The sequence below is a fragment of the Massilia phyllostachyos genome, from assembly GCF_021044825.1.
Classification (GTDB): Bacteria; Pseudomonadota; Gammaproteobacteria; order Burkholderiales; family Burkholderiaceae_D; genus Telluria; species Telluria phyllostachyos.
In genome coordinates this window covers 167,556-395,851 of record NZ_JAJNOC010000002.1, presented here as the reverse complement: position 1 = coordinate 395,851, position 228,296 = coordinate 167,556, and the positions used below count along the sequence as shown (strand labels likewise).

195 protein-coding genes, 6 tRNA genes and 2 pseudogenes (1 of these 203 only partly in view) are annotated in these 228,296 nt (G+C 67.4%); 78 read left to right on the top strand and 125 right to left on the bottom strand.

Features of this window, described 5'->3' with window-relative positions:
* On the top strand, positions 1–159 hold the end of the coding sequence (locus tag LQ564_RS08760; RefSeq protein WP_231057721.1) for an ATP-binding response regulator. 1,464 nt of this gene lie to the left of the window's left edge; 159 of the gene's 1,623 nt are visible here — the last part of the coding sequence; its start codon lies off the left edge, out of view; it ends in the stop codon at positions 157–159.
* Between the two features lie 136 nt (positions 160–295).
* On the opposite strand, the gene LQ564_RS08755 is transcribed toward LQ564_RS08760, so the two are convergent.
* On the bottom strand, positions 296–751 hold the full coding sequence (locus LQ564_RS08755) for a hemerythrin domain-containing protein (protein ID WP_231057720.1): 456 nt from the start codon (positions 749–751) through the stop codon (positions 296–298).
* A 181-nt stretch (positions 752–932) separates the two neighbouring features.
* On the opposite strand from LQ564_RS08755, the gene LQ564_RS08750 reads away from it, so the two are divergent.
* Positions 933–1,655 (top strand): sensor histidine kinase, encoded by a 723-nt coding sequence (locus LQ564_RS08750; protein WP_231057719.1) that lies wholly within the window; start codon positions 933–935, stop codon positions 1,653–1,655.
* A 41-nt stretch (positions 1,656–1,696) separates the two neighbouring features.
* Here LQ564_RS08750 and LQ564_RS08745 read toward each other — a convergent pair whose 3' ends face one another.
* Positions 1,697–2,998 carry an NAD(P)/FAD-dependent oxidoreductase gene (locus tag LQ564_RS08745; protein ID WP_231057718.1) on the bottom strand — a complete coding sequence of 434 codons (1,302 nt, stop codon included), beginning with the start codon at positions 2,996–2,998 and terminating at the stop codon, positions 1,697–1,699.
* A gap of 124 nt (positions 2,999–3,122) precedes the next feature.
* On the opposite strand from LQ564_RS08745, the gene LQ564_RS08740 reads away from it, so the two are divergent.
* Positions 3,123–4,142, top strand: a complete 1,020-nt coding sequence (locus LQ564_RS08740) for an aldo/keto reductase (RefSeq protein WP_231057717.1) — start codon at positions 3,123–3,125, stop codon at positions 4,140–4,142.
* 1 nt (position 4,143) lies between these two features.
* Here LQ564_RS08740 and LQ564_RS08735 read toward each other — a convergent pair whose 3' ends face one another.
* The 4 genes from LQ564_RS08735 to LQ564_RS08720 all read right to left on the bottom strand — a co-directional run bounded on the left by LQ564_RS08735 (position 4,144) and on the right by LQ564_RS08720 (position 7,140).
* Complete coding sequence (locus LQ564_RS08735) at positions 4,144–4,521, bottom strand: VOC family protein (protein WP_231057716.1); 378 nt, start codon at positions 4,519–4,521, stop codon at positions 4,144–4,146.
* A gap of 43 nt (positions 4,522–4,564) precedes the next feature.
* Positions 4,565–5,020, bottom strand: a complete 456-nt coding sequence (locus LQ564_RS08730; RefSeq protein WP_231057715.1) for a hypothetical protein — start codon at positions 5,018–5,020, stop codon at positions 4,565–4,567.
* Between the two features lie 91 nt (positions 5,021–5,111).
* Positions 5,112–5,882, bottom strand: a complete 771-nt coding sequence (locus LQ564_RS08725) for a LytR/AlgR family response regulator transcription factor (protein WP_231057714.1) — start codon at positions 5,880–5,882, stop codon at positions 5,112–5,114.
* Complete coding sequence (locus LQ564_RS08720) at positions 5,875–7,140, bottom strand: sensor histidine kinase (RefSeq protein ID WP_231057713.1); 1,266 nt, start codon at positions 7,138–7,140, stop codon at positions 5,875–5,877. The genes LQ564_RS08725 and LQ564_RS08720 overlap by 8 nt, the downstream gene beginning before the upstream one ends.
* 218 nt (positions 7,141–7,358) lie before the next feature.
* Between LQ564_RS08720 and LQ564_RS08715 the strand changes: the two genes are divergently transcribed.
* The 3 genes from LQ564_RS08715 to LQ564_RS08710 all read left to right on the top strand — a co-directional run bounded on the left by LQ564_RS08715 (position 7,359) and on the right by LQ564_RS08710 (position 9,528).
* Positions 7,359–8,036: a hypothetical protein gene (locus tag LQ564_RS08715; RefSeq protein WP_231057712.1), complete on the top strand. Its 678-nt coding sequence runs from the start codon at positions 7,359–7,361 to the stop codon at positions 8,034–8,036.
* Between the two features lie 65 nt (positions 8,037–8,101).
* Entirely contained in the window at positions 8,102–8,224 is a 123-nt protein-coding gene (locus LQ564_RS25825; RefSeq protein ID WP_269143482.1) for a hypothetical protein, read from the top strand.
* Between the two features lie 56 nt (positions 8,225–8,280).
* The gene (locus LQ564_RS08710; RefSeq protein WP_231057711.1) at positions 8,281–9,528 is read left to right on the top strand and encodes a DEAD/DEAH box helicase; all 1,248 of its coding nucleotides are present in this window, start codon (positions 8,281–8,283) and stop codon (positions 9,526–9,528) included.
* Between the two features lie 42 nt (positions 9,529–9,570).
* Here the strand turns inward: LQ564_RS08710 and LQ564_RS08705 are convergent, their stop codons facing one another.
* Entirely contained in the window at positions 9,571–12,246 is a 2,676-nt protein-coding gene (locus LQ564_RS08705) for a bifunctional acetate--CoA ligase family protein/GNAT family N-acetyltransferase (RefSeq protein ID WP_231057710.1), read from the bottom strand.
* Between the two features lie 67 nt (positions 12,247–12,313).
* Complete coding sequence (locus LQ564_RS08700; protein ID WP_231057709.1) at positions 12,314–12,694, bottom strand: hypothetical protein; 381 nt, start codon at positions 12,692–12,694, stop codon at positions 12,314–12,316.
* A gap of 107 nt (positions 12,695–12,801) precedes the next feature.
* On the opposite strand from LQ564_RS08700, the gene LQ564_RS08695 reads away from it, so the two are divergent.
* Genes LQ564_RS08695 through LQ564_RS08680 form a run of 4 tightly spaced genes read left to right on the top strand, consistent with a single transcriptional unit; the run spans position 12,802 to position 16,231 of the window.
* On the top strand, positions 12,802–13,158 hold the full coding sequence (locus LQ564_RS08695) for a hypothetical protein (RefSeq protein ID WP_231057708.1): 357 nt from the start codon (positions 12,802–12,804) through the stop codon (positions 13,156–13,158).
* Between the two features lie 54 nt (positions 13,159–13,212).
* Positions 13,213–13,509, top strand: coding sequence for a hypothetical protein (locus LQ564_RS08690; protein WP_231057707.1), 297 nt, complete (start codon positions 13,213–13,215; stop codon positions 13,507–13,509).
* On the top strand, positions 13,509–14,867 hold the full coding sequence (locus LQ564_RS08685; RefSeq protein WP_231057706.1) for a TolC family protein: 1,359 nt from the start codon (positions 13,509–13,511) through the stop codon (positions 14,865–14,867). The genes LQ564_RS08690 and LQ564_RS08685 overlap by 1 nt, the downstream gene beginning before the upstream one ends.
* The gene (locus LQ564_RS08680) at positions 14,864–16,231 is read left to right on the top strand and encodes a multicopper oxidase family protein (RefSeq protein ID WP_231057705.1); all 1,368 of its coding nucleotides are present in this window, start codon (positions 14,864–14,866) and stop codon (positions 16,229–16,231) included. Before LQ564_RS08685 ends, LQ564_RS08680 begins: the two co-directional genes overlap by 4 nt.
* Before the next feature lie 328 nt (positions 16,232–16,559).
* Here the strand turns inward: LQ564_RS08680 and LQ564_RS08675 are convergent.
* From LQ564_RS08675 to LQ564_RS08665, 3 genes and pseudogenes are all read right to left on the bottom strand, one after another.
* Positions 16,560–18,005, bottom strand: a pseudogene (locus LQ564_RS08675) (sensor histidine kinase); the annotation flags it as partial.
* 276 nt (positions 18,006–18,281) lie between these two features.
* Positions 18,282–18,866, bottom strand: a complete 585-nt coding sequence (locus LQ564_RS08670; protein ID WP_231057704.1) for an MASE4 domain-containing protein — start codon at positions 18,864–18,866, stop codon at positions 18,282–18,284.
* Positions 18,867–18,980: 114 nt separating this feature from the next.
* Entirely contained in the window at positions 18,981–21,410 is a 2,430-nt protein-coding gene (locus LQ564_RS08665; protein WP_231057703.1) for a heavy metal translocating P-type ATPase, read from the bottom strand.
* 180 nt (positions 21,411–21,590) lie between these two features.
* Between LQ564_RS08665 and LQ564_RS08660 the strand changes: the two genes are divergently transcribed.
* On the top strand, positions 21,591–23,156 hold the full coding sequence (locus LQ564_RS08660) for an aryl-sulfate sulfotransferase (RefSeq protein WP_231057702.1): 1,566 nt from the start codon (positions 21,591–21,593) through the stop codon (positions 23,154–23,156).
* Between the two features lie 60 nt (positions 23,157–23,216).
* Here the strand turns inward: LQ564_RS08660 and LQ564_RS08655 are convergent, their stop codons facing one another.
* Positions 23,217–25,085: a PAS domain S-box protein gene (locus LQ564_RS08655; RefSeq protein ID WP_231057701.1), complete on the bottom strand. Its 1,869-nt coding sequence runs from the start codon at positions 25,083–25,085 to the stop codon at positions 23,217–23,219.
* Between the two features lie 188 nt (positions 25,086–25,273).
* On the opposite strand from LQ564_RS08655, the gene LQ564_RS08650 reads away from it, so the two are divergent.
* Complete coding sequence (locus tag LQ564_RS08650; protein WP_231057700.1) at positions 25,274–25,798, top strand: nuclear transport factor 2 family protein; 525 nt, start codon at positions 25,274–25,276, stop codon at positions 25,796–25,798.
* A 16-nt stretch (positions 25,799–25,814) separates the two neighbouring features.
* On the opposite strand, the gene LQ564_RS08645 is transcribed toward LQ564_RS08650, so the two are convergent.
* The gene (locus LQ564_RS08645; protein WP_371873443.1) at positions 25,815–26,921 is read right to left on the bottom strand and encodes an NAD(P)-dependent alcohol dehydrogenase; all 1,107 of its coding nucleotides are present in this window, start codon (positions 26,919–26,921) and stop codon (positions 25,815–25,817) included.
* Positions 26,922–27,099: 178 nt separating this feature from the next.
* Positions 27,100–27,279 carry a carboxymuconolactone decarboxylase family protein gene (locus tag LQ564_RS08640; RefSeq protein WP_231057699.1) on the bottom strand — a complete coding sequence of 60 codons (180 nt, stop codon included), beginning with the start codon at positions 27,277–27,279 and terminating at the stop codon, positions 27,100–27,102.
* A gap of 35 nt (positions 27,280–27,314) precedes the next feature.
* Between LQ564_RS08640 and LQ564_RS08635 the strand changes: the two genes are divergently transcribed.
* From LQ564_RS08635 to LQ564_RS08610, 5 genes and pseudogenes are all read left to right on the top strand, one after another.
* Positions 27,315–27,764, top strand: coding sequence for an FAD binding domain-containing protein (locus tag LQ564_RS08635; protein ID WP_231057698.1), 450 nt, complete (start codon positions 27,315–27,317; stop codon positions 27,762–27,764).
* Positions 27,765–27,870: 106 nt separating this feature from the next.
* A complete protein-coding gene (locus LQ564_RS08630; protein ID WP_231057697.1) occupies positions 27,871–28,968 on the top strand; it encodes an alkene reductase in 1,098 nt (365 codons plus the stop codon).
* Positions 28,969–29,048: 80 nt separating this feature from the next.
* Positions 29,049–30,301, top strand: a pseudogene (locus LQ564_RS08625) (c-type cytochrome).
* Between the two features lie 2 nt (positions 30,302–30,303).
* Complete coding sequence (locus LQ564_RS08615; protein ID WP_231057694.1) at positions 30,304–30,768, top strand: (2Fe-2S)-binding protein; 465 nt, start codon at positions 30,304–30,306, stop codon at positions 30,766–30,768.
* Positions 30,765–32,984 (top strand): xanthine dehydrogenase family protein molybdopterin-binding subunit, encoded by a 2,220-nt coding sequence (locus LQ564_RS08610; RefSeq protein ID WP_231057693.1) that lies wholly within the window; start codon positions 30,765–30,767, stop codon positions 32,982–32,984. The genes LQ564_RS08615 and LQ564_RS08610 overlap by 4 nt, the downstream gene beginning before the upstream one ends.
* A 4-nt stretch (positions 32,985–32,988) precedes the next feature.
* Here the strand turns inward: LQ564_RS08610 and LQ564_RS08605 are convergent, their stop codons facing one another.
* The 9 genes from LQ564_RS08605 to LQ564_RS08565 all read right to left on the bottom strand — a co-directional run bounded on the left by LQ564_RS08605 (position 32,989) and on the right by LQ564_RS08565 (position 45,486).
* A complete protein-coding gene (locus LQ564_RS08605) occupies positions 32,989–34,317 on the bottom strand; it encodes a chloride channel protein (RefSeq protein ID WP_231057692.1) in 1,329 nt (442 codons plus the stop codon).
* Between the two features lie 255 nt (positions 34,318–34,572).
* Positions 34,573–35,055 carry a hypothetical protein gene (locus LQ564_RS08600; RefSeq protein WP_231057691.1) on the bottom strand — a complete coding sequence of 161 codons (483 nt, stop codon included), beginning with the start codon at positions 35,053–35,055 and terminating at the stop codon, positions 34,573–34,575.
* A 340-nt stretch (positions 35,056–35,395) separates the two neighbouring features.
* Positions 35,396–35,743 (bottom strand): GTP-binding protein, encoded by a 348-nt coding sequence (locus LQ564_RS08595; protein ID WP_231057690.1) that lies wholly within the window; start codon positions 35,741–35,743, stop codon positions 35,396–35,398.
* A gap of 25 nt (positions 35,744–35,768) precedes the next feature.
* The gene (locus LQ564_RS08590) at positions 35,769–36,485 is read right to left on the bottom strand and encodes an ABC transporter ATP-binding protein (protein ID WP_231057689.1); all 717 of its coding nucleotides are present in this window, start codon (positions 36,483–36,485) and stop codon (positions 35,769–35,771) included.
* An 8-nt stretch (positions 36,486–36,493) separates the two neighbouring features.
* On the bottom strand, positions 36,494–37,903 hold the full coding sequence (locus LQ564_RS08585; RefSeq protein WP_231057688.1) for a DUF3526 domain-containing protein: 1,410 nt from the start codon (positions 37,901–37,903) through the stop codon (positions 36,494–36,496).
* On the bottom strand, positions 37,900–39,336 hold the full coding sequence (locus tag LQ564_RS08580) for a DUF3526 domain-containing protein (RefSeq protein WP_231057687.1): 1,437 nt from the start codon (positions 39,334–39,336) through the stop codon (positions 37,900–37,902). Before LQ564_RS08580 ends, LQ564_RS08585 begins: the two co-directional genes overlap by 4 nt.
* Positions 39,336–41,453 carry a TonB-dependent siderophore receptor gene (locus LQ564_RS08575; protein ID WP_231057686.1) on the bottom strand — a complete coding sequence of 706 codons (2,118 nt, stop codon included), beginning with the start codon at positions 41,451–41,453 and terminating at the stop codon, positions 39,336–39,338. The genes LQ564_RS08580 and LQ564_RS08575 overlap by 1 nt, the downstream gene beginning before the upstream one ends.
* A gap of 130 nt (positions 41,454–41,583) precedes the next feature.
* A complete protein-coding gene (locus LQ564_RS08570) occupies positions 41,584–43,692 on the bottom strand; it encodes a TonB-dependent siderophore receptor (protein WP_231057685.1) in 2,109 nt (702 codons plus the stop codon).
* 39 nt (positions 43,693–43,731) lie between these two features.
* Complete coding sequence (locus LQ564_RS08565; RefSeq protein ID WP_231057684.1) at positions 43,732–45,486, bottom strand: M14 family metallopeptidase; 1,755 nt, start codon at positions 45,484–45,486, stop codon at positions 43,732–43,734.
* A gap of 19 nt (positions 45,487–45,505) precedes the next feature.
* Here LQ564_RS08565 and LQ564_RS08560 point away from each other — a divergent pair, with 19 nt between their 5' ends.
* Positions 45,506–45,697: a hypothetical protein gene (locus LQ564_RS08560; protein ID WP_231057683.1), complete on the top strand. Its 192-nt coding sequence runs from the start codon at positions 45,506–45,508 to the stop codon at positions 45,695–45,697.
* Positions 45,698–45,814: 117 nt separating this feature from the next.
* Here the strand turns inward: LQ564_RS08560 and LQ564_RS08555 are convergent, their stop codons facing one another.
* The 11 genes from LQ564_RS08555 to cysS all read right to left on the bottom strand — a co-directional run bounded on the left by LQ564_RS08555 (position 45,815) and on the right by cysS (position 59,034).
* Positions 45,815–47,164, bottom strand: coding sequence for a DUF3526 domain-containing protein (locus tag LQ564_RS08555; protein WP_231057682.1), 1,350 nt, complete (start codon positions 47,162–47,164; stop codon positions 45,815–45,817).
* A complete protein-coding gene (locus LQ564_RS08550) occupies positions 47,161–48,591 on the bottom strand; it encodes an ABC transporter permease (protein WP_231057681.1) in 1,431 nt (476 codons plus the stop codon). Before LQ564_RS08550 ends, LQ564_RS08555 begins: the two co-directional genes overlap by 4 nt.
* The gene (locus tag LQ564_RS08545) at positions 48,588–49,319 is read right to left on the bottom strand and encodes an ABC transporter ATP-binding protein (RefSeq protein WP_231057680.1); all 732 of its coding nucleotides are present in this window, start codon (positions 49,317–49,319) and stop codon (positions 48,588–48,590) included. Before LQ564_RS08545 ends, LQ564_RS08550 begins: the two co-directional genes overlap by 4 nt.
* Before the next feature lie 21 nt (positions 49,320–49,340).
* The gene (locus tag LQ564_RS08540; RefSeq protein WP_231057679.1) at positions 49,341–49,691 is read right to left on the bottom strand and encodes a hypothetical protein; all 351 of its coding nucleotides are present in this window, start codon (positions 49,689–49,691) and stop codon (positions 49,341–49,343) included.
* 452 nt (positions 49,692–50,143) lie between these two features.
* Positions 50,144–52,393, bottom strand: coding sequence for a TonB-dependent receptor domain-containing protein (locus tag LQ564_RS08535; RefSeq protein WP_231057678.1), 2,250 nt, complete (start codon positions 52,391–52,393; stop codon positions 50,144–50,146).
* A gap of 508 nt (positions 52,394–52,901) precedes the next feature.
* A tRNA-Ser gene (locus LQ564_RS08530) sits at positions 52,902–52,994 on the bottom strand.
* Positions 52,995–53,094: 100 nt separating this feature from the next.
* A complete protein-coding gene (locus tag LQ564_RS08525) occupies positions 53,095–54,342 on the bottom strand; it encodes an aspartate kinase (protein WP_231057677.1) in 1,248 nt (415 codons plus the stop codon).
* Between the two features lie 149 nt (positions 54,343–54,491).
* Positions 54,492–55,901, bottom strand: coding sequence for a tRNA lysidine(34) synthetase TilS (gene tilS / locus LQ564_RS08520; RefSeq protein WP_503827148.1), 1,410 nt, complete (start codon positions 55,899–55,901; stop codon positions 54,492–54,494).
* Complete coding sequence (locus LQ564_RS08515; RefSeq protein WP_231057676.1) at positions 55,898–56,875, bottom strand: acetyl-CoA carboxylase carboxyltransferase subunit alpha; 978 nt, start codon at positions 56,873–56,875, stop codon at positions 55,898–55,900. Before LQ564_RS08515 ends, tilS begins: the two co-directional genes overlap by 4 nt.
* 120 nt (positions 56,876–56,995) lie before the next feature.
* Positions 56,996–57,649, bottom strand: coding sequence for a DNA-3-methyladenine glycosylase family protein (locus tag LQ564_RS08510; protein WP_231057675.1), 654 nt, complete (start codon positions 57,647–57,649; stop codon positions 56,996–56,998).
* Entirely contained in the window at positions 57,649–59,034 is a 1,386-nt protein-coding gene (gene cysS / locus LQ564_RS08505; protein ID WP_231057674.1) for a cysteine--tRNA ligase, read from the bottom strand. Before cysS ends, LQ564_RS08510 begins: the two co-directional genes overlap by 1 nt.
* 215 nt (positions 59,035–59,249) lie before the next feature.
* Between cysS and LQ564_RS08500 the strand changes: the two genes are divergently transcribed.
* Genes LQ564_RS08500 through LQ564_RS08490 form a run of 3 tightly spaced genes read left to right on the top strand, consistent with a single transcriptional unit; the run spans position 59,250 to position 61,238 of the window.
* Positions 59,250–59,909, top strand: coding sequence for a peptidylprolyl isomerase (locus tag LQ564_RS08500; protein WP_231057673.1), 660 nt, complete (start codon positions 59,250–59,252; stop codon positions 59,907–59,909).
* Between the two features lie 50 nt (positions 59,910–59,959).
* Positions 59,960–60,451, top strand: coding sequence for a peptidylprolyl isomerase (locus LQ564_RS08495; RefSeq protein WP_231057672.1), 492 nt, complete (start codon positions 59,960–59,962; stop codon positions 60,449–60,451).
* 40 nt (positions 60,452–60,491) lie between these two features.
* The gene (locus LQ564_RS08490) at positions 60,492–61,238 is read left to right on the top strand and encodes a UDP-2,3-diacylglucosamine diphosphatase (RefSeq protein WP_231057671.1); all 747 of its coding nucleotides are present in this window, start codon (positions 60,492–60,494) and stop codon (positions 61,236–61,238) included.
* Between the two features lie 22 nt (positions 61,239–61,260).
* Here the strand turns inward: LQ564_RS08490 and LQ564_RS08485 are convergent, their stop codons facing one another.
* Positions 61,261–61,767 (bottom strand): type II TA system antitoxin MqsA family protein, encoded by a 507-nt coding sequence (locus LQ564_RS08485; RefSeq protein ID WP_231057670.1) that lies wholly within the window; start codon positions 61,765–61,767, stop codon positions 61,261–61,263.
* Between the two features lie 78 nt (positions 61,768–61,845).
* On the opposite strand from LQ564_RS08485, the gene LQ564_RS08480 reads away from it, so the two are divergent.
* Genes LQ564_RS08480 through LQ564_RS08460 form a run of 5 tightly spaced genes read left to right on the top strand, consistent with a single transcriptional unit; the run spans position 61,846 to position 65,632 of the window.
* Positions 61,846–62,223: a GntR family transcriptional regulator gene (locus LQ564_RS08480; RefSeq protein WP_231057669.1), complete on the top strand. Its 378-nt coding sequence runs from the start codon at positions 61,846–61,848 to the stop codon at positions 62,221–62,223.
* Positions 62,220–63,077, top strand: a complete 858-nt coding sequence (locus tag LQ564_RS08475) for an ABC transporter ATP-binding protein (RefSeq protein WP_231057668.1) — start codon at positions 62,220–62,222, stop codon at positions 63,075–63,077. Before LQ564_RS08480 ends, LQ564_RS08475 begins: the two co-directional genes overlap by 4 nt.
* On the top strand, positions 63,074–64,039 hold the full coding sequence (locus LQ564_RS08470; protein WP_231057667.1) for a hypothetical protein: 966 nt from the start codon (positions 63,074–63,076) through the stop codon (positions 64,037–64,039). Before LQ564_RS08475 ends, LQ564_RS08470 begins: the two co-directional genes overlap by 4 nt.
* A gap of 4 nt (positions 64,040–64,043) precedes the next feature.
* The gene (locus tag LQ564_RS08465; RefSeq protein ID WP_231057666.1) at positions 64,044–64,811 is read left to right on the top strand and encodes a hypothetical protein; all 768 of its coding nucleotides are present in this window, start codon (positions 64,044–64,046) and stop codon (positions 64,809–64,811) included.
* Complete coding sequence (locus LQ564_RS08460) at positions 64,808–65,632, top strand: hypothetical protein (RefSeq protein ID WP_231057665.1); 825 nt, start codon at positions 64,808–64,810, stop codon at positions 65,630–65,632. The genes LQ564_RS08465 and LQ564_RS08460 overlap by 4 nt, the downstream gene beginning before the upstream one ends.
* Here the strand turns inward: LQ564_RS08460 and LQ564_RS08455 are convergent.
* The 4 genes from LQ564_RS08455 to rnr all read right to left on the bottom strand — a co-directional run bounded on the left by LQ564_RS08455 (position 65,592) and on the right by rnr (position 70,499).
* Positions 65,592–66,251 carry a YceH family protein gene (locus LQ564_RS08455; RefSeq protein WP_231057664.1) on the bottom strand — a complete coding sequence of 220 codons (660 nt, stop codon included), beginning with the start codon at positions 66,249–66,251 and terminating at the stop codon, positions 65,592–65,594. The two genes, LQ564_RS08460 and LQ564_RS08455, sit on opposite strands and share 41 nt — an antisense overlap.
* An 8-nt stretch (positions 66,252–66,259) precedes the next feature.
* On the bottom strand, positions 66,260–67,009 hold the full coding sequence (gene cysE, locus LQ564_RS08450) for a serine O-acetyltransferase (RefSeq protein ID WP_231057663.1): 750 nt from the start codon (positions 67,007–67,009) through the stop codon (positions 66,260–66,262).
* Between the two features lie 226 nt (positions 67,010–67,235).
* On the bottom strand, positions 67,236–67,979 hold the full coding sequence (gene rlmB, locus LQ564_RS08445; protein WP_231057662.1) for a 23S rRNA (guanosine(2251)-2'-O)-methyltransferase RlmB: 744 nt from the start codon (positions 67,977–67,979) through the stop codon (positions 67,236–67,238).
* A 3-nt stretch (positions 67,980–67,982) separates the two neighbouring features.
* The gene (gene rnr / locus LQ564_RS08440; RefSeq protein ID WP_231057661.1) at positions 67,983–70,499 is read right to left on the bottom strand and encodes a ribonuclease R; all 2,517 of its coding nucleotides are present in this window, start codon (positions 70,497–70,499) and stop codon (positions 67,983–67,985) included.
* A 325-nt stretch (positions 70,500–70,824) separates the two neighbouring features.
* On the opposite strand from rnr, the gene LQ564_RS08435 reads away from it, so the two are divergent.
* The 4 genes from LQ564_RS08435 to LQ564_RS08420 all read left to right on the top strand — a co-directional run bounded on the left by LQ564_RS08435 (position 70,825) and on the right by LQ564_RS08420 (position 71,827).
* Positions 70,825–70,909, top strand: a tRNA-Leu gene (locus tag LQ564_RS08435).
* A 59-nt stretch (positions 70,910–70,968) separates the two neighbouring features.
* Positions 70,969–71,053, top strand: a tRNA-Leu gene (locus tag LQ564_RS08430).
* 51 nt (positions 71,054–71,104) lie between these two features.
* Positions 71,105–71,189 (top strand) — tRNA-Leu (locus LQ564_RS08425).
* Between the two features lie 140 nt (positions 71,190–71,329).
* The gene (locus LQ564_RS08420) at positions 71,330–71,827 is read left to right on the top strand and encodes a hypothetical protein (protein ID WP_231057660.1); all 498 of its coding nucleotides are present in this window, start codon (positions 71,330–71,332) and stop codon (positions 71,825–71,827) included.
* Between the two features lie 2 nt (positions 71,828–71,829).
* On the opposite strand, the gene cueR is transcribed toward LQ564_RS08420, so the two are convergent.
* Positions 71,830–72,234, bottom strand: coding sequence for a Cu(I)-responsive transcriptional regulator (gene cueR, locus LQ564_RS08415; RefSeq protein ID WP_231057659.1), 405 nt, complete (start codon positions 72,232–72,234; stop codon positions 71,830–71,832).
* Positions 72,235–72,336: 102 nt separating this feature from the next.
* On the opposite strand from cueR, the gene LQ564_RS08410 reads away from it, so the two are divergent.
* Positions 72,337–72,531, top strand: a complete 195-nt coding sequence (locus LQ564_RS08410; protein WP_231057658.1) for a hypothetical protein — start codon at positions 72,337–72,339, stop codon at positions 72,529–72,531.
* Positions 72,532–72,574: 43 nt separating this feature from the next.
* Positions 72,575–73,120 carry a phasin family protein gene (locus tag LQ564_RS08405; protein WP_231057657.1) on the top strand — a complete coding sequence of 182 codons (546 nt, stop codon included), beginning with the start codon at positions 72,575–72,577 and terminating at the stop codon, positions 73,118–73,120.
* Between the two features lie 32 nt (positions 73,121–73,152).
* Here the strand turns inward: LQ564_RS08405 and tssA are convergent, their stop codons facing one another.
* The 7 genes from tssA to LQ564_RS08370 all read right to left on the bottom strand — a co-directional run bounded on the left by tssA (position 73,153) and on the right by LQ564_RS08370 (position 80,500).
* On the bottom strand, positions 73,153–74,127 hold the full coding sequence (gene tssA / locus LQ564_RS08400; protein ID WP_231057656.1) for a type VI secretion system protein TssA: 975 nt from the start codon (positions 74,125–74,127) through the stop codon (positions 73,153–73,155).
* A gap of 10 nt (positions 74,128–74,137) precedes the next feature.
* Positions 74,138–76,771 (bottom strand): type VI secretion system ATPase TssH, encoded by a 2,634-nt coding sequence (gene tssH, locus LQ564_RS08395; RefSeq protein ID WP_231057655.1) that lies wholly within the window; start codon positions 76,769–76,771, stop codon positions 74,138–74,140.
* 34 nt (positions 76,772–76,805) lie between these two features.
* Positions 76,806–77,273, bottom strand: a complete 468-nt coding sequence (gene tssE, locus LQ564_RS08390) for a type VI secretion system baseplate subunit TssE (RefSeq protein WP_371873464.1) — start codon at positions 77,271–77,273, stop codon at positions 76,806–76,808.
* A gap of 70 nt (positions 77,274–77,343) precedes the next feature.
* The gene (locus LQ564_RS08385; RefSeq protein WP_231057653.1) at positions 77,344–77,835 is read right to left on the bottom strand and encodes an Hcp family type VI secretion system effector; all 492 of its coding nucleotides are present in this window, start codon (positions 77,833–77,835) and stop codon (positions 77,344–77,346) included.
* Positions 77,836–77,862: 27 nt separating this feature from the next.
* Complete coding sequence (tssC, locus tag LQ564_RS08380; protein WP_231057652.1) at positions 77,863–79,356, bottom strand: type VI secretion system contractile sheath large subunit; 1,494 nt, start codon at positions 79,354–79,356, stop codon at positions 77,863–77,865.
* Between the two features lies 1 nt (position 79,357).
* Positions 79,358–79,870, bottom strand: a complete 513-nt coding sequence (gene tssB, locus LQ564_RS08375) for a type VI secretion system contractile sheath small subunit (RefSeq protein WP_231057651.1) — start codon at positions 79,868–79,870, stop codon at positions 79,358–79,360.
* 33 nt (positions 79,871–79,903) lie between these two features.
* A complete protein-coding gene (locus tag LQ564_RS08370) occupies positions 79,904–80,500 on the bottom strand; it encodes a tetratricopeptide repeat protein (protein ID WP_231057650.1) in 597 nt (198 codons plus the stop codon).
* A gap of 196 nt (positions 80,501–80,696) precedes the next feature.
* Here LQ564_RS08370 and tssJ point away from each other — a divergent pair, with 196 nt between their 5' ends.
* The 3 genes from tssJ to icmH are packed head-to-tail and all read left to right on the top strand — an operon-like array spanning position 80,697 to position 83,416.
* A complete protein-coding gene (gene tssJ, locus LQ564_RS08365; RefSeq protein WP_231057649.1) occupies positions 80,697–81,251 on the top strand; it encodes a type VI secretion system lipoprotein TssJ in 555 nt (184 codons plus the stop codon).
* Between the two features lie 54 nt (positions 81,252–81,305).
* Complete coding sequence (gene tssK, locus LQ564_RS08360) at positions 81,306–82,658, top strand: type VI secretion system baseplate subunit TssK (RefSeq protein ID WP_231057648.1); 1,353 nt, start codon at positions 81,306–81,308, stop codon at positions 82,656–82,658.
* Positions 82,655–83,416, top strand: coding sequence for a type IVB secretion system protein IcmH/DotU (gene icmH, locus LQ564_RS08355; RefSeq protein ID WP_231057647.1), 762 nt, complete (start codon positions 82,655–82,657; stop codon positions 83,414–83,416). The genes tssK and icmH overlap by 4 nt, the downstream gene beginning before the upstream one ends.
* A 56-nt stretch (positions 83,417–83,472) precedes the next feature.
* Here the strand turns inward: icmH and LQ564_RS08350 are convergent, their stop codons facing one another.
* The 4 genes from LQ564_RS08350 to LQ564_RS08335 all read right to left on the bottom strand — a co-directional run bounded on the left by LQ564_RS08350 (position 83,473) and on the right by LQ564_RS08335 (position 89,912).
* Positions 83,473–84,246, bottom strand: coding sequence for an OmpA family protein (locus LQ564_RS08350; protein WP_231058132.1), 774 nt, complete (start codon positions 84,244–84,246; stop codon positions 83,473–83,475).
* Positions 84,247–84,254: 8 nt separating this feature from the next.
* Positions 84,255–85,223: a type VI secretion system-associated protein TagF gene (gene tagF / locus LQ564_RS08345; protein WP_231057646.1), complete on the bottom strand. Its 969-nt coding sequence runs from the start codon at positions 85,221–85,223 to the stop codon at positions 84,255–84,257.
* On the bottom strand, positions 85,220–88,960 hold the full coding sequence (gene tssM / locus LQ564_RS08340; RefSeq protein WP_231057645.1) for a type VI secretion system membrane subunit TssM: 3,741 nt from the start codon (positions 88,958–88,960) through the stop codon (positions 85,220–85,222). The genes tagF and tssM overlap by 4 nt, the downstream gene beginning before the upstream one ends.
* Positions 88,961–89,069: 109 nt before the next feature.
* Positions 89,070–89,912, bottom strand: a complete 843-nt coding sequence (locus LQ564_RS08335; RefSeq protein WP_231057644.1) for a M15 family metallopeptidase — start codon at positions 89,910–89,912, stop codon at positions 89,070–89,072.
* Positions 89,913–90,004: 92 nt separating this feature from the next.
* Between LQ564_RS08335 and LQ564_RS08330 the strand changes: the two genes are divergently transcribed.
* The 3 genes from LQ564_RS08330 (at position 90,005) to LQ564_RS08320 (ending at position 94,731) form a co-directional block, all read left to right on the top strand.
* The gene (locus LQ564_RS08330; protein WP_231057643.1) at positions 90,005–90,730 is read left to right on the top strand and encodes a hypothetical protein; all 726 of its coding nucleotides are present in this window, start codon (positions 90,005–90,007) and stop codon (positions 90,728–90,730) included.
* Positions 90,731–90,832: 102 nt separating this feature from the next.
* Positions 90,833–92,479, top strand: coding sequence for a VRR-NUC domain-containing protein (locus LQ564_RS08325; protein WP_231057642.1), 1,647 nt, complete (start codon positions 90,833–90,835; stop codon positions 92,477–92,479).
* An 8-nt stretch (positions 92,480–92,487) separates the two neighbouring features.
* Complete coding sequence (locus LQ564_RS08320; RefSeq protein WP_231058131.1) at positions 92,488–94,731, top strand: ATP-dependent DNA helicase; 2,244 nt, start codon at positions 92,488–92,490, stop codon at positions 94,729–94,731.
* Here the strand turns inward: LQ564_RS08320 and LQ564_RS08315 are convergent.
* From LQ564_RS08315 to LQ564_RS08285, 7 genes are all read right to left on the bottom strand, one after another.
* Entirely contained in the window at positions 94,728–95,474 is a 747-nt protein-coding gene (locus LQ564_RS08315) for a LytR/AlgR family response regulator transcription factor (protein WP_231057641.1), read from the bottom strand. The two genes, LQ564_RS08320 and LQ564_RS08315, sit on opposite strands and share 4 nt — an antisense overlap.
* A 3-nt stretch (positions 95,475–95,477) precedes the next feature.
* On the bottom strand, positions 95,478–96,554 hold the full coding sequence (locus LQ564_RS08310) for a sensor histidine kinase (protein WP_231057640.1): 1,077 nt from the start codon (positions 96,552–96,554) through the stop codon (positions 95,478–95,480).
* Positions 96,554–97,267, bottom strand: coding sequence for a LiaI-LiaF-like domain-containing protein (locus tag LQ564_RS08305; RefSeq protein WP_231057639.1), 714 nt, complete (start codon positions 97,265–97,267; stop codon positions 96,554–96,556). Before LQ564_RS08305 ends, LQ564_RS08310 begins: the two co-directional genes overlap by 1 nt.
* Entirely contained in the window at positions 97,257–97,634 is a 378-nt protein-coding gene (locus LQ564_RS08300) for a LiaF transmembrane domain-containing protein (protein WP_231057638.1), read from the bottom strand. Before LQ564_RS08300 ends, LQ564_RS08305 begins: the two co-directional genes overlap by 11 nt.
* Positions 97,635–97,830: 196 nt before the next feature.
* Complete coding sequence (locus tag LQ564_RS08295; RefSeq protein WP_231057637.1) at positions 97,831–98,004, bottom strand: hypothetical protein; 174 nt, start codon at positions 98,002–98,004, stop codon at positions 97,831–97,833.
* 61 nt (positions 98,005–98,065) lie between these two features.
* Positions 98,066–98,227, bottom strand: a complete 162-nt coding sequence (locus LQ564_RS08290; protein WP_231057636.1) for a hypothetical protein — start codon at positions 98,225–98,227, stop codon at positions 98,066–98,068.
* Between the two features lie 317 nt (positions 98,228–98,544).
* Positions 98,545–101,559: a TonB-dependent receptor gene (locus LQ564_RS08285; protein WP_231057635.1), complete on the bottom strand. Its 3,015-nt coding sequence runs from the start codon at positions 101,557–101,559 to the stop codon at positions 98,545–98,547.
* A gap of 250 nt (positions 101,560–101,809) precedes the next feature.
* Here LQ564_RS08285 and LQ564_RS08280 point away from each other — a divergent pair, with 250 nt between their 5' ends.
* From LQ564_RS08280 to LQ564_RS08230, 11 genes are all read left to right on the top strand, one after another.
* The gene (locus tag LQ564_RS08280) at positions 101,810–102,769 is read left to right on the top strand and encodes an N-acetylmuramoyl-L-alanine amidase-like domain-containing protein (protein ID WP_231057634.1); all 960 of its coding nucleotides are present in this window, start codon (positions 101,810–101,812) and stop codon (positions 102,767–102,769) included.
* A 747-nt stretch (positions 102,770–103,516) separates the two neighbouring features.
* Positions 103,517–105,259: a polysaccharide biosynthesis protein gene (locus LQ564_RS08275; RefSeq protein ID WP_231057633.1), complete on the top strand. Its 1,743-nt coding sequence runs from the start codon at positions 103,517–103,519 to the stop codon at positions 105,257–105,259.
* A gap of 46 nt (positions 105,260–105,305) precedes the next feature.
* Positions 105,306–106,634, top strand: coding sequence for a nucleotide sugar dehydrogenase (locus LQ564_RS08270; protein ID WP_231057632.1), 1,329 nt, complete (start codon positions 105,306–105,308; stop codon positions 106,632–106,634).
* A gap of 65 nt (positions 106,635–106,699) precedes the next feature.
* Positions 106,700–107,761, top strand: a complete 1,062-nt coding sequence (locus LQ564_RS08265; protein WP_231057631.1) for a Gfo/Idh/MocA family protein — start codon at positions 106,700–106,702, stop codon at positions 107,759–107,761.
* A 3-nt stretch (positions 107,762–107,764) separates the two neighbouring features.
* The gene (locus LQ564_RS08260) at positions 107,765–108,454 is read left to right on the top strand and encodes an acyltransferase (RefSeq protein WP_231057630.1); all 690 of its coding nucleotides are present in this window, start codon (positions 107,765–107,767) and stop codon (positions 108,452–108,454) included.
* 3 nt (positions 108,455–108,457) lie between these two features.
* Complete coding sequence (locus tag LQ564_RS08255; RefSeq protein ID WP_231057629.1) at positions 108,458–109,588, top strand: DegT/DnrJ/EryC1/StrS family aminotransferase; 1,131 nt, start codon at positions 108,458–108,460, stop codon at positions 109,586–109,588.
* Between the two features lie 245 nt (positions 109,589–109,833).
* Positions 109,834–110,964, top strand: coding sequence for a glycosyltransferase family 4 protein (locus tag LQ564_RS08250; RefSeq protein WP_231057628.1), 1,131 nt, complete (start codon positions 109,834–109,836; stop codon positions 110,962–110,964).
* Entirely contained in the window at positions 110,957–111,631 is a 675-nt protein-coding gene (locus LQ564_RS08245; RefSeq protein WP_231057627.1) for a hypothetical protein, read from the top strand. Before LQ564_RS08250 ends, LQ564_RS08245 begins: the two co-directional genes overlap by 8 nt.
* The gene (locus LQ564_RS08240) at positions 111,628–112,407 is read left to right on the top strand and encodes a polysaccharide deacetylase family protein (RefSeq protein ID WP_231057626.1); all 780 of its coding nucleotides are present in this window, start codon (positions 111,628–111,630) and stop codon (positions 112,405–112,407) included. The genes LQ564_RS08245 and LQ564_RS08240 overlap by 4 nt, the downstream gene beginning before the upstream one ends.
* Positions 112,408–112,447: 40 nt before the next feature.
* Entirely contained in the window at positions 112,448–113,569 is a 1,122-nt protein-coding gene (wecB, locus tag LQ564_RS08235; protein ID WP_231057625.1) for a non-hydrolyzing UDP-N-acetylglucosamine 2-epimerase, read from the top strand.
* A gap of 276 nt (positions 113,570–113,845) precedes the next feature.
* On the top strand, positions 113,846–115,108 hold the full coding sequence (locus LQ564_RS08230) for a right-handed parallel beta-helix repeat-containing protein (protein ID WP_231057624.1): 1,263 nt from the start codon (positions 113,846–113,848) through the stop codon (positions 115,106–115,108).
* A gap of 984 nt (positions 115,109–116,092) precedes the next feature.
* Here LQ564_RS08230 and LQ564_RS08225 read toward each other — a convergent pair.
* The 6 genes from LQ564_RS08225 to LQ564_RS08200 are packed head-to-tail and all read right to left on the bottom strand — an operon-like array spanning position 116,093 to position 122,418.
* Entirely contained in the window at positions 116,093–116,734 is a 642-nt protein-coding gene (locus tag LQ564_RS08225; protein ID WP_231057623.1) for a membrane-associated phospholipid phosphatase, read from the bottom strand.
* Positions 116,735–116,766: 32 nt separating this feature from the next.
* Positions 116,767–117,969, bottom strand: a complete 1,203-nt coding sequence (locus LQ564_RS08220) for a DegT/DnrJ/EryC1/StrS family aminotransferase (RefSeq protein WP_231057622.1) — start codon at positions 117,967–117,969, stop codon at positions 116,767–116,769.
* On the bottom strand, positions 117,956–118,555 hold the full coding sequence (locus LQ564_RS08215; protein WP_272492081.1) for a sugar transferase: 600 nt from the start codon (positions 118,553–118,555) through the stop codon (positions 117,956–117,958). The genes LQ564_RS08220 and LQ564_RS08215 overlap by 14 nt, the downstream gene beginning before the upstream one ends.
* A 27-nt stretch (positions 118,556–118,582) precedes the next feature.
* A complete protein-coding gene (locus tag LQ564_RS08210; protein ID WP_231057621.1) occupies positions 118,583–119,863 on the bottom strand; it encodes a glycosyltransferase family 4 protein in 1,281 nt (426 codons plus the stop codon).
* A gap of 12 nt (positions 119,864–119,875) precedes the next feature.
* Entirely contained in the window at positions 119,876–121,105 is a 1,230-nt protein-coding gene (locus LQ564_RS08205; RefSeq protein ID WP_231057620.1) for an O-antigen ligase family protein, read from the bottom strand.
* A gap of 26 nt (positions 121,106–121,131) precedes the next feature.
* Positions 121,132–122,418, bottom strand: coding sequence for a lipopolysaccharide biosynthesis protein (locus LQ564_RS08200; protein ID WP_231057619.1), 1,287 nt, complete (start codon positions 122,416–122,418; stop codon positions 121,132–121,134).
* 714 nt (positions 122,419–123,132) lie between these two features.
* Here LQ564_RS08200 and LQ564_RS08195 point away from each other — a divergent pair.
* Positions 123,133–124,335 (top strand): acyltransferase family protein, encoded by a 1,203-nt coding sequence (locus LQ564_RS08195; protein ID WP_231057618.1) that lies wholly within the window; start codon positions 123,133–123,135, stop codon positions 124,333–124,335.
* A gap of 431 nt (positions 124,336–124,766) precedes the next feature.
* On the opposite strand, the gene LQ564_RS08190 is transcribed toward LQ564_RS08195, so the two are convergent.
* The 13 genes from LQ564_RS08190 to LQ564_RS08130 all read right to left on the bottom strand — a co-directional run bounded on the left by LQ564_RS08190 (position 124,767) and on the right by LQ564_RS08130 (position 141,120).
* Positions 124,767–125,690 (bottom strand): class I SAM-dependent methyltransferase, encoded by a 924-nt coding sequence (locus tag LQ564_RS08190; protein ID WP_231057617.1) that lies wholly within the window; start codon positions 125,688–125,690, stop codon positions 124,767–124,769.
* A gap of 417 nt (positions 125,691–126,107) precedes the next feature.
* On the bottom strand, positions 126,108–127,151 hold the full coding sequence (locus LQ564_RS08185) for a right-handed parallel beta-helix repeat-containing protein (RefSeq protein WP_231057616.1): 1,044 nt from the start codon (positions 127,149–127,151) through the stop codon (positions 126,108–126,110).
* A 1,766-nt stretch (positions 127,152–128,917) separates the two neighbouring features.
* Complete coding sequence (locus LQ564_RS08180; RefSeq protein ID WP_231057615.1) at positions 128,918–131,206, bottom strand: GNVR domain-containing protein; 2,289 nt, start codon at positions 131,204–131,206, stop codon at positions 128,918–128,920.
* 24 nt (positions 131,207–131,230) lie between these two features.
* Entirely contained in the window at positions 131,231–132,355 is a 1,125-nt protein-coding gene (locus tag LQ564_RS08175; RefSeq protein ID WP_231057614.1) for a polysaccharide biosynthesis/export family protein, read from the bottom strand.
* Positions 132,356–132,486: 131 nt separating this feature from the next.
* Positions 132,487–134,280, bottom strand: coding sequence for an energy transducer TonB (locus tag LQ564_RS25820; protein ID WP_269143480.1), 1,794 nt, complete (start codon positions 134,278–134,280; stop codon positions 132,487–132,489).
* A gap of 123 nt (positions 134,281–134,403) precedes the next feature.
* Positions 134,404–135,357: an MBL fold metallo-hydrolase gene (locus LQ564_RS08165; protein ID WP_231057613.1), complete on the bottom strand. Its 954-nt coding sequence runs from the start codon at positions 135,355–135,357 to the stop codon at positions 134,404–134,406.
* Positions 135,358–135,463: 106 nt separating this feature from the next.
* Positions 135,464–135,784 (bottom strand): DUF5710 domain-containing protein, encoded by a 321-nt coding sequence (locus tag LQ564_RS08160; RefSeq protein ID WP_231057612.1) that lies wholly within the window; start codon positions 135,782–135,784, stop codon positions 135,464–135,466.
* Positions 135,785–135,806: 22 nt separating this feature from the next.
* Positions 135,807–135,883 (bottom strand) — tRNA-Arg (locus LQ564_RS08155).
* A gap of 66 nt (positions 135,884–135,949) precedes the next feature.
* Positions 135,950–136,026 (bottom strand) — tRNA-Pro (locus LQ564_RS08150).
* A 41-nt stretch (positions 136,027–136,067) separates the two neighbouring features.
* Entirely contained in the window at positions 136,068–137,408 is a 1,341-nt protein-coding gene (glmM, locus tag LQ564_RS08145; protein ID WP_231057611.1) for a phosphoglucosamine mutase, read from the bottom strand.
* Positions 137,409–137,427: 19 nt separating this feature from the next.
* Positions 137,428–138,276, bottom strand: coding sequence for a dihydropteroate synthase (folP, locus tag LQ564_RS08140; protein ID WP_231057610.1), 849 nt, complete (start codon positions 138,274–138,276; stop codon positions 137,428–137,430).
* Positions 138,277–138,372: 96 nt separating this feature from the next.
* The gene (gene ftsH / locus LQ564_RS08135; RefSeq protein WP_231057609.1) at positions 138,373–140,256 is read right to left on the bottom strand and encodes an ATP-dependent zinc metalloprotease FtsH; all 1,884 of its coding nucleotides are present in this window, start codon (positions 140,254–140,256) and stop codon (positions 138,373–138,375) included.
* 216 nt (positions 140,257–140,472) lie between these two features.
* Positions 140,473–141,120, bottom strand: coding sequence for an RlmE family RNA methyltransferase (locus LQ564_RS08130; protein ID WP_231057608.1), 648 nt, complete (start codon positions 141,118–141,120; stop codon positions 140,473–140,475).
* A gap of 41 nt (positions 141,121–141,161) precedes the next feature.
* Here LQ564_RS08130 and yhbY point away from each other — a divergent pair, with 41 nt between their 5' ends.
* A complete protein-coding gene (gene yhbY, locus LQ564_RS08125) occupies positions 141,162–141,632 on the top strand; it encodes a ribosome assembly RNA-binding protein YhbY (RefSeq protein ID WP_231057607.1) in 471 nt (156 codons plus the stop codon).
* Between the two features lie 234 nt (positions 141,633–141,866).
* Here yhbY and LQ564_RS08120 read toward each other — a convergent pair whose 3' ends face one another.
* The 17 genes from LQ564_RS08120 to alr form a co-directional block, all read right to left on the bottom strand.
* The gene (locus tag LQ564_RS08120) at positions 141,867–142,337 is read right to left on the bottom strand and encodes a DUF4149 domain-containing protein (RefSeq protein WP_231057606.1); all 471 of its coding nucleotides are present in this window, start codon (positions 142,335–142,337) and stop codon (positions 141,867–141,869) included.
* A complete protein-coding gene (gene greA, locus LQ564_RS08115) occupies positions 142,337–142,816 on the bottom strand; it encodes a transcription elongation factor GreA (protein ID WP_231057605.1) in 480 nt (159 codons plus the stop codon). Before greA ends, LQ564_RS08120 begins: the two co-directional genes overlap by 1 nt.
* Positions 142,817–142,930: 114 nt before the next feature.
* Entirely contained in the window at positions 142,931–146,161 is a 3,231-nt protein-coding gene (gene carB / locus LQ564_RS08110; protein ID WP_231057604.1) for a carbamoyl-phosphate synthase large subunit, read from the bottom strand.
* 1 nt (position 146,162) lies between these two features.
* Complete coding sequence (carA, locus tag LQ564_RS08105; RefSeq protein ID WP_231057603.1) at positions 146,163–147,326, bottom strand: glutamine-hydrolyzing carbamoyl-phosphate synthase small subunit; 1,164 nt, start codon at positions 147,324–147,326, stop codon at positions 146,163–146,165.
* Positions 147,327–147,643: 317 nt separating this feature from the next.
* Positions 147,644–148,054 (bottom strand): GlcG/HbpS family heme-binding protein, encoded by a 411-nt coding sequence (locus LQ564_RS08100; protein ID WP_231057602.1) that lies wholly within the window; start codon positions 148,052–148,054, stop codon positions 147,644–147,646.
* 14 nt (positions 148,055–148,068) lie between these two features.
* Positions 148,069–148,992, bottom strand: a complete 924-nt coding sequence (locus LQ564_RS08095) for a patatin-like phospholipase family protein (RefSeq protein ID WP_231057601.1) — start codon at positions 148,990–148,992, stop codon at positions 148,069–148,071.
* A gap of 55 nt (positions 148,993–149,047) precedes the next feature.
* The gene (locus LQ564_RS08090) at positions 149,048–149,218 is read right to left on the bottom strand and encodes a hypothetical protein (protein ID WP_231057600.1); all 171 of its coding nucleotides are present in this window, start codon (positions 149,216–149,218) and stop codon (positions 149,048–149,050) included.
* A 489-nt stretch (positions 149,219–149,707) separates the two neighbouring features.
* The gene (gene phoR / locus LQ564_RS08085; RefSeq protein WP_231057599.1) at positions 149,708–151,000 is read right to left on the bottom strand and encodes a phosphate regulon sensor histidine kinase PhoR; all 1,293 of its coding nucleotides are present in this window, start codon (positions 150,998–151,000) and stop codon (positions 149,708–149,710) included.
* A 19-nt stretch (positions 151,001–151,019) separates the two neighbouring features.
* Positions 151,020–151,706, bottom strand: a complete 687-nt coding sequence (locus LQ564_RS08080; protein WP_231057598.1) for a response regulator — start codon at positions 151,704–151,706, stop codon at positions 151,020–151,022.
* A gap of 2 nt (positions 151,707–151,708) precedes the next feature.
* Positions 151,709–152,407: a phosphate signaling complex protein PhoU gene (gene phoU / locus LQ564_RS08075; RefSeq protein WP_231057597.1), complete on the bottom strand. Its 699-nt coding sequence runs from the start codon at positions 152,405–152,407 to the stop codon at positions 151,709–151,711.
* Between the two features lie 34 nt (positions 152,408–152,441).
* Positions 152,442–153,239, bottom strand: a complete 798-nt coding sequence (gene pstB, locus LQ564_RS08070) for a phosphate ABC transporter ATP-binding protein PstB (RefSeq protein ID WP_231057596.1) — start codon at positions 153,237–153,239, stop codon at positions 152,442–152,444.
* A 40-nt stretch (positions 153,240–153,279) separates the two neighbouring features.
* Entirely contained in the window at positions 153,280–154,137 is an 858-nt protein-coding gene (pstA, locus tag LQ564_RS08065; RefSeq protein WP_231057595.1) for a phosphate ABC transporter permease PstA, read from the bottom strand.
* Positions 154,137–155,114 carry a phosphate ABC transporter permease subunit PstC gene (pstC, locus tag LQ564_RS08060; RefSeq protein ID WP_231058128.1) on the bottom strand — a complete coding sequence of 326 codons (978 nt, stop codon included), beginning with the start codon at positions 155,112–155,114 and terminating at the stop codon, positions 154,137–154,139. Before pstC ends, pstA begins: the two co-directional genes overlap by 1 nt.
* A 116-nt stretch (positions 155,115–155,230) precedes the next feature.
* A complete protein-coding gene (pstS, locus tag LQ564_RS08055) occupies positions 155,231–156,262 on the bottom strand; it encodes a phosphate ABC transporter substrate-binding protein PstS (RefSeq protein WP_231057594.1) in 1,032 nt (343 codons plus the stop codon).
* Positions 156,263–156,782: 520 nt separating this feature from the next.
* Positions 156,783–157,103 (bottom strand): PilZ domain-containing protein, encoded by a 321-nt coding sequence (locus LQ564_RS08050; RefSeq protein ID WP_371873442.1) that lies wholly within the window; start codon positions 157,101–157,103, stop codon positions 156,783–156,785.
* A gap of 46 nt (positions 157,104–157,149) precedes the next feature.
* Positions 157,150–158,526, bottom strand: a complete 1,377-nt coding sequence (gene radA, locus LQ564_RS08045; RefSeq protein WP_231057592.1) for a DNA repair protein RadA — start codon at positions 158,524–158,526, stop codon at positions 157,150–157,152.
* On the bottom strand, positions 158,519–159,625 hold the full coding sequence (gene alr / locus LQ564_RS08040) for an alanine racemase (RefSeq protein WP_231057591.1): 1,107 nt from the start codon (positions 159,623–159,625) through the stop codon (positions 158,519–158,521). The genes radA and alr overlap by 8 nt, the downstream gene beginning before the upstream one ends.
* Before the next feature lie 160 nt (positions 159,626–159,785).
* On the opposite strand from alr, the gene lplT reads away from it, so the two are divergent.
* Positions 159,786–161,036, top strand: coding sequence for a lysophospholipid transporter LplT (gene lplT / locus LQ564_RS08035; RefSeq protein ID WP_231057590.1), 1,251 nt, complete (start codon positions 159,786–159,788; stop codon positions 161,034–161,036).
* Positions 161,037–161,080: 44 nt separating this feature from the next.
* Here the strand turns inward: lplT and LQ564_RS08030 are convergent, their stop codons facing one another.
* The 4 genes from LQ564_RS08030 to tsaB are packed head-to-tail and all read right to left on the bottom strand — an operon-like array spanning position 161,081 to position 164,070.
* The gene (locus LQ564_RS08030) at positions 161,081–162,040 is read right to left on the bottom strand and encodes a DUF1853 family protein (protein WP_231057589.1); all 960 of its coding nucleotides are present in this window, start codon (positions 162,038–162,040) and stop codon (positions 161,081–161,083) included.
* Entirely contained in the window at positions 162,024–162,881 is an 858-nt protein-coding gene (locus LQ564_RS08025) for a uracil-DNA glycosylase (RefSeq protein WP_231057588.1), read from the bottom strand. The genes LQ564_RS08030 and LQ564_RS08025 overlap by 17 nt, the downstream gene beginning before the upstream one ends.
* Entirely contained in the window at positions 162,878–163,363 is a 486-nt protein-coding gene (gene rimI / locus LQ564_RS08020) for a ribosomal protein S18-alanine N-acetyltransferase (protein WP_231057587.1), read from the bottom strand. Before rimI ends, LQ564_RS08025 begins: the two co-directional genes overlap by 4 nt.
* Positions 163,360–164,070: a tRNA (adenosine(37)-N6)-threonylcarbamoyltransferase complex dimerization subunit type 1 TsaB gene (gene tsaB / locus LQ564_RS08015; protein ID WP_231057586.1), complete on the bottom strand. Its 711-nt coding sequence runs from the start codon at positions 164,068–164,070 to the stop codon at positions 163,360–163,362. The genes rimI and tsaB overlap by 4 nt, the downstream gene beginning before the upstream one ends.
* Positions 164,071–164,161: 91 nt before the next feature.
* Between tsaB and LQ564_RS08010 the strand changes: the two genes are divergently transcribed.
* Positions 164,162–164,581: a thioredoxin family protein gene (locus tag LQ564_RS08010; RefSeq protein ID WP_231057585.1), complete on the top strand. Its 420-nt coding sequence runs from the start codon at positions 164,162–164,164 to the stop codon at positions 164,579–164,581.
* 88 nt (positions 164,582–164,669) lie between these two features.
* Here the strand turns inward: LQ564_RS08010 and LQ564_RS08005 are convergent, their stop codons facing one another.
* A complete protein-coding gene (locus tag LQ564_RS08005) occupies positions 164,670–166,949 on the bottom strand; it encodes a xanthine dehydrogenase family protein molybdopterin-binding subunit (protein ID WP_231057584.1) in 2,280 nt (759 codons plus the stop codon).
* The gene (locus LQ564_RS08000) at positions 166,906–170,103 is read right to left on the bottom strand and encodes a bifunctional diguanylate cyclase/phosphodiesterase (RefSeq protein ID WP_231057583.1); all 3,198 of its coding nucleotides are present in this window, start codon (positions 170,101–170,103) and stop codon (positions 166,906–166,908) included. Before LQ564_RS08000 ends, LQ564_RS08005 begins: the two co-directional genes overlap by 44 nt.
* 184 nt (positions 170,104–170,287) lie before the next feature.
* Here LQ564_RS08000 and LQ564_RS07995 point away from each other — a divergent pair, with 184 nt between their 5' ends.
* Positions 170,288–170,797 (top strand): DUF1993 domain-containing protein, encoded by a 510-nt coding sequence (locus tag LQ564_RS07995; protein WP_231057582.1) that lies wholly within the window; start codon positions 170,288–170,290, stop codon positions 170,795–170,797.
* Between the two features lie 67 nt (positions 170,798–170,864).
* Here LQ564_RS07995 and LQ564_RS07990 read toward each other — a convergent pair whose 3' ends face one another.
* A complete protein-coding gene (locus LQ564_RS07990) occupies positions 170,865–171,077 on the bottom strand; it encodes a DUF1289 domain-containing protein (protein ID WP_231057581.1) in 213 nt (70 codons plus the stop codon).
* Complete coding sequence (locus LQ564_RS07985; protein WP_231057580.1) at positions 171,058–171,627, bottom strand: DUF1415 domain-containing protein; 570 nt, start codon at positions 171,625–171,627, stop codon at positions 171,058–171,060. Before LQ564_RS07985 ends, LQ564_RS07990 begins: the two co-directional genes overlap by 20 nt.
* Before the next feature lie 333 nt (positions 171,628–171,960).
* On the opposite strand from LQ564_RS07985, the gene LQ564_RS07980 reads away from it, so the two are divergent.
* The 7 genes from LQ564_RS07980 (at position 171,961) to selD (ending at position 178,903) form a co-directional block, all read left to right on the top strand.
* Complete coding sequence (locus LQ564_RS07980) at positions 171,961–173,280, top strand: transglycosylase SLT domain-containing protein (protein ID WP_231057579.1); 1,320 nt, start codon at positions 171,961–171,963, stop codon at positions 173,278–173,280.
* 390 nt (positions 173,281–173,670) lie between these two features.
* Positions 173,671–175,371: a DEAD/DEAH box helicase gene (locus LQ564_RS07975; RefSeq protein WP_231057578.1), complete on the top strand. Its 1,701-nt coding sequence runs from the start codon at positions 173,671–173,673 to the stop codon at positions 175,369–175,371.
* Positions 175,372–175,553: 182 nt separating this feature from the next.
* Complete coding sequence (locus tag LQ564_RS07970; RefSeq protein WP_231057577.1) at positions 175,554–175,796, top strand: hypothetical protein; 243 nt, start codon at positions 175,554–175,556, stop codon at positions 175,794–175,796.
* Between the two features lie 37 nt (positions 175,797–175,833).
* Positions 175,834–176,214 (top strand): Imm10 family immunity protein, encoded by a 381-nt coding sequence (locus LQ564_RS07965; protein ID WP_231057576.1) that lies wholly within the window; start codon positions 175,834–175,836, stop codon positions 176,212–176,214.
* 137 nt (positions 176,215–176,351) lie between these two features.
* Positions 176,352–176,783 (top strand): hypothetical protein, encoded by a 432-nt coding sequence (locus tag LQ564_RS07960; protein ID WP_231057575.1) that lies wholly within the window; start codon positions 176,352–176,354, stop codon positions 176,781–176,783.
* 66 nt (positions 176,784–176,849) lie between these two features.
* Positions 176,850–177,851, top strand: coding sequence for a selenoneine biosynthesis selenosugar synthase SenB (senB, locus tag LQ564_RS07955; RefSeq protein ID WP_231057574.1), 1,002 nt, complete (start codon positions 176,850–176,852; stop codon positions 177,849–177,851).
* Positions 177,848–178,903: a selenide, water dikinase SelD gene (gene selD / locus LQ564_RS07950; protein WP_231057573.1), complete on the top strand. Its 1,056-nt coding sequence runs from the start codon at positions 177,848–177,850 to the stop codon at positions 178,901–178,903. Before senB ends, selD begins: the two co-directional genes overlap by 4 nt.
* Here selD and LQ564_RS07945 read toward each other — a convergent pair.
* The 5 genes from LQ564_RS07945 to egtD form a co-directional block, all read right to left on the bottom strand.
* Positions 178,900–180,090, bottom strand: a complete 1,191-nt coding sequence (locus tag LQ564_RS07945) for a glycosyltransferase (protein WP_231057572.1) — start codon at positions 180,088–180,090, stop codon at positions 178,900–178,902. The genes selD and LQ564_RS07945 overlap by 4 nt on opposite strands.
* A 32-nt stretch (positions 180,091–180,122) precedes the next feature.
* Positions 180,123–180,278, bottom strand: a complete 156-nt coding sequence (locus LQ564_RS07940) for a hypothetical protein (protein ID WP_231057571.1) — start codon at positions 180,276–180,278, stop codon at positions 180,123–180,125.
* Positions 180,279–180,375: 97 nt separating this feature from the next.
* Entirely contained in the window at positions 180,376–181,284 is a 909-nt protein-coding gene (locus tag LQ564_RS07935; RefSeq protein ID WP_231057570.1) for a YihY/virulence factor BrkB family protein, read from the bottom strand.
* A 26-nt stretch (positions 181,285–181,310) separates the two neighbouring features.
* Positions 181,311–182,537, bottom strand: a complete 1,227-nt coding sequence (egtB, locus tag LQ564_RS07930; protein WP_231057569.1) for an ergothioneine biosynthesis protein EgtB — start codon at positions 182,535–182,537, stop codon at positions 181,311–181,313.
* A gap of 1 nt (position 182,538) precedes the next feature.
* A complete protein-coding gene (gene egtD / locus LQ564_RS07925; RefSeq protein WP_231057568.1) occupies positions 182,539–183,510 on the bottom strand; it encodes an L-histidine N(alpha)-methyltransferase in 972 nt (323 codons plus the stop codon).
* Between the two features lie 177 nt (positions 183,511–183,687).
* On the opposite strand from egtD, the gene LQ564_RS07920 reads away from it, so the two are divergent.
* The 6 genes from LQ564_RS07920 to LQ564_RS07895 all read left to right on the top strand — a co-directional run bounded on the left by LQ564_RS07920 (position 183,688) and on the right by LQ564_RS07895 (position 188,155).
* Positions 183,688–184,575 carry a putative selenate ABC transporter substrate-binding protein gene (locus tag LQ564_RS07920; protein ID WP_231057567.1) on the top strand — a complete coding sequence of 296 codons (888 nt, stop codon included), beginning with the start codon at positions 183,688–183,690 and terminating at the stop codon, positions 184,573–184,575.
* A gap of 19 nt (positions 184,576–184,594) precedes the next feature.
* A complete protein-coding gene (locus LQ564_RS07915; protein ID WP_231057566.1) occupies positions 184,595–185,413 on the top strand; it encodes a phosphonate ABC transporter ATP-binding protein in 819 nt (272 codons plus the stop codon).
* Positions 185,413–186,237 (top strand): PhnE/PtxC family ABC transporter permease, encoded by an 825-nt coding sequence (locus tag LQ564_RS07910; protein ID WP_231057565.1) that lies wholly within the window; start codon positions 185,413–185,415, stop codon positions 186,235–186,237. The genes LQ564_RS07915 and LQ564_RS07910 overlap by 1 nt, the downstream gene beginning before the upstream one ends.
* Entirely contained in the window at positions 186,234–187,025 is a 792-nt protein-coding gene (phnE, locus tag LQ564_RS07905; RefSeq protein ID WP_231057564.1) for a phosphonate ABC transporter, permease protein PhnE, read from the top strand. Before LQ564_RS07910 ends, phnE begins: the two co-directional genes overlap by 4 nt.
* Positions 187,026–187,044: 19 nt before the next feature.
* Positions 187,045–187,689 (top strand): ABC transporter ATP-binding protein, encoded by a 645-nt coding sequence (locus LQ564_RS07900; protein ID WP_231057563.1) that lies wholly within the window; start codon positions 187,045–187,047, stop codon positions 187,687–187,689.
* Positions 187,690–187,867: 178 nt separating this feature from the next.
* Complete coding sequence (locus LQ564_RS07895) at positions 187,868–188,155, top strand: hypothetical protein (RefSeq protein ID WP_036211798.1); 288 nt, start codon at positions 187,868–187,870, stop codon at positions 188,153–188,155.
* A 162-nt stretch (positions 188,156–188,317) separates the two neighbouring features.
* On the opposite strand, the gene LQ564_RS07890 is transcribed toward LQ564_RS07895, so the two are convergent.
* The 6 genes from LQ564_RS07890 to LQ564_RS07865 form a co-directional block, all read right to left on the bottom strand.
* A complete protein-coding gene (locus LQ564_RS07890) occupies positions 188,318–188,821 on the bottom strand; it encodes a hypothetical protein (RefSeq protein ID WP_231057562.1) in 504 nt (167 codons plus the stop codon).
* 95 nt (positions 188,822–188,916) lie between these two features.
* Positions 188,917–190,038, bottom strand: a complete 1,122-nt coding sequence (locus LQ564_RS07885) for a response regulator (RefSeq protein ID WP_231057561.1) — start codon at positions 190,036–190,038, stop codon at positions 188,917–188,919.
* Entirely contained in the window at positions 190,035–193,100 is a 3,066-nt protein-coding gene (locus tag LQ564_RS07880) for a response regulator (RefSeq protein WP_231057560.1), read from the bottom strand. Before LQ564_RS07880 ends, LQ564_RS07885 begins: the two co-directional genes overlap by 4 nt.
* 16 nt (positions 193,101–193,116) lie before the next feature.
* Positions 193,117–194,001, bottom strand: coding sequence for a transporter substrate-binding domain-containing protein (locus tag LQ564_RS07875; protein WP_231057559.1), 885 nt, complete (start codon positions 193,999–194,001; stop codon positions 193,117–193,119).
* Positions 194,002–194,070: 69 nt separating this feature from the next.
* Complete coding sequence (locus LQ564_RS07870) at positions 194,071–195,045, bottom strand: Ppx/GppA phosphatase family protein (RefSeq protein WP_231057558.1); 975 nt, start codon at positions 195,043–195,045, stop codon at positions 194,071–194,073.
* 80 nt (positions 195,046–195,125) lie between these two features.
* Positions 195,126–196,298 carry a GGDEF domain-containing protein gene (locus LQ564_RS07865; RefSeq protein WP_231057557.1) on the bottom strand — a complete coding sequence of 391 codons (1,173 nt, stop codon included), beginning with the start codon at positions 196,296–196,298 and terminating at the stop codon, positions 195,126–195,128.
* Between the two features lie 135 nt (positions 196,299–196,433).
* Between LQ564_RS07865 and LQ564_RS07860 the strand changes: the two genes are divergently transcribed.
* The 3 genes from LQ564_RS07860 to LQ564_RS07850 all read left to right on the top strand — a co-directional run bounded on the left by LQ564_RS07860 (position 196,434) and on the right by LQ564_RS07850 (position 200,541).
* Positions 196,434–197,180 carry a class I SAM-dependent methyltransferase gene (locus tag LQ564_RS07860; protein ID WP_231057556.1) on the top strand — a complete coding sequence of 249 codons (747 nt, stop codon included), beginning with the start codon at positions 196,434–196,436 and terminating at the stop codon, positions 197,178–197,180.
* 127 nt (positions 197,181–197,307) lie between these two features.
* A complete protein-coding gene (locus tag LQ564_RS07855; protein ID WP_231057555.1) occupies positions 197,308–200,181 on the top strand; it encodes a bifunctional diguanylate cyclase/phosphodiesterase in 2,874 nt (957 codons plus the stop codon).
* Positions 200,182–200,325: 144 nt separating this feature from the next.
* A complete protein-coding gene (locus tag LQ564_RS07850) occupies positions 200,326–200,541 on the top strand; it encodes a hypothetical protein (protein ID WP_231057554.1) in 216 nt (71 codons plus the stop codon).
* Positions 200,542–200,577: 36 nt separating this feature from the next.
* On the opposite strand, the gene LQ564_RS07845 is transcribed toward LQ564_RS07850, so the two are convergent.
* On the bottom strand, positions 200,578–200,952 hold the full coding sequence (locus tag LQ564_RS07845) for a hypothetical protein (protein ID WP_231057553.1): 375 nt from the start codon (positions 200,950–200,952) through the stop codon (positions 200,578–200,580).
* Between the two features lie 53 nt (positions 200,953–201,005).
* Entirely contained in the window at positions 201,006–201,131 is a 126-nt protein-coding gene (locus LQ564_RS25815; RefSeq protein WP_269143479.1) for a hypothetical protein, read from the bottom strand.
* Positions 201,132–201,303: 172 nt separating this feature from the next.
* Here LQ564_RS25815 and LQ564_RS07840 point away from each other — a divergent pair, with 172 nt between their 5' ends.
* The gene (locus LQ564_RS07840; RefSeq protein WP_231057552.1) at positions 201,304–201,489 is read left to right on the top strand and encodes a hypothetical protein; all 186 of its coding nucleotides are present in this window, start codon (positions 201,304–201,306) and stop codon (positions 201,487–201,489) included.
* Between the two features lie 71 nt (positions 201,490–201,560).
* Here LQ564_RS07840 and LQ564_RS07835 read toward each other — a convergent pair whose 3' ends face one another.
* On the bottom strand, positions 201,561–201,725 hold the full coding sequence (locus LQ564_RS07835) for a hypothetical protein (protein WP_231057551.1): 165 nt from the start codon (positions 201,723–201,725) through the stop codon (positions 201,561–201,563).
* 11 nt (positions 201,726–201,736) lie between these two features.
* The gene (locus tag LQ564_RS07830; RefSeq protein WP_231057550.1) at positions 201,737–201,919 is read right to left on the bottom strand and encodes a hypothetical protein; all 183 of its coding nucleotides are present in this window, start codon (positions 201,917–201,919) and stop codon (positions 201,737–201,739) included.
* A gap of 138 nt (positions 201,920–202,057) precedes the next feature.
* Here LQ564_RS07830 and LQ564_RS07825 point away from each other — a divergent pair, with 138 nt between their 5' ends.
* From LQ564_RS07825 to LQ564_RS07815, 3 genes are read left to right on the top strand one after another with little or no spacing between them, the layout of a single operon-like run.
* Positions 202,058–202,969 carry an alpha/beta hydrolase gene (locus LQ564_RS07825; RefSeq protein WP_231057549.1) on the top strand — a complete coding sequence of 304 codons (912 nt, stop codon included), beginning with the start codon at positions 202,058–202,060 and terminating at the stop codon, positions 202,967–202,969.
* 3 nt (positions 202,970–202,972) lie between these two features.
* A complete protein-coding gene (locus LQ564_RS07820) occupies positions 202,973–203,824 on the top strand; it encodes a helix-turn-helix transcriptional regulator (protein ID WP_231057548.1) in 852 nt (283 codons plus the stop codon).
* Positions 203,825–203,857: 33 nt separating this feature from the next.
* The gene (locus LQ564_RS07815; RefSeq protein WP_231057547.1) at positions 203,858–204,898 is read left to right on the top strand and encodes a serine hydrolase domain-containing protein; all 1,041 of its coding nucleotides are present in this window, start codon (positions 203,858–203,860) and stop codon (positions 204,896–204,898) included.
* Positions 204,899–204,901: 3 nt separating this feature from the next.
* On the opposite strand, the gene LQ564_RS07810 is transcribed toward LQ564_RS07815, so the two are convergent.
* Positions 204,902–205,198: a 2Fe-2S iron-sulfur cluster-binding protein gene (locus LQ564_RS07810; protein WP_231057546.1), complete on the bottom strand. Its 297-nt coding sequence runs from the start codon at positions 205,196–205,198 to the stop codon at positions 204,902–204,904.
* A 111-nt stretch (positions 205,199–205,309) separates the two neighbouring features.
* Between LQ564_RS07810 and LQ564_RS07805 the strand changes: the two genes are divergently transcribed.
* Entirely contained in the window at positions 205,310–206,305 is a 996-nt protein-coding gene (locus tag LQ564_RS07805; protein WP_231057545.1) for a L,D-transpeptidase family protein, read from the top strand.
* Positions 206,306–206,342: 37 nt separating this feature from the next.
* Positions 206,343–207,074 (top strand): M23 family metallopeptidase, encoded by a 732-nt coding sequence (locus LQ564_RS07800; RefSeq protein WP_231057544.1) that lies wholly within the window; start codon positions 206,343–206,345, stop codon positions 207,072–207,074.
* Here the strand turns inward: LQ564_RS07800 and LQ564_RS07795 are convergent.
* From LQ564_RS07795 to LQ564_RS07775, 5 genes are all read right to left on the bottom strand, one after another.
* Positions 207,071–208,846, bottom strand: coding sequence for a M4 family metallopeptidase (locus LQ564_RS07795; protein ID WP_371873440.1), 1,776 nt, complete (start codon positions 208,844–208,846; stop codon positions 207,071–207,073). The genes LQ564_RS07800 and LQ564_RS07795 overlap by 4 nt on opposite strands.
* Positions 208,847–209,057: 211 nt before the next feature.
* Positions 209,058–209,699 (bottom strand): hypothetical protein, encoded by a 642-nt coding sequence (locus LQ564_RS07790; RefSeq protein WP_231057543.1) that lies wholly within the window; start codon positions 209,697–209,699, stop codon positions 209,058–209,060.
* Between the two features lie 9 nt (positions 209,700–209,708).
* Positions 209,709–210,893 (bottom strand): zinc-dependent alcohol dehydrogenase, encoded by a 1,185-nt coding sequence (locus LQ564_RS07785; protein WP_231057542.1) that lies wholly within the window; start codon positions 210,891–210,893, stop codon positions 209,709–209,711.
* Between the two features lie 166 nt (positions 210,894–211,059).
* Complete coding sequence (ypfJ, locus tag LQ564_RS07780) at positions 211,060–211,944, bottom strand: KPN_02809 family neutral zinc metallopeptidase (protein ID WP_231057541.1); 885 nt, start codon at positions 211,942–211,944, stop codon at positions 211,060–211,062.
* A gap of 25 nt (positions 211,945–211,969) precedes the next feature.
* Positions 211,970–212,152, bottom strand: coding sequence for a hypothetical protein (locus LQ564_RS07775; RefSeq protein ID WP_231057540.1), 183 nt, complete (start codon positions 212,150–212,152; stop codon positions 211,970–211,972).
* Positions 212,153–212,320: 168 nt separating this feature from the next.
* On the opposite strand from LQ564_RS07775, the gene LQ564_RS07770 reads away from it, so the two are divergent.
* Together LQ564_RS07770 and LQ564_RS07765 are read left to right on the top strand one after the other, a co-directional pair.
* A complete protein-coding gene (locus tag LQ564_RS07770; protein ID WP_231057539.1) occupies positions 212,321–213,268 on the top strand; it encodes a N5-glutamine methyltransferase family protein in 948 nt (315 codons plus the stop codon).
* 7 nt (positions 213,269–213,275) lie between these two features.
* On the top strand, positions 213,276–214,265 hold the full coding sequence (locus LQ564_RS07765) for a lysozyme inhibitor LprI family protein (protein WP_231057538.1): 990 nt from the start codon (positions 213,276–213,278) through the stop codon (positions 214,263–214,265).
* A 103-nt stretch (positions 214,266–214,368) separates the two neighbouring features.
* Here the strand turns inward: LQ564_RS07765 and LQ564_RS07760 are convergent, their stop codons facing one another.
* Both LQ564_RS07760 and LQ564_RS25810 read right to left on the bottom strand, forming a co-directional pair.
* Positions 214,369–218,655 (bottom strand): OmpA family protein, encoded by a 4,287-nt coding sequence (locus LQ564_RS07760; protein WP_231057537.1) that lies wholly within the window; start codon positions 218,653–218,655, stop codon positions 214,369–214,371.
* Positions 218,652–228,026, bottom strand: a complete 9,375-nt coding sequence (locus LQ564_RS25810; RefSeq protein WP_269143478.1) for an SdrD B-like domain-containing protein — start codon at positions 228,024–228,026, stop codon at positions 218,652–218,654. Before LQ564_RS25810 ends, LQ564_RS07760 begins: the two co-directional genes overlap by 4 nt.
* Between the last annotated feature and the right edge of the window lie 270 nt (positions 228,027–228,296).

Here is a 228,296-nt window from a genome sequence, read left to right as displayed (position 1 = left end):
CGCGGGATCCGGCTGATCGCCCTCACCGGCTACGGGCTGGCGGAAGACCAGCGGCGGGTGCTGGAGGCGGGCTTCGACCAGCACCTGGTGAAGCCGGTCAGCATGGACCAGTTGCTGGAGGCGCTGGCGCCGGCGGGTGTGCAGGCGCACGCGGCTTAGCATGGCAACTTGGGCCCCGGCCTGCGCCGGGGCGACGTTCCACTGTGCGTGCCAGGAGTGGGGCCCGTAGTCCGCAACCGATGAGCCGTCATCCCGGCGAAGGCCGGGATCCAAGTCCGTAGCGCAGTGACCGAACTTATTGCAACTCAGCCGCCCGCGCCGCCATCTCCTCCCCGAGCGCCTTCAAATCGAGCTTCAGTTCCTTCATCTTCGGGAACATCTCCTCTTCCTCTTCCTCCACGTGGTGATCCACCAGCTCGCCCAGCACCTTGACCTTGGCGTCGTACAGGTCGTCGCCCGGATCCATCTCCTGGATCTGCGCGATCAGGTCCTTGGCCGACGCGTGCTCGACCACGGCCTCGTCGACCATGTCCTCGGTTTCCTCGGTCGCTTCACGCACGGCCGGATACAGGATTTCCTCCTCGATCGTGGTGTGCATGATGAGGGCCTGGCAGATCTCGTCGGCCAGCTTCTTCTTGCTGACCTTGGCGCGGTCGGTCATGTTCTCGAATTTCTCGAACATGGCGTGCACGTCGCGGTGCTGTTTGGTGAGCAGCGTGATGGCGTCTTGCGGTTTGTTTGCGGTCGTCATGGTAATACCCCCGTTTATTGTTGCGTAGCGTGGCTCGTGCCAACCCCTCCAGCTTCGCCCGAAACTGCTGGGTACACCGTTCGGCAACGCACGCTGTTCCCCGGCATGGCCGGTCCGCTTTGCGCGCCGCCGGTTTGGCAACTGTTGTATTATTTTGGGAAACATTTAACACGAGCCTACGATGACCGAACCGGTACACCCGCAGCCCGTCCCGGGTGCTGGCGCATCGCGCGCCGGCGACGCGGACCGCAGCGCCGACCTCGCCGAGATGCTGGGCTACCTCGCCGCCTGCTGGGACGAGGAGCGCCGCCTGCTGGCGCGCCAGCTGCACGACAGCCTCGGCTCGTCGATGACCGCCCTGACCATGCACCTGGCCCTCCTGAGCCAGCACATCCCGGCCGACAACAAGGCGATGCGCGACCGCAGCGCCCAGATGAAGTCGCTGCTGGCGAACATCATCGAGACCAACCGCAAGATGCAGCTCGACCTGTGGAACGACAAGCTCGAGTTCCTGGGCCTGAAGGCGGCGCTGGCCGAGCTGGTGCCCACCTGGGGCGCCGCCCACGGCGTCAAGGCCGAGCTGAGCTTGCCCGACGAGGACGGGGTCTACACCCGCACCCAGGGCGTGGTGCTGCTGCGCTGCGTCGAGGAAGGGCTACGCAATGTGGCCGCGCATGCCAGGGCGAGCGAAGTGATGGTGGTGCTGGACGACGATGGCGACCAGGTGATGCTGACGGTGCGCGACAATGGCGCCGGGTTGCCGCAAAACGAAGAAGTGCTGGAATCGAACAGCTGCCACGGCCTGCGCCTGCTGCGCGAGCGGGCGCGCTTCCTGGGTGGGACGCTGGAATTGAAGGCGGGCGAACCGGGCGGCGCGATCCTGAGGATGACCTTGCCCAAGTAGGATGGATCGGGCCACGAAAGGCGGCTCTGCCGTCCACCCTATTAATGCAGCTTGACGAGGGGCGTCGCGCGGCGAACGAGGAACCGCGCCAGGGCCAGGACGCCTGTCCGCATCGTCCCGAGCACCGCCCGGTGATGCATCAGGTGCAGGCTCGTATACATCATGCGCGCCATCGTGCCCTGCACGAACCAGCTGGCGCCGCGCAGTGACCCCATCAGGCTGCCCACGCTCGTATCCCTTCCGACCGACACCAGCGAACCATAATCGCGGTACTCGTACGGCGACGCCGAGGGCGCTTCGCCCTTCGATTTGCGGATCAAGGTGGTGACCAGGTAATCCGCCTGCTGGTGCGCCGCCTGGGCGCGCGGCGGCACGGCGTTGCCCTTGCCGTCCACGCAGGCCGCGCAGTCGCCCAGCGCGTAGATATCGTCCACGCCCTTCACGCGCAGGTGGTCGTCGACCTCGACCTGCCCGCCCTTGGCGGTCGGCAGTCCGAGCGATGCCAGCAGATCCGGCGCGCGGATGCCGGCCGCCCACACGCACAGATTGGCAGGATAGACGTTGCCGTCCTTGTCGATCACCCGGTCCTTCTCGATCTGCGTGACGCGGCAGTTGGCGACCACGCGGATGCCGCGCCTGGCCAGCAGGTCGGCCGCCGCCGCCGACACCTTTTCCGGCAGCGGCGCCAGCACCCGCGGTGCGCCTTCCAGGATGGTGATGCGCACGTCGCGCTTGACGTCGAGCTGGTCGAAGCCGTAGGTCACGTAGGCGCCCGAGGCTTCGCGCAGTTCGGCCGCCAGTTCCACGCCGGTGGCGCCGCCGCCGATGATGACCACGTCCAGGCCGCTGCCCTTGCCTTCTTCGCGGTCCTGTTCGGCGGCCAGCATCAGGCGCAGCATGCGCAGGCGGAAGCGTTCGGCGTCCTCGGTGGCGTTCAGGGAAATCGTGTATTCCTGCGCGCCCGGCACGCCGAAGTAATTCGAGACGCTGCCCACGCCCAGCACCAGCGAGCCGTAGGCGATGCGGCGCTCGGGCAGCACTTCGTCGTTGTCCGCGGCGGCGACGATGGCGCCGACGGTGATGCTGCGGCTGGCCTGGTCGAGCCCCGTCATCGGGCCGAACACGAAATTGAATCCATTGTCGTGCGCCAGCATTTGGTAGGACAGGCCTTCCTGGTGGATGTCCAGGGTGCCGGCCGCGACCTCGTGCAGCGACGGTTTCCAGATATGGTAGAGCCGGCTGTCCACCAGCGTCACCTTCGAGGGGCCCAGTTTGCGGCCCAGTTTGCAGGCGAGTTCCAGGCCTCCGGCCCCGCCTCCCACGATCACGATATCGCTACGCAAGCTTCACCTCCGTCATGGCGCCCGTCCGGCAATGCCAGCACATGGGCGATGTGGTAATTTTAATACGTAATGACCCGGGACGTGATTCCGCACGGCGCGCCGCACATCGATGAGCGGCGTTAGGATGAACGGCCATTTCCAGCACACGAAAGGAATCCACGTGACGCAGCGCTACCAACCCATCACGCGCCTGGGCCTCGGCGGCACCGGGCTCGGCGACATGTACCACAAGACCAGCGAGGAATCGGCCAGGGACACGGTGGACGCGGCCTGGGCCGCCGGCATCCGCTACTTCGACACCGCGCCGCATTACGGCACCGGCCTGTCCGAGCACCGCTTCGGGCAAGCGCTGCGCCACCGCCCGCGCGCCGCGTACACGCTGTCGAGCAAGGTCGGCCGCATCCTGGTGCCCGACCTGGACGGCAACGTCGAGCCGCCCTTCGTCTCCTCGATGCCCTACCGCCGCATTTATGATTACACGGCCGACGGCGCGCGCCGCTCGATCGAGGACAGCCTGCAGCGCACGGGCCTCGGCGCGCTCGACATCGTCTACGTGCACGACCTGTCGCCCGACCATTTCGGCGAGCAGTTCGACCATTACTACCGGATCGCGGCCGGTCCCGGCGGCGCCTTCGAGGGCCTGGTGAAGATGCGCGAGGAGGGATTGATCAAGGCCTGGGGCCTGGGCGTGAACACGGTCGAGCCCTGCCTGCGCGCGCTGCGCGATTCGGACCCGGACATCTTCCTGCTGGCGGGACGCTACACCCTGATGGAAACCACGCCGCTGGACGAACTGTTCCCGCTGGCGGAAACGAAGGGCGCGCGCTTCGTGCTGGGCGGGCCGTTCAACTCGGGCTTCCTGGCCGGCGGCGACCACTACGACTACCAGCCGGCCAAGCCCGAACACATCGACAAGCGCGAGCGCCTGCGCGCGGTGGCGGGTCGCCACGGCGTCGACCTGGCCGCGGCAGCGCTGCAGTTCGGCGCCGCGCATCCGCTGGTGGCGGCGACGATTCCCGGCGCCAGCAGCACGCGCCACCTGGAACGCAATGCGGCCCTGATGAACCTGCGCATACCGCAAGCCTTCTGGGAAGAACTGCGCGGGGAAGGCTTGCTCGACCCGCGCGCGCCGCTGCCGAACTGACTTACTGGCCGGGCGGCGGCTGCCAGAGCTCGACCTTGTTGCCCTCGGGGTCGAGCACCCAGCCGAACTTGCCGTATTCCCCATCCTGGGGCTCGCCGACCAGCTGGCAGCCCTCTTCGCGCAGGACGGCGAGCAGCGCATCAAGGTCGGCGACACGGTAATTGATCGTGAAGGGCGCCGGATCGTCGGCGCCCTCGCTGGCGGAGATGCTCCAGACGGTGGAGCCGCCGGTCGGGCGGCCATCGTCGTCGGACCAGTTGAACACCGCCCCGCCCCACGGCAGCACGTCGATGCCGAGGTGCGCCTTGTACCAGGCGCACATGGCCTCGGGGTCGCGCGCCTTGAAGAAGATCCCACCGATACCGGTCACACGTTTCATGCCTGTCCCCTCGTCTTGTCCTGGAGGGGACAGTGTATACGGCTCAGTGACGGCCGTGTCCACGGTCGTCGTGGCGGTCGTGGCCACGGCCATGGCCGCGATCGTGGCGGTCGTGACGGTCATGGTGGCGATCGTGGCGGTCGTGGCGGTCGTAGTGGCCGTGGCGTTCGCGGTAACGCGGCGCGTACACGTCCGAGTACCAGCGGTCCTGCACGAACAGCACCGGCTGGCCGCAGGCGCCGTAGCGGTTGCAGTAGCGGCGCCAGTTGTGGCGGTGGCTGGTCGGCACGCGCAGGTAGATCGGCTCGGCGCGCACGCGGTGGTGGCGCTCGATGATGACCGGCTGCGCCACGTAGACCGGCGGCGGGCCGTAGTAGCCGCGGTCGCCCATGTCGATGCGGCCGTAGAAGCCCGGCTGGCCGATGCTGATGCTGACGTTCTGGGCCATGGCCGGGACGGCAGCGCCGACCAATGCTGCTGCGAGGAAGAGTGCTTTCATGATGGTCTCCGTAGTTCGTTGCGAGGACTTTATCATCGGCAATGCAACGACACGGTTCGCTGGTCCACACTCTTACATACTTCACATCTCCTTACATGTTCCGGAACAGGGTCATGAAGGGCTGGCTGACCGACAGCGTTTCAGGCCGGTTCTTCAGCCGCAGGGTGCCGCGCCCGCTCTCGTCGCGCGTCACGCCCGCCACGCAGCGCAAGTTGACGATGGTCGAGCGGTGGATCTGCTTGAACATCGAGGAATCCAGCACCTCGAGCAGGTCGCGGATCGGTTTGCGCAACAAGGCTTCGCCGTCGGCCGTCATCACCACCGTGTACTTGCTGTCGGCCTGGAAGTAGGCCACGTCGTCCACCAGGATCAGGCGCGTCTCCTGGCCGCGGCTGGCCGTCAGCCAGACCAGCGGCGGCGTGGCCGGTTGTGGCGGGGCGACCGACTGCAGCCGCTGCAAGAGGCTTTGCAGCTGACGCAGATCCTGGCCGCCGCGCGCCAGCCGTTCGCGCAGGCGCCCAACGGCTCCGGCCAGGCGCTCGCGCGCCACGGGTTTGAGCAGGTAATCCACCGCGCCGCGCTCGAAGGCGTCGATCGCGTACTGGTCGTAGGCGGTGACGAACACCACCTCCGTCCTTATCCCGGCCTCCAGCATGCTCGAGGCGACTTCCAGCCCGCTCAAGCCCGGCATGCGGATGTCGAGGAAGGCGACGTCCGGCGCGTGGGCCGCGATGGCTTCCAGCGCGCTGCCGCCATCCTCGCACGCGGCGACGATCTCAAGTTCCGGCCACACCTGGCCGAGCAGCTGGACCAGCGATTCGCGCAGCAGCGCTTCGTCTTCGGCGATCACACATTTAGGCATGATGGGCTCCCACATTGTGCGGCACGGTGATGGTCGCGGCCACGCCGCTCGGAAAGTTGGCGACGATCGAGAAGCCGGCCGCGCTGCCGTAGGCCAGGCGCAGGCGTTCGCGCACATTGCGCAGGCCGACCCCGGTGCCGCCGCCTTCCGCGGTGAAGCCGCGGCCGTCGTCGGCCACCGTCACCGCCACCGCACTGTCGACTTGCCGCGCCAGGATCCACACGGTGCCGCCGCCCGGTTTCGGCTCCAGCCCATGCTTGATCGCGTTTTCGACCAGGGTCTGCAGCATCATGGTCGGGAACAGCACGCCGCGCAGCGCATCCGGCATGTCCACTTGCAGCTGCAGGCGCGGGCCCATGCGGATCTTCAGGATATCGAGGTAGGCGCGGGCGCGTTCGAGTTCCTCGCCGATGGTCGAGGGCGCGTCCTCGGTGCGCGGCAGCGAGTGGCGCAGGTACTGGATCAGGTTACCCAGCATCTCGTCGGCGCGCGCCGGGTCGCTGCGGGTCAGGACCTGGGCGCTGGCCAGGGTGTTGTACAGGAAGTGCGGCTCGACCTGGGCGTGCAGCAGGTTCAGTTTCGCGACCGTGAGTTCCTTCTCGGTGGCGGTCTGGCGTACCCTGGCCGCTTCGCCGCGGCGGCGCTCGGCGATGCGGCGGGTGACGGCGCGCACGATGGCCTCGGCGTTTTCCAGGTTGGTGCCGTGGTCGACCAGGAACAGGTCGGTCCACACCGGACGTTCCGGCTCGCACAGCAGGGTCACGCTGCCGGCGTCGTCGCCGTTCGGCGTCACGGTCGCCAGGATCTGGTTGCGGCGCGCGCCGACATGGTCGAGCGCCCAGCTGGCCGTCGGGTTCTCGGTGCGCGGTTCGCCGCCGTAGGGATCGATGCGCGTGACCTTGGCGCGCACCTGCAGGCTGTCGCGGGTGCTGTGGGTGATCACGGAACCGGGCAGTTCGCGGATGGCGGCGTCGATCAGGTCGAAGGCTTCGCCGGCTTCGAAGGGGATCTCGATCTGGCGCCGCTGGCGGTTCGACAAGGTGCCGCTATTCAGTACGCCGGCCACCAGGCGCACCCGGCGGATGTGGGTGAACACGCCGGACAGCACCCACATGCCGAAGGCCAGGCCGCCCAGGGCGAACCAGCCGCCCGGGTTGTCGTGCTGGAAAGCGGTCTCGGCCAGGAAAATGCAGAAGGCGATGTACAGCACCATCCAGGCCGCCAGGATGCGGATCAGATGAAACGAGCTCGAAATCATGGTGTTCTTTCAGTAGTCAGGGCAGCGCCAGATTAGTCCCGGTCTTCATTGCCGGGTGACATTATGCGACGGAGACGGGATGGCGGCGACGAAACCGGGGCCGGCGCGAACGAAAAAGCGTTGCGCCCACCCCTCACCTTGGAGAGAGTTGCTCGCCGCCACGAAAACCAGCCGCTACAATGCCGGGTTGATCGCAACTCATAAAGGTTTTATCCAGCATGGCAAGCAAGCACATTATTTTCGCCCTCGCCGCTCTCGCGGCAGGCAGCGCGGCCCAGGCCCAGGTCGGCGCCGCAGTCACTCTGGATGCCGGCACCACCGGCGCCGGCCTGCACCTGGTGGTCCCGATGGAGAGCACCCTGAACGGCCGCTTCGGCGCCAACTACTTCAAGCACGACTTCGACAAGCGCTCCGGCAACGTCGACTACACCGCGGACGCCAAGCTGCGCAGCTTCGACGTGCTGTTCGACTGGTACGTCCTGTCGAACAGCAGCTTCCACCTGACCGGCGGCCTGGTCTACAACGGCAACAAGGTCACCGCCCAGGGCAAGCCGAACGCCGGCGGCAGCTTCACCCTCAACGGCAACACCTACACGGCGGCCCAGGTCGGCACGCTCAACGGCGAGATCACCTTCCGCCGCGCCGCGCCCTACCTCGGCATCGGCTGGGGCAACGCCCTCACCCCGAACAAGCGCCTGAACTTCCTGGCCGACGTCGGCGCGGTCTACCAGGGCAAGGCGCGCGTGAAGCTGGTGTCGCTCGGCTGCACCTTCTCGAACACCGTCTGCGGCAACGTGGCGCGCGACGTCGCCATCGAGCGCGCCGACCTGCAGAAGGATGCGGACGACTTCAAGGTGTATCCGGTGCTGCGCGCCAGCGTCTCTTACAGCTTCTGATAGCAAAATTGTATGTAGCCGGGCGCGGTCTGGCGTATGATGGAGACTCACTTCGAGGAGCCGTCATGCACCTGCGCCGCGTCCTGTTTCCCGTGCTCGTCCTTGCCACGCTGGCACTCGCCGGCTGCAAGGACCAGCGCGAACCCGCCAAGCCCATCGTCGACCTGTCGATCGTCGTCGCACACTGAAGCGGCACATTGACTGGTAAACTGCGGCCTGTTCATTTATTCGCCGTAAGTTTCCCATGACCTTTGCTTCGCTTGGACTGATCGACCAGATCGTTCAGACCCTCGTTTCGCTCGACTACACCACCCCGACCGCCGTCCAGGAGCAGGCGATTCCCGCCGTGCTCGCGGGCAAGGACGTGATGGCCGCCGCCCAGACCGGCACCGGCAAGACCGCCGGCTTCGCCCTGCCGATCCTGCAGCGCCTCGTCAAGAAGACCTCGAAGGTCAGCCCGAACTCGGCGCGCGCGCTGGTGCTGGTGCCGACCCGCGAGCTGGCCGAGCAGGTGCACGAGAGCTTCAAGGCCTACGGCGCCGGCCTGCCGCTGCGCACCATGGTGGCCTACGGCGGCGTCAGCATCAATCCGCAGATGATGAACCTGCGCAAGGGCGTCGACGTGCTGGTCGCCACGCCGGGGCGCCTGCTCGACCTGCATCGCCAGAACGCGGTGACCTTCAACGAAGTCCAGACCCTGGTGCTGGACGAAGCCGACCGCATGCTCGATCTCGGCTTCTCGAAGGAACTCGACCAGGTGTTCGCGGCGCTGCCCAAGAAGCGCCAGACCCTGCTGTTCTCGGCCACCTTCTCCGACCAGATCCGCGCCATGGCCAACCGCCTGCTGCGCGAGCCGGTGCGCATCGAGGCGACGCCACGCAACACCACGGCGTCGGCGATCAAGCAGTGGCTGGTCCCGGTGGACAAGAAGCGCAAGTCGGAACTGTTCCTCTACCTGCTGAAGAAACACGACTGGCCGCAGGTGCTGGCCTTCGCCAGGACCCGCAAGGGCGTGGACGAGCTGGTCGGCCTGCTGGAAGCCAAGCGCATCGCCGCCGACGCGATCCACGGCGACAAGCCGCAGCCGGCGCGCCTGCGCGCGCTGGAGCGCTTCAAGGCGGGCGAAGTGAAAGTGCTGGTGGCGACCGACGTCGCGGCGCGCGGGCTCGACATCAGCGACCTGCCGGTGGTGGTCAACGTCGACCTGCCGATCGTGGCCGAGGATTACGTGCACCGCAGCGGCCGTACCGGGCGCGCCGGGGCCTCGGGCGAGGCGGTGTCGCTGGTGTGCGCGGACGAGGTCGAGCAGCTGGCGGCGATCGAGGCGCTGACGCGGCAGACGCTCGAGCGCGTGGAAGAGCCAGGCTTCGAGCCGGACCATCGCGTGCCCGTCACCGAGGCGGGCGGGAAGATCGTCAAGAAGCCGAAGAAACCGAAGAAACCGAAGGGCGAGGCCAAGGTGGTGCAGGAAGACGTGCGTTTCCGCCGGTGAAATATTCTTTCATGTAGAAGGCCTTGGTGAAATAATATTTCATCACAGTATGAGGCGCAGCTCGCGCATGCCTTCCTCGTCCTTGGTCCGCACCGTGAAGCCGAGCTTCTTGACCATGCCGGTAATGCGCGAATTCTGCGGCAGCGCCTCGCCCACGATCTCGCGCGTGCCGCGCGAACGGCAGTAGTCGATCAGCTTTTGCATCATGATCTTCCCGAGTCCCAGCCCCTTCAGGTCCGAGCGCACCGTCACCGCGAATTCGGCCGTGATGTTGTCCGGGTCGGCCACCACGCGGCCCACCGCCAGCGTCTCCGCCACCCCTTGCGCATTGGGACGCGTGGCGATGAAGGCCATTTCGCGGTCATAGTCGATCTGGGTGAACCGCGCCAGCTGCGAGGGCTGCAGTTCGCGGATGCGCACGAACATCCGGTAGCGCACGTCGTCCGGCGTGAGCGCGTTGAAGAAGGCCACGTGCGCCGGGCCGTCCTCGGGGCGGATGGGGCGCAGCAGCAGCGGGCCGCCGTTCCAGTCGATCGTCTGTTCCAGCTCGCGCGGATAGGGGCGGATCGCCAGCCGGTCCAGGGTGCTGCCCGAGCGGTCGGCCAGCGCCAGGCGCATGCGCGCGTCCAGCACCACGCTGCCCTTGCTGTCGGCCAGCAGCGGGTTCAGGTCGAGTTCCACGATCTCGGGGATGTCCGAGACCATGCGCGAGACCTGCACCAAGGAGGCCAGCAGCGCGTCCATGTTCACCGCGGGGCGGCCGCGGTAGCCCGCCAGCAGCCGCGCCACGCGGGTGCGGTCGACCAGGTCGCGCGCCAGCACCAGGTTCAGCGGCGGCAGGCCGACCGAGTGGTCGTCGGTGACTTCCACCGCCACCCCGCCCTGCCCGAACACCACCACCGGCCCGAACACCGGGTCGAGCGCCGCGCCGACGATCAGTTCGTGGGCATGGCTGCTGCGCGCCATCTTCTGCACCGAGTAGCCTTCGAACTTTGCCTGCGGGAACAGCTCCTCGAGCCGGCGGCGCATGCGACCGGCCGCGGCGCGCACCGCTTCCGCGCCGTCCAGGTCCAGGGTCACGCCGCCGAAGTCGGACTTGTGCATCACGTCGGGCGTCAGGATCTTGACCGCCACCGGATAGCCGATGCGCTCGGCCGCCGCCACTGCCTCCTCGATGCTCGCGGCGCTGCGGGTCTCGACCACCGCCAGCCCGTAGGTGCGCAGGATGGCCTTGGTCTCGGGGTCGGACAGCAGATAGCGGCGCGCGGCGATCGCTTCCTTCACCAGGGCGCGCGCCGCCGCGCGGTCCGGCGCCACGGTGCCGGCCATCGAGGGCGGCACTTCCATCAGGAGGTTCTGGTTGCGCCGGTACTGGACCAGCTGCAGGAAGCCGGCCACCGCGTCTTCCGGCGTGCGGAAGGCCGGCAGCCGCGCGCCGGAAGCGATGGCGCGCGCCTCGCGCACCGCCTCCCCGCCCAGCCAGCACGAGAGCAGGGTCTTGGACGCGGTGCGCACCAGCGGCGCGATCGCGTCGGCGACGTCGCGGCTGGCCACGGTCGCGGTGGGCGACTGGATCGCCAGCACCGCGTCCACGCCGGGGTCCTGCAGCAGGATCTCGATGGCCTGCCGGTACAGTTCCGGCGGCGCGGCGCCGCGCAGGTTGACCACGTTCCCGCGCCGCCAGCCGGGGGCCAGCAGGGGCTCGAGCCGCGCGATGGTCGCGTCGGCATACGCCGCTTCGACCCCGCCGCCGTCGGCCAGCGCATCGCGCGCCAGCACGCCGGGGCCGGCGCCGTTGCTGACGATGGCCAGCCGCTCGCCATGCAGCGGGCGCGCGTAGGCCAGGGTCTCGGCGGCCGAGAACAGCTGCTCGGTGCTGTGCACGCGCAGCATGCCGGCGCGCCGGATCGCGGCGTCGAACACGTCGTCGCTGCTGGCCAGGGCCCCGCTCTCGCTGGCGGCGGCCGCCAAGCCGTCCTCCTCGCGCCCGGCCTTCAGCACCAGCACCGGCTTGCTGCGCGCCGCCGCGCGCGCCGCCGACATGAACTTGCGCGCATAGCGCAGGTCCTGCACGTAGAGCAGGATGGCTTGCGTGCCGCCGTCGCTGGCCAGGTAGTCGAGCACGTCGCCCAGGTCGACGTCCAGCGCGTCGCCCAGCGCGATTAAGTGGGAAAAGCCGATGCCGCGCATGCGCGCCCAGTCCAGCACCCCTGACATCAGGGCGCCCGACTGCGATACGAAGGCAATCCGCCCCGGCAGCGCGCTGGCCGGCGCCACGCTCGCGTTCAGGCCGCGGCCAGGCGCCAGCAGGCCGGCGCTGTTCGGGCCCAGCAGGCGCAGGATGTAGGGATGGGCCGCGTCCAGCATCTGCTGGCGCAGGCTGCGTCCGCGCCCGGGGCGGCTGTCGACGCCGCTGCTCAGGACCACCGCGGCCTTCGTGCCGCGCTGGCCCAGCTGGCGCACGATGGCGGGGATCGTCGCGGGCGGCGTGCAGATCACGGCCAGCGCCGGCGCCGCGGGCAGTTCGGCCACGCCGGCGTAGCAGGTCCGTCCCGCCACGGTCTCGCACTTGGGATTGACCGGCCAGATCTCGCCCGTGAAGCCGCCCGCCAGCAGGTTGTGCAGCAGGGTCGCCCCGAGGCTGCCCGGCCGCTCCGAGGCCCCGATCAGGGCCACCGATGCCGGTGCGAACAGGTGCTCGAGGTTACGGACGCTCATGGTGGCCTTGCCTGGTCAATGATGTTGTACAAGAGGATAGCGCCGCCCGGCGCGGCGGCGCGCACGCTCAGTCCTCGCTGCCGCGCTCGCGCGGCAAGGCGCGCAGGCCGGGGGCGTGCTTGCACAGTGCGTCCATCAGCTCTTCGACCAGGGCCGCCACGTGGCGTTCGAGGGCGGCGTCGAAGCCGGCGGCCTCCACCCGGGCCGCGAAGGCGCGCGCCTGGGTCAGCTCCCGCACCGGCACCTTGGCGAGGAAGATCGGCGACTCGATCGGCGGCGCCGCGTAGAAACAGATGCGCAGGCGCCGGTCCAGCAGCATGCTGCCGGCCAGGAAGCGGTCGACGCCGACGTCGTACAGCACCTGCACCACCACCTCGGCGGCGCGGCCGGCGACATCCATCTGGGTTTTCCTGCGCCGCGGGCTGAACAAGCGGAGAAGTAGCGCCATCGTGGGCCTCCTGGGGGGATCGGGCGATACTAGCAGCCAGTCCGGGTATTAGCAAATTATCAAGCATCGGCTGTTGTAAAAACCCATGCTAGAATCGCGGCGTGAAGATGCTTGCCCGTACCCTGCTGGTCTGGTTCGTGCTGCTGGCGGTCCCGTTCCAGGGTTACGCGGCGGCGGCGATGGCCTGCGCCCACGGCGTCGGGCAGCCCGAGCGCGTCACCACCCCGCCCTGCCACGGGAGCGCGCAGAAAGCGGACGCCGACTCGCAAGCCGGCCACAAGAAATATGGCAACTGCCGCGGCGACTGCGCCGCCTGCTCGGTCGGCGCGGCCATCGCCCCGGCATTGCCCGACACCGGCGGCAGCGAACGCCCGCGCGGCCCGCGTCCCGCCAGCACCCCGGCGCCCATCGCGGCCGTCGACCCCGACCTGCCGGACCGACCTCCCCGTCATCGCCTCGCCTGATTCGTCCGGCCGCGTGCGCGCGGCCGTCCCGCATTCATCCGAACGAGGTTCACCATGCACCACCCGCTATCGCCGGCGCTGCTGCTCGCCGCCGCATTGACCGCGCCCGCCTGCGCTGCGCAGGACAGCAACGCCCCGCGTCCCGACCAGGCCAGCGCCGAGGTTCCGGAAACGCGCTATGTCCCGCCCGCGGCCTACCGCCGCCCTGACGTGCCATCCACCACGCCCGACCGTCACTGGATCGAGGCCAACCGCACCGTGCGCAGCTACAACCCGATGATGCTGACCATGCCCGAGCGCCCGGCGCCGAAGGAAGCGCCGCACGCCCACGGCGACAAGGAGGATCACTGATGCGCGCCCTTCTCATGACCGGCGCCGTCCTGCTGCTGGCCGGCTGCGCCAGCACCGATCCGCAGGGCGCCGCAAGCGACATCGCGCGCCAGGTCGAAGCGCGCACCGGCGTCACGCCACGCCTGCAGCGCGCCGGCGACCCGGCCGTCGCGCGGGAAACCGACGCCCTGCTGGCCAGCCCCCTGAGCATGGACGCCGCCCTCCAGGTCGCCCTGCTGAACAATGCGGGCCTGCAGGCCACTTTCTGGGAAGCCGGCATCGCCCAGGCCGACCTGGCCCAGGCCTCGCGCCTGCGCAACCCCTCCTTCGGTTTTTCGCGCCTGTCGGGCGGCGGCGAGCGCGAACTGGAACGCGCGGTCGGCTTCGACCTGGCGGGTCTCTTGACCATGCCGCTGCGCAGCCGGATGGAGACGCGCCGCGTCGAGCAGACCCGCTTGAGGATCGCCGCGATCATCGAAGCGCAGCTGCTGGCCACCCGCAAGGCCTGGGTCGAGGCGGTGGCGGCGCAGCAAAGCCTGGCCTATGCGCGCCAGGTGAACGCGTCCACCGAGGCGGCTGCCGAACTGATGGAACGGATGGTCAAGGCCGGCAACGCCAGCCGGCTCGACCTGGCGCGCGAACAGGCGCAGCACGCCGAGGCCAGCGCCGCCGTGCTGCGCGCCGCGCGCGACGCCACCCAGCTGCGCGAAGCGCTCACGCGCCAGCTCGGCCTGTGGGGCAGGCAGGCCGGCTATGCGCTGCCCGAGCGCCTGCCCGAGCTGCCGGCCACGCCGCGCGAGCTGGCGCGCATCGAGCAAGCCGCGCTCGAACGGCGCCTCGACGTGCAGGCCGCGCGCATCCAGGCCGAACACACCGCTGCGGACCTGGGCCTGACCCGCGCCACCCGCATGGTCAACGTGCTGGACATCGGCTGGCAGGACAAGCGCGAACGTGGGGCCGCGCGCGCCACCGGCTACGAGGTGAGCCTGGAACTGCCCCTGTTCGACTGGGGCGGCGCCCGTGTCGCGCGCGCGGAAAGCGTCTACATGCAGTCGCTGCACCGCGTCGCCGACGCCGCCCTCACCGCCCGCAGCGAGGCGCGCGACGCTTACCTCGCCTACCGCACGAACTACGCCCTGGCGCGCCACTACCGCGACGAGGTCATCCCGCTGCGCAAGCGAATCGCGGACGAGACCTTGCTGCGCTACAACGGCATGCTGGCCAGCCCCTTCGAGCTGCTGCTCGACGCGCGCGAACAGGCACAGGCCGTGAGCAGCTACATCGACGCATTGAGAGACTTCTGGCTCGCCGACGCCGCCCTCGACGGCGCCCTCGGCGGCAAGCCGGCATCGACCGAACGACAGGAACCGCAGCAATGAACAAGCGCAGACACTTCCTCGCCAACGCCGGCGCCACCATGCTCGGCGCCTCCCTGGTCAGCCGCGCCGGCGCCGCCGCGCTGCCCGAAGCCCCGGTGCAGTCGTCGAGCAGCACCGCCGCCCCGCTCGCGCCGCCCAACGGCCGCCCCTACAACCCGGTGGTGACCCTGAACGGCTGGAGCCTGCCCTGGCGCATGAAGGACGGCGTCAAGGAATTCCACCTGGTGGCCGAACCCGTGGTGCGCGAACTCGCCCCCGGCATGCAGGCCAATCTGTGGGGCTACAACGGCCAGAGCCCGGGCCCGACCATCGAAGTGGTCGAGGGCGACCGCGTCCGCATTTTCGTGACCAACAAGCTGCCCGAGATCACCAGCGTGCACTGGCACGGCCAGATCCTCCCCTGCGGGATGGACGGCGTGTCCGGCCTGACCCAGCCCGCTATCCAACCCGGCAAGACCTTCGTCTACGAGTTCGTCGCGCGCCACGCCGGCACCTTCATGTACCACCCGCACGCCGACGAGATGATGCAGATGGCGATGGGCATGATGGGCTTCTGGGTCACCCACCCGAAGGACCCGAGGCAGCACGCGGTCGACCGCGACTACGTGTTCCTGCTCTCGTCCTACGACATCGAGCCGGGCAGCTACACGCCGCGCACCAACACCATGCTCGACTTCAACCTGTGGACCTTCAACAGCCGCGTCTTCCCCGGCATCGACCCGATGGTGGCGCGCCTGGGCGAAAAGGTGCGCATCCGCGTCGGCAACCTGACCATGACCAACCACCCGATCCATCTGCACGGCCACCGCTTCGAAGTGGCCGGCACCGACGGCGGCTGGGTGCCGCCCGGCGCGCGCTGGCCGGAAGTCACCACCGACGTCGCGGTCGGCCAGATGCGCGCGATCGAATTCGTGGCCGACAATCCGGGCGACTGGGCCTTCCATTGCCACAAGTCGCACCACACCATGAACGCCATGGGCCACGAGGTGCCGAACCTGGCCGGGGTCGACCACCGCGGCGTGGCGCGCAAGATCAACAACCTCGTGCCCGGCTATATGGTGATGGGCGACCGCGGCGGCTCGATGGGCGACATGAAGATGCGCTTGCCCGAGAACACGCTGCCGATGATGGATGGGAAGGGGCCGTTCGGGAACATCGAGATGGGCGGCATGTTCACGATGCTGAAGGTGCGCGAGGGGCTGGCGCGCGGGGATTACCGGGATCCGGGGTGGTACCGGCACCCGGCCGGCACCGTGGCGCGCGAGTGGACGGGCGAGGTGCCGCAGGCGCCGATGGCGCCCGACAAGCCGGCGACGGGAACGGTGGAGTACAAGGCGAAGAAGCCATCAGGGCACAGCCACTGATGGTCGGGTGGGCGGGCTTCCCTGTAGCATGCATTTCCGCCCACCCTACAACAGCCGCAGCAGGTCGATCAACTCCTGCGGCGCCACCGGTTTGGTGAAATGCTCGTCGAAGCCGGCGGCGAACGAGGCCGCCCGGTCTTCCTGCCGCCCGCGCCCCGTCGTGCGCCACGTCCACCGTCGCCCCTTCGGAGCGCAGCAGCCAGGCCAGCGACTCGGCCGCGTCGGCGTTGTCGTCCGCCACCAGGATGGTCTTGCGCAGCCGCGGCGGCGCTCTGCCAGCCTCGAACGCACCGGGCGCCGGCAGCGGCGCCGGTATCGCCGGCAGCCACACCGTGGAGACCGCACCCTGCCCCGGCCCATCGCTGCGCGCCGCGATGCGCCCGCCATGCAGCTCCACCAGCCCGCGCGCCAGCGACAGGCCGATCCCTAGGCCGCCCTGGGCCAGGTGGCTGGCGCTGCTCACCTGTACGAAGGCGTCGAACACCCGCTCCACCATCTCCGGCTCGATGCCGACGCCGTTGTCGCGCACTTCCACCCGCGCCTCGCCGTCACGCTCCTTCAGCAGGATCGCGATGCGCCCGCCCGGCGGCGTGTACTTGGCCGCATTGTTGATCAGGTTGGCCAGCACCTGGGTCAGGCGCAGGGCGTCGGCCTCGACCCAGACCGGCTCGTCGCACAGGTCGAGCTCCACCGTGTGGCGGCCGGTTTCGATCAGCGGCATGCTGGTCTGCAGGGTGTCGCGCAGCAGGCGGCCCAGTTCCAGCGGTGCGCGGCGCAGTTCGATCTTGCCGCGGCTGATGCGGGTGACGTCGAGCAGGTCGTCCAAGAGGCGCGACATCTGCGCGGCCTGGCGCCCGACCATGGCGGCGATCCACTCGACCCGCTCGGCGGCCAGGCCGCGCCCGCGCAGCAGCGAGGCGGCATTCGCGATCGGCGCCAGCGGGTTGCGCAGCTCGTGCGCCAGAGTGGCGATGTAGACGTCCTTGCGGCGGTCGGCTTCCTTCAGCTGCTCCATCGCCGCCTCGCGCTCGCTGACGTCAAGCACCAGCGAGAACACCCGGTGGATCGCGCCGCCCTCGTCGTGCAGCACCGAGTTGTACCACTCGCAGCACAGGATGCGGCCGTCGCGGGTGCGGTTGCGGTTGTTGGACTCGACGTAGCGGGTGGCCGAATCGAGCAGGCGGCCGATCGCCTGCGCCACCTTGCCGGCGTCGTCCTCGTGCACGACCGGCAGCGCGTCGATGCGCCGGCCGAGCGCTTCCCCGGCGGTCCAGCCGAACAGCTCTTCGGCGCGCCGGTTCCACAGGCGGATGATGAAGTCGCGGTCCCATTCGATCACCGCTAACGGCGTGTTCTCGATCAGGTAGCGGGTCTGGTCGAGGGCGCGCGCCAGCGCCGCATTGGCCTGGGTCGACGCGGTGATGTCGTCGAGGACGATCACCGCCGCCGCCTCTGGCCCGCTGTCGCGCAGCGGCGCGCCGCTCACCGCATACACCCGGCGGCCGTCGGCGGCCACGCTGTCCAGCGACACTTCGCGGAAGGCGCAGCCCTCGAGCGCGCGCCGCACCGGTTCCCCCAGCTGCGCCAGCATCGCCGCCGGGCCCAGGGTGCCGTCGCCCGCCGCATGTTCGAAGCGCGCCTCGATCTGCTCGGCCTGCTCGTTGGCCATCACGCAGCGTCCCTCGCGGTCGACGATCAGGACGCCGTCGGGCAGCTGGCGCAGCACCGAACCAAGCAGGCCTTGCCAGCGTGCGCGCGCCTGGGTCTCGAGCATCTTCTCGAAGGTCAGGCGCAGGCGCGCGTGCAGCGCGATATTGTCGATCGCGACCGCACCCAGCACCAGCAGCGAGGCCGCCAGCCCGTACAGGCGGCCGGCGTAGAAGCCGAGGTCGAAGCGTCCCGTGTTGAACAGGCAGGACAGCATCACCTCGGCCACCCAGGCCGCCATCGCCACCATCAGCCACAGGTCGAGCAGCGCGCGCGGGCGCTTGCGGCTGATGCGCCACAGCGCGAACAGCGACAGCGCCAGCACCGCGCCGCCCAGCACGCGTTAGGAAGGTTGAAAGCGATGCTGTTCGATCAGCACCGGCAGGTAGGGCGCGCCGGTGGTGCACAGCAGCACCAGGAGCGAGACGAACAGGATGGTGAGCAGAACGCCGACCCGCATGAAATGGTCGGGCAGCGCGCGCCGGTAGACCCGCGCGTAGCCGAGCACGAACAGCGGGAACAGCGCATGCCAGACCATGAACAGCCAGGGCGTGGTCTGGCTGTTGCCGCCCAGGACGCCGTGCGGCGAGAACAGGCCCGGGAAGGTCAGCATGTGGGCCAGCGCGATCAGCGCCGTCAAGAGGTAGCCCAGGGTCAGGATGCCGAGCGACCACGAGCGGTTGGTGTGCACGTGGCCGAGCAGCAGGATGCCGGTCAGGAGGTTGCTGCCGACCAGGATCGACTGCGCCACCGGCACGAACTGGGGCACGGCCGGCATCGCCCGGCCGGCCAGCGGCGCCAGCAGCGCGCACAGCAGGCCCAGGCCGAGCGGCACGACGACCACCGTGCGCATCTGCCCGCCGGTTGGCGGATGGGTCGCCAGGTCCGCCGGTTCCGCCAGCACGCCGTATCGCATCGTGGATCCCATTGGTATGCCGGCCAGCCTGGCCGAAGCCTGCCGTGGCGGACTGTCCGCCCCGCAGGCCCGTGAGTCTAATTAATTTCCATTAGAATATATCCCAAAGTCGTCGCGGAGTGTTGCCTACCGGTTAGTCGAACCGTCCGACGCAAGCACCGGGTAGCCGGCCGCATCGATCGCCGCCGCGATCCGCGCCGGGTCGGCGCCGCTGTCCACGCTGACCCGCTTGCTGGCGAGGTCGATGTCCACCTTCGCGGCCGCGTCCACGCCCTGCACCGCCTCCGTCACCCGGCCCACGCAATGCGCGCAGCTCATGCCGTCCACCGTCAATTCCATCATTGTGTTTTCTCCTGGTTGAAGGGGCGTTTCCGCCCCGTTGATCACATCGTTTGCGGCCGGCCGCCAGCGCCGCAGCAGCAGCGCATTGCTCACCACGCTCACCGAGCTGAGCGCCATCGCCGCGCCGGCCAGCACCGGGCTGAGCAGCCCCAGCGCGGCCAGCGGAATGCCGACCACATTGAAGACGAAGGCCCAGCCCAGGTTCTGGCGGATCTTCGCGTGGGTACGCCGCGACACTGCGAGCGCATCCGCGACCAGGCCCGGGTCGCCGCGCATCAGGGTGACGCCCGCAGCCTGCATCGCGGCGTCCAGGCCCCCGGCCATGGCGATGCCGACGTCGGCCGCGGCCAGCGCCGGCGCATCGTTGATGCCGTCGCCGACCATGGCGACCGTGCGTCCGCCCTCCTTCAGGCCGGCGACCAGCGCCGCCTTGTCGCCCGGCAGGATGCCGGCGTGCCAGCGCGCGATGCCGAGCCGGCCGGCCACCAGGCGCGCCGCGCCGGCATTGTCGCCGGTGAGCAGCACGGTCTCGATGCCGGCCGCCTGCAGGCGCTTGACCGCCGCCGCCGCGCCGGGTTTCAGGGCGTCGCCGAAGGCCAGCACGCCGATCGCTTCCGGCACGGCGCCTGACTGGCGCGCCAGCCAGGACACGGTGCGCCCGAGCGCCTCGTGGGAATGCGCCGCTTGCGCGAACCGGTTTGTTTCCGCCCCAAGTTCCGCCATCAGGGCGGCATTGCCGAGCCAGACCGTGGCGCCGTCGACCTCGGCGCGCACGCCGCGTCCCGGCAGCGCCTGCGCATTCGCGGCCGGCGCCGGCGCCAGATCGCGGGCGCGCGCCGCGTCGAGCACCGCGCCCGCCAGCGGGTGGCTGCTGCCCTGCTGCACGGCGCCGGCCAGCGCCAGCACCCGGTCCGCATCGCCCTCGACCGCCGCCAGGGCCGGCTTGCCCTCGGTCAGCGTGCCGGTCTTGTCGAAGACGACTACGCTGACCGCATGGGCGGTTTCCAGCGCCACCGCATCCTTGATCAGGATGCCGTGGCGCGCGGCGGCGCCGGTGCCGACCATGATCGCGGTCGGCGTCGCCAGGCCCAGCGCGCAGGGACAGGCGATCACCAGCACCGCCACGGCGTTCAGCAACGCCGCTTCCCAGTCGCCGTTCGCGAATCCCCAGCCCAGCAGGGTGATCAAGGCGATCAGCAGGACCACCGGCACGAACACGCTGCTGACCCGGTCGGCCAGGCGCTGGATCGGCGCCTTGGCGGCCTGCGCATCCTCGACCAGGCGGATGATGTTCTCGAGCATGGTGGCCGCGCCCACCGCCGTGGCGCGCACCAGCAGCAAGCCGTCCGCGTTCACCGCGCCGCCGGCCACGCGGTCTCCCGGCGCCTTGGCCACCGGCAGGCTCTCGCCGGTGAGCAGCGACTCGTCCAGGTGGCTGCGGCCCTCCTCGACCACGCCGTCGGCCGGCGCCCGTTCGCCCGGACGCAGCACCATCAGGTCGCCCACCCGCAGCTCCGCCAGCGCGATGCGCACGTCCGCGCCCTCGCGGCGCACCAGCGCGTCCTCGCTTTTCAGGGCTTGCAGCGCCCGGATCGCGGCCACGGTGCGGCCCTTCGCGCGCCCTTCCAGCCATTTCCCGAGCAGCACCAGGGTGATGACGACGGCCGAGGATTCGAAGTACAGGTGCGGCGCGCCATGGCCGTGGGGCTGCAGCAGCAGGTACACGGACAAGGCCCAGGCGGCGCTGGTGCCGAGCGCCACCAGCAGATCCATATTGCCGCTCCCCGCGCGCAGCGCCTTCCAGCCGGCGTGGTAGAAACGCGCCCCCAGCCAGAACTGCACCGGCGTCGCCAGCAGCAGCTGCAGCCAGCCGGGCAGGCTGAACGCCAGGCCGAAGGGCTGGGCCAGCATCGGCAGCAGCAGGGGCAGGCTCAACAGTGCGCTCGCGGCCACCGGCCACCAGGTGGGCAAGGTCCCGGTTTCATCGCCGGGCGCCGGCGCCGCCCCATCGGCCGGGAAGGCCTCGTAGCCTGCGGCGCGCACCGCGGCCAGCAAGGCCTCGGGATCGCCGCCGCGCACGCTCGCTTTCTCGGTTGCCAGGTTGACGCTGGCATCGGTCACGCCCGGCACCGCCCGCAGCGCCTTCTCGACCCGCCCGACGCAGGAGGCGCACGTCATGCCCGCGATGCGCAAGACGCCTGGCGCGGTGTTCATGTTCATTGTCTTCATCCCTACAGGATATTCCTTCCCACGATGGGAAGGTCAAGCACCTTTTTGTCTGCGGTCCACGTCTCTCTTGAGCCCATCAGTGGCGCACGCATCCGGGCCGAACTAAAAGAACAGCTTGGCGATCGAATCCGGAACACTCAACCATACGAACCCTTGGGAGCGCCCATGCACCTCCGCCCGCAACCGACCCTTTTTCCTCCTCTTCGCCTGGCGCTGCTTCTGCCACTCCTATTCGCCCTGGTGCTGTCGGGCTGCCATGGCCGTGACGACGATGAAAATGAGCACCGCACCCAGGCCGAGCAGGCCGAGATCGGCGAGGTGCGCCAGGCGCCGGGCGTCACGGTCTTCATCGCCGACCTCAGCTTCAGGCTCGCCAATTACAGCGACCTGGCCTCGGTCGCCTACAGCGTCACGCCGCTGCCGGGCACGGCGTCCCGGCCGCTGGCCGCCAGCTACGAACGCAGCTGGCTGGACCGGCGCGGCGCCTACGATAGCAATGCCAGGCGGCTGGCCATCCCGCTGATCGGCCTGTACGCCTCGCACACCAACCGGGTCGACCTGACGGCGACCTTCCGCGACGGCTCGAAACACGCGTGGCGGGTCGATGTCGCGACCGGCGCCCATGCCGGGCCCGGCGAAGTGTATGCCCGGCCCGACATCGGCGTCGCCCGCAACGCCAGCCGCGCACCCGGCTTCGACTTCATGCTGATCAAGAACGGGCGCACCGCGCCGGTGGTGGTCGACACCGATGGCCACATGCGCTGGACCGCGACCGCGCTCGGCAACTCCACCTCGTCGCTGTTCGGGCCGGACGCCTTCTACTTCGGCAGCCAGACTACGCCGGTGCTGTCGCGCCTGGACATCGGTGGTGTCCTCGGTTCCATGCCCCTCGGCCCCTCGCCCAGCGGCGCGCTCTGGACCCAGTTCCACCACGACCTCTCACCCGGCAAGACCGGCATGCTGGCCGAACTCGACGCGGTGCGCGACGGGGTGCCCCGCTGGGAATCGATCCTGGCCGAGATCGACAAGGACGGCCAGGTGCTGCGCGAATGGGACCTCGGCCGCATCTTCGCCGCCTACATGCGATCAAAGGGCGACGACCCCTCCAACTTCGTGCGCGACGGCCAGGACTGGTTCCACATGAACTCGGCCATCTACAATCCTGCGGACAATTCGCTGCTGCTGTCGAGCCGCGAGAATTTCGTCGTCAAGATCGACTACGACAGCGGCGCCATCCGCTGGCTGCTGGGCGACACCAGCAAGCACTGGTACGTGAACTATCCGTCGCTGCGCGCCCTCGCCCTGCGCCTGGTGGAAGGCAAGGCGCCGATCGGCCAGCACTCCCTGTCGGTGACGCCGAACGGCGAGCTGCTGCTGTTCAATAATGGCCTGGGCAGCCTGAACTCGCCGCCCGGGGCGCCGCGCGGCGCCACCCGCACCTTCAGCATGCCCTCTCGCTATGCGATCGACGAAAAGGCCGGCACCGCGCGCGAAGTCTGGAGCTACGAACGCGAGCGCACCCTGTTCTCGGACATCTGCTCCAGCGTCTACGAAGCCACCCCCGGCAACTACCTGGTCGCCTACTCGGTGCTGAATGCGCGCACCAGTGCGCGCCTGCTCGGCGTCGACAGCGCGGGCAAGGTGGCTTTCGACTTTTCCTATCCGGCCACGGCCTGCGACACGGTATTCATCGCGGAGCCGATCGGCTGGGCCGACCTGCGGCTGCGCTGACCAGAGCATTGCCGGCCGGCTCCGGTCGGCAGTTGAAAGGAAAAGCGCGGCAGAAGGAGATCAGCAGGAGTATTTGGAAGAACACACCCGGCCACGCCCGGCCTTCTTGGCCTGGTACATGAAGTGGTCGGCTTCCTTCAGCAGTTCCTCGGGCTGGCGGGTGCCGCCCGAGACGTCGAGCGCGATGCCGATGCTGGCGCGCACCCGCACCGCGCGGCCCGGCAGCTCGACCGGTTCCGAGATGCTGTTGATGAGCTTTTCGGCCACCATGTGGGCGTCGTCGAAGGTGTCGGCGAGGTCTTCCAGCAGCACAGTGAACTCGTCGCCCGCCAGGCGGAACACGCTGTCGGTGCGGCGCACGCCGGCGCGCAGGCGCTCGGCCACCACCCCCAGCAGGATGTCGCCGGCCTCGTGGCCCTGGGAATCGTTGACCGCCTTGAAGCCGTCCAGGTCGATGAACAGCATGCCGACCGTCTTGCCGCTGCGGCTGGCGCGCGCCTGCGCAATCGGCAGCGCCTCCATCAGGGCGCGCCGGTTCTGCAGGCCGGTGAGCGCGTCGTGGCGGCTCTCGTAGTCGCGCCGCGCCTCCTGCTGCTTGCGCTCTGTGATGTCGTGCAGGAAGGCGCTGAACACGGTGCCGCCCTCGAGTTCGAGGGCCTGGATGCGCGCCTCCACCGTCAGGGTCGAGCCGTCGCGCCGCACCGCGGGCAATTCGAGGCGCTCGTCCAGCGGCACCGCGCGCATGTACTGGCAGCCGCGCAGCGCGTCGCGGTAGCGTTCGCGGTGTTCCGGCGGCACGACCAATTCGTCCAGGCCACGGCCCATGGCGTCAAGGCGCGGCCAGCCGAAGGTTTCCTCGGCCTGGCGGTTCCAGGCCGTCACCAGCCCGGTTTCATCGAGGCTGATGTAGGCGTCGGTGGCGTTCTCGATCACGCTCGACAGGCGCGCCTCGCTGGCGCGCAGGGCGGCGGTGCGTTCGGTCACCCGGTCTTCGAGTTCGGCGTTCAGTGCGGTCAGTTCCTGCTGCGCCCGCTTCTGCGCGTCGATGTCCTTGATCACCGATACGTAGTACTCGACCTGCCCCAGGCTGTTGCGCTTGGGCGAGACGTTGAGGTTGATCCACACCGTGCTGCCATCCTTGCGGATGTAGCGCTTTTCCATCTGGTACTGGGTGCGGCGGCCGCTGCTCAGCTCTTCCAGCAGCCCCAGGTCGAGGGCGACGTCGTCCGGATGGGTGATCTGCTGGAAGGTCAGGCCCCACAGCTCTTCCTCTGCGTAGCCGATGAGCTCGCACAGCGCCCGGTTGACGCTGATCCAGCCGCCGTCCGGCGCCACCAGCGCGATGCCGACGCTGGCGATGTCGAAGATGGTGCGAAAGCGCGCCTCGCTGGCGCCCAGCACGGCGCTGGACTGCTCCAGCTGCTCGCGTGCGATCGCCAGCCGTTCGCGGTACTGCACTTCCTTGGTCAGGATGGTCGCCAGGTCGTTCAGCACCTCGGCCTCTTCCGCGCTCAGTTCGCGCGGCCTGGTGTCGATCGCGCACAGGGTGCCGATCGCCAGCCCGGCCGTGGTGCGGATCGGCACCCCGGCATAGAAACGAATATTCGGCGGCCCGTAGACCAGCGGGTTGTCGCTGAAGCGCTGGTCCTGGCGCGCATCGTTCACCACCAGCGGCTTGGTCATGCCGATCGCGTGGGCGCAGAAGGCGTATTCGCGCGGGGACTGGTCATCGTCCATGCCGACGCGCGACTTGAAGTACTGGCGGTCGGCGTCGACCAGCGAGAACATCGCCATCGGCACGTCCAGCAGGCGGCTGGCCAGCCGGGTGATGCGGTCGAACACGGGTTCCGGCGGCGAATCCAGCAGGTCGAGGGCGCCGAGCATCGAAAGGCGGTCGAGTTCGTCAGGAGGCAGAGGGGCGGCTGGCATAAACGTTCTTCGGGTCGAATGGTGCGCGGAAAGAAGTGCTGTAGGCGAGACTGTAACAGATTTGCAATTACCTACACAAAATTACAGTGTCTCCAACACCAACAATGTGTCGAAGCCGAGATAATCCGTGACATTTACCCACGGCTCGCGATCCTATAATCGGTGCACGCCGTCATTCTGGAATCGCCATGCGCACCTTGACCATCCTTGCGCTTTGCCTCGCCTGCCTGCCCTCACCTGCCGCGGCCTCGCAGGCCGTGTCCGACTCCGCCGCGCGGGTCATGGGAGCGGCGCCGAGCGGCCAGGGCGCGGCCGGCGTGCGCGAAGCCGAGCGCCTGCGGGCCCAGGCCCTGATCCAACGCGATGTCGATACGCTGCGCCGCCTGATCGGCGGCGACTACTATCACGTCGAAACCAACGGCCGGGTGCGCACCAAGACCGAATTCCTGCAGGCGCTGGCGCGCGACGAGTACCGCATCCGCAACTACGGTATCGAGGAGATGGAGATTCGCCTCGCCAACGACGGCGGCACCGCCGTGGTCACCGGCACCTACCGGTCCGTGGCGCTCGACCAGGCGGCGCCGCAGCGCGGCCGCTACGTGCGCATCTGGACCCGCTCCCCCGACGGCTGGCGCGTCACCGTACACCAGGGCACCCAGATCCGCCCCATCGCCGCCAACACTTCCGAGCCGAGGCCGCAGGAGATGCAATAACGGCGGTGGCAGCCGATCAGATGCTGCCGAAGTCCGACTTCTCGTCCTTCAGGCTGGCCATGTCGATCACGTAGCGGAAACGCACGTCGGCCTTCTCGACCTTTTTGTACGCCTCGTTGATCTGCTGGATCGGGATGATCTCGATGTCCGGCGCAATCCCGTGTTCGGCGCAGAATGCCAGCACCTCGCGCGTCTCGGCCAGGCTGCCGATCAGCGAGCCGGCCACGCGCTTGCGGTGGAAGGCCAGGGCCTGGTTGTCGATCGGCTTCAAGGGCTCGAGCGCGCCCACCACGCACAGCGTCGAATCGCGCTTGAGCAGTTCGACGAAGGGATTGACGTCGTGCTTTTCCGGCACCGTCGACAGGATGAAGTCGAAGCTGTTGGCCAGTTTTTCCAATGCCTTGTCGTCGTCCTCCAGCACGCCCGTCACGCCCAGGCGCTGCGCCTCTTCCAGCTTTTCCTTGTCGCGGGTGAACACGGTGACCTCGGCGCCCAGCGCCTTGGCCAGCTTGGCCGCCATGTGCCCGAGGCCGCCGAAGCCGAGCACGCCGACCTTGTCGCCCGCCTTCACGCCCCACTCCTTGAGCGGCGACCAGGTGGTCACGCCGGCGCACAGGATCGGCGCCGCCGCTTCCGGCGCCAGCCCGGCCGGAATCGCCAGCACGAAGTCTTCGTTGACCACCACCACGTCGGAATAGCCGCCGAAGGTGTTGTCGCGGCCGTAGATGTTCTGGCCGTCGGCTTCCTTGGCTGGCACCATCGGGCCGTTGTAGGTCGCGAGCCAGCTGTTCGGGCTTTCGCAATAGTTTTCCTCGCCGCCGCGGCAGGGATCGCAGGTGCGGCAGCTGTCGATCATACAGCCGACCCCGACCAGGTCGCCGACGGCGTGCGCCTTCACGTGCGCGCCCACCTTGCGCACGCGCCCGACGATTTCATGGCCCGGGACGCAGGGGTAGACCGTGTTCGACCATTCGTTCTTGACCTGGTGGATGTCCGAATGGCAGACGCCGCAGAACAGGACCTCGATTTCGACGTCGTGCGCGCCCGCTTCCTCGCGCTCGAACTGCACCGGTTTCAGGTCGGTGAAGGAATGTTTGGTGCCGTAGCCTTTTGCCGTAATCACGTTAACTCCTGTGGGAATGGGTAAGCAATCGACTCTAGCAAGCGCGTAGCGGGCGGTCTGTTAGTCCGGTAACGGAGTCGGGTGGCGAACGATTTTTCCTGGAGCGTGATGTCGTCGTCACGCTCGTTCCAGGCGAAAACCGGGACCGTCGGACCGGGGACGGGGTGCACGTCAGGCATCACGTGACTGAAGGAAAATCGATGGTCGTATCGTTGACGCGGTTGAACAGGTTGGTGAAGGTGATGCTCGCCACCGCCAGCAGCGTGTCCACCACCTGGGCGTCGCTGTAGCCGGCCGACTTCAGCGCCGCCAGGACATCGGCCGGCACCGCGCCGCCGGTGCCTGCCACGCGGCGCACGAATACGGCGCTGGAACTGGGTCTGGTACCGCAAGGTGAGCGCGGCGGAGCTGCCGGCCCTGCTCACCGGCCGCGATGGACGGCCGCACCCGTTCTCGCTGCCGCCGGGCGCCCTCGGCGATGCCGCCGCGGCGCGGCTGCGGCGCGAGGCGGACGAATGGCTGGCTCCGCAATTCCGGGAACTGGTGAACGTCACCGCCGAGCCCTTCATCCAGGCGATCGCCGACCTGGCGGTGCCGCGCATGGTGTTCGGGCGCGTGATCCTGCTCGGCGACGCCGCCTTCCTGCCGCGGCCCCACACGGCGGGCGGCGCGGCCAAGGCCGCGTCGAACGCCCTGGCGCTGGCGCAGGCGCTGGTGCAAGAAGACCTGCGGATCGACGCACGCCTGGGGCACTGGGAAACGCTGCAGCTGCGCGACGGCCGCGCGTTGACCGAGCGGGGGCGCTGGATGGGCGACCGGATCATGGGACTTCAAGCGGCCTGACACCCTTCCGGCTTTGCTCGTCACGCAATACTGTTATCGGCCCCGGATGGATATTCGGGGGCCAGGTCGCGGCTACAGTGCGGATATCTCAACAAGGAGCCCCGCCATGACCAGCCTGTTCGACCCGATCCGCCTCGGCGCCCTCGATCTTCCCAACCGCGTCGCCGCCGCCCCGGTGACCCGTTCGCGCTCCGGCCACGACGGCGTGCCGACCGCCGACAATGCCGCCTACTACGCCCAGCGCGCCTCGGCCGGCCTGATCGTCAGCGAAGCCGTCAACGTCTCGCCCAACTCGGCGGCCTTCGAACTGGCGCCCGGCCTCTACCTGCCGGAGCAGGTGGCCGGCTGGAAGCGCGTCATGGAAGCGGTGCACGCCGCCGGCGGCACGCTGTTCGCCCAGCTGTGGCACAGCGGCAGGGTCAGCTCCTACGCCCTGCTCGATGGCCGCACGCCGCTCGCGCCCTCCGAGGTCAACGAGGACCTGCATCTGCTGCAGGCCTATGGCACGCTGGCCAACGGCCAGTACACCCGCATCGCGGCTTCGCCGGCGCGCGCGATGACGAGCGCCGAGGTGTACGCCGCGATCGACGAATTCCGCGTCGCCGCGCGCAATGCGGCGCGCGCCGGGATTGACGGCGTCGAGATCCACGCCGCCAACGGCTACCTGCCGCAGCAGTTCCTGTCGCCCCATACCAAGCGTCGCGACGACGAGTTCGGCGGCAGCCTGGAGAACCGCGTGCGCTTCCTCGACCTGGTGCTGCAAGCCGTGCTGGAAGAGCTGCCGCCGGGGCGCGTCGGCGTGCGGCTGTCGCCCTTCGCCGGCTATAACAATGCGCCGGATCCCGACGTCGAGGCGACCTATGCCCGCGTCGCGCGCCTGCTGGACGCCGCCGGCGTGGCGTACATCCACGCGGCCGACACCAATGCCTGGGCCGGCCAGCCGGACATGGCGGTCATCCTGCGCATCCTGCGCCCCGGCTTCGGCGGCGCCATCATCGCCAACGGCGGCCTGGACGCCGCGTCCGGCGCGCAGCTGCTGGCCTCGAACATGGCCGACATGGTCTCCTTCGGCCGCCCCTTCATCGCGAACCCCGACCTGGTCGAGCGCATGCGCCGCGGCGGCCCGTACAACACGCCGGACCCGTTCACCTTCTACGGCGGCGGCGCGCGCGGCCACCTCGATTATCCGGCGCTCGTCAACTGACTTCCGCCGGTCGTCGCGCGCCTGCCCTTCGCGCTAATGTCGGACCCGGACACTCCCCACACGACGAGGACCCGAACGCCATGACCACCCGTTCCCTCCTGCGCCTGGCCGGCGCCGCCGCATTCGCCGCCGGCGCGGTCCTGCTGCGGGCCCTGTATGCCTGGCTGCGGCCCGCGCCCCTGGCCCTGACAACGGCGCCGCCGCCTGCGCCCTCCGACGCCATCCTGGCCGCGGGCGCGCGCGTGGTTGCGCTGGGCGATTGCATGGTCTGCCACACGGCCGGCAAGGGCCCGGCCTACGCCGGCGGCTTCCCCTTGCGCACGCCCTTCGGCACCATCTACAGCACCAACATCACCCCCGACCCGGACACCGGCATCGGGCGCTGGTCGGCGCAGGCCTTCCGGCGCGCCATGCGCGAGGGCGTATCGCGCGACGCCCACCTGCTGTATCCCACTTTCCCCTACATCCACTACACCCGCATGTCGGACCGCGACATCGACCTGGCCTGGCAGTACCTGATGTCGCGCACCCCGGTGAAGGCGAGGCCGCCCGAGAACGAGCTGATGTTCCCGCTGAACTTCCGGCCCCTGCTCGCGTTCTGGAACATGCTCTACCTGGAACCGGGTACCTCCGCGATCCCGGCCAGCCAGCCGACGCCGCTCGCGCGCGGCCGCTACCTGGTCGACACGCTCGGCCACTGCGCGTCCTGCCACAGCGGCCTGAATCCGATCGGCGGCGAGCGCCGGCCGCCGTTCAAGGGCGGAAGCATCGACGGCTGGGATGCGCCCGATCTCACCGCGCTGGCCGCGAATGCGTGGCGCCACGCCGACCTGGTCGACTACCTGCGCGGCGGTCTGTCGCCGGCGCACGGCGCCGCCAAGGGGCCGATGCGCCCGGTCACCGAGCGCCTGGCCGAGGTGCCGCGCGCAGACGTCGAGGCGATCGCCACCTACCTGATGTCGATCCAGGACGCGCCGGCCGTCGAGCCGGTGGCGGCCAGGCAGGCCCCCGCGGTCTTGCCCGGCCAGGCCCTGTTCGCCGCGGCCTGCGCCGCTTGCCACGCCGAACCGGCGCCGATGATGCGCCTGGGCGGACGCCCGAGCCTGGCGCGCAGCAGCGCCGTGCAGGGCGCTAGTCCGATGAAGTTCGTCCAGACCGTCCTGCGCGGCATCCCGTGGAAGCACGGCTCCCCGTTTACATGCCGCCCTTCGCGGACACGCTGAGCGACGAGCAGGTCGCCCAGCTGGCCGCTTACATCCGCACCGGCGTCGCCGCCAGGGAAGCGTGGCGCGGCGTCGCCGCCACCAGCGCCAAGCTGCGCAAGGAGAATTAGCCATGACGACCCGCGTCACCATCAACGGCCGCCCGCACGCCCTTGCGAGCGATCCCGCCACGCCCCTGCTCTACGTGCTGCGCAACGAACTGCGCCTGAACGGCGCCAAGTACGGCTGCGGCCTGGGCCAGTGCGGCGCCTGCACCGTGATCGTCGACGGCAAGCCTGCGTTTTCCTGCCTGACGCCGCTGGGCGCGCTGGAAGGACGCGCGGTGCGCACCGTGGAGGGACTCGGCACCGCCGCCAAGCCGGGCCGGCTGCAGGCGGCTTTCATGGAGCACCAGGCGGCGCAGTGCGGCTACTGCATCGCCGGCATGATCATGCGCGCCCAGTCGCTGCTCGATCGCATCCCGCATCCGACCGACGCGCAGATCCTGGCCCACCTGGAGCCCAACCTGTGCCGCTGCGGCACCCACCACCGCATCCTCGCCGCCGTGCGCGACGCCGCCACTGGGGGCGCCGCATGAGCCGCCTGAACGATGGACGCCGCGCCGTCTTGAAGGGCGGCGCGCTGGTGCTGGGCTTCTCGCTGCTGCCGGCCGCGCGCGCCGAGTTCAACGCCATGGGCGTGCCGCCGGTCGCCGATCCGCGCCTGGCGGGCAGCCTGCAGCGCACGCCCTTCCTCGACGCCTGGATCCGCGTGGCCCCGGACGGCCGGGTGACCGTCTGCAGCGGCAAGGTGGAACTCGGCACCGGCGTGCGCACCGCCCTGGTCCAGATCGCGCTCGAACAGCTCGAACTGGCGCCCGGCGAAATCCGCTTCGTTGGCGGCGATACCGGCCTCGCGCCGAACGAAGGTTTTACCGCGGGCAGCCACACCATCGCCGACAGCGGCACGGCGCTGCTGCACGCGTCGGCCCAGGTGGCGGCGCTGCTGCGCCACGGCGCCGCGCGCCAGTGGAAGCTGGACGACGCGCAAGTTGCCCTGCGCCGGGGCCGCGTCGTGGCCGCCGATGGCCGCAGCATGCATTACGGCGAGGCGCTGCGTGGACTCGATCGCGCCGGCCTGCACCGCATGGCGAAGACCGCGTCGCCGCTGCGCGATCCGGCGCGCTATCGCCTGATCGGCAAGCCGGTCGCGCGCCTCGACATCCCGGCCAAGGTGACGGGCGGCGCGGCCTATGTGCAGGACATGCGCCTGTCCGGCATGCTGCATGCGCGCGTGGTGCGCCCGCCGCGTCCGGGCGCGCGCCTGGTCCACGCCGACCTGGCGTCGGTCGCCGCACTGCCCGGCGTGCGCAAGGTGCACCGCGACGGCAGCTATCTCGCGGTGCTGGCGGACGACGAACGGCGCGCCATCACCGCCATGAATGCGCTCGCTCTCAATGCGCGCTGGGAAGGCGGCGCGCCACTGCCGACGCCGGAGACGATCCACGCGACCCTGGAGGGCCTGCCCGCGCAGGACATCGTGGTCCTCGAACGCGGCCGGATCGGGCGGCCGCGCGGGCCCGTCGTCGAACAGCGCTTTACCAAGCAGTACGTGCTGCACGGGTCGATCGGCCCGTCGTGCGCGGTGGCCCAGCTCGAGGATGGCGTGCTGACGGTCTGGACCCACACCCAGGGCGTGTATCCGCTGCGCGCGGCACTGGCGGAACTCAGCGGCATGCCGCTTGAAAAGGTGCGCTGCATCCACACCGAGGGTTCCGGCTGCTACGGCCAGAACGGCGCCGACGACGTCGCCGCCGACGCCGCCCTGCTGGCCTGCGCCGTGCCGGGCAAGCCGGTGCGGGTACAGCTGATGCGCGACCAGGAAAACCTGTGGGAGCCGTTCGCGCCGGCGATGGTGACCACGGTGCGCGCCTCGTTGGATGCGCGCGGCCGCATCGACCAGTGGGACTATGCGCTGTGGAGCGGCTCGCACAACGAACGTCCCGGCAATGCCGGCAAGCTGGTCCCCGCCTGGCTGCTCGCCCGGCCGATCCGGCCCACGCCCTCGCTGCCGATGCCGCAGCCGGAAGGCGGCGGCGACCGCAACGCGCTGCCGCTGTACGAGATCCCGAACGCGCGCGTGGTCAACCACTTCCTGCCGGTGACGCCGCTGCGCACCTCGGCCATGCGCTCGCTCGGCGCGCACCTGAACATCGCGACGATCGACAGCACCGTGGACCAGCTGGCGGCCCTGGCCGGCGCCGACCCAGTGCGCTTCCGCCTGGACCACCTGGAAAATCAGCCGCGCGCCCGCGCCGTGATCGCGCGCGCCGCCGCGATGTTCGGCTGGCGCCCGCAGGCCACGCCCGCGCGCCACCACGGACGCGGCTTCGGCTTCGGCCAGTACAAGAACCTGATGGCCTTTGTCGCGATCGCGGTCGAGATCGCGTACGACCCCGACCGCAGGAGCATGCGCATCCTGCGCGTGGCCTGCGCCGCCGACTGCGGCCAGGTGGTGAACCCGGACGGCGCCCGCAACCAGCTCGAAGGCGCGATCATCCAGTCGGCCAGCTGGACCCTACGGGAGCAGCTGCGCTTCGGGGTGGACGGCGTCACCAGCATCGACTGGAGCAGCTACCCGATCCTGCGCTTTTCAAGCGTGCCGGAACGGATCGAGGTCGACTTGATCGACCAGCCTGGCGCGCCCTTCCTCGGAGTGGCGGAAGCGGCGCAGGGGCCGATGGCGGCGGCGCTGGTGAATGCGCTGGCGCAGGCGACCGGAGTGCGCCGGCACGCCCTGCCCCTGCTCGGCTGAAGATTCAAGGACGCGGCGGCCGCGGCGGCAGCTGGATCGCCGCCAGCGCGCCGTACAACGGTGGACTGAGCACGCGCGAGACGGTGCTGGCGACCACCGCGCAGGCCATCAGGCTCAGGACCATGCTGTGCCCATCCACCATCTCCATCACGATGATGAAGGCGGTCAGCGGCGCCTGGGTCGCGGCGGCGAGGAATCCCACCATGCCCAGCGCGATCAGCGCGGGACCGTGCGGATAGCCGGTGAGCAGTGCGATGTCGTGGCCGAGACCGGCGCCGATCGACAGCGAGGGCGCGAAGATCCCGGCCGGCACGCCGGACCAGGCGGTCAGCCAGGTCGCGGCGAACTTGAACAGCACGAAGGCGCCCGGAATCGCGGCCTCGTTTTCCAGCAGGCCGCGCGTGGTCTCGTTGCCGCTGCCGTAGGTGGCGCCGCCGCTGAGCGCCCCGAGCGCCGCCACAGCCAGGCCGCATCCGACCGCGAAGCGCACCGGATAGCGGGCGCGCATCCGGCTCGGCCAATCCGGGGAAACGCCGCGCAGGGAGGTGAGCAGCAGGCGCGCGAACAGGCCGCCCGCGCAGCCGCTCGCGAGCGCCACCAGCAGGCCGGGGCCGAGCAGGGCCAGGCCGATCGGCCCCGGATGGATCACGCCGAAATGGGTGCCGTTGCCGTATACCGAGACCGCGATCAGGCCGGCCAGCACGATGCCCGCGACGATCAGGCCGCTGTTGCGCTGCTCGGGCGTGCGCGACAGCTCCTCGATGGCGAACATGATGCCCGCCAGCGGCGTATTGAAGGCCGCCGCGATGCCGGCCGCGCCGCCGGCCACCAGCAGCGAATGGGCGCTGACGCCGCTGCCCTTCGGCAGCCAGCGGCGCGCGGTGAGCATCACGCCCGCCGCGATCTGCACCGACGGCCCTTCGCGGCCGAGCGAGAGGCCGCCCAGCAGCCCGGCCGAGGTCAGCCCGATCTTCGCCAGGCTCAGTCGCAGGGACACGAGCCGGGGCCGGCGTCCGCCCGACAGCATAGGGTCGAGCGCCGCCATCACCTGCGGGATGCCGGAACCGCCCGCCCCGCGCGCGTAGCGGCGGGTGATCCAGACGATGCCGCCGCAGCACAGCGGGGTCCACAGCAGCGGCAGCCACCACGCCAGGCCGGTAATGCGCTCGAACAGTCCGAACGCGCTTTCGGCCAGCCAGGTGAAGCCGACCACGACCAGGCCGGCCAGCGCGGCGGTGCTGACCACGACGATGCGGGTCCGCCACAGCTCGGGCGAGACGAACTCGCGGTGGAAGGCGGAACGGACGTCGTGGGAAGAAGGATCGGGAGGCATGGTGCGCGGTCGTTGCTGCAAGCGCCGATTATATATGCATTTGCAGGAATGTACTTTTCCTTACCGGCAAAGCCATGTTCCGGACCATCGTCACCGCTTCATCAGAAGGTGTGCACCATGCCCGCGCAATACGTCGGGCCTGTGCGTGATCCGCCCGAGCAGGTGCGCGCGGCCCGCACCTGACCACAGTGACCCTCGATCGCAAGGGCGCGTCCGAGGGCAAGAGTGCCACGCTCTGGTCCAGGCGAACGAAGGTTACGCTTCGGCCGTGGTGGACGACATCCGCAGGCCGAGCGCGCGTGCGAGCTCCAGGATGCGGGCCACGTCCTTGCGATAGACGACGAAGATGGTGAAGCGGTCGTCGGCGCCGGTGTCGAACATGACGGCCTCATAGCCGCCTTCCTCGACGGCGCGCTCGGCCAGCTCGCCGTTCAGCCACTTGAAATACACGTTGCCGTCGATGCGGTGGGCGTGGTCGAACATCTCGTGCGGGAAGCCCGGAAAGTCGTCGTCGAACATGTCCTGGATCTGTTCGTGCGCCTCGTCGATCTTGTCGCTGGTGGCCGCGAACTCGCCCATGATGTCCTGCAGTTCGCAGGCCATGGCGATGGATGCGTCGCCCTGCGCCCACGCGTATTCGGGATCGTCGGGCGCGGCCAGGATCTGCCGGGTCAGTTCTTCCGGTTCCTCGGGCTCGAGGTCGTTGCAGGTCAGCAGGCGAAGCAGTTCGGGGTACATGCGGCTCTCCAAGGAATTGTCGAGCACAGTGTACGGGTGTGTGGCGAGCGCACGATTGAAGCGCCGAGGCTGGGGACCCGCAACGTCGCGCAAGCCTTCGAATCAAGCGCCTGGGCGCCACCGGTAGAGCCCCCGGCGAAGCTCCGGTGGAATCATACTCCCTGCTTCCTGGCCGTCGAGCGAATCGGGCTGCCGACCAGCTGAGACAACCCTGGCCGCGATCCCGGCCACGCGCAGACCTCCGGCGCGTGCGGTCGCGTGTCCGCCCGCCGGAGACGAAGGCAGGCGCAGGCGCGTCGTAGGATGCGCCGATCGTGGTCGGGCCCAGGTCGAGCACCTGCTAACCGTCGTAGCGGCGCTGGCGGTCGCGCCCGCGCAGGCTCAGGTGCACGGTGTCCAGGCGCGGTCCTTCGGCGAATTCGCGCGTTGCCCGCATCTCGCCGCTGGTGGAGACGTTTCTGTACGGCGGGTCGACGATCATGCGGAGGAAACTGGATCCGCCTGTTGCCGGTAGGCGTCCCGCTCCAGCGTGCGCCACCGGCACATGCGCAGGATTCACGGCGCCGCGTTCGCTCAGCACCACGATGGTGCCTGCGAACAGGCGTTCTTTGAGCAATCCGTTGAGCAGCGTCGTCTTGCCGCTGCCAAGCGGCCCGGCCAGGACCGTCACCGGCGTACGCTTCAGCACGCGCGCCCCTGCCCGAAGCGGCCGGCTAGACGCCGGCCACGGCCGACATCTCGTCCAGGTACAGCTGCTCCAGTTCGCGCGCGCTCAGCTCCTGCGCCTTGAAGCTGCGCAGCAGGCGCCCGTCGCGCATGATGCCGATGGTGCTTGCCACTTCGCGCGCCCGGAACAGGTCGTGGGTGGCCATCAGGACCGCGGCCCCGGCGTCGCGCTGTCCCAGCAGCAGGCGATGGAACTCGGCGCTGGCCGCCGGATCGAGCCCGGAAGTCGGCTCATCCAGCAGCAGGCCGCGCGCCGAGCGCGCGATCGCCAATGCGATCGCCACTTTCTGGCGCATCCCCTTTGAATAGCCGCCGGCGCGGCGGTCGACCGCCGCCGGCGGCACCCCGGCCGCCTCCAGCCAGCCGCGCAGGCGCTGCGGCGTACAGTCGGGCACCCCGGCCAGGCCGGCGAAGTAGCGCAGGTTTTCGAGTCCGCTCAGCTCTCCGTACAGCGCCACCTGCTCGGGCAGGTAGAGCAGGCGCCGGCGCGCCGCCGCCGGATCAGCCTGCACGTCGATCCCGTCGACCAGGGCCTGGCCCGAGGTCGGCTTCAGGAAGCCCAGCAGCAGCTTGATGGTGGTGGTCTTGCCGGCGCCGTTCGCGCCCAGCATGCAGAAGATTTCGCCCGGCGCGATGTCGAGGTCGAGGCTGTCGAGGGCGCGATGGGCGCCGAAGGTCTTGCTCAGTGCTTGGGTTCGTAGCATGGGATGCCTCAATCGATGTGGAAGGCCTGGCGGCGCAGGCGTCGCACGCCCACTGCCGCCAGCGCCAGCAGGAACAGCGCCATCACGCCGGCGTCGACGGCCAGCGCGCCGAGCCGCGCACCCGGCGGCGCTTCGCGGTAGACGAAGCGCGGCATGCCGTGGTCGTAGTCGGCGGCGGTGAGCAGCCGGTCGTGTGCCAGGTAGCGCTGCGTCAGCCGGCGCACGCCGAGCAGGAAGTCATGCGCCTGCTCCTGGAAGCGCAGCGCGCGGCCGGCATCGGCCCCTGCCAGGCGCTCCAGCGCGTCCTGGAAGGCGATCGCCGGGGAGACGGCCCGCAGCCGCTCCATCCAGCGCAGCCGGCGTTGGTCCTGGGCGCGGTAGGGCCGCACGGCGGCCTGGATCAGCTGTTCGCCGCGCTCGACTTCCACCGCCCGCTTGCGCAGGCTGTCGGGGATGTTGGGCGCTGGCACGCGCTCGGGCGCGGCGGCGTCCGCCCTCTGGCGCACCTCGGCGCGCGCCTGCATCGCCATTGCGCGCAGGGCGTTGGTGCGCTCGGCGGGGCTGGACGGCGGCGCGTACAGGTCGGCCACCCCGAGCGCCAGCGCCGGCGCCAGCACCACCAGGGCCAGCCATCCAGCAACGCAGCCCAGCGCGGCTTGCGCCGCATTGCGCGCGAACAGATTGACGAGGGCTGCGAAGCCGAGCCAGAACAGGCCGTACAGGGCGCTCAGCAGGGCCGCCTGCAGCAGCGCCGCCGGCCCCGCCGCGGAGGTAGAGCGGAGCGCCACCACCAGCGCCAGCACCGCAGGACCCACCAGCAGCAGCGCGCGCGCCGCGGCCTTGGCCAGCAGGTAGCGCGCCGGCGCCACCGGCTGGGCCAGGAGCCAGGGCTCCATGCCGCGCTCGCGCTCGTACGACCACAGCTCGAAGCTGCCGGCCATGACCAGCAGCGGCAACAGCCACACCAGCACGAAGGCCAGGTCGAAGCGTCCGGCCGCCAGCACCGCGGGATTCTCCATCCCCGCCATGTACTCGTCGAAGATGGTATTGCTGGCCACGAAAGGGAAGATCTTCGCCGCCATCGGGTACCCTTCGGCCTGGCCCGCGGTCAGGCCCGGCAGCTCGCCCTGCGGCAAGGTGGCGCGGAAGGACATCGCGGTGGCGTAGATGGCGCCGCCGTAGCGCGCCTTGTTTTCGGGCGTCAGCTCGTTGACGATCTGGTCGCGGCGCATCCGGTGCACCTCGCGTTCCTCGTCCTGGATCGCGGCCAGGGCGGCGTCTCTCTGCTTGCTCCAGGCGGCGCCCTCCGATGCCGCGTAGCCGCACAGCGCAAGGAAGGCGAACCACAGCGGCAGCAGCCAGCGTCCGCGCGCCATGCGCAGCATCTCGGTGCGGAAGATGATGGTGGCGGCGTTCATGCCCTGCCCTCCAGCCGCCAGGCGGCAAACCGCATCAGCGCCAGCGCCGCGGCCAGCCAGGCCAGCAGCCAGGCGAACGGCGCGGCCGTGCGCGGCAGGACCTCGGCCAGCGTCAAGGGCCGCGGTTCGAAGCGCACGCCGCGCGTGACCGCGGCGACGTCGGCGGCGTACTCGCGCATCTCCGGCTTGCGGTTGAACTTGATGTCGCGGTTCAGCGTCTGCACCAGTTCGTAGCGGTAGCGTTCCGCCTGGGCCAGGAAATGGCGGTGCGCCGGCAGGTCGGACTGGGCCAGCGCCGACGACAGCGGCCGCAGCGCCATCAAGGGCGAGACCACGCTCGCCATCAGGCTGTATGCGGCCTGGGCGTCGTAGTCGGCGTACAGGCGGTCGAAGTGGCGGTTGTAGATGTCGGCGGTGGTCTTCTCGCCGTATTCGAACAACAGGCCGCTGTAGTTGATCGGCAGGTCTTCGATCCGGCTCACCTTGTATTGTTTGAGCGTGGCTTCCTGGAATGCGGCGAAACGCGCGTCGCGCGGATTGTGCCCGTCCGGCCCCTTCATGATCTCGTCCACCACACGCGCATGGAACTGGGTCGCCGTCGGCGTCGGATAGCGGCGCTCCGCCAGCATCGGCGCGAGCATCGGGGCCAGCATCGCGCTGAGCACCCAGAATCCCAGTCCTGCGAGCAGCGCGGCGCGCGCGCTGGCCGTCAGCGCCGTGATGGCCAGCACGATGCCGAGCACGGCCAGCCAGTACAGGGCGTAGGCGCACAGCATCAGTCCCAGCGCGCCGAAGTAATGCGCGCTCCACGCCGGCATGCCGAGCAGCGCGGCCAGCATGCCGGCCAGGACCAGCACCCCCAGCAACGCGCCGGCGAACGCGAGGAAGCGTCCGCACAGCAGCTGCCAGGGACTGGCCCCGGCCCCGATCTCCTGCCACATCAGGTTGCGCGCACGTTCGCCCGAGAAGGCGCCGAAGGCGGCGAACACGATCAGGAGCGGCACCAGCACCTGCATCGCGAACGCCGGGCTGAATCCGCCGAAGCGGCTCAGCGCCGCGCCGCCGTCGGTGCCCTTGAAGCGGCTGGTGTTCTGCACGTGGCCTTCGAGCTTGAGGGTGCCGCCCAGGTGCGCCTGCAAGCCCGGGTCGAGCGCCGACAAGGCCTGCACCGGCTTGTACACATAGCGCCCGAAGTGCGCGGCGCCGTGCGGGTTGGCCGCGCCCTGCGCCTCCCACACCTCGGCCTCGACATGGGCATCGTGGGCACGCGCCTGCTGCGCCCGGCGCGCGTCGATGGCGGCGGCCACCAGGGCGATCGCGGTGATCGCCAGCACCAGCACGCCGAGGATGCGCAGGCGCCGTTCGCGCAGCAGGATCAGCCATTGCTGGCGCACGATCTGGCGCAGCACGGCGGCCGAAGCCGGCGCCTCCATCAGCGGCTCCAGCGCGCGCTCAGCAGCACGCTGCGCGGATCGCCGTAGATGTTGTAGGTGTTCAGCCCGCCCACGCGCGCCCAGTAGGTCCGGTCGAACAGGTTGTTCACCGCCAGGCTCAGGGTAACGCCGTTGGCGAAGGTGTAGCCGGCCTGGGCGTTCGCGACCGCGTAGCCGCCCTGCTCGCGCACGCCCGCCACGCCGCTGCCCAGCAGCCTGCTGTTGGCGGTGACGCCGCCGCCCAGGAATACGCCGCGCATCCAGGCCGGCTGCCAGCGCGCATACAGCTTGAGGCTGTGCTTCGGTTCGAATGTCGACCACTGGCTGCCCTCCAGGGTCGGGTGCACGCCGTACTCGGTGCTCAGCCAGGTATAGCCGGCGGACAGGTTCAGCTCGGGCAGCGGACGACCGCCGACCTCGAACTCCGCGCCGCGCACCTCGACCGTGCCGGCCGCGGTGTAGATGTCGCCCACGCCGGTGTACAGGGCGCGGTTGCGGTCCTGGCTGCGGAACACGGCGGCGGAGGCGTTCAGGCGGCCATCCAGGAAAACGCCCTTGGCGCCCAGCTCCACCTGCTTGCCCACGCGCGGATCGAGCACCCGTCCCGAGGCGTCGAACAGCGCCTGCGGGAAGAAGATGTCGGCATAGCTGACGTAGGTGTTCAGGCTGGGCGCCAGGCGCCACAGCAGCGCCGCCGAGGGCGTGACCTCGCCGCGTTCCCTGGCGCCGGTCACGAACGGCGTCAGCGGAGACGGCGCGATCGCGCGGCTCTCGCTGCGGTAGCGCGTCACGCGCGCGCCCAGCGCCAGTGTGAGGGGTTCGGCCAGCGACAGCCGCGCCTGCGAGTACAGGCCGCCCTGTGTGACCAGGCTGTCGTTGCCGCGCGCGTAGTCGCCGGCGGGCTCCGGAACGCTGTCGGGCCGCAAGATGTTCACGTTCGGCACCGCGGCATAGGTGACGTTGCGGTTGCTGGCGAGGCGCCGTTCCCAGTTGTAGCCGAGCACCAGGTGATGGGTGCGGCCGAGCAGGCTGAACGGGCCGGCCGCGTACAGGTCGGCGCCGGTGCGCTGGAAGTCCAGCGCCGCCGCGCGCCGCGCATAAGTCGCTGTCATGGTGGCGCGGTTCACCCCGGTGCTGGGGTAGCCGTCCTTGTAGAACTTGTCGACGGTGCGGTGCACCGCGCGCGCGCGCACTTCCCAGCCTTCGCCGAGCCGCTGCGCGACTTCCGCGCTGCTCTCGTTGGTGGCCCAGAACAGGCGGTTCCAGGACGGGAACACGTGGGTCGAGCGATCGACCTCGAGGAAGCGCCCGTCCAGGTAGGCCGGCAGCCCCATCGACCCGGAATGCAGGTCGTCGACCTGGCGCGCGAAGGCCAGCGACAGCACGGTCGAGGCGGCGATGTCGGCGTCCAGCGCCAGGTAGCCGAGCCACTTGCGGTCGTTGGTGACGTCGTGGAAGTAGTCGCGGTCCTGATGGGTGGCGACCGCGCGCCCGCGCACGGTGCCGTCCGCGTTCAGCGGCCCGCCGGCGTCGATCTCGACGCGGCGGTTGTCGTAGGAGCCGGCGCTCACGGCGGCCGACAGGCGCGACTCGCGCAAGCCGCGCTTGCGCACGAAGTTGATCACGCCGCCCGGTTGTCCGGCGCCCTGGGTGATGCCGGCGGGACCGCGCAGCAGTTCGATCCGTTCGTAGATGGCGAGCTCGAATTCCTGGGTGCCGCTGCCCGGGCTGGCCGCGGGGATGCCGTCGTAGGACTGCTCGAGGCTGTAGCCGCGCGCTCGAAAGTCGGGATTCGCGCCGTCGTAGGGCAGCACGCTCACGCCCGGCGCCTGCTGCATCAGGTCGCCCAGGGTGAACAGGTTCTGGTCGCGGATGCGCTGCTCGGTGAACACCGTCACCGACTGCGGGATGTCGATCAGGCGCAGCGGCGCCTTGCCGCCCACCGTGGCGCTGTCCGGCGCATACGGCTCCTGCGCGCTGGCGCTGACCACCACCTGGGGCAGCGACTCCTGCGCCCAGGCGGCAGGCGGCGCGCCGGCCACCAGCAAGGCCAGGGCCGAATGGCGCAGTGCGCGGCTGCCGCGCGGGACAGGACGGAGGGTGAAGCGTGGATTCATTGTTTTCTTTCGAAAAAATAATTTCCGCGCATTATCTAGTAATGAGAAATCATTATCAAGAAAAATCGGCGGATGTCGTCTGGTGGAAGACATCACCGCCAGCAGGCGCTGCCGGCAATGCCTTCCAGGGTCAGAACTTGTAGTGCAGACCGAGCGTCGCCACGCGCTCCGTTCCCGGATTGACCCAGACCTCGCTGTACGAGCTGGCGTAGTAGGTCTTGTCGAACAGGTTGTCGATGTTCAGCGAAATGCGCACCTTCGCATTCGGCGCATACGAAGCGATCAGCCTGGCGGTCGTATAGGACGGCAGCGTGAACTTGCTGGACGCGGCGACGTTGCCGAGGCGCTCGCCGACATGGTTCAGGCCGCCGCCCAGGGTGGCCATGCCCCCGCCGAGGGCGAAGCGGCGGGTCAGGATGACATTCGCGCTCTGGCGCGGGACGTTGGGGAAGCGGCTGCCGGTGACGATCGTGTTGTCGCCCTTGGTCACGGTGGCGTCGGTATAGGCGTACGCCGCCGACAGGCGCAGGTTCGCGACGATCTCGCCCGACACGTCGACCTCCAGCCCCTTGCTGCCCACCTCGCCCGCCGAGATCGAGTAATCGGTGTTGACGGGGTTGGTGGTCAGGACGTTGGTCTTGTCGATCTTGTACAACGCCACCGTGCTGCTCAGCCTTCCTCCCGCGCTGTCGACCTTCACACCCACTTCGTAGGAACGGCTGCGCTCGGCCGGAAACGCGGTGTTTTCCAGGCTGATGCCGCTGTTCGGCCGGAAGCCGCGCGCGGCATTCGCATACAGGGCCAGGTTCGGCATGGGCTGGTACACGATGCCGATGCGCGGGCTGGTCTCGGACAGCGACTGGCTGTTCGACAGCGCGGTGCGCCGGTTCTCGACCGTCTGCTCATAGCTGTCGTGGCGCAGGCCGACCAGCGCCTTCCAGCGCGCCGACAGGTCGATCTGGTCCTGGACGTAGAGGCCGCGCGCGCGCTGCCTTTCCCTGGTCGACGTCGACAGCGCCAGCGGATCGGCAGTGCCGCCGTAGACCGGGTTGAAGACGTCGATCAGGTAGCCGTTGCCTGCCGAAGGATTGCGGCGCAGCAGGATGCGGGCGTCGTTGAAGCGATAGAAGTCCGCGCCGGCCAGCACGTGGTGGGCCAGCGTACCCGTGCGCAGCTTGCCGACGATCTCGACCCGGCCCGAGGCGTCGGTGGCGGCCCAGTCGCGGTAGCGGTGCTGGCGGCGCGCGGTGCGGCCGTCGGCGAGGATGTTGTTGACTTCGCTGGAGAAGCCGCTCAGCGAACTGTCGCGGTAGGACAGCCCGGCCTGCAGCGACCAGCCGGCGTCGAACTCGTGGCGCAGGAACAGCTGCTGGCCGACCGACTTGACGGTGATCTCGCCGTCGCCCGGCTCGCCCAGGAAGCGCGACACCGGCACCCGTCCCAGCACCCCGTCGATGGCCGGGATGCCGCGGTCGAACGGCGTCTTCTGCTCCGAGGCTTCGATCTCGTAGGACAGCGTGGTGGCGTCGCCGATCAGCCAGATGAACGACGGCGCCAGCAGCGTGCGCTCGACGGTGATCACGTCGCGGAAGCTGTCGCCCTTCTCGTGGGCGGCATTGAGGCGGTAGGCCACGTTGTCGCTCAGCGGACCGGTAAGATCGACGGCGGCGCGGTAGGTGTCGAAGCTGCCGGCCGAGAGGTCGGCCTCGTAGCCCGGCGTGAAGCGCGGCTTCTTGGTGACGATGTTCACGGTGCCGCCCGGCTCGCCGCGTCCGTACAGCGCCGACGCCGGCCCCTTGAGCACCTCGATGCTGTCGGTGTTGGCGCTGCCGCGCACGCCGTTGTAGCCGCGGCTCGAGTTGAAGCCGTTGACCATGTAGTCGGAGCCGAAGTTCGGGTCGCCGGTGAATCCGCGCATGGCGTAGCTGTCCCACAGGCCGCCCAGGTTGCTCTGGCGCGAGATGCCGCTGGTCAGGTCGAGCGCGCCGGAGAGGGTGCGCACGCCCGCATCCGACAGCAGGTCGGCGGTCAGCACGCGCACGCTCTGCGGCAGGTCGATCAACAGCGCGTCGGTCTTGGTCGCGCCGGTGACGGACAGGCTGCGGTAGTTCTGGCGCTGCCCTTCCACGCGCACGGTCGCGCTGTCGGATGTGGCGTCCTGGGCGCGGCTCTCGGCGGCGCAGGACAGGATGGTGAGCATCGCGGCGAGCGCGATTGGAGTGGGTGCCGGTTTGGTCATGGTCGATGTCGTTGCAGGATGAATAATCGAGGCGTGCTTTCAGTCGCGCTCGGCGTACACGGGATAGGTCCAGCGGGCGCGCTCGTCGAAGGGCGAGCGCGCGAAGATCCAGCGCAGGCGCGCCTGCGGATCGGCGGCAAGTGCGGGATCCGCGGCGATGGCCTGCTCGAACGCTGTTCTCAAGTCCGCGTCGTGCGCCAGCAGCTTGTCCGCGAGCGGCGCCAGCAGATGGCGCGGCAGCCCGGTTTCCGCAGGCAATGCCTGGGCGAACAGGCCGTGCGCGTGGAACGAGTCGTCGCTTTCGGGATCGAGCAGCGCGGCCGCCAGCAGGTGGAAGGGCTGGTCGGCGGGAATGCGTACGCTTCCGGCAGGGAGCGCCACGCTTCGCCGCGTGCGTTCGAGCTTCTCGCCGGCCTTGCCCGAGGCGGCCCGCACCACCTCGAGCTGCATCGTGCGCGCATCGTCCAGCACGTCCATCCGGATGCCATGGGCGCGCAGCGCGGCGATCAGGTCGCGGTGCTGCGGCGCGATCCACCAGGCGCGGGGGATGGCGACTTCGCGCGTGGACGTGACGCCGAATACCGGCAAGGCCATGTCCTGCGCCTCGCCGGTCCAGCGCAGCTCACGGGTTCCCGACGCGGGCGAGCGGTAGGATTCGTAGCGATACCCCTTGAACATCTTCGTGGCCGAAGGATTGCTGTCGCGCTCCCACTTCACCATCAGCGTGGCCGGACGCGCCGACCGGTCCGCCGACTTCGCCTGCGCGATCCGCTCGTGCGCACGCCCGACGGTGTCCAGCGACTGCGCCAGCAGCACATAGGTGCCGAGCACGCGCTGGCGGTAGGGCTTCATCCTGTGGTTTTCCACCAGCACCGTCGGGACGCCGGTGAAGTCGCCGTAGCCGGTCGAGTAGCGCGGCCCTTCGGCACTGGTGCGCAGCCCCTGCCATGGGGCGCTTTCATTGATCCAGCTCGGATAAACGTCGGGCAGGTGCCCCGCCGCCGCCAGGGCGCGATTCACGTCGGCGCTGTATTCGCCCATCAGCCAGCCGGCCGTCGCGGGCGAGCGCGCGAACGTGCCCCACCCCGCGAAGGTATAGGTCACGTCGTACTGGTAATCCGGCCCGTCGCTGACATGGACGTCGATGTACAGGGCGGGGTCGAAGCGCCGCAGCAGCTGCACCACGGCGGCGATTTCGGGCGACTGCAGGCGCGCATAATCCCGGTTCAGGTCCAGGCCCTGGGCGTTGCTGCGCGCCCCCTTGCGCCCGGGGCCGCGCTGGCCGGGACGTCCCAGCAGGTCCGCATGTTCGTGACCGTCGACGTTCAGGATCGGAACGAACACCAGGTCGACGCGATCGAGCAGGTCGGCCCGGCCGCGCAAGGCGATGTCGCGCAGGAGCATCAGCCCGGCGTCCTTGCCGTCGATTTCGCCGGCATGGATGCCGGCCTGCACCAGCACCACGGGCCGCGGCGGACCAGGCTTGCGCGCCAGCGCGTAGACCAGGTCCCGCCCCTGGTAGCTCTTGCCGAAGGTATGCAGCGTGACCAGGTCGGACGCCGCGGCGATCGACGCCAGGAAAGCGACGGTCTCGGTATAGGACGGTGAATTGACGAAACCGGATTTTTCGGCCGGCGTGATCCAGCGCTCGCCAGGCGGCGCGATGTGCTTTTCGCTGGCGCCATGCCAGGCCGGCGCCGGAAACAGCACTTCCGGCGCCGCGGCGGCGCCCGCTTCCCCTGTCCACAATGACGACATCGACACGACGGCGAGACCTGCAATTACCTTGAACAAAACAAATCCTTGACTGAGAGTGAGTGGCATCGATGTCCTGCAGCCAAGCCGCAGCGATGATGATGACTTAACGATAATGACTTTTCATTATAAAAAAAACGAGATGCCACTGGCAACCGACATCTCATCCATGGAACGCACCGGTTTTTTCGACGTGCGGCATTTCCGCGCCGGCGCCGGCCGTCCGGTGATACTGCAGGGAATGCGCTGAAGGGCGGCCACCAGTTTGCCAGGCGACGCCCCCCCCTGCACACGCCATGCAGGGCCAGTGCGTGCGACTCCAGTACGAACGGTCCGGCCCGACAGGACCGCCAGGCCCGTTCTCGTGCTACGACAAGCGCCGCAGCCGGCCGAGCCCTGACGCCAGCGCCAGCGCGCCCAGCAAGCACAGCGCGGCCAGCACGCCCGCCTGGGCCGGGCCCTGCGTGGGCTGCGCCTCGTACATCGGCCGTTTTGCGAAGTCATCCTTGCCGAAAGGCCGGTCGCGGAACAGGTAGCCGTAATAGAACTCGCGGATCCGGCGGTGGAAACCGGTGATGCGGTCCTGGTAGGCCAGCTGCGCCGGCAGGTCGGTGCCGGCCATGCGGTGCAGGATGGCCTGGGTGCCGACGCCGGGGAGCAGCCAGCCGAGACGCTCGGTCCATTTCTGCCGTTCCTGCAGACCCTCGCGGTAGGCGAGCACCTGCGGCGCCACCTTCTCGTCGCCCAGCTGGTGGAAAGCGAAGTACCATTTCCAGTGGAAGGTCGACGGCAGCGGCGCCGTATCGCTCCATTCAGGATGCCCGGCGAAGAACTTGCGCATGGTTTCCTCGCGCGGCACCTCCCAGGCGCCGTGCACGGCTTCGCGCTGCGCCAGCATCAGGTCCACGCCCTGGTGGACCGGGAAGGCGCGCATCAGGGCCACGTTCGCCAGAGACGGCAGCACCAGGGTCAGCACTGCCCAGATACCCATCAGCGCGGTCGCATTGGCGACCGAACGGCGGCCGCGCGCAGCGACCAGCAGCGCCACGCCGGCCCAGAAGGCCAGATAGGCGGCGGCCACCAGCAGCACCAGAAGCAGGTCGGCGCCACCCATGCCGGCCACTGCCGCTCCCGCGCAAACCGGCAGTGCGAGGCATGCGAACACGAGTGCGCAGCGCAGCGCGACGCGCCTGCGCCAGAGCGCGCCGCCGTGCGGGATCGCCTGCAGCATGCGCAGGCGGCCGGCCTGGCGCTCGCCCGAGACCAGATCGTGCAGCAGCGCGATGACGAACAAGGGCATCAGGTAGATCAGCACGAATGCCAGGTCGAAGCGGCCGGCCAGCGCCAGCTCCGGATTGATGGTCTCGCCTTCGTAGAGCTGGGCCTGCAGGCCGAGGGCCCGGACGCGCAGCACATACGGGGCGACGTCGCGCAGGCCGAGCGCCAGGAAGGCGGCGTCGGAAGGCGGGTCCCAGGTGGCGTAGAAGGTGTAGTAGGCCGGTCCCCCGCCCTCCTTGCTGCCGGCCTGGCGTTGCGCGACCGCAGCCACGTCCTGCTCGTTGAGCGGCCCGATGCGGGAGATGGTCTCGCGCTGGCGCTCGACCTCGTGCAGGCCGGACCACACCGCCAGCGAGGACAGCAGGAGCAGGAGCAGCAGGGCCGCCGTCATCAGGCGCGAACGCAGGATCAGGCGCAATTCGAAACGCAGCTGGTTCATCGCATGCTCCTTCCGAGCCGGCCGGCGGCGAACCAGCATAGTGCGCCGGTGGCGGCCAGCCATAGCAGGAGCACCACGCCGGGGTAGGCCGCGCGTCGCAGCGAGTCGGCCAGCGGGGCTGGCGTGTAATGGAAGGGAGGGAAAGCTTGCCAGTGCGTGCGCGCCACACGGTTCTCCTTGTCTGGGTTGGTATCGTCTTCGTAGCGCAGGGACTCGGCCTGGATCCGGTTCAGCCCCTGCACCAGGTCGTAGCGATAGCGCTCGCCCTGTTCCAGGAAGCGGCGGTAGGCCGCCAGGTCGGTGCCCGCGGAAGCCATCGACAGCCGGCGCAGCGCCAGTGTCGGACTGATCCAGCTGAAGGCGTCGACCACCGCGTTCTGGCGTTCCTGGCGTTCGAATGCGGCGTCCGCGTAGCGGTTGAACAGTTCGCTCGACATGCGCTCGCTTTCCATGGCGATCACCCCCTTGTAATTGACCGGCAAATCTTCGACGCGCGTCACGCCGTAGCGGGCCAGGAGCTGCTTGCGGAAGGCGCCGAACTTCGGATCGTCCGGATTGTGCGCGTCGCCCAGTGCGAGATAGTCGCGTTGAACCCGGATGTTGTCCTCGAAGCGGCTCGGCAATGCCACCGCGGCGTTGGCCATGTCCGGCGCCCAGCGCGGCACCATGATCACCGCCACCGCCCAGGCGGTCAGCAATACCAGCAGCGCGTCGCGACCTCGCCGCGCCAGGGTCGACACCAGCGCCACGACCAGGCACCACAGGAGCAGCCAGGCTGCGTAGCCTGCCGCCAGGACCAGCGCCGGCTGCCAGGGCGCCTGGCTGCTGACGGCGAACCCGGCCAGGGCCAGGACCGGCGGCGCGAGCGCCAGTGCTGCGAACCCGGCCAGGGCCAGCAGCTTGCCGAGCACCAGTTCGCGGCTGCGCACCCCTTGCGCGAGCAGCACGCGCAGCGTGCCGGACTCGCGCTCGCGGGCCACGCCGGCGTGACCGAAGAAGACCAGCAGCAGCGGCGCCAGCACCTGCAGCACGAAAGCAGGGGTCAGCTGGCCGAAGCGCAGCAGGAGCGAATGCTGGCGCACGTCGCCGAAGTTGGCGCTGTTCTGACGGTGCCCTTCCAGATACAGGGTGTGGCCGGTGAACCCGTCGATGCCCGGGTCGAAAGCCGCCAGAGGATTCAGGGGGCGGAACAGGAAGTGCCCGTAGTGCACCACGCGGTGCGGATGCCGGTCGGGCTGGGCGGCAAACTCCTGGTTCGCCTCGGTCTGATAGCGGGCGCGCTCCGCGTTGGCATGACGCTGATGTTCCCAGGCGTTGAACGACGCCAGCAGCGTCAGCACAGTCAGCAGCAGCAGGCTGAAGACGGCGGCACGATCGCGGAACAGGTAGCGCCATTCATCGCGCGCGATGCGGAATGCAACGCTCATGCGGCCTGGCCTCCATAGCGGCGATGCAGGGCGCGCACGTCGAAACGGTCGGCGCCGTCGGCAGCCACCTCTTCGAGCAGCCGGCCGGCATCCAGAAAACCGATGCGGTCGGCCACGTCGGCGGCGCTGAGCAGATCGTGGGTGACCATCAGGATCGCCACGCCCTGGCTCCGCAGCACTCCCAGCAGGCGGTTGAACTCGACGGTCGCCTGCGGATCGAGACCGGAGGTTGGCTCGTCCAGCAGCAGTACCGGCACTTTACGCGCCAGCGCCAGCCCGATCGCCACCTTCTGGCGCATGCCCTTCGAGAATCCCGCTACCCTGCGGTCGAAGGCCGCGCCATCCAGCCCGGCCGCGGCCAGCGACTCGTCGATGAGACGGTCGTCCGCGTCAGGCTGCTGTCCGGCCAGGCCGAGCAGATAGGCGACGTTCTCGCGCGCGCTCAGGTGCTCGTACAAGGCCACGTTCTCCGGGATGTAGGCGATCTGGCGCCGGACCGTGTCCGGATGCGCGACCGGGTCGACGCCGAGCACCTGCACCCGGCCGGCGCCGGGAGTCACGAAGCCGAGGAACAGGCTCAGGGTAGTCGTCTTGCCGGCGCCGTTCGCGCCCAGCAGGGCATAGATTTCGCCGGCGCGGATGTGCAGGTCGAGGCCGTGCAGGATGGTCTTGCCGCCGTAGCCGGCCACGACGGCCGACGCTTGCAGGACAGTGCTGTCGACGTTCAAAAAGGATCTCCTTGAAATGGGTTAGAACTTGTACGAGACGCTGGCCTCGACGGTGCGTGGGGCGCCCAGGAACACCTGGTGGGGGTATAACGGGTCGCCATAGGCCGCATAGCGGGCGTTGCCGAGGTTTTTCACGCGCAGCGCAAGACGGCTGTCGCCGGCAGGACCGAAGCCGGTTCGCGCTGCGCCGTGAGGATCACGGTGGAATCGGCGCTTGCCGCCCTGCCCGTTCCGGGCCTGGACTAGTTGTGGGAGGCGCCAGCCAAGCACGCCTGAAGCGATGCAGTGCCTGCGAAACCGGATCCGCTTGCCATGCAAGCGTTCTGCAGCGACGGCCGGCGTGGCATGCCAGGCGGATTGGTGCTTTGTCATGGTCAGTCCAGAATGGGTTTGGGTACATCTCGCTTATTTGATAATGCCTCCTCATTATCAACGCATAGGTGAAGCTTGGCAACACCAATGGTGTCTCACTCGCGTTCGTTGTCATCCGTTGGCCGCTTCAAGCCATTCGTCTTGGCCGCGCATGCGCTGTACCTGCTGCCGTGCGCCATCGCCGCCGTGCTGACGTCGGCCATGTGCCCTGCTTGTGCTGGTAATGGTCTGGATCGTGACCACCGTCCTGCTCCCGCGTATCCTGCGACCAAGCGGGCGGAAAGTTTGAATGTGCGCCGTTCTGCGGCCACCTCCACTCGCGCTCCTCGCACTGCGCTTCGTCCACTTGCGTAACGCCGCCGCCACGCCACGCCACCGGATGGCTCCACCAGCCGGGTAGCGGGCTTCCTTCCATCCCCGCGCTAGCGCCCGCACTGCGGCCAACGTCGAGGTCAGAATCCGTAGCGCGCCCCGAATGCGATGCTGCGCCCCCGCAGCGGCGACTGGTTCTTCACGAAAGACGCATGGGAGAACGCCAGTTCATCGGTCAGGTTGGTGCCGCGCGCATACAATTCCAGCGACGTGCGCGCGCCCAGGTCGACGCGGTAGGCCACGGTGGCGTTGACCATGTTGTAGCCCGCGGTCTCGGTTTCGTAGGCGGCGATGCGATGCTGGCTGAAGGTGTGCGCCAGTTCGACATCGGCCGAAAGCGCGCCCCATTTGTGCTCGTAGCGCGCGCCCAGGCGCCCGCGCGGGACCCGCGGCAGATTGGCGCCCCCGCTCTTCATGCGCGCGTGCACATGGTCGCCGAACACGGTGAGGCGCGACGCCGGCGTGAGCCGGTAGCTGGCTTGTCCGTCGACGCCGGCGAAGCGCACATCGGCCGCGGTATAGGCCAGGAAGTTGTGCGCGACACCGGTCTCCCTTTCGGTCTCGACCAGCCGCGCGAAGATATAGTCGCCGATGTCCTGGTAAAACACGCCGACCTCGACATCGAGCCGCCCACCGCTCTTGCGCAGGGTCAGGTCGATCGCGTCGGTGGACTCGAGCACATCGCCGGCCGCACGCTTGCCCTCCTTGAACACAGGGTTGTCGACCGCAATCCCGAGTTCGTAGCTGTTGGTCGCGAGGTTGTTGCCACGCGCGTAGAGTTCGCGCACATTCGGCGCGCGCTCGGTATGGCTCAGCGACAGCCCCATCGAATAGCCCTGGCCGAAATTCCAGATGCCGCCCAGCGACGCCGAGAAGGGCTTGTGCCTGGTGCCCGGATTTCGTTTCAAGAAACTCTTGACCTCTTCGGCCTCGAGGATCTGCCGCCACCCGGGTCCATACCACTCGGTAAACAAGGCTTCGTATTCCGGCGTCATGGTGGCGCGGAACTCAGGCGCCGCCACACGCATCTCGCGCCAGTCCTTGCGCAGCGCGAATTCGATATCGAGCGCGCCGAAAGAGCGGCGCTCGCTGAGGAACACGCCGACATTCCTGGTCAGGTGGTAGTAGGGCGGAACGGTGCCGTAGGCGTTGTCGGGGAATGGCACGTGCAGGTCTTCGACGTTGATTCCGCTGAACGTGCCATCCGTATACTGCGCGCCTACCGTGCCGGTAAAGCCCAGCAGCGGCTGGTGGGTGAGCTCGATGCGTCCATCCGACACTTCATTGGTGTAGCGCGTGAACAGCATGGCGCCGTCGACTTCGTCGTGGGCATAGTCGGTGTGCGAAAGGCGCAGGCGCGTATGCGAAAAACCCGGCAGCAGATCGCGGTAGTCGGCGCGCACATCGACCCGGTCGCTGCGCAGCTTGATGAAGGCGGTGTGGCTGTCGGGCGAGCCGAACGGATCGTCGTACCCCCCGTGCGCCGCGCAGTGCAGGTCCAGGCCGTGCGTATGGCATACGCCATTCAGGTGGCTGTGGCCGGGCAGTCCGTAGTCGCTTTTCACGCGCGTGAAGGCGGCGCCGATATGGCCCTGCGGCGTGATCCATGAGGCGCCGACTGCGTAGCTGGTATTCTCGGCGAAGGAATCGGCCAGCACATCGGCGCCATAGTCGCCCGGCACGTCGTAGTTGCCGGCGTGCCGACGCACGGCCTCGGCATGAAGCGCGAACTGGCCGGCGCCGACGGTGACGCGGCCGACCGCGGTCTTTTCGTTGTCTCCGGTGCCGTAGCGGACCTCGGTGGCGCCGCTTGCCCCGCCTTCCGGCATCCGCGTCGGCACTTTGCTGTCGATCAGGTTCACGGCGCCGTTGACGGCATTGCCGCCGTAGCGAATCGCGGCTGGACCGCGGATGACCTCGATCGCGTCGAGCAGCAGCGGATCTGTGGCGATCGCATGGTCTGGCGACACCGAGGAGACGTCGAACAGGGCAGCGCCATCGCTCAACACTTCAATGCGGGGCAGGGTCTGACCGCGTATGACCGGACGCGAGGCGCCGCCGCCGAAGTTATCGAGGTGCACACCCGGCAAGCCGGCCAGCGTCTCGCCCAGCCCGCCCTGGCGCCGGTGCACCAGTTCGGCGCCGGACAGGGTATGGGCAGGCGTGAAGCTCGATTGCGCCTCCCCTTCCCTGCTGGCGGTGACGGTCACCGTGTTATCGATCGCGCCCGGTTCCGTCTGCGGCGCGGGCGCCACCGTCTGCGCATACAAGATGGCAGGCGTCATGGCCAGTGCGATGGTGGCGCTGCCCAGTTTGGTTCTTTTCTTCATCTATTAATCCTGGTGGCGTCGAAGGATGTGTGGAGGCATCCGCTGGCGCCGCGAGCGGTGCCCGACGGAGTGTCCATCTATTTCGATAATGAGAAAGCATTATCGACAAACCGCGATGCGATGACAAGATATTTGTTGCGGATGCCGCGACATCTCATCTCTTCTGAAACCGGCGAGAAAACTCCCAGGCGCGGCATATCCCAGCAACGCAGGCCGGACGGCACTGAGCAAGACAGGCCCCGGCGGTCACTCATCTGCGACAAGCTGCGTCTGATTCAGGCGCCGAATTGGGCACAAAAAATGTTTGCGCTACGCAGGTGCATGTGGGTGTGGGAATAGGCAGATCTCTGCTGTCGCAGCAGCGGAGGTCAATTGAGGAACTTGGCGCGTCGTCGCGCTGACAAGATCGGGATTCGAACCGAGCCAACACTCGTCCGGTCAATAAAAAAACCCGCTGCCCAAGGGCTAGCGGGTTTTCGCGTTAGAGGATTTCTCTAACAAAGATTCCTGGCGGAGACGGTGGGATTCGAACCCACGATACGGGTATAAGCCGTATGCTTCCTTAGCAGGGAAGTGCCTTCGGCCACTCGGCCACGTCTCCAATCAGTGCTGACTTGTGTATCAGTCAGCGCTGAGTGCACGCATCTTAAGGGCTGGTGCACATTGCGTCAAGGACGCACGCCCGAAAATTTTGAAATTTGTTAACCTTGCTCGAGGTTAAACGCCTTATGCAGCGCGCGAACCGCCAGCTCCATGTATTTCTCGTCGATCAAGACCGAAATCTTGATCTCGGAAGTCGAGATCATCATGATGTTGATGCCCTCTTCCGATAGCGTGCGGAACATCTGCGAGGCCACGCCCACGTGGCTGCGCATGCCCACGCCGACGGCCGAGACCTTCGACACCTTGGCATCGCCCAGCACCTTGGCTGCGCCCAGCGCTTCGCGCTGCGATTCCAGCACGCTCATCGCTTTCACATAATCGCCGCGCGAAACGGTGAAGGTGAAATCGGTCTTCCCGTCCACCGACTGGTTCTGGATGATCATGTCGACTTCGACATTGGCCTCGGCGATCGGGCCCAGGATGTGGAAGGCGACGCCCGGCTTGTCCGGCACGCCCAGGATGGTGATCTTGGCTTCATCGCGGTGAAACGCGATACCGGAGATGACGGCTTGTTCCATATTGCTTTCTTCCTCAAACGAAATCAGGGTGCCGGACTTCGCTTCCTCGTCCAGCGGCATCAGGGGATCGGTCAGCGACGACAGCACGCGCGTCGGGACCTGGTAGTTACCGGCGAATTCGACCGAACGGGTCTGCAGCACCTTCGAGCCCAGCGAGGCCAGCTCCAGCATTTCCTCGAAGGTGATCTTGGACAGGCGGCGCGCCTCGTGCACCACGCGCGGGTCGGTCGTGTAGACGCCGTCGACGTCGGTGTAAATCAGGCATTCGTCGGCCTTCAGCGCGGCCGCGATCGCCACCGCCGAGGTGTCCGAACCGCCGCGGCCCAGGGTCGAGATATTGCCATCTTCGTCCATGCCCTGGAAGCCCGTGATGATCACGATCTTGCCCTGGTTCAGGTCATTGCGCACGCGGGTGTCGTCGATCGACTGGATGCGCGCTTTCGTGAACGAGGAGTCGGTGCGGATGCCCGCCTGCCAGCCGGTATAGGAAACCGCATCCTTGCCGATCGCCAGCAGCGCCATCGCCAGCAGGCCGACCGACACCTGCTCGCCGGTGGAGGCGATCATGTCCAGTTCGCGCGGGTCCGGTTGCGCCATGATTTCCTTGGCCAGACCGATCAGGCGGTTGGTCTCGCCGGACATCGCCGACGGCACCACCACGATCTGGTGGCCGGCATCATGCCACTTCGCCACACGGGCCGCGACATTCTTGATACGGTCCGTCGAGCCCATCGACGTACCGCCATACTTGTGGACAATTAAAGCCATATCAGGAAGGGTTCCAGCTTGTTGAAAGGTCAAAAGGGGACCCTAACAATAGCATGCTGCATCGCACTATCACAAGACTCGGGGGGAGAAAAAGCTATACGAAAAGAAAATAAAGTAATACCTTTTTCGCATAGAAACTAGATGCCGAATCAGGTGCTGGCGGACTCCCAACGCAGTGCGATCAGGCCGCCCTGCCCGGCCCGCATGAACTGGCAATCCATGCCGATCGCGGCCGCGAACAGGAGCGCGTGACCGGTGCTGACGATCGGCGCGCGCTCGCGTTCCCAGCTCGGCACGTCCAGCGTTTGATAGTGCTGCTTGAGTGAACGCGTCGGCCGGTTGGGCGCGGGCTTCAGGCGTTCGCCGCCCTTGCGGAAATCGATGATCAACGGCTGCGCGCGCAGCCAGGCCGGATCGAAGCCGCTGTCGGCCCCGTCGAAGTGCAGCACGCCGCCATAGGCCGGGAAGGCGATGCTCGCCTCCCCGTTCCAGCGGAAGGATTGTCCCGGCTTGTCGAGCACGCCTTCATCGTCGGGGTCGCGCATGCCTGCCAGGTCCGGCAGGCGCGGCGTGATGTGGAGTTTGCCGCGGTGGCGGCGGATATGGCAGGCCGGATGGGTGACCTTCAGTTGGGCGTCGTCGCGCGCCGAAAACAATTGCGCGACCATCTCGCCGAGCCAGGCGGTCGAGGGCATCGCCAGGCCGCGCACGGCAAACAGGTGGCGCAGCAGGTTGTCGATGCGGTCGCGGCTGAACGATTGCAGGCGCGCAAGAATGACCGTGTCGCCCGTCATGCAGGCAGCCAGGTCCTGGCTGGCCACCTCGTCGAGGATGCGCTGGGCCGACTCGACGTGCGCCGCGCCGCGCGCCAGGCGCGCCTGGTAGCCGGGGAAGCTGGCGGCGATTGCCGGCATCACCCCATGGCGCAAGGCATTGCGAGTGTAGCGCGGGTCGCCGTTGGATTCGTCCTCGACCCAGGCCAGGCCTTCCTGCGCCGCAAACTGTTCGAGGGCGCCGCGCGCGACGGTCAACAAGGGACGCGCCAGCACCACGTCCGGCGTGCCCAATAACGCCGGCATGCGGCTGGACGCTTCCATGCCGGACAGGCCGGCCGGCCCCGAACCGCGCAGCAGCTGCAGCAGAACGGTTTCGGCCTGGTCATCCAGGTGATGCGCGCTCAGCAGCAGCGGCACGCCATGCGCCGTGCACATGGCGCCGAGGGCGCGGTAGCGCAGCTTGCGCGCCGCCTGCTCGACGCCATCCTTGCCCTTGACGACCTCCACGCGGCGGTGGTCGAACACGGCGCCGAGCGCGGCAGTTGCGGCTTCGCAGTGCGCGAGCCAGGCATCGGCGTTCGGGCTCAGGCCGTGGTGGACGTGGAACACGTACAGGGGAATGCCCTGCTCGCGCGTCCAGGCGTGGGCAAGCCGCAGCAGGGCCATCGAATCGAGGCCGCCGCTACAGGCAACTGCAATGGGTTGGGGGGAGTTACTTGCGCGCAGGCCAAGCATGGCCTGCGCAAAGACCGCGGATGCGGCCTCGGCTGGGGAACGGCTCACTCTTCGGACGGCAGGGTTTCCTTGAACTTACCGTAGGCCATCAGCTTGGCGTGACGGGCGTCCAGCAGGTCCTTGGTCTTCACGCCCTGGAACTGGCGCAGCGTGTCGGCCAGTGCGCGCTTGAGCAACTGCGCCATCTGTTTCGGGTCGCGGTGGGCGCCGCCCAGCGGCTCGCTGACGATCTTGTCGATCAGGCCGATGGCTTTCAGGCGGTGCGCAGTCAGGCCGAGGGCGTCGGCCGCTTCCGGGGCGCGCTCCGAGGTCTTCCACAGGATCGAGGCGCAGCCTTCCGGCGAGATCACGGAATAGGTCGCGTACTGCAGCATCAGCACCGCGTCGCCGACTGCGATCGCCAGCGCGCCGCCCGAACCGCCTTCGCCGATGATGGTGGCGATCAGCGGCACTTTCAATTCGGCCATGACGTACAGGTTATGGCCGATCGCTTCGGACTGGCCGCGCTCTTCGGCGTCGATGCCGGGGAAAGCACCTGGCGTATCCACGAACGTGAAGATCGGCAGGCCGAACTTCTCCGCCACTTTCATCAGGCGCATGGCCTTGCGATAACCTTCGGGCTTCGGCATGCCGAAGTTGCGCATCGCGCGCTCCTTGGTGTCGCGGCCCTTCTGGTGGCCGATGACCATGCAGGGCTGGCCGTTGAAGCGGGCCAGGCCGCCGATGATCGACTGGTCGTCGGCGAAGGTGCGGTCGCCGTGCAGCTCGTGGAAGTCGGTGAAGATCGCGTTCACGTAATCCATCGTGTAGGGACGCTGGGGGTGACGGGCGATCTGCGACACTTGCCATGGGGTCAGCTTGGCGTAGATGTCCTTGGTCAGCTGCTGGCTCTTCTTGGCCAGGCGGTCGATCTCTTCGGAGATGTCGACGGCGGAATCGTCCTGCACGAACCGCAGCTCTTCAATCTTGGATTCCAGCTCGGCGACGGGCTGCTCAAAATTGAGGAAAGTTGTTTTAGTCATTGTACCTCCGGATTATTTCGTGGCCGCAGCGTTCCGTTTTCGCGCGGCGGTGGACTGATTTTGGGCGTATTCTACCGTAGCCTTGGGCGGCTGGGAGGGGGTAAGCTGCTTGAAGCCGGTTTATTGCGGGTCCAGACTGCGCCACAGATACCAGGTTGCCACCGTGCGCCAGGGTTCCCAGTTGGCCGCCACCTCGCGCGCATCGCTGCGGGAAACAGGTTCCCCCGAGAAATAATTCTGGCTGATGCCCTGGATCAGGCCGGGGTCGTCGAGCGGCAGCACGTTCGGACGGAGCAGATTAAATATCAAAAACATCTCCGCTGTCCAGCGGCTGATGCCGCGGATTTGCACCAGTTCGGCGATCACGGCCTCGTCGTCCATCTGCGACCACAGGTCGGCGTGGACCCGTTTCGCCTTGAAATGGTCGGCCAGGTCGAGGATGTATTCGGTCTTGCGCTTGGACAGGCCGCAGCCGGCCAGCTCGCCCGCACCCGCCTTGATCACTTGTGCGGGAGACAGCTTGGGACTGAGCGCCAGCAGCTTGGCCCAGGCCGCGTCGGCCGCCTTCGGCGTCACCTGCTGGCCCACGATCGAACGCGCCAGGGTGGTGAACGGGTCGGGCTGGCCGCGCAGGTGCAGGTCGCCGATCTGCGGGATGAGCTTGTTCATGATGCGGTCGCGCTCCATCAGCGCCGCCTTCGCCTCCGCCCAGTAGGCGGGGACGGTCAGCTCGGCCCCGCCGGCCGCCTCCACCCTGTCCTTGTGCGCCGCCATTATGCGCGGCGCCAGGTCGTCGTTCCGTCCGGCTTGTCTTCCAGGATGATCCCGGCGGCAGTCAGTTCGGCGCGGATGGCGTCCGCTTCGGCAAAATTGCGGGCTTTCTTGGCGGCGGCGCGGCGAGAAATGGCGTCATCGACACCAGCATCACCCGCGTCGCTGCCGCCCTGCAGGTAGGCTTGCGGCGCGCGCTCGAGCAGGCCCAGCACGCCGGCCAGGGCTTTCAATTGACGTGCGGCGTCGAGCGACTTGCTGCGGTTGACCTCACCCGCCAGGTCGAACAGTTCGGCCACGGCCAGCGGCGTGTTGAAATCGTCGTCCATCGCTTCGCGGAAGCGCACCGCGTGTTCCTCGTCCCAATCGACGGTCGGCGACTCTGCATCGATGTCGACCGTCGACAGCGCCGTGTACAGGCGGTTCAGGGCGCCCTTCGCATCGTCGATGTGCGCGTCCGAATAGTTCAGCGGGCTGCGGTAGTGGGCGCGCAGGATGAAGAAGCGGATGACCTCGGCGTCGTACTGCTTGAGCACGTCGCGGATGGTGAAGAAGTTGCCAAGTGACTTGGACATCTTCTCGTTGTCCACGCGCACGAAGCCGTTGTGGATCCAGTAGTTGACCATCTCGCCGCCGAAGGCGCCTTCGGACTGGGCGATCTCGTTCTCGTGATGCGGGAACTGCAGGTCGGCGCCGCCGCCGTGGATGTCGAAGTGTTCGCCGAGGGTGGCGCTGCACATGGCCGAGCACTCGATGTGCCAGCCCGGGCGGCCCTTGCCCCACTTCGAATCCCATTTGGCTTCGGCAGGTTCCGATTCCTTGGCGGCCTTCCACAGCACGAAGTCGAGCGGGTCGCGCTTGGTACTCTTGAGGTCGACGCGTTCGCCGGCGCGCAGGTCGTCGAGCGACTTGCCGGACAGCTTGCCGTAGCCCTCGAAGCCGCGCACGGCATAGTTGACGTCGCCATCCTCGCTCTTGTAGGCGAGGCCCTTGGCTTCGAGCTGCTCGATGATCGACAGCATCTGCGGCACGTATTCGGTGGCGCGCGGCACGACGGTCGGCGGCAGCATGTTGAGGGCGCCGATGTCCTCGTCCATGTACATCACATTGCGCTCGACCAGCTGCTTGATGCTCTCGCCGTTCTCGACCGCGCGCTTGATGATCTTGTCGTCGATGTCGGTGATGTTGCGGACGTATTTCACTTCGTAGCCCGAGGCCATGAGCCAGCGATAGATGACGTCGAAGGCCATCATCATCCGCGCGTGCCCGACGTGGCAGAAATCGTAGACGGTCATGCCGCACACATACATGCCGACCTTGCCGGCTTCCATCGGGACAAATACCTGCTTATCACGCGCGAGCGTGTTGTAAATCTTCAGTTGGCTCATGGGTAGATTCTGCTGAGGGAGAGGATAGCGACACGGCGAATGTGGGTCGGGATCGTCTGCGGCCTCGGGTGTTGTTCTTCTTTGATAGAATGGGACGTTCTGCGCAAAGTATAGCATTGTTAAAATCCCGGCTGGCCGCATATGGTTCAGCTTTATTTTTCGGGAAAAGACTTGACACCGTTTTGCGCGGTGTCCACCAGAGGAGAGCCTTGACGATGACCACTTCCTTCCGCCGCTCGCTGCTCAAGGGAATCGCCCTGGGCGCCGGCGCCCTTCTCCTGTCCGGCGCCGCGCTGGCGCAGCAGGCCGAGCCGCAGTCCACGCCCCTGACCGAGGAAGCGCCCGCCGCGCCCGTCGTGAAAGGCCCGCGGGTCTCGCTGAAGACCACGCTGGGCGACATCGTCGTCCAGCTCGACGAGGAACGGGCGCCGAAGACCGTCGCCAACTTCATGCAGTACGTCAAGCAGGGCTTCTACAAGGGAACGATCTTCCACCGCGTGATCGACGGCTTCATGATCCAGGCCGGCGGCATGAACGAAAAGTTCGAGGGCCGCAAGACCAACAAGCCGGTCAAGAACGAATCCAATAACGGACTGTCGAACCAGCCATACACGATCTCGATGGCGCGCGAAGACCATCCGGACTCGGCCACCTCGCAATTCTTCATCAACGTGGCCGACAACTCGGGTATCGACTTCCCGAACTACAAGGGTTCCGGCTACACGGTGTTCGGCAAGGTGGTGAAGGGCCAGGAAGTCGTGGACAAGATCAAGGGTGTGATGGTGGACGACGTGCGCGGCATGCAGAACGTGCCGGTGGTGCCGATTTTCATTAAGTCCGTTACCGTGCTCAAGGGCGACAAGCTTGTAAAATAGCGAATGTGCATTCTTGCATCCTTTAACAACACCATAGAACAGGACACCAGATGACCAGCGTACGCATGACCACCAATATGGGCAACATCACCGTCGAACTGGACGCCGACAAGGCGCCGAAGACCGTTGCCAACTTCCTCGACTACGTCAGCAAGGGTCACTTCAGCAACACCATCTTCCACCGCGTGATCAAGGACTTCATGGTCCAGGGCGGCGGCTTCGAACCGGGCATGAAGCAGAAAGCCACCGACGCGACCGTCGAGAACGAAGCCAAGAACGGCCTGAAGAACGACAAGTACACCATCGCCATGGCCCGCACCTCGGCCCCGCACTCGGCCTCGGCCCAGTTCTTCATCAACACCAAGGACAATGCCTTCCTGAACTACCCGGGCCAGGACGGCTGGGGCTACGCCGTGTTCGGCAAAGTCACCGAAGGCCAGGACATCGTCGACCAGATGAACGGCGTCAAGACCACCCGCAGCGGCATGCACTCGGACGTGCCGGTCGACCCGATCGTCATCGAGAAAGTCGAAATTATCTGATGAAGGCGGTGCGCGTGGGGCGGCAGTACCCTTCGGTTCAATGAGCACGCCCGCGCGCGCGTTCGCGCTCTTCATCTCGGACCTGCACCTGCAGGCCTCGCATCCGCGCACGGCCGAAGCGTTCTACCGCTTCCTGGCCGAGCGTGCGGCACATGCCGAGCGGCTTTACCTGCTCGGCGACATCTTCGAATACTGGGCCGGCGACGATGATCTTGCCGAGCCTTTTCACCAGCAAATCATCGGGGCGATCCGCGCGGTCAGCGCCGACGGCACCCGCGTGTACTGGCTGGCCGGGAACCGGGACTTCCTCGTCGGCCCGGGTTTTGCTGAAGCGGCGGGAGTGGAGCTGCTGGAAGAACCGCATCTCATCGAGACCGGCGGCCGCCGCATCGCGCTGGTGCACGGCGACGCCCAGTGCACGGCCGACCTCAAGTACATGGCCTTCCGCGCCCAGGTGCGCGACCGCGAGTGGCAGCAGCAGTTCCTCGGCATGCCGCTAGCGCAGCGCAAGGCGATCATCGCCGGCCTGCGCGAAGGCAGCCGCGAGGCGCAGCAGGGGCAGGCCTACGAGATCATGGATGTGACGCCGGAAGCCGTGGACGCGGTGTTCGCGCGGACCGGGGCGGAGGTGGTCATTCATGGGCATACGCACCGGCCGGCCGTGCACGAGACGGGCGGCAAGCTGCGCTATGTACTGCCGGATTGGGAGCTGGATCAGGAACCGCTGCGCGGTGGCTGGATCGAGCTGGCCGCAGACGGCAGCATTACCACTCACAGCCTTTCGTAGCGTGGGTGGAGGACCGCCCACCCTACCGAACGGCATCCAGTAACTCAGGATGCTTGCCTAGCAGTCTCAAGAGCTTCACCAGCGCCACCGGCGCATGCGCCTCGCCCGCCTCGTAGCGCGCGAAATCTCCCTGCTCGTCACCAAGCAGCTCATCGGCCTTCTGCAAGGTCAAGCCCAGCCGCTTGCGCATCGCCCGGATCGTCTTGAGCTCCTCCGCATCGACCTGCTTGCGAAACGCCTTGATCAGCTCTCCATAATGCTCGTGCTCGCCACTGGCGAACATCACTTCCCTGCACCCCGCGCAGTGCTCGACCGCCACGTCGGCAATCGTCGTGCTCTGCCCCTTGTAGCTGTACTGCATTTCCCTGATCGCATGCGTCAGCGGCGAAACGCCGCAGTTCGGGCATGTCAGCATCGTCTTCTCCTCCTGGTTCGGCCCCCATCCTAGCAAATCGCGCCGGATTGCCGCGCCCGCAAATAATTGTTCGATATGTATGTTTACATTCAGAAAACCACTGTTATACTTCACTACAACACCACTTCAACACAGCACCACATAGGGAGACGCACATGCAACCCGAACCGATACGACAGAGGAGGACTCGACATGACAGTCGGCTGGAATGACAACACCCCCATTTACCGCCAGCTCAAGGAGCGGGTGGTCGGCATGATGCTCGACGGTATCCTGAAAGCCGGCGACGCCCTGCCCTCGGTGCGCCAAATCGCGGCCGAATATCAACTGAATCCGATCACCGTGTCGAAGGCTTACCAGGAACTGGTCGACGAGAACTTAGTGGAAAAGCGAAGGGGAATTGGCATGTACGTTACCGAAGGAGCAAGCGAGAAACTGTTGGCCAGCGAGCGCGAGCGCTTCATCCGCGAGGAATGGCCGGCGATGGTCGAGCGCATCCGCCGTCTCGGCCTGAACGTCGAGCAGCTGCTGCACGCGTCCGGCAACAACGCTCCGGGAGGTTCGGCATGAACGCCGTGATCGAAGCGCGCGGCCTGACCAAGCGTTACGGCAAGCGCACCGCCGTCGACGGCATCGATTTTTCCGTCCCGCCGGGCCGCATCGTCGGCCTGATCGGCCCCAACGGTTCGGGCAAGACCACCACCCTGAAGGCGGCGCTGGGCCTGATCGACTTCGAAGGCGAGCTGTCGGTGCTCGGTTTCGATCCGCGCACCCAGCGCGACGACCTGATGAAGGAAGTCTGCTTCATCGCCGACGTCGCCATCCTGCCGCGCTGGCTGCGGGTGAAGGATGCGATCGACTTCGTGGAAGGCGTGCACCCGCGCTTCGACCGCAAGAAGGCCGAGCGCTACGTGGCGAACACGAAGCTCAAGCCCGGCATGAAGGTCAAGGAGATGTCGAAGGGGATGATCGTCCAGCTGCACCTGGCGCTGGTCATGGCCATCGACGCGAAACTGCTGGTGCTGGACGAGCCGACCCTGGGCCTGGACATCATCTACCGCAAGACCTTCTACCAGAACCTGCTGGAAGACTACTTCGACGAGCAGAAGACCATCGTCATCACCACCCACCAGGTGGAAGAGGTCGAGCACATCCTGACCGACCTGATGTTCATCCGCGACGGCCGCATCGTGCTGGCCGCCACGATGGAGGAGATCGGCGAGCGCTACACCGAAGTAATGGTCCCGCCGGACAAGGTCGGCGCCGCCAGCGCGCTGGCGCCGATCGACCAGCGCACCGTGTTCGGCAAGCAGGTCATGCTGTTCGACGGCGTCTGCCGCACCCAGCTCGGCCAGCTCGGCGAAGTCCGCAATCCCAGCGTCGCCGACCTGTTCGTGGCGACCATGAAAGGAACCTACGCATGAAATCGATGAAATGGCTGCTCCGGCGCGAGATCTGGGAGCACAAGGGCGCCTTCTTCTGGACCCCGCTGCTGATCGCGGCGGCGATGGTGATCCTGATGGGCGGCGGCTTTGCCTACAGCGTGGCCTTCGGCAACGTGGAAAACATCCGCTTCCACGGCGACCTGGTGTCGGTCGATGGCGTGCCGCAGGCGATGCGCTACAAGATCGCGCACATCGCCGCCAGCGCCTACCTGGGCGCCGCCGCGCCGCTGTTCCTGGTGCTGGCCGTCGTCGTGTTCTTCTACTGCCTGTCCGCCCTGCACGACGACCGCCGCGACCGCAGCATCCTGTTCTGGAAGTCGCTGCCGCTGTCGGACCGCGACACCGTGCTGTCGAAGGTCGTCACCGCCCTGTGCGTCGCGCCCCTGGTGACGATCGCGATCAGCGTCGCCACCTCGCTGCTGCTCCTGGTAATCGGCATGCTGGCCGCCGCCGGCAAGGGCCTGAACCTGTTCGCGCCGGTCCTGACCGACCTGAACCTGTACCTGAGCCCCTTCTACCTGCTCGCCTTCCTGCCGCTCTACATCCTGTGGGCGCTGCCGACGGTCGGCTGGCTGCTGCTGGTGTCGAGCTGGGCGAAGTCCAAGGTCTTCCTGTGGGCGGTCGGGATTCCGCTGGTGACCCTGCTGCTGCTGTTCTGGCTCAACTTCATCATCAGCCCGATCGCGCCGGTGCACTTCGACATCGACTTCATCGGCAAGGAGATCGTCACCCGCATGCTCGGCGGCCTGTTCCCGGGCGCGTGGATGAGCGAGGTGGATGGTTCGCGCCTGCGGCAGATGAAGGAGGGCCTGGACGCCGGCGCGGTGCTGGGCGAGTCCTACCGCACCCTGGCCAATCCGGGCGTGTGGCTGGGCGCGATCGCAGGCGGCGCCATGATTGTCGGTGCGATCCGCCTGCGCCGCTGGCGCGACGAGGGCTGAGCAGATGCGCGCCCTCCCCGCCCTGCTGTTCGGCAGCGTGCTCCTGTGCGGCGCCGCCGGCGCCGCGGACCAGCCGGTCCGCGAGCTCGAACCTGTGCACGTGAACGCCATGCGCGATCCGGAAGTCCGCAAGTACAAGGTGATCCTGGCTGGCCTCGATGCGTTCGACGACTACCACCGGATGGCGCCGCGGGCCGACCGGCTGCGCTTCCGGCTGGACAAGCGCAGCAAGGTCGAGGACACGGGTCCCGCGCCGGCGGTGCGCCTGGTCGGCAACGACGGCTTCGAGCTGCCGCTGCCGATCGGCGCCGACGGCCGCTTCACGGTGCCGAGGAGCGATGAGGCGGAGGACGCGGACAGCGAACTCGAACTCAATCGCAAGCGCAAGCTGTACCGGATCGCGGCCGACATCAGGACGCCGGGCCTGGCTCCGAACCAGCGCCGCCTGGGCGACCTGCGGCTCGAATGCCGGGTCACCGTGGCCATGGCCAAGGTCGAGATTCCCTTCGTGCTCCGGGCCCTGATCAACAGCATCCTGCTCACGACCGACTGGTGCAGCTTCTTCGACAACAAGAAGAACACGACCTTCAGCTTCACTGCGGAGCAGCCGGTGCTTGAAGCCGTACTGGTGGAGGGCAACCGGTCGGCGCTGCTGCGCAGCAGCGGACGCTCCTACAGCGTGCCGCTCGGAGAAGGCACGTGGAGCGACGACGCCATCATCGAATTGCAGTACGCCCCACCGGCGGCGGACAAACAGGAGGACGACGCTTGAAAACACTCCACACCCTTGCGCTCGGCGCCCTGCTCGCTGGCGGCAGCGCCGCTGCGGCCGACACCCAGCCGGTGCGCGAACTCGACCCGGTGCACGTCAATGCGATGCGCAATCCGGAAGTGCGCAAGTACAAGCACATCCTGGCGGGCCTCGACACCTTCGACAAGCATCACGCGCTGGCGCCGCGGGTCGACCGGCTGCGCTTCGTGGCCGAGCCGCGCAAGAAGCAGGAAACACCCGCCGTGCTCAAGGTGCGCCTGGCCGGCGACGACGGCTTCACCCTGCCGATCGCGGTCGATGCCGCGGGCCGCTTCGAGGTGCCGCGCAGCGAGGCGGCCGAGGATGCGAAGAGCGAGCTGGAACTGAACCAGAAAAAGGGGGCCTACCGCATCGCGGTCGAGGTGAAGACGCCGGGCCTGCCGGACAACCGGCGGCGCCTGGGCGACCTGCGCCTCGAATGCAAGGTACAGATCGCGATCGCGAAATCGGAGATCCCCTTCTACTGGGTGGGCGTGATCAACGGCTTCCTGCTGCGGACCGACTGGTGCAGCTTCTTCGGTGACGAGAAATCGACGGCCTACGACGGCGCCGCCAGGGACGCGCACTTCGGCTACCGCGCCGGGCGTCCGATCAAGGAGGCGATCCTGGTCGAGGGCAATCGCTCGGCGCTGTTGCGCAGCAAAGGCCAGTCCTTCGAGGTCCCGATCGGGAATTCGACCTGGAGCGACGAGGCGATGGTCGAGCTGACCTTCCTCGATGACGCTCCGCTGGTCACGGCGTCTACTGGAACTGCTGGCGAAACGCCTCGAACTGCGCCTTGAGGTCTTCGAGTTCGCCGCGCAAGGCGGCGACTTCGCCTTCCAGCTGGCCGATGCGGCTGGCGCCGCCGCCGCCGAGGCCGGCGCCGCTGCTCGGCGCCTCGTAGGTGGCGCTGATCTCGCCGCCCAGCAGCTGGCCGTAGCGCGATTCCTTGGTGCCGGGGGCGCGTTCCAGGCGCGCCACCAGCGGTGGGTATTTATCGATCAGGAACTGCAGCACGGTCTCGACTTCCTGCACGGTCTTGAACTCGAACAGGCGGCCGGTGCGGGTGCGGATCTCGCCGGCGGTCTGCAGGCCGCGCAGCATCAGGATCGCCAGCACCGCCACCTTGTCCTGCTCCAGCGTCCACTTGATGCGCATCCGGTGCTCGTACTTCACCACGCGCGCGCCGGCCTGCGAGACCGCGCTGACCAGCTTCTTTTCGATCAGGCGCTGCAGGGTGTCCTGGGCCAGCTCGTCGGTGAGCTGCATGATCGGGTCGCGGCTCGACACCTGGTTGCAGCCGTTGACGATCGCGTTCAGGGACATCGGGTAGTTATCGGAGGTCAGCGCTTCTTTTTCGGCGAGCACCGCCAGTACGCGGATTTCATGCGGGTCCAGCACAGTCTCGTCATTCGTCATGCAATTCCTCAGTCGACCAGTCGGTTCAGTTGTTCGGAATCGAGTTTATCACCCTCGGCCACCTTCGGACAGCACAGGCCGGCCTCCCGCATCGTGGTGCTCATGCGCTCGATCTGCTCGTCCTGGCGCGCCACGTGGTCGACCAGGGCGCGCAGGGCTTTCGAAAGCGGGTCGTCGCCGTTGGCCGTGACGCCGTAGGCCGCGAACAGCTGGGCGCCGCGCGACTGCTCTTCCTTGCGGATGATGTGAGCCGGATTGCCGACCGCCGTGGCGCCGGCGGGGACCGGCTTGATGACGACCGCGTTCGAGCCGATCTTGGCGTACTCGCCCACCGTGAACGCGCCCAGCACCTGGGCGCCGGCGCCGACGATCACCCCGCGCTCCAGCGTCGGATGGCGCTTGGTGCCGGCCACCAGCGTGGTGCCGCCGAGCGTGACGCCCTGGTAGATGGTGCAATCGTCACCGACCACGGCGGTCTCGCCGATGACCACGCCGAAGCCATGGTCGATGAAGACCCGGCGGCCGATGGTGGCGCCGGGGTGGATTTCGATGCCGGTCAGGATGCGGGCGAGATAGGAGATGAAGCGGCCGATCCACTTCAGCTTGACGTTCCAGCAGGCGTGGGCCCAGCGGTGCATGATCACCGCATGCAGGCCGGGGTAGCAGGTCAGGACTTCCCAGCCGTTGCGGGCGGCGGGGTCGCGGCTGATGATGCTATGGATATCGCCGCGAAGATTGGCAAATAAGTTGGAAAACATAATAAGGATGATCGCAAACCAACGCTGATGGTAGCGTATGTTTGGGTGGTTTGCTGAGTGGGGCGGGGAAAGGTGGGGTTACTGACTGCGGAACGAACTTGGGTTCCCGCCTTCGCCGGAACGACGGTTCATGGGGACGTGGCCGAAGTCGATGACGTCGATATGCCAACATCATCAATCAACGTCATCCCGGCGAAGGCCGGGATCCAATCTTGCAAAAGACCAGTTAGCCTTCGCGCACAAGCCGCTGGCGGCGCGCCTCGTACAGGCACACGCCAGAAGCCACCGACACGTTCAGACTCTCGACCGACCCGAACATCGGAATATTCACCAGCAAATCGCAGGTCTCGCGCGTCAGACGACGCATCCCCTCGCCTTCCGACCCCATCACCAGCGCCGTCGGCCCGGTGAAGTCGCCTTCGTACAGCCCCTTTTCCGCATCATCCGACGTACCGATCAGCCAGATCCCGCGATCCTTCAGATCACGCATGGTGCGCGCCAGGTTGGTGACCGTAATGTACGGCACGCTCTCGGCAGCCCCGCTGGCGACCTTGGCCGCGGTAGCATTCAGCCCGACCGCCCGGTCCTTCGGCACGATCACCGCATGCGCGCCGGCGCCGTCGGCCACGCGCAGGCAGGCGCCCAGGTTGTGCGGGTCGGTGATGCCGTCCAGGATCAGCAGCAGCGGCGGGCCTTCGATGGCGTCGAGCAGCTCGTCCAGGTTGCGTGCCAGCGCCAGCTGGCTGGCGAAGGCGATCACGCCCTGGTGGCGGCGGGTGCCGGTGATCTTGTCGAGGCGCGAAGGCTCGACCGGCATGACGCGCACGCCGGCCTCTTTCGCATTCGCGATCAGGGCCTTCATGCGGGCGTCGTTGCGCTCGGCGTCGACGAAGATCTCTTCCACCGACTGGGCCTCGTGACGCAAGCGCGAGGTCACCGCGTGGAAACCGAAAAGCATTTTGTTCTTCATGTCTTACTTCTTCTTCCTGCTGGTTTTGGCTGCGGCGGGCCTGGAGACATCCTTGGCCGCCGCTGTGGTTTTCGGTGCGCTCTGTTTGGCTGCACTCCTGGCTGGCGTCTTCGACGCCGTGGTCTTGCGGGCACGCGGGGGCGGGACGAAGACGACGTCTTCTTCCGCCGGCACTTCCTCGACAGCCGGTTCGGCCGGAACGCCCTTGCCCTTGCGCTTCTTCGGCGGCTTCGGCTCCAGCGCCTCGATGGCGGCCTGGCGCGCGCGCTCCAGCGGCGCCGGCTCGGCGGCGGGGGCGTTGTCGGCCAGTACCAGGTCGATCTTGCGCGACTCGAGGTCGACGCGCGCCACCTTCACGTTGACCTTGTCGGTCAGGCCGTAGCGCTGTCCCGTGCGTTCTCCGCGCAGCTCGTGGCGCGCCTCGTCGTACTGGAAGTAGTCGGCGCCGAGGGCGCTGATGTGCACCAGGCCTTCGACGTAGAGCTGGTCGAGGGTCACGAACAGGCCGAAGGCGGTCACGCCCGAGACCGTCGCGGTGAAGTCTTCACCCAGCTTGTCCTGCATGAAGAAGCACTTGAGCCAGTTCTCGACGTCGCGCGACGCTTCGTCGGCGCGGCGCTCGTTGGCCGAGCAGTGCACCCCCAGCGCGTCCCAGATCGTCAGGTCCTTCTCGTTCTTGGCGGTGCCGGCGGCCTTGTCCTTCGCGGCCTGCTTCCTCGCCGAATTCGACAAGGTCGTGTTCAGCTTGCCCAGCTCGATGCCCTTCGGCTCGTACTTCTTCCCTTGCAGGATGGCCTTGATCGCGCGGTGGGTCAGCAAGTCCGGGTAGCGGCGGATCGGGCTGGTGAAGTGGGCGTAGGCCTCATAGGCCAGGCCGAAGTGGCCGACGTTGTCCGGGCTGTAGACCGCCTGCTGCATCGAACGCAGCAGCATGGTCTGCAGCAGGGCCGCGTCCGGGCGCTCCTTGATCTTCTGCATCACCTCGGCGTAGTCGCGCGCGGTCGGCTTGTTGCCGCCGCCCAGGTTCAGGCCGACCAGCTTGAGGAAGGTGCGCAGCTGCAGCAGCTTCTCTTCGGTCGGCACCGCGTGGATGCGGAAGGTGCCCGGGTGCTTGTGGCGGATCAAGAGGTCGGCCGCGCACACGTTCGCCGCCAGCATGCACTCCTCGATCAGGCGGTGCGCATCGTTGCGGGTGCGCGGGATGATCTTTTCGATCTTGCCGACGGCGTTGCAGACGATGTAGGTCTCGGTGGTCTCGAAGTCGATCGCGCCGCGTTCCTGGCGCGCCTTGAGCAGCGCGCGGAACACCTCGTTCAGGTTCAGCAGGTGCGGCACGATGCCCGGACGGCGCTGCGCCTCGGGGCCCGACGTGTTGCCGAGGATGTCGGCCACTTCGTTATAGGTCAGGCGCGCGGCCGAGTGCATCACGGCCGGGTAGAACTGGTAGGCGACCACTTCGCCATCAAGCGTGACCACCATGTCGCACACCAGGGTGCAGCGGTCGACCGCCGGGTTCAGCGAACACAGGCCGTTGGACAGCTTCTCCGGCAGCATGGGAATCACGCGGCGCGGGAAGTAGACCGAGGTGCTGCGCTCGATCGCATCGACGTCCAGCGCGTCGTTCGGCTTCACGTAGTGGCTGACGTCGGCGATCGCCACCAGCAGGCGGTAGCCTTTCGTGCGGCCGAACTTGACCGGTTCGCAGTAGACCGCGTCGTCGAAGTCGCGCGCGTCTTCGCCGTCGATCGTCACCAGGGGCACGTCGCGCAGGTCGACCCGGTCCGCCAGGTCGGCATCGACCACCTCATTGGGCAGGCGATTCGCCTGCTTCAGCGCGGCCGGGGAAAACACGTGCGGCACGCCGAACTTGCGCACGGCGATCTCGATCTCCATGCCGGGGTCGTCCAGCTCGCCCAGCACTTCGGCGATGCGGCCGGTCGGCTGCTGGAAGCGCGAGGGCTGCTCGATCAGCTCGACACTGACCACCTGGCCGGCCTTCGCCTTGCCCGGGCCGCCGGACACCAGCACGTCCTGGCTGATGCGGTTGTCTTCGGGCGAGACGATCCAGACGCCGCCTTCGTTCATCAGGCGCCCGATGATGTGGGTGTTGGCGCGTTCGACGACTTCCACGATCGTGCCTTCCAGGCGGCCGCGGCGGTCGGTGCCGGTGACCTTGGCGCGCACCTTGTCGCCGTTCAGCACCTTGTTCATTTCCTTGTCGTTCAGGAACAGGTCGTCGCCGCCCTCGTCCGGAATGACGAAGCCGTAGCCGTCGCGGTGCGCGCTGACCTTGCCGGTGATGAAACCGGACTGGTCGGCCAGCGTATAACTGCCGCTGCGGTCGGCGCGGATCTGGCCGTCGCGCTCCATCGCGTTCAGGCGGCGGCCGAGGACTTCCTGGGCGGCGGGCTTGACCTTCAGGGTGCGCGCCAGCTCACTGGCGTCGAGCGGGCCCTGGGCACTGCGGAAGACGGCGAGGATTTCCTCGCGGCTTGGAATGGTGTGAGTAGGTTGCTTCAAATCGTTTTCTTATTTCTCTTTAAAGGATTGCTTAATACCTTGGCAGGCGTAGTGTAAGGGATTGCCATCCGATTCGCCTAACATATGCAGCGAAGCGTGCTCGGGGAAACTGTCGGGCGCCCGACTCGACGCGAATGAGGAAGCGCGGCGTGGGCCTTTGACATTTGAAATCCATCCGCTATAATCTCGGTCTCTTCAGCAACGCAGCGATGTGAAGCAGGAGAGAAAGCAGTAGCAGGAAGAGCGTTCAACGCTGCGATCGAACGAAAGTTGATCTAGCGAAAAATGACAAAGCCTGATATTGTAGCAGAGTTAGCAGTTCAGTGCCCACGTGGCGGAATTGGTAGACGCGCATGGTTCAGGTCCATGTGCCGCGAGGTGTGGGGGTTCGAGTCCCTCCGTGGGCACCACTCTACCGGAGCAGTTATCCGCAAGCAGTTCGTTGTACCGTAGTCGTTGCAGTATCAGTGCCCACGTGGCGGAATTGGTAGACGCGCATGGTTCAGGTCCATGTGCCGCGAGGTGTGGGGGTTCGAGTCCCTCCGTGGGCACCATCTACTGGATGTACTCCGCAGTTGTAGTTTTGTTGTTGTAGCAGTATCAGTGCCCACGTGGCGGAATTGGTAGACGCGCATGGTTCAGGTCCATGTGCCGCGAGGTGTGGGGGTTCGAGTCCCTCCGTGGGCACCAAACTCTACCGAAGGACGACAGTCCCGCAAAACGCCGTAAGCTTTGAAAAAGGCTTACGGCGTTTTGCGTTTTCTGCTTCCGACTCGGACAGTTGCGGCCGTTCGCCCTACACTGCGCCCCATGTCCCTGCTATCAAAGACGTGAACAAATGTGCTCAGCGTCTTCTTCCTGCCCCGAACCGTCTTGTTGACCGTGCTTGTATCTGGCCATCTATTTCTCCGACGAGCCGGCGCGCTACGACGAAGCGGGGCTTCCGCTTCCTGCCAAGCGCCGCCGGCGACGCCTACCATTCCTCGCGCATCCTGCTGCCGGATCTGGCCCACCGCGTGGCCGGCGCCAATCCGCTGGCGATGGTGCCGGCGCGCGGCGCCTTGCTGCTCGCATCCGGCAACGACGTCGAGTTCAGCGTCTGCACCTGGTCGCGCGGCGTCGATTCCCTGCTGCCGCGCACCGACCGGGCCGCGATGGTGGTGTTCGGCGAGGACGAGCAAATGCAGGAATACCATCTGCTGCCCTGGGACGCCCTGCGTGCGGCCTGCGCGGACCTGATGCAGCCGGTGCCGGGGGCCTTCCCCGAGCGTTATCGCGTGACCGGCTTCCCCGATCTCGAGGTGGTGCGCACGCTGGCGATCGCCTGAAGCTAGGTGGCCGCCAGGTCGTCCAGGATCGGGCAGTTCGACCGCGCATCGCCATGGCAGGAGTTGGCCAGCGCTTCGAGGGTGCGGCGCATCGCCCCCATCTCGGCGATCTTGCGGTCCAGCTCCGCGATGTGGCTGCGCGCGAGGGCGCGCACGTCGGCGCTGGCGCGCTTCTCGTCCTGCCACAGGCCCAGCAGGGTGCGGATCTGGTCGAGCGAAAAGCCGAGCGCGCGGGCGCGGTGCACGAAGCGCAGCACGTGCACGTCCTGCCCGGTGTAGAGCCGGTAGCCGGCGTCGGTCCGCTTCGCCGCGCCGATCAGGCCGATCGATTCGTAGTGGCGGATCATCTTGGCCGACACGCCGGAAGCCTCGGCGGCGTCGCCGATGGTGAGATCGCCTTGCTGCATCGTCATCTCCTGTTGTTTTCCAGGGGCAGCATACACCTTCCCATCGCGGGAAGGTCAAGCCGGTGCTTGACTTGGGGCCTGCCTGCGGTAAGCTCGGCAGGTATGAAGAAGATCGCCCTCCTCCTGTCCCTGTCGATCGCCGGCGCCGCCCTGGCCGGTCCCGCGCCGTATTACCAGTGGCGTAGCAAGCTCAACGGAACGATGGCCTGCTCGCAGACGCCGCTCGGCGCCGGCTGGGAAAAAACCGCTGGTCCGTATCGGGACGCGCGTTGCGAAAAACTCATGGTTGCTAAATAATGGGGTGCAAGGCTTAACGACCCCATACCAAGGAGACAACCCAATGTTCACGAGTCCGGAGCAGTTTGCCAACGCCACCAAGACCCTGTTCGACCTGCAGATGCAGACCTTCGAAGCCCTCGCCAGCAAGACCGTCAAGGGCGTGGAGCAGGTTGTCGCGCTGAACATGAATGCGGCCAAGAGCTCGATGGAAGGTTCGCTCGCCGCCGGCCAGGAAATGGCCCGCGCCGGCGATCCGAAGGCCGCGATCGCCGCCCTGCATGCGCGCATGCAGCCGGGCGTGCAAGGGGCCGCCGAATACCGCGAGCAGCTCAAGACCATCATCGACGAGATGCACAACGAGTTCCGCCAGGCCGCCGACACCCATGTCGCCGAGGCCAAGAGCACCTTGTCGGCGCTGATCTACGACGTGACCCAGAACGTCAAGCCCGGTTCGGAAAATGCGGTGGAGATCATCAAGACCGCGATCGACAACGCCTTCAAGGGCTATGAACAGGTGACCCAAGCGACGCGCCAGGCGGTGCAGACGGTCGAGGCGCAGATTGCGAAAGCGTCGTCGATGGTGCAGCCGACGGCACCGCAACAATAAACACGGTAGGGTGGACGGCAGAGCCGTCCACCCTACTTCGCTTCCTCTACTCCCAACAATTCCTCCAACGTCGACAGCGATGCCTGGTCCTTGACCACCGTACGCAGCCACGCGTGCAGCGGCTGCTCGCCCCAGCGCGCCGCCCGTTCGGCCAGGTAGGCCACCGGGCTGTGCGGCTCGGTGCGGCGGAAGAATTCGGCCACCGCACGCAGCTGGGCCAGCGCCCCCTCCCGGCTCTGCACGGTCTCTTGCGCGAACACCCGCGGCGCCGCATGCGTCACGGTCGCCACCGCCCCCGGCGCCACCACCGGCTCCACCTTCGCCGGCACCATCGGCGCCGCCATGTCCTCGAAGTTCTCCAGCGCCGCGCGCGCCGCGCCGAAACTCGGGCCGTCGACGCCGAGGCGCGCGTCGACCACCTTCTCCAGGTCCGCCAGCGCCGCCAGGCAGTCGTGCGCCGCTTCCGCCAGCGCCTGGCGCGCCGCCGGCGCCGCCTTGGCGCGCGCCGCTTCCAGCTCGGCCAGCGCCTCGGGCCCGCGGCCGCGCGCGGCTTCCCAGGCCTGCACGGTGACGCCCTCGGCCAGCGGGAGTTCCTTGACCAGCGGCGCGATACGGGCCGCGGCCCAGGCCAGGTTGCCGATGCGGCGCTCGTCGCCGTCCTCGTCGGGCAGCGGGTGCAGGCCGTCCCAGTAGCGCTCGCACAGGCCGGCCACCAGGCGCAGGCCGGCGGCCATGCCGGCCACCCCACCGGTCCTGGTGGCCGATTCGAGCAGCCAGACCGCGAGCTGCAGGTGCTTGCTGCGCGTTTCCAGCAGCTCGGTGCAGCGCCTGGTGACGAACTTCCAGTCCGCCTCCTTCAGCGCCGTGACCCAGGCGCCCTGCTCGATCGACGGGTCGTCGGCCTGGCGCGCGCGGTTGATGGCGTCGACGTCGGGCGAGAACGCGAGGTCCTCGCCGCAGGGGCGGTCCATGCTGATCGGGACCAGCAGTTTTTCCAGGTTCAGCATGAATGCCCCCTCACTCGATCGCGTACTTGAACTTGCCGGCCTTGGTCGCGCCGACCTTCACCCGGGTGATGCTCCCGCCTTCGGCCATGCGCGCCAGCACGCTGTCGGCGATCTCGGGCAACAGCGTGCCATTGAGGATGTTGTCGACGTTGCGCGCGCCGGAATCGACTTCGGTGCAGCGGTTCAGGACCGCCGCCACCAGCGCGTCGTCGTAGTCGAAACGGGCGCGGTGGTTGTCCAGCACGCGCGCCTTGATGCGGTCGAGCTTCAGGCGGATGATGTTGGACAGGACCTCGTCGCGGATCGGGTAGAACGGCACCACCGACAGGCGCCCCAGGAGGGCCGGCTTGAAGTGTTTCATCAATGCGGGGCGGATCAGCTCCGCCAGCTGCTCGGGCGTGGGCACCTCGTTCGCCGGCTTGTTCAGGCAGGCGGCCATCATCTGGCTCGAGCCGACGTTCGAGGTCAGGATGATGATGGTGTTGCGGAAGTCGATTTGCCGCCCCTCCGCGTCGTCGAGAACGCCCTTGTCGAACACCTGGAAGAACAGTTCGAGCACGTCGGCGTGCGCTTTCTCGACCTCGTCCAGCAGCACCACGCTGTAGGGATTGCGGCGCACGGCCTCGGTCAGCACCCCGCCCTCGCCATAGCCGACGTAGCCCGGCGGCGAGCCTTTCAGCCCCGAGACGCTGTGCGCCTCCTGGTACTCGCTCATATTGATGGTGACCAGCTTGCGTTCGCCGCCGTAGAGGATGTCGGCCAGCGCCAGCGCCGTCTCGGTCTTGCCGACGCCCGAGGTGCCCACGAACAGGAACACGCCCTTCGGCTTGTTCGGATCGTCCAGGTTGGCGCGCGCCGTGCGCACCCGCTGGGCCACCGCGTGGCTGGCGTGCGACTGGCCGAGGATGCGCTCGTCCAGCAGCGACTGCAGCTTGACCACCGTCTTGAGTTCGTCCTTGACCATGCGGCCCAGCGGGATGCCGGTCCAGCTGGCGACGATTTCCGCGACCGTGTGGCCATCGACCTGCACCGGCACCAGCGGCGACTCGCCCTGCACGGCGCGCAGGCGCTCGGTCAGGGCGCGCAAGGCGGCGCCGTCCTGCGACTTGCCCTCTTCCAGCGCGCTGCGCAGTTCGCCGAGTTCGCGCGCGATGCCTTGCTCCTCGTCCCAGCGTGCCTGCAGCGTGATGCGCTGGTCTTCCAGCCTGGCGCGCTGCTGCCCGAGTTCGGCCAGCTTGTCCGCATGGCCGCCGAAGGCCACCGCCTCACGCCCCAACGCCGCCAGCTGGGCGTCGAGACGCTCGATGCTGCGGACGAAATCCTCCAGCGCGGCCGGGGTCGCGCTCTGGCCCAGCGCCACCTTGGCGCAGGCGGTATCGAGCACGCTGATCGCCTTGTCCGGCAGCTGGCGTCCGCTGATGTAGCGGTGCGACAGGCGCACGGCTTCCGTCACCGCGTCGTCGTAGATGCGCACGCCGAAGTGGCCCTCCATCAGCGGCGCCATCGCGCGCAGCATGGCGCAGGCGGTCGGCTCGTCCGGCTCCTCGACCTTGATCACCTGGAAGCGCCGCGCCAGCGCCGCATCCTTCTCGAAATACTTCTTGTACTCGCCCCAGGTGGTGGCCGCGATGGTGCGCAGTTCGCCGCGCGCCAGCGCCGGTTTCAACAGGTTGGCCGCGTCGTTCTGGCCGGCCGTGCCGCCGGCGCCGATCATGGTGTGCGCTTCGTCGATGAACAGGATGATCGCGTGCGGACTCTTTTTCACTTCGTCGATCACGTTCTTCAGCCGGTTCTCGAACTCCCCTTTGACGGAGGCGCCGGCCTGCAGCAGGCCCATGTCGAGGGTGTGGATCTCGACGCCCTTCAACACCTCCGGCACGTCCTCCTGCGCGATGCGCAGCGCCAGGCCCTCGACCACGGCGGTCTTGCCGACGCCGGCCTCGCCGGTCAGGATCGGGTTGTTCTGGCGTCGCCGCATCAGGATGTCGATGGCCTGGCGGATTTCCGGATCGCGTCCGATCACCGGATCGACCTTGCCGTCGCGCGCGCGCTGGGTCAGGCAGGTGGTGTACTGGTCGAGCGCCGGCGTGGCGCGCGCCGGACCGGCCGCGATCTCATCGGCCGCATCGCCCCGCGTCTCCTGGGGTGCGCTGGCCACCGCCTGCGCCTCGATCGAGCCGCGCGTGATCTTCTCGAAGTCGTGCTTGAGGCGGTCGATCGGGATCTTGCGGAACAGGGGCGACGCACGCAGCGCCAGCTGCGACAGCGAGGGTTCGGTGAGCAGCGCCAGCAGCAAGTGACCGCTGCGGATCTGGTTCGGCTGGCCGTTGCCGAGCGAGGCGATCAGCCAGGCATGCTCGAACAGCACCGGCAAGTGGCGCGAGAACACGGGCGTGCGCGCGCTGCCGGTGGCGAAGCGCGCGATCTCGTTGCGCAGGTCGGTCTCCAGGCCCGTCAGGCTGATGTCGCTCGCGCGCGCGATCACGGCCAGGTCGCAGCCCGGCTGCTCGATCAGCCCCAGGAACAGGTGCTCGATCTCGACTTCGTACTGGCCCAGGCCGACGCAGATCGAGGCGGCGCGGGTGGCGGCGGCGCGGGTGGTGTCGTTCAGTTTGCCGATCAGGGTCTTGAGATTGATGTCCATCGTTGTCGTGTCCTTGAATGGGTGGCGGAGCAGATCAGCGGCGGCTGCCGTGCCGCACGGCGTAGTGCAGCGAGGATGGCTGCAGCACCGCGTTGAAGTGCACGGGTTCGGCGCCGGGCAGCGCGCTGAGGCGGGCGTGGATGACGAAGTTGAGGCGGTTGACGCTGCCCGGCTGGAGTTCCAGGGTGGCGCTGACGTCGCGCAGGCGCGGTTCGTGAGCCTCGATGGCGTCCTTGATGCCGGCGCAGACGGCGGCGCGGTCGATGCTGCTGGTGAGGCAGTAGCCGGCGAAGTCGAGCAGACCGTAGTGCAGGAGCGAAGCGCGCGCTTCCGGGTAGCCGTGCAGCAGGCCCGGGTCCAGCGCCAGCCGGGTGTTGAGCAGCGCTTCGAGGTCGCGCGCCACGCTGTCCTTCAGTTGTTCGCTGCTGAACGGCTGGCCGGGGACGGCGTCTGGCCGCTCGTCCATCAGGCGGTCGAGCAGGCCGGGCAGATGGCCCATGATCTACCTCCGGAAAAGAAAAGCGGCGCCGCGCTGCAAGCCGCGTGGCGCCGCAGGTGATCGCGCTAGCGGATCAGGCGACCTTGTTGGCGGCCAGGTCCCAGCCGCCCGAGGTATTGCCGCCCGAGCCGCCGCCGATCTTCTGCTGGGTGTACTTCCATTTGATCTTCGAGAACTTCAGGCCCACCGTCTCCTGGATGATGCTGCCCTCGGCCACGCTCGGCGAGACGCCGCCGATCAGGACGTTCTCCAGCTCGATCTCGAAGTACTTGATGCGCTCGCCCTGGCCGTCGGCGCGCATGAATTCCAGCTTGGCCTTGGGGATGGTCTTGCCGGCCGAGCAGGTCTGCAGCAGGATCGGCGACGCCAGGTCGGCCAGCTTGTTCAGCGTGATCTCCTGGTGCTCGCAGCGTTCGGCCGTGTGGCCGCCGCCGGTCGAGGCGGTGGCCGAGCGCGGCTGCGACACGCCCCAGTTCACGGCCAGGCACTCGATCCAGTCCTTGTGCTTGTCGTCCATCGATTCGCCCTTGATCCCGTCGATCTGCAGGTACACGTCAATTGCCATGTTCTACTCCATTCACGTTGAAAAAGATTAGCCTTTGGTCGACTGCGGCAGCTCCGCGACCAGTCGGAGCGAAACGGACAGCTCGTCGAGCTGGAAGTGCGGACGCAGGAAGGACACCGCGCGATACACACCGGGGCGGCCCGGCACCTCGGACACCTGCACGCTGGCTTCGCGCAGCGGGAACTGGGCCTTCTGGTCCTGGCTCGCGTTGTCGTCCAGGAGCACGTATTGCGTCAGCCAGCGGTTCAGGTAATCCTCGACGTTCGAGGCGGCCGCGAAGCTGCCGATCTTGTCGCGCATCATGGCCTTCATGTAGTGGGCGATGCGCGAGACCGCGAAGATGTACTGCAGCTGCGAGGACAGCACCGCGTTGGCGTTGGCCGCGTCGGTGTTGTACTTCTTGGCCTTCTGCGCCGACTGGGCGCCGAAGAAGGCGGCGTACGAGGTGTTCTTGCAGTGCACCAGCGAGATGAAGCCGAGGTCCGACAGCTCCTTTTCGCGGCGGTCGGTGATCGCCAGCTCGGTCGGGCATTTCAGCGCCACTTCTCCCTCGTCGGTCTTGAAGGTGTGGGCCGGCAGGTTCTCCACCAGGCCGCCGCCCTCGACGCCGCGGATCGCCGCGCACCAGCCGTAGTCCTGGAAGGCGCGGGTCAGTTTCGAGCCGAAGGCATAGGCCGCGTTGCACCACAGGTACTTCTGGTGATCGCTCCCGTCGACATCCTCGACGTAGTTGAAGCCCTCGGTGGTCATGCCATCCGCCGGATGGTAAGGCAGGCGGCCGAGGAAGCGCGGCAGGGTCAGGCCGACGTAGCGCGAGTCCTCGGATTCGCGGAAGGCCTTCCACTTGGCGTATTCGACGGTGTCGAACACCTTGGCCAGGTCGCGCGGGCGTCCCAGGTCGCCGAAGCTCTCGATGCCGAACAGTTCCGGCGCGGCCGAGGTGATGAAGGGCGCATGGCTGGCCGCGGCCACGTGCGACATCTGTTCGAGGAAGTAGATGTCCTCGGGCTGGCGCGAGATCTCGAAGTCGCCGATCAGGGTGCCGTAGGGAGCGCCGCCGAAGGTGCCGAATTCTTCCTCGTAGACCTTCTTGAACATGGTGCTCTGGTCGAACTCCATCGCCGACTGGAAGTCCTTCACCAGCTCGCGCTTGCTGGCGTTGAGCATGCGGATCTGCAGGTTGGCGCTGGTCGAGCTGTTCTTGACCAGGTAATTCAAGCCGGTCCAGCTGCGCTCGAGCTTCTGGAATTCGGGAGCGTGCATGACGGCGGACAGCTGGCTCGAGATCATGCCGTCCAGCTCCGCCAGGCGCGCGTCGATCATGGCCGACAGATTATTGGACACCACCATGGTGCCCTGCATCACCTGGGTCACCAGCTCGCCGATGATGTCGCGCGCGCGTTCGTGCTCGTCTGTCGACTTGGCGACCCGGCTCTGCTCGACGATCTGGTCGAGCAGCGAGGAATCGAGTTCGACCGCCTGGGCGGCCCGTGCCTGCGTGGTATCGAGGACTGCCGCCATCTCACTCCTCCCCTTTCTCGCCATCCTGCTTGCGCAGGCCTTGCAGCTTTTCGGTATTGCCCAGCACTTCGCTGAGGATGTCTTCGAGCTTGTCGTTGCCGGCCAGTTTGTTGCGCAGGTCGGCCAGCTTGGTGCGGGCCTCCAACAGGCCGGCCAGGGGTTTCACCTGGCGCACCACCGATTCGGGCCGGAAGTCGGCCATCTCCTTGAACTGCAGCTGGACCCCGAACTGCCCGCCTTCCGGAGAGAGGTGGTTGTCGACCTTGAAGCTCGCCACCGGCGCCACCGCGCCCAGCACCTCGTCGAAGTTGCCGGCGTCGACGCCCACGAACTTCTTGTCCTTCAGGCGCTTCTTCTCGGCGTCCGGATCGCTGCCGAAGTCGCCCACCACGCCGACCACGAAGGGCAGCTCCTTGTTCTCGATGGCGTCGCCGATCTCGACGTCGTACGTCATCTGCACGCGCGGCGCGCGCACCTTCTGCAAGCGTTTCTGGACGCTTTCATTCTTGGCCATGTCGACTCCAGGGTTGCGGGGAAAGGGGGGGACTTATTTGAGACCGCCGAACGGATCCTTGTCGTTGCTGGCGGGCTTGCTCGACGCCGTGGACGCGTTGCCGGAAGCGGCCGCGGGCTTCTGCTTGCTGGGCGCCTGCTTCTGCGGCTCGTTCCTGGCGATGATGGGTTCGCCCAGCGTGGTGCGCAGCAGCTTGGCCAGATCCTGGGCCTCGCTCTTGACGTCGCCGTTCAGCTTGTTCTTGCGGGTCAGGTCCGCCAGCGCACGGCTGGAGACGCGCAGGCCGCTGACGGCGACGATGCTGTGCGCCACCATGTCGTCCGGGTCGCGCGCCAGCGCTTCCTGGGCGTTGGTGATCGCTTCGCCATAGACGCCGGCGTTGAAGCGGATCTGCGCCATCTTGACCCAGGGCCGCTTGTCGACCGGGTGGGCGGCGCCGGCGGCCTTCAGCATGGCGTAGGCCTTTTCGTCCTGCTTCGAAGCGATCGCGATATCGGCATCAAGGAAAACCTGTTCCCCCGCGGCGGCGGTCGACGCGACGGCGTTCGCCTTCGGCCCGGTCGATTCGCACCCGGCCAGGGCGACGACGCCAATGATCAGGGGCAGCAGGCGTTTGTACAGTGTGACCATCCTCGTTCTCCACGACAGTTAAACCAGCCACCATTATTCGCATGCGGACTGCCCCGAAATTGCGCACTGTCAACCAAAGCCGAGTTCGCTTTTTCGCGCCACAGCGCTGCTTGCGCTTGCGCGGGATCAGGGCGCCCTGGCGCCAGTCCGGTTCAATCCGTCTTCGACCGCATGACTTTGCGTAAAGGAAATGGTGATGAGGACAGCTCTTGTATCGGCCGCCCTGCTCTTGTTGGCCGGCTGCGGCAGCGGCGGCCTGGCCGACAGCGCGCTGCAGGCGACCGGCTTGCGCAAACCCCCTCCCCTGCCTGAAGCGCAGCAGCCGCCGCGCCAGGTCGCGCTGCGCCTGCACGCCGCGCCCAAGCTCAATGCCGACAAAGCCGGCCAGGCGCTGGCCCTCGCCGTGCGCCTGTACGCGCTGCGCCGGAAGGAAGCCTTCGAGGCCACGCCCTACGCCGCCTTCCTCGACCCGCAGGCCGAGAAGCAGAGCCTGGGCGCCGATCTGGTCGAGGTCCGCGAAATCATGCTGGTGCCCGGCCAGCGCTACGAGGTCACGGAAAAGGTCAGCCGCGAAGCCAGCCACCTGGCCCTGGTCGCGCTGTTCCAGCGCCCGGCCGCGGGGCGCTGGCGTATCGTGGTGCCGGCCGCCGAGGCGGAGCGCGACGGCATGATCATCGGCCTGCACGCCTGCGCCCTGAGCGCGGGCGGCGCGTCCCAGGTGGCGACGCTTTCTTCTGTGCGCTGTCAATGAAAGGGTGAACGTTTCCGCCAAGCTAGAGCTTTTCAGCAGACACGGCGAGGCCGCATGAGCATGCCAGCGAAGCTATTGTGGGGCGAGGGACTGTTCCTCCGGCCCCAGCATTTCCAGCAGCAGGACCGCTACCACGAGGCGCGCCTGAACCAGACCGCCATCGCCCTGCATCCCTATGCCTGGGGTGTGCGTAAACTAGTGATCGACCACGACGCCCTGCGCCACGACGTGCTGCGCATCGAGGAGCTGTCGCTGCTGTTCCCGGACGGCGAGGTGGTCCGCGCGCCGGGCGGCGACGCCCTGCCGCTGCAGGTGCGCCTGAACGAGCTGCCGGCCGGGCTGCAGGCGGTGACCTTCCACGCGGCACTGCCGGCGCTCAAGGCCTATGGCGAGAACTGCGCGCCCGGCGCGCCGGCGTCCGGCGCCCAGGATGCGCGCTTCACCAGCCACGAGCACGAGACCCAGGACCTGTTCACGCGCGCGGCCGAGGCGCCGATCGCTTACCTGCGCAAGTCGCTGCGCCTGGTGGCCGACAGCGAGCCGCTCGAAAGCTACGACAGTTTTCCGCTGGTGCGCCTGCGGCGCGTGCCAACCGGCGGCTTCGAGGCCGACCCCGCCTTCGTGCCGCCCAGCCTGTCGATCGACGCCGCACCCGGGCTGCACCTGAACCTGGCGCGCCTGATGGAAAAGCTGCTGGCCAAGGTCAACGCCCTGTACGGCCACCTGCGCGAGCCGAGCAAGAACGTGGTCGAGATCCGCGGCGGCGACGTCTCCGCCTTCTGGCTGCTGCACACCGCCAGCATGGGCTACGCCGCGCTGTCGCACTACCTCGGCCACCGCGACCTGCACCCGGAACGCCTGTTCGGAGAACTGCTGTCGCTGGCCGGCGGCCTGATGACCTATTCGCGCAGCTACCGGCTGGAAGACCTGCCGGCCTACGTCCACGCCGACCCGGGGCCGCCGTTCGCGCGCCTGGACGGCATCGTGCGCGACCTGCTGGACACCGTGATCTCGTCGCGCTACTTCACGATCGCCCTGAACCGCGAGCGCCCGTCGTACTACCTGGGCGCGCTCGATTCGGGCCGCATCGACCTGCAGACCACGCTGTACCTGGCGGTGGCGGCCGACATGCCGGCGCTGCAGCTGGTCGACGTGGTGCCGCTGCAGTTCAAGGTCGGCGCGCCGGAAGACGTCGACAAGTTCGTGCTGTCGGCCCTGCCCGGCGTGAAGCTGGTGCACGCCCCGCAGGTGCCCACCGCGGTGCCGGTGCGGCCCGATACCTATTACTTCATCCTGGAGAACCGTGGCATGCTGTACGAAACGATGCTGAAATCCCAGGCGATCTCGGTCTACGTCCCGAACGGGATCCGCGACCTGCGCCTCGAACTGATCGCGGTGGCCGCATGAACGCCTTCGTCGAGCGGCGCACCGCGCCGCAGGCCGGTGAAAAGCAGGCGCGCCCGCCGCAGCGCCTGTCGGACATCATGTACGAAGGCTTCTACGCCTTGTTCCTGCTGAAGAACGGTTGCGGACCGCAGGACAAGGTCGCCTTTGCCGACAACATGACCGGTTTTCTCGCCGACGTCGACCGCAACGCCAAGGCGCTCGGCATCTCGGCCGAGGACGTGACCGCCGCCAAGTACGCCTTCTGCTCGGCGGTCGACGAGATCATCCTGCGCTCCTCCTTCGAAGTGCGTGAAGCCTGGGAAACCCGCCCGCTGCAGCTGCGCGTGTTCGGCGACCAGCTCGCGGGCGAGCATTTCTTCCACCGTCTCGAAGACCTGCGCGCGAAGGGCGCGGTGCACGTCGAGGCGCTGGAAGTCTTCCATATGTGCCTGCTGCTCGGCTTCCAGGGCCGCTACGCCCTCGACGGCCGCGACAAGCTCGACTACCTGGTGGCGCGCCTGGGCGACGAGATCGCCCGCATGCGCGGCCGCACCCGCGGCTTCGCGCCGCACGCCGAGCGCCCGGACCAGGTGGTCAATCCCTTGCGGAGCGATTTGTCGCTGTGGGTGCTGGGGACGGTGTTCCTGGTGGCGGGGCTGGGGGCGTATCTCGGGTTCCGGACCGCGCTCTCGCGCGAGACCGATGGGGCGCTGGCGCAGTACAACGATCTGGTGAAGCTGCCGCCGAAGGCGGCGCATGTGACGATTACGTTGCCATAGGTTGAAAGTCAACTTGGGCCCCCGGCCTGCGCCGGGGCCCAATTTTGCGTGAATCCCTACTGGATCACCTTGAACTCAATCCTCCGATTCCTCGCCTTCCCCTCCGCCGTCCGATTGTCCGCCACCGGCCGATCCGGCCCCTCCCCCGACACCGCAACCGACTCCGCCGCGATCCCCTTCGCCACCACGTAGCTCTTGACCGCCTCCGCCCGCGCCTGGCTCAGCGACAGGTTGCCCGCGCGCGAACCCGCATTGTCGGTATGCCCGATCACCTCCACCTTCACGCCCCTGATCTTCTGCATCGCCGCGCTCATCTCGTCCAGCACCTTCATGCCCGCCTCGGTCAGCGTCGCCTTGCCCGATTCGAACTCGATGATGCGGTTGGCCAGCGCCGCGTCCAGCACCGCCTGTTGCGACACCGTCACCCGCAGGCCGTTGTTGACGACGTAGGTCGGGTTCAGGCTGGCGGCGATGTCGCCGGCGATCTTCGCGCGCTGTTCCTCGTTGGCGACGTCGCCGCGCAGGCTGACCTGGTTGCCCTCGACCTTCAGCTGGCCGCGGCTCACCAGCTTCAGGTTCGGGTTGATCAGGCGCCCCACGTAGTCGTTCCAGTTGGCCGGCGTGGCCACGGTGCCGACCGAGAGCTGGTCGACCACGCGCGCAGGGCCATAGACGCTGCGCAGGCGCTCGAGCAGCGCCGCGCGGGTCGCCTCGTCGGCCACCGTGCCGCTGACGACGATTGGCGCATCGGGCACGGGCTGCGCGCTCTGCGCACTTTGAGCAGCGGCATCGGTTGCGACCAGGAACAGGACCAGCAGGGAGGCTTTCATGGAAAAGGTCACGGCGCGGCTCCAATGAAGGTTTTCATGAACATGTCGCGCGCCAGGCCGAGGGGCAGGTCGGCCTGCGCCAGGTAGCTGGCCAGCGAACGCACGTCAAGGTCGATGTAGAGCTGCTCGTCGATCCAGCCGGTGTCGCCCAGGCGCACCTGCTGTTCCAGGCCGGCCAGCGGATCGACCACCGCGCGCAGGGTTTCGGCCAGCGCCTCGCAGAAGCCGATCACCAGCACCGGCCGGCCTTCCTGGCGCGTGATGAACAGCGCCAGGTCGAAGTTCGCGCGGCGCAGGAAGGGCGCGACCAGCTGCAGCCAGAACGCCGCCACCGCGAAGCGTTGACCGGGGTCCTGCGGCAGCGGCAGCACCAGGCTCTTGTGCAGCTCGGCCGGCTGGCTGTGCATCACGGGCTGCAGCAGCAGGCCCAGCGCCAGCAGCATGCGCGCGAAACCGCGTTCCCCCAGCAGCGCGCCGAGCGAGCCGACGGTGCCGTTGGCCAGCAGCTGCGACAGGGTCGGCTCGGCCTCGCCCAGGGGCACGGCGGCGTCGGCGATCGCCTGCAGGTGCGGGCCGGGATCGAGTTCGCACAGCACGCGCGGGCACATCGATTCGAGGAAGGTCCACAGCGGCGCGAACGCCAGCGGGCTGCGCGTGACGAAGGCGGCCGGGTCGAGCACCGCATGGGTGCGCGCGGCGAGGAAGGGAAAGCGCCGTCCCGACTGGTCGTGGCTGGCCACCAGGTGCCCGGCCACCGCGTGCCGGCGCCCCGGTCCCACCAGGGCGAAGCTCACCGCCGGCATGGCGTCGTAGTTGATGCGCCAGCGCGCATCCTCGGCCAACTGCGTCATGACCTGGGCAAGCCAGCGGTCCAGCATCGAGATGGTGGCCGGGTCGTCGGCCAGCTTGACGAAGTCGGCGCGCGCCGGGATCTTGCCGAAGTAGCCGATCCGGTCCAAAACGGGGCCGCGCATCATTGGCCTCCCTGGGTGCTGGCCAGCACCGGGCCGCCGGGCGGCCCCTCGGGCGGGCGGCCGACGATGGTGGGCGGCAGGCGCAGGCCCTTGAAGCCGGCGCCCTGCTCGCCGCTGCCGTTGGCCGCGGCGCTCGAGACGATCTTCAGGTCCACCGCGACCGTGACGTTCTGGGCGCTCCAGCGCAGCTCGAACACGCCGCCCTCCTTCTTGTTCTTCTGGGCTGCGTCGATCATGCGCTTCAGGCCCGATTCGCCCGGCGCGTTGAACAGTTCCACGTTGCGGCCGTCGAAGGTGACGGCGCCGATGCGCACGCCGGCCACGCCCTGCGGCCCCGGATGCACCATATTGGTCCAGTTCGGGGGTGTGTTCTTGTAGCGCAGCTGCTGGCCGTCGATGTCGAGGGTGTACTCGAGCGTGCCGGGCGCCGCATGCGGCAGGATCTGGAACACCGTCTGCGGGCCGTTGCCGGTGGCGACGCCGCGCGCCGACAAGGGCGCGACCCAGCCCGGAAAGCCCGAGATGACGGCCGGCGCAAGGGTGATGCCGACGTCGGCCCAGGTGCGCGGCGCCAGCACCCCGCCGCGGTTCACCACCAGCGCTCCCATCGCCGTATTCACGAACTTGGCGACTTCTCCTTCCGGCCCGAAGATCTGGCCGATCTCGGCCGGCGTGGCTTCCACCGAGGACCCGGCGGCGAACGGATACTTGCCGGCCAGCGTGCGCTGGAAGGGTTCGACCACCTGCAGCTGCCAGGTCTTGTTGATCTCGCTCTCGGACGGCAGCACGATCATGGCGAAGGTCTGGATCAGGGGCCGCACCAGCAGCGGACGCAGGGCCGCCTTCTGGCTGTCGCCCATTCCGGTCAGCATCTGCTCGTCGACGTAGCGCAGCGCCTCGGCCAGCTCGGAGCCGTTGCCCTCGAGCGTCTGCTGCATGAACTGCTTGGCGCCGGGGCCGGGGTCGCCCTGGTTCTTCAGCACGTTCAGGCGCGTGCGCAGCTTCGACAGCGCGTCCAGGTAGCCGGTCATGAGCGACGCGTCCTTTTCGCGGGCGCCTACCAGGCGCGCCACGCCGGCGAACTCGCGCCCGATCGGGCCCGTCCCCTGGGCGCCCAGCAGGGTGGCCGGGTCGACGTTGTTGGCCACCGTGCGCACTTCGGATGGCGCGCGGCGCAGGACGACTTCCTTGAACCACATCGCGAACGTGCGCTCGTTCTTGCTCATCGAGGCGGCCGCCATGCCCGGGTTGTCCCACACGGTCTCGTCGTAGATCGTGCGCAGCAGCTTGGCCAGGGGCGAGGCCTGCGGGTCGCCCAGCCGGTTCATGGCCTGCACGCTGCCCTCGAAGCCTTTCAGGTCGGCGACCGTGACGCCCTGCACGAATTTCACCCACTCGCGCGCATACTCGGCCTTGTACAGGTCGATCAGCGCCTTCTGGATCTGCTCCGGGCTGCCTTCCAGGGTCAGGTCGTCCTTGGACACGGTCTTGAGCACCCAGTCGGCGCTCGAGGCTTCGCTGTTCGACGCCTCGCGGATCGCCCCCAGCACGTAATCCTTCCAGGCCGCCCGGGTGAAGGCGCCGGACACCGCATGGCTGCCGGCCACCAGGTTGGCATCCTGGTCGCCGACGATGCGCGCCACCGTCACCGCCGGGAAGCGGGTCGCGGCGCGGGTCTTGATGTCGTTGTAGACGCGCTCGCGCGCCGGGGTCCCGCGCACCACGCGCCGCAGGTGTTCGCGGGTGCTGTCGAGCAGGCCGAGTTTCAGGGTCATCTGCGGCCAGGCCGGATCCTGGACCTGGGACAGGTGGAAGGTCAGCAGGCGCTCGGCGCTGCGGATCATCTGCTCGCGCGGCATGGCGCCGCGGTTGGCTTCCAGCCAGGTGCGCCAGTAGCGGGTCAGCTGGTCGTTCAGGTGGCCGGGTTCGGCGCGCGACTTGTCGCCCAACATGAGGTAGGTCTTGAGCGCGTTGTAGGCGTCGGCCACGCTGGTGGCGGACACGTTCTGGTAGGGCTGGCCGGCCGAAGCCGCGTTCTGGGTTGCCGGTTGCTGGCTGTCCGGCGCGGCGCCCGGGGCCAGCTGTCCCGCGTTGGCGTTCACCTCGGCCAGCATGGTCTCCAGCGCGCTCGTCACCGGCTCGACCATCACCGCGCGCACGCCGGCGAAGTACTCGTCGCGCAGCTTGCGCTCGAGCTTCTCGCCCTGGTACAGGCCGAAGGCCAGCGCCAGCGGCTTGTCCTGCTTGTATTGATCCAGCTGCTCGATGCGGTCCTGCAGGATGTCGAGCGCTTCCAGGCGCGACTGCAGGTCGATGCGGCCGGCCTGCAGCTTGTTCACCTTGTCGAGGTCGGACTGGACGTTCGCCACCAGCTGGCGGTTGCCCATGTACGACCAGCTCCAGCCGCCCAGCGCGGCGCCGAGCAGGATAGTGGCGCCGAAAAAGGCGGCGACCTTCCAGCGCGCGCTGGTCGGATTGGTGTAGCGTTTGACCAGCTCGCGGTCGGCGAAGATCACCTTGCGGAACAGGTCGAGCAGGAAGTAACCGGACTGCTCGGCCACTGCGCCGCCCTGCTGCTCGCGCAGCGCCAGGTCGAAGCGGCTGGCCACGCGCTTGCTCGACAGGTCCTGCACGCTGCCTTCCTGCAGCGCGCTGGTGAAGTAGAAGCCGCGGAACACCGGCTTGAACTGATAGGTGTTTTCCTCGAACAGGGTCGAGAGAAACGCGCGCAGCGGCGTCTTGATCGCCGCGAACTCGAGCGGGAAGGTGAACACGCCGGCCCGCATCGCCGTGCTGCGGTTGGCGCCCATGTTCGCCAGGCTGAGTTCCTTCAGGCCGTCGTACAGCTCGTCGAAGTGTTCGTCGAAAAAGGCCAGCACGTCCTGCGGTGCGCTGCGGCGGTTGTAGCGCAGGGTCGCGCCCCAGATGCGCTCGCGTTCGGCGCGCTCGGTGTCGGCGAAGAAGTCGGTGAAGCCGGCCACCAGGTCGGCCTTGGTGAAGATGACGTAGACCGGCGCGTGCACGCCCAGGCGCTCGGTCAGTTCCTGGACCCGGGTGCGCAGGCTTTTCGCCAGTTCGTGCGAGCTGCTGGTCGGCCCGGCCACCAGTTCGGCCACGCTGACCGCGATCAGGATGCCGTTGATCGGGGCGCGCGAGCGGTGTTTTTTCAGGAGCTCGAGAAAGCTGAACCACTCTTCGCGGTCGTCCTGCTGGACCGAGTAACGCCCCGCGGTGTCGAGCAGGATGCCGTCGGTGGTGAAGAACCAGTCGCAGTTGCGGGTGCCGCCCACGCCCTGCAGCGCCTTGTTGCCGGGGATCGGGAAAGTCAGGCCGGAGCGGGCGATGGCGCTGCTCTTGCCCGCCGCCGGGTTCCCGATGATCATGTACCAGGGCAGCTCGTAGAGGGCCGAGGCGCCGCGCGTCAGGCCCAGCTTGGAAGTCTTGATGGTGGCGATCGCCTCCAGCATGTTCTTGCGCAGCACGGCCACTTCGCCGCCGCCCGTCTTTTCTTCCTCGGGCAGGATGGCGTCGCCCAGCTGGCGCGCCATGCGGCCGCGGATGTGGCGCCGGATCGCCCACCACAGGCCCCAGCAGGCCAGCAAGGCAAGCCCCGCGATGAGGGCCCAGATGGGATCGATGCCGAGCAGGCCGGCGCCGATGATGAGACAAGCCGCCAGTGCGGCGACACCGATCGCGACCAGCAGGCGGCTGTCGGTCAGGAACTGCCAGATTCTTGCCATGGCGGGAGTGGGAGGTGGGTTGGAGGAATGTTCTAAAGGAAATGCTCGCACGCGACCGGCGGGCTACGTTTGCGGCGGCTCAACAGAATCCCGGCCGCTGCCGTGCGTCTCAGCGCCGCATCACGCCGCGCAGGCGCAGCTCGGTGTGGCCAAAATCCATCATCTTCCAACGCCCGCCCCAGGTCAGCCCGAGCGACTCGGCCACCTCGCCATACAGCTGGTAGCCGCGCATGGCCCAGGGGTCTTTTTCCGAGATCACCAGCTTGCCGTCGCGCAGGAAGGCGCAGTCGGCGGCCAGGCCGTACTGGTGCCAGCTCTGGAAGGCGCGCGCATTGGTCACGTGGCTGCCGGCGCTGGCCAGCTCGTCCTGGCGCGCCGGGCTTCGATAGCCTTCCAGCAGAGCCATGTCGTAGCCGTGTTTTTCCTTCATGATCTTGAAGGCCAGCAGCAGGCGCTGGCTGAAGTCCGGATGCAGCAAGCCCCAGTTGCGGCTGGCCGTGACCAGCATCGGCCGCACCAGCTCGACCTCGGCGGTGGTGAACACGTTCGGCGGCAGCGCCACCGGCGGCGCCAGGCGCTCGCCCTGCAGCAGGGCCGCGACCTGGGCGTCGGGCGCCGTGGCCGCGCCTTCGTAGACCGGCAGCATGGCCGGATGGCTCAGGGCCAGCGCCAGCAGCGACGGGATCAGGACCGCCGGCACGCCGATGGCGCAGGCGATGCGGTGGCGCTTGACGAAGCGCACCACGGTCCCGGGCAGGTCGTGCGGCACCGCGTCCTTGATGGCGCCGGCGCGGCGGCTGCCGGCGCTGTGCCAGCTCCTTGCGCCCCCAGCCAGCCGGTGCTTGAGGGCGAACAGGCCGCGGCCAACGAGCGCCCGTCCCTCCGGGAACAGCGCCAGCCAGATCGCGCCGGAAGCCAGACAAAAGTACAGAAGGGCGAGAAAAATCAGCATCGCTTCCCCCAAGATTGTTTCTAATCAGAATTGAGAGAACCAATCTTAGGAGTAATGTCGTGCGGCCTACAGACGAAAATCAAGCACCGTCCATGCGTCCGAACCTGATGTCGCCGAAGCGGGAAAGGACCAGCGGCGAGGACAGCATCCTGGCCATGCTCGAGCGCGACCCGCTGCGCCGGCGCGGCGCCGGTGGCGACATGTCCGGCCTGCGCCTGGCCTGCTACGGCGCCAGCGGCGTCGTCGTGCTGGCGCTGACCGGCGCCCTGGTGTGGCTGGCGGCGGGCAACGACGGGCTGCGACCGGAGGTCCAGCGCGGCGTGCTGGCAGGCGCCGATACGGCGGCGCCGGCCCCCGCCGTGGTCCAGGTCGCGCTCGGCGCCGATGCCACGCCCGCCGCCCGTTCCGGCAGCGCGGCGGTGATCGTCGACCAGCATCCGGACGGCGTACCGCCCTTGCGCATGCTCAAGCCGGTCGCGCCGGAACGGACGCCGGCGCCGGCGCCCAAACCCGCGGCCAAGGCGCCGCCTGCCCCGCCGCCCGCCGCCGTACGGCCGCCGGCTGCCGCGCCATCCCTGGTGGCCAAGGCGCCCGCCCGTGCGCGTCCACCGGCGCCGGCGCGCCCCGCCGTGCGTCCGTCAGCCAAGGCCCAGCGTCCCGCCGCTCCGTCACGCGGCGCGGAGGCGCCGGTCGATCCGGACGTCGCCCTGATCTCGGCCGTCATCGTGCATGCCAACGGCCACGCGCCGAAGGAATCGCAGATGACCGAGCTGCTGTGCCCGAACGACTCCTGCGGGGCGCCGGCGAACCGCCAATAACGTGGCGAAAAGCCACCATCGGCTGCGAAAATCGCCGATATGGCTGGGTTCAAACGACGAAGTGGCGTTATACTGTACATAAGCACAGTAGGGCGTCGCGTCATGATCAGGGTCTTGGAAAACGAGTTTTATTATCTGGACAATTTCCAGCGCGTCCTCGATTGGATCGGCGAACGCTATCGCGACCTTCTTCTCGACGACGAGCTGGCCTTCCTGGCCGCCTTCCCCGCCCTGCCCCAGAATGCGCGCGCGCTGTTCGTGCGCATGGTCATGCGCAAGGGCGACTTGTTCCGTGCCAGCAAACTGGTGTATGCCGAGATCGGCTGTCCCTTGGAAGCGGCGGAACTGCTGCTCGGCGCCGGCTGGGTCGAGCGCGACCCGCAGCTCTGCCTCGACGAGCTGTTCGAGCTGCTGCTGAAAGCCGAGATCGCCACGGCCTTCGGCGCCCAGCTGCCTTCGAAGAACGCACGCAAGGCCGAGCAGCTCGAAGCGCTGCGCGAGCTGTTCCCCGACACCCGCGCCTTCTCGGCCTGGCACCCGGGCTGCGATGACGTCGCGCTGCGCATCCTGGTCAAGCCCCTGTGCGAGCGCCTGCGCCTGATCTTCTTCGGCAACCTGCACCAGGACTGGACCGAGTTCGTGCTGTCCGACCTCGGCATGTTCCGCTTCGAACAGGTCGAACTGTCCCACGCCTCGCGCGGTTTCCGCTCGCGCGCCGACGTCGAGCACTACCTGCGCCTGCACGACTGCAAGCAGCGCTTCTACGCCGGCGAGGCGCTGGACGAAATCGTGCGCGACCTGCCCGAGCACGACTTCGACAACGACTGGCTGGTGGGCCGGCGCGAAAAGCTGCTGTTCCAGGTGGCGCAAGGCTTCGAGAAGCTCAAGGACTGGGACAATGCCTACGCCCTGTATGCGCGCTGCCGTTACCTGGGCGCGCGCGGCCGCGCGATCCGCGTGCTGGAAAAACACGAGCGCTTCGACGACGCCTATGCGCTGTTATTGCAGGCCCAGGCCGCGCCCGAAAGCGAGGCCGAACGCCAGCACCTGGCGCGCATCGGCCCGCGCCTGGCGCGCAAACTCGGCCACGCGCGGCTGCCCGCGCGCAAGGCCGCCGCGCCGTCCCGGATCGACCTGTCGCTGCCGATGCCGCCCGGCGACTGGTGGGTCGAGGGCGTGGTGCGCGAGCACCTGGCCAGCATCGATGCGCCGGTGTTCTACGTCGAGAACGCGCTGGCCAACTCCCTGTTCGGCCTCCTGTGCTGGCGCGCCGTGTTCGCGGCCGTGCCAGGCGCCTTCTTCCACCCTTTCCAGCGCGGCCCGGCCGACCTGCACAGTCCCGACTTCGCCCAGCGCCGCGCGCTGGAATTCGCGGCCTGCCTGGACGAGCTGGAAAGCGGCAGCTACCGCGACACCATCCGCCGCAACTACGCCGAGAAAACGGGCATCGCCACGCCCTTCGTCTACTGGGGCGCGCTGAGCGAGGAGCTGCTCGAACTGGCCCTGGCCTGCATTCCGCCGGCCCACCTGCGCAAGTGGTGCGAGCGCATCCTGCTCGATGTGAAAGAGAACCACACCGGCTTCCCCGACCTGATCCAGTTCTGGCCGAACGAGGGCCGCTATACGATGATCGAGGTGAAGGGCCCGGGCGACCGCCTGCAGGACAACCAGCTGCGCTGGATCGACTACTGCGCCGCGCACGGCATGCCGGTCTCGGTGTGCTACCTGCAGTGGGAGCAGGCTGCTTGACCGATGGCGTGAAGTACACCGTCGCCGTCAGGGCGCTGTGCGAGTTCACGGCCAAGCAGGGCGACCTCGACATCCGCTTCACGCCCTCGCCCACCGCCCAGGAAGGCATGGACGGCCATGCGGTGGTGACCAGCCGGCGCGGCCCCGGCTACCGCACCGAGGTCTCGCTGTCCGGCGACTGGGGCGACTTGCACGTGCGCGGGCGCGCCGACGGCTACGACCCGGACCAGAACCTGATCGAAGAGATCAAGACCCACCGCGGCAAGTTCGCCCACATCCCCGACAACCACCGCCACCTGCACTGGGCCCAGGTGCGGGTCTACGGCCACCTGCTGTGCCGGCAGCTCGGCCTCGAAACAGTGAACCTGGCCCTGGTCTACTACGACATCGGCAGCGGCCACGAGACCGTGCTGCGCGAAACGCGCGAGGCGGGCGAGCTTGCCGCGCTGTTCGAAGACCAGTGCGCCCGCTTCGCCGCCTGGGCCGCGCGCGAAGCCGCGCACCGCGCCGCGCGCAACGCCGCCCTGTCCACGCTGCGTTTCCCGCATGCGGACTTCCGCCCCGGCCAGCGCGAACTCGCCGAGAACGTCTACCGCGCGAACGCCAGCGGACGCTCGCTGCTGGCGCAGGCGCCGACCGGCATCGGCAAGACCGTGGGCAGCCTGTTCCCGGTGCTCAAAGCCTTGCCGCAGCAAGGCCTGGACAAGGTGTTCTTCCTGGCCGCGAAAACGCCGGGCCGGCGCCTGGCGATCGATGCCGCGCGCAGCCTCGGCGCCGGCACGGGCCTGCCGCTGCGCGTGCTCGAACTCACCGCGCGCGACAAGGCCTGCGAGCATCCGGACAAGGCATGCCAGGGCGACGCCTGCCCGCTGGCCAAGGGCTTCTACGACCGCCTGCCGGCCGCGCGCTGCGCCGCCGCCGACGTCGCGATCCTCGACCGCGACGCCCTGCGCGACGTCGCGCTGCAGCACGACGTCTGCCCCTACTATCTCGGCAGCGAGATGGCGCGCTGGGCCGACATGGCGGTCGGCGACTACAACTATTATTTCGACGGCGGCGCCATGCTCTACGCGCTGGCCCAGTCCAACGGCTGGCGCGCCAGCGTGCTGGTGGACGAAGCCCACAATATGGTGTCGCGCGCCCGCTCGATGTACAGCGCGGAGCTCGAGCGCACCAACCTGCGCGCGGCCCGCGCCAACGCCCCGCCGCTCGTGGAAAAGGCCCTGGCGCGGGTCGGCCGCGCCTGGACCGGCGTCGACAAGGAGGCGCCCGCGCCCTACCAGGTGCTGGACGCCGTGCCGGAAAAGCTGCTCGACGCCCTGCAGAACGCCACCAGCACCATCAACGACTTCCTCGCCGAATTCCCCGGCCCGCTCGACCCGGAGCTGCAGCGCTTCCACTTCGACGCGCTCGGCTTCATCCGCCTGGCCGAATCCTTCGGCGAGCATTCGCTGTGCGACCTGACGCGCGCCGGCGTGCGCGACTCGAGCATCAGCATCCGCAACGTGGTGCCCGCGCCGTTCCTGGCGCCGCGCTTCGCGCAGGCGCATTCGGCCACGCTGTTCTCGGCCACCCTCAGCCCCTGGCATTATTTCCTCGACCTGCTCGGCATGCCCCAGGACACGGCCTGGGCCGACGTCGCCTCGCCGTTCACGGCCAGCCAGCTGGACGTGCACATCGCCGCGAACATCTCGACCCGCTACCAGCAGCGCAGCGCTTCGCTCGGCCCGATCGCCGCGCTGATCGCGCGCCAGTACGGCGAGCGCCCCGGCAACTACCTGGCCTTCTTCAGCAGCTTCGACTACCTGGAGCAGGTCCTCGAACGGCTGGCGCGCGAGCACCCGGAAGTGCCGGCCTGGCGCCAGGAACGCCGCATGAGCGAGCCGGAACGCGCCGCCTTCCTCGATCGCTTCACCTTGGCGAGCCGCGGGGTCGGCTTCGCGGTGCTGGGCGGCTCCTTCGGCGAGGGCATCGACCTGCCGGGAGACCGCCTGATCGGCGCCTTTGTCGCCACCCTCGGCCTGCCGCAGGTGAACCCGGTGAACGAGCAGCTGCGCGAACGCATGGGCGCGATGTTCGGCGCCGGCTACGACTACACCTACCTGTATCCGGGCATGCAGAAGGTGGTGCAGGCGGCCGGGCGCGTGATCCGCACCGAGCGGGACCGCGGCGTGGTGTGGCTGATCGACGACCGCTTCGCGCGGCCTGAAGTACGCGCCCTGCTGCCGGCCTGGTGGCAGGTCGACGGCTAGCGCATCAGTTCGCGCACGCGCGCATAGCCGCTGCGGCTGATCGGCAGCCTGGCCCCATCCTTGAGGACGGCGCAGTAGTTGTCCTTGCTGCTCGGTTCGATGCGTGCGATCGACCCCGCATTCACGAGGTAGGAGCGGTGGATGCGGATGAACACCTGCGGGTCGAGCTGGGTTTCCAGTTCCGACAGGCGCCCGTGCTTGAGCCAGGACTTGCCGCCCGCATGGACCTGCACGTAATCGTCCTGCGCCTCGATATAGTCGACCGTCTCCGCCGCCACCACGTGCACCCGCGCGCCGTCCTTGATCAGGATGCGTTCCAGGTGGCCTTGGCGGCGCGCGGCTTCCCGCACCACCGCCTCCAGCGCCTGCGCCTGCGCGGGCACATGGGCGGGCGCCAGCCGGCTGCGCGCGTGCGCCAGCGCCTGGGCCAGGCGTTCGCGGCCGAAGGGTTTGAGCAGGTAGTCGATCGCATGCACCTCGAAGGCGCGCAGCGCGAACTGGTCGTAGGCGGTGGCGAACACGTAATGGGGCTTGGCGCCGGCCAGCTCCACCACCTCGAAGCCGTCCAGCTTCGGCATCTGGATGTCGAGGAAGACCAGATCGGGATCGAGCTCGCCGATCGCCTTGACCGCCTCGAAGCCGTTGGCGCATTCGCCCACGATCTCGACCTCCGGCTCGCCGGCCAGGTATTCGCGCAGCAGCGCGCGCGCCAGGTGTTCGTCGTCGACAATCAGCACTCGCATGAACTACTCCTCCTTCGTTTCCGCTTCCGCCGGCAGCACCAGGTCCACCCGGAATGTCTCGTCCTCGCGTGCCCAATGCACGCTGCTTTCCCTGCCGTAGGCCGCGGCCAGGCGCTGGCGCACGTTTTCCAGCCCGATGCCCTTGCCGCGGCCCTGCGGCGCATCGTCCGCATCGACGTCGTTCTCGACCCGGATGCGCAGCAGCGAGCCGGCGCGCTGCGCCCTCAAGGCGATGCGGCCGCCGTCGAGGCGCTGGCCGATGCCGTGCTTGACCGCGTTCTCCACCAGCGGCTGCAGGATCATCGGCGGCAGCAGGCATGCGGCCGCATCGATGCCCACGTCCTGCTCGAAGCGCAGGCGCGCGCCGAAGCGCACGCCCTCGATCGCCAGGAAGCGTTCGAGCAGCGCGACTTCCTCGCGCAGCGCGATCCGGCGATGCGCTTCCATGCCCAGGGTCTGGCGAAAGAAGCCGGCCAGCTGCAGGGTCATGTCGCGCGCCCGGCCCGCGTCGATGCCGGTCAGCGCGCTGATGGAATTCAGGCTGTTGAACAGGAAGTGCGGATCGATCTGGGTGCGCAGCATGCGCAGCTCGGCGTCCTGGGCCAGCAGGCGCGCTTCCAGCGCCTGGGTCTCGGCGCGCCGCGCACGCTCGAATTCCAGCGCCAGGTAGTGCGCCACCGCCGTCATCCAGTACAGCAGCACGCCGATCCCGAACAGCAGCGCCGCGACGGGGCGCGTCACCGCCACCGCGCGCGCTTCCCCGAGCAGCAGGGCGCACAGCCCGGCCCAGGCGCTGCCGGCCGCGCACCACAGCAGGGCCGCGGTCGAGCCGCTGAACAGGAACACCAGCAGCACCGCTCCCAGCCTGCGCTGCGCCAGCGGATAGGCGCGGCACAGGTAGTAGGCGGAAAAGCCGCAGGCGCTGGCGTAGAACAGCATGGTCGGCAGCGCGAACAGCAAGGCCGCGCCCACGGCCGCCCCCTGGGCCGCGACCAGCAGCGCCGCCATCAGGACGCCCAGCATCAGCCAGGCCAGCAGGTAGAGCGCGACGCTGCGCCGCGCCCAGAAGCCGCCATTCATCAGTTGCGGACCTCGACGCCACCCATGATCGCGTAACCCTGCACGATCAGGCGCTTGCTGTTGTCCGGCGGGGTCGCGGTCTTTTCTTCGAAGCCGCCCATGATCGGCGTGCCGTTCAGGACCACGGTCCAGTCGGGCGGCACCTTCAGGGTCACGCCGCCCCAGAAGGCGAACACGTTGATGACCGCTTCCTTTTGAATCGAGGAGTTGCGCAGGTCGAGCGCGCAGCCGCCCATGATCGCGGTGATCTCGCCGCCGCGGAAGTCGGGCGTATACACGCGCCGCTCGAAGCCGCCCAGCACCGCGGTGACGTCCACCAGGCCTTCGCCGTTCAGGTCCTGCTCGCCTTTCACGCCGTCGATCCGGACCAGGCGCTTGCCGGTGCGGGCCTGCCAGATCGTGTAGATGCCGAAGCCGATGAAGAACAAGGGCCACATGGTGCGGACATTGAAGTCGATGATGTCCATCCGGTCGAGGATGATCAGGACGCCCAGCCCCACCAGGCCGGCGCCCATCAGCTGGCCGCCGCGGGTTTGCGTGTCGTACAGCTTGACCAGGCCGGCGACGATGAACACGATCGGCCAGAACGAGATCGCGCGGTGCAGCTCGAGGATGTCGAGGTTATCGAGCAGGAACAGCAGCCCGGCCATGATGACCAGCACGCCGAGCACCATCTGGCTCTTCGCGCCGCGCGACTTGATGTCATTTTTCATTGCGGTTCTCCGAAATGGTGCTGTCGAAGCGGCGTGCGACCAGCGGCTGGAACACCAGCTTCACGCCCCAGGCCAGGATGAACAGCGGCCAGCTGTTGGCGAAGGTGAGCCCGAACACGTGCTCGAAGCAGGCGAACAGCCACAGGCCGATGAAGATGGTCCAGACGCCGTTGCCAAACTCGCGCGGGCTCGGGTAGCCGATGGTCTGGTTGACCCCGACCACGACCAGCAGCAGCGGCCAGTAATGCCAGTAGGCGCCGGCGTCGATATAGTACAGGCGATCGAGCAGCACGATGCTGCCGACGGCGATCATCATCAAGCCCCAGACCACCTGCTTGCGCCAGCGGTAAGCGTCGACGGTATCCATGGTGCTGCACTCCTCGTATGTGGTTGACATGGACACACGATACCGGTGCGGTGGCCGCCGTGAAAGCGCCTTTCGGCGAACGGCGGCGGAGAAGCGGTGAACGGCGAAGTTTTCGGTGGGCGGCGGTGGAACGAAAAAAAGCCCGCTAAGTAGCGGGCTCCTGAAGCGCGGGCTCGATGGAACAGTGCGTGTGAGATCAGGCCGCGGCGGCGGCTTCCCGGCGCGACTGGCCCTTGACTTCGTTGCGGTACTTGGCGCGGGCCTCGGCGATCTTGACGGCCTCGCGTGCGATATTGGTGCGGCGGATCTCCTGGCGTTCCTTCTGGCCGCGGTGCTGTGCCTCGTGCTTGCTGCCGATCTTGCGGGTCATGGTGTGTCTCCTTGGATGGGACGCCGCGCAGCGGGAGCGATGCCTCCGTGCGCGGCAGGAATCAGGAACGGTTGGCGCCCATCTTGAGCTCGGAAGGCATCAGCATGCCCCAGCCGAGTTGGCGCCGGATCTCTTCCGGCGTCGGCGGCGGCGCCGTGTCCCGCGAGCGGCGCTCGAGGTATGCACGGACCACGTGCTTGGGTGGATGCTTGATCTCGGACATTGGCAACCTCCGCTCCCCGTTGTGGGGCCGTCGTTCATCCCGGAAGATCGAACGCCGGCCCGGATCTGGTGCCGGTCCTCGAGGCGACCGGCTAACCTGTCGAGCTGTCGGCGCATCCTGCATCGCTTGCGATGCCGCGCCTCACTCACACAGGTCCATCTTACCGATGACCCGGGCGCACGACCGTTCGCTGCCGCACACATTTCGATAGGCCGCCTCCTACATGGCCGAGGGTGAGAATGGAAGACGCTGCCGATATGCGAAGAAGCCCCGAAAAAAAAGGGAGCCGAAGCTCCCTTTCCGTCCTTACGCCACGATCAGAACTTGTAGCGCAGGTTCAGGTAGTACTGGCGGCCGCTGACGTCCAGCTTCTGCTGCTCTTCCTCGCTGTAGCGATACTGGGCGCGCTTGGCGTTGGTCAGGTTGTTGGCGCTGAAGGCCAGCTCGATGTTCTTCGTGACGTAGTAGTTCAGCGAGAACGCGAGCGTGGTCACCGCATCGGCATAGGTCGGCGCGGTCGGCATCGCCACGCCGTTGATCACCGACTGGCCCTGGCTGTTCGCGGTCGGCGACGGCGCGGTGGTGCTGTTCACGTACTCGCCGCGGTAGTTGGCGACCAGGCGGGTCGACAGCTTGTCGTTCTCGAAGTACAGGCCCAGGTTGCCGGCCCACTCGGACGCGCCCACCATCGGACGGCCGTCGTCGACCTTGGTCTTGGCGCGGCTGACGTTCGAGGTGAAGCCGAAGCCGGTGTTCCCGATCGGCTGCTCGTACTGCAGTTCCAGGCCGCTGATCTTCGCGCCCTGCTGCGAGGCGGTGTTGATGGCGAAGGTCTTGACGGTCAGGTCGCGCGGGTCGACCAGGTCGACGGTGGAAGTGCCGGTGGCGCCGGTCTTCACGTAGCCATCGATCTTCGAGTGGAAGGCGCTGACCGCCACCACCGAACGCGCACCGAAGTACCAGGCGTAGGACAGGTCCAGGTTATCCGAGATCAGCGGGCGCATGTCCGGATTCGGGCCGGTCACGCGGCAGCCGTTGGCGTCGCAGGTCGGGGTGCCGAAGCCGCTGCCCAGGATGTTGTAGTTCTGGCGGCCGATGGTGCGGCTGGCGCCGAAGCGCAGGATCTGCTCCTTGTCCAGTTCATAGCGCAGGTTCATGCTCGGCAGCCACTTCTCGTAGGTGCGGCTGACCGGCTTCAGGTAGTACACGACGGTGCCGTTCGGGTTGAACACCGTGTTGTCGAAGTAGGCGGCGCCATTGCCGGCGGTGGTGATCGCGCCCGGATAGGCCGGGCATGGGACGGCAGGCTTGCCCGGTTCGGTGCGCTGGCAGGCGCCGGCCGGGGTCGGGGTCGCGATGTTGGCCTCGGTCTTGGTGCGGCTGTAGCGCAGGCCGAAGTTGCCGCCCCAGCGATCGCCTTCCAGGTTCGCCATCAGGTAGGCCGCGGCCTGGCGCTCCTTCATGTCGATCTCGGTGTTCACGCGGCGTTCCCATTCCGGAGACGTGACCTTGGTATTGGCGGCGATGTATTCCTTGGTCGCGTCGCGGGTATAGGTGAAGCCGCTGTTGTCCCACCAGCCGCCGCCCAGGCCGTCGCCGAAGTCGCCTGGATAGGGCGCCCAGCCGGTGGTCGGGGTCGGGGTATTCGAGGTCACCTTGCCGGTGGTGGCGTCGACCGAGATGCCGTTGCGGAAGGCCGGGCCGCGGCGGCCGCTGGTGCGCTCGTGGTCGGCGAAGCGCACGCCGCTCTCGAGCGACTTGAACAGGCCGCGGTCGAGGCGGTATTCGGCGTCGAACTGGCCGCTCCACTCGCGGTCGACGGTGCGCACGCCGGACGCGGCGCGGTCGACGATGGTGTAGCCGCTGCCGTCGGCGTTCAGGCCGGGCCGGTTGCTGCCGGCGTTATGGTATTTCACGTAGGGCGCGTCGTGCAGGCCGCCCAGGGCGTAGGAGATGCCGGTGCCGTAGCGCGCCAGGGTCAGGCCCTGGTCGAGCTTGGTGGAGCCGACGCCGCGGGTGGTCGACAGCAGGGTCTTGACGGTCAGGTCGTCGTTGACGCGGTACTTGGCGTCGAGGTCGAGGAAGGCCGAGGTGGCTTCGGCGCCGTCGCGGAAGAAGCCTTCCGAGTTGCCGACGTATTGCGGGGTGGTCCCGTCCGGGAACACGATGTCGGCGGCCTTCAGCACCTTCAGGTCGTGGCCGTAGACGGTCTTCTCGTTGACGATCACCGGGTTGCGGATCTGGGCGTAGACGCGCTGGCCGTTGGAATTGGTATTGGCGGCGGTGGCGACGGTCGAGCCCAGCGGCTGGTTCTTACCGAGCAGCATCGAGTAGATCGCGCTCGAGGTCAGGCGGCCGTGATTGTCGGCGCCCATCTCGGAGTGGAAGCCCGTCAGGACCACGTCCAGGTCGCGGTTCGGCTTGAACTGCAGCGACAGCATGCCGCCCTGGCGGTCACGCACCGATTCCACGAATTCCGAGCTCATCGAACCCGGCAGGCGCACGCCGTTCAGGTCCGCCGCCTTGTAGCCGGTGCCGGCCAGCGAAGCGTCGGTGATGCCCAGCATGGTCGAGGTGTTGATCACGTCCCAGCCGCTGTTGGTGCCGTAGGCGAAGCGCGACACCGAGTCGCGCCGCACGAAGCGCTTTTCCTTGAACAGCGAGGCCAGCACGCCGAAGGTGCCGGCGTCGTTCTTCCAGGTGACCGAGCCGTTCATGTCCGGACCCCAGCGGCCCGGCAGGTCGGCGTAGGCGGCGCCGACGCTGATCACGCCCGAAACCTTTTCCTTGGCCGACAGCGGACGGCGGGTGGTGACGTTGACGGTGCCGGCCAGGCCGCCGTCGACGATGTTGGCCTGCGAAGTCTTGTAGACCACTGCCTGCTGCAGCACGTGCGACGGCATCAGCGACAGGCTGGTCGAGCGCGAGCTCGAGCCCTGGTCGGCGACGTACCAGTCGCCGCCGCTGACGGTGTGGCCGTTGAAGATGATCAGGGCCATGTCGGGGTTGGTGCCGCGCATCGAGACCTTCTCGGCCTCGTCGTAGTCGGTACGCACGGCCACGCCGGCGAGGCGCTGCAGGGAGTCGGCCAGGTTCTTGTCCGGCATCTTGCCGACGTCTTCGGCGCTGATCACCTCGACGTTGGCGGTGGCGTCCTTCTTCACCGACAGCGAACGCTGGAGCGACCCGCGGATGCCGGTCACCTGGACCTGCTGCACCGGCACTGCCGTATCCGGCGGGTTGGTGTTCTGGTTCTGCGCCACGGCGGGAAGGGTTGCGAGGCTCATTACCGCCATCGACACCGCTGCTGCGAGCGGCTTCTGCTTGAACATATTGGTCTCTCCTGATTTATCGCTATTGTGTACGAGGCCGGCGCCTTCGCCGCCATGATCGGAATATTGATGAACTGCGGCCTTGCTGAATAATCACTTGTTTGGGCTGCTATATAACTAAGAGGAATGTCCATATGCAACTCCCCGATTTCATGGCATGTTTGGTTATGGAATCGCTATAAAATTTCATTATTCATGCGCCACGCGCAAGATTAGCGTGGCGATATCACAACACTACCTAGAGACGACCATGCGCTTCGCTTCCCTCCTGCTCGCCGGCGCCGCCCTCGCCGGCTGCGCCTCCGCTCCACCCACCGCGCCCACCGCGCCACCCGCGCCACCTGCCGATGCGCCCATGAGCGAAGTGCTGCACAAGCAGCTCTACCAGATGAGTCCGCGCGAGGCGGGCCGCTACATCGCCCACATGCAGGCGTCGGAACCGGATCTGCGCAAGCGCATCGCCGCGATCGGCCGCAAGAACCTGGGCCAGCCCTATTCCCTGCACCTGCTGGGCGAGTTCCCCTACGAGATCCACGACGAGCTGCCGCTGTTCAGCCTGAAGGAAAGCGACTGCGTGGTGTTCGCCGAGCACACCTATGCGATGGCCTTGTCGCAGTCGTGGGAAGAGTTCTTCTGGATGCTGCAGCGGATCCGCTACCGCGACGGCGTGATCGGCGTGGCCACGCGCAACCACTACACCGAGATGGACTGGAACGTGGCCAACCGCTGGCTGGTCACTGACGTCAGCGCGGAACTGGCCGGCGCCGGCGGCCCTTCGTATCCGATGACGGTGGACCGCGCGAAATTCCTGCGCACCCGCCACCACACGGTGGCCGAGTTCCCGGTCGAGAGCAGCCGCCAGACGTATGTGCCGAAACAACAGGTAGCGGCGATCGCGGCGCAGCTGCGCGAGGGCGACTTCGTCAACGTGATCTCGACCCGCGACGGCGAGTACTGGGCGTCGCACGTGGGCCTGGTGGTGCTGGGGCCGAACGGCGAGCGCCACCTGCTGCATTCACAGGCGCCGCAGGTGCGCGAGGAGACCTTCGACTCCTTCATCGCCCGCGCTGCCGAGCGCGAGGCAAAGAATGCGCGCGAGGGCAAGAACGGCCAGGTGCTGGCCGGCTTCAAGTTCCTGCGCCTGAACGACCAGATCACGGTGCCGCCGATGGCGCCGCAACCGCGTCCCGGCCGTCCGGCCGGCGTGTGATTCTCCAGCGGGCGCGCGACCGCGCGGCCGCCTCGCCCTCCACTTCTTCCGCAGCGGCGCGCCTGCCACCTCTGGCGCGCCGCCTGCAGCGCCGCAACGGCGCGTCGTTCCGCCTTTCTCCCTCCCGCCGATAGCCAGCGCTCGTCGCCCGCATCCCTCCCCCGCCGGACGCTATCTCCGCGATTGCCCACGACTACACAGGGCAATACTCATCAATAAAATAATTAATGGAAATTAATGGATTTATTTATTTCCTAGCGCCATTTCCTTTTTAAAATTTTAGTACTTTCGACTTAATTCACTTTCCGCCGTTGAGTCAGGTCAAACACCCCACGTTGTGGTCGCACGATAATAAATTTACAAAACTTGCCAATTCAAGATGAGCTTATTCGGAAGCATTGAATTCCAAGCCATTTATTAGCCAATTCCGGCGAGCCGATTCTCAGCATCCAATTTAATACCAGCCAATTTACGCACATCAGTCGAGCTCCACGCCATTCCATCTTCAACCAGCAGCGGATCGCCATGTCGACATTCAGCCCCGATCTTATCAGCCAGCTTCGCGCACGAATGGTATCGATGAACCGTACCAGCAAAATCGCCTTGATGGTCGTGGCGGACCTGCTCGCCCTGCCGGTCTGTTTTTTAATCGCCATGATATTGCGCGGGGGCGATTTACAACTCGCAATGAATTACGGGCCGGCATCCTATGTATTGGTTGCGGTGGTCACGATCGCGGCCTTTTCGATGTCCGACCTGTATCGCGCCGTGATCCGCTTTATCGACCAGCGCTTATTGAGTTTCACCGGCGCCGCACTGGCATTCGCCATATTGTGCGTCTATGTCGTCTTGATCATCATGAATGAGCCGCGCTTTCCGCGCAGCGCATTGGCGATTTACTGGTTCGTGGTATTTTCCTACGTGGTTATTTCGCGTATCGGCTTGCGCAATCTCCTGCGCGGCCACGGCGGCCAGCGCACCGGCATTTCCGATGCGGTCGCGGTCTACGGCGCCGGCGAGGCCGGGGCACGGCTGGTGCAGGCCATGCGCCACAGCGACGAGTACCGGCCGGTCTGCATCTTCGACGACAAGCGCACCCTGAACGACCGCACCATCGCCGGACTGCGCGTGTTCAATACCGCGCGCCTGGCCGAACTGGTGGCCAGCCAAGGCGTCCGCACCATCGTGATCGCCCTGCCCTCGGCCCCGCCGGAACGCCTGCGCGACATCATGCAGCGCCTCGGCCAGGCCGGCGTGCCCGTGAAGATCCTGAGCCGCCTGGTCGACCTGGCCGACGACCGGCCGCCGGCGCGCGGTTCGATCCGCGAACTGAAATTCGAAGACCTGCTGGGGCGCCCGCCGGTGCCGCCGCGGCTCGACCTGTTCGCCCGCTGCGTGCGCGGCAAAAGCGTGCTGGTGACGGGCGCCGGCGGCTCCATCGGCGGCGAGCTGTGCCGCCAGATCGTCACCCTCACCCCGAGCGAACTGCACCTGCTCGACCACTCCGAATACGCGCTGTACACGGTGCGCCAGGAGCTGAGCACGCGCTTTCCCGCCCTGCCCATCCACGCCCACCTGGGCTCGGTGTGCAACAACGACCTGGTCGAACGCATCCTGCGCGACGGCAAGGTCGTCACCATCTACCACGCCGCCGCCTACAAGCACGTGCCGCTGGTGGAAGCGAATATCGTCGAGGGCCTGCGCAACAACGTGGTCGGCGCCCAGGTCGTGGCCAGCGCCGCGGCCCGCCACAAGGTCGAGACCTGCGTCCTGATCTCGAGCGACAAGGCGGTGCGCCCGACCAACATCATGGGCGCCAGCAAGCGCATCGCGGAACTGATCTTCCAGGCCGCGGCGGTGCGCCACGGCGCCCACACGACCTTCTGCATGGTCCGCTTCGGCAACGTGCTCGGGTCGTCCGGCTCGGTGATCCCGCTGTTCCAGCGCCAGATCGCGCGCGGCGGCCCGCTCACCATCACCCACCCGGACGTGTCGCGCTACTTCATGCTGATTCCCGAGGCGGCCCAGCTGGTCATCCAGGCCGGCGCCATGGCCAAGGGCGGCGACGTGTTCGTGCTCGACATGGGCGAGCCGGTCAAGATCGTCGAACTGGCGCGCACCATGATCGCCATGTCCGGGCTCACCGAGCGCACCCCGCAGAACCCGCGCGGCGACATCGAGATCCAGTTCGTCGGCCTGTTCCCGGGCGAGAAGCTGCACGAGGAACTGCTCACCGACGGCACCGTCTTCCCCAGCGAACACCCGCGCATCATGCGCATGAAGGAAAGCGCCCTGCGCCCGAGCGTGCTGGAAACCTGCATCACCTGCCTGATGATGGCCTGCGAGACCCACGAGCGCGGCACGATCGAATCGATGGTCAAGGCCATCGTCGCCGAATACGTGCCGACCGCGCCGGCGAGCACGCCGCCGCTGGTGGCCGACGCCCCGCGTCCGAGCCTGATCAAGCGCTTCGTACCCTTCCGAATCTAGCCCTGCCCAGTCAACCGCATCACCGCACCCACCGACGAGGAAACACATGCGCGACGAGAACACTTCCCCTCACCTGGAGCAGCTGCTCGACAAGCTGCAGGACCGCAGCGCCGTCATCGGCATTGTCGGCCTCGGCTACGTCGGGCTGCCGCTGACGCTCTGCTACGCGGCCCAAGGCTACAAGGTGCTCGGCATCGACATCGACCTGGACAAGGTCGACCGCCTGAACCGCGGGGAAAGCTATATCCGCCACATCGACGCCGGCGCCGTCGGCCAGGCGCGCGAACGCGGCTTCGAGGCGACCGCCGACTTCACCCGCGCCGGCGAAGCCGACGCCCTCATCATCTGCGTGCCGACGCCGCTGAACGCCTACCGCGAACCCGACCTGTCCTATGTCCTCGGGACGGTGGGCGCCCTGCTGCCCTGTGTGCGCGAAGGCCAGGTGGTCTCGCTCGAGAGCACCACCTATCCCGGCACCACCGAGGAAGAGCTGCGCCCGCGCCTGGAGTCGCGCGGCTTTTCCGTCGGGCGCGACCTGTTCCTGGTGTTTTCGCCCGAGCGCGAAGACCCGGGCAACCCGCACTTCGCGACCCGCACCATCCCCAAGGTGGTGGGCGGCTCGACCCCGGCCTGCCTGGAAGCCGGCCTGACACTGTACCGCGCCGGCGTCGAACGGGTGGTGCCGGTCAGCTCGACCCGCGCCGCGGAACTGACCAAGCTGCTGGAAAATATCCACCGCGCCGTCAACATCGGCCTGGTCAACGAAATGAAGATCATCGCCGACCGCATGGACATCGACATCCACGAGGTGATCCGCGCGGCGGCGACCAAGCCCTTCGGCTTCACGCCCTACTACCCCGGCCCCGGCCTGGGCGGCCACTGCATCCCGATCGACCCCTTCTACCTCACCTGGAAGGCGCGCGAATACGGCCTGCACACCCGCTTCATCGAACTGGCCGGCGAGATCAACAGCGACATGCCGCAGTGGGTGATCGGCAAGGTGGCCGATGCGCTCAACGAGCGCGGGCGTTCGATCATGGGCAGCCGGGTGCTGGTGCTGGGCATCGCCTACAAGAAGGACGTCGAGGACATGCGCGAATCGCCCTCGGTGGCGCTGATGGAGATCCTGCGCCGCAAGGGCGCCAGCGTCGACTACTCGGATCCGCACGTGCCGTCCTTCCCGCGCATGCGCGAGCACCGCTTCGAGCTCTCCAGCGTGGCGCTGACGCCGAACGCCATCGCCTCCTACGACGTGGTGCTGGTGGCGACCGCGCACAGCGCCTTCGACTACGAACTGGTGCGGCAGTACGCCAACCTGATCGTCGACACCCGGGGCGTGTATACCGAACGCCTGCCGAACGTCGTCAAGGCCTGAACCAGCACAAACAACACGACGAATAACGAATGACGAACAGCGAATCCGCCAGCCCGGAGAACACGATGCGTTCCTACCCCCCTGCCATCCTCGACCGCAAGATCCGCTTCGCCCTGGTCGGCTGCGGCCGTATTGCGAAGAACCACATGAATGCGATCCGCGAGCACCACGACCGCTGCGAGCTGGTCGGCGTGTGCGACATCGACCCGCGCGCCCTCGAAGAAGCGGCCGGCAGCACCGGTGCACGCGCCTGGAACAATCTCGACCGCATGCTGCGCGAGTGCGAAGCCGACGCCTTCGTGCTGGCCACGCCCTCCGGCCTGCATCCGCAGCAGGCGATCCAGGTGGCGCGCGCCGGACGCCACGTCCTCACCGAAAAGCCGATGGCCACGCGCTGGGAAGACGGCAAGGCGATGGTGACGGCGGCCGACGAGGCCGGGGTGCGCCTGTTCGTGGTCAAGCAGAACCGCCGCAACGCCACCCTGCAGCTGCTCAAGAGCGCGGTCGAGAAGAAGCGCTTCGGCCGCATCTATATGGTCAACCTGAACGTGTTCTGGACCCGGCCCGACGAGTACTACAACAGCGCCAGGTGGCGCGGCACCTGGGAATTCGACGGCGGCGCCTTCATGAACCAGGCCAGCCACTACGTCGACCTGATCGACTGGATCGTCGGCCCGGTGGAGAGCCTGCAGGCCTACACCGCCACCCTGGCGCGCGACATCGAGGTCGAGGACACCGGCGTGATCAGCCTGCGCTGGCGCAACGGGGCGCTCGGCTCCATGAACGTCACCATGCTGACCTATCCGCGCAACCTGGAAGGGTCGATCACCATCCTCGGCGAGCATGGCACGGTGCGCATCGGCGGCGTGGCCGTCAACGAAGTCCAGCAATGGGAATTCGCCAGCCCGGATCCGGACGACGAGCGGGTCAAGGAAGCCAGCTACCAGACCACCTCGGTCTACGGCTTCGGCCATCCGCTCTACTACGACAACGTGATCAAGGTGCTGCGCGGCGAAGCCGAACCCGAGACCGACGGGCGCGAGGGCCTGAAGTCGCTGGAAGTGCTGGTGGCGGCCTACCGCTCCGCGCGCGACGGCAAGCGCGTCGCCCTGCCGCTGGAGTATTGATCCATGGATCAACCCATCCACCCCAGCGCCATTGTCGACGCCGGCGCGGTCCTCGGCGCGGGAACGCGCGTCTGGCACTTTGCCCACGTCTGCGGCGGCGCCCGCATTGGCGCCCACTGCTCGCTCGGCCAGAACGTTTTCGTGGGCAACGACGTGCGCATCGGGAACGGCGTCAAGGTCCAGAACAATGTTTCGATCTACGACGCGGTCACCCTGGAAGACGAGGTGTTCTGCGGCCCGAGCATGGTGTTCACCAACGTCTACAACCCGCGCGCGGCGGTGGTCAAGAAGCACGAGTACCGCCGCACCCTGGTGCGGCGCGGCGCCAGCATCGGCGCCAACGCCACCGTGGTGTGCGGCGTGACGATCGGCGAGTACGCCTTCGTGGCGGCGGGCGCCGTGGTCAACCGCGACGTCCCGGACTTCGCGCTGGTGGCGGGCGTCCCGGCGCGCCGGATCGGCTGGATCAGCCGCTACGGCGAACGGCTGGCCCTGCCCCTCGATGGCGACGGCGAGGCGCGCTGCCCGCATACCGGCGAAACCTATGTCCTGCGCGGCGGCGCCTGTGCGCCCCTCGCCCCCGGCGGCGCCATGGCGCCTGGGGACAATGACCAAGCAGCAGACGACGCGGCGCAGCCCGCACATGCACCGGAACATGAGCGACAGCGCGCCGCTCACCCCGCACAAGGATAAATTATGCAATTCATCGACCTGAAATCCCAGTACCACTCTTCGCGCGAGCTGATCAACAGCCGCATCCAGGCCGTGCTCGACCACGGCCAGTACATCATGGGGCCCGAGGTGGCCGAACTCGAGGGGCGCCTGGCCGACTACACCGGCGCACGCCATTGCGTCACCGTCTCCTCCGGCACCGAGGCGCTGGTGATCGCCCTGATGGCGCTGGGCGTCGGGCCCGGCCACGAGGTCATCACCACGCCCTTTTCCTTCATCGCCACCGCCGAGGCGGTGCTGCTGGTCGGCGCCCGCCCGGTGTTCGTGGACGTCGAGCCGGGCACCGGCAATATCGATGCGCGCCTGATCGCAGCGCGCATCACGCCGGCCACCCGCGCCATCATCCCCGTGTCCCTGTACGGCCAGCCGGCCGACATGCACGCCATCAACCGCATCGCCAACCGCCACGGCCTGGCCGTGATCGAAGACGGCGCGCAGAGCTTCGGCGCCACCTACCGCGGCCTGCAGAGCGGGAATCTGTCGACCATCGGCTGCACCAGCTTCTTCCCGAGCAAGCCGCTCGGCTGCTACGGCGACGGCGGCGCCCTTTTCACGAGCGACGAGGCCCTCGCCACGGCGATGCGCGAAATCCGCATTCACGGCCAGTCGCGCCGCTACGTGCACACGCGTCTGGGCGTGGGCGGCCGCATGGACACGCTGCAATGCGCCATCGTGCTGGCGAAGCTGGAACGCTTCGCCTGGGAAGTCGAGCAGCGCCGGCGCGTGGCCGCCGCCTACGACGTGATGCTGCAGCCGCACGTTCCGGTCCTCGCCTGCCAGCCCGACCGCACCAGCGTCTACGCCCAGTACACCGTGCTGGTCGACGAGCGCGAGCGCGTCCGGGAAATCCTCGACAGCGCCGGCATCCCGACCGCCGTCCACTACCCTCTGCCGATCCACCAGCAGCCCGCCTACGCCCACCTGGCCGCCGGCGAACGCTACCCGGTCTCCGAAGACCTGGCCGCGCGCGTGCTGAGCCTGCCCCTGAGTCCTTACCTGCCGGCGGCCGACGTGCACCGCGTCGCCAACGCGGTGCTGCGCGCGGCCGGCGTGACACAGGGCGGCAGCATCGAACCGGTGGAGGAGCTGGGCTAGGGAGCGGGCCGAGGACGGCAGTCGCCGGGGACAGCAGCGCCGCCAGCGCCGGCGGCCCAGCGCGCGCAGCCGCTCGTTTCACCGCTGCCGCATCCCGCCATGTCGGAACACGAAGGCTGCGGGCGTCGCGCGGCCGTGCACGGCGTGGCCTGGCCGCGGCATCGCCCGCACCGCTCGTCGAACAATTCGCGCCGTACGGCCCTGCCGCGCAAGCGGCGGCCGCGGCGCAAGCAGAGGCATATGTCATGTGCAAGATCGTTCACCTCACGTCGGCCCATCCCCGCAACGACACCCGCATCTTCATCAAGCAGTGCCGTACGCTGGCCGCGCACGGCTACGACGTCACCCTGGTCGTGGCCGACGACCAGGGCGACGAACGGCGCGAGGGTGTGACGATCACCGACGTCGGCCGCCTGCCCGGGCGCGCCAGGCGCATCCTGGTGACGCCGCGCCGGATCCGCGACAAGGCGCTCAGCCTGGACGCCGACATCTACCAGCTGCACGACCCGGAACTGCTGCCGGTCGGCCTGGCCCTGAAACGGCGCGGCAAGACCGTCATCTTCGATTCGCACGAGGACGTGCCGCGGCAACTGCTGGGCAAGCCCTACCTCGGCCCGGTGACGCGCCGGGCCCTGGCGCTCGCCTTCGCGCTGGCCGAGCGCTATGCCTGCGCGCGCTTCGACGGCGTCATCGCGGCCACGCCCTTCATCCGCGACAAATTCCTCAAGTTCAAGCCGGGAACCGTGGACGTCAACAATTTTCCGCTCGTGGGCGAACTCGAGAACGCCGCGCCCTGGTCGCACAAGCGCCAGGAGGTCTGCTACGTCGGCGGCATCGGCGAGGTGCGCGGCATCCGCGAGTTGGCGGCCGCCGGCCGCCAACTGCACTCCGCGGCGCGCATCAACCTGGTCGGGAAATTCTCGGAACCCGCGGTCGAAGCCGAGGTCAGGGCCGATCCCGGATGGCAGCGCGTGAACGAACTGGGCGTGCTCGACCGCGCCGGCGTGCGCGCCGTGATGGAACGCTCGCTGGCCGGCATCGTCACCTTCCACCCGCTGCCGAACCACCTGGATTCGCTCCCGACCAAGATGTTCGAGTACATGTCTGCCGGCATCCCGGTGATCGCCTCGGACTTCCCTCTATGGCGCGGGATCGTCGAAGGCAACCGCTGCGGCATCTGCGTCGACCCGCTCGACCCCGGCGCACTCGCCGCCGCCATCGACCACCTGGCGGCCCATCCGGCGCAGGCCAGGGAGATGGGCGAGAACGGCCGCCGCGCGGTGCTGAAGGAATACAACTGGACGGTCCAGGCCCGCAAGTTAACCGACTTTTATGGAGCGCTATCCCATGTCAGGCAAGCTGTCGCACATGTTTGATCTCGCAATCGATATTGCAAAGCTCCCGGTCGCCAGTCTCGAGTTCCACCTGGCCATGAATCCGAGTGAAGTGCGGCGCATGCACGACCATTGCACCAAGCCGCACCCGAAATACCGGATCTTCCAGAACAAGTCGCTGGGCGCGGCCCTGATCGACCTGCGGCGCTACGGCAGCCCCGACGAATACATGCGGAGCATCAAGGGGCGCAACTCGGCGGAACATCATGCTAGGAAGGCGCGCTCCCGCGGCTACGTCGTCACCGAAATCGACCGCAACGACTACGCCGACGACCTGCATGCCATCAACACCTCGCTCGATTCACGCCAGGGCCGGCCAATGGGCGGCGCCTACCAGGTCAAGGAAACGCGGTACGCGCGCGAGGAAAACTACCGGTATTTCGGTGTGCTCAACAGCGCCGGCAAGGTGGCGGCTTACAGTAATCTCGGTTTCTTCGGGAATTTCGCGGCATTCGACCGGCTGCTGGGCCTGCGCAACAACGACGGCGCGATGCACCTCATGCTAACCGAGATCGTCTGCCAGCTGATCGCCGCGCGCAGCGTCACCTACCTGATGTACGACACGTATTTCGGCGCCGGCCCCGGCCTGCAGACCTTCAAGAAAATGATCGGTTTCGAACCCTATCGCGTCAAGTACTCACTCCAATGAAAGCGTTCCTGCAGCGTCTCTACAGCGACTACGGCATGCCGTCGCGGCTGTGCACCTACGAACGGCTGGTGCGGGCGGCACACGGCGCCGGCTTCGTCCAGACCTCGGTGCGCGACTTCTTCGACCGGGTCCGAAGCGGCCAGGTGGCCGGAAAGAAGTTCATCGTGCACCGCCACGACATCGACACCGACCTGCGCACCACACGCAAGCTGTTCGAGATCGAAAAGAAGCACGGCATCCGCTCCAGCTACTACTTCCGCCTGTCGACCCTCGACTTCGACCTGATGCGCGAGATCGAAGCCTACGGCAGCGAAGCCAGCTACCACTACGAGGAGCTGGCCGCCTTCGCCAAGAAGCACCGGCTGAAAGACCCCGCGCTGGTCCGGCAGCGGCTGCCGGAAATCCGCGACATCTTCCGCGACAACGTCAAATGGTTCGAAGCCCAGTTCGGCCGCAAGATCCGGACCGTCGCCAGCCACGGTGACTTCGCCAACCGGCGCCTGAAGCTGAACAACGCCGAAATCCTGGCCGACCAGGCGCTGCGCCGCGAATGCGGCATCGAATGCGAAGCCTACGACGCCGCCCTGCTCGACCACATCGACCTGTACATCGCGGACCGCCCGCCGCCGCAGTATTACTGCCCGGCCTCGCCCTTCGACATGCTCGACAAGCACGACCGCATCTGCCTGGTGACCCACCCGCGCCAGGTCGAAACCAACTGGGCGGAAAACACCAAGGCCAACCTGTCGCGCTTCTACGAAGCCGTGATCTGGTGAACCCGGCAACGCATCCCCCTTCCGGCAACCGGAGTACGCCATGCCAGCACATCCCAGCGCGCGAAAAATCGTCACCGTGATCGGCGCCCGCCCCCAGTTCATCAAGGCCAGCGCCGTCTCGGCGCGCCTGCGCGCATCGCCCCGGCTGCGTGAAGTCGTGGTGCATACCGGCCAGCACTTCGACAGCAATATGTCGGACGTGTTCTTCGCCGAGCTCGGCATGGATCCGCCGGCCTACCATTGCGCGATCCACGGCGGCCGCCATGGCGACATGACCGGGCGCATGCTGGCCGCGATCGAAGCGCTGCTGCTGGAGGAAAGGCCCGACGCCGTGCTGGTCTACGGCGACACCAATTCGACCCTGGCCGGCGCCCTGGCGGCGGTCAAGCTGCACATCCCGGTCGCCCACGTCGAAGCGGGGCTGCGTTCCTTCAATCCGCGCATGCCGGAAGAAATCAACCGGACCCTGACCGACCGCATCGCGCACTGGCTGTTCACTCCCAACGCCGGCGCCGGCGCCCACCTGCTGCGCGAAGGCGCGCCGCCCGGCCGGATCGAGCAGGTCGGCGACGTCATGTACGACGTCGCCCTGCACCACGGCGCCCGGGTCGATGCGCGCGGCGGCATCCTCGGGGAACTGGGCCGCACGCGCGGTATCCGGGCCGGCGCCTACTGCCTGGCGACCATCCACCGCGCCGAGAACACCGACGATCCGGCCCGGCTGGCCGTCCTGCTCGATGCGCTCATGCGCTTTTCCAGCGAGCTTCCGGTGATCCTGCCGCTGCATCCGCGCACCCGCCAGATCCTCGCCGGCGCAAGGCGGCTGGACGCGCTCGAGCGCGCGCTCGTACTGGTCGAACCCCAGGCCTACCTCGCCATGGTGCAGCTGGAAAAGTACGCGGCGCTGGTCGCCACCGACTCGGGCGGCGTACAGAAGGAAGCGTTTTTCCATCGCGTGCCCTGCGTGACCTTCCGTGACGAAACCGAGTGGGTGGAGTTGCTGGATGCGGGCTGGAATCGCCTGGCGCCGCCGACCGGGGCGGAACCTGTGCTGGCTGCCCTGCGCGCCGCGCTCGGCAGCACCGGCCAGGCGGTCTCCCCCTATGGCGACGGCGACGCCGCCGAGCGGATCGTGCAGCGGCTTGCGCTCGACCTCGCATGATGCCCGCTGCTGCGCGGCAGGCCAGGTGCGCGGCAATCGATGCGGTGGGGCGCCGGGCTGGGGGGCGCCGCCGCCAGCGGGCACGCCATTTTCGTGCCGGTCGAAACCGGCAATGCGTGCGCGCAAACGGCCTTCATGCAATACGGGGCAGAGTCTTCCTGTCGATGACGTCCGACCCGATTTTTCCATTCCTGCCGGTGACGACGCGGCGCCGTTTCGTGCGTCGCGGCCATCCTGCCGGCATCCACTGACCTGGTCAATGCACGCGTGAACGATATGATCGAATTTTTCTGGAAGACGGCTGGCCTGCTCGCGGCGCGCCTGCGCAATCCACGCGCCACAAGCCAGGCGCTGCGAGGTCACAGCGCAGGTACGGAGGGCGAGACGGGAACCCGCGCAGCCAGCGACGGCGCCGTCACCGGCCGCAGCGCGCATGCCCGCCTGGCGGCGGCCGGCCTGGCCATCCTGCTGAGCGCCTGCGCACCGAGCAAGCACCTGTATGTCAGCCCCGACGGCAATGACGCCAACCCCGGCAGCAAATCCGCCCCCTTCTCCACGATCACGCGCGCCGACGAAGCCGCCGCTCCGGGATTCACGATCCATGTGGCGCCGGGGACCTACGCAGTGTCGGCGCCGGGGCCGCAAAGCGCCGGCGTCACGACCCAGCGCAGCGGTACGGCAACGGAACGCATCCGCTTCGTCTCGGACGTCAAATGGGGCGCGAAGCTCGTCGTTTCCGGCACCGGCATGACCTGGCGTTCCAAAGGAAACTATGTCGACATCGAGGGTTTCGACATCAGCGGCACCGGCCGCCACGGCATCGTGGCCGACGGCGCCAACCTGACGATCACCAATAATTTCGTGCACGACCTGACGGTCAGCGGCGGCTGCACCGGCAGCGGGGGTGCGGCCATCGACACCAACGGCGGCCCGGGAAATGTGCTCATCAAGGGCAATGTGGTGCGCAATATCGGCGTGGCGATGCGCGGCAGCTGCCGGACCGTGCAAGGCATCTATATCGCCAATCCGCACAATGTTGTCGTCAACAATGTGGTGTCCGGCGTCGCCGCCGTCGGCATCCAGCAATGGCACGGCGCCACCGATTCGACCATCGTCAACAACACGGTCTTCGGCTGCAAGATCGGCATCCTGATCGGTGGCGGCGACTCGGGCGTGCTTCCCGAAGGTTCGCAAAACAACTATGTCGCGAACAACATCGTTTACGACAACATGACCTTCGGCATCGTGGAGAGCGGCAAGGTCGGCGCCAACAACCACTATGTCGACAACCTGGTGCATGCCAACGGCACAGCACTGCGGGTACACGGCACGGTCAGCGGCACCATCCATGCGGAGCCGGAGTTCGTCAACTACCGGGCCGACGGCACCGGCGACTATCGCCTGAAACGCAACTCCCCGGCCATGCGCGCACGCGCCGTCCCGCCAGCCCAGGCGCCGGGACTGGCGCCCGCATCCCAGGCACTGCGGGACGCGCCCGCCCATCTCGGGGCATGGCAGGCCGTCACGGCGGCAAACTGATTCCGGCTTGCCGCCGGGCGCTGCAGCGGGCGATGCCGGGCGGACTGCAAGTACGTTCGTCACCGCAGCGGGAACCATGGTCATCCGAGATGCGGCTTCTCGGCGCGCACGTGCCGCCAGGCCGGCGCGCCGGCCGAGAGTGGCACATCACTGCCATCAAGGATGTCCGCACATGTGCTCAGCGTCCTCTTCGTGACCCCGAACCGTCCTGTTGACCGAGCCCGTAGCTGCAGGCGTCACGTTCACGCGTCCCGTCGACAAACGGTCGGCGGGAGACCCTGACGTTGCCGTCAGACTCGCCACGGGTAGCGCCGTTATCGCAAGAGCGTCAGGGGCAAACCGAGTCCCCACCAGGTTTCGCTTACCTGGATGTCCTGCACACCCATGATTCTCATCGCCGTCGCCTGGTGTTGCGGCATTGTCGAGTCACTCCAATGGCGCGCCTGGATGCCGGCCCACGTAGCAGGAGACATCAATATCACGACCAACGTTCCGCTCCCACACCGCGAACCAAGGTCGGCCGCATCCTCTCTTCGGCCACGCTTCGTACGTGAGCGATCGGTTCCTGATAGCTACCGGCACGGCCGCCGAACGTCCGCTGCGTCGGGACGGCTCGCGCGCGACGGACGGCGTGATGCGCCGCCGATGTCGACTGTCCAAAGCACGGCGCTCGGACCGATCCCGACAGGCAGGGGCAGTTCAGGGATATGCATGGCGGGGGTGAGCAAGACGCGAGCAGGCCGCATGGCTGGCCATGCGACGAGCAACGCGGTGCACGCCTGCCAAGGGCGCTTGGCCCGACTCCCACCTACCGGGAGTGTCTCTTGGAACCTATCCCGGCAGGGATGGGGAAGCTGGAGGCGATTCACGGCAAGCGGAGGCAAGGCGCGAAGAGGCCGCGTGGCTAGCCACGCAACGACGAGCAACGCAGCATTCGCTTGCCTAGTGCGCCGAAAGCGACTCACTCCCTACCGGGACAGGTTCTTAGCACGACTTGTGCTGCTTGTGCGGCAGCGGGAGCTTGCTGCCGTCCTTCCAGCGGTAAGGCTCCTCGCGGCCGGAGAAAAACAGGGCGACGTCGACCAGGCGGGGGCTGATCGACGATGGTTTCAGGCTGAAGATCAGAACGAAGCTCGCCAGGCTGAGCGGCACCACCCAGGGACGAATGGCCGGCGCCGGGACGCAGGCGGCCGCCCGCAGGAAAGCCAGCCCGGCGCCGATCCCCAGGGCGAAACTGGGGATGACCTCGGATGCCGTGTGGAAGCCGAACACCACGAGCAGGCCCGCCAATGCCGCGCCGAGCAGGACGCCGAGCAAGGCGCCGCGCATGCGCCAGCGTGCGGGCGCGTCCTGCAACACGACCCAGAACAGGACCGGCAGGACCGCCGTGGCGCGCCAGGCATGGCCGCTCAGGGCCTTGAAGCCGAGCGCGGGGATCTGCATGCCCCAGCCGAGATAGGCGATCTTGGAAGCGGCGACGATGCCCAGGCCCGTTGCAAAGATCAGGCACCACCACGCCGCCAGCTTCCAGGCCCGCCCCAGCACCAGCCAGGCGGCGATGGCGCCGGCCAGCGGCACCATCACGGCGGTGTGGCCGATGTCGATGATCTGCATCCACGAGAGCATGGCGCCGCTGTCCCGGAGCGAAACCGCCGCCTTCAGTCCGAACAAGCGACGGGAGCATCGTCGCGCTGCCGGGCCCGTGCAAAGACTTCCGCGATGGCGCCGCACGCCCGGGCCAGGTCGGCCTCGCCCAGGGTCGGATGGACCAGGAACATCAGGCTGGTCTCTCCCAGCTCCTGTGCCACCGGCAGGCGCCGGGGCGGCTGGTAGCCGGCATCGGCGAAGCACTTCTCGAGATAGACTTCGGAGCAGGAGCCGGTGGTGCAGGTGACGCCGTGGGCCGAGATTTCTTCCATGATCCGGTCGCGGCTCCAGCCCGGCGCGAGTCTGGCGGGGTCGACGAAAGCATAGAAACGGTAGCAGGCATGTTCGGCATGGCCGGGCACCGCGGGCACGCGCAGCGCCTCGATGGTGCTGCAGGCGGCAGCCAGGCGCGCCGCATTGGCGCGCCGCTGTGCGCTCCAGGCCGGCATGCGCCGCAGCTGGATGCGTCCGATTGCGGCCTGGACCTCGAGCATGCGCCAATTGCTGCCGAAGGACTCGTGCACCCAGCGAAAGCCGGGCGGGTGCTGGCGCTCGACCATCGCGGCCCAGGACTTGCCATGGTCCTTCCGCGACCACATGGCATGCCACCAGTCGCGCTGATTGGTGGTCACCATGCCGCCCTCGCCCCCCGTGGTCATGATCTTGTCCTGGCAAAACGACCAGGCGCCAATGTGTCCGATGCTGCCGACCATGCGCCCCTTGTAGCGCGCGCCGTGCGCCTGCGCGCAGTCTTCGATGACGTACAGCCCATGCGCCTCGGCGAGCGCCATGATCGGATCCATGTCGCAAGGAAGTCCGGCCAGGTGGACGCAGATGACGGCCCGGGTGCGCGGCGTCAGCACGGCGGCGATGCCGGCGGCGGTGATGTTCTGGCTGTCGCGGTCGACGTCCGCGAACACCGGGACCGCGCCTGCGTTGACGATGCAGCTGGCCGACGCCACGTAGGTGCGCGCCGTCACGATGACCTCGTCCCCGGCGCCGATGCCGAGCGCCTTGAGCGCGCAATCGAGCGCCAGCGTGCCGTTCGCCAGCGACACCGCGTAGTCCGTTCCCACCCAGTCCGCGAACTCCCGTTCGAACTCTCGGCACTGGGTGCCGGTCCAGTAATTCACCTTGTTCGACAGGATCACGTCCTTGACGGCGTTCGCCTCTTCATCGGAATAGTGCGGCCAGGTGGCGCTAGGGATGCTCATGTGGTCCTCGTCCAAAAAGAGTTTGCAGGATGTAGCCGAAATCGCGCAGCAGCGAGTAGTTGCGGATGTATTCCTTGTTCAGCCTGACCTTGTCCGGCCAGATGACCTGGTCGTTGTAGGCAAGCGGATCGTCCATCGAGGCCAGGATTTCCTCTTCGTTCTTGTACTTGATGGAAGCCGGACCGGTGATGCCCGGCCGCAGCTGCAGGATGATCCGGTCGCCGCCTTCCAGCCGGTCCGCGTAACCGGGCACGTCGGGCCGCGGTCCGACGATGCTCATGCTGCCAAGCAGCACATTGAAGAGCTGGGGCAGCTCGTCTAGCTTGTACTTGCGGAAGAAACGGCCGGATCCGGTGATCACCGCCGCGTTGCGGGATGCGATCGGGCTCCTGCGGCTGTCGCCCGGATACATGGTCTTGATCTTGCAGACGTGGATCACGCGGCCGTGCCGTCCGATGCGCTTCTGGATGAAGAAGCCGTTGCTGCGGGTGTCGATCGCGGCGATCGTCCAGCACAGCCCGATGAGCGGCAGCGCGAGCAGCAGGCCGGCCGCCGCGGTCACGATATCGAAGATCCTCTTCAGCAAGCTGTCCATTCTCGACATGAGGCCCCCTCAGCGCGTGTGCTGCGAAACCGGGGCGGCATGGTCCAGCCCGGCCGGCTGCTGCCGGCAGGCGGCCAGGAAGCGTTCGCTCAGGACCGGGTAGGTACAGTGCTGCAGCACGAACTGCCGGCCGCGTTCGCCCATTGCCTTGCGCTCGTCCGCGCCGGCCGCGAGCAGCGTGCGGATGCCCTGGGCGCTGGCGTCGGGGTCTTCCGAGGCGACCGTCAGGCCGCAGCGCGCCTCGCCCACCGGGTCGTTGCCCGCCTCGACCGCATGCAGCACCGGCCGTCCGGCCATCATGTAGTCCATGAGCTTGTTGGGCGCGATGCCGAAGCGGTACAGCGGCTGGCGCCGCCATCCGATGTAGGCAAGATCGAACCATTGCAGCAGGGCGGGAATGTCGTCCTTGCCGACTGGATCGAGGAAATACACTTTGCGCAGCCCGTGCTCCGCGGCGCGGCGCCTGAGGCGCTCCTTCTCCGGTCCACCGCCCACCAAGACGAAAGCGACGCGTTCGTCCCGCATGCGCTGTGCCGCGTCGAGCAGGGTGTCCAGCGAATTCGAGATCCCATGGTTGCCGGCGTAGCCCACGATGGCATTTCCGGCGCCGGCGATGTCGGTGAGGACGCGCCCCACGGGGCCTGCCAGGCGTTCGGCGCCGGCGCGCCAGTCCTGCGGCTGCACGCCGTTCGGGACGATGTGCAGCCGCTCCGGCGCCAGGCCGCGGCTGCTCACGTGCTCCTGCACCTTCGGCAGCATCGAGACCACGGCGTCGGCGTGCCGGTAGACGTGGTTTTCCGCGGCCTGTGCGACCATGATGAAGGGGTGCCACCGCGACATGCCGCCCAGTTCCATCGGGGTCAGCGGCCACAGGTCGTGCAGTTCGAACACCAGCCTGGCTCCGGCCATGCGCGCGATGCGCTGCGCCGGCCAGATATCCATCGGGTAGGTGCTGGAGGCGATCACGACGTCGGGCGGATCTTCCAGCGCCATCCGCCTGCCCTCCTGGTAGAGGCGCCGGACGAAAGCGCCGATATTGCGCACCCGTGCGAGGCCGTTGCCGCGGTAGGCGCCGGTGTGCAGCCAGGTATAGCGGATGCCGTCGATCGTCTCCTCGAGCAGGCGCTGCGAGCCCAGCTCCGGTTCCCTGGCGCGCAAATGCGAATGGCTCGACGCCACGATCCGCACCGTGTGACCGGCCCGCACCCATTCGCGCGCGAGATAATAGGGCCGGTATTCCATACCGTGGCGCGGCGATCCGGCATAGTGGTTGATGTAGAGAATACGCATGGCTGCTTCCTGTCAGCGCTGCGCCATGTCGGACGACATCGCGCCGGGCGAAAAGCGTTTCTTGTAGCGATACCTGGCAAAGGCGCCGAGCGCCGCGCCGACGCACATGTCGGGCATGTTCTTCGCCGTCAGCGCCCACAAGATGGTTACGCTCACAAATGACCAGGCCAGCACGAAGTCGACATCCTTCTTGGCCCGGAAGAAACCGTTCAGAAGCAGCCACACGCCATGCCAGACCAGCAGCGCGGAAAAAAACACGAAACCGAACAGGCCGAAGTCGACCCAGGTGGTGATGATGTTGTGCGCATAATGGCCGTCGGGATAACTGGCGAAATCGCCGAAGATGGGGTTTTCCGATATCGTGCGCAGGGCATCGTGCGCGAAGCGGTCGCGCATGTTCGCCGAACTGGAATGGGACAAGTCGAGCAGCTGCAGGATCCGGTTCTCCGGCAAACTGGCGACGATGTAGTCGACCCCGCCGATCAGGATTACCGAGGCGAGCACCAGGGTGAACACCGCATACAGCCGGTGCCTGGCGAAATAGAGCTCATTGACGGGTATCAGGAACAGGACGGCCGAGAACTCGCTGCGGGCGCCGTTCAGGAACAGTGCGCTGGTCACGACCACGTAGAGGACGTAGCGCAGCAGGACGAACCGGAGCGTGGCGATCACGAGCAGGTAGGTATAGATATAGGAGCGGGCGAATCCCTGGTAGGTGGCGAGACTGTTCGGATCCTTGGCTTCGCCCAGCGCCTGCAGGAAAAAGAAGCCGCCGACCGAAAAATAATAGGTGATCGCCGACATGAGCAGGAGGCTGATCAGGACGATCTTCCGGAAAGACCGGCTCCCGAGGTCGATCAGTCGAAAAATGACGTACGTCTCGAAACAGAAAATGATCACTTGCACGTAGCGCTCGACGATCATGCTGTCTTTTCCGGCGAAGAAATTAACCAGCAAGACTAGCCCATAATAGGCCACCAGGAACACCAGGCAAATATCCACCTGCGACACATAGTTGCGGTGCGCCTTGGCCGACACGACGAAGGCATAGGTCAATGGTGGTAGCAAGGCCAGCGCTACCAGTGTGAAATAGCCACCGAGATAGGCCCCGATTGCGCCAATGCCCAGCAAGGTCTGATAGAAGAAAAACCCGGGAAACAGCAGCATGAATGCGGCGTGCGCGATGAACGTCGGACTGATGGTCCCGCTTCGCCGGCTGATCGCGATGTCGCTCGCTTGCATGATGTGTGTCCGTAATGTCGCCGGTTTCATCCGCCTTCGGCCGGTTCCGATTCGCCCAGCTGCGCGGCCGAAGGCGCCGCGTTCCGCGCATAGCGATAGGACAGGTGGAGATAGATCAGGTAAAGAATCGAATAGGCGATCGTGTAGTGCAGCAGGACTTGTTTCAGGGGCAACGGCGCAATGAAGATGCTGATCGTCGTGACGAACAGGGCGACTTGCCAGACGAGCTCGGCCTTCTGCTTGCCGGCGACGAAGAAAACATAGCTCAGCGGACTGGCGACGAAGTTCAGGAAATACAGCGGCGCCAGGATGCGCGCGAACTCCCCCGCTTCGCGCCAGGGTTCCCCGAATACCCAGGCGCACAGGTCGGGGGCGAAAGCGAAGATCACCAGGGCCGGCCCACAACCGAGCAGGACCAGGGCCTTGAAGGTGCTGCGGAAGGCTTCCGTGCAATGGCCCTGGGTCTGGAATTCATGCACCGACTGGCGCTTGAAGACTTCGAGCACCGACGCTGCCAGCAGGGAGACCGGCGCGGTCAGGATCCGTTCGGTGAGCGCAAACAATCCGGCTTCGAACAAGCCGTACTTGGCCCCGACCAGGAACAGCGGAAACTTGCCGGCCGCCGTATTCAGCAGGCCGGCCGGCAGGGAGAAACGCCAGAACGACTGGTGTTTTTTCAGATAGTCGCGCTGGGGACGGGTCGGCAACAGGGCGAGACGCGGACGCGGGGGAGACAGCAGCACCATCGCGGCCATGACGCCCACTGTGATGCCGAGTATCTGCCCCACCAGCAGGGCAGCGCCGCCGGCGCCGGTCAACAACAGCAAGAGTTGCCCCAGTGCGATGGTGCCGGCACCAAACACTTTCGCCCAGGCGGCTTTCCCGAAGGCGCGGTAGGACGTGGCGTAGGCAAGCAGGGCCGCGTTGTAGGCGGACAGCCAGGCGGCGATCCCGATGGTCATGAGGCCGAACCAGGACATCTTGTATGTCTGCGGGAAGTCGGTGAGCCTGGCCAGGGCCACGACGAGCGTGATCAGGATGGCCAGCACGGTGGAACAATAGGCGATGACGCTGAAGCAGGTTTGCTGCTCGTCGCTGTCGTGATCCAGGATCATGGCGGCTTCGAGCCGCAAGGTGGCGATGGTGGACACGATGGCGACGACACCCAGCCAGACGCTGAATTCACCGAGGTCCTCGGGTGTGCACAGGCGGGTGATGAGCGGCGCGACGAGCAAGGGCAAGGCCTGGGCCACGACGGTCCCGGTCAGGACCGTCGTGGCGTGCTTCCAGAAAACAGGAAAGGATGGATTCATATTCGGCGGCTGTACTCTGTGATTGCAGGCTTCGATATCGCTGCCAATAGAAATGGGAAACAGGAGGCAAGCCGTTTATGGAATTCGGCAAATTGAATTAAATGCCGACTGGACATGGATGAAGTCGCAAACCTTTCGATTGAGTCCACCCACAAATAAATCCTGCGCAGCATAAGCGCCTGCACTTTCTTTTAGCCGATTATCAACTTTTTGCGCATAAACGGATTGATGAGTATCAACCCGTGAGGACCGTCGGGGAAAGAATTCATTTACGTATAAAACTATCTTGGAATCAATAACGGTAGACAGAGATGGATGAACGGACGGAAGAAAAATCCGACATAGCAGGACAGATTTATGGCAGGCTTCTTTCATAAAGCAAATTCCCTTTCCGCAATTAGTCGTCTAAAGCCCACTATTCATCACATTAAGATCGTTGGGTTTGCGTCGATTCAAAGCCGACCACCCATCACTCGTTATCGTTTCGCATATCAGTATTCGGGGAGCGTGAAATGATGACGAGCTGCACTTATTTATTTCATCGTTTCCCTCACAGTTTCGACTTTCTCAAGCCGACCGGTTTCCGCCAGCGCGTTCGCTTCGGTGCCGGCAACAACTGGTGCACGGTGCACCAGTTGTTGTTTCCGTCCGCTGTCTAGCCGACATTATTCGAATACCTGGCTATCACACCCGCAAACAAGCAAGGGAGACACGATGTCCACGCCAGCCCTGCCCCGCGTGACGCTGCAAGGTCACGGCCAGTTCGACGAAACGTGCTGGCATTCCATCCTGATTTCCCTGCTGCGAGGGCTTGCCGCGTTCATCGTCGCCACCGCGCATTTGCGCGCCGCGATGTATCCGGCAGTCCGCGACGTGGCCGATCCCCCTCTGTGGTTCCAGGGTCTGGCGTTCGTCAGCGGCTTCGCGCACCAGGCGGTACTGGTGTTCTTCTTCATCAGCGGCTGGCTGGTCGGCGGGAGTCTCCTGAACCGGATCGGGACGCCGCACGCCGTGGCCAGTTACGCGATCGACCGCGCCACGCGGCTGTGGACCGTCCTGATTCCCACCTTCCTGCTGACCTTCGTCTTCGCGCTCGGCATCGGGTTGGCGAATCCCGAGGATTTCAACCTGTCGCCAGACAATCCCTATTCCGCACTGACTTTCGCGGGCAACCTGTTCGGCCTCCAGGGCATCGCGCTGCCTGATTACGGCGGCAATTTTCCGCTCTGGAGCCTGGCCAACGAGACCTGGTATTACGTCCTGTTCCCCCTGCTGGCGCTTGCCGGCGCCGCGCGCGACCTGACCGTGCGGCTGGCATGCGCAGCGGCCCTGGTGCTGCTCGCCGTGCTGCTGCCGGCCGGGATCGTCGCCTATTTCGTGGTCTGGCTGCTCGGCGTCGCCTTTTCCCGCATCCGGATCGAGTGCGGCTCGGGAGTGCGCTGGGCGTGGCTGGTGCTGGTCCTCGCCGGCGCCGCATATTTCCGGCTGACGGGGGAGCTGGACGAGTTCGAACTATCGACGCTCGGGCAAGACCTGGTGTGCGCCCTGCTCTACCTGGTCTTGCTGTCCAGTCTTCAGTTCAACGCGCCGCCGGCGTCGACGCTGGCGCGCCGGCTTGGCGCCGGCGGCAAGTTCTTCGCAGAGTTTTCTTTCAGCCTGTATGTGCTGCACGTGCCGCTGATCGGCGTCCTGCATTACTGGTGCAACACCCATCTCGGCCTTGATCGCCTGTCTCCGTTCGACCCGCTGCACACGGCACTGTATTTCGGCATGCTGGCGACGCTGATCGTCGCGGCCTACCTGTCCTACCTGCTGTTCGAATCGCGTACGTATCGCATCCGCACCGCGATCAAGCAGCATCTGATCGGGCGCCGCCTCCCGCGGGCCGAGCGCCGGCCTCTGTCGACCGGACAATGAGGCGACATGGACGCCGGCCTGTCTTCAACGTGCACTGGGCTGCGCTGCTTTACTGACGCAGAAAGAAGATGAGCCGACGATGCGACAGCGGTCCGTGCCCGACGAGACGGGTGCTGTTCGCGTCGGAGCGGCGGGTGCCGGCAGTGGTGTTGAAAAGCATTGCTTGACGCAATGCGGAGCTGGCACCATGGCAGGTACAGGCAAAGCGGAGGGCTTGCCCCGCATGCAATCACAAGACGGGACTGCTCGCTCCGCCGCGGCATCGACCGGTGACGCCGGCGGCACGGCGCCGGGCGGGTGACACCTGGTGAGGGCTTGGGTCGCGGGGCATGCGGCCAGGCGCGTTGTTCCTGGGGGCGAGGAAGGCGCGAGGGCTTTTACGAGGATTCGTTTCCCGTGCAGGCCAGCCCGACGCATACTGACCGCACGGCTCAGGAGACCTGGCTACCGGTATCGGCTGGCTGCCCATGAACCGAATTCGCTTCGTGGTCTTTTGTGTTGGGTATCGGGCTCTTCCTGTACAGGGCAGCAAACACTGTTCCCCTTCTCGTCAGGAACCTGTTGAACAGGCGCGTGTCGAGCCAATCCGTCAAGCGCTGGAGAGCCCTGGATGGCATGGTGCCCGCACTGGCAAATCCTTTCCAGATCACGTCGGGCGGATTGGCGCGGCCCGACAGGGATGCGAGTTCCCGGTGCGAAAAATAATGCCAGTTGTTGCCACCCGCATCACCGAAACGCTGGAGCAGCAGATTGTGTGCCGGAGAACACCAGCCTTTGTCGAGAACGACCAGTACACCGTCTTCCGACAGGTTGCCCAGGCAACGTTCGACGGCCTTGGCGAAGACATCCAGCTTGTGCTGGCGGTCGAGGCCGCCAAGGACGCCTTTCATGATGATCAGATCATAGGTTTGCGCCGTTGCAGCGAAGGCATCGTGCAACCGCACGGGCGGGATGGGCAAGCCATGTTCCTGGCATATGCGTTCACAAAACGCCTTCAAGGATGGGGCTTCCTCTTCGGCATAGCAGGTAACTTCGACCGAGGCGCCGCGCCGCAGGAAAAACAGCGAAGGCGCGGAGAGCCGCGACGCGCCGATCTCGAGCACGGTACGGGGTTGAGCGTCGAGCCGGCTGACGGCTGCACAGAATGCATCCGTCCAGGGAACGACATGCCACCCGAAGATCCGATGCAGCAAGGTCTTGTCCTGCACGGTCGGCTGAATGTTCGGCATCACAAACCTTTCAAAGATTGAAACGTGCAGGACGGGATGTGGATGGGCGCGTTGTTTCCGGCGTGGACGCGGCGAGGATGTCGACCGGTCGCCCGTCGATCGAATGAAGCGCACGATGCCTTGCATGCAATGAGCCGGTGGTACGTTCGTCGCCGATAGGGACTCGCCCTGCGAGAGATAGCGTAGCAGTCACCGGAAACGGGCATTTGCGCTACCTTGTGTTCCTGTCGATCAGCACTTGCCTGTGCTTTCGCCGAAAAAGGCGCAGCGAGACCAGGATGGCGTTCCCCGATGAATCGGCCAGCCCGGAGCCGGAAGCGACAAGCAAACACAAGGGCACTTCGGCAGATCGTGCCGATCGTGCAAAGGTGGATGGCGACGCAGGCATTCGGCCAAGCACGCCGAGGTCAGATCGGACTCATCACGCCCGTGACGAGTGCCGAACAAAAAAGGGCGTCCCGGCCGATACCAGTTTTGCTGGTACCGGCACGGGACGCCCGGATGGTGCGCCCCGGCCGGAACCGGGGCGTAAGCTGCAGTGGATTAGTACTCGTATGCGCCGATGTCGATGGCGGCGCCGCGCGGACGTGCCACACCTGCTGCGTCGACCTTCGGGGCCTTGTTCAAGTTGCCGCGATCGATTGCCGGCGAGCTCTTCGACAGCCTGTAGTTGCCGGTGCCGGTCGCCGAGTAACTCACGAACAGCGGATCCGAGGTGATGGTGCCGGTCGCGGTGCCGCTCTTCACACGCATTGCGGTGCCGCTCTTGTACACCAGGTTGTTGACGTATTTGTTACCGCCAGCCATCTTGCCGCCTTCGACGATGCCGTAGGTAGTGTGGTCGTACACGATGTTGTTGGCAACATAGTTGTTGGCCGAACCGGTGGTAGTGCCGGCGTCGCCCTGGCCCAGCAGGATGCCTTCCTTGCTGTGGAAGACGGTGTTGTTGACAATGGTCGAGGCGGTCGCACCGTGCCACTGGGTGATGCCGACTGCAGCGACGCCCGAGACGATGTTGTTGGTCACCACGTTGTTGGGATTGGCAACGTAGATGCCTTGCACGGTGTTGCACTTGCCAATCATCTTGTAGCCGATGTTGCGGACGACGTTGCGGTCGATGACGACGTTGCCGACCGGGCCATAGGTGTCGATCGCCGCGCCGCCGCCGCCGGTGCAGCCACCGCTGATGGTCAGGTCGTGAATGAAGTTGTTGTTGATCGTCAGGTTACGACCGGCAGCCAGGATGCCGTGACGACCGGTGCCGGAGATGTCGAAGCCGTCGATATCGACATAGCTGCCTTTCGAATGCCACGTAATGCCGGTGCCCGACACGACAATCTTTGCACCCCATTTCACGTCAGAAACGAACTTGATGCGAGCCGAAGCAGTGCCACTCTTGGTGGTGTTGATGCCTGCGCTGCCTGCGGAAGGAGCGGAAACCTTGTAAGTACCAGCGGCAACGTGGATGGTCGAGCCAGGACCGGCCAGAGCGTCTGCCCGGGTGATCGTTTTCACCGGTTTCGCCTGGGTACCCGGGTTCGAATCGGAACCGGTGGGCGAGACATAGATGTGGGCGGTAGCGGCCATGGCACTGCTGGACGCTGCGAACAGAACTGCCACGCTAGCGCACGACATCAGGGCGGAACGAGCGGTCGGGACAAACTTAGCTGCTTTTTGCATTTCAAATTACCTTAAAGTGGAATGGAGTAACTTTGAGCGGCGGAAACTTCTTTAGTTCAATGGATTGCGAGAAAAATTTCCTAGCGGTATTAAACTGCAAAGCTGTTTCTGCTGATCACTTACTTTTGCCTTCAGCGGCCCTTTTGTTTTAAAGGAGTAGCTTTGAGCGGCGGAAACTTCCAAAGTTCAATAGATTTGCAGAAATTCTTGCGAAGTATTGAACAGCAAATATTTGTTTCCATTAACCAAATCGATTGGCTTTCCTAAGAGGCCCTGTCGATATAAGGAGTAGCTTTGAGGGCTGGAAACTTCCTAAGTTCAATGGATTCAAAGAAAAATTTTCCTGCCGTAATAATCAGCCAAGGTTTAATTCCACATGGAAACTATCTAGACTGTTTCACTGATGCAGTGAACCCAAAGGAACTACTTTGAGCGCAATGTGCATTCCAAAGTTCAATGGATTCGGCGAAAATTTTTCACGGAATATCGAACTACAAATAGGAATTCCTTAAAAGCAATTTGATAAGTTTTCGATACCGTTGCTACATGCATCTGCTAAAGCCAGGGTGTCGGGCTTGATTCACCCGATCGATCGGTGTCATACCGTCCAGTTGTGCAGAATGAAGACGCCAGGAGCGTGCGTGGTCACGCGATGCGGCCACGAGCGCCAGAGGGGCGGACAAAGGTCCTGGCGAGACAGGGGAAATCGTTGCCCCCCTGGGGCACTGCGCCGCACACGCGAATGGCGGAAAGCAACCCTGCGCGCAAGGAGCCGGGGAGCTTGGGACGACCAGCGATGACAGGCTGTAGTGGATGTTTGGGGAAGGGGCGGAACGCAGTCTTGACTTGCGTGTCTGACGCTATGTAGGCTGGCACGCAGCCGCGCCGTCGAGATGACGCATCTTTTCCGCGAAAACCAAGTGGTGGAGGCGAAATGGGGGCGCGAGGCGTACCGGCCTACCAGCAAGTCTGGGGACGATCCGGTTCGAGACCTACGCGCTCGGAGCGATACCGCCTGACTCGCGGCGGGCTCGATGGACAAGGTCAGGCATTGCCGTCCGCAACTGCCGGTGGTAACTGGAAAGTCACGCCGCCCGGGTGCGCGCGCCATGTGGAACGGATTAACCGGAAGAGACGCTGATCACATTGTTGACGTCTCTGATGGCAGGCGACGCATGAGTCCTGGACACAGCCCAAAGACCTTCGTGACGCATAAAGGCCATGTCATGGTTGCTCGGTAGCCTCAGCCAATCACCTGGATGGCTCTCGTGAAGCTCGGGTAGATCGGTTCGCGAAGCTAGCAGCGTGACCACGGTAGTACCGCCTGCATCTCGGATGTGGCGCTTAGCTCGACCGGGAATTGCCGGCTTGGCCGAAGGCGGTCAGGCCATCTGGTACGACGTCAGTTGGCGATAAGAATTCTGAACAGCTGAGTCCCCTCATCACGCCCCACCAGCGCAGTCTCATCGACGTGATGCCCGCGATGGCCTTGCTTCTCATCGTAGAGAAGCGGGCAAGCACGCCTACGCGGGCGTAACGCATCGTTGCCAGACCCTGGCGTACCGGCTTGCATGGTGCCTTATGTATCCCGTTCAGCCACTTCGATGAAGGCGCCCAGTCGATGCAGCCCTGTTCTGCCGCACATACCGGCGCGCCACACGGGCTGACGGCCCTCAGTCCGCATATTTCAATTGTCCAATCGGATTCGCCTGGAACGGCGTCCGTGATTGGCCGATTGCATAGGTAATATTGTTGAACAGCACGCCCTGCGGCGACAGGCCCGCATGGTTCAGGCGCTTGACCGACTCGGTAATCTCCGCATCGGTCGTCACGTGGGCGCGCGCCAGCAGGAACACGGCGCCCGCGCGTGCACCGACGACCATGGCGTCGGCTGCCTGCAGCAGCGGCGGGGTGTCGATCAGGACCAGGTCGTATTCCGGACTCAGCGTCTCGAGCAGGGTGCTGAAGTTCAGGTGGAGCAGGAAGTCCGAGCGGTTCGACGGCAGTGCGCCGGTCGGGATGAAGTCGAGGTTGTCGACGACGTTGCGGTGGATGAAGCCTTCCACCGGTTCCGCACCGCCGACCGCCAGTGACAATCCCTGCTCGCGGCTGACGCCGAAATAGCGGTGCAGGCGGCCGTTGCGCAGGTCGGCGTCGATCAGCAGGACGCGCTTGCCGCTGGCGGCCATCACCGCGGCGAAGTTGACGGTCACGAAGGACCGGCCGACGCCGCGCGTGGGCCCGGCGAACATGACGATGTTGTTCCTGAAATGGGGCATCGAGAACTGCAGCGCGGCGCGGAAGCTGCGCAGGCTTTCCACCGCCGGGTCTTCCGGCAGGATCTGGGCCAGCAGCGGCAGCACCCCCTCCCCTTTCACCTTGCGCATCAGCTTGTCTTCATTGAGGCTGTGCGGAATCGAGGCGTACACCACCTTGGCGCGCAGCAGGCGCTCGACCTTGGCGGGATCGTCGATGCCGCCGCGCATGGCCTTGCGGGTGACGGCGATCAGGGTGCCGAGGAACAGCCCCGTGACCACGGCCAGCGCCACGATCAGCGGCCGGTTTGGCTTGATCGGACGCTCCGGCGCGATCGGCGCGTCCACCAGGCGCACGTTGCTGACGCGGCCGACCGAAATCAGTCGCAGTTGCTGGGCGGTGTTCGACAGGGCAGTGTAAAGGTCGGTCTTGACCTTGATGTCGCGCGTCAGGCGGGCCTCGTCCTGCTCCATCACGGGCAGCTTGCGGATGCGGGTGTCGATCGCGTCGATCTCGGACTCGACTTCCTTGCGCTGGCGGTTGATGGCCGCCACCACCGGGTGGTCCTCGGTGAAGCGCGCCAGCAGCTCGGTCTTCTTCTGCACCAGCTCCATGCGGCGGGTGCGCGCCGCGGCCGCCTGGGTCAGGCTCATGCGGGCTTCCTCGCGCAGGTCGACGGTGCCGTGGGAGTTGCGGAACTGGTTGTAGCGGTCTTCGGACTGTTCGAGCTGGCGCTTCAGGATGGGCAGCTGCTGGTTGAGGAAGGCCAGCGACTTTTCCGCCTCCTCGGTCTTGCGCGCCAGGTTCTGGCGCATGTACTCGCGCCCGATCTCGCTCAGCAGGGCGTGGATGCGCTCGGCGTTCTCGCCCTGCAGCTTGACCTGGATGACGCCGGACTGCTTGCCCTGCTCGGTGATCACCATCGCGCTCTGGATGTTCTGGATGGTGCCGAGGCGCGAGTTGCGCTTGATGCGGAAGCGCGCGCCAGGATTGGCGTGCAGGCGGTCGACCTTGATTTCCACCAGCCCGGCCGGAGTCGGCACCCGGTAGCGCTGGCCGACAGTGGCGTCGAAGGCGATGCTCTGGCCGCCACCCGAGAAACGGTAGCGGTTGCCCGGACGCGCAGTGATGGTGAAATCGCGCTTGAGCCAGCTGTCGGGGACCTCGAATACCGACACCTCGGCCTTCTCGCCGCCCCAGACATAGCCGCCCTGGCCGAACAGGCCGGGCTGCGACAGCGCGCCGCCGTTCTGGTTGGCGAACCAGGAGCCGACCACCGGGAAGTATTCGGGGCGCACCTCGATATACAGCTGCAGGTTGTCGACCGCGCGCGAGACGACCATCCGCGAACGCAGCAGTTCCATCTCGGCGATCGCCGCCTTCTTGGTCTCGAACAGCGACGAGGCTTCGCTCAGGATGTTCTTCGAGGCGGTCGGGCTTTCCTCCTCGACGTGGATCATCAGGTTGGCCTCGTAGACGGGCTTGGCCAGCAGCGCGTACAGCACCGCGACGACGGTGATGATGCCGGTGATGGTGCCGATCAGCCAGCGGCTCTCGTACAGCGTGTTCAGGTAGCCCTTGAAATCGACGCTCGGCTCCTCGGCGAGCGGCTCGCTCGGGCGCGGATCGAAGGGCACCGACAGGACGGGCGGGGTGGAGAGCACGTGGCTCAGCGAATGCGGATGCGGGTCGTGGGGGGTGGTCATCGCGGTTCTCGTGCGGTCGGTCGCTCAGGGCCTGGTGGTGACGCCGACGGCCTGGGTCAGCGCGCCGGGGAACAGCAGGCTCAGGTGGCGGTTCCAGTTCGCCAGCGGCGAGGCGGCGACGTAGACGACGTCCTTCGGCCGCAGCTCGAAGGATTCGGCCATGGCCAGCGCGCCGCTGGCGCGCGCATCCAGGCGGAACACGCGTGTGCGCTCGGGCGTCTTGCGCACCACGTAGACCTGGCGTGCGTCGCCGCTCAGGGGGCTGATGCCGCCGGTTTCTCCGAGCGCCTCGTTGAGCGTGAGGCGGCCGTTATGCATGGTCAGGGCCTTGGGCTGGATCACCTCGCCGGAGACGAACACCTTGCTTTCCTCGCGCGAATGGACCCGCACCACGTCGCCGTGCGTCAGCAGGATGGTGCCGGGATTCACGCCCTTCCGGATCAGCTCGCGCAGGTTGACGTTGTAGCGGGTGTCGGCGCGCTCGACAACGATGCGGCTCTGGTCGGCGGCCTGCGTCATGCCGCCGGCGCGGTTGAGCGCTTCGACCAGGGTCATGGGGATGTCGTCGATGGCCTGCAGGCCCGGCGTGCGCACTTCGCCGTCGACGTAGACGCGGCGGCTGCGGTAGGACTGAACCCGCAGCGTGACGTTGGGGTGGGCGATGTAGCGTGCGAGCTTCCTGGTGAGCAGCTCGCGCGCCTGCTCCGCCGTCTGGCCCTCCATGGTGAGCAGGCCGATGAGAGGGAACTGGATGCGCCCCATGTGGTCGACGGCGAAGCCGGGCGCGGCGGAGTTCGACGGCGCGCCGCTGTCGGCCAGGGCGGTGGCGGAGTTCATGCCGCCGGCCGCCAGCTCGGGATGGTCCCAGACCACGATGGCGAGGATGTCGCCGCGTCCGATGGTGTACGGCGGCGGCGACGCCACGAATAGCGGACCGAGGTCCGGCTGCGCGACGCTGTCGGCGGCCAGGCGTTCGGTGGCGATCAGATTGTCGGTGATGAGTTCGGTGGGTGGCGCCGCGGCGCCGTCTTCCGTCCGGGAAGTGTCGAAGCCGAGGCCGGTGGCGCAGCCGGCCAGCGCCAGGGCCAGCGCCACGGCAAGCGCCACCGACCGGCAACCCTTGATTGCACCTGAACAAGACAAAGCCATGATTGTTGCCTATCAAAAAGTCCACGGTTTCGATGAGCCGTTCAGCTCAGCGTACGGTGTCCATCAGGCCAGGCTTTGCACCGGATCAAAGGTCGATCCGGGCGTGCTGCGGTGCAGAAAAAGGAAAGGGTTCAGCGCAGCTCTTCGAGGAGCTTGAGGCCTTCGGTGAAGGCCCAGACGCGGCGGATCTCGATGACGTCGAAGCGCGCCGCCACGTTCGGCGGGAAGGCCGCGTAGCGCGCGTTCAGGTGCACGAAACGGCGCACCGCTTCGTCCATGTCGGGCCGGCCGCTCGAGCGCACGATGGTGACGTCGTCGATGCTGCCGTCGCTGCGCAGCGCGACGCTGACCAGCGGATCGGCGCGCACCTCGCCGCGTCCGAAGCGGGCGTCGCCGACGGTGGCGTTGCGTTCGATCTTCTGGCGCACGCTGTCCACGTACAGGCGCAGCGGCGCGTCGCGTTCCGAGCCGTCGGCCAGCGCCCGGCGCGCGTTCGGCAGCATGAAGGCCGGCCGATTCGGCGGCGGCGCCACGTTCGGGATGTTCAGGCCGCGCAGCATGTCCCTGGCGCGCGAGGCGACGGTGCCGGCGGGAGCGCCCGCGCCGGCGCCGGGGCCTGGCCCCGTGGCGGCGCCCACTCCACTGCCGCTGCCCGGGCGCCCCGCCGCGCCATTGCCCGGCAGCGCCTGCGCCTGCAGGCGTTCGGCTTCGGCGCGCCGGGACGCCTCCTCGGCGCGCTGCTGGGCAAGCCGTTCGGCCTGCGCACGTTCTTCCGCCAGGCGGCGCGCACTTTCCTGCGCAGCCTGGCGCTGCGCCAATTCTTCCTGGCGGCGGCGTTCGGCCTCCTGTGCCAGGCGCTGCTCGGCTTCGCGGGCGGCCAGCTGCTGCGCCGCGGCGGCGCGCCGGGCGTCCTCGCGCGCCAGCGCTTCCTCGCGCTCGCGCAGCTGGGCCAGGCGCTGCTGCTGCGCGCTGGCTTCGGCTTCGCGCCTGCGGCGCTCGTCTTCCTCCAGTTGCGCAAGGCGGGCGCGCTCCACGGCCTGCTGCTCGGCTTGCTGCCGCGCGAGCGACTCGGCAGCCTGCTGCTCCGCCTGCCTGGCCAGCTGTTCGGCAGCCAGCCGTTCCTGCGCCGCGGCCTGCTCGAGGCGGCGCCGGTCCTCTTCCTGGCGGGCCGCAAGTCGTGCGCGTTCGGCCTGCTGCTGCGTTTCCTGCCGCGCCAGTTCCTGCGCCCGCGCGGCGTCCGCCTCGCGCTGTGCCGCCAGGCGCGCCTCGTCTTCCGTGGCAAGGCGCAGGCGCTCCTCATCCTGGCGCCGGCTTTCTTCCGCGGCAGCCAGCCGCGCCGCCTCCTCTTCGCGCAGGCGTTCCCGTTCGCGCGCGGCGATCATGGCCTCGTCCGGCGCCGCATCCTTCTCCTCGACAGGCGGCGGCTCCACCACCGCACCCGGTTCGATGTCCGGCAAGCTGGGCGCTACCGTGAAGGGGTTGTCCAGCGTGGTCGAGGCGATCAGCGGCGGCGCCACCGCCGGCCGGCGCTTGACCAGCCTGGGCCGGGCGGGCTTGCGCGCAACGTGCCGGGGCGGCGCTGCGGGAGCAGGCGCGGCGGGCTTGGGCAACGGGTCGACGAGACGCAAGCCCTGCACCGGCGCCGGCGGCAAGGCGGCGACCGGTGGTGGCGGAACGTCGGGAAGTGGCGGCGCAGGCACGGCCGGCGCCGGCACAGGCGGGGGCGGGGTTGTGGGCGGTGGCACTGGCGGCGGCGCCAGCGTCACCTGGATCGGTCCGCCGGACCCGGCATCGAGGCCGGGCACGCCGAATCGCAGGGACAGCAGCAAGCCGTGCAGCAGCACCGAGACCACGATCCCCGTGACGAGACGCCGGTCGCGCCGGACCGGGAATACGTGGGAACTGCGGTGCTGCGCTGGATGCATGCCGTGGCCCGGATGGGAGGATCGCGATATTGTCAGGCTGGCATCTTAGCGTTTACTCGGCGGTATGGCGAGGCGCGCACGATTGAATCCTTCCGGCAACAGCCGTGTCCGCCTGGCGCGCCACTAGCGCTGCACGCGGCGGAAAGCGTAGGTTTCGCCATGGGCAAGATAGACCACCTCGCGCTCGAGTCCGGCCGCCCTGACCTCGCGCGCAAAGTCCTCGAGCGGCGACTTGAAGACGTCGTAGTCGTTGAAGTGGATCGGCACGGTCTTTTTCGGGCGGATGATCTGCATCATGCGCACGCCATCCTTGCCATCCATCGTGACCTTGAGCACGCCGAGGATGCGGGTGCCGCCCAAATGCAGCAGGGCCAGGTCAATGTTGGGAAAACGTTGCGGGATCGCGTGGATGTCGTCGTACACCAGGGTGTCGCCGCTGATGTACATGCGATAGTCGGGTGCGTCCGGGTTCGGTCCGAAGTCGAGCACCGAGCCCATGGTCCTGGGCAACAGCACGGCGACGCCGGCCGGCCCGTGGCGCCCCGGGGTGGCGGTAATGCGCAGGCGCGCCGCGCCCTTGCCGACTTCCAGCCGGTCCCAGGTGGATAGGCCGAACGTGCGGGTGAAGCCCAGGCGCTTGAGCCGCTCGCCCGCTTCCTTGGTGCTGACGATGGGCGTGGCGCGGGGGAGTTTTTCCTGCACCAGCTTGTCGAAGTGGTCGTCGTGGAAGTGCGACAGCACCACCAGGTCGATCGGCGGCAGGTCTTCGAAACTGATCGCGGGGTTGGTCTTGCGCTCGGAGGTCAAGCCATAGCCCAGGTGCACGTGGCCGCCCTTGTGCAGGAAATTCGGATCGGTGAGGATCGTGAAACCCTGGTAGCGGATGATGACGGTGGCCGTGCCGATGAACTGCACGGTGCCGGCGTCGCTGTCCACATTGCCCTGCGGCGCCGCGAGCTGCAGGCTGAAGGTCTCGCCCTGGGCCGGGGTAGCGGCCGCGTCGGCGCGGGCAAGGCCCGTGAGCCCGCATAGAACGGCGAACAGCAGGCAGGTGTGCAGCAGTCGTGCAAGACGCATGGAACTCTCCGGAACGGGCGCATCCGAAGGGCTGCGCGCTGCCGGAACGTTAACACGGCAGCGACGGCGATGGCGTTCGCTTGCCTATGCGACCGTGCCCATGATGTCAGCGGGCGGCCAGCTGCTGGCGCGCCTGCATCCAGGCGCTGCCGGCCAGCGCGGCGCTGCACTGGGCGCAGGATTCGAAGGGATTGCAGTCGTGCTCCAGGGCCACGTAGTTGGCGCCGACCACGGTCTTGCCCTGGTAGCTGTCGACCCTGCCGCCCTTGGACGCGCCAGGGGTGTCGCCGCCCTGCCCGGTCCACTTGGCGAAGGCGGCGGGCGCGACGCCGTCGGGCACGTACCAGCGGCGTTTGGTCGGATTCCAGCGGGCGCCGAGCGCCTTGGCTTCGTCCTTCTCAGCGTAGGGAACGGTCAGGAAGAGCATGAATTGATCGAGATCCTGGAAATGGCCTGCCCAGCTGGGTTCGAACCAGCGACCCTCAGCTTAGAAGGCTGATGCTCTATCCAACTGAGCTATGGGCAGACGAGACGGTACGGGTACCGGCGAAAATGAAACGGGCTGTCGATCGACAGCCCGCGGAGGAAGCCTTGGTCGGAGTACAAGGATTCGAACCTTGGACCCCCTGGTCCCAAACCAGGTGCGCTACCGGGCTGCGCTACACTCCGATGTGTGGCCGATGATACTCGCTGGTGAAGGGCGCGTCAAATCAGGCGGCCAGCTTGTCGGCGATGCGGCGCGCCATGCTTTCCGCCTGGGCCGCTTCCTTCGCCTCGACCATGACTCGGATCAGGGGTTCGGTGCCCGAGGCGCGGATCAGGACGCGGCCGTTGTCGCCCAGCTCGCGCTCGACCGCTTCCTTCTCGGCCACCATCGCCTTGTCCTGGGTCCAGTCGAAGCCCGGCGTGACTTTCTTGTTGATCAGGGTCTGCGGGAACAGTTTCAGTTCGCTGCAGCATTCGGCCAGCGACTTGTTGCTGCGCCGCAGTGCCGACAGCACCTGCAGGGCCGAGACGATGCCGTCGCCGGTGCTGTGCTTGTCCAGCGCCAGCAGGTGGCCCGAGCTCTCGCCGCCGAACAGCCAGCCGCGCTCCTGCATCACTTCCAGCACGTAGCGGTCGCCGACCTTGGCGCGCGCGAAGCCGACACCCAGTTCCTTGAACGCCACTTCCAGCGCCATATTCGTCATCAGGGTGCCGACCGCGCCCGCCACCGGGCCGGTCGCCAGGCGGTCGCGCACCATCAGGTACAGCAGTTCGTCGCCGTTGTAGACGCGGCCGGTGGCGTCGACCATGATCAGGCGGTCGGCGTCGCCGTCCAGCGCGATGCCGAGGTCCGCCTTGTTGGCCACCACCGCTTCCGACAGCGCTTTCGGGGCGGTGGCGCCCACGCCGGCGTTGATGTTGAAGCCGTCCGGCGAAGCGCCGATCGAGACCACTTCGGCGCCCAGTTCGTGGAACACGTGCGGGGCGATGTTGTAGGCGGCGCCGTGGGCGCTGTCGACCACGATCTTCAGGCCGCGCAGGTCCAGTTCATTCGGGAAGGTGCTCTTGCAGAATTCGATGTAGCGGCCCTGGGCGTCGCGCAGGCGGGTCGCGCGGCCCAGCTTATCGGACGGCACGCAGCCCATCGGTTCGTCGATGGCTTCCTCGATCTCGAGTTCGACCGCATCCGGCAGCTTGGTGCCGTGGCGCGAGAAGAACTTGATGCCATTGTCCTGGAAGGGATTGTGCGAGGCCGAGATCACGACGCCGGCCTGCAGGCGCAGCGCGCGGGTAAGGTAGGCGATGGCCGGGGTCGGCATCGGGCCGGCCAGCATCGAGTCGACGCCGGCGGCGGAAAAGCCCGCTTCCAGGGCGGCCTCCAGCATATAGCCCGAAATACGGGTGTCCTTGCCGATCAGGACCACCGGGCGGCCGCTGCTCGACTTGGCGCCGCGCGCCAGCACCTTGCCGGCCGCGTAGCCGAGGCGCATCACGAACTCGGGCGTAATCGGCGCCTCGCCGACCAGACCACGAACCCCATCCGTACCGAAATATTTGCGTGCCATTCTTGTTCTCTTTCCGTGATTAATCGTTATTGGCGGCGTGCCATACCTTCAAGGCATCGACCGTCTCTGCCACATCATGCACTCGCACAATTCTAGCGCCATGTGCTACCGCAGCCAATGCCCCGGCCACGCTGCCGGCGACGCGCTCCTCGACCGGACGGCCGGTGACGGCGCCGATCATCGACTTGCGCGACAGCCCGGCCAGCACCGGCAGGCCGACTTCACGGCGGATGCGGTCCAGGTGGCGCAGCAGCGCATAGTTGTGCTCGACCGTCTTGCCGAAACCGAAGCCCGGGTCGATGCAGATGCGTTCGCGCGCAATGCCCTCTTCCACCATGGCCTCGACGCGCACCTGCAGGAAGGCGATCACTTCCTGCACCACGTCGCCGTAACTCGGCGCCAGCTGCATGGTCTGCGGCGTGGCCTGCATGTGCATCAGGCACAGGCCGCAATCGCTGTCGCGCACCGCCTCGATCGCGCCCGGCGCGCGGAAACCGTTGATGTCGTTGATCATGTCGGCGCCGGCGATGATCGCTTCGCGCATGACGTCGGGCTTGCAGGTATCGACCGACAATGCCACGTCCAGGGTGCGCAGCGCATACAGGGCCGGCATCACGCGCGCCAGTTCCTCGGCGACCGGGACGCTGGGCGAACCCGGGCGGGTCGATTCGCCGCCGATGTCGATCATGGTGGCGCCGTCGGCGATCATTTCCTCGGCACGCGACAGGGCGAACTCGAGGCCCTGGTAGCGGCCGCCGTCGGAAAAGGAATCGGGGGTGATGTTCAGGATGCCCATCACGACCGGATGGGTGGAGGACGGGCCTTCCAGCGCGAAGCTGTACTGGCCGCATTGCAATTGCTTTGACATAGGATGCGAGTGGGGAGCGTAAACGACAAAAGGCATCCGGGTGGATGCCTTTTGCTTTATTGGATCAAGCGACCAGGCCGCGGCCAGGTGCGTGGATCAGGCCGGTGCGGTGGCGTTCGGCGCCACGCCGCCACCGCTGTCGCCCGGCGGGTTGCGCTTGGTCAGCAGGCTGGTCTTCGGCTGGCGCGGCTCGCGGCCGGCCATGATGTCGTTGATCTGCTCGGCGTCGATGGTTTCCCAGTCGAGCAGCGCCTTGGTCATCATCTCGACCTTGTCGCGGTTCTCTTCCAGCAGGCGGCGCGCCAGCGCGTACTGGGTGTCGAGGATGGCGCGGATCTCGGCGTCGACCTTCTGCTGCGTCGCTTCCGAAATGGTCTTGGTGGCGCCGCCGAAGAAGCCTTCGTTCTCGCTGTCCTCGTAGACCATCACGCCCATGCTCTCGGACATGCCGAAGCGGGTCACCATCGAGCGGGCCAGCTTGGTGGCGCGCGAGAAGTCGTTCGAGGCGCCGGTCGACATCTGGCCAACAAAAATCTCCTCGGCGATGCGGCCACCGAACAGGATCGAGATTTCTTCCAGCATCTTGTCCTTGTAACCGGACAGAGCGTCGTGTTCCGGCAGCTGCCAGGTCAGGCCGAGAGCATAGCCGCGCGGCATGATGGTGACCTTGTGCACCGGGTCGGCCTTCGGCAGCAGCTTGGCGATCACCGCGTGGCCCGACTCGTGGTAGGCCGTGTTGCGGCGCTCTTCCTCGCGCATGACCATCGACTTGCGCTCCGGACCCATGTAGATCTTGTCCTTGGCGTCTTCGAAGTCGATCATCTCGACCAGGCGCTTGGAACGGCGCGCGGCGAACAGCGCGGCTTCGTTGACCAGGTTGGCCAGATCGGCGCCCGAGAAGCCCGGGGTGCCGCGCGCCAGGATGTCGGCCTTCACGTCGGTGCCGATCGGCACTTTGCGCATGTGCACGTTGAGGATCTGTTCGCGGCCGCGGATGTCCGGCAGGCCGACCATCACCTGGCGGTCGAAACGGCCCGGACGCAGCAGCGCTTTATCGAGCACGTCGGCGCGGTTGGTGGCGGCGATGACGATCACGCCCGATTGCGCCTCGAAACCGTCCATCTCGACCAGCAGTTGGTTCAGGGTCTGTTCGCGCTCGTCGTTGCCGCCGCCCATGCCGGCGCCGCGGTGGCGGCCGACGGCATCGATCTCGTCGATGAAGATGATGCAGGGCGAGTGTTTCTTGGCGTTCTCGAACATGTCGCGGACACGGGACGCACCCACGCCGACGAACATCTCGACGAAGTCGGAACCCGAGATCGAGAAGAACGGCACCTTGGCTTCGCCGGCGATGGCGCGCGCCAGCAGGGTCTTGCCGGTACCCGGCGGACCGACCATCAGCACGCCGCGCGGGATGCGGCCGCCCAGTTTCTGGAACTTGGTCGGGTCTTTCAGGAAATCGACGATTTCCGAGACTTCTTCCTTCGCTTCGTCGCAGCCGGCGACGTCGGCGAAGGTGACGGTGTTGTTGGTTTCATCGAGCATGCGCGCCTTCGACTTGCCGAAGGAGAAAGCACCGCCCTTGCCGCCGCCCTGCATCTGGCGCATGAAGAACACCCACACGCCGATGAGCAACAGCATCGGGAACCAGGAGATGAACACCTGCTGCAGGAAGCCGGGTTCTTCCGGCGGACGCACGTCGAACTTGACGCCGTTGTCGCGCAGGTCGCCGATCAGGCCGCGGTCGAGGATGGTCGCGGTGGCGCGGACCTTGGTGTCGTCCGAGCGGGTCGCGGTGATGTTCTGGCCTTCGATCAGCACGTCCTTGATGCGACGCGCCTTCACCTCATCGAGCAGCTCGGAATAAGCGATGGTCTTGCTGCCGCCGGCGACGCTGTGGTTGTCGAACTGCTTGAACAGCATGAACAACAGCAGCGCAACGACCACCCAGATGGCGGATTTGGAAAACATATTATTCACGAAAACTCCTCCGATGCGGATTGCATCTCTACCGATTTCAGTATGACGATTTTAACCGCAATAAGCCGACGCTGCCACGCAACGTTAGCAATAGTGCCAAAAAGCCATTTTCACATACTGGCGGGCGACGCAACCGTTTGCGCTGCCAGCCTCACGCGGCTGATGTGCGGTTGCCACGCCGAATATCAAGGCCGAAACACTGAAAAAGCAACAAATTCAGTCCACCGGATTCTTCAAACCGCGTCCAAGCAGGAAAATTTCCGATGATTTGTCCCGGCTTGCCTTGGGTTTGATCTGTTTGACGGTGTTGAACTCGTCGCGGAATTTTTCCAGGATTTGCGTAAAGCCCATATCCTTAAAGCACTTTACTAGCAATGCCCCAGTTGGCTTCATGTGGTTTTGCGAAAACTCAATAGCGAGGTCGATCAGGTGTTCCATCCGCGCCGCGTCGGCGGTCGGGATGCCAGACAGGTTGGGCGCCATGTCGGACAGGACCAGGTCGGCCTTGCGGCCCTGCAGCAACTCATCGAGCTGGCCAAGCACCTCTTCTTCGCGGAAATCGCCCTGGATATACTGGACGTCGGCAATCGGTTCCATCGGCAGCATGTCGAGCCCGATGATGGTGCCATGGATGCCGCCGGCGTCCGCGCCGGCCAGCTTGCGCCGGGTGTACTGGGCCCAGCTGCCCGGGGTGCAGCCGAGGTCGACGATGACCTGTCCCGGCTTGATCAGCTTCTCGCTTTCGTCGATTTCCTTGAGCTTGTAGGCGGCGCGTGCGCGGAAGCCTTCTTTCTGGGCCAGTTTGACGTAGGGGTCGTTAATATGGTCGTGCAACCAGTTTTTGTTTAATTTGTTCTTGGCCATTCGCGTAGAATACTGCTTTTAAAGGTAATCCAAAAATTATTATGCTTAAACTCACTCCGGCCGAGCGCAGCGCACTGCGTGCCGAAGCCCATGGACTCAATCCGGTCGTCATGATCGGCGAATCGGGCCTGACCGAATCGGTCATGAAGGAAATCGCTTCCAGCCTCGACGCCCACGGCCTGATCAAGGTCCGCGTGTTCGGCGACGACCGCGAAGCCCGCATCGCCATGTACGAACAGATCTGCGCCGACCTCGACGCGGCGCCGGTGCAGCACATCGGCAAGCTGCTGGTGCTGTACCGTCCGAAAAAGGAAGCCGTCAAGGAACGCAGCGCCAAGTCCGGCAAGGGCATGCGCGAAGTCACCATCGTCAAGGCCAGCGCCAGCGGCACCAAGAAGCCGAGCGTCACCAAGGTCATGCTGAAGGGGAACGAACGCGTGACGGCGGGCGGCAACATCAAGCGCGCAAAACCGCGCCAGGCGTCGACCAAGAAGAATGCACTGAACAAGTGATGAAAACCGGGGCGACCCGGTTTTTTTTCGTGGTCAGCCACCAACCTTCTTCCACCGCCGACGTTTGAACCGTCGTACCGGCGAAGGCCGCTACCCAATTTCTCATGTGGACCAAAACAGCGCCCTTCTACCTCAGACGAACGAGGGGAAGGGAAATCACGTGGCGCTCACGGGGAATTGGGCTCCGGCCTTCGCCGGAGCGACGGTGCTACGGGTGCAGGTACAAATGACGGGTCAGCGGCTCTTGAGGACCAACACAGCCGCCAGAACGCTCTCGATCACATGAAACAGCTGCGACACCCCGTGCATGACCGCAAACTGCGTCCAGTACGGCGACGCCCTCACCCCGCCCGGCCCGGCCAGTTCGCGCATCTGCGCCATCGCCGGCTGCAACCCCGCCCACATCACCAGCGCACAGGCCAGCATGGCCAGCACCAGCAGGTTCAGGATGCGCTTGCGCACCGCATCCAGGTCGCTCGAAACGCGCACCAGCACGAACATCAGGGCCGCGCACGCAATCGATACCCAGCCCAGCCGCGTCAACAGCTGCGCGACGACGTCGCCGGCCACCAGGCTCGGCACCGCCGCGAACACCGCCGGCGCCGCGATATAGCCGAGCGCCCACAAAGCGCCCGCCCACAGCACCGCCACCAGCAGCCTTGCGGCGGCCACGCGGGAAGCGGAACGAGACAGGCCTGCCCCCATCAGACGTAGCGGACTTCGAGGATTTCGTATTCGCGCGGGCCGGACGGGGCCTGCACTTCGACCACGTCGCCGGCGTACTTGCCGATCAGGGCGCGCGCGATCGGCGAGGTCACCGAGACCTTGTTCAGTTTGATGTCGGCTTCGTCGAGGCCGACGATCTGGTAGCTGACCTTCTGGCCGTTTTCCAGGTCTTCCAGGTCCACGGTCGAGGCGAACACGACGCGGCCTTCGGCGTCCAGGGTGGCCGGGTCGATGATCTGGGCGGCGCTCAGCTTGCCCTCGAGTTCCGCGATGCGGCCTTCGACGAAGGCCTGGCGCTCTTTCGCCGCGTCGTACTCGGCATTTTCGGACAGGTCGCCGTGCGAACGCGCTTCGGCGATCGCATCGATCACGATACGGCGCTCCTTGGTCTTGAGCTGGTGCAGCTCTTCCTTCAGGAGTTCGGCGCCGTATTTGGTCAGTGGTACGGTAGTGTTCATGTCGCTCTATGCTTGTTCGTGATGGGACGTACCAAGTGAAAACCACAGAGGCGCGAGGCGCGAGGCCCCGCGAGCTCTGTGGTTCAGAGGTACTGCGTGTAACTTCTACGTCGATTAGTTTAAGGTTTTATGCAGACCTTGTAAATCATAGACGCGCAGTTCGTCCAGGTGGCGCATGCCCTCGATCGCGGCTTCCGCGCCGGCGATGGTCGTGTAGGTGACCACGCGCGACTGCAGGGCCGAGGTACGGATGGTGCGCGAGTCGGTGATCGCCGAACGCTTCTCTTCCACGGTGTTGATCACCATGACGATTTCGCGGTTCTTGATCATGTCGACCACGTGCGGACGGCCTTCCAGCACCTTGTTCACCTGGCGCACCGGGATGCCGGCCGCTTCGATGACGGCGGCCGTGCCCTTGGTCGCCACCAGCGAGAAGCCCAGCGCCACCAGCTCGCGCGCCACGTTGACGGCGCGCGGCTTGTCGGTGCCTTTCACCGACAGGAACACGGTGCCCTTGGTCGGCAGATTGACGCCGGCCGCCAGCTGCGACTTGACGAAGGCTTCGCCGAAGGTCTCGCCCACGCCCATCACTTCGCCGGTCGACTTCATCTCAGGGCCCAGGATGGTGTCGACACCCGGGAACTTCACGAAGGGGAACACGACTTCCTTGACGCTGTAGAACGGCGGCGTCACCTCTTTCGTCACGCCCTGGCTGGCCAGGGTCTGGCCGACCATGCAGCGCGCCGCGATCTTCGCCAGCTGCAGCCCGGTCGCCTTCGACACGAACGGCACGGTACGCGAAGCGCGCGGGTTCACTTCCAGCACGAAGACCGTATCGACCGTCTTGCCGTCGACGTCAAGCTGCTGGATCGCGAACTGCACGTTCATCAGGCCGACCACGTTCAGGGCCTTGGCCATCAAGGACGTCTGGTGCTTGAGTTCCGCGATGGTCTCTTGCGACAACGAGTACGGCGGCAGCGAGCACGCCGAGTCGCCCGAGTGCACGCCGGCTTGCTCGATGTGTTCCATCACGCCGCCGATGAAGGTGGCTTCGCCGTCCGAGATGCAGTCGACGTCGACTTCGATGGCGTCGTTCAGGAAGCGGTCCAGCAGCACCGGCGAATCGTGCGAGACCTTGACCGCTTCGCGCATGTAGCGCTCGAGGTCGCGCTGCTCGTGGACGATCTCCATCGCGCGGCCGCCCAGCACGTAGGACGGACGCACCACCAGCGGGTAGCCGATTTCCTCGGCCAATGCGAGAGCGTCGGCCTCGGTGCGCGCGGTGCGGTTCGGCGGCTGGCGCAGGCCGAGCTTTTGCAGCAACTGCTGGAAGCGCTCGCGGTCTTCGGCGGCGTCGATCATGTCCGGCGAGGTGCCGATGATCGGCACGCCGTTCGCTTCCAGGTCCAGCGCGAGCTTGAGCGGAGTCTGGCCGCCGTACTGCACGATCACGCCTTCCGGCTTTTCCAGATCGACGATTTCGAGCACGTCTTCCAGGGTCAAGGACTCGAAGTAAAGGCGGTCCGAGGTATCGTAGTCGGTCGACACGGTCTCCGGATTGCAGTTGACCATGATGGTCTCGTAGCCGTCGTCGCGCATGGCGAGGGCCGCGTGCACGCAGCAGTAGTCGAACTCGATGCCCTGGCCGATGCGGTTCGGGCCACCGCCCAGCACCATGATCTTCTTCTTGTCGGTCGGATTCGACTCGCATTCCTCGTCGTACGTGGAATACATGTAGGCGGTGTTGGTCGAGAACTCGGCCGCGCAGGTGTCGACGCGCTTGTACACCGGACGGATGTTCAGCGCATGGCGGCGCTCGCGCACGGCCTGCGGCGTGGTCTGCATCAGGAAGGCCAGGCGGCGGTCCGAGAAGCCCTTCTGCTTCAGCTTGTAGAAGGTCGGCTTGTCGAGGCTATCGAGCTTCTGGTGATCGAGCCACAGCTCGATGTCGACGATTTCCTTGATCTGGATGAGGAACCATGGGTCGATCTTGGTGAGGTTGTGCACCTCTTCCAGGGTGAAGCCCTGGGCAAAGGCGTCGCCCACGTACCAGATGCGTTCCGGACCCGGCTCGCCGAGTTCTTCTTCGATCTTCTCGCGGTCGCGCGTCTTTTCGTTCAGGCCGTCGACGCCGACTTCCAGGCCGCGCAGCGCCTTCTGGAACGATTCCTGGAAGGTGCGGCCCATGGCCATCACCTCGCCCACCGATTTCATCTGGGTGGTCAGGTGCTTGTCCGCGGTCGGGAATTTTTCGAAGGTGAAGCGCGGGATCTTGGTGACGACGTAGTCGATCGACGGTTCGAACGATGCCGGGGTGGCGCCGCCGGTGATCTCGTTGCGCAGTTCGTCGAGCGTGAAGCCGACCGCCAGCTTGGCCGCCACTTTGGCGATCGGGAAGCCGGTGGCTTTCGAGGCCAGCGCCGAGGAACGCGAGACGCGCGGGTTCATCTCGATGACGATCATGCGGCCGTCCTTCGGGTTGATCGCGAACTGCACGTTCGAGCCGCCGGTGTCGACGCCGATCTCGCGCAGCACGTTGATCGACGCGTTGCGCATGATCTGGTATTCCTTGTCCGTCAGCGTCTGCGCCGGCGCGACCGTGATCGAGTCGCCGGTGTGCACGCCCATCGGATCGAGGTTTTCGATCGAGCAGATGATGATGCAGTTGTCCTTCTTGTCGCGGACGACTTCCATCTCGTACTCTTTCCAGCCGAGCAGCGATTCTTCGATCAGCAGCTCGTTGGTCGGCGAGGCTTCCAGGCCGCGCTTGCAGATCTGCTCGAACTCTTCCTCGTTGTAGGCGATGCCGCCGCCGCTGCCGCCCATCGTGAACGAAGGACGAATGATGGTCGGGAAGCCCAGCTCGCGCTGCACCGCCCACGACTCTTCCATCGAGTGCGCCACGCCCGAGCGCGCCGAACCGAGGCCGATCTTGGTCATCGCGTCCTTGAACTTGGCGCGGTCCTCGGCCTTGTCGATCGCTTCCGGGGTCGCGCCGATCAGCTCGACCTTGTACTTGTCCAGCACGCCGTTGCGGTGCAGGTCGAGCGCGCAGTTCAGCGCGGTCTGGCCGCCCATGGTCGGCAGGATCGCGTCGGGACGTTCCTTGTCGATGATGCGCTCGACGACCTTCCAGGTGATCGGCTCGATGTAGGTGACGTCGGCCGTTTCCGGGTCGGTCATGATGGTCGCCGGGTTCGAATTGACCAGGATGACCTTGTAGCCTTCTTCACGCAGGGCCTTGCAGGCCTGGGCGCCCGAGTAATCGAATTCGACCGCCTGGCCGATGACGATCGGACCGGCGCCGATGATCAGGATGCTGTTGATATCACTACGTTTTGGCATATTAATTCTTCTCCGCGGCTTGCATCAGTTTGATGAAGCGGTCAAACAGGTAGGCGACGTCGGTCGGGCCGGGCGAGGCTTCCGGGTGGCCCTGGAAGCAGAACGCCGGTTTGTCGGTGCGCTCGAAGCCCTGCAGCGAGCCGTCGAACAGCGAAACGTGGGTCACGCGGCAGTTGGCCGGCAGCGTTTCCGGGTCGACCGCGAAACCGTGGTTCTGCGAGGTGATGAGCACCTTCTTCGAATCGAGGTCCTGCACCGGGTGGTTGGCGCCGTGGTGGCCGAACTTCATCTTCATGGTCTTGGCGCCGGAGGCGAGGGCCATGATCTGGTGGCCCAGGCAGATGCCGAAGGTCGGGATGCCCTTCTCGATGAGTTCCGCACTGGCCTTGATGGCGTAGTCGCACGGCTCCGGGTCGCCCGGGCCGTTGGCCAGAAAGATGCCGTCCGGGTTCAGCTTCAGTGCGTCTTCCGCCGTGGCTTGCGCCGGCAGCACGGTGACCTTGCAGCCGCGCTCGGCCAGCATGCGCAGGATGTTGCGCTTGACGCCATAGTCGAAGGCGACCACGTGGTATTGCGGGTTCTCCTGCTTGCCGAAGCCCTGGCCGAGCTTCCACTCGGTCTCGGTGAACACGTACGGCTCTTTCACCGACACCACCTTGGCCAGGTCCATGCCGGCCAGGCCCGGGAAGGAACGGGCCAGTTCCAGCGCCTGGGCTTCCGATGGCTCCTTGCCCTGCACGCCGGTGAGGATGGCGCCGGCCTGGGCGCCCTTCTCGCGCAGGATGCGGGTGAGTTTACGGGTGTCGATGCCGGCGATGGCGACCACATTCTCTTGCTTCAGGTAGTCCGACAGCGATTGCGTGGAACGGAAATTCGATGCCAGCAGCGGCAGGTCGCGGATGATCAGGCCGGCGGCGTGGACCTTGGAGGCCTCGACGTCGGCCGGGTTGACGCCGTAGTTGCCGATGTGCGGGTACGTCAGGGTGACGATCTGACGCGAATAGCTGGGGTCGGTGAGGATTTCCTGGTAGCCGGTAATCGCGGTGTTGAACACCACTTCACCGGTCGTGTGACCGGCGGCGCCAATGGAATATCCTTTGAAAATCGTTCCGTCTGCAAGGGCCAGAATGGCCGGGACGGCTGGGCCAGAAAAAAATGGCGGCAAGGGTAACTCCCAATAAAGTTACCGTAGCTGCGCCACGTCAGACCGACATCCAAAAAGCCCGGGCGGAACCGCTTTGCCGGGAGATGGACATCTAGTTGAATGAGGGATGGTGTGTAGGCGCTACGGCTGATGTGTGAATGGTTAAACTTCCAAATTATAGCGCGAATTGCATGCATTCGGCAATGCAGCAATTTTAAAAAAGGGCTTCAATTTTGCCCAATCACGCTGGAAACCGGCGCGCGCAAGATGTTTAGCTGCCGATGCGAAACATGTGAAAAAGGCGCCCGCAGGCGCCATCACATGACATTCGGATGACCTCAACCGTTGAGCAGCGCCGCGATGCCGGCCCTGGCAACCTGCGCATCCTCGTTCGATTTCACGCCCGACACACCGACCGCGCCGATGGTATGGCCATCGACGATCACCGGCACGCCGCCTTCCAGCATGCCCTCGAGTTCCGGCGCCGACAGGAAGGACACGCGGCCGTTGTTGATCACGTCCTCGTAGATCTTCGATTCGCGCCGGCCGAGCGCGGCGGTCCTGGCCTTGGCCGGGGCGATGTAGGACGAGGTGGCCGCCGCGCCGTCCAGGCGCTGGAACCACAGCAGGTGGCCGCCGTCGTCGACGATGGCGAACGACACCGCCCAGTTGTTGCGCAGGGCCTCGGCTTCGGCGCCGGCGGCGATCTTCTTGATGTCCTCGAGGGTGAGATAGGGTTTGGTTTGCATGTGGCTTCCTGTTCTTATGGTTGCTGCCTAGCCTTGAGTTTGGCCTTGATCTGGGGCATCACCGCGGCCGCGGCCTGCTCGCCGGCGAGGATCGCCAGGTTGCGTCCGGTGAAATCGGCGCTGCCCATATTGCCGAGGTTCGGCGTGATGACGATGTCGGCTTCCTTCAGCTCGTAGTAATTCAGGCGCTGGCCCATGATGCTGAAGGTCTGCATCAGCACGTCGAGCGAGCTGGCCGTGGCCGCGCCTTCGGTCGCGCTGGAAATATTCACGGCGATCACGAAGTCGGCGCCCATGTCCTTGACGAACTTGACGGGCACCGGCGCCACCAGGCCGCCATCCACATAGGTGTTCTTGCCGATGGTGACCGGCTGGAACACGCTCGGCACCGCCGACGAGGCGCGCACGGCCATGCCGGTATTGCCCTTGTTGAACAGGATCGGCTTGCCGGTCTTGAGGTCGGTGGCCACGGCGCCGAAGCGGATCTTCAGGCGCTCCATCGGCACATTGTTGACGGCCTTGTTCACGTAATTCTGCAGCGCCTCCCCTTTCAGCACGCCGGGCGACTTGCTGAACAGCGGCAAGGCCCAGTCCGAGATGGTCGCCTCGTCCATGCCCATCGCGGTCTTCTGCAGGGTGAAACCGTTCATGCCGGAGGCGTACAGGGAACCGACCACCGAGCCGGCGCTGGTGCCGACCACGATCTCGGGCACGATGCCCTGGGCCTCGAGGGCCTTGATCACGCCGATGTGGGCGAAACCGCGCGCGGCGCCGCCGCCGAGGGCGAGGCCGATGCGCACCTTGCGCGGCGGCGCGGGCGGCGTGGCTTGCTGGGCGACCGGGGCGGCGGGCGGCGGGGTCGGGGTGCTGCCGCAGGCGGTCAGGAACAGTGCGGCGCAGGCGAACAGTGTGCTACGGCGAGAGTAACGAAAGAACATAGTCGGGGGAAATGGGAACGAGGCACGATTGTACCCCGACTCTCCGCTGCATCGCTCAGGACGGCTGGGCCGGGACGCCGGCCCTCTCCATCCATGCGCTCGGCTCCGCCCTTCCCTGCTCGCCCAGATGGGGCAGCATGGCTGCGTACCATTGCCGCTGCGCATCGGCATCCAGCACGCGGTCGAGGATCTCCGCGCTTTTTTCGAGGAAGGCGTTGAAGTGCATTTCGAATCAGCAACTGGAACTCGCAGAACTGGCCAAAACTCTACAATAAGTCGATTTGCTCGTGATACCGCGCCTGCCTTGCCGAACTCTAAGTTTTCCGCAAAGTCATCGTTGGTTAGTTACAAATTTTGGTTCGACAATAGCTGGCTTCAGCCTGCGCTCTTCGATCTCTTGCGGGACGTCGTCGCACGACCATGCGCCGCGCGGTTCACGCGCTCGAGAAAGCTTCGACCGCCCTGCCCGGCACGCGCAGGTACTCGATGACATTGGTGCTTTGCGCCGAGCCGCCGTCTTCCGATAATTAGGGTCAGAGCGATAATTAGGGTCAGAGTCAAATTATTGAGCAACTATTAAAAGTTTCCTGTAATTCGACTCCGACCCTCATTGCCGGGTCGGATTCATGCGCAAAAGCAATTAGGGTCAGAGTTCAATTATCAGGAAACTTAACAATCTTTCCCATTAATTTGACTCTGACCCTAATTAGTTGGTTTAGCCAGGCAGCGTGGTGTTCGGGAGGCAAGCGGTGAAGGTACTCCCCTGCCCCGGCACCGACTGGATCGTCAGCCGCGCACCATGCCGTATCAGCACGTGCTTGACGATCGCCAGCCCCAGGCCGGTGCCCTGGGTCTCGCGCGAACGGCTCTTGTCGACGCGGTAGAAGCGCTCGGTGAGCCTGGAGATGTGAATCGGCTCGATCCCGATCCCGCAATCCGTCACCGAGAACTGCAGATCGTCCGCTCCACGCGCCCATTTCAAGCGGATCGTTCCGCCATTGGGCGAATACCGCACCGCATTCGAGGCCAGGTTGGCGAACGCGCTGCGCAGCTCTTCCAGGCTGCCCATCACGTCCGGCCCGTCGATCTCGACCGCCACCTCGTGGCGGCCGCCGGACAGCGCGCGCGCTTCCGCCGCGACCGATTCGACCATCGCCCGCATATCGACCCGCTCGCGCTTGAGCGGGAATTCGTCCGACTCCAGGCGCGACAGGGTCAGCATGTCGCCGATCAGGCGCTGCATGCGGTGCGCCTGTTCGGTCATGAGTTCCAGGTGGGCGGTGCGGGTGGCCACGTCCAGGCCCGGGTCCGACATCGCGATCTCGAGGAAGCCGACGATCACCGTCAGCGGCGTGCGCAGCTCGTGCGAGGCGTTGGCGATGAAGTCGCGGCGCATGGCTTCGATGCGTTCGGTGTCGGTGGCGTCGTGGGTCACCAGGATCTGGCGCCGGTTCTCGAACGGGATGATGCGGCATTCGAGCTTCCTGCCGCGGAACGACAGCGTCAAGGGCTGCTCGTAGCGTCCCAGGATCACGTAGTCGATGAATTCCGGATGGCGCACCAGGTTGGTCACGCGCAGGCCCTTGTCGCGCGCCATGGTCAGGCCGAGGTGGCGCTCGGCCGCCTCGTTGCACCATTCCAGGAACAGCACGTCGTCCATGATCGCCACGCCCTCGGGGAGCAGCTGCATCGCTTCGCGGAAGCGCGCCAGCCATTCGGCCATCTCGGCCTGGTGGCGCTCGTCCTCGCGCCGCAGGCGGTACAGGCGCGCGAACACGTCGGTCCAGGCGCCCCAGCCGTCCGGCAGGCGGCTCGAGTGCGGGTCGACCAGCCATTCGCCCAGCTCGTGCAGGTAGCGCAGCTGCACGAACAGCGCCACCACCAGGGCGCCGATCGCGAACACCAGGCCGGCCACGAAGCCGCCCATCCACCAGACCACGCCGGCGGCGGCGAACATCAGCGCCAGGCGCAGGATGGCCGGCACCCAGAACAGCACCCTCGAACTCATCGACCTCATCGTACGCGCATCACTTCTCTGACAGCATGTAGCCGACGCTGCGCACGGTGCGGATCAGGCCATCTGCGCTTTTGAGCGCCTTGCGCAGGCGCAGCACGTGCACGTCCACGGTGCGTTCCTCGATCACGGCATGGTCGCCCCACACCTTGTCGAGCAGCTGGGCGCGCGAGAACACGCGCTCGCGGTGCGCCATCAGGTACTTGAGCAGCTTGTATTCGGCATTGCCGATCTCGATCTGGGTATTCTCGACGCTGACGGTGCAGCTGTTCGGGTCCAGCACCACGCTGCCGGCGCGCAGCGGCGCCTCGGCCAGGTGCGGGCTTTTCCTGCGCAGCAGCGCACGCGAGCGGGCCAGCAGCTCGCGCGGCGAGAACGGCTTGGTGACGTAATCGTCGGCGCCGGTGTTCAGGCCCGCGATCTTGTCCTCTTCCATGCTCTTCGCGGTCAGCATGATGACCGGGATGTCCTGGAAGTCGCGGTCGCCGCGCAGGCGCGACAGCAGGCGCAGGCCGCTCTGGTCGGGCAGCATCCAGTCCAGCAGCACCAGGTCGGGCTTGCCGTGGGTGATGCTGTCCCAGGCGCCGGCGACCGTGTCGGCGGTCCGGATGTCCCAGCCGGCCTCGCGCAGCGAGTACTTCACCAGTTCGACGATCGCGGGTTCGTCCTCGACCACCAGTACGCGTGTGCTGTCCGCCATCGTCACACTGCCGGCTCGATGGCCGCCGGTTTGCTGTGGCGGATGTCGCGCCCCTCCACCACGTAGATCACGTACTCGGCGATGTTCTTCGCATGGTCGCCGATGCGCTCGATGGCCTTGGCCACCCACAGCGTATCCAGCGCCGACGAGATCGTGCGCGGGTCTTCCATCATGAAGGTGATCAGGTTGCGCAGGATGGTGCGGAATTCGTGGTCGATGACTTCGTCGGCCGCGATCAGCTCGAGCGCCTGCTTGCCGTCCAGGCGCGCGAAGGCGTCGAGGGCGTTGTGCAGCAGGTCGACCGTGCCCTTGGCGATGGTGCGCACCATGTCGTAGTGGGCGAACGACACGCCGCCGCGCTCGTGCAGGTTCTTGGCGGTGCGGGCGATCTTCGAGGCCTCGTCGCCGATGCGTTCCAGGTCGGTGATGACCTTGATGGTCGCCATCACGGTGCGCAGGTCGTTCGCGGTCGGCTGGCGGCGCACGATCAAGTGGCTGCAGGCGTCGTCGAGCTGCACTTCCAGCTGGTTGACGGCCTGGTCGTCCAGGATCACGCGCTCGGCGCGCACCGCGTCGCCCACCCGGAACGCTTCCAGCGCCTCGTCGAATGCGGTTTCCACCATGCCGCCCATGAGCAGGACCTTGGAACGGATCCCTTCCAGCTCGTGGTCATACTGTTTGGATGAATGCTCGCCCGTCATATTGCTCTCCGTGTTCTTGTGTGTATTTTACAGATCAGCCGAAGCGGCCGGTGATGTAGTCTTGCGTTTCTTTACGCGCCGGATTCATGAAGATCTGGTCGGTCTCGCCGAATTCGACCAGCTCGCCCAGGTACATATAGGCGGTGTAGTCGGAGCAGCGCGCGGCCTGCTGCATATTGTGGGTCACGATGGTGATCGTGTAGTCCTGTTTCAGTTCGCTGATCAGTTCCTCGATCTTGGCGGTCGAGATCGGGTCGAGCGCCGACGTCGGTTCGTCCAGCAGCAGCACGTCCGGTTTCACCGCCACGCCGCGCGCGATGCACAGGCGCTGCTGCTGGCCGCCCGACAGCGACAGGCCGCTCTTGCTCAGCTTATCCTTGGCTTCTTCCCACAGCGCCGCCTTCTTCAAGGCCCACTCCACGCGCTCGTCCATCTCGCCCTTCGACAGGTTCTCGTACAGGCGCACGCCGAAGGCGATGTTGTCGTAGATCGACATCGGGAACGGGGTCGGCTTCTGGAACACCATGCCGACTTTCGCGCGCAGCATGTTCACGTCCACGCCCGGCTCCAGGATATTGCGGCCGCGGTATTGAATCGAGCCTTCGGCGCGCTGGCCCGGGTACAGGTCGTACATGCGGTTCAGGGTGCGCAGCAGGGTCGACTTGCCGCAGCCCGACGGGCCGATGAAGGCGGTCACCTGCTTGTCGTGGATGTCGAGCGAGACGTTCTTCAGGCTCTGGGTCTTCCCGTAGAAGAAATTCAGGCCGTCGATCTCGATCGTCGTGGCTTTGGCGGCGGCCGGCGCCGGTTTCGTCATGGTGGCTTGGTTCATCACGTTGGTCACTATATTGTCAGGTTCGTTATCGGTCGGATCAGCGCGGGGTCTTCTGGGTGAACACGGTGCGCGAGATGATGTTCAGGGCCAGCACGGTGAACGTCACCAGCAGCGCGCCGCCCCAGGCCAGCGAACGCCAGTCGTCGTAAGGGCTCATCGCGTAGGTATAGATCACCACCGGCAGATTGGCCATTGGCTGGTTCATGTCGGTGCTGAAGAACTGGTTGTTCAGCGCGGTGAACAGCAGCGGCGCGGTTTCGCCCGAGACGCGTGCCACGGCCAGCAGCACGCCGGTGATCACGCCGGCCTTGACTGCCCGCAGGCGCACCGTCATGGCCACCTTCCAGTGCGGCGCCCCGAGGGCGTAGGCCGCTTCCAGCAGGCTGTTGGGCACCAGGCGCAGCATATTGTCGGTAGTGCGCACCACCACCGGAATCGCGATCAGCGACAAGGCGATCGAACCCGCGTAGCCGGCGAAGTTGCCGACCTTCGCCACGTACAGGGCGTAGACGAACACGCCGATCACGATCGACGGGGCCGACAGCATGATGTCGGTGACGAAGCGCGTCACCTGGGCGAACTTGTTGTTCTCGCCGTATTCGGCCAGGTAGATGCCGGCCAGGATGCCGATCGGGGTGCTGACCAGGGTCGACAGGCCGACCATCATCAGGCTGCCGACGATGGCGTTGCGCAGGCCGCCCGGGCTGCCCGGGGCCGGCGTGTCCATCGTGAACAGCGCGGTCGAGAGGCCGCCGAAGCCTTCCTTGACCAAAGTCGCCAGGATCCACAGCAGGACCGCCAGGCCCAGGCCCATGGCGCAGATCGACAGGAAGATGCCGACACGGTGCGCCAGCAGGCGCTTGCGGTAGACGGGGTTTTTGGCTGCTCCGTGCATTACTTGGTTCCTTCCTTGCGATTCATGCCGATCAACATCAGCTTGGCGGCCGACAGCACGATAAAGGTGATGGCGAACAGGATGAGGCCCAGGGCGTACAGCGACGACAGGTGCAGCGCCGAGGTGGCCTCGTTGAATTCGTTGGCCAGGGTCGAGGAGATCGAATTCCCCGCCGAGAACAGCGACCAGGACAGGTCGTGGGCGTTACCGATGACGAAGGTCACCGCCATGGTTTCGCCGAGCGCGCGGCCCAGGCCCAGCATCACGCCGCCGACCACGCCGTTGCGGGTGTAGGGCAGCACCACCTTGCGCACCACTTCCCAGCGCGTGCAGCCCAGGCCGTAGGCGGATTCCTTCAACACGGTCGGGACGATCTCGAACACGTCGCGCATCACCGAGGCGATGAAGGGGATGATCATGATCGCCAGGATCAGGCCCGCGGTCAGGATGCCGATGCCCATGATCGGTCCCTGGAACAGCTGGCCCAGCACCGGGATCTGGCCGAGGGTGTTCTTCAGCAGCGGCTGGACGTGGTCGGCGAACAGCGGCGCGAAGACAAAAAAGCCCCACATGCCGTAGATGATCGAGGGCACGCCGGCCAGCAGCTCGACCGCGGTGCCGAGCGGGCGGCGCAGCCAGTTGGGGCAGATCTCGGTCAGGAACAGGGCGATGCCGAAGCTGATCGGGAAAGCCACCGCCAGCGCGATGATCGAGGTGGCGAGCGTGCCCCAGATCGCGATCAGGGCGCCGAACTGGTCGCCCACCGGGTCCCACTCGACGCGCGTGATGAAGCCGGCGCCGAATTCCTTCAGGGCCGGGGCGGCGCCGAGGAACAGGGACACGATGATCCCGACCAGCACCAGCAGCACGGATGCCGCGAACAGCAGCGTGAGCTTGTGGAAGAAGAAGTCCTGCAGGCGCTGCTTGCGCATGGTGTTGCGCAGGGCCGCGGCCTGGCGCGCTTCAGCCTCGGACATGGCTTGTCCGGTCAGGTCGTCCAGCGAAAGAGAGGGTTGTACGCTCATGGCTGTTTTGTCAATTTTCTTGGCAAACGAAAGGGCCGCCTTTCTTCAGCGGCCCCGTTGGGGGTGGATTACCAGATCGCCTTGCCCGAAGCGTCTTTCACATTGCCGCGCCAGGCATCCTGCACCAGCTTGGTGACGCTGTCCGGCATCGGCACGTAGTCGAGTTCGACGGCAGCGGCGTCGCCGTTCTTGTAGGCCCAGTCGAAGAACTTCAGCACTTCCTTGCCGCGATTGCCGTCGGCCTGGCTCTTGTGCACCAGGATGTAGGACACGCCGGTGATCGGCCAGCTGGCCTTGCCCGGCTGGTTGGTCAGCACCACGGCGTAGCCCGGGGTGCCGCTCCAGTTGGCGCCGCTTGCTGCCGCCTTGAAGGCTTCGTCGTCCGGCTGCAGGAAGGCGCCGTCCTTGTTCTGCAGCTGGGTGTGCTGCATCTTGTTGCGCTTGGCGTAGGCCCACTCGACGTAGCCGATCGAACCCTTGATGCGCTGGACATTGGCAGCCACGCCCTCGTTGCCCTTGCCGCCCACGCCGACCGCCCACTTGACGGTGGTGCCGGCGCCGATCTTGCTCTTGAATTCCGGGCTGACCTGGGACAGGTAGTCGGTCCACAGGAAGGAGGTGCCCGAGGAATCGGCGCGGCGCACCACGGTGATGTCGTCGGCCGGCAGTTTGACGCCCGGGTTCAGGGCGGCGATCTGCGGCGCGTTCCACTTGGTGATCTTGCCGAGGTAGATGTCGGCCAGGACGGCGCCGGTGAGTTTGAGCTGGCCCGGGGCCAGGCCCGGCACGTTCACGACCGGCACCACGCCGCCCATGATGGCCGGGAACTGGAACAGGCCGGAGGCGTTCAGCTCGTCGGCCGGCAGCGGCATGTCGGAGGCGCCGAAGTCGACGGTCTTGGCCTTGATCTGCTTGATGCCGGCGCCCGAGCCGACCGACTGGTAGTTCAGGCCGTTGCCCGAGGATTTCTTGTACATCTCGGCCCACTTGGCGTAGATCGGGTACGGGAAGGTCGCGCCGGCGCCGGTGATGTCGGCGGCCTGGGCGCCGATCGAGATGGCGGCGATGGCGATGGAGGCGAACAGGTGCTTCATGCGCATGATGGAATCCTTTCGGGGTTCATTGACGCTGCGAAGTCTACTGGCCGAATATGACAAGTTCATGACAGATGTAATAATCGCGGCCGGTGGCGCTAGTTTGCGCCCGAAATGACGCCTGCCGCAAGGCGCGTCCGGTGCAGTCGCGGGTCATGGCCGGCCTAGGCCGCCTTGCATGAAATAGCGGCAGAACATTTCCACTCCCACCCTTGTAAATACGCCGGCCTTTGCTAATCTGAAGACGTGTTATTCATAGGGAGGGAATGCTGAAAAGCGTTGATGGTCATGTTCAGTATTATGGTGTTTGGCATACTTGCAGGTCTGGCCGGACTGGTTGCATACGAGATCTATCAAGAGACTCGCAGCGGCTTCGAGCCATACCACGATCACTATCACGAATAGTGCCGGCCCGCGATCACGGGTCATGTCATAAAGCGAAAAAAAAGCGGCGAGGCCCAGAGGGCGCTCGCCGCTTTCATTTCCCCGCCGCGTGTCGCATGCGACATACCGCTGAAGATGACAATCAGCGCAGGTAGCGCGCGATCGCCGTCATGGCATTCAGTTCCAGGTTCAGGAACTGGAAGCCCACCTTGAATTCCCCGCTGCTGAAGATGCAGTACAGGGCCTTGGCGCGGGCGCTGATCGGGACCGACTTGCCGTCGACCAGCAGGTCGAAGGCGACCACGCCGGTCTGCCCCACCAGCAGCGGGTCGGCGAGAGAGATGCTGACGCCGTTGGCGCCGAGGTCGCTGGTGCGGCCCTGCACCGGCGCCTCGCCTTCCATGGCAACCTTGGCCCGGGTACGCAATACCTTGCGCTCTGTTTTCCTTTGCTCTGTGTACACGCTATCCCAAAAGTAAGAGAAATGATCCAGAAAACATTATAAAAGCTCAGTCGAGTTCGCGCAGCTTGGTGAACGCCTGGTCGATCCGCTCCACTGCCACGATGGTCATGCCTTCGATTTTCTGCTTCGGCACATTCCCCTTCGGGATCACGGCGATCGAGAAGCCGAGCTTGGCCGCTTCGCGCAGGCGCTCCTGGCCGCGCGGCGCCGGGCGGATCTCCCCGGCCAGGCCCACTTCGCCGAACACCACCAGCCCGCGCGGCAGCGGCTTGTTGCGCATCGACGAGTTGATCGCCAGCAGCACCGCCAGGTCGGCCGCCGGTTCGGTGATCTTCACCCCGCCCACCGCGTTGATGAACACGTCCTGGTCGAAGGCCGCGATGCCGGCGTGACGGTGCAGCACCGCGAGGAGCATGGCCAGGCGGTTCTGTTCCAGGCCGACCGACAGCCGGCGCGCGTTCGGCAGGTGGCTGGCGTCGACCAGCGCCTGGATTTCCACCAGCAAGGGTCGGGTGCCCTCCTGCGTCACCATCACGCAGGACCCCGGCACCTGGCTGTCGTGCTGCGACAGGAACAGGGCCGACGGGTTCGACACCCCTTTCAGTCCCTTTTCCGTCATCGCGAACACGCCCAGCTCATTCACGGCGCCGAAGCGGTTCTTGATCGCCCGCACCAGGCGGAAGCTCGACTGGGTGTCGCCTTCGAAATACAGCACGGTGTCGACGATGTGCTCGAGCACGCGCGGGCCGGCCAGCGCGCCCTCCTTCGTCACGTGGCCGACCAGGATGATGGTCACGCCGGTCTGCTTCGCCACGCGCGTGAGCTGGGCCGCGCATTCGCGCACCTGGGCCACCGAGCCGGGGGCCGAGGTCAGCGCGTCCGAATACAGGGTCTGGATCGAGTCGATCACCGCCACTTCGGGCTTCAGGTCGGCCAGGGTGCCGAGGATTTTCTCGAGCTGGATCTCGGCCTGCAGTTTCAGCTCGGCCGAATCGACCGACAGCCGGCGCGCGCGCAGCGCGATCTGGGCGCCGGATTCCTCGCCACTGACATACAGGGTGCTGCGCGTGGCGGCCAGGTTCGCCAGCGCCTGCAGCAGCAGGGTCGACTTGCCGATGCCGGGGTCGCCGCCGATCAGCACCACGCCGCCCGCCACAAGGCCGCCGCCCAGCACGCGGTCGAATTCCTCGATGCCGGTGCCGAAGCGCGGCACGTCGAGCGCGTCGATGTCTTTCAACGACAGCACCGGCGCGGTCTGCGCCAGGGCTTTATGCGCCGTCTGCGACATGCGGTTCACGCCCTGCGCCTCGACCACGGTTTCCACCATCGTGTTCCAGGCCTTGCAGTCCGGGCACTGGCCCGACCAGCGCGCGGCAGTTGCGCCGCACTCGCTGCAGGTAAACGCCGTTTTCGCTTTAGCCATCGCTTCCCAATCTCCCTTCCGTGACGCGCACCCGTCCTGCGAGCGCGCACATCAATTCATAGCCGATCGTGCCGGCGCTGGACGCGACCTCGTCGATCGGCAGGCCGTCGCCCCAAAGTAGCACCTTGCTGCCGATGCGCGGGTTGCGGATCGGGCGCAGGTCGACCGTCATCATGTCCATCGAAACCCGGCCCACCAGCGTGGTGCGCACGCCGTCGACGATCACGGGCGTGCCGTGGGGGGCATGCCGCGGATAGCCGTCGGCATAGCCGCAGGCCACCACGCCGACCGTCATCGGACCGTCGGCGACGAAGCGGCTGCCGTAGCCGACGGTGTCGCCGGCCTGCAGTTCCTGGATGCCGATGATCTCCGAGCGCAGGGTCATGGTCGGGCGCAGGCCGTAGTCCGAGGCCGCGCGGCCGCCCGGGGTGCCGCCGTAGAGCATGATGCCGGGGCGGACCCAGTCGTTCGACAGCTTGTCGCCCAGGTCCGGCTGGTGCAGCACGCCGCCGGAATTCGACAGGCTGCGCTCGCCCGCCAGCTCCCCGGCCCCGTACTGGAAGCGGCGCACCTGTTCGGCGATGGTCAGGCGCGGGTGTTCCAGCTCGTCGGCGTTGGCGAAGTGGGTCATGTGGGTGATGTTGCGCACTCCCGGGATGGCGCGCAGGCGCTTGTAGGCCGCCGCGTAATCGTCGGGGCGGAAGCCCAGCCGGTTCATCCCGGTATTCATCTTCAGGTGCACGTCGATCGGGCGGTAGAGCTGGGTGTATTCCAGCATCTTGACCTGCTCGATATTGTGGACCGCACTATTGATATTGTGTTCGGCCAGCAGCGGCACGTCGGCGGCGTCGAAGAAACCCTCCAATAACAGGATGGGCTTGATCCAGCCGGCCTGGCGCAGCTGCAGGGCGCCTTCGGTCTCGACCAGGGCCAGGCCGTCGGCCAGGGCGAAGCCGCGCATGGCGCGTTCCAGGCCGTGTCCATAGCCGTTGGCCTTGACCACGGCCCAGACCTTGGACATCGGTGCGTAGGTACGCGCCTGGGCCAGGTTGTGCTGCATCGAATCGAGGTGGATGGTGGCGAATATCGGGCGGGGCATCGTCGAAACCGGCCGTTTTGGGGCGGTCCGGATGGTGGACTGGGAAGCCCTCCATTCTACCGCAGTCGAGCAGGACCCGCTGGTGACATGGCTTGTTTTCTTTTGGCGCGGCTAGCATTCATGGTATAAAGCAACCCGGACCAGTTATTACTCTTTACGAATGAACCGTGGTTTTTATACCATCATGGCGGCGCAGTTCTTCTCGTCGCTGGCAGACAATGCGCTCCTGTTCGTAGCCATCAGTCTGCTGACGTCGATGAACGCCCCGGCTTCGCTGACGCCTCTGCTGAAGCTGTCATTCGTGCTCTTCTACGTGCTGCTGGCCGCCTTCGTCGGTGCGTTCGCCGATTCGCTGCCCAAGGGCCGCGTGATGTTCATCGCCAACCTGATCAAGATTTCCGGCTGCGCGCTGATGTTCTTCAGCGTGCATCCCCTGCTCGCCTACGCCGTGGTCGGCTTCGGCGCGGCCGTGTATTCGCCGGCCAAGTACGGCATCCTGACCGAACTGCTGCCGCCCGAAAAACTGGTGCCGGCCAACGGCTGGATCGAGGGCCTGACCGTCATGTCGATCATCCTCGGCACCGTGGCCGGCGGCGCGCTGGTGAGCGAACGCGGCGGCAATCTGCTGCTGGGACTGGGGATTCCGGGCGTGGAGACCGGCGCCGAAGCCGCGATGGCGGTGGTGGTCGCGGTCTACATCCTGGCCGCCCTGTTCAACCTGCGCATCCCCGACACCGGCGCGCGCTACGAGCACCAGGAACGCAACCCGGCCAAGCTGATCGCCGACTTCGCCAACTGCTCCGCCACCCTGTGGCGCGACAAGCTGGGCCAGATCTCGCTGGCCGTGACCACCCTGTTCTGGGGCGCCGGCGCGACCCTGCAATTCATCGTGCTGAAGTGGGCCGAGCGCTCGCTGCACATGCCGCTCGACAAAGCGACCAACCTGATTGGCGTGGTCGCCATCGGCGTGGCGCTGGGCGCGGCCATGGCGGCGCGCATGATCCCGCTGCGCAAGTCGCTGACCGTGATCCCGCTCGGGATCATCATGGGCCTGGTGGTCTGCATCATGGTGTTCGTGACCTCGGTCAGCCTGGCCTACCCGCTGCTGGCGCTGATCGGCTTCCTGTCGGGCTTCTTCGTGGTGCCGATGAACGCGCTGCTGCAGCACCGCGGCCACGTATTGATGAGCGCCGGGCACTCGATCGCGGTGCAGAACTTCAACGAGAACCTGTCGATCCTCACCATGCTGGCGCTGTACGCCATCATGATCACGCTGAACCTGGACCTGGACATCATCATCGTCCTGTTCGGCATGTCGGTGGCGGGCATCATGTACTTCATCGGGCGCCGCCACGCGGCCAACCAGCGCGAGCACGATTCGCTGGCGCTGATCGGCGAGCACAAGCACTGATTCATCGGATGTATCACAGGGCGCGATAATGCGCCCTTTGCATATCACCCGCCAAGCGCTTTCACCATCCGGCGCGCGGCGGCGCGTTCGCGCCAATCGTTGGGCACGATGAATCCGCGCTCGATCTCTTCAAATTTTCCAGGTTCGTAGCGTACGCTCGAGACCAGCACCGGCGTCGACGAGGTTTCGAACTGCGCCTCCAGCTCCGCACGCAGCTGCGCGCGGCTCATCATCCACGTGCTTGATGCCGCCTTGAACGGCGCCAGCCACTGCAGGCGCGGCAGGATCAGGAATTCTTCGCCGTCCAGGCCGTCGACCTCGTCCAGCGCGCACCAGAAGCCGCGGCAATGGCCGGCGGCGATGCCCTGCATTTGCGGCCAGCTCCCCTGCGGATAGAACAGCCAGCCCTTGACCAGCGCACGCGCTTTCGACACGGGCCGCGGCAGCAGCGGCCGGGCGGCCGGATGCGCGCCCAGCGACAGCTGGCGCTCGAACACCTTGCGCATCTTGAGCCCGAGGCTGTCGGCCAGGTTCGGCCCCACCAGGGCATCGAACTGTTGCCCGCCCTCCCCGTCCAGCAGATAGAACTTGGTGGCGAACTCGATGTGTTCGACCGCATCCGGCCCGTCTTCCAGCAGGAAGTCGAACTCGCCGATGGTGTCGTTGGCGCTGGCGCGCACCTGCAGGCCGTGGGCGACCAGGCGGCCGTGCTGGGCGAAATAAAAGGCCATCAGCTTTTCGGCGTAGAGGCCGAGGCGGGTGTAGATCTTGCCGCCCAGCGCCGCATCGAGGGGCGCGGGATCGTGGTCGAGCCGGGTCAGCCAGTCGACCAGCGCCGGCGTGACCGGGCCGGTGGTGGCGATGCGTCCGGCCCATTGCGGGTCTTGCGCATCGAGCAGGTCAGGCGCGTCGAGCAGCCAGGCCAGCGCCCGTACCCGGGCGCGCCGCAGGTGGCCCCAGCGGCGGTGAAAGCCTTGCTGGTAACTCTCAGCCGGCGCTTCCATCGGCAACCCTGGCGCGGCACAGGTCGGCCCACGCCAGCGCCTTGTCGGCCGGGCGGCGCAGCAGTTCGCCCGGATGCAGGGTGGCGACCAGCGGCACCGCGTTCAGCGCGTGCACGGCGCCGCGCGTCCCGGCCAGCGGCTCGGCCAGCGGCTTGCCGAGCAGGCCGTTGGCGGCCACCTGGCCCAGGGTCAGCACCAGCTTCGCGCCGGTGAGCTCGCGTTCGCGCTCCAGGAAGGGACGGCAGGCCGCCGCTTCTTCCGCCGTCGGCGCGCGGTCGCCGCCGTTCGCGTTCGCCGGGCGGCACTTCACCAGGCTGGTGACGTAGACGTCGGTCTCGCGCGTGAGGCCGACCGCGCACAGCATATTGTCGAGCAGCTTGCCCGGGTCGCCCGTCAGCGGCTGCCCGGCCTTTTCGTCGACCGCGCTGGCGGTGCCGGCCGCGACCAGCCAGCGCGCCCGGCGCGCGCCGGCGCCCAGCACCGGTTTGCGGCCTTCGCTGCAGGCGCTGCAATGCTTGCAACCCGCGATGGCCTGGCGCAGGCCGGCCCAGTCCAGGGTCGAGACGTCGACCCGTTCCGTCTCGGCCTCGGCGCCCCATGCGCTGTCGTCCTGCACCGGGGGCTTCCAGGCGGGCTTCACGGCCGGCTCGGCGACCTGGCGCGGCATCGGCGGCGGCGCCAAAGGCTGCGGGGCAGCGACAGGAACCGGCGCGGGCTCGGCCACCGGCTCAGCCTCGACTATTACCTCGGGCTCGGACGCAGGCGCGGCGCGCAGCCGCCACAGCGGCCCGATCCCCATCTCGGCCAGGAAGGCCGCGTCGCGGTCGCTCAGGCGGTTCACAGGTCAAACCTCATCACGATGGCGTCCTCGCGCTGGCCGGCCCGGGCCGGGTAGTAGCCCTTGCGGCGGCCGATCTCCTGGTAGCCGTAGCGGCGGTAGACGGCCAGCGCGCGCTCGTTCGACGGGCGCACTTCCAGCAGCACCGACAGCATGCCTTGCGCGCGCGCGCGCGCGCCGATGCAGTCCAGCAGGTAGCGCCCGAGCCCCTGGCGCTGGCGGCCCGCGGCCACCGCCACGTCGAGCAGATGGGCTTCGTCGACCGCGTACATCAGCAGGTAGTAGCCGGCCAGGACGCCGCCGGCGTCGCGCACGGTCCAGGCGTCGTAGCCGCTGGCCAGCGATTCGGTGAAGTTCGCTCGGCTCCAGGGATGCGGGAACACGCTGCACTCGAGCGCGTACACCTCGTCCACGTCGTGCGCCTCCATCGGCGCGAAGCGCAGGCCGGCGGAGGGGTCGGCAGCCTTCACGTCCGCGACCTTCATGCCCCGGCCTTTGCCGCGTTGATCGCCAGGCGCTCGGCGCTGGTATACGCCACCTTGTTGCGCAGGTAGAGCGGCTGGGCCTGGGCCGGCGGCAGCGCCTGGCCGGCGGCGAAGGCCGGCGCGCCCAGCACCGCCATCTCGCGCGCATGCGGCAGGATGTCGCCCAGCGCCGCGGCGGCGAAGTCCTTGCCGGCAAAGGCCTCGGGATAGGCGGCAAAACCATTGCCGCAGGCCGCCAGGCCGTCTCGCGCAACTGGCGCCACCGCTTCCGGCGCGGCCAGCACCGGCGCCACCACCTCGCGCCAGGCGCCGGCCTCATAGGCATACTGGGCCCAGTAGACCTCGTTCATGCGCGCATCCAGCACCGTTACCACCTCGACCGCGCCGGTGGCGGCGCGGCAGCGCTCCGCCATCGCCTCCAGGGTCACCAGCGGCAGCACCGGCAGCCTGGCGCCGAAGGCCAGCCCCTGGGCCACGCCGCAGGCGGTGCGCACGCCGGTGAAGGAGCCGGGACCGGCGCCGAACGCCACCGCGTCGCAGTCGGCCAGCGCGATCCCGGCTTCGGCCAATAATTCCTGCACCATCGGCAGGATCGATTGCGAATGGGTGCGGACACCGGAAGTGGAACGTTCGATGACGTGGTCCCCGATCAGCAGCGCGCAGGAAGCGAGCTCGGACGAGGTTTCGATGGCGAGAATCTTGGGCATGCCGCTATTTTACCCGCTCGTCCCGCGGGCGGCCACGGCCACGGCCGCCCTGCGCCGCACGGCCGTGGCCAGACGCGGTAGAATTCGCCTTATGCAAAGCCTGACCCTGGAATCCAGCACCCGCGACGCCATCCTGGCCGCCATTTCCGGCGACGCGCTGACGGTCGCCTGCCTGTGCGCCGCCTGGTGCGGCACCTGTTCGTCCTACCGCGCCACCTTCGAGGACCTGGCGCTGCGCCACCCGGACAAGACCTTCGTCTGGATCGACATCGAGGACCAGGCCGACCTGGTCGGCGATCTCGACGTCGACAACTTCCCGACCCTGCTGGTGCAGCGTGGCGATACGGTCGCGTTTTTCGGGACCATGGTGCCGGACGGCGGCGTGGCGGATCGGCTGGTGCAGGCGCAGGCCGAGGTGCCGCCGGCGGAGCTGGCGCGGCTGGCGCAGTCGAGCGAGGAACGCCGTGGTTGGCAACGCGACTGCAACCTGCGCGTCTTGTTAGCGGCATAAGAACCGGCAGCCGAGACGCATGCAAAATTGGGCGCCGGCCTTCGCCGGTGCGACGGTTCCACTGTCAGTGGTCCTGAATGATTACCTATCAAGCCAGCCGTAGCGGCAAACTGCGCAACCGGTGCCCCGTCAGCTTGAACACCGCCGCCGCCACCGCCGGCGCGATCGGCGGCACCGCCGGCTCCCCAACGCCTTCCGGATGTTCGCCGCTCGGCATGATGACGGTCTCCACCTCCGGCGCCTCGCTCATGCGCAGCACCGGGTAGTCGCCGAAGTTCGACTGCTGCACCCGTCCATCCTCGAACGTGATCTCCCCATGCAGCGCCGCCGACAGGCCAAAGATCACGCCCGACTCCACCTGCTGCGCCACGATGTTCGGATTGACCACCAGCCCGCAATCGATCGCGCACACCACGCGGTGCACGCGGATCGTGCCGTTTTCCACCGACACCTCGGCCACCTGCGCCACCGTCGACCCGAAGGACCGGTGCAGCGCCACGCCATGCGCCCGGCCCTCTTCCGGCTGCCCGGCGCGCGCCAGCGCTGCATCCAGCACGGCCAGCGCGCGCGGATGCGCTTGCAGCAGGCTGCGCCGCAATTCGACGCTGTCGCGCTTGGCCGCATGCGCCAACTCCTCGATGAAGCTCTCCTTGAAGAAGGCATTGTGCGAGTGCCCGACCGAGCGCCAGTAGCCGAGCGGCACGGCGCTGTCGACGATCACGTGGGCGATGCGCTGGTTGGCGATCGCGTACTGCATGTCGTAGGCCCCTTCGGCCGTGGTCTTGTCCGGCCCCACGCCCGGCAGGCCGAGGTTGCGCGGGAAGTACTGGTGGCCGACGGCGCCGCCGGCCGAGCGCGCGTCCCAGGCCAGGATGTTCCCGTTCGAATCCAGGTGGGCTTTGTAGCGCGCCAGCGCCGCGGGGCGGTAGACGTCGTGCGCGGTGTCGTCCTCGCGGGTCCAGATCAGCTGGACCGGCTTGCCATGCAGCGCCAATGCCACCGTCACCGCCTGCGCCACCATATCGGTTTCCAGGCGCCGCCCGAAGCCGCCGCCCAGCAGCATGACCTCGATCTCGACGTCCTCGCGCGCCACGCCGGCCACGCGCGCGGCCACGTCGACCGCCACGCTCGGCACCTGGGTCGAGGCCCACAGGCGCACCTTGCCGTCGACTACCTGGGCGGTGCAGTTGATCGGTTCCAGCGCCGCGTGCGCGAGGAAGGGTGCGCGGTATTCGGCGGCGACGCTCAGGGCCGCGCCGGCGACATCCTGGGTGCCGGTCTCGTGATAGGTATGGCCGCTCTCCCCGTCGAGCGCGCGCGCGAATTGCTCGAACACGCGCTCGCTGGACAGCTGCGCATGCTCGCCCGCGTTCCAGTCAAGCTTCAGCGCGCCCGCCGCCTGGCGCGCCTGCCACCAGCTGGTGGCCACCACGGCGACGCAGGACGTGCCTGGCACCACCGCCTGCACGCCGGCCATCCGGCGCGCCGCGGCCGCATCGAAGGACGCCAGGGTGGCGCCCGGCGTCGGCGCCATGGTGACGGCCGCGTACAGCATGCCGGGCACACGGGCATCGATGCCGAAGCGCGCGGCGCCGTTCGATTTGATGCGGCTGTCCAGGCGCGGCAGCGGCTTGCCGATCAGGCGGAAGTCGCGCGGCGTCTTCAGCTTCACGTCCGCGCCGTCGATCCCCGCGCCCACCCGCGCGGCGGTTGCGGCCAGGGCGCCGTAGCCCAGCTGGCGTCCGCCCGGGCCCAGCACGAAGCCATCCTCAGTGCGCAGCTGCGCCAGCGGCAGCTTCCACTCCTCGGCCGCGGCCTTGAGCAGCATGGCGCGCGCCACCGCGCCGGCTTCGCGCATCGGCGTCCAGGCATCCTTGACGCTGGTCGAGCCACCGGTGAACATGATGCCCAGCTCGCGTCCCAGCTTGGCCATCATCCACTGCGCGCCATGGCGCAGCCCTCCGTCGTCGTCCGGGTGGAAGGGCAGGTTCTCGCGCAGCACGGTGAGGTTGGCGAAGATCGGGTCGACCGGCGCCTGGGCGATGCGCACGCCTGACAGCGCCACGTCGAGCTCCTCGGCCACCAGGGTCGCGAGCGCCGTGTGCACGCCCTGCCCCATCTCGCTGCGCGGCGCCACCACCGACACCGTGCCGTCCGGGCCAATCGCGACCCAGCCGTTGAGCGCCACCGCGCCGTCGGCGACCGGCAGCGGATCGCTTGTGTGCAGGCGCTGGCGCGGCGGCTGCACGCCCCAGCCGACCAGCAGCGCGCCGCCGGCGGCGACAGCGCCCAACAGGAAACGGCGCCGCGTGAGCCCCTTGCGTTCAGCTGTCACTTGCCCTGCCTCGTTCGGTGCCTCCAGCTTCATCCGCGTCTCGTCTCCATCGTGTCAGTAGTTCGTCCGGCGCCACCGGGCGGCCATACAAATAACCCTGGGCCTGGCGGCAGCCATGGCGCAGCAGGAAGGCGGCCTGCTCCTCGTTCTCGACGCCTTCGGCGATCACCGACAGGTTCAGGCTTTTCCCCAGCTGGATGATCGCCACCGCGATCGCCTCGTGGTTGCGGTCGCCGCCGGCGTCGAGCGAGATGTCCTTGATGAAGCTGCGGTCGATCTTGAGGGTCTGCACCGGCAGCTGCTGCAGGTAGGCCAGGGAAGAGTAGCCGGTGCCGAAATCGTCGATCGCCAGGCCCACGCCGATCGCGTCCAGGTCGTTCACCAGCTGCAGCGCGTCGCCGCTGTTCATGATGACCGATTCGGTCACCTCCAGCTGCAGCCGGCCCGGGCCCAGGCCGGCGTCGCGCAGCACGGTCGAGACCTGCTCGGCGATGCTGCCGCGCTCGAACTGGCGCACCGACAGGTTGACCGCCATCTTCGGCACGACCAGGCCGGCCCGGTCCCAGCTGGCCGCCTGGCGGCAGGCTTCGGCCAGCACCCACTGGCCGAGCGGCTTGATGAAGCCCATGTCCTCGGCCACCGGGATGAAGCGGCTCGGCGCCACCAGGCCCAGCTCCGGATTGTGCCAGCGCACCAGGGCTTCGACGCCGACCAGGCGGCCGGTACCGATCTCCACCTGCGGCTGGTAGTGCAGGAAGATCTCGTTCTTCTCGATCGCACGGCGCAGCAGCGCTTCCAGGCGCAGGCGCTCGAGGCCTTCGCCGCTCATCGAGGGCGAGTAGAACTGGTAGCCGTTGCGGCCGCGCGCCTTGGCCTGGTACATCGCGACGTCGGCATTGCGCACCACCATGTGCACGTCCTCGGCGTCCTGCGGGAACAGGCTGATGCCGACGCTGGCGGTCACGAACAGCTCGTAGCCGGAGACGATGAAAGGCTGCTCGAACAGCGCCACCAGCTTGTCGGCCACGTGGCCCGCGCCGAAGGCGCCGTCGACGTCTTCCAGCAGCACGATGAATTCGTCGCCGCCCAGGCGCGCCAGGGTGTCGCCCTCGCGCAGGCAACCTTCGAGCGCGCCCGCGACCTGCTTGAGCAGGGCGTCGCCGACGTGGTGGCCGAGGGTGTCGTTGACGTTCTTGAAGCGGTCCAGGTCGATGAACAGCACCGCCAGCTGTTCACGCTCGCGCGCCGCACGCACCATGGCGTGCTGCAGGCGGTCGTGGAACAGCAGGCGGTTGGGCAGCGCGGTGAGCGGGTCGTGGTGGGCCAGGTGGTCGAGCTTGTCCTGGGATTCCTTGACCTTGGTGATGTCGCTGAACACGCAAACGTAGTGGGTGACCTGGTCGGCGTCGCTGCGCACCGCCGAGACGGTGAGCCATTCGAGGTAGACCTCGCCGTTCTTGCGGGTGTCCCAGATCTCGCCGCGCCAGAAGCCGGTATCGGCCAGGTCGGTCCACAGCTGCTGGTAGAAGGCGTCGTCGTGGTGCTTCACGCCGCCGGATGCACGCGTCAGGCTGGAATGCTGGCCCACCGCCTCGTGCTCGGTGTAGCCGGTGATCTGGGTGAAGGCCGGGTTGGTGGTGATGATGCGGCCGTAGGCGTCGAGCACCATCACGCCGTCGGCGATGTGCTCGAGCACCGTGGCCGCCAGGCGCAGCTTTTCCTCGGCCTGCTTGCGCTCGGTGATGTCGGCGAACACCCAGATGCTGCCCTCGTTCGGCGCCGCCTGGTCGAGCGCGCAGCCGCTCACCAGCAGCCAGAAGATCGAGCCGTCGCGGCGCCGGAACTGCAGCTCCTCGCCGGTGTCCGGCCCTTGCGCGATGCGCGGGTATTTTTCCAGCCACAGGCGCTCGAACTCGGCGCGGCCCGGGAACAGGACCTCGGTCGACTTGCCGACCATCTCCCCTTCGCCATAGCCGAACAGCGCCTCGCCGCGGCGGTTGGCCGAGACGATGCGGCGCTGGCGCACGAACAGCACGCCGAACATCACGTTGTCGAGGATCGCGCCCTGCTCGGTGAGCAGGGCTTCGATGCGCATCTCGTCGTGCTTGCGTTCGCTGATGTCGTAGATGATGCCGTCGATGCGGAAATCCTCCGCGCCCCAGCTCCCCTGCGGCTGGCCGCTCTCGAGCACCCAGCGCTCGATGCCGCCGGCGCCGACGATGCGGTACTCGACCTCGTAGGGGCTGCCGGCCATCAGTGCCTCGCGCGTGACGCGGCGCTGCATGCGCCGGTCTTCCGGATGGATGATGTCGGACCAGTCGTCGGTGGTGGCCAGCATGAAGCGCTCGGCCGGGTAGCCCGAGATGTCCTCGATGGCGTCGCTGACGAAATCGATCGGGCCGCCGGGACGCGCGCGGAACACCGCGCCCGGCACCTGGGTCACGATGGTGCGGAACTGCTCCTCGCGCCGCCCGATGTCGGCGAACAGCTGGCCGATCGCCATGCGCATGTGCTCCATCTGGCCGCCCAGGCGCCCGAGTTCGTCGTTGCCGGCCAGCTGCAAGGGCGTGTCGAAGTCGCCGCGCGCCAGGCGGTCGGAGAGCCCGGTGAGGGTACGCAGCGGCCTCAGGAGGCGGCGCCTGAGCAGCAGCGCGATCAGCAGCAGCGAGACCGCCAGCTGGACAGCCAGCACCAGCGCATAGCTGCGGCGCTTGCCGGCCAGCTCCTGCTGGGCCAGGTGGTCGCCCATCTCGATCGTCACCCGGCCAATCGTCTGGCCGCGGTACACGACGTCTCGCTCGGCGCGGTAGACCTTGGCGCCGCTCGGGACCGCCACGCGCTGCTCGATCAGGGGCGCGGCTTCCTCGTGGCCGTGCACGGCGACACGCACCACGGCCGGATCGCGCACGAAGGAGGCCACCAGCGAGCGCGCCGCCTCCGGATTCATGTCCCATAATGATTGCTGCATCCCGAGCGCCAGGATGTCGGCGTTGCGCGACAGCGCATCCCGCAGGCTGCGCACGCTGGCGTCGCGCTCCTGCACCCCAATCAGGAAGAAGCCACCGAGCAGCGCCGGCGCCGCCAGTCCGCCGAACACGACCAGCAGCAGCGCGCCGTAGATCGAGCGTCCGTAGAGCTTGCGCAAGCGGGAGGGAAAGCTGCGAAACAGGGAGGTTGACAGGGGCATCGACGCGCGGCGCGGCCCGCCGGGGACCAGAGCCTTTTAATTTATGGCAAGGAAATCGTCCGATTATGCATGCTAGATTGCCATACGTCATCAAATCGCGGCAGGTATGGTCAAGGGTGACAGGCAAGTGTCGGCAGGACGCGACAAGACTTGCTATGATTCAATTCTTTATAAGGGAGACACCATGAGCCTGTCCATCCATTCCGCTTCCGTCCCGGTATTCCGCCACATGCTGGGCGCCCTGGCCGACGTGCTGGAAAAAGCCGAGGCCCACGCCGGCGCCGCCAAGTACGACCCCGCCGCCCTGCTGGGCGCGCGCCTGTTCCCGGACATGTTCCCGCTGATTAAACAGGTGCAGATTGCCACCGATTTCGCCAAGGGCGCCAGCGCCCGCCTGGCCGGCGCCGAGGTGCCGCGCTATGACGATCACGAGCAGACTTTCGCAGAACTGCAGCAGCGCATCAGCAAGACGCTCGGCTTCATCGAGTCGCTGCCCAGCGCTTCGTTTGAAGGCGCCGACAGCCGCCCGATCACCCATGGCGCGGGCGAGCGCGCGCGCCACTTCGACCGGGGCGACGCTTACCTGACCGGGTTCGTGCTGCCGAACTTCTACTTCCACGTCACGACGGCGTACGCGATCCTGCGCCATAACGGCGTGCCGCTCGGCAAGCGCGACTTCCTCGGCATTCAATAAGCCGCAGCGCCCGCCTTTGTAGGGTGGGCGCTCCCGCGCCCACCCTGCCAAACCGGTGTGCGAGCAATCAGGTATTCCGGCGCGGGTAGCCCTGCGCCAGGATCCGCACCCACACCTTCTCCTTTTCCTCGGCGCTCATCGCCACCCAGTTCGCCACCTCGACATAGGTCCGGCCGCAGCCGCGGCAGATTTCGTCGAAGGTGGTCGAGCACACGGCGACGCACGGCGTGTCCGGACGTTCCACCGGCGCGCCGCCGCCGTCAGCGGGCGGGGCCGACATCGAGCTTGTCCCAGCCTTCATGGCCGAGCTTTTCCATGGTATCGATGTTCTTCTCGAAGATCTCGGACGCCTCCGGGAAAGCCTCGACCGCGCGGTCGATGCTGTCCTCGCGCAGCAGGTGCAGGATCGGATACGGCGCGCGGTTGGTGTAGTTCGAGATGTCGTTGGCGTCGGTATCGGAGAACTGGTACTCCGGGTGGAAACTTGCCACCTGCAATTCGCCATCCAGTTGCATGTCCTCGACCGCCGCATCGGCCACGTCGAGGAACTCGTTGTAGTCCTCGAAATCCTGCAGCACGAAGGGGTGGATCAGGAGGGTCGTGTCGATTTCCTCGGCGGGCGTGTCGGACAGCTTCTGCAGCTCGTCCATGAGCTGTTCTAGCAGGGCCTCGGGCGTGGTGGCGCTCGAGACGACGTAGCGCACCTGCTCCTTGACATAGACCGATTTGGCGAAGGGGCACAGGTTCAGGCCGATGACGGCTTTCTCCAGCCAGTGGCGGGTGGCGGCGACGATGGCGTCGTCGTCGGCGTTTGGATTCGGGGTGCGCATGGTAACTAGCTACTCGGGAAACATGAAAGACAGGAGCCGGATTGTACGCACACTTTGCGTCGCCTCATAGATTTACAGGTCGGCAGGGCTAGTTTACCCATGAGCGCAGCCGGTTCCGAACAGTGCCATTCAGAGGCGATCTGGAGCAATATCTTCGCCGATCCGGCAGTTATTTAGCGGCATCTTTTGTTTTAATGATGTCAATTTACATTCATTTAGCTGTGAAAGAAATTTGTAACTCAGGGGACATATTTCTTGACTGACTCGAGCATGACTACGTACACTGGCCCCCTTGAGCAGCACGTTCATTCCTGAACGCAACATAGGAAAGCGATGCACGACATGATCCGAAGCACCCTCGCGACTGCCGCGCTGGCCCTCCTGGCCTCTTCCCCGCTGGCGCATGCCGCGGATAACGCCGCCGGCGTCACCGGCGCCCCCGTCGCACGTGCGGCCCTGCCCCTCGCCCCCGGCGTGATCAAGGTCGACGACTACAAGGAAACCGACGTCTGGGGCCGCATCCGCAGCGGCTATGCGATTCCCGACCTCGACAACAGCCTGGTCGGCCGCCATACCCAGGCCTACAGCGCCCGTCCGGACAGCCTCAAGCGCATCTCGGGCCGCGCCTCGCCCTACCTCTTCCACATCGTGCAGGAACTGGAAAAGCGCGGCATGCCGACCGAACTGGCCCTGCTGCCGGTGATCGAATCGGCCTTCAACCCGCAAGCCCTGTCCACCGCCAACGCGGCCGGCCTGTGGCAGTTCGTGCCGGGCACCGGCAAGGACTACGACCTCAAGCAGAACATGTTCAAGGACGAGCGCCGCGGCGTGCTGGCCTCGACCGACGCCGCCCTGTCCTATCTGCAGCGCCTGTACACGATGTTCGGCGACTGGCAGCTGGCGCTGGCGGCGTACAACTGGGGTGAGGGCAACGTCCAGCGCATCATCAAGAAGAACCAGTCGCTCGGCAAGGGCACCGACTTCGAGAGCCTGGCCGAGCTGATGCCGCCGGAAACCCGCAACTACGTGCCGAAGCTGCAGGCGGTCAAGAACATCGTCGCCAACCCGCAGCAGTACAATGTGATCCTGCCGGCGATCGACAACCAGCCCTACTTCACCGCCGTCGACAAGACCAGCGACATCGACGTCGCCGTCGCCGCCCAGCTGGCCGAGATGTCGCTCGACGAATTCAAGGCGCTGAACCCGCAGTTCAAGAAGCCGGTCATCACCGGCGGTGAAAAGACCAAGATCCTGCTGCCGAAGGACAACGCCGAGAAGTTCCACCTGAACCTGGCCCAGTGGGGCCGCGAGCTGTCGAGCTGGACCACGCACAAGATCACCGGCGCGCGCGTCTCGATCGCCGCCCTGGCTTCGAAGTTCGGTACCACGCCGGAAATCATCCGCCAGGCCAACAATATCCCGGCCAAGTCCACGGTCAAGGCGGGTTCGACCATCCTGGTGCCCAAGGTCTCGGCTTCGAGCGCCGGCGACATCGCCGAGAACATCATCGACAACGCGGTGGTGGCCTTCGAGGCCGAACGCAGCGCCAAGAAGGTGAAGGCATCGAGCGGTTCGCGCTACAAAGCCAAGGCGGATGCCGGCTCGAGCAAGCGGATTGCCCGCAATTCCTCCTCGAAACGCAAGCAGCGTTAATCACTTCGCAAGCCGGGCTTAGCCCTGCCTTAAGCGCCTCCTCCACGCGCCCCCATTTCGGTGGGGGCGCGTGCAGACTTTTCTGAACTGATGTATGATGTCGTTTGTGCGCTGCAAAAGAGCGTCCAAACAGACCGGACGCAGCAGTTGAGCAAGTAGTTCACAGCAGTACAACAAGCAGCATCGCAAGCCTTGGCGACGATCGATCGCCCTTCATTAAAAAGCCCTCCCGCCCTGCGTGTCAGCATCCAGACACCGTCCCGGCGCAAAGCTTTTGTGCCGAAATTTCTTTCATTACTGAGTCATTTCGTAGTCGTTGGTTCGCGTTGCTATTCTGCGCCCGTCATTTGACCCGCGCGATCATGATTTAATCCGAAAGTACAAGTACACATGAGTTTCGAAGCACTAGGTTTACACGCGTCCCTCGTCAAGGCGGTTGCCGCCGCAGGTTACACCAAGCCGACGCCGGTGCAGGAGCAGGCCATCCCCGCCGGCATCGCCGGCCGCGACCTGCTGGTTTCCTCGCAAACCGGTTCGGGCAAGACCGCGGCCTTCATGCTGCCGGCCCTGAACAAGCTGGCCAATATGGAGCCGTCGGCCCCGGCCCGCACCCCGGCGCAGAGCGCCCAGTCGGCGCGCGCCCGCGGCGAACGCGTCCGCTTTACCCCGGCCCAGCCGAAGATGCTGGTCCTGACGCCGACCCGCGAGCTGGCCCTGCAGGTCACCACCGCGACCGAGCAATATACGACCGACATGCGCCGCATTCGCGCCGTGTCGATCCTGGGCGGCATGCCCTACCCGAAGCAGATGCAGCTGCTGTCGAAGAACCCGGAAATCCTGGTCGCGACCCCGGGCCGCCTGATCGACCACATGGAGTCGGGCAAGATCGACTTCTCGCAACTCGAGATCCTGGTGCTGGATGAAGCCGACCGCATGCTCGACATGGGCTTCATCGACGACATCGAGAAAATTGTCGCCGCCACCCCGGCTACTCGCCAGACCATGCTGTTCTCGGCCACGCTGGATGGCGTCGTCGGCAACATGGCGCGCCGCATCACCAAGGATCCGCAGACGATCCAGATCATGAGCGCCGCCAACCGCCACGAGAACATCGTGCAGAAGGTCCACTTCGTCGACGACCTGTCGCACAAGAACCGCCTGCTCGACCACCTGCTGCGTGACGAGTCGATGGACCAGGCCGTGGTCTTCACCGCCACCAAGCGCGACGCCGACATGATCGCCGACCGCCTGAACATCGCCGGTTTCGCGGCCGCCGCCCTGCACGGCGACATGCACCAGGGCGCCCGTAACCGCACCCTGGACGGCATGCGCCGCGGCCAGGTGCGCGTGCTGGTGGCGACCGACGTCGCCGCCCGCGGCATCGACGTCCCGACCATCACCCACGTGGTGAACTACGACCTGCCGAAGTTCCCCGAGGACTACGTGCACCGTATCGGCCGTACCGGCCGCGCCGGCCGCAACGGCATCGCGATCTCGCTGGTGAACCACGCCGAGAACATGAACGTGCGCCGCATCGAACGCTTCACCAAGCAGACGATCCCGGTCGGCGTCGTGGAAGGCTTCGAGCCGAAGCGCGCCGCCCCGACCCGCTCGGCCTCGCGTCCGGGCTGGAAACCGGGCGACGGCCGCAATGCAGGCAAGCCGGGCCAGCGCAGCTTCTCGAAGCCGTCCTACGGTGACCGCGCACCGCGTGAAGGTGGCTACGAGCGTCCGCAGTTCGAGAGCCGCTACAGCGACCGTGGTCCGCGTGAAGGCGGCGGCTTCGGTGACCGTGCGCAAGGCGAGAGCCGCTACGCCGATCGCGGTCCGCGCGAAGCCGGCAGCTATGGCGACCGTCCGCAGCGCGAAGGCGGTTTCCGCCGCGACAACGGCGGCTACGGCGACCGTCCCCAGCGTGAGGGCGGCTACCGCCGTGACGCGGCCCCGCGTGAAGGCGCCCCGAGCGGCGCCCCGCGCGAAGGCGGCTACCGCGGCAACCGCCCCGACGGCGCCCGCCGCGAAGGCGGCTACAGCAAGCCGGCCCACCCGCGTTCGGCCGACAGCACGCGCCGTAGCTTCGGCGACTTCTGATCGCTGACTGCTTCATGAAAAATGGCTGCCTTCGGGCAGCCATTTTTTTGCCAGCGCCGCTCTTCTTCATGGCTGCGATCTTTCCTCTGTGACAATTCACGCATTATTGAGCCAGTCTCATCGCTATGCTAATAGGGATAGACAAATTTATCGTTAACGCATCAATACGTGACCGAGACCGCATGACCTGGAATGACTTGCCCATCGTATGCTGGGCACTCTCAACACTTATCTGCCTTGCGAGACGCCAATGGATCGACGCCACCTGGTCCGCCTGCTTCGGCATCTTCATGCTAATGGATCGCTACTTCCCAACCTCTTCCCCTTGGCTGAGGTACGGCTTCTTCGTCGCGGGTGCGGCACTGGTGGTCTCGCGAGTCATGAAGGATGACGGCAAATACAAGAAAAGCCTGGTCGATCGCTAATGCCCGATGGCTGCCTGGCAGGGTGAGGAACGACAATATGAACTACGAACTGTTCGCGACGTTTGTTTCGCTCGAGGAGAATGACGGGAACCTGGTCTTCGCATTCTCCGATGATGAATGCGGCGCCGGGAAATACGTGATGTTCCAGTGCTCTACCATGAGCGGAGAAGGCGACTTTCCCCTGGACGCCGATGGACTGTATATCGAATGCGACGATCAGTCGACAGCTTGCTACCGCGGCGTCGCATCGATCCGCCGGGTTGGAGAGCGCATGGAAATCGACTTGACCGAACAAGGCCGGCAACACTTGGGCGTCGAGCAAATTCTGATCATGCCCCTCCCCTGGACCGCCACGATTTCCGATGGGCTCGCACGTCTTGCCGATTTGTCGCGCGGTGACTATACGGTGGATCGGTGATCATGACCATAATGAACGCGTTCTCCACCAGGCCCTACCGGAATCGGTTGATTGCCGCCACGCTACTGCTGAGCATCTTGCCGGCACACGCAATCCCCCCGCCTCCAAACAGGCCTCCGCAGCTGCGCGAAGCCAGGATGACTGCCAAGGTCCAATTGATCGAGGCAAGGGACGGAACGGTCAACAAGATTACCGAGCTGTGCAAGGTCAGCGGAAAAATCCCGGTGTTTTCAGACGACGGTCGCTCCGCATTCGCCCATACGCAGACCATCGCAAGCTGCACCATGTCCAGGAATGGAAACAAGTTAGCTGTGAAAGTGGAAGGCGCAAAGGCGGTGTCGAAGAAAGGGGCAACGTATGCGGTTGCCTCCGTCCACGTGATGCCTCCCGACGCCGTCCCACTCTGTCCCGACTTGTGCGGACCACAACCCCTGGCCGATTCCAGCGCCGAAGTGCGGGTCAGTGGCAAGCCCAAGTCGATCGCTTTCAGCCTGCATCCGAATCTTGTTTCGATGATGAATGCCAAACCGACCCTCTGGCTCGAAGCCAATGTGGAGATCAACGACTGATACCCATATCGCATGGAAAGCGACCCCGGACGTATAATCGCATTCCCGTCCTCTGGAGCCTCGGCAGTGCGCAAGCGTATCGTGATCGTCAGCCCGGCGACCGCCCGCGAGAACAATGGTAACTGGCAGTCGGCGAGCCGCTGGAAGCGCTTCCTGCAAAGCACGTACGACGTGCAGATTGCCGGCGGCTGGACGCCGGACGACCCGGCGCCCGACCTGCTGATCGTCCTGCACGCGCGCCGCTCCGCATCCAGCCTGGCCGCCTTCGCCGCAGCCCATCCGGCGCGCCCGTCCATCCTGGTGCTGACCGGCACCGACCTGTACCGCGATATCGCTGACAGCCACGAGGCGCGCGCCTCGCTCGCATCCGCCACCAAGCTGGTGCTGCTGCAGCCGGCGGGCCTCGCTGCGCTGCCGGAAGCGCTGCGCCTGAAAGCGCAGGTGATCTACCAGTCGGCGCCGGCCTTGCGTCCCCATGTGCGCTCGCCCGAAGCTCGGTTCACCGACATCTGCATGATCGGCCACCTGCGCGAAGAAAAAGACCCGCTGACCTTCATCCGCGCCGCGGATCTGGTGACGACGCCCGGCGCGCGCCTGCTGCACATCGGCGGCGCGCTCGACCCTGCGCTGGGCGAGGCCGCATCAAGCGCACAGAAGAATAACCCGCGCTACCGCTGGCTCGGCCCCCTGCCCCATTCAACCGCGCGCCAGCGCCTGAAGCGCTGCCACGCCATGGCCATCACATCGACCATGGAAGGCGGCGCCAACGTCATCATCGAAGCGGTGACCAGCGGCGTCCCGGTGCTCGCCTCGGATATCAGCGGCAACCGCGGCATGCTGGGCGACGACTACGCCGGCTACTTCCCGGTCGGCGACGCCCGTGCGCTGGCGCGCCTGGTCGACCGCAGCATCGCGGACCCGGATTTCGCCGCCCTGCTGCGCCGCCAGTGCGCGGCGCGCGCCGCCCTGTTCACGCCCGGCGCCGAGCAAGCGGCGCTGCGCGACTTGGTGGATAATCTGCTCCTTGCCGCGCCCGGCGCGCCCAACCAACACGAAAGACCACGATGAGCACCCAGCCAGACCAACCCATCAAACTGACTTCGTTCTCGCACGGCGGCGGCTGCGGCTGCAAGATCGCGCCCGGAGTGCTGGCCGAAATCCTCGGCAAGTCGACCGGCTTCCCGATCCCGAAGGAGCTGATGGTCGGCATCGAGACCGCCGACGACGCCGCCGTGTACAAGCTCAACGACGAGCAGGCGCTGATCGCCACCACCGACTTCTTCATGCCGATCGTCGACGATCCCTTCGACTTCGGCCGCATCGCCGCCACCAATGCGATCTCCGACGTGTACGCGATGGGCGGCACGCCGATCATGGCGCTGGCCCTGGTCGGCATGCCGGTAAATAGACTGCCGCTGGAGACCATCGGCCAGATCATCCGCGGCGGCGAGTCGGTGTGCGCGGAAGCGGGCATCCCGATCGCCGGCGGCCATACCATCGACTCGGTCGAGCCGATCTACGGCCTGGTGGTGATGGGCCTGGTGCATCCATCGAAGGTCAAGCGCAATGCGGATGCAAAGGCGGGCGACGTGCTGGTGCTGGGCAAGCCGCTCGGCGTCGGCGTGCTGTCGGCGGCGCTCAAGAAGGACGTGCTCGGCCCGGAGGGCTATGCGGCCATGATCGCCAACACCACGAAGCTCAACAAGCCGGGCCGCCTGCTGGCCGACATGCCGGGCGTGCATGCGCTCACCGACGTCACCGGCTTCGGCCTGCTCGGCCACCTGCTGGAGCTGGCGCGCGGCGCGCAACTGTCGGCCCAGCTCGAGATGGACAAGGTGCCGCTGCTGCCCGGCGTGCTGCAGTTGGCGCAGGACGGTTTCTTTACCGGCGCATCCGGCCGTAACTGGGACGCCTACGGCAAGGACGTGGAGCTCGCCCCCACCATCACCGCATCCCAGCGCGCCCTGCTGACCGACCCGCAGACCTCCGGCGGCCTGCTGGTGTCCTGCGCCCCCGAGAGCGTGGACGAGGTGCTGGCGCTGTTCGCGCGCGAGGGATTCGGCGAGGCTGCCGTCATCGGCCGCATGCAGGACGGCGCCGCGCGCGTCACGGTGGCTTAAGCACTCAGCATCGCTTCGAACCGGTCCGCCAGCGCTTCGGCCTGTCTGGCGCCGTCGAAGCCGGCGTGGCGCCGTGCGAACGCCCGCGCCGCGTCACGGTAAGCGGGTGTGTCCAGCAGCGCGCCCACGACACCATCCCAGTCGCACGGCCCCGGCGCCGCCAGCGCATTGATCCCCGCCCCGATCCGCTCCACCTGGCGCGCCATCAGCAAGCTTTCGGTCGCCATCGGCAGCAGCAGGAGCGGGCGTCCTGCCAGCAGCGACTGGGCGGTCGTCGCTTCTCCCGCGTGGCAGACCACCAGCTCGCATTCGGCCAGGGCCGCGGGCAACGGCACCGGTGTCGACGCGAAGCGCAGCAGCGGACTGTCCAGCGGCGCGGGCGCCCCGCTCGCCACTTCCGGCAGGTAGCACAGCACGCGGCAGCCACGGCGCACCAGCGCCGCCAGCACATCGCGCACCCCCGCCCCCTCTGCTTTCAGATAGGCGAACACGCGCGGCCCCTCAGCTTGCGGCCACACCACCTCGCCTGGAACCGCTGGCGCCAGACTGGGGCCGAGCCAGGGCCCGTCACCAGGGCGGCCGTAATGATCGAGCTGCGGCCAGCCGCACAGCAGCGCTTCATCACCGCGCAGCAGCTCGCAGGCATGCGCCAGCGGCGTCGCGCCGTGCAGCGCCAGCACGCGGTTGACGCTGTCGAGCACGCGCGCCTCGGTACTGCGCAGGCGCTGCTCCGGCAGTCCGGGATAAAAGGCCGGCAGCGGCTGCGCGGCGGGCGGCACCTGGAAGCCGGTGCCGATCGCGGCGCTCCGGATGCCCATGCTGCGCGCGGCCAGCATGGCCGTGGGAGCGTAGTCGGCGATCACGAAATCGGGCCGCCCCTGCCGGAACAGGCCGCGCCAGCCCGCGCACAGGCCGGCCAGCGCCTCGGCGTCGAGGTAGCCGACCGCGAGCAGGATCTCGGCCAGGCTGGCCTGCACCTGCGGCAGACCGGCGGTGCGGTGCAGCCAGACCGGGGCCTGCAGCACCTCGATGCCGTTGTCGCGCAACAGCCGGCGCGGCTGCACCAGGTCGCGCAGCACGTAGGTGACGCGGTGGCCGCGCGCGGTCAAGGGCAGCGCGATCGAGCGCAGGCGGGCCGCGTGACCGAGCCCGGCGCCGAGTTCCCAGCAAAGGTAGAAGTGAGCCATGCCCGGCAGTGTAGCCGAAGCATGGCGGATGCCTACGGGTCCCTGGATTCAGTCTGCGCCGGCGCGCGCACCGGAGCCGGTTCGAGCAAGGACAGCGCCACCACGCTGAAGACAAGCAGCAACACCAGGGCGAAGACCAGCGCGATGGCGACCGGCATCGGAAGGATGAAGGCGAGCATCTGGCTCATGGCATCTCCTCGAACAGAAGTCTTGCGCCGCGCTTAATCTGGCGCAAGACGGTACTGTGCCATTGCTAGAATGCAGGCAATTGACTAACCGCAAGACTCAGACGGTGGGCGGTTCGGTACGCAATGGCTTCGGCGCCGCCGCTTCCTGCCCCTGCCCCACCCGCTCGTATTCGGCGATCACCTGGGCGCCGAGCAGCAGCAGGGTCGCCGCGATCTCGAGGCTGAACATGACGACGATCGCCGTGGTCATCGATCCATACACGACGTTCACCTGCGACAGCGTCGAGAAATACCACACCAGCACATGGCGCGCCACTTCCCACAACAACGCCGCCGTGACGCCGCCGATCGTCGCGTGCCAGATCGACAGCCGCCCGACCGGCATCACCAGGTAGATCGAGGTCAGCACCAGGATCTCGCCCATGAGGCCGAGCAGGTAGAGCAGCACGCCCGAGACGCCGTTCAGCGACCACTGGTAGTTGAACAGCCAGACGCTCTCCTCGCCCATCACCTCGAGCGTGCCGGCCACCAGGGTGACGATCATGACGCCGAAGCCGAGCGCCAGGATGTAGCAGTAAGGCAGCACCGCCGACACCAGGAAGTGGCGGCGCCGGATCTCGACACGGTGCTTGAAGATGACGCTCATCGCATTCTCCAGCACGGTGAAGGCGAAGGAGCTGAAGAACAGCATGGTGATGCCCAGCACCCAGGTGATCAGCTCGCGGTTTTCCAGGAAGTGCGCGACTTCGGCCACGATCGGCCGCGACTGGCCCGGCACCAGCAGGCCCAGGTAGCGTTCCAGGGTTTCGAGCAGCTCGGCCTGGTCGAGGAAGTGCGAGAGCGCCACCACCACCAGCATCAGGAAGGGCACGATCGACAGCAGCGCGTAATAGGCGACGGCGCCGGCCAGCAGCAGGCCCTGGTTGGCGCGAAAGCCCTTGATCACCCGGATGGCGAAGGCCAGCGGATGTGACAGGATCCAGACGTTGGCGCGCTGGTCGAGCATGCGTTCACGCCAACTACGGCGCCGAGTCATCGCGCCAGCCTGATCCCGGTGAACTGCCAGCGCGCGCCTGACGGGAAGAAGTTGCGGTAACTGGCGCGCGCGTGTCCCTCGGGCGTGGCGCAGGACGAGCCGCGCAGCACGTACTGGTTGACCATGAACTTGCCGTTGTATTCGCCGATGGCGCCGGGCGCCGGCGCATAGCCGGGGTACGGCGCATACGAGCTGGCGGTCCACTGCCAGCAGGCGCCGAACATCTGCTGTAGTCCCTCGCCACTGGCAGCTTCCGGATGCAGGGCGCCGCCCGCGAGCGCCGCCCGGCGCGCGGCGAATTCCCACTCGGCTTCGGTGGGAAGGCGCGCGCCGCGCCAGCGCGCATAAGCGTCAGCCTCATACAGCGAAATGTGCGTCACCGGCCGGGCCGGGTCGAGCGCCTGCAGCCCGTGCAGCGTGAATTCCTGCCAGCGACCGTCGTCGCCCTCGACCCAGTACAGTGGCCGGGTGATCTCGCCTGCACAGACCCGGTCCCAGCCCTCGGCCAGCCACAGCGACGGGTCGCGGTAGCCGCCGGCGTCGATGAATGCCAGGTACTCGCCATTCGTCACCAGGCGCGAGGCAAGCGCGAACGGCGCCACATAGGTGCGGTGGCGCGGCAACTCGTTGTCGAAGCAGAAGCCGCTGCCCTTGTAGCCGATCTCCGCCAGCCCGCCCTCGAAGGCGATCCAGTCGGCCGCAGCCGGCTGCGTCCCGGACGCCATCGCCTGCGGCGTGTAGGCTGGATACAGCGGATTCTGCGCCAGCAGGTGCTTGAGGTCGGTGAGCATCAGTTCCTGGTGCTGCTGCTCGTGCTGCAGGCCGAGTTCGACCAGCGCGGCGACCTCTATCCCTTTCGGACCGCCCAGCAGCGCAGCCATGCGGCGATCGACGTCCGCGCGGTAGGCGCGCACCTCGTCCAGCGACGGCCGGCTCAAGAGGCCCCGGTGTGGACGCGGATGCTTGGCGCCGACGCCGTTGTAATAGGAGTTGAACAGCACCCGGAAGGCCGGGTGGAAGGGTGCGAAACCGTCCTCGTTCGGCTCCAGGATGAAGGTCTCGAAGAACCAGGTCGTGTGCGCCAGGTGCCATTTGATGGGGCTGGCGTCCGGCATCGACTGCGCCAGGCAATCTTCCGGCGAGAGCGGCGCCGCGATCTCGAGCGAGCGCGCGCGCACCCGTTGGAAGGCGTGGACCAGGTCTTCGCGCTGCCCGATGCCCATCTTACTTCCCCGCTCCGGCGATCGCCTGCGCGTGGATCACCGCGAACCAGCGCTGCGGGTCGGTCCACACGCGGGTCGCCTCGAAGCCGGAACGCTCCAGCAGCGCGATCGCGTCGGCCTGCTGGTATTTGTAGCTGTTCTCGGTGTGGATGCAGTCGCCCGCTTCGAACACGCGCCCCCCGCGGTTCCAGCGCACCTCCTGGCGTCGCAGCGCTTCCAGGTGCATCTCGACCCGGCCGCGCGCGGCGTTATAGAAGCCGTGGTGGCGCCAGGCGCGGATGTCGAAGTCGGCGCCGATCAGGTGGTTCACGTGGCGCAGCACGTTCAGGTTGAAGGCGGCGGTGACGCCGAGGGCGTCGTCGTAGGCGGCGTCCAGGGTCGCCTTGTCCTTGGCCAGGTCGACGCCGATCAGCACGCCGCCATCGTCCCCGCACTGGGCGCGCAGGCGGCGCAGGAAGCCCTGGGCTTCCTCCGGCGTGAAGTTGCCGATCGAGGAGCCCGGGTAGAAGAACAGACGGCGCTCTTCCCGCACCTGGGGCGGCAGCTCGAAGCGCTGCGAGAAGTCCATGCCGAGGCCTTCCATCGCGATGTGCGGGAAGCGCTGGCGCAGGCGCACCAGGGCGTCGCACAGGAATTCGCTCGAGATGTCGATCGGGACGTACTGGGCCGGCTGTAGCAGCGGGAACAGCGAGGCGGCCTTGGCGCAGTTGCCGGCGCCGAGGTCGACCAGGGTCGAGCCGAGCCCGGCGACCCGCGCCATCTCGGCGCCGTGGCGCGCGAAGATCGCGGCCTCGGTGCGGGTCGGGTAATACTCTGGCAGCTCGCAGATGGCTTCGAACAGTTTCGAACCGAGCGCATCGTAGAGGAACTTGGGCGAGATCCAGGTCTGCTCGGCCACCAGCCCGGCGTGCAGTTCGTCGGCCTCGTGCGCATTAGCGGCGAGAGATACTTCTTCCGTGCAGGAGATGTGCATAAGCGTTATCATTCGTGCCGCCATACCGCACCATGCGCCATGGCATAAGGTTAGTCGAAAACGATGTTGCAGTTTTTGCCATGATAGCGGATTCGCTGCCACGCTGTTTTCCCTGCCGTGCGCGCGTGTCGATGCCGGTTCGCATCATTCCTCTAATTAATAAGAAAGACGATTCAGATGACCTCCTTCTCGCCTTCGCGTGTCCTGAAATCCCTGCTTGCCGCCACCGCCACGGCCGGCCTGATGTTCGCCGCCGGCGGCGCCTATGCCCAGAACACCCCGGGTGTGCTGCGCGTCTCCGCCATCCCCGACGAAGCGCCGACCGAACTGCAGCGCAAGTTCAAGCCGCTGGGCGACTACCTGGCCAAGGCCACCGGCCTGAAGGTCGAGTTCACCCCGGTCACCGACTACGCGGCCTCGGTCGAGGGCTTGATCAACCGCAAGATCGACATGGTCTGGTTCGGCGGCTTCACCTTCGTGCAGGCCAATGTGCGCAGCAAGGGCCAGGTCACGCCGCTGGTGCAGCGCGCGGAAGACGAGAAATTCCGCTCGGTGTTCGTCACCACTAACCCGGCGATCAACAGCTTGGCGGACTTGAAGGGCAAGACCCTGTCCTTCGGTTCGGAGTCGTCGACCTCGGGCCACCTGATGCCGCGCTCCTTCCTGCTGGGCGCCAAGATCAACCCGGACACCGACCTCAAGCGCATCGCCTTCTCGGGCGCGCACGACGCCACCGTGGCAGCGGTCGCGGGCGGCAAGGTCGATGCCGGCGCACTGAACATCTCGGTGTGGGAAAAGCTGGTCGAGTCGAACAAGGTCGACCCGAAAGTGGTGCGTGTGTTCTACACCACCCCGGGCTACTACGACTACAACTGGACCGTGCGCAGCGACATGAACGCGGCCCTGAAAAAGAAGATCACCGACGCCTTCCTGGCCCTGGACGACTCGACCGCCGAGGGCAAGCAGATCCTGGAACTGCAGCGCGCGACCAAGTTCGTGCCGACCAAGACCGCCAACTACTCAGCGATCGAAGCGGCCGCGCGCAACGCCGGCCTGCTGAAGTAATTTGGGCAGGCTGCGCGCGATGACTTACCGGCTCGAGAACCTCACGGTGCGCCACCTGGCGGCGAAGGCGGACGCCCTGCCCGCCCTGGCTGGCCTCGACCTGGGCATCGCGGCGGGCGAGCAACTGGCCCTGATCGGCCCTTCCGGCGCCGGCAAGACGACCCTGCTCGCCACCCTCGCCTGCGCCCACCGGCCCGCCGCCGGAGGGTTCGAGGTGTTCGGCCAGGACCCGTGGGCGCTGTCGCAGGGCGCGCGCCACCGCCTGCGTTCGCGCCTGTTCCTGGCGCCGCAGACGCCGCCGCTGCCGCCGCGCCAGCGCGTGGTGACCAGCGTGCTGGCGGCGCGCCTGCCGTACATGAGCTTGTGGCAGGCCTTTGCCTCGCTGGTGAAACCGCGCGATCCGGATGCGGCGCATGCGGCCCTGAGCCGCTTTGGCCTGGGCGACAAGCTGTATGCGCGCGTCGACCGCCTCTCCGGCGGCGAACGCCAGCGCTGCGGCCTGGCGCGCCTGCTGCTCTCGGACGCCGAAGTGTTCCTGGTCGACGAGCCGATCTCCGCGCTCGACCCGACCCTGGCCCAGCACACCCTGGCCACCCTGCAGCGCGAAGCCGCCAGCCGCAGTGCGCTGCTGGTCTGCAGCCTGCACCAGGTCGAAATGGCGCGCGCCCACTTCCCGCGCCTGGTCGGCCTGCGCGCGGGACGCATCGTGTTCGACCTGCCGCGCGAACAGGTGAGCGACGCGATGATCGCCGCGCTCTACGAAAACGAGCACGTGGCGCAGCCTCCCGAACACCCGCACGAGTCGCCCGACCGGATCGCGGTCGGCGCCTGCTTCTGATGGCGGCGGTGCATCATCCAGACCCGGCCTGGCGCGGCCGGGTCACCGCCACCGTCGTCTGCCTGCTGCTCCTGTGGCCGATGCTGACGGCCAGCGAATTCAAGCCCTGGCTGCTGTTCGACCCGCAAAGCCTGGCGGCGGCCGGCGGTTTCCTCAGCGACTTCCTGCGTCCCGCGCACGACCCCGAATTCCTGGCCATGATGGCGCGCGACACCTGGCAGACGGTGGCCATCGCCACCGCCGGCCTCACGCTGGCGCTGCTGGGCGCCGTTCCCGCCACCCTCGTCATCACCGAACGCCTGTCGCTGTCGCTGCTGGGCACCGGCCGCATGCGCCCGGGCAGCCGTGTGATTCGCCAGCTGCTGCGCTGGGTGCTGGTGTTCCTGCGCAGCGTGCCGGAGCTGGTGTGGGCGCTGCTGTTCGTGCGCATCGTCGGCCTGGGCCCGACCGCGGGCGTGCTGGCGATCGCGCTGGCCTACAGCGGCATGCTGGCCAAGGTGTATGCCGAGATCCTGGAGTCGAGCGACGCCCATGCGCTCGACAGCCTGCTCGCCAACGGCAGCGGGCGTTTGCCGGCGCTGCTGTACGGCGCCCTGCCCGATGCGAGCGCCGAACTGGTGTCGTACACCGTCTACCGCTGGGAATGCGCGATCCGCGGTTCGGCCGTGATGGGTTTCGTCGGCGCGGGCGGCCTGGGGCAGCGCATGGATGAAAGCACGAAGATGATGGCGGGCGGCGAAGTGGCGACCATGCTGATCATGTTCGTGCTGCTGGTCGCCCTGGCCGACGTGGTCTCGAAACTGCTGCGCCGGAGGCTCGGATGAAGCCGGGTTTGCCGCCACCGCCGCCACGGTCGATCGGCACGCCGCTGCTGATGCTGCTCCTGCTGGCCCTGGTCGTGGCCAGCTTCGCCTCGCTCGACCTGCAATGGGCGGCGTTCTTCGCGCCCGATGCCTTGACCTCCGCGCGCGAATTCCTGGCCGGCTTCACGCCGCCCGAGACCGCGCCGGCGTTTGTGGCCAGGACCCTGGGCGCGCTGTGGGAGACGCTGGCGATGTCGCTGGTCGGCACCCTGCTGGCCGTGATCGGCGGCCTGCTGCTGGCGCTGCCGGGGAGCGGCCGCTTCGGCGCCGTGGCGCGCGGCGTCACGCGCGTGCTGCTGAACGTGTTGCGCTCGATTCCGGAACTGGTGTGGGCGGCGCTGCTGCTGGTCGCGGCCGGCCTCGGCCCGTTCGCCGGCACCCTGGCACTGGCGGCGCACACCGCCGGCGTGCTGGGGCGCCTGTTCGCCGACGCGCTGGAAAACGTCGCGCCGCAGCCCGAAGCCGCCCTGCGCGACAACGGCGCCGCGCCGCTCGCCGCGTTTCTCTACGCGACCCTGCCGCAGGCGCTGCCGCAGATGCTGTCCTACACCCTGTACCGCTGGGAGAACAATATCCGCGCCGCCGCGGTGCTGGGCGTGGTCGGCGCCGGCGGCCTGGGACAGATGCTGAAGTACCACCTGTCGCTGTTCCAGATGCAGAGCGCGGCCACGGTGGTGATCGCGATGCTGCTGCTGGTAGCGGCGGTGGACGGCGCCAGCTTCGCGCTGCGGCGCGCCCTCACGCGCTGACTTCCAGCACAATCGCCCGATGCTCGTTCTCGACCAACTGACCAAATCCTACGGCGGCCGCACCGTGCTGGCGGCCCTGTCCCACACCTTCCGCGCCGGCGAATTCGTCGCCATCATGGGCGAGTCCGGGGTCGGCAAGTCGACCCTGCTGAACCTGATCGCGGGCCTGGACACGCCCGACGGCGGCCAGGTGATCGTCGACGGCACCCCGATGGCGGCGCTCGACGACGACGCCGCGACGCTGCTGCGTCGTACCCGCATGGGCTTCATCTTCCAGGCCTTCCACGTGCTGCCGCACCTGACCCTGCGCCAGAACGTGGCGCTGCCGCTGCTGCTGAACCGGGCCCCGTCCGGACGCGCCGACCAGATGCTGGAGGCGGTCGGCCTGGCGGGGCGCGGTGGCGACTTCCCGCGCCAGCTCTCGGGCGGCGAACTGCAGCGGGTGGCGATCGCGCGCGCGCTGGTGCACCGCCCCGCCCTGCTGCTGGCCGACGAGCCGACCGGCAACCTCGACCCCGAGACCGCCGAAGGCATCCTCACCCTGCTGCGCCAGGAAACCCGCCAGAGCGGCGCCGGCGCCATCATGGTCACCCACTCCCATGCCGCGGCCGCCATGGCCGACCAGGTCTTGCTCCTGACTCGTTCCGGATTGAAATTAGCGTAAGTTCCGCGAAGAAAGACGCAAATGGAAACAATTTTGCGTCTGAATCGTGAATCGCGCTAGACGGAGTCGTAGTAATATCACAACGACCCGCCACCCCAGGCAAATTCAGATCAACAGGCAGGGCCTTCCAGAACAAGTCGATCCGTCCCGAATCCACCTTTATATTCGGAGAACCGACATGAGCGTACGACAGAAAAAACAGGAAATGCTCGCCGCGATGCACCGGGCCCGCGCCCTGGAGCCGTCGAGCTTCGTGCCCAACAAGCTGCTCGACACCCTGATCGAGCGCATGCAGCTGAAGAACGACGCGGAGCTATGCCGCGTCCTCGAAGTGCAGCCGCCGATCATCAGCAAGATCCGCCACCGCAAGCTGAATGTGGGGGCGACCATCCTGTTGCGGATGCATGAGAAATCGAATATTCCGATCCGCGAGCTGAAGGAACTCACCAGCGCGTCGATCCACTAGCGGCGGTCGGTTGCTCGCGCGGCCCGACCACATTGTTGCCTTCCGCAGGTCGCACCGGCGAAGGCCGGTGCCTAAGTTTGCATGCGTTTCGACTATTCGACGAACTTGGGCACCGGCCTGCGCCGGTGCGACGGTTTTCCAGCCAACGGTGTTTTCAGCCCCTTAGTCGGCGGCTGGTGGGCGACCCGTCTTCAGCTGCGGCAGCGCCGCCAGCACGGTCTTGAGGGTGGCGATGTCGACCTGGCCCAGGAGCGCCACGCCGATGCGCAGCAGTTCGCTCTTCTTGACGTCGATCCCCGCGCGCAGGCAGGCGCTCTTGACGTCGGCGAGCACCGCGTATTCCTGCTCGGGCATGGTGAAGCTGTCGCGCACAAGCACCGGGCGCGCGGCGTCGCGCGGGGCGGCGACGGCGGGTGCGGGTGGCGCCGCCTTGCGGCTACGCTTGGGTGCGGGCGCCGCCAGGGCGCCGGCGGCGGCCTTGACGGCCGACTTCACCGCCGTCTTGCGTGGCGCCGCGGTCTTGACGGATCTGGCTGCGGGTCTTGCAGCCGACTTCGCAGCCGGCTTCGCTGCAGGCTTCGCAGCTGGTTTGACTACCGCCTTGGCCGGCGCTTTCGCAGGCACGGCCTTGGCTGCCGCCGGCGTGGCGGCTGACTTCCTGGGCATTACAGACTCCATTGTTTCAACAAGCTAAACAATATAGTCGATATGCCCCGTGACTGCCAACGCGCGCGCTTGATCCGGCGCAGTGATATAGCTGCTTACACGCCCTCTTCCTCGGCGTCCCGGTATTCCTCGGCGATGCGCGCGAACTCGTGCTCGATGGCGAAGAAGGCGTCCAGCACGTCCGGGTCGAAGTGGCTGCCGCGTCCCTGGCGCATGATCTCGAGCGACTGCGCGTGGGTGAAAGCCGGCTTGTAGATGCGGCGCGAGATCAGCGCGTCGTACACGTCGGCCACCGCCATCAGGCGCGCCGACACCGGAATCGCGTCGCCGCTCAGGCTTTCCGGATAGCCGCTGCCGTCCCACTTTTCCTGGTGCGAGTAGGAGATCTCGCGCGCGAACATCAGGAAGCTGTTCGAGCCGCCCAGGTGCTTCTCGGCCAGCATGATGGTGTCGCGCCCGTAGGCGGCGTGCAGCTTCATGACTTCGAATTCCTCCGGATCGAGCTTGCCGCGCTTTTGCAGCACATGGTCGGGCAGTCCGACCTTGCCGATGTCGCACAGCGGCGCCGACTTGTACAGCAGCTCGATGTTCTCGTCCGTGAGGTGGCTGGCGAAGCGCGGATGGCTGCGCAGCTTCATGGCCAGCGCGCGCATGTAGTGCTGGGTGCGGCGCAGGTGGTTGCCCGGCCCGCCGTCGCGCGTCTCCGCCATCGAGGCCATGGCCAGGATCAGCGCCTCCTGCATCAGGAGCAGCTGGCTGGTACGCTCGCGCACCATGCGTTCCAGGTTCTGGTTGTGTTCGTGGAGCTGTCGGCGCGCCGCGCGCAGGGTCAGGTGGGTGTGCACGCGCGCGAACAGGATCGGTGGGCTGATCGGCTTGCCGAGGTAGTCGACCGCGCCTACCGACAGGCCCATGGCCTCGTCCTCGATCTGGTTCTTCGCGGTGAGGAAGATCACCGGGATGTCGCTCGTCGCCGGGTTGGCTTTCAACTGGCGGCAGGTCTCGTAGCCGTCCAGGCCCGGCATCATCACGTCGAGCAGGATCAGGTCGAGCTCGGGCGTGGCCAGCGCCACCTGCAGGGCGGTGCTGCCGTTGTTCGCCACTTTCGTGTTGTACTTGTCCTTCAGGAGGCGCGACAGCAGCATGATGTTGTCGGGCGTGTCGTCGACGATCAGGATGGTCGGTTTCTCGGCTTTGCTCTGCAGGGCTGGATTCATATGTGTTCCGCGATGGCAGGAGCGCCGCCGTGCGACTGGGCCAGCACGGCGCGCGCTTCCTCGAATTCGTAACGCGACAGGTGGCTTTCCAGGCGCGTGAGCAGCGCCGGTCCGAGCAGGCGCCCGAGGGGCCCGCGCACCGTGTCGAAAAAGTCGGTGGCTTCGCCGGAGAACTCGGCGAGCATGGCTTCCAGCTGGGCCACGGCCTTGGCCGCGTCCAGCGCCGAAGCGCCCGGCAGCGGCGCGACCGGCGCCGCCGCGGGCCGCCCGGCGAAATAAGTGTCGAGGGCGTCCAGCAGGCTGGCCTGGGCGCGTTCCAGCATCGCGCAGCTGGCCTCCAGGCGCGCCAGGTCGGGACTGGCGCGCCCGGCTTCTTCCTCGATTTCCTGGGCCAGCGCCTGCAGCTCGCGCGCGCCGACATTGCCGGCCACGCCGCGCAAGGCATGCGCGCGCACGGTGACGTCACGCAGGCGTCCGCCATCGAGGCCGGCGCGGATGCTGCAGCCGGCGTCGCGCTGCGAGGTGCGGAACCGGTCCAGCAGCTCGACGTAGAGGCGGCCGTTGCCGCCCACATTGCGCAGGCCGAAGGCGGCGTCGATGCCGGCCATCCCGGCCAGTCCCGGCTCCGCAGCCGTCATGGAGCCGCCGTCGCCGCCCTCCGGCGCGGTGCGCGCCGGCAGCGCCTTGCCCAGCCAGCGCGACAGGGTGGCGTACAGCTTCGCGGGTTCGACCGGCTTGGTGATGTAGTCCTGCATGCCCTCGGCCAGGCAGCGCTCGCGGATCTCGGACAGCGCATGCGCCGTCATGGCGATGACCGGCAGCGCGTCGAAGCGCGCATCGCGGCGCAGCTCCACCGTGGCGGCGTGGCCGTCGAGCTGGGGCATCTCGAGGTCCATCAGCACCAGGCGGTAGGCATCGGGGCCGGCGTCGAAGAGTTTGTCGAGCGCCTGCCGGCCGTTCGAGGCGACGTCGACGTCGATGCCCTGCGACTCGAGCAGCTCGCGCGCGATCTGCTGGTTGACCAGGTTGTCCTCGACCACCAGCACCCGCGCCGCATGCTGGGCGGGACGCACCACGCCGGTCCTGGCGTTCTCGCGCGGCGCTTGCGCGAACAGCCCGGCCAGGGTGCTCGACAGCGACGAGCCGACGAAAGGCTTGAACAGGAAGCCGTTCACGCCCGCCTCTTCCGCGCGCGCCTGCACGTCGTCGCGGCCGAAGGGCGTCACCAGCACCGTCAAGGGCGGGCGCCGCAGCTCGCTGTTTTCGCGGATGCGGCGCACCAGGTCGATGCCGTCCATGCGCGGCATCGTGCAGTCGGTCAGCACCAGCAGGTAGGGATTGCCGGCCGCATCCGCGGCCCCGATCGCGCCTTCCGCATGGCGCGCATCGGACGCGCACTCGACCCGCAGCGGCAGCGCCGCCAGCGCTTCGCGCAGCACCGCGCGCGCCAGCACGCTGTCGTCGACCACCAGCACCCGCGCGCCATTCAGTTCGGGCGGCAGCGCCAGGGACGGTTCGGGCTCGCCCGACAGCGCGAAGTCGAGGTCGAAGTGGAAGGTCGCGCCGGAGCCCGGCTCGCTGTCGACCGCGATGCGCCCGCCCATCAATCCCACCAGCTGCTGCGAGATCGACAGCCCCAGGCCCGTGCCGCCGTACTCGCGCGTGGTCGAGCCGTTGGCCTGGCTGAAGGCGCGGAACAGCTTGGCCTGCTGCTCCTCGCCGATGCCGATGCCGGTGTCGCTGACCGCGAAGCGCAGCCGCACCCGGCCCGGATCCGCCTCGCGCAGGGGAATGCAGGACAGCTGCAGCTCGCCGCTGGGCGTGAACTTCACCGCGTTGTTGACCAGGTTGATCAGGACCTGGCCCAGGCGCAGCGGGTCGCCAATTAGCCGGCGCGGCACCGCCTGCGGCACATGGAACAGGTATTCGAGGCGCTTGTCGGCGGCGCGCTGGCTGGTCACGCTGGCGACGTTGCACAGCACCTCGTCGAGATCGAAAGCGACCTGCTCGACCTCGAGCTTGCCGGCCTCGATCTTGGAAAAGTCGAGGATGTCGTTGATGATCCCGAGCAGCGACAGCGCCGCGCGGTGGATCTTGCCGACGTAGTCCTGCTGCTTCGGATTCAGGTCGGTGCGCAGCGCCAGGTAGGCCATGCCGATGATGGCGCTCATCGGGGTGCGGATCTCGTGGCTCATATTCGCCAGGAACTCGGACTTGGCGACATTCGCCGCTTCCGCGCGCAGGTTCGACTGGGTCAGCTCCTCGGTGCGGGCGGCGATCTTCTGTTCCAGGTCTTCGTTCAGTTCGCGCAGCTGCTGCTCGATGCGGCTTTTCTCGCGCAGCAGGCCGAGGGTTTCCTGCTCGGCGTGGCGCAGGCGGTTCAGGGTGTCACGGAAGCTCCGCACCGCCGACGACAGGCGTCCGACCTGGTCGCGCCGTCCGATGCCGGACAGGCGGATGTCGGTCTCGCCGCGCGCCAGCTTTTCCAGCGCGTCCTGGATGTCGGCGAAGGGTTCGGACATGCGCCGCCCCACCAGGAACACGCAGGCCACGATGGCCAGGGTCAGCAGGATGTTGGCGGCGGCCGTGTGCACGATCTGGCGCCGCAGGTCCTGGTCGATCTGGGCGCGCGAAAAGGCCAGCTCGATCGCGCCCACCGGGTAGGTGCGGGCGCCGTCGTTGTAGCTGATGCGGCGCCGCACCCGCACCGCCGGTTCGCTCTCGTGCCCCGGCGTGTTGCCGAGCGCCGCCAGCAGGGTGCCGTCCGGCGCCAGCACCTGCAGGGTCTGCACTTCCGGGGTGGCGCCGAGGGCGTCGACCACCGAAGACACGGCGGCGCTGTTGATGTCGAACAGCGGCCGCGCCAGCGCGTGCGACAGCACCTTGGCCTGGCGCTCGACCCGCTCCTGCAGGCGCGCGTCGGCCTCGGTGCGCAGGGTGTGCAGCGTGTAAGTGGTATATACCCCGGTCGACAGCGCGACCGCCAGCACGATGCCGGCGCCGAGCCGGAACACGATGTTCTGGCGCCAGTTCTCGACCAGGCGGCGCGGCAGCAGGCGCATGCGCGAACCGCGGCGGCTAATGGCGGCCCCCGTCGCGCGCGGCGATGCGCTCGCCACCGAGGATGGGCAGGTCGACACCGGTATCGACCAGCTTGCGCCGGGCCGCGGTGGCGTAGTCACGCTCGCGCTGGCGATAGCCGGGGCTGTTCCTGACCTCTTCGATCGCATTCCACAAGCGCGCCGCCAGCTGCGGCTGGCGCGCGACGAAGGCATGCGACAGCACCAGGTAATAGGGCTTCTCCACCAGCGGAACCGGCAGCACTTCGAGCTTGCCGCCCATCGGTCCGCGCAGCATGCGGATGGCGTCGCCGCCGCCCATCGCGGCGCCGGCCAGGCGTCCCGCGACCAGCTTCTCGGCCAGTTCGTCGGGGCGCTGGCTGCCCTCGTCCAGCGCCACGCCTTGCAGGCGCAGGAAGTCGCCCACCGAGTAGCCGAGCTGGAAGCCGATCCGGCCTTCCAGGTGGTGGAAGGTCTTGCCGTCCCAGTCGAGCCGGCTGCCCTTGGGCCGCACCAGCACATAGGTATCGATGTGCATGCGCTTGGCCGGATCGGCCTGCGGGTCGGGCGCGTTCGGCGTCACCGCTGCGCCGGCGGGCACCCCCGGGTACACGCCGAGGCCCAGGCGGTCGCGGTTGAAACTGACGGCGAAGGCGCCGCCGACCTGGTTGGCGCGCAGTTGCTCCAGGCAGCGCTTCCACGGCATGCTCTGGTAATCGAAGGTCACGCCCACGCGCCGCGCCACTTCCCCCAGCAGCTCGAAATTCAGGCCGCCGCCGTCCAGCGTGCGCCAGGGCCGCACGTCCTGGCGTTCGAAGCAAAGGGTGATGCTGTCCTGCTTCGCCAGGGCCATGGCCGGGGCCAGCAAGCAGGCTGCCAGCAGCAAACGGTGGGAGAGAGACATGTGATACGGGAAACCGGGCATGGTTGATAGAACAACACGAGTATGCCACCAGAAGTTTCCAAACAACAGCTAAATCAAGCCCCTCGCACTTGAGGTGACGCGCCCGCGCGACGCCGGCGGCGGCGCCGGCGCTGCGCCCCGGTGCAGCTCCCAGATCGCGCCGACACGCAGGCCGGCATGGGCCGGAAGCACGCTGTCGATGCCGCATTCTTCCATCAAGGCGAGCAGCAGCGCCAGGCCGCCGGCCAGGTGCGGAGCGCGCGCGGCGGCCGGCCAGGCCAGGCGGATGCGCGCCACCTGCCCGGCCTGGATGAAGCGCTCGCGCAGCGCCGCCAGGGTCGCATGGTCCAGGCGCCCGTCCGACAAGCCGTCTTCGCGCGCGATCTCGGCCAGCGCGCGCACGGTGCCGCAGGCGCCCCAGGCCAGCGCCGGCGCGCCGCCCGGCAAGGCCGCGCCGGCGAAGCGGCTGCGGCCCGAGCGCACGGCGGCGTCGAAGCCGGCGGCGTCGATCCGGCCGTCGGGGAAGAAGGCCAGGCTCTGACGCGCCGCGCCGACCGCGAAGGTCTCGATGCGCTCGATGCGCGCGCCCTGCCCCAGCACCAGTTCGGTCGCGGCGCTGCCGATGTCGAGCACCAGGCGCGCCGCGCCGTCGTCCGGCAGGGTCGAGGCCACGCCGGTATAGACCAGGCGGCCGGCCTCGTCGCCGGCGATGAGTTCGATCGGGCGGCGCAGCGCGGCCTCGCAGGCCGGCAGGAACAGCGGCGCATTGCGCGCCATGCCGAGGGCCGCGCTGGCCACCACCCGCACCGCGCGCGGGCGCCACAGGTCGAGGGTGCGCGCGAACTCGCGCAGGCATTCCAGTGCATGCCGCAGCGCGGTTTCGTAGGCGCCGCCGTGATCGTCGAAGGAGGTGGCCAGGGCGACGCGCTCGGCCAGCGAAGCCTCGAGCTGCAGTTCGCCGTGGGCGATGCGGGCGACGTGCAGGCGGAAGCTGTCGGCGCCGAGTTCGACGGCGGCATAACGGTCTGGTTCTGGGTGGTGCATGGCGATCGTGTTCTTCCTTCGAGAGCCGAAGGATACGGACGCCATGTGACAGGACCGTGACGCGCGCATGCGCGTCAGGTTCACACGTCGGCGGAGGCGGCGGCGGCCTGGCTGACCCGGTTGCGCCCGGCGGCCTTGGACGCCCGCAGCGCATCGTCGGCGCGCTGGAACAGGGTCACGTTGCTGTCTTCCGGCCGGATCACGGTGACCCCGAAGCTGGCCGTCATGGCGATCATGGCGCGCTCGCTCTTGACCGGCGAGGTGGCGATGGCGGCGCGGATGCGCTCGGCCACCAGCATCGCTTCGTCGGCGCTGGTGCGCGGCAGCAGGATCGCGAATTCGACGCCGGCCAGGCGGCCGACCAGGTCGGAATCGCGCAGCTGGCGCCGGCACAGTTCCACCACGTGGCGCAGCACCGCATCGCCGGCCGGATGGCCGTAGCCGTCGTTCACCCGCTTGAAGTCGTCCAGGTCCAGCACCACCAGCGCGGTCGGCAGGCCGGGACGGCGCGCCAGCGCCATCCAGGGCGCCAGGGCGTTGAAGAAGCCGCGCCGGTTCGGCACGTCGAGCAGCGGGTCCACCACTTCCAGGCGCGCCAGCTCGCGCGCCGCGCCTTCGCGGCCGAGCAGCAGCATGCCGTAGCCGTTGGCCAGCATCAGGAGGTAGAGCGCGGTGTTGGACAGCATGCGCAGCAGGTCGTTCGACAGCCAGCGCCAGCCGCCCGGCAGCAGCAGCACCGACAGGCCGCGCGCGGCCACCACCAGCGCCAGCACGGCGGTGAGCACGGCCAGGAAGCGCTGCAGCAGGCTGGCCTCGCGCCAGCCGCGCGCCAGGGCGGCGGCGCCGGCGAGATAGAAGCCGCCCAGCAGCAGCGAGGCGGCGACGCTGCGCAGCCCCTGCTCGTCGATCAGGTAGCAGGCGAAGAACACCAGGATGGCGAGGCAGGCGGCGCCCACCATCGGGCGGCGCCAGCCGTGCCGGCCGGCGCGTTCGAAGGTGGCGCCGGCCTCCAGGGCGACGCCGGCAAACAGCAGCGCATAGCCGCCCGGCAGCGCCAGCGCTTCCGGCACGATGCTGGCGCCGCCCAGGGCCAGCAGGGTCCAGGCGCCGGCCTGCACCTGCTTGGACAGGGCCCAGGCGCCCAGCGCCGGCGGGCGCACCGGCCCGTGGTCGTAGAAGGTCAGCAGCGCGCACAGGGCCAGGTTGCCCAGGGCCAGCACCAGCACCATCGTGGTTGCGTCCAGGTTCGTCATGAAGAAGTCGGCATCTCGATCATTGGAACGTTGCGGCAGCCCGGGCACGCTTGTTCGAATGATCAGCTTATCAGAAAGGGATGCCCTACAACAAGTTGGCGCGGGGCCGCCAGGGAGCTGCCCTATACTGCGGCCATGCTCCCACCTCCGATCGTACGCACCGAGGGCGACCGCCGCACCCTCGAGTTCACGCCGGGCGACATCCAGAGCGCGATGCGGCTGTCGCGTCCCACCGCGCTGGTGCTGGCCTATACCCGCGCGATGATGTGCTTCGTGCTCCTGCAGCCGCGTCCGCGCCGCATCGTGATGGTGGGCCTGGGCGGCGGCTCCTTGGCGAAGTTCTGCCACCGCCACCTGCCGGACGCCGCCATGACGGTGCTGGAGCAGCGCCTGGAGGTGATCGCCCTGCGCGAACGGTTCGCGCTGCCGCCCGACGACGCCCGGCTGCGCGTGCTGCACGCCGACGGCGCGGCCTGGCTGGCGCTGGCCGCGCCCGGCAGCATCGACGTGCTGCTGGTCGACGGCTTCGGCCCGGACGGCGCGCCGCCGGCGCTGGCGAGCAGCGCCTTCTACGCCGACTGCCGGCGCGCGCTGGCCCCCGGCGGCGTGCTGGTGGCGAACATGCTCAGTGACGATCCTGGCTATGTGACTGCGCTGCAACGCCTGGAACTGGCCTTCGACGGCGCCCTGTGCTGGCTGTCCGGCATCGCCGGCAGCAATGCGATCGTATTCGCCCAGCGCCCGGCGCGCGCGGACGGCAGCCCGGGGCGCGCCCTGCGCCTGCTGCGCGACACCCTGCGCAACCGGGGACTCGGAAGCGGCTGGTGCAACCGGCTGCTGGCGCGCCTGCTGCTGGCCTGGCTGGCCCGGCGCAGGCGATAGTGCTGTTCCCTCATTGGGCGGAATGAGACATTTCGTTTGCCGAACCCGGCCCCCTTGTGACACACTTCCCGTACTAATGCCTGTTGGCAAGCCTTTTCATACCGACCTATTGGATAGACCCGCACCGATGTCTCGCCGCCTGCCCCTGTCGCTGACCCTCGCGGCGGCCCTCACGCTCGGGGGCGGCCTGGCCGCGTCCGGCGCCCTGTTCCTGGGCGTGAGCCACCTCGAGTACGACAATATGGCGCTCAGCTTCGGCCAGCGCTCGGACGAGCGCGTGGCGGCCGTGCGCCAGGGCATCGAGCAGGCGGTCGAGGTGCTGACCGTCACCAACCAGCTGTTCGCGCGCGGCGAGCCGGTCAGCCGCGACGGCTTCCGCGATTTCACCGCCGCCCTGCTGCAGCGCCATCGCTACATCCAGGCCTTCTGCTTCCACCGTTCGGTGGCGGGCAATGCCCGCGTGGCGGTCGAGGCCGAGCTGAGCCGGATCCGCCCCGGCACCGTGTTCACCGAACTGCGCCCGGACGGCGCCGGCCTGGCGGTGGCGCCGCAGCGCGCGCGCTACCACGTGGTCGACTACATCGAGCCGATGGCCGGCAACGAGCGCGCCTTCGGCCTGAACATCACCGAGAACGTGGAGGTGATGAGCGCCCTCGAAGTGGCGCGCGGCGAAGGCCGCGTGGCCGCGACCAGCCTGTTCCAGCTGGCCCAGGACGCCCGGCCGCAGCCGGCCTTCGAATTGATCATGCCGGTGCTGGACCGCCACGGCATGCTGCTGGGGGACACCGCGGTGGTGATCCGCGGCCCGGAACTGGTGCGCGCCGCGCTCGACAACGCCGGCCTGCTGGATGCGCGCGACGCCTCGCGCGACATCGCGGTGTCGGTCTACGCGGGCGAGACCGCCGAACGCGGCGCCCTGCTGTTCTCCACCGGCGACACCGGCCCCGCGGCGGCGAATCCCGGCGGCTGGCTCGACCGCCTGCTGGCGCCCGCCCACAGCAGCCGCAGCGCCGACATCCTGCGCGTGGCCGGCAAGACCTGGCGGGTCGAGGTGGCCGGCGCCGCCCGTCCCTTCCTGGCCGACCACATGGCCTCGACCTCGCTGCTGATCGGCGGCATCCTGATGACGCTGCTGGGCGCCGCCTTCGTGCAGGCCTCCGGCCAGCGCGCGCGCAAGGTCCAGCAGCTGGTGCGCCAGCGCACCGCCGACCTGCGCCGCACCAACCGCCGCCTGGTCGAGGACGTGGCGGCGCGCGAGCGCGCCGAGCGCGCCCTGCAGCAGAGCGAGCAGCGGTTCCGCCAGCTGGTGTCGATGTCCTCGGACTGGTACTGGGAACAGGACCGCGAGCTGCGCTTCACCATGGTCACCGGCGGCTTCACCGAAAAGGCCGGCATCGCGGTCGAAGGCCTGATCGGCAAGACCCGCTGGGAATTCGTGCCTTCGCTGCTCGACAGCGACAGCGGGCGCGCCCACATCGCCCAGGTCAGGGCCCAGGAACCCTTCGCCAACCTCGAATACCGCACCGTCGACGAGCACGGCGACACCCGCTGGTTCTGCGTCAACGGCCAGCCGGTGTTCGACGACGCCGGCCAGTTGACCGGCTACCGCGGCACCGGCAGCGACATCACCGAACGCAAGCTCACCGAGCAGCGCGTGCACCACGTGGCCCAGCACGACGCCCTGACGGGCTTGCCGAACCGCTCGCTGCTGCAGGACCGGCTGAGCCAGGCGATCGCCTACGCCAACCGCAACGGCCGCCCGATCTGGGTCATGCTGATCGACCTCGACCGCTTCAAGTTCGTCAACGACTCGATGGGCCACAAGGCCGGCGACGTGCTCCTGATGACGGTGGCGGCGCGCCTCTCGTCCTCGCTGCGCGACACCGACACCGTGGCGCGCCTGTCGGGCGACGAATTCGTGGTGATCCTGTCGGAACACCACGACGAGCCGCTCACCGGCGACATCGTGCAGCGGGTGATGGATTCGGTGGCCCAGCCGGTGATGCTCGGCACCAAGGAATTCTTCGTCACCTGCTCGATCGGGGTGGCGGTGTACCCGAGCGAAGGCACGCCGGCCGACAGCCTGATCGAGCACGCCGACATCGCGATGTACAGCGCCAAGAAGATGGGCCGCAACAACTTCCAGTTCTACACCCCGGCCATGAACGAGGAGTCGCTGGAACGCGTGCGCATCGAGGGCGCGCTGAGGAACGCCCTGGAGCGCAACGAGTTCGTGCTGCACTACCAGCCGCAGGTCGACCTGAAGACCGGACAGATCGTCGGCATGGAAGCGCTGATCCGCTGGAAGCATCCGGAACTGGGCATGGTGCCGCCGAACCGCTTCATCGGCATCGCCGAGGAGACCGGCCTGATCGTGCAGATCGGCGCCTGGGTCCTGCGCACCGCCTGCGCCCAGAACAAGGCCTGGCAGGATGCGGGCCTGGGCCGGCTGCGGGTAGCGGTCAACCTGTCGGCGCGCCAGTTCGGCGCCGCCGACCTGATCACCGGCCTGGAAGCGGTGCTGGTCGACACCGCGCTGGACCCGGAATGCCTGGAGATCGAGCTGACCGAGAGCTTGTTCATGAGCGACGTGACGCCGGCGGTGGAGCTGCTGCACCGCATGAAGTCGCTGGGCGTGAACCTGTCGATCGACGACTTCGGCACCGGCTTCTCGAGCCTTTCCTACCTGTCGCGCTTCCCGATCGACGTGCTGAAGATCGACCGCTCCTTCGTTGCGGACATCACCCACGACGCCAACGACGCCGCCATCGTCACCTCGATCATCGCGCTGGCCCACAACCTGAAGCTGGCAGTGATCGCCGAGGGCGTCGAAACGCTGGAACAGCTCGACTACCTGCGCAGCCACGGCTGCGACGAGATGCAGGGCTACTACTTCAGCAAGCCGCTGGCGCCGGACGATTTCGAAGCCCTGCTGCGCCAGCGCCGCGCCCTTCCGCCCGCGATTCCAGAGACGGCCGAGGCGGTAGCGCTGCCCGTGTGATCGATGATTCGCCCCCATCCGTGGGGGATTAACGCACAATTTCTCTAGTAAAACTACTAGGAAGCCATTTATTGATGGCTATTTGAATATTGTTCGTTTTAAAATAGCCGTGTCTCTTTTGCAATCCTGGACATACGGATATTTATGATGATGAATGAATTGGGTGAGCTGGCTCCCGCCGCCGACAAGGTGCGCCACAAGCGCCTCGACACCCGCACCCGCGACCTGATCAACCAGGCGGTGGCCTCGGTCCCGACCCTCGGCCTGCAACGCGCGGCCGAATTCCTGGCGACGATGAACGTGCCGGCCGAAGTGGCCGTGCGGGTGCTGGTCTACCCGAACCGCCGCCGCGCCAACTGAACAACTGAAGGCGGACGGCATGCCCGGCGACGCTGACTAGCGTCCCGCCCCTTCGTTGCGCTGGATGTCTTCCAGCGATTCGCGCCCCTTGTCGGTGAGCGCGTGGCCGCCGCCGTCGAGCGCCGCGATGTGCGACTTGATGCTGAGGAAGCGCCCGACGTCGGCGTCGACCGGCGCCATCGGATCGTTCGCCAGTGCCTTCATGGTCTGCACGCAGCGGCGCAGGAACAGCAATTGCTGGCCCTTCTCCGTCAGCGCGATGCGGCCGTCGCGCCCCACCTGCATCATCTTCAGACCCGAGAGTTTCTTCAGGTTGCGCCCGACGCAGGCGCCCGGATTGTCGCGCTTCACGCCGCGGCGGACCAGTTCCAGGGCGTCGTATTCGTCCGTCGTCAGTTGTTCGTTTTTCATTCCTGCTTTCACATAGGCCAAGGCGCGCATGGTATACGGCGCGCCGGCCGAGGTCAACGCAGGGCCAGCCAGGCGATGCCGGCCGCCGCCAGGCCGCAGGCCAGCGCCAGGCTGGCGCGACGCTTCAGGCCGCGGCTGCCGCGGCCCAGGCGGATGGTGTTGTACAGGGTGTGGCCCATGTCGGACTCCGTGCGGTGAGGTGAACCGGTCCATTCTAGGCCGCGCACGTGGCGGCGCCATGACACGCGTCGACCCGGCTTTTGTTGCATCCTTGCTGCACGGCAGGCGCGCGCCGGATGCGGGGTTGCCCTGCTAGGATCATGGGACATCGACAACCACCGGAGCACAGCAATGAATGACCCGACTCGCAAAGTCGATCCCGCGGCGCAAGGGCGCCCCTTGTATGACGAGGCCGACATCGGCAGCGGCGAGAAATCGCCGGGGCAGCATGAAACCGAAGCAATGATCCGCGAGATTCCTCCCCTGCCCCGCAAGGACGGGCAGAAGGACGTACCCCAGGGCAGCCAGGGCGCCTGACCCATCCATCGTGAAAAAAGCGCCTGCCGCAGGAATGCGGCAGGCGCTTTTGATTTTCTACGTCCGCCGGATCAGTCGGCCCGGATCGGCGGATCGGTAAAGCCGGGTTCCTCGACCGGCGCATTGGTCGGATCGGGGACGTCATCGGGGACCGGCGGCTTCGGGTCGGGCGGCTGGCGCTCCGGCGCTTCCGGGTCCGGCGTGCTGTGCAGGCGCTGCTCTGGTGTCGAGGTCATGGCCGGCCTCTTCAGCGCCTTGCCTTCTGCTTGGCGCCGCCGCCCGCGCCCTCGTCCTTGCCGGCCTTCTGGCGCGACATGTGGTCGTGGCTGCTCTTGTCGGCCTTGCCGGCGCGCTGCTTGGCCAGGTCTTGTTCCGACAGGTTGTCCGATTGCTTGTTGGTCTGGCTGCCGCCCGATTTCGATTGGCTCATCGTGATTCCTCCTATGCGAACATGGTTGGCGCCAGCCTAGCATGGATGCCCGGCGCCGGCTTTCAATCGTGCGCGGCACTTGTTTTACCAAAGCCCAAGCTCGGCTATAGTAGATGCCCAGCCATTTTGTTGCCGACCATGAAACTGACCCGCCTTCTGCCGGCCCTGCTCCTCTGCGCCGGCATGCAAGCCGCCTTCGCCGCCGAACCAAAGCCGATGAAACTCGACGAATACCTGGCCCTGAGCGGCCCCGCCCCGACCGCCCACCTGGCCTACGGCCCCGCGCCCTCGCAGTACGCCGAACTGTTCCTGCCGGCGGGTACAGGCCCGTTCCCGGTCGCGGTGCTGGTGCACGGCGGCTGCTGGACCAGCAAGTTCGGCGGCATCACCCAGCTGCGCAATATGGCCGGCGCCCTGGCCGCGCGCGGGATCGCGGTGTGGAACGTCGAATACCGCCGCAGCGACGAGCCCGGCGGCGGCTATCCCGGCACCTACCAGGACATGCACGCGGCCCTCGAGCTGCTGGCCGGCCAGGCCCCGGCGCGCAAGCTCGACCTGAAGCGCATGGTCGCGGTCGGCCACTCGGCCGGCGGCCAGCTGGTGCAGTGGATGGCGGGCCGCGCCAGGATCCCGGCCGGCAGTCCCTTGTACCGCGCCAACCCGCTGCCGATGCCGAACGTGGTCAGCCTCGGCGGCCTGGCCGACCTGCGCAACGAGGCGGCGCTGATCAAGGAAAGCTGCGGGCGCGATACCGTGGAACTGGCCGGTACGCCTTCCAGGGAACGCCCGGACGTGTTCGTCGACACCAATGCGGCCGAGCTGGCGCCGAACGGCAGCCGAACCTGGCTCGTCACGGGCGAATTCGACACGATCTCGCCACCGCGCGTCGCGCACGATTACGCGGCGCGGGTGCGCAAGCTCGGCGACGCGGCGGAAGTCGTTATCCTGCCTGGCGCCAGCCACTACGACGAAGTGGCCGCCAGCTCGCCCGCCTGGCCGCGCGTGCTGGAGGTGATCGAAACCGCGCTCGGGATGGCGCCCGCAAGGTAGGCGATGACGGTCCGCTTCCTGCCCAGCCAGTTCTACGGGGACCTGCAGGACCGCAGGCAAGGAGGCGTGTTCGACATCAGCGTGCTGCAGGCCAGCGCGCCCGAACACGAGGTGCGCGAGCACATGCACGTCGACGCCCACTTCGTGCTGGTGCTCGCCGGCACCTACCTGTCGATCGCGCAGGGCGCCCCGGAATTCGCGCCCGCCCCGGCGCTCGTCTACAACCCGCCCGGCACCGTGCACCGTGACCGCTTCCTGGGCGGCCAGGGGCGCTTCATGGCGATCTCGATCGATCCGGCCCGGCTCGACGCGGACGGCGCGCTGCGCGGCATCCCCGCCAACGCCAGCTACCTGCAGCGTACGCCCTGCCTGCGCACCGCCTTTTCGCTGGCGCGCGAAATGCACGGCGCGCCCGACGCCGCCTGGCTCGAATCGAGCGTGTGGGAACTGCTGGCCGCAACCGACACCCGGACGGCGCCACGCTCGGGCGCGCGCCGGCCGCCAGCGTGGATGCACCATGCCTACCAGGCCGTGATGGACAGCGCGGGCGACGCCGGGCTCTCCATCGGCGACGTGGCGTCCAGCGCCGGCGTGCATCCGGTACACCTGGCGCGCGTGTTCCGCGAGGCGCTGGGCTGTTCGCCCGGCGAACTGCTGCGCTGGCGCCGCATCGAGCGCGCCTGCATTCTTCTGCGCCAGCCGGGGCGCAGCATGTCCGACATCGCCTTCGAGGCCGGCTTCGTCGACCAAAGCCACATGACCCACGCCTTCCGCCGGCGCTTCGGCATGCCGCCCGGCGCCTGGCGCCGCGCCATGTTTCAAGGATACAAGACAGTGCCGCTGCTGGCCGGCTAAGCTGGCCGCTTTCCAGTACAAGGGGTGAGACTCATGGTTCGATATGCGATGGCGGCGGCGCTGCTCGCCGTGGGATTCGGGGCGGGCGCCGCCGATTTCGATGCGCTGACGAAGGAGGTCAAGGCCGGAACCTACCAGCAGATCACCAGCGTGGTGGTGTCGCAGCACGGGCGCGTGGTCTACGAGCAGTACTTCGATGCGGATGGCGCGGACGCGCTGCGCAACACGCGCTCGGTCGGCAAGACGGTGGCCGGCATCCTGGTCGGCGCGGCGGTCGACCGCAAGCTGTTGAAGCTGGACACACCGATCCTGCCCTTCTTCAAGGACCGCCAGCCGCTCGCGAATCCCGACCCGCGTAAAAGCCGCATCGTAGTGGAAGACCTGCTCACCATGAGCTCCATGCTCGAATGCGACGACGACAACCAGTACTCGCGCGGCAACGAGGAACGCATGTACCTGGTCGAGGACTGGAGCCGCTTCTACCTCGACCTGCCGATCAAGGGCTACCCGGAATGGACGCCTAAGCCCGACAAGCAGCCTTACGGCCGCGCCTGGAGCTACTGCACCGCCGGCGTGACCCTGCTCGGCCCGATCCTGGAGCGCGCGACGAAGCGCAGCGTGGCAGCCTTCGCCGACGAGGTGCTGTTCAAACCGCTCGGCATCGCGGCCGTGCACTGGCAGCTGCAGCCGCTGGGCGCGGGCATGACCGGCGGCGGCCTCGGCCTGCGCAGCCGCGATCTGCTCAAGCTCGGCCAGCTCTACCTGAACGGCGGCACATGGGAGGGTAAACGGGTGATCTCGGAGGCCTGGGTGGAGCGTTCGATCGCGCCGCACGCCAATGCGCGCGACAACATCGACTATGGCTACCTGTGGTGGCTGCAGCCGTTCAAGGCCGGGGAGCGCACCGTGCCCACCTTCGGCATGTCCGGCATGGGCGGCAACAAGGTGTTCGTGCTGCCGGAGCAGGATGCGGTGGTGGTCATCACCACCACCAACTTCGGGATGCGCGGCGCCCATCCGAACAGCGAGAAACTGCTCACCACCCATATCCTCCCGGCCTTGATGGCCCAGTAAGGTTCAATCGAAGGCGATCCGGCGCGCCAGCGGCGCCTCGATCTCGAGGTCGCCCTGCGCCACCGCCACGCAGGGCAGGATGTAGCCCTCGCGCTTCTCGTCGAAGGACAGTCCCGGCCACGCGATCAGGTGGGTGGCCGTCCCGCTGCGCAGGCGGCAGATGCAGGTGCGGCAGGTGCCGTTGCGGCAGGAGCTGAGCAGGTCGATGCCGGCGCTTTCCGCGGCCAGCAGCAAGGGCGTGCGATCGTCCGCCGCGAAGCGCAAGCCACTTGGATGCAGCACAATGGTGTGAAGGCTCATGGCGCAATTGTAGCGTTGTCAGGCGCGATTGCTTGAGTTCGTTCACGCACAGACCCCGCCCCCCGCCGCTACTAAGCTGAAGTTTCCAAAAGCAAGTTGCAGGAAACTAAGATGAAAACCACACGCACCGCCCCCCTTCTGTTCGCCGCCCTGATCGGCGCCCTTCCCTTCGCCCAGGCGCAGCAAGCCGCCCCGATGCAGCAACCCGCTGCCGTGCAGCGGCAGGCCGCCGCGCCGGTCGACCCGGCCGCCGCGAAACAGGCGGAATTCGAACGCCTGCTGCACGCCCAGGTCCTGCTCGACCGCGCGCGCTTCTCGCCCGGCGAGATCGACGGCGCCTACGGTTCCAACATGCGCCAGGCCCTGAACACCTTCCAGGCCGCGCGCCGCCTGCCGGTCACCGGCAAGCTCGACGACGCCACCTGGACCGCGCTGAATACGGATGCGACGCCGCCGCTGGCCAATTACACCCTGGAACAGGCGGACGTGGCCGGCCCCTTCCGCCCGATCCCGGACAACATGATGGAAAAGGCGAAACTGCCGGCGCTCGGCTACGCCAGCGTGCTGGAGGGCCTGGGCGAACGCTTCCACGCCAGCCCGGCCCTGCTCCAGCGCCTGAACCCCGGCAAGGATTTCAGCCGCGCCGGCGAGCAGATCGTGGTCCCGAACGTGGGCGGCCTGGCGCCGCTGGCGCGCGCGGCCAAGGTCGTGGTCAAGGATGAAGCCAAGGTGCTGCAGCTGTACGACGAGGCCGGCAGCCTGCTGGCCCAGTATCCGGCCTCGACCGGCAGCTCGAACGACCCGCTGCCGGTGGGCACCTGGAAGATCAACGGCGTGCATGCCAACCCGGTCTACCACTACAACCCGAAGCTGTTCTGGGATGCGAACCCGGGCGACAAGAAAGCCCAGGTCCAGCCGGGCCCGAACAATCCGGTCGGCGTGGTCTGGATCGACCTATCCAAGGAGCACTACGGCATCCACGGCACCCCGGTGCCGGGCCACGTCGGCAAGACCGAGTCGCACGGCTGCATCCGCCTGACCAACTGGAGCGCGGCGGAAGTGGCGGCGGCGGTGGCGGCCGGCACCGAGGTCGTGCTGGAAAGTTGATTATTGAGAACCCGAGCCTGAGCTGACGGAGGATACGATGCGATCGATCATGACCTTCCTGCTCGGCGTGCTGTTCGGCGCCGGCGCCCTGTTCCTCATCCTGCGCGCGGTGCCGGACGATCCGGCGCCGGTGGTGGCCGCCGCGCCGCCGCCCGGCGTATCCGGCGTGACTGGCGTGCCGGCATCGCAGATCGAGGGACAATTGCCGGGCGCGCCGCTGGTCGAGGCCGATCTATCCACGCTCGACCTGCCGCTGCGTCCCTCGCAAGACCTGCCGGCCGCCGATGCGCCGCCAAGCCCCGCCGACGCCGCAGCGGCCGCGGCCGGCACGGGCAAGCTGCTGGTCCCGGTCCAGGGCATCAAGACCGCCGGCCTGACCGACACCTACGACCAGCCGCGCGGCAAGCAGCGCCAGCACGAGGCGCTCGACATCATGGCCGCCAAAGGCACGCCGGTGCTGGCGGTGGCCGACGGCAAGATCGAAAAACTCTTCCAGAGCAAGCCGGGCGGCACCACCCTCTACCAGTTCGACCCGAGCGGCCGCTACGCTTACTACTACGCCCACCTGGACCGCTACGCCGACGGCATCAAGGAAGGCATGGAACTCAAGCGCGGCCAGCTGCTCGGTTATGTCGGCGTGACCGGCAACTCCGACCCCAACGCCCCGCACCTGCACTTCGCCATGTTCGAGCTCACGCCCGAAAAGCAATGGTGGAAAGGCACGCCGGTCAATCCCTATCCCCTGATGGCGGACACCGTCACCCCTTAATTGCCTTCGTGGACGGGCTCGTCGATGTCGGCGCCGACGTTGATGGCGGCGTAGGCGCGCTGGACGGCGACGGATTCGCGGCTGTCCTTGCCGTACAGTTCTTCCGCCGCCAGGATCATCTTGGCGCGCGCGTCGGCGTAGTTGGTGGATGAAGTGAACTTGGTGGTGTTGGCGTGGAACCAGATGCGGTAGGCCTTGTCGACGCCGATGCCGGTCATCGCCTGCGGCTGCTTGACCAGGTACTTGCTGTGGTAGTCGCCCGCGGCATCCATGCGCGAACCCTTGGCCAGGAAATAGAACATGCGGTTGTTGGGGCCGCTGCTGTAGTGGACGTCGAGGCGGCGCAGCGCCGTGCTCCAGGCGTCGGGGCTGCTGCCGTCCTTGCTGGGCTTGAACATCCAGCGCAGCGGCGTCGCGTTCTTGCTGATCTCGGTGCCCAGCTGCCAGTCGTTGCCCTCTTCCGGAAACACCTCGCCCTTGCCGCCGGCGCGGGCGTAGGCTTCGACCACTTCACCGTTGATGTCCGAGGCCGACTCGTTGAGGCCGCCCGACTCGCCCGAGTACACCAGATCGGAGGTGGCGTTGGTCACGCCATGGCCCATCTCGTGGCCGATCACGTCGATCGCGCCGAGGCTGGTGAAATAGGTGCCGTCGCCGATGAATATGCAGCGGCAGGTGTCGCTGTAGTAGGCGTTGTCGTAGCCGCGGTTGACGTGGGCGGCGATGTAGGTGGCGGTGTCGCGGCCGTCGAGCGAGCGCCAGCCGAGCACGTTCTTCAGGGCGTCGTAGGTGTTCATCAGGCCCCACATGGCGTTCACGGCCGCGGTCTGGCCGTTCGGGCCCGTGGTGCTGCCGCCTTCGACGAACTGCTTGCCGTCGCCCCAGATATTGGTGGCGTTGGTGTAGACCTTGCCGCCGCTCGTGCCGTTGTTGGCGTTGGTGATGGCCATGGCGCCGAAGGTCCCGCCCTTGCCGCGTTCCGGGTCGAGCAGCTGGTACTGGCCATCCTTCAGGGTGGTGCTGAGCGGCACTTCGCCGTTGTACTGGCTTTTTCCGACCCCAGTGACCGTCTGCAGCATGTTCCAGCGATCGAGTATCGCACCGTCGCGGGCGCTGACGATGGTGTCGTGGTAGACCGGCTGCTCGCCCATGCGCATGCGGGTGCGCACCAGCCAGGCCAGTTCGTAGCGCTCGACCACGTCCTGCACGTCGACGGCATTCAGTTCTTCTTCCAGCTTGGCGCCGGCGCCGACCACGCGCTGCAGCCGCATCACCGGCCAGATCAGGAGTTCGGCCTGGGGTTTCACGACGTTGACGGCGCCGGCCGGCAAGCTCGCCAGCGCGGCGACGATCGCGGCCTTCGCCGTGATCTGCGGCACGACATTGAAACTGGCGGTCAGCGCGCCCAGGCGGTTGGCGCTGCCGGTGCCGAGGAATTGGCGGCGCTCGGACGCGGTCTCGGACAGCACCTTGCCCTTGGCGTCGAGCACGATCACGGAGTCGGAGCCGAACACGCGCAGGCCTTTCCAGGTATGGGCCGCGCGCAGCACCTGGGTGCCGCCGGCGCCGGGATGCTGGGCGGTGATGCGGTAGTGGTGGTCGGCGTCGAGGCCCTTGGCCTGGCGCCGTGCCGCCAGCTGGGCGAGGACGGAGGATTTCGCCTTGGCGCTCAGCGTCGTCGGCGGGCTCATCATGGGCGCCGCCGGGGCAGCCAGGGGCGCCAGCAGCAGGGCTGCGAACAGCGCTGCCGGGAAGGTGGTGTGCGGGGTCATCTCGTCTCCGTCCGTGTGGACGCGGCCCAGGAATGGACCGCGCATCGGACAGTGTGGACGAGCTCTACGGAAACTTTTTGCTCAGGCGCAAATGTTTTCGTAGGGTGGACGGCTACGCCGTCCGCGCGTCCAACGATATGGTGAGCAGACGCACAGCGTCTTGGCACCGTGTAGTTGAACGCGTGGGCGAAGGATCGCCGACTCTACAAGATCAACGGCGGTAGTGGCGCTCGCGCGCGTACGGATCGTGACGATAACCGTCGTCGTCGTCGCGCCGGCTCAGCAGATACCAGGCTGCGCCCAGCACCGCGCCGGCGACCAGCGCCTTCTTCGCCAGCCCCTGCGGGTTGTGCTTCATCTCGGCCTTGATGCCCATCTCGCCCAGGATGTTCGGGATGTGGCCGCGCGCCAGGTCCTCGGCCACGCCCTCGACCACGTTGACGCGGTCGGCCAGCAGCAGCAGCAGCCAGTGGCGCACGTCGTTTTCGCTGGACTTGAAGGCCAGGCGCCGGATCATGCCGGACAGGCCCGAGGGCGGTTGGACGGTGCCGAAGATCGGCGTGATGCCGGGGCGCTCGGTCGAGACCAGCACCTCGACCTTTTCGCGCTGCTGCTCGAGGTCGCCCCCGGGCTGGTGGATGAAGCGCGGCGGGGTGCGTTCCATCGGCACGCCGGGGCGGTTCTTGCGGTCGAGGTCGGCGCCCCAGCCCTGGATGTGCTGCAGCTCGGCGCGCGAGGGACGGCGCGGCGCGATGTGGCCCTGGCCCGGGTGCTGCTGGACGTGGCCGTGGCCGTGGTCATGCCCGTGGTGGTGATGGTGCTGGTGTTCGGTGACGTCGTTACGTGCTTCCATGTTCGCTCCTTAATGCAGTGCGCTGGCCGAGACCGCTTTTACCTGGTTGGCGCTGGGTGGAATCAGGACGGTCTTGATGCAATTGTCGAGTTTGCTCGAGAAGATGTGGTAGGCGTCCGACACCTCCTCCAGCGGCACCCGGTGGGTGATGATCTCCTTCGGATTCAGGCGGCCCTCACGGATGTGCTCGATCAGGCGCGGCAGGTGGCGGCGCACGCTGGCCTGGTTCATGCGCAGGGTCAGGCCCTTGTTCAGCGCATTGCCGATCGGGACCGCATTGAAGGTCGGGCCGTAGACGCCGACGATCGAGACGTTGCCGCCCTTCCTCACCGAGTTGATGGCCCAGTGCAGCACGGTGGCGGCGCCGGCCTGCATCATCGTGTAGACGCCAGTAAAGGTTTGCATCGCATTGCCGGCCGCCTCGCAGCCGACCGCGTCGATACAGACGTCGGCGCCCATCCAGTCCGTCATCTTCTTGATGTGCTCGGCCATGTCGCGCACTTCCTTGAAATTGACCACCTCGCACTGGGCATAGCGCTTGACGAACTCGAGGCGGTAGTCGACGTGGTCGACCACGATCACCCGCCCCGCCCCCATCAGCCAGGCCGACTTGGCGGCGAAGATGCCGACCGGGCCGGCGCCGAACACGACCACCGTATCGCCTTCCTGGATGTCGCCCATTTCCGCCGCCTGGTAGCCGGTCGGCACGCAATCGGTGAGCAGCACGGCGTCGTCGTCGTGCAGGTCGTCGGGGATCACCATCGGGCCGACGTCGGCCATCGGCACCCGCACGAACTCGGCCTGGCCGCCGTCGTAGCCGCCGGCGGTGTGCGAGTAGCCGTAGATGCCGCCCACGGCGGTGGCTTGCGGATTCGTATTGTGGCAATTGCCGAACAGTTCGCGGTCGCAGAAGAAGCAGGAACCGCAGAACAGGTTGAAGGGCACCAGCACCTTCTGGCCGACCTTCAGGTTCTGCACGCCGGGGCCGACTTCTTCCACCACGCCGATGAACTCGTGGCCGAAGGTGTGGCCGACGCGGGTGTCGGGCACCAGGCCATGGTAGAGATGCAGGTCCGAACCGCAGATGCAGGCGCGGGTCACGCGCACGATGGCGTCGCCCGGGTGCTCGATGACGGGATCGGGCTTCTGTTCGGCGCGGACACGGTAGGGCCCGCGGTAGTTCATTGCCAGCATAACTCCTCCTCGAAAGTGTTCTTGACAGGATGCACGAGGCCCGCCACCTGGGCGGGCCGACGTGGAAACGTTAAGTCAAAACCGGGACGAAGGCGATACGCGCACGGAAACGAACGGGGCCTTTTTGCCGGATTTTCCGGCTACCTGGCTGCTACGAGCATCTGTCCTACAACTGGCGCGCCTCGAAGGTATTGCATTGCTCGACCTGGCCGCTCTCCAGCCCGCGCGTGAACCAGCGCACCCGCTGGGCCGAGCTGCCGTGGGTGAAGGAATCGGGCACGACGGTGCCTTGCGACTGGCGCTGCAGGGCGTCGTCGCCGATCGCGGTGGCCGCGGCCAGCGCGGTCTCGACGTCGCCCGCCTCCAGGATCTGTTCACGCTGGTTGCTGCGGTTGGCCCAGACCCCGGCGAAGCAGTCGGCCTGCAGTTCCAGTTTCACCGACAGCGCATTGCCCTGCTTCTCGGAGGCGCGCTGCTGGGCGTCGTGGACCTGGTCCGAGACACCCAGCAGGTTCTGCACGTGGTGCCCGACCTCGTGCGCGATGACGTAGGCCTGGGCGAATTCGCCGGCGACGTTGAAGCGCTGCTGCATCAGGCGGAAGAAGCTCAGGTCGATGTAGACGGTGCTGTCGGCCGGGCAATAGAAGGGGCCGGTGGCGCTGCGGCCCGTGCCGCAGCCGGTGTCGGTGGCGTTCTCGAACAGCACCAGCCGGGCCGGCCGGTACTGGGCGCCCTGGCTGGCGAAGACCTGGGTCCAGGCATCCTCGGTATAGGCCAGGGTGGTGCGCACGAACTGGCTTTCGCGGTCGTTGGCGGGCGCACCCTGCTGGCTGCTGCGCGGCGCCTGCTGGACCGCGACCGGGCCGCCGCCCCCGCCCAGCAGGGCCAGGATGGTGCGCGGATCGATGCCGAAGATGGCGCCGCCCACCAGGGCGATCACCAGGGTGCCGATCCCGACCGTGCGTCCGCCGAAGCCCCCGAATCCGCCACCGCCGCCCTGCCCCCGGCGGTCTTCCACATTGTCGCTCTGCCGATCGCCTTCCCACCGCATATGTGTGCTCCTTGTTCAGTGCTCCTCAGCGCCCCTGGGGGCGCTTGAGCGAGCAGGTATCCATGCGCTCGCGCGCATCCTTGGTCCGGAATTCGTCCTGCGCATCCAGGCGCGCCCGCGCTTCGTCGAGCAGTTCGCGCTCGCGCCGTTCACGCTCGAGTTCGCGTGCGATGCGGCTGGCCGCGGATGCGCCGTCCTTGTTCGACATGATTCTCTCCCCTTGGTTTGACGTGATCGCGTGAAGACCAGTATGGTCGTCGTCCGTCCACAGGTATGTTCGAATATTCACATAGCGGTGGAAATTTCCAAACGCCATGCATTCATCTAGGTTCGCTACCGTACAGTACACCGGATGCACCCATGCGACCCTGTCGCCATGAGCACTCCCCACGCCAATGCCCTGCTTGCGCTCGGCCACTATCTACGCGACCAGGGTTACCGTTTCATGACGGTGTCGCCTTCGACCCACCGCCGCATCAACCGCCGTCCGGGCAATGAGCGGGCCGGCGACCTGCGCGGCATCTTCGGCTGGAGTCGCCCCTTCGCCGAGAGCGAGGTCGCGCCCGAGCTGCTGGCGCTGATGCGCGAGGCGCGTATCCTGGAACAGGACGGCCAGCTGTGGCGCTCGGCGCTGCGCGCATCGACCCTGCCGGTCTACCACGACGAGCTGCTGGTGTTCCACTCGGCCTACCCGACCAGCGACGATGATTCGGTGTTCTTCGGCCCCGACACCTACCGCTTCGTCGGCACCATGGCGCGCGCCTTTCCCTGGCTCGGCGCCGGCCCCTCGCGCGCGATCGACATCGGCTGCGGCGGCGGCGCCGGCGCGCTGGCGATCGCGCGCGCCTTCCCGCATGCCGAGGTGGTGGGCGCCGACATCAATACCCGCGCCCTGGCCCTGACGGTGCAGAACGCGCGCCTGGCGGGCCTGGACAACCTGACCGCCGCGCGCAGCGACCTGTTCGATGGTGTCGAGGGCGACTTCGACCTGGTCGTCTCGAACCCGCCTTACGTGCTCGACCCGAGCGAGCTGCCCTACCGCCACGGCGGCGGCATGCATGGCGCGGAACTGTCGGTGCGCATCGTCGAGGAAAGCCTGGCGCGCCTGCGCCGCGGCGGCCACCTGATGCTGTACACGGGCGTCGCCATCAGCGCGGGCCGCGACGCCTTCCTGGACGCGGTGCGGCCCAGGCTGGACGCCTTGTGCGACCAGTGGAGCTACGACGAACTCGATCCTGACATCTTCGGCGGCCAGCTGGGAGAACCCGGCTACGAGGAGGTGGAACGGATCGCCGCGGTGTGGCTGCATGCGATCCGGCGCTGAGGGGCACATGAAATACACCATGCTCGCCCTCCTGCTCGGGGCCTTCTCCAGCTGCGCGCTCGCCGCTGCCGACGTCGAGGCGCAATGCAAGGTCTTGACCGCCAAGTCCTATCCTGCCGCCCACCGAGCGCCCGCCGCTGAACAGGGCAAGCTGGCCGGCTGCGTGGCGACCAAACTCTACTACGGCATCGGTACGCCGGTCGATCATGTACGCGCCCGCCAATGCGCCCTTGCCGCCACGGAGGAGCAGTTGCCCTTCCAGGAGGACAAGGGCGTGCTGATGATGGTCTATGCGAACGGCCAGGGCGTGCCGCGCGACTATGCGCTGGCGCGCAAGGCCGCCTGCGAGGCCGGCGGCGCGGTCGCCGAGACGGCGCTGCGGCTCGAGCACCTGGCGGCGATGGAAGCGGGACGCGACAGGAAACCGATCGACATCTGCGACGACGCCACCAGCGGCTACATGGGCGGCTGGTGCGCCTCGGTCGCCAACGACCTCAAGGAACAGAAGCGCGGCGCCGGCTTCGCCAGGCTGATCGCGCCGTGGAGCGCACCGCAGAAGCAGGCCTTCGCCAGGTTGGAGACCCGGGCGCACGACTTCTTCGAACAGCGCAGCACGGAGGAGGTCGACCTGAGCGGCACCGCGCGCGCCGCCTTCACGATCGAGGAAGAAGCGCGCCAGCGCGAGGACTTGCGCGCCTCGGTCGCCGCCTTCGAGAAGGGCGCCTTGCCGCGCGACGGCGACGCCGAGTTCGCGCGCCTCGACGCGCGGCTCAATGCCGTCTACAAGCAGCTCAAGGCCCTGCCCGAGCCGCAGTACGGCACCATCCGCTTCGAAGGCGTCCAGCGCACCCAGCGCAGCTGGCTGGCCTACCGCGACGCCTGGGTGGCGTTCGGCAAGGTGAAGTACCCGCAGGTGTCAGCAAACGCCTGGCGCGCCTACTTCACGCGCAAGCGCATCGCGATGCTCGAGAAACTGCTGAAGAACTGGGGTTCGTAGGGTGGGCGGTCCTCCGCCCACGCGTTCAACCAGACGGTGAATAATCGCGGCGCGTCAGTTCATCAGGGATTTGAACGCGCGGACGGCAAAGCCGTCCACCCTGCTAGAACGTCCCTACCGCGTTGATGAACCACCCGCGGCTGCGATACGACAGATCGGTCAGCTCATCCGAAAAATCGGTGAAGTTGTACCCCACCCCGATCTTCGCATGCTGCCCCGCCTGCCGGTACAGCCCGACCAGCGCCCCTTTGCGCGCATCGCCCGCCTCCTTCGCCGCCAGCCGGCGCGCCTCCACCACCCCGCTCCACTCGCGCGTGAACTTCAGGTCCGCGCGCAGCACCGTCAGGTGCGCGCGGCTGTCGAACCACTCCCCTTCCCCGCGCGTCGTCTTCAGCTGGCCGGTGCGCAGGCCGTACTTCGCCCCCACCGCCAGCCAGGGCCGCAGGTCGTGCGTCACGTCCAGGTTCAGCACGTGGCTCTTCTGCATGTAGTCGAGCACCCCGCTCGTCACGTTGTCGACCTGGCCAGAGGACGGCAGGTTGTGGAAGTAGGTGTACTTGAACAGCCCGTTCCAGCGGTCGTGGGCGACCGGGCGCCAGGCCGCGCCCAGCACCGCCTCGGTGTAGTCGCCGTCGTAGAAGGCGCCCTGGCTGGCCGTGCTGCGCGCCACGTTCAGCTTGCCCAGCAGGCGCCAGTCGGCGTCCACCTGCAGGCCGAGCGAATTGCGGGTCACCCAGCTGCGCCGGGTGTCGCCGCTGGCCACGGACGCGCCCTCGCCCGCGACCACGGCCGCGCTGCGGTCGAAGCGGTATTCGAGGGCGGTGGTGAAGCGCCAGCGCGCGTCGCGGAAGGAGGCCGAGACGCCCACGGCGCGGCGCCGCAGGTCGCCGGCGAACGGGTCGGACAGGGTCCCGACTTCGGCCTTGGCGCCCACGGTCCAGTGCTCGGCCGGGGCCAGGTCGACGCCGAAGGCGTGCACCAGGCTGCGCGGCCCGCTGCCGTCCTGGCGCCGGGTCTCGCCGAACAGCGAAGCGCCTTCCGACACCCGGTAGCGGCTGCCGCCGGTGAAGGTGCCCTGGCGGCCGGCATAGTTGACGTCCGGGTTCTCGGTCTCGAGCGCATAGGCGAGGTAGACGTCGCTGCGGTCGGACGCGCGGTAGTTGGCCGACAGCTCGCCGCCGGCGCCGCCGCTGCCGCCCGAGACTTCGGCGCCCAGGCGCAGCGCATTGCTGGCCTGCCAGGCGCCGCCCGCGCCGACCCGGTCGTTCTCGCTGCGGCCAAGGTCGTGCGCCAGGGTGCGCTGGACGAAACCGTAGAGGTTCCAGTCGCGGTAGGCGCGCCCCGCTTCCGGCGCGGCGGCGATGCCGGCGGCCGCTTCGGCGTCGGCGCTCCGGCGGCGTGCGCCGGCGCCCGGCGCCGCCATCGGCGTGTTCGCAAGCTCGCCGTCCAGCGCCAGCGGCCGGTAATCGATGCGCAGCACCGCGTCGCTGCGGCCGCCCTGCTGGTTCAGCAGCGGGCTGGCGGTCGGCGTGTTCGCGCCGGCCAGGTTGTCGCGGCGGTCATGCCGCACCGCCGCCGACACGCCCCACTCCGGGTCGAGCTTGTGGCGCAGCGCCGCTTCGGCCGCGCGCTGGTCCTGGCTGAAGGCATTGCGCTCGTCGGCCTTGACGGCCACTTCGCTGCGCTGCCCCAGCGGCACGCTGACCGACACGCCCTGCTGGCGCGTGGCTTCGCCGTTGAAGGCGACCTGGCCCGGTCCGGAGAAACCGGCTTCGCGGTCCTGCCAGTAGCCCTTGAGCTGGCCGCGCAGGCCCACGTCGGCGAGATCCGCCTTGGCTTCCACCCGGCGCGCGCCGGCGCGGCCACCCGCGCCTTGCTGGCGCTCGAAGTCGAAGCCGCCGCTCAGCGAGGAGTAGGTCTGCGAGCCGGCGCCGTCCGAGCGCGCCGCTTCCAGCGCCACCCAGGTGTTGGGGGTGTAGCGCACGGTCGCGTCCAGCGCCTTCAGGTCCTGGGTCGATTCGCGCTCGCCCTGGTGGTAGGCCGAGACACCCAGTTTCAGGTGCTCGCCGAACCAGTTCTCGGCGCGCACGCCGGCGGCGCCGCCGCCGATGCGCGTCAATCCCGGCACGTATTCGTAGGTGACCACCAGGTGCACCGGGTCGCCGCTGCGTCCGCCCTGCTGCAGCAGCGAGCGCGCCTCGGCGATCGAGGACAGCGGCGCGCGCAGGGTCACGCGGCCCTGGAGGTAGCTGATCTCGTAGTCCTGCGACGGGGTCAAGGCGCTGCGGTTCAGCACCATGCCGGAATCGCGGTCGCGCACCTCGACCCAGACCCGTTCCGAACCCTGGGTCAGGTCCTGGTGGCGCAGGTAGTAGAGCGAGCCGCCGGTGCCGCGAAATTCCTCGCGCGCCGGCAGGGTGCCCGGCTCGGCGGCGAAGACGCTGACGCGGCTGCTGCGTTCGCCGCTCGTGGTGGCGTCCGCGCTTTGCCAGTCCAGCTTGGCGCCATACAGGCCGCGGCTGAACTGGGCCAGCTCGGTGCCGGTCCACGCGGTCTGGAAGTTGCCCCACATGATGGACGAGTCCTGCCGCGCCAGCCGCACGTACAGCTTGCCGGAGGTCGGCGCATCGTCGGCGATCGTGCTGTCGTCGCCGTAGACCGGGTAGAACTTGTCCGGCTCGATGTTGCGCAGCAGGTAGCGCGGGTCCTTGCTGCTGAAGTTCGAGAACAGGTCGCGCAGCGGGCCTTCGCGGGTGTCGGCGCTGGCCGTCAGCAGCATGTCGCCGCGCACCTTGCCCTTGACGTAGAAGGCGGCGCGGCCGTCGATCCAGTTGCCGTTGTCGTAGTGCTGGGTGTCGCCGGTGACCAGCTTCGCCGGGCCGCTGGTGCGGTCGCGGCCCGCCGTCAGGTCGGCCACCGCGACGTAGAACCAGTCGCGGTCGGCGATCGCCAGGTTGCGCTTGAAGGTGGAACCGGTGCCGTCGGCGTCGCGCACCGAGACCGCCACCGCGTGCGCACCGGCAGGCAGGATCTGGCGCAGCGCGAAGGCGCCCTTGGCGTCGACCGGGACCGGCACGCCGAGCGCCTCGACGTGCTGGGTGGGAGCAATGCCTTCGCCGCTGACGGTCACGCTGCCGCCGGCGGCGCGGATGTTCTGCAGGTGGCGGGTGTTCTCGCCCCAGCCGTCGTAGCGCCGCTCCTTCGGCACGCCGACCGGCGCCCCCTCGAGCAGGGCGAGCTTGCGCGGCGCGGTTTCGTCGAAGCGGCCCTCGGCGTCGTAGACGCGCAGCAGGTAGACCAGCGCCTCGGGCGCATCACCTGGCGCCTGCCACTCGGCCTGCGCGCCCGGCGTCACCGGGACAACCGCCAGCGGGGTCTCGCGGCTGTCCTGGCCGGCTGCGAACACGCGGATCTCGGCGCGCCGCAGCCACCAGGCGTAGTTGGTGTAGGTCGCAAACCGGACCGGCGCGCCGCGCACGGCGGCGTCCTGGGCCAGCCACACGTTCAGCGCGGGCACCACCTCCAATGGATCGTAGCGCAGCTGGATGTCGGCGCGTTCGAGCGCGACGTCGACGCAGCGCTGGCGGTCCGCTTCCTGCTGCGCGCTGTCGAGGTCGAGCGGCTCGCCGTCGACGCTGATCGAGAACGGCTGGCCGCCCTTGCCGGCCTTGGCCGCAGGCGCGCAGGCGTCGCGCACTACCACGGTCTCTAGGGTCTGCGGGGTAGCCGGCGCCGCGGCTGCTTCCTGCATCACCTCTTCGAACCAGGCGCGGATCTCGGTGCGGCGGTTGCGCGCCATGCCCTCAGGCGTGTCGTTGCCGGCCACCGGTTCGCGGTCGGCGCGGCCATTCGCTGCGATCGCGCCGCTCTCCAGCCCAAGGCTGGTCTGGAGATAGGCCGCGACCGCCAGCGCACGCGCTTCCGACAGCGCCTGGTTGTCCGGGTACACCGGGCGCAGGCGCGCGGCGATGCCCTGGTTGTCGGTATGGCCGACCACTTCCAGGCGCAGGGCGCGCTTGCCGCGCAGGCGCGCCGCCAGCGCGTCCAGCGTGCCGCGGGCCTTGGGCAGCAGCACCGCGCGGCCGGATTCGAAATTGGTGCCGTCGACCGTGTCCTGCAGGCTGGCCTGCTGGGTCGGTAAGCCAGCCGGCGCCACCGCCTGCAGCATGCGGCGGCGTTCCTGGATGCCCAGGCCTGACGCTCCAAGCGCATCGAACTCGCGTCCTTCGCGCTCGCCGGACCGCGGGGGCGCGGCCGTGAAGCTGGCGGCGTTGTTCAGCACCTGGCCGCCCGGCTGCTCCTGCGCCACGCCGACCTGGCAGGCAAAAGCAGTGGCGATCAGGACGGCCAGCGGGCGGCGGCGCGGCAGGGTTGGGAAAACGCGTTTCATCGCACGTCCTCCACTTCGACCGCGAGCGGATAGGCATCGCCCAGTTCCTTCCAACGCGCACGCACCGCGTCGCGCAAGGCCGCCACGCGCCTGCGCGCCGCCTCCTCGCCCGCCGCGCCCCGCTGGTAGGCGATGCGCAGCACCGAGGGCTTCTTCTTGAGTTGTTCCATCATCGTGTCGATCTGTTGTTGCCACTGCGCGCGCAAGCCGTCGCCGCCTTCTTCAAAAGCGGCATCGGAAAGCTCGATGCGCACCACGCGGTGGATCGCCGCGCCGAAATTCAGTTTGGTGACCTTGCCGCGCGTGACGCGCGCCACGCCCGGGTTCTCGGTGGTGACGCGGTAGCCCGACGGCAGGGTGCGTTCGTCCAGCTTCATCACGAAGTTGGCGCCGCGGTCCGGGTCCGGCAGCTCGGCGCAGGGCACGTGGTAGCGGCCCTGGGCGTCGGTGGTCACGAGCAAGCCGCGCGGGGTCGCCAGGCGCACCGCCGGCAGGCCCATCTCGCCCTCGTCCTGGTAGCCGTTGGCGTTGGCGTCGTCGAACACCTTGCCGATCACGTCCGGGCAATCGAAGGTGGCGTCCGGCACGATGCGCACCGCCGCCGTGGCCGGGGGCGCCAGCGGAGCGCCGAGGGCGTTCACGGCCTCGGCCTGGTTGACGTACTCGCCTTCTCCCACGCCGGCGCCGACCGCCAGCACCAGGGTGACGGCCAGGCGTGCGCGCGGCGCCAGGGTGCGCGCCGGCCAGGACAGCTCGCGGCCGTCGACCTTCGGCTCGCTCGCCACGCCGTCGACGCGCGCGCTGCCCGGACGGTACTTGAAGCCGGCCGGCATGCGGTCGCGCAGCACCACGCCCGCCAGCGTCGCATCGGTCGCGTTGGCGGCGGTGATGGTGTAGGGCACCAGCTCGCCGCGCGCCACGTTGACCATCGGCGTGGTCTTGGTCAGCACCACGCCGCCGCTCGCCACCGGATCGAGCGGGATGTGGTTGTTCAGGATCGGCGCGGAACCGCCGTTCGTGATCAGGAAGCCCAGGTAGTACTGGGTGCTCTCGGCGCCGCCCGCGACGATGCCGGCGCAGGCTTCCGGCCGGTGCAGCGGCACCGGCAGCGCGGGCGCGCCGTCGCTGCGCTGGACCAGGGCCGGGGTCGGCGCCAGGGTCACCCGTGGCGCGCCCTGGCAGGCCGGCAGCTCCTTCGATACGCCCGGCAGGTAGCCGTTCGGCGCCGCCACCGACAGCGTGTAGACGCCGGTCGGGAAATCGTTCTGCAGCAGGAACTGGTACATGCCGTCGCTGCCGACGGTCTGGCTGACCGCCGCCTCGGCGCCCACCAGGTGGCGCTCCGCGACGAAGCCCGCCGGGCCGGCGATAGTCACCACCGCGCCCGCGACGGGCTTCCTGGTCACCAGGTCGTAGACGATGCCGGCCGGGTCGAGCGGCAGGTTCTGCTCCACCACCTGTTCGCCTGCGCGCAGGGTGATGTCGGTGATGCGTCCGCCGCTGGCCACCACCCTGCCCTTGTTGCCGCCCGACTGGGCGACCGCCGGCAGGGTCGAGCCTTCGCGGCTGAAGGTGATCGCGAAGCCGGAACCGGTCGGCAGGCCGTCCACCTCGTAGCCCGGGCAATGCAGGTTGTCGAACTGGTAGAAGCCTTCGGCATCGGTCTGCACGCGGCAGACCAGGCGCTCGTTCTGGCTCAGTTCCACGGTCCAGCCGCCCAGGCCCTGCATGCTGCCGTCGACCGGACGCACGCGGTTGTGGCCGCGGTCCATCCAGACGTAGCCGTTGACGATCGGGGGTTTCAGGGTCGGGATCGCGGCCTCGCCGAACAGGTAGCCGTCGGCATTCGTGTCGTCGTCGATGCGGATGCCGGTCACCACGTCGTGGTCGCCCACGCCGACCGGCTTGGCGCCCTGCGCGGCGCCGCTCAGGCCACCCGTTACTGTGGTGCGGCCGTCGGCCACCATGGCCGGCTGCACCTCGGCCAGGCGGTAGCCGGCGGCGTCCGACAGCGGCACGCCCTCGAAGGCGAAGCGGCCGTCGGCGCCGGTGGCGGCGCTGCGCTCGACGGCGGCGCCGTCGCGTCCGCGGCCGCTCAGCAGCAGGGTCACGCCGGCCATGCCGGTTTCCTCGTTTTCGCGCAGGCCGTTGCCGTTGCGGTCCAGGTAGACGCTGCCGGCGATGCGGCCGCCCGCCACCGCCAGTTCGGCGAAGCGGTAGCCGCCCAGTTCCTGGCCGGCCAGCACGACGCCCGCAATGACATCCGCGCCGCCGCTGGCGACCGGCTTGGCGCCGGTCTTGCCGGGCTGGCCGTTCGGAACGATGGTCTTGCCGTCGCGGTGGCTGTCCGGCTGCGTTTCGGTGACGGTATAGCCTTGCGCATCGCTCGGCGCCAGGTCGGCGAAGCGCCAGCCGCCATCCGCTGCGCTGACGGTCTCGCGGCGCACCGCCTTGCCGTCGGCATCGACGCCACTCAGGACGAGGTTGACGCCGCCGATGCCGGTCTCGTTCGCGCCTCGCGCGCCGTCGTCGTCGCGGTCGGCGAACACGATGCCCGAGATCGCGCCCAGGCCAGGTGCTTCGCCGAAGCGGTAGCCGTCGAGCTGCTGGCCGGCGGCCAGCACGATGCCCTTGATCTCGTCGGCGCCGCCGCTTGCCAGCGGCTTGGCTGCGGACGCGGCGCCCGGATTGCCGGCCGCGATGGTGGTCTTGCGGTCGCGGTGCGACGCCGGCTGGGTTTCGGTCAAGGTGTAACCCTGCGCATTGCTCGGCGCCAGGTCGGTGAAACGGAAGCTGCCGTCGACGCCGCTCACCAGGTCGCGGCGCACGGCGGCGCCGTCGGCGTCGACGCCGGTCAATGCCAGCGCCACGCCGGCGATGCCGGTCTCGCCGGCGTCCGGGACGCCGTTGTCGTTCGTGTCGACATAGACCCGGCCCGCGATGCTCCCCAGCCCCGGCAGCTCGCCGAAGTCGTAGTTCACCAGGGTCATGCCCTGGCCCAGCACCAGGGCCTCGATGCGGTCCGCTGCGCCGGCGGCCAACGGCTTGCCGCCGGCCACGCGGCCCGGATAGCCCGGCATGATGCTGTTCTGGCCATCGCGGTAGCCGGCCGGCTGGATCTGTGCCAGCACGTATCCTTCCGCGCCGCTCTCCGGCAGGTCGGTGAAGGCGAAGCGGCCGTCGGCGCCGGTGGCGACGCTGCGCTCGATGCGCACGCCGTCGCGGCTGGCGCCGGCCAGGGTGATGGTGACGCCGGCGATGCCCGGTTCCTGGGCTTCGGCGCGGCCATTGCCGTTCTGGTCGAGGTAGACGCGGCCCGACACGTTGTTCGTGAGCGGCACCGGGATCGGGCGCTCGCCGAAGTCGTAGCCGGTGGCGTCCGCGCCGGCCGGCAGCGCGATCGCGCTGATCGCATTGTGGACGGCCTGGTGGTCGAAGATGCTGTTGTCGACCGTGCCGCCGGCGCTGCCGGCGCGTTCGCGGCCATCGAGCACGCCGCCCGGCTGGGTCTCGGTGAGCGTATAGCTGCCGCCGGCCAGGCCGGTGAAGCGGTAGAACCCGTCGGCGCCGCTGAGCGCGACCAGGCGCACCGCATTGCCGCGCGCGTCGGTGCCTTCCAGCGTGATGGTCACGCCGGGCAGCGGGGTCTCGCCGGTGTCGACGATGCCGTTGTCGTTGTAGTCCATATAGACCCGGCCGGACAGGGCCGCGCCCTGCTCGCGGAAGTCGTAGTTGACGCCGGCGGCGGCGCTGGCGGTGACGATGCCGCTCACCGCGTTCGGCGCGACGGTCCCGCCCAGCGAACCGGCGCGGCTGCCCAGCGTCCCGGCGAAGTCGGCGTAGCCGGCCGGCTGGGTTTCAAGCACCGTGTAGCCGGCCGGGCCGGACGGCCGCAGGGTGTCGAAGCGGTAGCCGCCATCGGCGCCGCTGGCGGTGGTCAAGCCGACCGGGTTGCCCAGGTCGTCGACGCCGCTCAGGGCCAGGGCCACGCCGCCCAATGCTTCGCCCGCATCCAGCGCGCCGTTCCGGTTGGTGTCGACATACACGCTGCCCGCGATCGCGGCCGGGCGCAGTTCGCCGAAGTCGTAGTGCTCGAAGGCGCTGCCCGCCACCACCGGGATGCCGGCGATCGCGTTGGGCGCGCCGGCGGACACGGTGCAGCTGCCGCAGCCGGTCCCTTTGCTGACCTTGCCGTCCAGGAGGGTGGCCAGCGGCGCCAGGGTCTGGGCCTGCTGGGTCACGGTGTAGCCGGCCGCGCCGGCGTTCGGCAGGCCACTGAATCGATAAGCGCCGTCGGCGCCACTGACCGCGCCGCACGCTGCCAGGGTGCACACATCAAACCCGTCCGCGCTCTGGCCGGACAGGGTGAAGGCCACGCCCGCGAGCGGCAGTTCGCCGGCGTCGCGCACGCCGTTGTTGTTGGCGTCGATATACGCGTACCCCGACAGGGCGCCCGGCTTCTCGCCGAACAGGTAGCCGTCCGCCGCCACGCCGGCGCCGAGCAGGATCGCCGCCACCTGGCTGTTGGCGCCGCTCAGGCCCACGGCGCCGCCGGCGCCGCCGGCGGCGGTGGTGCGCTCGCCGTAGTCGCGCGGCTGGGTCTCGACCAGGGTATAGCCGGCGGCATTCGCGGCCGGCAGGTCGGCGAAGGCATAGCTGCCGTCGGCGCCGGTGACGGCGCTGCAGGAGCCGAGGATGGTGCAGACGTCGACACCCGCGGCGCTGCGGCCCGACAGGGTGATGGTGACGCCGGCGACGCCCTTGTCGCTTGCACCCAGGGCGCCGTCGTCGTCGAGGTCGACGTAGACGCGGCCGGCCAGGCTGCCGGCGCGTTCGCCGAAATCGTAGCCGGCGCCGAATTGGCCGAGCGCCACCACGATGCCTGAGATGGCGTCGTTGGCCGCGGTCGATCCACCGAGGGTGCCGGCGCGCTCGGCGCCGTCGCCGTAGCCGGACAGCGGGCTGCTGTTCTGGGCCTGCTCGGTAATGGTGTAGCCGGTGGCGTCGCTGGCCGGGAGGCCGGAGAAGGCGTAGCCGCCGTTGGCGCCGGTGAGGACCGTGCATGGGTTCGGGCTGATCGCCACGCACACGCTGACGCCGCTGGAAGTGGAGCCGGACAGGGTCATGGCGACGCCGGCGATGCCGACCTCGCCCGCGTCCTTGACGCCGTTGCCGTTGCGGTCGGCGTAGACGAAGCCGGTCAGGCCCTGGCCGCTCTCGCCGAAGTCGTAGCCGGTGGCGCTGTCGCCGCCCGCGAGCAGCACGGCGTCGATGGCGCGCTTGGTCTGGCCGCGCACCGCGGCGCCGGCGGCCAGCACGGTGGCGCCGTCGCTGCCGCCCTTGCTGCCGATGGTCATGCCGGTATGGGTGACGCCGCCGATCGTGGCCTGTTCGATGCGGTAGGTGCCGGGACGCAGGTTGGCGAAGGTGTACAGGCCGGCCGCGGCGGTGGTGGTGTTGAGGCTGACCGCCCCCAGGTCGTCGGCGCCGGTGAGCGTCATGGTGACGCCCGGGATGCCGGCGGCCTCGCCGGGGTCGCGCAGCGCATTGTCGTTGCCGTCCACGAAGACGTAGCCGGACAGGCTGGCCTTGGCGACTTCGCCGAACAGGTAGCCGCTGGCGCTCGTGTTCCCGCCCAGGACGATGCCGCTGATCGCATCGCTGCCGACCGCGCCCGGCGTGCCGCCCGCGCTGCCGGCCTTGTCGATGCCGTCCAGCCACGCCGCCGGATGGGTTTCGCTCAAGGTATAGCTGCCCGGCGACAGGGCGCCGAAGCTGAAGCCGCCGTCGGCCGCGCTGGTGGCGCCCAGGCTGACCGGGTTGCCGTAGTCGTCGGCGCCGGCGAGCGTCAGCGCGACACTGCCGATGCCGGCCTCCGCGCCGCTCCTCGCGCCGTTGTTGTCGGCGTCGTGGTAGACGGCGCCGGCCAGGCTCGACTGCTGCACCGTCACGCTCGAGCAGATGCTGGTATTGTTGGCCTGGTTCGGGTCGACTTCCGAGGTGGTGGCGCTGGCGCAGTTGTTGCGGCTGCCGGCCGTGACCGACACCACCGGCACCCGCACAACCGCGACCTTGCCGCTTTCCAGCACGCCGATATCGCAGGTCAGCGTGGTCGTGCCCGAGCAGGCGCCCGAGGCGCCATTGCTGGCGCTCCAGCTCACGCCGCCGCTGTAGGGCGCCGTCTTGTATTGGCCGGGCGCACCGGCGGGCGGCGTGTACAGGGCCACGCCGGCCGGCAGGGTGTCCTTGATGGTGGTGACCTGGCTGTCGCCCGGGCCGGCATTGGTCAGGGTCAGCACCCAGTAGAAGGGCTGGCGCACCTGCACGGTGCTGGCGGCGGCGTCGGCCCCGCCGATCCAGGCGCGCGCGCTCTTGGCCAGCTGCAGGTCGGAGCGCATGCGCACGGTGGTGGTCTGCTCGATGCTGTTGTTCGAGGCCACGGTGTCCGGTTCGCTGGAGGCGATGCTGACCATCGAACGAAAGGTGTCTCCCGTGGCCGAGGGCGCGCTGTCGACCCGGAAGTCGAGGAAAAGATCGGTGGTCGCGTTGTTTGCGAGCAGGATGAAGTTCGCCGGGAAGGCGCACGTCACCGTCAGGGGCGCAGCGCCGGTGGCCTGCGCGTTCACGTTGTTGCAGTAATTGCTGTAGGACTGGCCGGTGGCGGTCAGCTTGTCGCCCAGGAAGGTCGCGCTTTTCCCCGCCGGAGGCGTCATTCGGTAGGTCAGCACCAGGCTGGAGGCCACCGAGGGGCCGCGGTTGGTGATGGTGTTGCGGAAGGTGACGACGTTGTCCGGGAAGGTCGGCCCCGCGCCGGCCGGCACGAAGCCGAGCGGATCGGGCGAGTCGCTGTTATTCACCAGCAGGTCGAGGGCGGCCTGGATCACCGCGCTGCTCGCGCTCGCCGTGTTGTTCGCGGTATTGCTTTCCTTGGTCGTGGTGGCGACGGTGGCGGCGCCGGTCAGCGTGCGCGTGGACGGCGGCGACGACATGTAGTCGGGACGCACGACCACGGTCACCGTGGTCGTGGTGTTGCGCGCCAGGCTGTTCAAGGAGCAGTTCAGCGTGTCGGCGTTGTTCCAGGTGCAGCTGCCGCCGCCAGTCGCATGCGACAGGTAGGTGTAGGTGCCGGCCGAGATGTCGAATACCTGGCTCAGGGTGATGCCGCTGGCGGTCGAGGGGCCGGCATTGTTTACGGTGAAGACATAGGTGACGCTGGTGCCGGCTTCGGTCGAGACCGGGGTGGCGCTGGCGCTGACGTGGACGTCCGCGACCGGGTCGACCTTCACCTGTACCGAGGCCGAGTTGTTGCTGGTGTCGACATCCCCGAGATCGGTGGAGGTGACGGTCGCGGTATTGGTGAACTTCGTGGCGCCGCTGTCGAGCAGCGGACGGGTCACCGTGATCCGGAACACCACGGTTTCGTTCCTGCCGATCGTGCCGCCGGTCTGGGAACAGCTGACGGTGGCGCCGTTGCTGCAGTTGAAGGTGGCCGAGGCGGTGCTGGCCGCGGCGTCGCGCACCGCGCTCACGCCGGTGCTGCCGGCGATGTGGCCGGGGATGGCGTCGCTCATCACCACCCCGGTGGCGGGCGCATCGACCAGGTTGGTGACGGTGACGGTGTACACCAGGGTCGTCGCGTTCCAGGCCAGCGGGTCGACGTCGACGGTCTTGCTGATCGCCAGGTCGATCGCGTTCGGCGTGGCGGTCGCGGACACGCTGGCGCTGCGGCAGTTGTTGTCGGGGTTGGCATCCAGCATGGCGCCGACCGAGTCGGTATAGACGGCGCAGGCCTCGTTGGTCAGCGTGCCGGCGGCGCCGGCGGTGGTCTTGAGAAGCAGGTTGCTGCTGTTGCCGTTCAGGGCCAGCGCCGCATTGTAGGTACAGGTCACGACCTGGCCGACCTGGGCGCCGCAACTCCAGTTGCTGCCGCTGAAGCTGGCGAAGGTCTCGCCGGCCGGCAGGGTCTCGCGCACCGAGACTTCGCCGGCGCGCGCGCCCTGCGGCCCATTGTTGGTGACACGGATGGTCGAGGTGAGTTCGCCGCCCTGGGCCACCGGGTTCGGGCCCTTGGACTTGGTGATCGACAGGTCGGCCCCGGGCGGCATCACGTTGACGCTGGCGCTGCCGCTGTTGTTGCCGTTGACCGGATCCGGCGTTGCGCTGCTGGCGATGGTGGCCGTATTCGTGTAGCCCGTCGCGGTCGCCACGTCCGGCGTGGTCGCGGTGACGGCGATGTTGTTGCTGGCGCCGACGGCGTAGCTGGCGCGGGTGCAGGTGACGGTCTGCCCCGACACGCCGCAGCTCCAGCCGGCGCCGCTGGCGCCGATGCCGCTGAAGCCGGCCGGCAGGGTGTCGGTCACGGTCACGTTCGAGGCCCCGAACGGTCCGAGGTTGCGCGGCTGCAGGGTAAAGATCACCGGGGCGTTCGCCTCCGGCTTGGCGGTGTTCGCGCTCACGCTCATCGCCAGGTCGGCGCCCGGATTGACGGTGACGTTGGCGGTGGTGGTGTTGTTGTCGGGGTTGAAGTCGCTGGCGGCGCCGCTGGTCGACACCGTGCCCGAGGTGGTGATGGTGCCGGACACCGCGCCGGTCACCTTGGTCACCACGCTGATCGCGGGCAGCGCGCCGACCGCGCTGAACGCGCGGGTGCAGCTCAAGACCTGGCCGGCCAGGGCGCAGCTCCAGCCGTTGCCGCTGTAGCTGCTGTAGGTGACGTTGGGCGACAGATTCAGGCTGACGGTGGTAGCGGCGGCCGCGTTGGGGCCGAGGTTGCTCACCGCCGCCGTGTAGGTCAGGTTGGCGCCGGCCAGCACCGGGTTCGGCGCGCCCGACAGGCTCAAGGCGAGGTCGGCGCCGTTGTCGATCGTGGTGACCTGGCTCAGGCTGTTGTTGCTGGGGTTGCTGTCGGTCTGGGCGCTGGAGACGGTGGCCGTGGCCCCGACGGTCGCGCCGGCGCCGGTCTTGCTGGTGACGGTGACCACTGCGGTGAACACGTCGGCCGAACCGGCGCCCGACAGGTCGCCGCGCACCGCCGGATAGAGGCAGTTGACGGTGTGCGTTCCGGGTGCGTAGCTGCAGCGCGCCGTGTCCGAGACGCTGTCGAAGCTGGTGTTCGGATCGAGGGCGAAGGCCAATGTGACGCCGGTCGCGGTATCGGTCTCGTTGTTGGTGATGGTGGCGCTGTAGGCGATCCTGCCGCCACGCGTCGCCGGGTCGGGGCTGTCGGTGAAGTTCGAGACCAGCAGGTCGACCGCGCCGGCATGGCTGGCGACGAAGGCGAGCGCGAACAGGCAGGTGCGCAGCAGGCGCGCTAAGAAGTGGACGCCGGGGGTGGGGCCGGCAGGTCGCTGCCTGAAGCTCGTGAGGGTCATCGTGGGTCGGCGCGCAGTGGTCGGCGCGCGCAATGGCATATACAAGACCGCTATTGTCGATGTAGGAATGAACCTACAACAAGCTTGACATAGGGAATGTTGCGAACAAACAACTAATATTCTTCGGCTTCTGCTGGAATTTCCAGCATATTTGTGCCGACGAGCCCGCCAACGTTAATAAAATTTTACTCGTTCTTTGTAGAAACATTTCTCCTGAGTTAACTTTCGGGCGTGCCGGGAACGAGTGCTGGTCGTTATGGTCCAAGACGG

Bases quoted from the DNA above. Each gene is read 5' to 3' on its own strand.
- LQ564_RS08180 (WP_231057615.1), bottom strand. From the start codon at position 131,206: ATGACCACCCCCCACGACCCGCATCCGCATTCGCTGAGCCACGTGCTC.
- LQ564_RS08605 (WP_231057692.1), bottom strand. From the start codon at position 34,317: ATGCCTCCCGATCCTTCTTCCCACGACGTCCGTTCCGCCTTCCACCGC.
- tsaB (WP_231057586.1), bottom strand. From the start codon at position 164,070: ATGCCCAAGATTCTCGCCATCGAAACCTCGTCCGAGCTCGCTTCCTGC.
- LQ564_RS08410 (WP_231057658.1), top strand. From the start codon at position 72,337: ATGAAGAAGATCGCCCTCCTCCTGTCCCTGTCGATCGCCGGCGCCGCC.
- LQ564_RS08555 (WP_231057682.1), bottom strand. From the start codon at position 47,164: ATGAACCAGCTGCGTTTCGAATTGCGCCTGATCCTGCGTTCGCGCCTG.
- greA (WP_231057605.1), bottom strand. From the start codon at position 142,816: ATGAACACTACCGTACCACTGACCAAATACGGCGCCGAACTCCTGAAG.
- LQ564_RS08575 (WP_231057686.1), bottom strand. From the start codon at position 41,453: ATGAATCCACGCTTCACCCTCCGTCCTGTCCCGCGCGGCAGCCGCGCA.
- LQ564_RS07975 (WP_231057578.1), top strand. From the start codon at position 173,671: ATGAGTTTCGAAGCACTAGGTTTACACGCGTCCCTCGTCAAGGCGGTT.
- LQ564_RS07820 (WP_231057548.1), top strand. From the start codon at position 202,973: ATGACGGTCCGCTTCCTGCCCAGCCAGTTCTACGGGGACCTGCAGGAC.
- rimI (WP_231057587.1), bottom strand. From the start codon at position 163,363: ATGAAGGTCGCGGACGTGAAGGCTGCCGACCCCTCCGCCGGCCTGCGC.
- LQ564_RS08275 (WP_231057633.1), top strand. From the start codon at position 103,517: ATGTCCGACCTGTATCGCGCCGTGATCCGCTTTATCGACCAGCGCTTA.
- LQ564_RS08405 (WP_231057657.1), top strand. From the start codon at position 72,575: ATGTTCACGAGTCCGGAGCAGTTTGCCAACGCCACCAAGACCCTGTTC.
- LQ564_RS07920 (WP_231057567.1), top strand. From the start codon at position 183,688: ATGACCTCCTTCTCGCCTTCGCGTGTCCTGAAATCCCTGCTTGCCGCC.
- LQ564_RS08600 (WP_231057691.1), bottom strand. From the start codon at position 35,055: ATGTACCCCGAACTGCTTCGCCTGCTGACCTGCAACGACCTCGAGCCC.
- LQ564_RS07875 (WP_231057559.1), bottom strand. From the start codon at position 194,001: ATGTCTCTCTCCCACCGTTTGCTGCTGGCAGCCTGCTTGCTGGCCCCG.
- LQ564_RS07825 (WP_231057549.1), top strand. From the start codon at position 202,058: ATGAAACTGACCCGCCTTCTGCCGGCCCTGCTCCTCTGCGCCGGCATG.
- LQ564_RS08470 (WP_231057667.1), top strand. From the start codon at position 63,074: ATGAAATCGATGAAATGGCTGCTCCGGCGCGAGATCTGGGAGCACAAG.
- LQ564_RS08495 (WP_231057672.1), top strand. From the start codon at position 59,960: ATGACCAGCGTACGCATGACCACCAATATGGGCAACATCACCGTCGAA.
- LQ564_RS08585 (WP_231057688.1), bottom strand. From the start codon at position 37,903: ATGAACGCCGCCACCATCATCTTCCGCACCGAGATGCTGCGCATGGCG.
- LQ564_RS08000 (WP_231057583.1), bottom strand. From the start codon at position 170,103: ATGCCCCTGTCAACCTCCCTGTTTCGCAGCTTTCCCTCCCGCTTGCGC.
- LQ564_RS08260 (WP_231057630.1), top strand. From the start codon at position 107,765: ATGGATCAACCCATCCACCCCAGCGCCATTGTCGACGCCGGCGCGGTC.
- LQ564_RS08230 (WP_231057624.1), top strand. From the start codon at position 113,846: ATGATCGAATTTTTCTGGAAGACGGCTGGCCTGCTCGCGGCGCGCCTG.
- LQ564_RS08475 (WP_231057668.1), top strand. From the start codon at position 62,220: ATGAACGCCGTGATCGAAGCGCGCGGCCTGACCAAGCGTTACGGCAAG.
- LQ564_RS07840 (WP_231057552.1), top strand. From the start codon at position 201,304: ATGAATGACCCGACTCGCAAAGTCGATCCCGCGGCGCAAGGGCGCCCC.
- cueR (WP_231057659.1), bottom strand. From the start codon at position 72,234: ATGCAGCAAGGCGATCTCACCATCGGCGACGCCGCCGAGGCTTCCGGC.
- LQ564_RS08715 (WP_231057712.1), top strand. From the start codon at position 7,359: ATGGCAAGCAAGCACATTATTTTCGCCCTCGCCGCTCTCGCGGCAGGC.
- tssM (WP_231057645.1), bottom strand. From the start codon at position 88,960: ATGGCAAGAATCTGGCAGTTCCTGACCGACAGCCGCCTGCTGGTCGCG.
- LQ564_RS08240 (WP_231057626.1), top strand. From the start codon at position 111,628: ATGAAAGCGTTCCTGCAGCGTCTCTACAGCGACTACGGCATGCCGTCG.
- LQ564_RS08200 (WP_231057619.1), bottom strand. From the start codon at position 122,418: ATGAATCCATCCTTTCCTGTTTTCTGGAAGCACGCCACGACGGTCCTG.
- LQ564_RS08455 (WP_231057664.1), bottom strand. From the start codon at position 66,251: ATGACGAATGACGAGACTGTGCTGGACCCGCATGAAATCCGCGTACTG.
- LQ564_RS07910 (WP_231057565.1), top strand. From the start codon at position 185,413: ATGGCGGCGGTGCATCATCCAGACCCGGCCTGGCGCGGCCGGGTCACC.
- LQ564_RS08255 (WP_231057629.1), top strand. From the start codon at position 108,458: ATGCAATTCATCGACCTGAAATCCCAGTACCACTCTTCGCGCGAGCTG.
- LQ564_RS08750 (WP_231057719.1), top strand. From the start codon at position 933: ATGACCGAACCGGTACACCCGCAGCCCGTCCCGGGTGCTGGCGCATCG.
- LQ564_RS08100 (WP_231057602.1), bottom strand. From the start codon at position 148,054: ATGCAAACCAAACCCTATCTCACCCTCGAGGACATCAAGAAGATCGCC.
- LQ564_RS08615 (WP_231057694.1), top strand. From the start codon at position 30,304: ATGACGACCCGCGTCACCATCAACGGCCGCCCGCACGCCCTTGCGAGC.
- LQ564_RS07775 (WP_231057540.1), bottom strand. From the start codon at position 212,152: ATGTCGAACAAGGACGGCGCATCCGCGGCCAGCCGCATCGCACGCGAA.
- alr (WP_231057591.1), bottom strand. From the start codon at position 159,625: ATGCCCCGCCCGATATTCGCCACCATCCACCTCGATTCGATGCAGCAC.
- LQ564_RS08250 (WP_231057628.1), top strand. From the start codon at position 109,834: ATGTGCAAGATCGTTCACCTCACGTCGGCCCATCCCCGCAACGACACC.
- LQ564_RS08080 (WP_231057598.1), bottom strand. From the start codon at position 151,706: ATGGCGGACAGCACACGCGTACTGGTGGTCGAGGACGAACCCGCGATC.
- LQ564_RS07850 (WP_231057554.1), top strand. From the start codon at position 200,326: ATGATGATGAATGAATTGGGTGAGCTGGCTCCCGCCGCCGACAAGGTG.
- LQ564_RS08730 (WP_231057715.1), bottom strand. From the start codon at position 5,020: ATGAAAGCACTCTTCCTCGCAGCAGCATTGGTCGGCGCTGCCGTCCCG.
- LQ564_RS07940 (WP_231057571.1), bottom strand. From the start codon at position 180,278: ATGAGCCAGATGCTCGCCTTCATCCTTCCGATGCCGGTCGCCATCGCG.
- LQ564_RS08590 (WP_231057689.1), bottom strand. From the start codon at position 36,485: ATGCTACGAACCCAAGCACTGAGCAAGACCTTCGGCGCCCATCGCGCC.
- LQ564_RS07770 (WP_231057539.1), top strand. From the start codon at position 212,321: ATGAGCACTCCCCACGCCAATGCCCTGCTTGCGCTCGGCCACTATCTA.
- LQ564_RS08740 (WP_231057717.1), top strand. From the start codon at position 3,123: ATGAACGGCCATTTCCAGCACACGAAAGGAATCCACGTGACGCAGCGC.
- LQ564_RS08735 (WP_231057716.1), bottom strand. From the start codon at position 4,521: ATGAAACGTGTGACCGGTATCGGTGGGATCTTCTTCAAGGCGCGCGAC.
- LQ564_RS08315 (WP_231057641.1), bottom strand. From the start codon at position 95,474: ATGCGAGTGCTGATTGTCGACGACGAACACCTGGCGCGCGCGCTGCTG.
- LQ564_RS07790 (WP_231057543.1), bottom strand. From the start codon at position 209,699: ATGGAAGCACGTAACGACGTCACCGAACACCAGCACCATCACCACCAC.
- pstC (WP_231058128.1), bottom strand. From the start codon at position 155,114: ATGTCCGAGGCTGAAGCGCGCCAGGCCGCGGCCCTGCGCAACACCATG.
- LQ564_RS08270 (WP_231057632.1), top strand. From the start codon at position 105,306: ATGCGCGACGAGAACACTTCCCCTCACCTGGAGCAGCTGCTCGACAAG.
- pstS (WP_231057594.1), bottom strand. From the start codon at position 156,262: ATGCGCATGAAGCACCTGTTCGCCTCCATCGCCATCGCCGCCATCTCG.
- LQ564_RS08385 (WP_231057653.1), bottom strand. From the start codon at position 77,835: ATGGCAATTGACGTGTACCTGCAGATCGACGGGATCAAGGGCGAATCG.
- LQ564_RS08305 (WP_231057639.1), bottom strand. From the start codon at position 97,267: ATGAAAAATGACATCAAGTCGCGCGGCGCGAAGAGCCAGATGGTGCTC.
- LQ564_RS08265 (WP_231057631.1), top strand. From the start codon at position 106,700: ATGCGTTCCTACCCCCCTGCCATCCTCGACCGCAAGATCCGCTTCGCC.
- LQ564_RS08225 (WP_231057623.1), bottom strand. From the start codon at position 116,734: ATGCTCTCGTGGATGCAGATCATCGACATCGGCCACACCGCCGTGATG.
- LQ564_RS08515 (WP_231057676.1), bottom strand. From the start codon at position 56,875: ATGACTAAAACAACTTTCCTCAATTTTGAGCAGCCCGTCGCCGAGCTG.
- LQ564_RS07785 (WP_231057542.1), bottom strand. From the start codon at position 210,893: ATGCTGGCAATGAACTACCGCGGGCCCTACCGTGTCCGCGCCGAACAG.
- LQ564_RS08285 (WP_231057635.1), bottom strand. From the start codon at position 101,559: ATGTTCAAGCAGAAGCCGCTCGCAGCAGCGGTGTCGATGGCGGTAATG.
- selD (WP_231057573.1), top strand. From the start codon at position 177,848: ATGAGCACCCAGCCAGACCAACCCATCAAACTGACTTCGTTCTCGCAC.
- tagF (WP_231057646.1), bottom strand. From the start codon at position 85,223: ATGATGCGCGGCCCCGTTTTGGACCGGATCGGCTACTTCGGCAAGATC.
- LQ564_RS07915 (WP_231057566.1), top strand. From the start codon at position 184,595: ATGACTTACCGGCTCGAGAACCTCACGGTGCGCCACCTGGCGGCGAAG.
- LQ564_RS08570 (WP_231057685.1), bottom strand. From the start codon at position 43,692: ATGACCAAACCGGCACCCACTCCAATCGCGCTCGCCGCGATGCTCACC.
- phoU (WP_231057597.1), bottom strand. From the start codon at position 152,407: ATGACGGGCGAGCATTCATCCAAACAGTATGACCACGAGCTGGAAGGG.
- LQ564_RS08680 (WP_231057705.1), top strand. From the start codon at position 14,864: ATGAACAAGCGCAGACACTTCCTCGCCAACGCCGGCGCCACCATGCTC.
- LQ564_RS08175 (WP_231057614.1), bottom strand. From the start codon at position 132,355: ATGGCTTTGTCTTGTTCAGGTGCAATCAAGGGTTGCCGGTCGGTGGCG.
- pstA (WP_231057595.1), bottom strand. From the start codon at position 154,137: ATGCACGGAGCAGCCAAAAACCCCGTCTACCGCAAGCGCCTGCTGGCG.
- LQ564_RS08665 (WP_231057703.1), bottom strand. From the start codon at position 21,410: ATGAACACCGCGCCAGGCGTCTTGCGCATCGCGGGCATGACGTGCGCC.
- cysE (WP_231057663.1), bottom strand. From the start codon at position 67,009: ATGTTTTCCAACTTATTTGCCAATCTTCGCGGCGATATCCATAGCATC.
- LQ564_RS07860 (WP_231057556.1), top strand. From the start codon at position 196,434: ATGCTCCCACCTCCGATCGTACGCACCGAGGGCGACCGCCGCACCCTC.
- LQ564_RS08510 (WP_231057675.1), bottom strand. From the start codon at position 57,649: ATGGCGGCGCACAAGGACAGGGTGGAGGCGGCCGGCGGGGCCGAGCTG.
- LQ564_RS07795 (WP_371873440.1), bottom strand. From the start codon at position 208,846: ATGACCCCGCACACCACCTTCCCGGCAGCGCTGTTCGCAGCCCTGCTG.
- LQ564_RS08370 (WP_231057650.1), bottom strand. From the start codon at position 80,500: ATGGTCACACTGTACAAACGCCTGCTGCCCCTGATCATTGGCGTCGTC.
- LQ564_RS07765 (WP_231057538.1), top strand. From the start codon at position 213,276: ATGAAATACACCATGCTCGCCCTCCTGCTCGGGGCCTTCTCCAGCTGC.
- LQ564_RS08550 (WP_231057681.1), bottom strand. From the start codon at position 48,591: ATGAGCGTTGCATTCCGCATCGCGCGCGATGAATGGCGCTACCTGTTC.
- carB (WP_231057604.1), bottom strand. From the start codon at position 146,161: ATGCCAAAACGTAGTGATATCAACAGCATCCTGATCATCGGCGCCGGT.
- egtB (WP_231057569.1), bottom strand. From the start codon at position 182,537: ATGGGCATCGGGCAGCGCGAAGACCTGGTCCACGCCTTCCAACGGGTG.
- rlmB (WP_231057662.1), bottom strand. From the start codon at position 67,979: ATGAAGAACAAAATGCTTTTCGGTTTCCACGCGGTGACCTCGCGCTTG.
- ypfJ (WP_231057541.1), bottom strand. From the start codon at position 211,944: ATGCGGTGGGAAGGCGATCGGCAGAGCGACAATGTGGAAGACCGCCGG.
- LQ564_RS08535 (WP_231057678.1), bottom strand. From the start codon at position 52,393: ATGAAGAAAAGAACCAAACTGGGCAGCGCCACCATCGCACTGGCCATG.
- egtD (WP_231057568.1), bottom strand. From the start codon at position 183,510: ATGCACATCTCCTGCACGGAAGAAGTATCTCTCGCCGCTAATGCGCAC.
- LQ564_RS08220 (WP_231057622.1), bottom strand. From the start codon at position 117,969: ATGAGCATCCCTAGCGCCACCTGGCCGCACTATTCCGATGAAGAGGCG.
- LQ564_RS08280 (WP_231057634.1), top strand. From the start codon at position 101,810: ATGCGCTTCGCTTCCCTCCTGCTCGCCGGCGCCGCCCTCGCCGGCTGC.
- LQ564_RS08695 (WP_231057708.1), top strand. From the start codon at position 12,802: ATGCTTGCCCGTACCCTGCTGGTCTGGTTCGTGCTGCTGGCGGTCCCG.
- LQ564_RS07995 (WP_231057582.1), top strand. From the start codon at position 170,288: ATGAGCCTGTCCATCCATTCCGCTTCCGTCCCGGTATTCCGCCACATG.
- LQ564_RS08300 (WP_231057638.1), bottom strand. From the start codon at position 97,634: ATGGATACCGTCGACGCTTACCGCTGGCGCAAGCAGGTGGTCTGGGGC.
- LQ564_RS07760 (WP_231057537.1), bottom strand. From the start codon at position 218,655: ATGAAACGCGTTTTCCCAACCCTGCCGCGCCGCCGCCCGCTGGCCGTC.
- LQ564_RS07805 (WP_231057545.1), top strand. From the start codon at position 205,310: ATGAAAACCACACGCACCGCCCCCCTTCTGTTCGCCGCCCTGATCGGC.
- LQ564_RS08630 (WP_231057697.1), top strand. From the start codon at position 27,871: ATGACCAGCCTGTTCGACCCGATCCGCCTCGGCGCCCTCGATCTTCCC.
- LQ564_RS07835 (WP_231057551.1), bottom strand. From the start codon at position 201,725: ATGACCTCGACACCAGAGCAGCGCCTGCACAGCACGCCGGACCCGGAA.
- LQ564_RS08195 (WP_231057618.1), top strand. From the start codon at position 123,133: ATGTCCACGCCAGCCCTGCCCCGCGTGACGCTGCAAGGTCACGGCCAG.
- tssK (WP_231057648.1), top strand. From the start codon at position 81,306: ATGAGCATGCCAGCGAAGCTATTGTGGGGCGAGGGACTGTTCCTCCGG.
- LQ564_RS07885 (WP_231057561.1), bottom strand. From the start codon at position 190,038: ATGAATCCAGCCCTGCAGAGCAAAGCCGAGAAACCGACCATCCTGATC.
- LQ564_RS07815 (WP_231057547.1), top strand. From the start codon at position 203,858: ATGGTTCGATATGCGATGGCGGCGGCGCTGCTCGCCGTGGGATTCGGG.
- LQ564_RS08295 (WP_231057637.1), bottom strand. From the start codon at position 98,004: ATGACCCGCAAGATCGGCAGCAAGCACGAGGCACAGCACCGCGGCCAG.
- LQ564_RS08580 (WP_231057687.1), bottom strand. From the start codon at position 39,336: ATGGAGGCGCCGGCTTCGGCCGCCGTGCTGCGCCAGATCGTGCGCCAG.
- LQ564_RS07830 (WP_231057550.1), bottom strand. From the start codon at position 201,919: ATGAGCCAATCGAAATCGGGCGGCAGCCAGACCAACAAGCAATCGGAC.
- LQ564_RS08325 (WP_231057642.1), top strand. From the start codon at position 90,833: ATGATCAGGGTCTTGGAAAACGAGTTTTATTATCTGGACAATTTCCAG.
- LQ564_RS08185 (WP_231057616.1), bottom strand. From the start codon at position 127,151: ATGGCCGCTACCGCCCACATCTATGTCTCGCCCACCGGTTCCGATTCG.
- LQ564_RS07865 (WP_231057557.1), bottom strand. From the start codon at position 196,298: ATGACGAACCTGGACGCAACCACGATGGTGCTGGTGCTGGCCCTGGGC.
- LQ564_RS08210 (WP_231057621.1), bottom strand. From the start codon at position 119,863: ATGCGTATTCTCTACATCAACCACTATGCCGGATCGCCGCGCCACGGT.
- LQ564_RS08490 (WP_231057671.1), top strand. From the start codon at position 60,492: ATGAGCACGCCCGCGCGCGCGTTCGCGCTCTTCATCTCGGACCTGCAC.
- LQ564_RS25815 (WP_269143479.1), bottom strand. From the start codon at position 201,131: ATGGGCCACACCCTGTACAACACCATCCGCCTGGGCCGCGGCAGCCGC.
- LQ564_RS07845 (WP_231057553.1), bottom strand. From the start codon at position 200,952: ATGAAAAACGAACAACTGACGACGGACGAATACGACGCCCTGGAACTG.
- LQ564_RS08465 (WP_231057666.1), top strand. From the start codon at position 64,044: ATGCGCGCCCTCCCCGCCCTGCTGTTCGGCAGCGTGCTCCTGTGCGGC.
- LQ564_RS08310 (WP_231057640.1), bottom strand. From the start codon at position 96,554: ATGAATGGCGGCTTCTGGGCGCGGCGCAGCGTCGCGCTCTACCTGCTG.
- LQ564_RS25810 (WP_269143478.1), bottom strand. From the start codon at position 228,026: ATGACCCTCACGAGCTTCAGGCAGCGACCTGCCGGCCCCACCCCCGGC.
- LQ564_RS07800 (WP_231057544.1), top strand. From the start codon at position 206,343: ATGCGATCGATCATGACCTTCCTGCTCGGCGTGCTGTTCGGCGCCGGC.
- wecB (WP_231057625.1), top strand. From the start codon at position 112,448: ATGCCAGCACATCCCAGCGCGCGAAAAATCGTCACCGTGATCGGCGCC.
- LQ564_RS08610 (WP_231057693.1), top strand. From the start codon at position 30,765: ATGAGCCGCCTGAACGATGGACGCCGCGCCGTCTTGAAGGGCGGCGCG.
- LQ564_RS25825 (WP_269143482.1), top strand. From the start codon at position 8,102: ATGCACCTGCGCCGCGTCCTGTTTCCCGTGCTCGTCCTTGCCACGCTG.
- LQ564_RS08690 (WP_231057707.1), top strand. From the start codon at position 13,213: ATGCACCACCCGCTATCGCCGGCGCTGCTGCTCGCCGCCGCATTGACC.
- LQ564_RS07870 (WP_231057558.1), bottom strand. From the start codon at position 195,045: ATGCACCACCCAGAACCAGACCGTTATGCCGCCGTCGAACTCGGCGCC.
- LQ564_RS08005 (WP_231057584.1), bottom strand. From the start codon at position 166,949: ATGAAGCTGGAGGCACCGAACGAGGCAGGGCAAGTGACAGCTGAACGC.
- tssC (WP_231057652.1), bottom strand. From the start codon at position 79,356: ATGGCGGCAGTCCTCGATACCACGCAGGCACGGGCCGCCCAGGCGGTC.
- tssB (WP_231057651.1), bottom strand. From the start codon at position 79,870: ATGGCCAAGAATGAAAGCGTCCAGAAACGCTTGCAGAAGGTGCGCGCG.
- LQ564_RS07980 (WP_231057579.1), top strand. From the start codon at position 171,961: ATGCACGACATGATCCGAAGCACCCTCGCGACTGCCGCGCTGGCCCTC.
- LQ564_RS08700 (WP_231057709.1), bottom strand. From the start codon at position 12,694: ATGGCGCTACTTCTCCGCTTGTTCAGCCCGCGGCGCAGGAAAACCCAG.
- phoR (WP_231057599.1), bottom strand. From the start codon at position 151,000: ATGAGTTCGAGGGTGCTGTTCTGGGTGCCGGCCATCCTGCGCCTGGCG.
- pstB (WP_231057596.1), bottom strand. From the start codon at position 153,239: ATGAACCAAGCCACCATGACGAAACCGGCGCCGGCCGCCGCCAAAGCC.
- glmM (WP_231057611.1), bottom strand. From the start codon at position 137,408: ATGGCACGCAAATATTTCGGTACGGATGGGGTTCGTGGTCTGGTCGGC.
- lplT (WP_231057590.1), top strand. From the start codon at position 159,786: ATGAACCGTGGTTTTTATACCATCATGGCGGCGCAGTTCTTCTCGTCG.
- LQ564_RS08160 (WP_231057612.1), bottom strand. From the start codon at position 135,784: ATGCTCTTCCTGACCGTTCCCTACGCTGAGAAGGACGAAGCCAAGGCG.
- LQ564_RS07945 (WP_231057572.1), bottom strand. From the start codon at position 180,090: ATGGCTCACTTCTACCTTTGCTGGGAACTCGGCGCCGGGCTCGGTCAC.
- LQ564_RS07900 (WP_231057563.1), top strand. From the start codon at position 187,045: ATGCTCGTTCTCGACCAACTGACCAAATCCTACGGCGGCCGCACCGTG.
- LQ564_RS08525 (WP_231057677.1), bottom strand. From the start codon at position 54,342: ATGGCTTTAATTGTCCACAAGTATGGCGGTACGTCGATGGGCTCGACG.
- LQ564_RS08705 (WP_231057710.1), bottom strand. From the start codon at position 12,246: ATGAGCGTCCGTAACCTCGAGCACCTGTTCGCACCGGCATCGGTGGCC.
- LQ564_RS07960 (WP_231057575.1), top strand. From the start codon at position 176,352: ATGACTGCCAAGGTCCAATTGATCGAGGCAAGGGACGGAACGGTCAAC.
- radA (WP_231057592.1), bottom strand. From the start codon at position 158,526: ATGGCTAAAGCGAAAACGGCGTTTACCTGCAGCGAGTGCGGCGCAACT.
- LQ564_RS07985 (WP_231057580.1), bottom strand. From the start codon at position 171,627: ATGCGCACCCCGAATCCAAACGCCGACGACGACGCCATCGTCGCCGCC.
- LQ564_RS08670 (WP_231057704.1), bottom strand. From the start codon at position 18,866: ATGGGATCCACGATGCGATACGGCGTGCTGGCGGAACCGGCGGACCTG.
- LQ564_RS08720 (WP_231057713.1), bottom strand. From the start codon at position 7,140: ATGATTTCGAGCTCGTTTCATCTGATCCGCATCCTGGCGGCCTGGATG.
- LQ564_RS08010 (WP_231057585.1), top strand. From the start codon at position 164,162: ATGCAAAGCCTGACCCTGGAATCCAGCACCCGCGACGCCATCCTGGCC.
- LQ564_RS08330 (WP_231057643.1), top strand. From the start codon at position 90,005: ATGCGTCCGAACCTGATGTCGCCGAAGCGGGAAAGGACCAGCGGCGAG.
- LQ564_RS08290 (WP_231057636.1), bottom strand. From the start codon at position 98,227: ATGTCCGAGATCAAGCATCCACCCAAGCACGTGGTCCGTGCATACCTC.
- LQ564_RS08725 (WP_231057714.1), bottom strand. From the start codon at position 5,882: ATGCCTAAATGTGTGATCGCCGAAGACGAAGCGCTGCTGCGCGAATCG.
- folP (WP_231057610.1), bottom strand. From the start codon at position 138,276: ATGTCAAAGCAATTGCAATGCGGCCAGTACAGCTTCGCGCTGGAAGGC.
- LQ564_RS08655 (WP_231057701.1), bottom strand. From the start codon at position 25,085: ATGCCAGCCGCCCCTCTGCCTCCTGACGAACTCGACCGCCTTTCGATG.
- LQ564_RS08120 (WP_231057606.1), bottom strand. From the start codon at position 142,337: ATGGGGGCAGGCCTGTCTCGTTCCGCTTCCCGCGTGGCCGCCGCAAGG.
- LQ564_RS08540 (WP_231057679.1), bottom strand. From the start codon at position 49,691: ATGACAAAGCACCAATCCGCCTGGCATGCCACGCCGGCCGTCGCTGCA.
- LQ564_RS08480 (WP_231057669.1), top strand. From the start codon at position 61,846: ATGACAGTCGGCTGGAATGACAACACCCCCATTTACCGCCAGCTCAAG.
- tssA (WP_231057656.1), bottom strand. From the start codon at position 74,127: ATGCTGAACCTGGAAAAACTGCTGGTCCCGATCAGCATGGACCGCCCC.
- LQ564_RS08245 (WP_231057627.1), top strand. From the start codon at position 110,957: ATGTTTGATCTCGCAATCGATATTGCAAAGCTCCCGGTCGCCAGTCTC.
- LQ564_RS08685 (WP_231057706.1), top strand. From the start codon at position 13,509: ATGCGCGCCCTTCTCATGACCGGCGCCGTCCTGCTGCTGGCCGGCTGC.
- LQ564_RS07880 (WP_231057560.1), bottom strand. From the start codon at position 193,100: ATGCGCCTGCTGCCGCGCCGCCTGGTCGAGAACTGGCGCCAGAACATC.
- LQ564_RS07890 (WP_231057562.1), bottom strand. From the start codon at position 188,821: ATGCCCAGGAAGTCAGCCGCCACGCCGGCGGCAGCCAAGGCCGTGCCT.
- LQ564_RS07895 (WP_036211798.1), top strand. From the start codon at position 187,868: ATGAGCGTACGACAGAAAAAACAGGAAATGCTCGCCGCGATGCACCGG.
- LQ564_RS25820 (WP_269143480.1), bottom strand. From the start codon at position 134,280: ATGCATCCAGCGCAGCACCGCAGTTCCCACGTATTCCCGGTCCGGCGC.
- LQ564_RS08710 (WP_231057711.1), top strand. From the start codon at position 8,281: ATGACCTTTGCTTCGCTTGGACTGATCGACCAGATCGTTCAGACCCTC.
- LQ564_RS08755 (WP_231057720.1), bottom strand. From the start codon at position 751: ATGACGACCGCAAACAAACCGCAAGACGCCATCACGCTGCTCACCAAA.
- LQ564_RS07935 (WP_231057570.1), bottom strand. From the start codon at position 181,284: ATGCTCGACCAGCGCGCCAACGTCTGGATCCTGTCACATCCGCTGGCC.
- LQ564_RS08030 (WP_231057589.1), bottom strand. From the start codon at position 162,040: ATGGAAGCGCCGGCTGAGAGTTACCAGCAAGGCTTTCACCGCCGCTGG.
- LQ564_RS08090 (WP_231057600.1), bottom strand. From the start codon at position 149,218: ATGCACTTCAACGCCTTCCTCGAAAAAAGCGCGGAGATCCTCGACCGC.
- LQ564_RS07810 (WP_231057546.1), bottom strand. From the start codon at position 205,198: ATGAGCCTTCACACCATTGTGCTGCATCCAAGTGGCTTGCGCTTCGCG.
- LQ564_RS08650 (WP_231057700.1), top strand. From the start codon at position 25,274: ATGCGCACCTTGACCATCCTTGCGCTTTGCCTCGCCTGCCTGCCCTCA.
- LQ564_RS08190 (WP_231057617.1), bottom strand. From the start codon at position 125,690: ATGCAAGGCATCGTGCGCTTCATTCGATCGACGGGCGACCGGTCGACA.
- LQ564_RS07855 (WP_231057555.1), top strand. From the start codon at position 197,308: ATGTCTCGCCGCCTGCCCCTGTCGCTGACCCTCGCGGCGGCCCTCACG.
- LQ564_RS08335 (WP_231057644.1), bottom strand. From the start codon at position 89,912: ATGCTGATTTTTCTCGCCCTTCTGTACTTTTGTCTGGCTTCCGGCGCG.
- LQ564_RS08500 (WP_231057673.1), top strand. From the start codon at position 59,250: ATGACCACTTCCTTCCGCCGCTCGCTGCTCAAGGGAATCGCCCTGGGC.
- LQ564_RS07970 (WP_231057577.1), top strand. From the start codon at position 175,554: ATGACCTGGAATGACTTGCCCATCGTATGCTGGGCACTCTCAACACTT.
- LQ564_RS08165 (WP_231057613.1), bottom strand. From the start codon at position 135,357: ATGCGTCTTGCACGACTGCTGCACACCTGCCTGCTGTTCGCCGTTCTA.
- LQ564_RS08095 (WP_231057601.1), bottom strand. From the start codon at position 148,992: ATGTTCTTTCGTTACTCTCGCCGTAGCACACTGTTCGCCTGCGCCGCA.
- icmH (WP_231057647.1), top strand. From the start codon at position 82,655: ATGAACGCCTTCGTCGAGCGGCGCACCGCGCCGCAGGCCGGTGAAAAG.
- LQ564_RS07990 (WP_231057581.1), bottom strand. From the start codon at position 171,077: ATGTCGGCCCCGCCCGCTGACGGCGGCGGCGCGCCGGTGGAACGTCCG.
- yhbY (WP_231057607.1), top strand. From the start codon at position 141,162: ATGCTTAAACTCACTCCGGCCGAGCGCAGCGCACTGCGTGCCGAAGCC.
- LQ564_RS08205 (WP_231057620.1), bottom strand. From the start codon at position 121,105: ATGCAAGCGAGCGACATCGCGATCAGCCGGCGAAGCGGGACCATCAGT.
- cysS (WP_231057674.1), bottom strand. From the start codon at position 59,034: ATGAGCCAACTGAAGATTTACAACACGCTCGCGCGTGATAAGCAGGTA.
- tssJ (WP_231057649.1), top strand. From the start codon at position 80,697: ATGAGGACAGCTCTTGTATCGGCCGCCCTGCTCTTGTTGGCCGGCTGC.
- phnE (WP_231057564.1), top strand. From the start codon at position 186,234: ATGAAGCCGGGTTTGCCGCCACCGCCGCCACGGTCGATCGGCACGCCG.
- tssH (WP_231057655.1), bottom strand. From the start codon at position 76,771: ATGGACATCAATCTCAAGACCCTGATCGGCAAACTGAACGACACCACC.
- LQ564_RS08130 (WP_231057608.1), bottom strand. From the start codon at position 141,120: ATGGCCAAGAACAAATTAAACAAAAACTGGTTGCACGACCATATTAAC.
- LQ564_RS08350 (WP_231058132.1), bottom strand. From the start codon at position 84,246: ATGAAAGCCTCCCTGCTGGTCCTGTTCCTGGTCGCAACCGATGCCGCT.
- LQ564_RS08660 (WP_231057702.1), top strand. From the start codon at position 21,591: ATGCACCTCCGCCCGCAACCGACCCTTTTTCCTCCTCTTCGCCTGGCG.
- LQ564_RS07965 (WP_231057576.1), top strand. From the start codon at position 175,834: ATGAACTACGAACTGTTCGCGACGTTTGTTTCGCTCGAGGAGAATGAC.